Source organism: Aeromonas sp. FDAARGOS 1405, assembly GCF_019048265.1.
GTDB classification, from domain to species: domain Bacteria; phylum Pseudomonadota; class Gammaproteobacteria; order Enterobacterales; family Aeromonadaceae; genus Aeromonas; species Aeromonas veronii_A.
The window spans coordinates 1,460,001-1,657,500 of the sequence record NZ_CP077311.1; the positions used below are offsets into that span (position 1 = coordinate 1,460,001).

Genomic DNA, 197,500 nt, shown 5'->3' on the forward strand with positions numbered 1-197,500 from the left:
GACTGCGTACCTTTTGTATAATGGGTCAGCGACTTACATTTTGTAGCGAGGTTAACCGTATAGGGGAGCCGTAGGGAAACCGAGTCTTAACTGGGCGTCTAGTTGCAAGGTGTAGACCCGAAACCGGGTGATCTAGCCATGGGCAGGTTGAAGGTTGAGTAACATCAACTGGAGGACCGAACCCACTAACGTTGCAAAGTTAGGGGATGACCTGTGGCTGGGGGTGAAAGGCCAATCAAACTCGGAGATAGCTGGTTCTCCCCGAAAGCTATTTAGGTAGCGCCTCGGACGAATACTACTGGGGGTAGAGCACTGTTTGGGCTAGGGGGTCATCCCGACTTACCAACCCCATGCAAACTCCGAATACCAGTAAGTAATATCCGGGAGACACACGGCGGGTGCTAACGTCCGTCGTGAAGAGGGAAACAACCCAGACCGCCGGCTAAGGTCCCAAAGTTCTGGTTAAGTGGGAAACGATGTGGGAAGGCTCAGACAGCTAGGATGTTGGCTTAGAAGCAGCCATCATTTAAAGAAAGCGTAATAGCTCACTAGTCGAGTCGGCCTGCGCGGAAGATGTAACGGGGCTCAAACCAGGCACCGAAGCCGCGGATTCACACTTATGTGTGAGTGGTAGGGGAGCGTTCTGTAAGTCTGCGAAGGTGTGTCGAGAGGCATGCTGGAGATATCAGAAGTGCGAATGCTGACGTAAGTAACGATAAAGGGGGTGAAAAGCCTCCTCGCCGGAAGACCAAGGGTTCCTGTCCAACGTTAATCGGGGCAGGGTGAGTCGACCCCTAAGGTGAGGCCGAAAGGCGTAATCGATGGGAAGCAGGTTAATATTCCTGCACGACTTGTAATTGCGATGGGGGGACGGAGAAGGCTAGGTGGGCCAGGCGACGGTTGTCCTGGTGAAAGTGCGTAGGTGGTGTTTCTAGGCAAATCCGGAGACACAACACTGAGACACGAGACGAACGCACTACGGTGCGGAAGCCATTGATGCCCTGCTTCCAGGAAAAGCCTCTAAGCTTCAGATTACAAGTCATCGTACCCCAAACCGACACAGGTGGTCGGGTAGAGAATACCAAGGCGCTTGAGAGAACTCGGGTGAAGGAACTAGGCAAAATAGAACCGTAACTTCGGGAGAAGGTTCGCTCTTGATGGTGAAGTCCCTTGCGGATGGAGCTGTCGGGAGTCGCAGTGACCAGATGGCTGGGACTGTTTATCAAAAACACAGCACTCTGCAAACACGAAAGTGGACGTATAGGGTGTGACACCTGCCCGGTGCCGGAAGGTTAATTGATGGGGTTAGCGCAAGCGAAGCTCTTGATCGAAGCCCCGGTAAACGGCGGCCGTAACTATAACGGTCCTAAGGTAGCGAAATTCCTTGTCGGGTAAGTTCCGACCTGCACGAATGGTGTAACCATGGCCATGCTGTCTCCACCCGAGACTCAGTGAAATCGAATTCGCCGTGAAGATGCGGTGTACCCGCGGCTAGACGGAAAGACCCCGTGAACCTTTACTACAGCTTGGCACTGAACATTGAACCTACATGTGTAGGATAGGTGGGAGGCTTTGAAGGCGTGACGCCAGTTGCGCTGGAGCCGTCCTTGAAATACCACCCTTGTATGTTTGATGTTCTAACGCAGGGCCCTGAATCGGGCTCGCGGACAGTGCCTGGTGGGTAGTTTGACTGGGGCGGTCTCCTCCCAAAGAGTAACGGAGGAGCACGAAGGTTGGCTAATCCTGGTCGGACATCAGGAGGTTAGTGCAATGGCATAAGCCAGCTTAACTGCGAGACGGACAGGTCGAGCAGGTACGAAAGTAGGTCATAGTGATCCGGTGGTTCTGAATGGAAGGGCCATCGCTCAACGGATAAAAGGTACTCCGGGGATAACAGGCTGATACCGCCCAAGAGTTCATATCGACGGCGGTGTTTGGCACCTCGATGTCGGCTCATCACATCCTGGGGCTGAAGTCGGTCCCAAGGGTATGGCTGTTCGCCATTTAAAGTGGTACGCGAGCTGGGTTCAGAACGTCGTGAGACAGTTCGGTCCCTATCTGCCGTGGGCGTTGGATGATTGAAGGGAGTTGCTCCTAGTACGAGAGGACCGGAGTGAACGAACCTCTGGTGTTCGGGTTGTCACGCCAGTGGCACTGCCCGGTAGCTAAGTTCGGAATCGATAACCGCTGAAAGCATCTAAGCGGGAAGCGAGCCCTGAGATGAGTCATCCCTGACCCCTTGAGGGTCCTAAAGGGCCGTTGGAGACCACAACGTTGATAGGTGGGGTGTGTAAGCGCGGCGACGTGTTGAGCTAACCCATACTAATTACCCGTGAGGCTTAACCATACAACACCCAAGAAGTGTTCTAAGGCTTGTAGCAAATACCAAGCGAACTACTTACGTCAGCTTTCACAGATTGAAGATTTTTGCCTGGCGGCCATAGCGCCGTGGAACCACCTGATCCCATGCCGAACTCAGAAGTGAAACGCGGTAGCGCCGATGGTAGTGTGGCATTCGCCATGCGAGAGTAGGACACTGCCAGGCACCCAATTTCAAGATTACGCCCAGCGTGGTCTTTACCGGTTAGTGTGCTGATATGGCTCAGTCGGTAGAGCGCATCCTTGGTAAGGATGAGGTCCCCAGTTCGATTCTGGGTATCAGCACCATTTTTAAGCTAGTTTTAAAAGCTTTTGCCTGACGGCAATAGCGCCGTGGAACCACCTGATCCCATGCCGAACTCAGAAGTGAAACGCGGTAGCGCCGATGGTAGTGTGGCATTCGCCATGCGAGAGTAGGACACTGTCAGGCACCCATTTAGAAGAGGCCTCCCATTTGGGAGGCCTTTTTGCATTTCTGCGTTCCCAAAATCTGCACCGCCGCCGGCATTTTAGTAAAAGTGCTGGGCTATCAAGGGATTGCCCGTTACTCTTTAGCCGTTACCGATTAACACGTGATGCTGCCAGCGAGGTATTGATGGCTACGTTGAAGGAAATTGCACAGGAGGCGGGGGTTTCGCTCGCGACGGTATCCCGGGTGCTGAACGAGGATCCCAGCCTGAGCGTCAAGGAAGAGACCAAGCAGCGGATCTTCGAGATTGCCGAACGGCTGGAGTACAAGACCAGCAGCGCCCGCAAGGGGGTACACAAGAGCAAGCTGCACTTTCTGGTGGTCTATGCCTATCCCCAGAGTACCGAGGTCAACGACCCTTACTATCTCGCCATCCGTTATGGTATCGAGACCCAGAGTGCCCGCCTCAATATCGAGCTGACCCATCTCTACAACTGTGGTGAAGGGCGTGAATTGAGCGCCGTGGATGGCATTCTGGTGGTCGGCACCCTCACGTCCGAGCGTCTGGCCCAACTCAGGGCTTGTTCCAGCCAGCTGGTGTTTGTCGACTGCCGTTCACCGGGAGAGTTCGACTCGGTCGATGTGGATCTTGCCCTGATCAGCCAGCAAGTGGTTGATTACTTTATCGCGCAGGGGCATCAGCGCATCGGTTATATCGGTGGCCAGGATGAGAATCCGGATCTGCGTGAATTGGCCTTCCGCGATTATGGCCAGCGGCTGGGGGTGGTGCAGGAGAGCGATCTCTATCGCGGCGACTTCTCCAGCGCCTCCGGCTACCAGTTGGCGAAGGAGATGCTGGCAGGGGATTGGCCCAAGGCGCTGTTCGTCGCCTCCGACTCCATCGCCATTGGTGTGCTGCGTGCCATTCATGAGAAGGGACTGGCGATTCCCCAGCAGATCGAGCTTATCAGCGTCAACGATATTCCGACCGCCAAGTTCACCTTCCCGCCGCTCTCCACGGTGCGGATCCACTCTGAGTTGATGGGCTCCCAGGGGGTCAATTTGCTGGTTGAGCGGCTGCGAGACGAGCGTGATATTCCACTCCGGGTGCTGGTACCGAGCAAGTTGACCCTGCGCGGCACCACTCGCTGATTTTAGTAAAACACTCTGCTTTTTAGTCGTGCCATCTTGCGGTGGTGCGACTCCTCTCCCAAGCAAACCTCTTTCCCATATCATCCAACAACTTCATATCATATTGTTTTATAATTGATTTTATTGCTAATCAGCCAGCTGCCATCAACATCCATGCCACTCATCCATATCTTGCCCTCCTTTATCTCCCGCTTCTGATCTCGCTCACAAAACCATCTGTTCATTGTGATCAGGTTAAAACTTTACCAATCCCAAGCTGATATTTAGTAAATGTTTATCTAAAGTTTACCCAGTTAACGTTGCCTTGTTCCGGGAGGACATGTGAATAACTGGGAAAACGTCCAATTCGTTGGTGAAAACAGGCTGGCCCCGCGTGCCTACTTCTTCTCTTATGCCGACCACGCGCTGGCGGCCACCATGCAGCGCGAGCTGAGCCGCCGTTTTCTGAGCCTTGGCGGCCAGTGGCAGTTCCACTACTTCGACCACCCCCTGCAGGTGCCGGAGGCCTTCTATCACAGCCCCATGAGCGAGTGGGGCCAGATCACCGTGCCCAACATGTGGCAGATGGAAGGACATGGCCAGCTGCAGTACACCGACGAAGGTTTTCCCTTCCCCATCGATGTGCCCTTCGTGCCGACCAACAACCCCACCGGTGCCTATCAGCGCAGCTTCACGCTGAGCCCGGCCTGGGACGGCGAGCAGGTGATCATTAAGTTTGACGGGGTGGAGACCTACTTCGAGGTCTATGTGAACGGCCACTACGTCGGCTTCAGCAAGGGCAGCCGTCTCACCGCCGAGTTCGATATCAGTGCCTACGCCAAGGTTGGCGAGAACCTGCTGTCAGTGCGGGTGATGCAGTGGGCCGACTCCACCTATATCGAAGATCAGGACATGTGGTGGATGGCGGGGATCTTCCGCGACGTCTATCTGGTGGGCAAACCGGCCGCCCATGTGCAGGACTTCTTCATCCGCACCGCGCTGGCCGATGACAATCAGAGTGCTACCCTGAGCTGCGATATCCAGCTCGAGAACCTGGGGGCGGCCGCCCGTGATCACCGTCTGATCTGGTCGCTGCTGGATCAGGGCTGCGAGATCGCCAGTGGCTCCCTCGACCATCTCGCCATAGACGGCAAGTGTGATTGCCGCTTCACGCTGGATCTGGCCAACCCCCATCTGTGGAGCGCCGAAGATCCTTACCTCTATCAGCTGCAACTCTCCCTCTACAACGGTCAGGGCGAGCTGCTGGAAGTGATCCCGCAGCGGGTCGGGGTGCGTGAAATCAAGGTCAAGGATGGCCTCTTCTACGTCAACGGCCACTACCTCAAGCTGCACGGGGTGAACCGTCACGACAACGACCACCTCAAGAGCCGTGCGGTCGGCATGGACCGTGTTGAACGCGATATCGTGCTGATGAAGCAGCACAACCTCAACTCGGTGCGCACCGCCCACTACCCGAACGACCCGCGCTTCTACGAGCTGTGTGACCAGTACGGTCTGTTCGTGATGGCGGAGACCGACGTGGAGACCCACGGTTTTGCCAACGTTGGCGATCTCAGCCGCATCACCGATGACCCCTTCTGGGAGCCGGTGTTCGTGGATCGCATCGAGCGCCACGTGCACGCCCAGAAGAACCACCCCTCCATCATCATCTGGTCGCTCGGCAACGAGTCCGGCTACGGCTGCAACATCAGAGCCATGTACCAGCGCTGCAAGGCGATCGACCCGACCCGGCTGGTGCACTACGAAGAGGATCGCGATGCCGAGGTGGTGGACGTGGTGAGTACCATGTATTCCCGCGTCTCCCAGATGAACTGCTTTGGCGAGTTCCCGATGGCGAAGCCGCGCATCCTCTGCGAATACGCCCACGCCATGGGCAACGGCCCGGGTGGCCTGAGCGAATACCAGCAGGTGTTCGACCGTCATCCCCACATTCAGGGTCACTACATCTGGGAGTGGTGCGATCACGGCATTCTGGATCAGGACGAGCAGGGCCGCCCCGTCTACAAGTACGGCGGCGACTACGGCGACTACCCCAACAACTACAACTTCTGCATGGATGGCCTCATCTATCCGGATCAGACCCCGGGGCCTGGCCTGCGTGAATACAAGCAGGTGATCTGCCCGGTCAAGGTGCGGGCGCTGGATCTGGCGAGCGGCAAGCTGGCGGTGGAAAACCGCTACTGGTTCTCCACTCTCGACGATATCCGCCTGCTGGTCGAGGTGAAGGCCGAGGGCGAACTGCTGGCCAGCCAGCAAATCCGGCTGGAAGGGGTGGCTCCCGGTGCCACCACTGAGCTGCAGCTCGAACTGCCATCCCTCGATGGGCGGGAAACCTTCGTCCAGCTGCGGGTCATCAAGGCCACCGCCACCCGCTATAGCGCGGCGGAGCACGAACTGGGCCAGTACCAGTTCCAGCTGAAGGCATCGACTCGCCAGCTGCAGCCCTTTGCCAACCCCAACGCCACTCCGTTGCATATCGCCGACGAGCGCCTCGACCTGACCTTGAGCGGAAGCGGCTTTGCCCTGCGCTTCTCGCGCCTCGACGGCAAGCTGGTGAGCTGGCAGCAGGATGGCAATGAGCTTATCGAGCGCTCGCCGCGCCTCACCTTCTTCAAGCCGATGATCGACAACCACAAGCAGGAGTACGAGAGCCTGTGGCACCCGAACCACCTGCAGATCATGCAGGAGCACTTCCGCACCTTAAGCTGGCGCCAGCTGGGTGACGCGGTCGAGGTGACGGTCGAGAGCCTGATCGCGCCGCCGGTGTTCGACTTCGGCATGCGCTGCCGCTACGTCTACACTCTGAGCCCGAACGGCCAACTGCACGTGGCGCTCTCCGGCCAGCCCTACGGCGGTTATGACGACATCATCCCCAAGATCGGCTTCGAGCTGGGCATTCGTCAGGATCTCGACCGGGTGCACTACTACGGCATGGGCCCGGGCGAGAACTATCAGGACAGCCGCCAGAGCAACTGGATCGACAGCTTCCAGAGCACAGTCAGCGAGATGTGGGAGCACTACCCCTTCCCGCAGGACAACGGCAACCGCCAGCAGGTGCGCTGGGCGACCCTGACCAACCGTCACGGTGCCGGTCTCTACGTGCGGCCCGATGCCCCCATCAACCTGAGCGTCTGGCCCTACAGCTGGGAGCATATCCACGCGGCGCAGCACATCAACGAGCTGGAACCGAGCGGTTATCTCACCCTCAATCTGGATCACAAGGTGCTGGGGCTCGGCTCCAACTCCTGGGGCTCCGAGGTGCTGGACTCCTGGCGGGTGCGCTTCGAGCCATTCAGCTTCGGCCTGACCCTGCTGCCCATCGCCCGTGGCAACCTCAATCCGGCTGCGCTGGCCGGGCTCGATCTCACCATCAACGGCGGGAGGAACCTCGCATGATCACCCTGGACAACCTGACCCTGTTCAAAAACATCTACCGGGAGGGCAAGAAGTGGGGCCGCTGCGTGGAGGCCATCAACAACCTGCCGAACCTCAAGCCCGGCATCTGCCACTCCATCGGTGACTCCCTCACCTACCGCTTGCAGGAGGGGGCCAGCCCGGCCACCTCACTGTTCGAGGGACAGCGCCGCTACTTCGACGTCCACTACTACCTGGAAGGAGCAGAGACGGTGGAGTGGGCCCCCAAATCGGAGCTGGCGGTCGAGCAGGCTTATGACGACACCACAGACCGCGAGTGGCTGGCCGGTGAGGTGCGTGAGCGCCAGCAGGTGGGCAACGGGCAGGTGGTGATCTTCGAGAACGACGAGGCTTACAGGTTTGTCGGCGACGGGCCGGTGCGCAAGGTGATCATCAAGGTCACCGTCGAAGGCGGCTACTTCAAAAACAAATAACAAGCCGCCGGTTCTGCACTGATAAAAGCCGGAAGGGCGGGGCTCACCCTACAAATCATGCCCCGCTCTTTCGCTAGATAACTACAGGTCTGGAGATGCACCATGTCTGATTCCAAACGCAATACGATAGGCAAGTTTGGTCTGCTGTCGCTCACCTTCGCGGCGGTATTCAGCTTCAACAACGTCATCAACAACAACATCGAGATCGGTCTGGCCTCGGCCCCGATGTTCTTTCTGGCTACCATTTTTTACTTCATTCCGTTCTGCCTGATCATTGCGGAGTTCGTGTCACTGAATAAGAACTCCGAAGCGGGGGTTTATGCCTGGGTGAAGAGCTCCCTCGGCGGTCGCTGGGCCTTTATCTCCGCCTACACCTACTGGTTCGTGAACCTCTTCTTCTTCACCTCGCTGCTGCCGCGGGTTATCGCCTACGCCTCCTATGCCTTCCTCGGTTACGAGTACATTCTCACCCCGGTGGCAACCACGGCATTGAGCATGGTGCTGTTCGCCTTTGCCACCTACGTCTCCACCAACGGCGCCAAGATGCTCGGCCCCATCACTTCGGTGACCTCCTCCCTGATGCTGCTGCTGACCCTCTCCTACATCCTGTTGGCAGGTGCGGCACTGGTGGGCGGCGTGCAACCGGCTGACCCCATCACGGTAGAGGCCATGGTCCCCGATTTCAGCTGGGCCTTCCTCGGTATCACCACCTGGATCTTTATGGCGGCTGGTGGCGCCGAGTCGGTGGCGGTCTACGTCAATGACGTGAAAGGGGGCTCCAAGTCTTTCGTGAAGGTGATCATCGTCGCCGGGATCTTTATCGGGGTGCTCTACTCCATCGCATCGCTGTTGATCAACGTGTTCGTTCACAGCGACACCCTGAAATATACCGGCGGCTCGGTGCAGGTGTTCGAGGGGCTGGCCGCCTACTTCGGCCTGCCGGAGATCCTGATGAACCGCTTCGTGGGTCTGGTCTCCTTCACCGCCATGTTCGGCTCCCTGCTGATGTGGACCGCTACCCCGGTGAAGATCTTCTTCTCCGAGATCCCGGCCGGTATCTTCGGCAAGAAAACCGTCGAGCTGAACGAGAACGGCGTGCCCGCCCGTGCAGCCTGGATCCAGTACCTCATCGTGCTGCCGCTGATGGTGATCCCGACTCTGGGCTCCAACACCGCTCAGGATCTGATGAACACCGTCATCAACATGACCGCCGCCGCTTCCATGCTGCCGCCGCTGTTCATCATGCTGGCCTACCTCAATCTGCGTCTGAAGCTCGATCACCTGCCGCGGGATTTCAGGATGGGTTCGCGCACCACCGGCATCGCCGTGGTCTCGGTGCTGATCGCCATCTTCTCGGTGGGCTTCCTCGCCTCCACCTTCCCGACCGGCGCCGACATCATGACCATCATCTTCTACAACGTCGGCGGGATCGTGATTTTCCTCGGCTTCGCCTGGTGGAAATACAACAGATACGAGGCCTCCCTCAGCGCCGAAGCGCGTGCCAAAGAGGCCCAGCCGACAGCGCAGGTTGCCATGCAGACGCCATAGCCACTGCATTGAATCCCAATCAAACCGGGTGGCCGTTGGCCACCCGCAAACCGTTGAACCAGAAAAGGAAAAGAGCATGAGCGAGACGATCGAGTTTGCCGAATTCAAGCGGGTCGAGATGAAGGTGGGCAAGGTGCTGGCGGTGGTGCGTCACCCCGGGGCCGACAAACTCTACATCGTCCAGATCGACGTGGGTGGCGAGCGGCCGCTGCAGACTGTCACCAGTCTGGTGCCTTACTACAGCGAAGAGGAGCTGATGGGCAGCGAGGTGGTGGTACTGACCAACCTCAAGCCCACCAAAATGCGCGGTGAGCGATCCGAGTGCATGTTGCTGTGCGCCGAGACCCCGGACGAGAGCCAGAGCGTGCTGCTGCAACCGCGGGTGCCGATGGCGCCGGGCACTCCGATCGTCTGAATGGTATTGCGAGCCGGTGTGGGAGACTGCTCCGGTTCACCAACGAGGCCGTCCACGCGGCCCGATCATAACAAGAGAGTAAAGCGCGGGGCCGACAGACCCTTGCCGAACACATCACAGAGTCACCGCGTTACCCGCAGGGAGCGCGAGTCCACTGGAGGACACCATGTCTGAATCCGTACGCGGCACCATAGGCAAGTTTGCCCTGTTGTCGATGACCTTTGCCGCCGTGTTCAACGTGCGCAACATCGTCAACAACAACATCGAGCTGGGGCTCAGCTCCGCCCCTATCTTCCTGCTGGCGACCATCGTCTACTTCATTCCGTTCGTCTTCATCATTGCCGAGTTCGTCTCTGCCAATAAAAACTCCGAGTCGGGGATGTACGACTGGCTTAAAAAACCGCTCGGCACCCGGATGGCCTATCTGGGCTCGTTTCTCTACTGGTTCGTAAACCTGTTCTGGTTCGTCTCCCTGCTGCCCAACGTCATCGCCTACGCCTCCTACGCCATGCTGGGCTATGAGTACAGCTTCTCGCCCATGGTCACCTCGATCATCTCCATCGTGCTGTTTGCGGCGGCGACCCACATCTCCACCAAGGGGGCGAGCTGGCTCGGCAAGATTGCCGAAATAGTGGCCTACGGTGTATTTGCCCTGTTCGCCATCTATGTGCTGGGCGCCCTGATGGCTCTGAGTGGCGATCATGTGCCGGCCCAGCCCATCACGTTGGAGGCGATGACTCCCACCGTCAACTGGGCGACGCTGGGTATCATGTGCTGGATCTTCCAGGCGGCGGGCGGTGCCGAGACCGCAGCGGCCTACCTCAATGACGTGAAGGGCGGCCAGAAGTCCTTCATCAAGGTGATCATCAGTGCGGGTATCGTCATCGGTGCCATGTATGCGGTCGGTTCCCTGTTGGTGAACGTGTTCGTGCCGCGCGAGAGCCTCACCTATGCCGGCGGCATGGTGGAGATCTTCACCGGCATGGCCCAGTATTTCGGGCTCTCCGAGGCGCTGGTGGGCCGCTTCGTCGGCGTGGTGCTGTTCATCGCCATGTTTGGTTCCATGATGATGTGGACTTCGGCGCCGGTGAAGATCCACTTCTCAGAGATCCCGCAGGGGGTTTACGGCGAGAAGACCACCCAGCTCAACGAGCACGGCGTGCCGGTGCGCGCCGCCTGGTGGCAGTTTGTCTTCGTGTTCGCGATGCTGGTGGTCAACGGCTTCGGCTCCGAGTCGGTGCAGCAGATGATGAACACCGCCATCAACCTCACCGCCGGTACCGCCATGTTGCCGCCGATCTTCATCATGGTGGCCTACTTCGTGTTCCGCTGGAAACATGACGACACCCCCCGCGACTTCCGCATGGGGTCGCGCAAGTTCGGGATGGGCGTGGTATCGGTGCTGATCGCCATCTTCGTGGTGAGCATGAGCGCCTCCGCCTTCCCGGCCGGGGTGGATCTGGTGCGCGCCTTCTTCATCAACGTCTTTATGACTGCGGTCTTCTCGGCGCTGGCCTACTGGTGGATCTCCCGTTTCGAGAAGCGGCAGGCCCGCATGCTCGGCGGCAATGAGAAGAAAACCGGCAACGGCACGCTGGCCAGCCAGCGCTGATCGGCTGAGTGAAAAAACGGAACGGGCGGCCTTGGTCGCCCGTTTTTTTATCCATTTTTAGCCGTTTGGGAGCTGTCAGGGCCGTTTCATCGTCAACTTTTGCTGCTCGATATGGCGAGGGCGTTAAGCATTGATGAACAATTATTCGCCGCTCAACTTTGCGCCTCTCCGTTATCGGGGTAAGCTGGAGATTCGTTTTAGCGGGAGGTGCCAGACATCTCCCGCTCTGTTTCTTGTCCTCCCCAATCCTGACTGCCGCCACGGTTGCAGGATGCCCTTCTGATGGAGACCTTTCGTGCGTCTGGATCCCTTTACTGTTGTGCTGATTGCGGTGGTCACCCTGGCCTCCCTCTTTCCCTGCGAGGGGCAGGTGGCCGTCTGGTTCGGTCTGCTGACCCAGCTGGCGGTGGCGCTGCTGTTCTTCATGCATGGCGCCAAGCTGTCGCGCCAGAACCTGCTGGCGGGCCTCGGTCACTGGCGGCTCCATCTGGTGGTGATGCTCAGCACCTTCGTGCTGTTTCCGCTGCTGGGGCTGCTGCTCACCCCACTCGTGCCGAGCTGGCTGAGCCCGGCCATCTACCTCGGCTTCCTCTATCTCTGCGCCCTGCCTGCCACCGTGCAGTCGGCCATCGCCTTTACCTCGATGGCGGGGGGCAATGTGTCGGCGGCGGTGTGCAGCGCCTCGGCCTCCAGCATCCTCGGCATCTTCCTCTCGCCGGTGCTGGTGGGGATGATGATCCACGTGCAAGGGGAGGGGATCGACACCTGGCACTCCATCCAGTCCATCATGATGCAGCTGATGCTGCCGTTCGTGGTGGGCCACCTGTCGCGCCCGCTCATTGGCCGCTGGGTCGACAGCCATCGGCCGCTCATCGGCAAGTTGGATCAGAGCTCCATCCTGCTGGTGGTCTATGTCGCCTTCAGCGAGGCGGTGGTACAGGGGATTTGGCACCAAGTAGGCTGGTACGATCTGGCCAGTATCGTGTTGCTGAGCTGCGTCTTGCTGGCGCTGGTGCTCTGCTGGAACGTCTGGATCAGCCGTCGCCTCGGTTTCGACAAGGCGGACGAGATCACCATCGTCTTCTGCGGCTCCAAGAAGAGTCTTGCCAACGGGGTGCCGATGGCCAACGTCATGTTCCCGGCCGCCAGCGTCGGGGTGATGGTGCTGCCGCTGATGATCTTCCACCAGATCCAGCTGATGGTGTGCGCCGTGCTGGCGCGCCGCTATCACGAGCAGGGGCATTGATACTCGCGGCGTTTTTGCTGTCATAACAAGAGGGAGGCCCGTTGGCCTCCCTCTTTTCATCTGCATGTCGACCGGCGTGCTAGCGTTTACGCCAGACGGTCAGCTGCGCCACCGTGTGCTGGTATTTGCGGGCGGTCTCGCGGATGACGAAAGGCACATCCCGCGGCGGGCAGTGCTCCTCGAACTCCGCCGCCAGCAGCCGTTGCAGCGCCTGATAGGTGGTGAGCGCCTCGCCGTTCTCGCGAATGCCGCCGAGCCAGTTGGCGGGCGGGGTATATTCCGCCAGCCAGGTGTAGGGGCTGGTGAGCACCAGCAGGCCACCGCTGCGCAGCCGGGGAGCGATATCCCGCAGGAAGCGGGCGGGCTCCCGCAGCCGGTCGATCAGGTTGGAGGCGAGCACCAGATCGTAGTGGTCATATTTGGGCTTGAGGTTGCAGGCATCCCCCTGACTGAAGTGGATGCGCTCAGCCTGACTCGCCCCCAATCCGTGGCTCGACAGGCGTGCCTCGCAATACTCCACCAGTTCACCCTCCAGCGGAATGGCGTAGCGGAAACTGTCCTGACTGGCGAGGGCCAGCGCCACATCGATGAAGCGGGCCGAGTAGTCCACCCCGTCCACATGCTGGAAGTGGCGGGCCAGTTCAAAGCTGGCGCGGCCGGTGGCGCAGCCGATATCCAGCGCCCGCTGGTGGTTGCTGCAGAGCTCGCCAGCAAGATCAGCAAGCGTCTTGGCGTAGTTGGCTACCCCGAAGTGGCTCGGGCCGTACTGGAAGTCGAGGTACTGAGCGACCAGCGTGTCGGTTTCATAGGGATTCACGATAACGGGTTCCTGATAACGGGAGACCAGATAGCGGAAACCCGCATGCTGGAAGAAGTGACGCCGGAAGGCGTAACGGGATGATTTGAGCGCTTCGTTACCTGTGCTGATCCAGCTGCCCCCCTTGATCAGGGTGTGCTTGCCATCAAAGGTGGGGGTGGAGAAGTCGTCGTAGAGCGGGTGGATTTTAAAGCCGTCGAAGCCGTCGATGGCGGTGCTGGTCCACTGCCAGACATTGCCCACCAGATCGAAGAACTCCCCTTGCGGGCAGGCATCCACCGGGCAGGACGACGCGAAGCGGGCCAGATTGATATTGCCGGGGGCCTGTGTCCAGTCCGGCTGATCGCCGGGAACTTGCTCGCGCAGCAGCATCCATTCCGCCTCGCTCGGCAGCTGGATGGGGAGTCCGGTCTGGGCCGCCTTCCAGCGGCAGAAGGCGGCCGCCTCCAGCTGGTTGACCTCCACCGGCCAGTCCCATGGCATGGCGACCTGCTCGGTCATCAGCCGCAGCTGCAATTGCCCGTGCTCGGCGGGATCACCCACCCAGAAGGTGGGCATCTGCGCCTTGGCGTACTGGCGCCAGCCCCATCCCTCCTCATCCCACCACTGTTGCTGGCCGTAGCCGCCCGCCTGGACGAAGGCGAGGTACTCGGCATTGCTCACCAGCATGCGGCTGGCCTGAAACGGGGCCAGCTTGATATGGCGCTCGCCATATTCGTTGTCCCAGCCGTAGGTGGCGTCCCGCTTGCCAAGGCGCACCTTGCCGCCAGCCACCGGCAGCAGGCTGTTGGCGGGCACCTGATCAATGTGGTGGCGGGCTTCAGTGCAGGCGGGCCAATAAGGCTGCGGCCGCACCCAGGCGAGCGGCAACTGGCGGATCAGCACGCTGGAGGTTTCGAGGTGGATGCGCTCGTGCTCTATCCCCATCAGGATCACCCAGGCCGGGCTCTGCCAATCGATGGGCAGGGTGAGCGGCATCTGGCGAATGAAATCGCACACCAGCGAACGGACTTTGGCCCGATAGCTGCGCAGCTCGGCGACCTTGGGCCAGTCATAGTGGGTCTCGTCCAGATCGTCCCAGCTCATCTCGTCCACCCCGATGGCGACCATGGCCTCGATGCGGGCATCCAGCCGCTGATCGATCAGGCGTGCCGCCAGCAGCTTGTTGATAAAGAAGGCGGCGGTGTGGCCGTAGTAGAAGATGAGCGGGTGGCGCAGCGGGATCGCCTTGTTGAACCAGGCGCGCTCATCGGCCAGACAGTCGAACAGCGAGTCGTAGAGATCGAAGGTCTGACAGAAGTAGGTGAGCAGCTCGCGCCGTTTCTGCTCGGGATCGCTGCCGGTCAGCAACGGGGTGCGAGTCGGTTCCGGCAGACCGGTGGCGGTGGCATAGAGAGGGCTTGCTTGGGTCACGCTCTGGCTCCTTGTTGGCAGTGAAGACTGACAAGACAGTGGTAATGACATTACCGCAATGGAGAGCTTGGTACGCACGAAGTACCACTATTGGCTCAACAGACCGGCAGGGCAATCAAAAACTTCCACGGGCTGTCAGCATAGTGACCGGCAGGACGACCCGCCAATCAGCCAAAATCATATCCGTTCGAGAATGGTTATTTTCACCAAAATATGGTCTAAATGGCTCTCTAAATTATTCTGTCTGTTCTGGTTTAAATAGTTATTTCCTTTTGAATCATAATGTTAATTTTTTGCTCGCGCTTTGCAAAGCATGAAAACCAATTGGCCCTGGATGGCCAACACATAAGGAGGAGAGTAGTGATGAAATGGATGATGGTTGTCATGTTGATGGCTGGGCTCAGTGGTTGTCACTGGCTGGATCGGACCAGAGTGACCGGAACGGGGGCTGTGGTCGAGCGCCAGCAGGCGCTCGGTGACGGGGTGACCCGGGTGCTGGCGGGGGTGCCTGCCACCCTCCATCTGGTCGCGGGGGAGCCGCGCGGCATCCTGATCAAGGGGCAGGAGAACCTGCTGCCCTATCTGGTGCTGACCGAGAGCGGCGACAAGCTGGAGATCGAAGTGAAGGAGGGTTACCGGCTCGATCCTACCGAGCCGCTGGAGCTGACCATCACCTTGCCGGTGTTGAACGAACTGGCATTGGCCGGGACCGGTAACGGCGATCTGAGCGGCTTCAAGGGCGATGAGCTGGTGCTGTCGGTGGCCGGTACCGGTGACATCGTCGCCAGTCAGCTGGAGCTGAAACGGCTGGAAGGGAATATCGCTGGCACCGGCAGTCTGGAGCTGGGCAGCGGTTCGGCACAGGCCATCGAGCTGAACATTGCCGGATCTGGCGACGTGCTCGGGAGCGAGATGCGCGGCAACGAGGTAGAGGTCAATATCGCCGGCAGCGGTGATGTGGCGGTGCGGGCGCAGGAGACGCTGAAAGTCGGCATCGCCGGTTCAGGCAACATCGCCTACTGGGGCGATCCCGAGGTGGAGCAGCAGATCGCAGGCTCCGGCGGAGTGACCCGAGCGGGCAGTTGATATCAACCGATCACCACAACTAAAACAGGCCCGCAATGGGCCTGTTTTGATCAGAGGTGGCGGGCGTGAAAGCGCAGGTGCGCCTCGATAAAGCTCGCCACGAAGTAGTAGCTGTGGTCATAGCCCTCGTGGCGGTTGAGCTCCAGTGGCCACTCCTTGCTGGCGGCTACCTCGGCCAGCGCATCGATATGCAGCTGCTCGGCGAGGAAGGGATCATCCAGCCCCACATCCACCAGGGTGGGCAGCGGCGTGACCGGCTGGTGGCGCAGCAGCTGGCAGGCATCCCACTCCTGCCACAACAGCGGATTGCTGCCGAGATACGCCCCGAGCGCCTTCTGGCCCCAAGGGCTGCGGCTCGGGTGACAGATCGGGCTGAACGCCGAGACCGAGCGGTAGCGACCCGGCTCCCGCAGCGCGGCGATCAGCGCACCATGACCGCCCATGGAGTGGCCGCTGATGGCGCGGCGGGTCGAGACCGGGAAGTGGGTCTCTATCAAGTCAGGCAGTTCGCGGGTGACGTAGTCATACATCTGGTAGTGCGCCTGCCAGGGGCTCTGGCTGGCATTGACGTAAAAGCCTGCCCCCATGCCGAGGTCATAACCGGGATCGTCCGCTACGCCGTCGCCGCGGGGGCTGGTGTCCGGCGCCACCAGGGCGATGCCGAGCTCGGCGGCGATGCGCTGGGCACCCGCCTTCTGCATAAAGTTCTCATCGGTGCAGGTGAGGCCGCTGAGCCAGTAGAGCACGGGTACCTTCTGGCCGGTGAGGGCCTGAGGCGGCAGATAGATGGCAAAATTCATCTCGCAGCCGAGCACGCTGGCGTGGTGGCGATAGCGCTTGTGCCAGCCGCCGAAGCTCTTGTTGCTGCTGATAATCTCCAGATTCATCGAAGGACTCCTGCACCCCGCCCACGATGGCGGGCGGGGTGATCATGCTCAGTAGTGGATGACGGTGCGGATGCTTTTGCCTTGGTGCATCAGATCAAATGCGTCGTTGATCTGTTCCAGCGGCATAGTGTGGGTGATGAAGTCATCGAGGCGGAACTCACCCTGCATGTAGCGCTGCACATAGCTCGGCAGTTCGCTGCGACCGCGTACCCCGCCGAAGGCGCTGCCGCGCCAGACCCGGCCGGTGACCAGCTGGAACGGACGGGTGCTGATCTCCTGACCCGCTCCGGCGACGCCGATGATGACCGATTCGCCCCAGCCCTTGTGGCAGCACTCCAGCGCCGCGCGCATCACCTTGACGTTGCCGATGCACTCGAAGGAGAAGTCGACGCCGCCGTCGGTCAGCTCGACGATCACCTCCTGGATGGGCTTGTCGTAATCGTTCGGGTTGATGCAGTCGGTGGCACCCAGCTTGCGGGCCAGCTCGAACTTGCTCTCGTTGATGTCGATGGCGATGATGCGACCGGCCTTGGCCAGACGGGCACCGATCACCGCCGAGAGGCCGATGCCACCCAGCCCGAAGATGGCGACGCTCTCACCCTCTTTCACCTTGGCGGTGTTCATCACGGCGCCGATGCCGGTGGTGACGCCGCAGCCGAGCAGGCAGACCTCTTCCAGCGGGGCGGCCGGGTCCACCTTGGCGATGGAGATCTCCGGCAGTACCGTGTATTCGCTGAAGGTGGAGGTGCCCATGTAGTGATAGATGGGCTGGCCATCTTTCGAGAAGCGGGTGGTGCCGTCCGGCATCAGCCCCTTGCCCTGGGTGGCGCGGATCTTCTGGCAGAGGTTGGTCTTGCCGGATTTGCAGAATTTGCACTCGCCGCACTCGGGGGTGTAGAGCGGGATCACGTGATCCCCCACTTTGACGGTGGTGACCCCTTCGCCGACGGATTCGACGATGCCGCCCCCCTCGTGGCCGAGAATGCAGGGGAAGACCCCTTCCGGATCCTCACCGGAGAGGGTGAAGGCATCGGTGTGGCAGACGCCGGTCGCGACGATGCGCACCCGCACCTCGCCCGCTTGCGGCGGCATGACCTCGACCTCTTCGATGGAGAGGGGCTGACCCGGGCCCCAGGCGATGGCGGCTTTACACTTGATGCTTTGAACCTGTGCCATGAATGACATCCTTCTTGTTGAGCAGGGTGAACAGAGATGAGTTCGGGCATTCAGTGTAGTTTCCCGCCGATTTGGTGATAATGAGGGCAAATCTCAAATCACTTTTACACACAGGTAATAATGTTCGGCTGGGAAGGGATCTGTGAATTTGTCAGCGTGGCGGAGCAGGGGGGCTTTACCCCGGCGGCACGCAAGCTGGGGGTGTCGGTGGCGCAAGTCAGCCGTCAGGTGGCACAGCTTGAGGATCGGCTGCAGGCCAAGCTGCTGCTGCGCACCACCCGTCAGGTGCGACTCACAGAGCTTGGCGAGATCTACTATCGCCACTGCCGTCAGCTGCTCGACAACCTCTACGAGGCGGAGCTGGCGGTGGGGCGTCATCAGGCGGTACCGCAAGGCGCCCTGCGCATCACGGCCCCTGTCTCCTACGGCGAGAGCCGCATCGCCCCGCTGGTGAACGACTTCATGGTGCGCTTCCCCCAGCTGGAGGTGACCCTCAACCTCACCAACCAGCTGCTGGATCTGGTGCATGAAGGCTACGATCTGGCGCTTCGGCTCGGCCACCTCAAGGATTCGACGCTGGTGGCACGCAAGCTGGCGCAGCGGGTGCCCTATGTCTGCGCCTCACCGGCTTACACCGCCCGCCACGGCATGCCCAACAGCCTCTCCGAGCTGACCCGCCACACCTGTCTGGTGGGCAACAGCGACGAGTGGCACTTCACTCTGGATGGTCGTCCCCACAGCGTGCGGGTGCGCGGCCTGTTGCAGTGCAACAGCGGCCACGCCCTGCTGGATGCGGCGCTCAAGGGGATCGGCATTATCCAGCTGCCGGACTACTACGTGAGCGACCATCTGGCCCGAGGCGAATTGATCGAGCTGCTGCCCGAACTGCGGGCCCCGGCGGAGGGGATCTGGGCCCTCTATCCCCATAACCGCCACCTCTCCCCCAAGGTGCGGCTGCTGGTGGACTACCTCGCCGAGCGGCTGAGCGACCCTCATCAACCGGCGCTGGTGATGCCGATAGGCTAGGGCTTCTCTCGCTCGTTGGCTCACTGGTGGAAATCTCATGGCCTGAAAATAAAAGAGCCCTTGAGGAATCAAGGGCTCTTTTGCAGGCAACAACCGGATGGTCAGCGACCCATCACTCGATGTTCTGGATCTGCTCGCGCATCTGCTCGATAAGGACTTTCAGCTCGACTGCGGACTGGGTCACTTCGGCGTTGATCGACTTGGAGCCCAGCGTGTTCGACTCGCGGTTGAACTCCTGCATCATGAAGTCGAGACGACGGCCGCAGGCGCCACCCTTCTTCATGATCTTGTTGGTCTCGCTGATGTGCATCTCCAGACGATCCAGCTCTTCGGCCACGTCGATCTTCTGGGCCAGCAGCACGATCTCCTGCTCGATGCGGGCCGGATCCAGCTCAACCTTGGCTTCGGCCAGACGGTCGGTGAGCTTCTGGCGCTGCCACTCGATGATCTGCGGCAGGTGTTCGCGCACCTTCTTCACTTCCACCTGAATACCGGCCAGACGCTGCTCGATCAGCGCCTTGAGGTTGGCCCCTTCGCTGGCGCGGGAGGCGAGGAAATCTTCCATGGTCTGGTCAAAACCGCCGAGCAGCTCGGTGGCGACCGCGTCCATGTCCTGTTCGGCGGCGGCCATGACGCCCGGCCAGCGCAGCACGTCGACCGGATTGAGCTGGCCCTGACCCGCCTCTTTCATTACCCAGCTGGCGCTGTCGATGATGAGCTTGGCCAGCTCTTCATTGATATGGAGTTGGCTGGCGGCGGCCTGAGCGGCCTCGAAGCGCAGGTTGCACTCCACCTTGCCGCGTTGCAGCTTGGCGCGGAAACGCTCACGCAGAACCGGTTCCAGGCTGCGCAGTTGCTCCGGCAGGCGAATGTAGGTTTCCAGATAGCGCTGGTTTACCGAACGAATTTCCCAAACGGCTGTGCCCCAGTCGCCCTTGAATTCCTTGCGGGCGTAGGCGGTCATGCTGTGAATCATTGATTGTTCCGGGCTTGATGAAGTGTGCGGCCAGTATACTCAGCCCGGCCCTGCTCGTCAGCCGATGCCGTGGTTTTAGCGGCTGATATTTGGGGCGGGATCACTTATAATCCCCCGCCAATTTGAGCCAGCCCAGAGGTCCGTTCCATGTCACGTCCAAGCGATCGCAGTGCCGCGCAACTTCGCCCGGTTACCATTACCCGCAATTTCACCAAACATGCAGAAGGCTCAGTGCTGGTGGAGTTCGGTAACACTCGCGTGCTCTGCACCGCCAGCGTCGACACCAGCGTGCCGCGCTTCCTGAAAGGGAAGGGTCAGGGTTGGGTCACTGCCGAATACGGCATGCTGCCGCGCTCCACTCACTCCCGGATGAACCGCGAAGCGGCCTCCGGCAAGCAGAGTGGCCGTACTCTGGAGATCTCCCGTTTGATCGCCCGCTCCCTGCGCGCTGCGGTAGACCTGACTGCGCTGGGCGAGCACTCCATCACAGTTGACTGTGACGTGCTGCAAGCCGATGGCGGCACTCGCACCGCTTCCATTACCGGTGCCTGCGTGGCGCTGGTGGATGCGCTGAACTGGATGGTCGAGAAGGGCATGATCAAGCAGAGCCCGCTCAAGCAGATGATCGCCGCCGTTTCCGTCGGCATGTATCAGGGCGAAGCCATCTGCGATCTGGAGTACATCGAAGACTCCGCCGCCGAGACCGACATGAACGTGGTGATGACCGAAGATGGTCGCATCATCGAGGTGCAGGGCACCGCGGAGGCCGAGCCCTTCACCCATGAGGAGCTGCTGGAGATGCTGGCGCTCGCCAAGGGCGGCATCGCCGACATCATTGCGCTGCAGAAGCAGTCGCTCTCCTGATTTTAAAAACGCGGCATTGACCGCGTTTTTTTATACCCCCACACAAGACAACGACAAGCCAAGCAAGGAGCCAGAATGAAAGCCTACCAGCGTCAATTTATCGAGTTCGCCCTGGAGAAACAGGTCCTCAAATTCGGTGAATTTACCCTGAAATCCGGTCGTAAAAGCCCCTACTTCTTCAACGCCGGTCTGTTCAACAGCGGCCGCGATCTGGCCCGTCTCGGCCGCTTCTATGCCGCCGCCCTGATGGATGCCGGTATCGAGTTCGATGTGCTGTTTGGCCCGGCCTACAAGGGGATCCCCATCGCCTCCGCCACCGCCGTGCAGCTGGTGGAGCAGCACGATGTGGACGTGCCCTGGTGCTTCAACCGCAAGGAGGCCAAGGATCACGGCGAGGGCGGCAATCTGGTGGGCAGCCCGCTCAAGGGTCGCATCATGCTGGTGGACGACGTCATCACCGCCGGCACCGCCATCCGCGAATCCATGGATCTGATCCAGGCCAACGGCGCCTCGCTGGCGGGCGTGCTGATCGCGCTGGATCGTCAGGAGAAGGGCAAGGGCGAGCTCTCCGCCATTCAGGAAGTGGAGCGTGACTACGGCGCCCACATCATCGCCATCATCCAGATGAGCGACCTGATCCAGTATCTGGAAGAGAAACAGGCCGAACAGCCGGAGCTGGCAGCGCAACTGGCGGCCATGAAGGCTTACCGCGCCCAGTACGGTATCTGAGCTCCGCTCACACCGCGCAATAGCTGAATGCGGCGCCCGTTTGTTCTCTGGCAGCAAACGGCGCCGTTTTTCTCATCTGCAAAAAGTGGATCATGTGGCTTGAGCTTGCCCTTGCAGTAAAGGTTAGGGTTTGCCAGTCGGCGTTTTGTGGTGCCGACGGGTTCCGGGGAGGAACAACATGACCACTCATCTTCAATCACCCATTCATCTGCAGTTGCCGCTCAGCGGCATGAGCTGCGCCAACTGCGCAGGCCGCATCACGACCGCCCTCAACAAGCTTGAAGGGGTCGATGCCACCGTCAACTTCACGCTGGAGCAGGCGGCCATCGAGCTGGCCAGCCCCGATCGCCTGCCTGCGGTGCTCGACAGCATCAAGAGTCAGGGTTACGACTACGGTAGCGAGACCTTTTTGTTTCAAATTACCGGCATGACCTGTGCCGGTTGTTCAGCTCGGTTGAACAAGGTGCTGGCCGCGCTGCCCGGCGTTATCTCGGCCGAGGTCAACTTTTCCATCGAACAGGCCCGGATCGTGCTGGTCCCCGGGATGCAGACGCCCGCCTCTTTGCGCGAGCAGATCGAGGCGCTCGGCTTTGGCGCCCAGCTGGCACAAGGCTCGGCCAGCGGCCGTCGCCAGCAGTTGCTGGAGCGGGAAGCGCAGGAGGCCGCCACAGCCCGTCAGGCTCAAACCCGGGTCATCATCTCGGCTTTGCTCACCCTACCGCTGCTGGTGGGGATGCTGGCCATGGCCGGACTGTTCCCCTGGCATCTACCCGCCTGGCTGGAGCTGGTGCTCGCCACCCCGGTGCAGTTCTGGATCGGGGCCCGTTTCTATCGCGGCGCCTGGCTCGCCATCAAGAACCGCGCAGCCAATATGGATGTGCTGGTGGCCACCGGCACCAGTGCGGCCTACTTCTACAGCCTCTATCTGCTGCTGACGTTGGGGATGGCCGCCAGCGGCAAGCTCTACTTCGAAGCGAGCGCCATCATCATTACCCTGATTTCGTTGGGAAAACTGCTGGAGGCGAGAGCCCGCCGCAGCACCCAGTCCGCCATTCGCGAACTGATGGCGCTGCGGCCGGAAACCGCCACCGTCTGGCGTGGCGAGAGCTGGCAGAGCGTCGCTATCGACGAGGTGCTGCGTGGCGATCGGCTGCGGGTGCTGGTGGGTGAGCGGGTGCCGGTGGACGGCAAAATCGTGAGCGGCGCCAGCGAACTGGACGAGTCGATCCTCACCGGCGAGAGTCTGCCGGTGCCGCGCAGTGCGGGCGACAAGGTGCTGGGCGGAGCCATCAACCGCTCCGGCGTGCTGGAGATCGAAGCCACTACCGTGGGGGAGGACTCCAGTCTCAGCAAGATCATCGCACTGGTGGAGAGTGCCCAGATGGGCAAGGCGCCGCTGCAACAGTTGGTGGACAAGGTCTCCGCCGTGTTCGTGCCGGTGGTGATGACCATCGCCCTGTTCACCCTGCTGGTGTGGTACGCCATCAGCAACGACTTCGCTCAGGCGCTGCTGGCTGCGGTGGCGGTGCTGGTGATCGCCTGCCCCTGTGCGCTGGGGCTGGCGACCCCGGCGGCCATCGTCACCGGTACCGGCGTCGCGGCGCGCCACGGCATTCTGATCAAGGATGTCGATACCCTGCAGAAGGCCCACGCCATCAAGGCGCTTATCTTCGACAAGACCGGCACGCTCACTCAGGGCAAGCCGGTGCTAGCCAGCTGGAGCGGCAATGACGAGCAACTGCGCCTCGCTGCCGCCCTGCAGCAGGCGAGCGAACACCCGCTGGCGCTGGCCATGCGCGAGGCAGTCGGCAAGGAGGCGATACTGCCTCAGCCCGATGAGGTAGAGGTGCGGGTCGGTGCCGGTATAGTGGGTCAGGTGGAGGGTCACAGGGTCGCTATCGGTAATGGTTCCCTGCTAGCCCAGCTCGGCATTGAACCGCCGCAACAGGATGAACAAGCCGCCGATGGCGCGACCCGGGTTTGGGTTGCCATCGACGGCACGGTGGCTGGTATCGCCGCGCTGGCCGATACCCTGCGCCCCGAGAGCCCGGAAGCCATCGCCACCCTGCGCCAGCGTGGCATCGCCAGCTGGCTGGTGAGCGGCGACGCACCGGCGCCGGTGGCCCATATCGCTGCCAAGCTGGGACTGGACGGAGCCTTTGACTCCGTGCTGCCAGCGGGCAAGGTGGAGAAAGTGGAAGCGCTGCGGGCGCAAACCCGCGGGCTGGTGGCCATGGTGGGGGATGGGGTGAACGACGCCCCGGCACTGGCCGCGGCAGATGTCGGCATCGCCATGGGCTCCGGCTCCGATGTGGCGATGGAGACCGCTTCCATCACCCTGATGCGCTCTGATCCGCGGCTGGTGGCCGATGCCATCGATATCTCGGCGGCGACCTGGCGCACCATTCAGCAGAATCTGTTCTGGGCCTTCGTGTTCAATATCATCGGCATTCCGCTGGCGGCACTGGGCTACCTGAGCCCCGAGCTGGCGGGGGCGGCCATGGCCCTGAGCAGCATCACTGTTTTGAGCAATTCCCTGTTATTGAAACGCTGGCAGCCCAGGGCGGCGCACGGGCCAGCATCCAACCCGATCAGTAAGGAGGCATAAATGAACATCAGCAAGGTTGCCAAGGCCACTGGGCTGACCGCCAAGACCATCCGTTATTACGAGAGCATTGGCCTCATCACAGCCCCGGTACGCAGTGACAACGGCTATCGCAGTTACACCGAGGGGGCGCTGCGTGAGCTGCGTTTCGTCAAGCGGGCGCGGGAGACCGGCTTCAATCTGGAGGAGTGTCAGGAGCTGCTGGCGCTCTATCGGGACGAACACAGAACCAGCGCCCAGGTGAAGAAGCTGGCGCAGGAGAAGATCGTCGATCTGCGCGCCCGCATCGCCGGGTTGCAGGCCATGCTTACCTCCCTGGAAGGGTTGGTTTGCTGTTGCCACGGGGATGAAAATCCCGAGTGCCCGATCCTCGACGAATTGGAGAAGGGGTGAGCAAGGACTCACCTGCCAGCGCAGAAGAAATCGTTGTTGATTGATTAACTTCTTAATAAGCGGCGCTTTATTGTTGCGGGTCAGGGGGTAATGGTAGACTGCTCGGCTCTTGTACAGGAGTACTCAGTTGACCCAGAGTGTGACACGCCAGGTTAAGCAGGCCATTATGGCCCAGCTCTATACCCATGCATCGTTCAGTCTCCCCTGTTTGGGCGTGTTGGCATTTGGCTGGAGTCTGCTGTTTCACGACTATCTACCCGCCATCGAAGCGCTCGGTTGGCTGGCAGGCACTTTCCTGTGGCTGCTGGGTCGGGGCTGGCACTTGCGCTGGCGCCGAGCCCGCCTGCACCAGACACCGCTGCCGGTGCTGGAGCGGGAGCTCTTTATCGGAGCCACCATCACCTCCATCATCTGGGCCCTCGGGGTGCTGCTCTACATGGACAAGTTGCCCGATACCTATCGGGCCGCCATGATGATGCTCTCCAGCCTCATTCTTACCGGCAGCGCCATCATGCTGTTTGGCAGCCGCCGTACCCTCTATGGTTCCGCCCTGCCGCTGGGCATGGCGATGCTGTTCGAGCTGGGCAATGGCAACGAGCAGGAGCGGATCGTCTCCTGCATGCTGGCGGGCTATCTGTTTGTCTTTCTGCCGACCCTGCTGCGCCGGATGCGGCGGGATCAGATCGCCTCGCTCCACCACCGTTTCTCCAACGCCGAGCTGGTTGCCGAACTGAAGGCTGTCTCCGAGCATTTGCGCCTCACCTCCCGCCTCGACGGACTGACCGGCATCGCCAACCGCGCCCATCTCGACGACTCTCTGGAGCGGGCCTGGCGGCGCTGTCACCGCGCCCGGGCGCCGTTGTCGCTGGTGCTGGTGGATGTGGATTACTTCAAGCAGTTCAACGATCTCTACGGCCATCAGCTGGGGGATGACTGCCTGCAACAGGTGGCGGGGCTGCTGGCCGAGGTGGAGCGGCGCGAGGACGATCTGGCGGCCCGTTACGGTGGCGAAGAGTTTGCATTGCTGCTGCCCTGCACCGGCATGCAGGGGGCACTGCAGGTGGCGGACAATGTGCGGCAGGCGCTCAAGGAGCTGGCCATCCCGCACCAGAAGTCACTGGTCTCCGGTCGGGTTACATGTAGTTTTGGTGTTGCGACACTGATACCGGACAACAGCATGAAAATCGCCGATTTGATCCAAAAAGCGGATGCGGCACTCTATCAGGCCAAGCATAATGGGCGGGATCGAATCGAAGTAGCCTTGATGGGTAAGGTTGCCTGAATTTAACGTGACAGATTAAAGAGGTTGTCTATGCAATGTCATCGTATCGAAGAGCTGCTGGAGTTGTTGCAGCCTGCCTGGATCAAGGAACAGGATCTCAGCCTGGTGCAGTTTGTTGCCAAACTGGCCCAAGAAGCGGGATTTGAAGGGCCTCTGTCCGAGCTGACCGACGACATGCTGATCTATCACCTCAAGATGCGGGAATCCGACAAGCAGGCGATGATCCCCGGTCTGGCCAAGGATCACGTGCCCGATTTCAAAGAGGCACTGCTCAAGGCCCGCGGAATCAAGTGAATCTTTAGCGGAAGCGCATCACCCCGGGGTGATGCGCTTTTTTGTTGCCGAAAATTGCGATCCAACACCAATATTAGATACATCTAATCCACACAATTAGCATGCTGTTTAAGATATAATCCGCTCCATAACAAATAAGGGAGCGATGTCTTGCAATGGCCGACCACGATAAAATCGATATCAAGGACGTCACCGACAAGGGCGTAACCGGGACCTTCAACCCCAATACGTTCAAAGCCAGCGACGACAGATTCAACCCGGGCAACCGCATCTATGTGCGGGCCCAGAAAGGGTATTGGCAGCGGATGCGCAAGGCCATGGGCTGGTTCTTTGTGGCGCTGTTCGTGCTGCTGCCCTGGCTGCGTTACGACGGGCGACAGGCGGTGCTGTTCGACCTCGGTCACCAGCAGTTCCATATCTTTGGCGCCACCATCTGGCCGCAGGATCTGACCCTGCTCGCCTGGCTCTTCATGATCGCCGCCTTCGGACTCTTCTTTATTACTACTTTCCTCGGTCGGGTCTGGTGTGGCTATCTCTGCCCGCAGACGGTCTGGACCTTCATGTTCATCTGGTTTGAAGAGAAGCTGGAAGGGCCCGCCAACAAGCGGCGCAAGCTGGACGAGGCGCCCTGGAACGGCAAGAAGCTGGCTCGCAAGGGTGCCAAGCATCTGGCCTGGCTGGCGATCTCGTTGGTGACCGGCCTGACCTTCGTCGCCTACTTCCAGGATGTGACTGAACTGGTGCCGGACCTCTTCACCCTGCAGGCCAGCGGTTGGGTACTGTTCTGGGTGCTCTTCTTCACCATCATCACCTACGGCAACGCGGGCTGGATGCGTGCCATCATGTGTATCCACATGTGCCCCTATGCCCGCTTCCAGTCCGCCATGTTTGACAAGGACACCTTTATAGTCGGTTATGACACCAAGCGTGGCGAGACCCGTGGCGCCCGTTCCCGCAAGGCGGATCCCAAGGCGATGGGGCTGGGTGACTGTATCGACTGCGATCTTTGCGTGCAGGTCTGCCCGACCGGTATCGATATTCGCGACGGCCTGCAGTACGAGTGCATCAACTGCGGTGCCTGCGTCGATGCCTGCGACCAGACCATGGAACGTATGGGTTATCCGAAAGGGCTTATCAGCTACACCACAGAGCACAAGCTGGCCAACGACTCCACCCATGTGGCTCGGCCCAAGCTGATTGGCTATGGGCTGGTGATGGCGGTGATGCTGGGGGTGTTTGTCTACAACGCCATGTCCATCATGCCGATGGGGCTCGACATTCTGCGGGATCGCAACCAGCTGTTCCGCGAGAACAGCGAGGGGCTTATCGAGAACACCTATACCCTCAAGATCCTCAACAAGACCCTGCAGTCCCAGACCTACCAGCTGGATGTGGAGGGCTTGCCCGAGTATCAGTGGTTCGGTCCCCGTGAAGTGACCCTGAAGGCGGGCGAGATCTATACCCTGCCGGTCAGTCTGGCGGTCGACCCCTACAACCTGAAACGACCAACGCTGGATATCCAGTTCGTGCTGAAGCGGGAGGGAGCTGCCCCTGATGACAGCAAGGGCAACCTGCGCCAGGGCAGCAAGTTTATCAGCCGGCTGTAACTGCATGTGGTGGTGTGCCGGATGTGACACCAGTCCGGTCACCAGCGAGCACGGCAATGGCGGTCAGTAGTGATAGAATGGGGCGCAACGGCGCCCCTTTCTTATGGTGGATGACATGCGTTTCAACTATTCCGACCTCAATCCCGACCTCATCATGGATGCGCTCGATCTCAGTGGCCTGCGACTCGACTCCGGCCTCATCGAGCTCAACAGCTACGAAAACCGGGTCTATCAGTTTCAGGATGAGGATCGTCGCCGCTATGTGGTGAAGTTCTACCGTCCCGGCCGCTGGAGCCGGGCCCAGATCCTCGAAGAGCACGAGTTTGCCACCCGTCTCGCAGAGGCTGAGATCCCGGTCGCCGCGCTGCTCGCCTTCGCGGGCGAGACCCTGCTGGAGCACGAGGGTTACCCCTTTGCCATCTGGCAGAGCGTCGGTGGCCGCCAGTTCGAGGTGGATAATCTCGACCAGCTTGAGTGGGTGGGGCGTTTCCTCGGTCGCATTCATCAGATCGGCGCCAGCAAGCCGTTTCACCATCGGGTGCGGCTCGATGTGGAGAGCATGCTGCATGAACCGCGTCAGCTGCTGGCGTCTGGCGAGTGGCTGCCAAGCGGGCTGGCGAAGCAATTCTTCGGGGTACTCGACGAGCTGATCAAGCATGTCAGCGACGCCATGACCCTGGATGTGGCGCAGATCTCCCTGCATGGCGATTGCCACCCGGGCAACATCCTCTGGCGCGATGGCCCCATGTTTGTCGACCTCGATGATTGCCGCACCGGCCCCGCGATTCAGGATCTCTGGATGATGCTGAGCGGCGAGCGCCACGAGCAGCAGATCCAGCTCGATACCCTGCTGGCGGGCTACGAGGAGTTTATGGAGTTCGACTCGCGGGAGCTGGCGCTGATCGAGCCGCTGCGGGCGATGCGCATCGTTCATTACATGGCCTGGCTGGCACGGCGCTGGGAAGATCCTGCCTTCCCCCGTCACTTCCCCTGGTTCAATACCGATCACTACTGGCGTCAACAGATAGCGACACTGCACGATCAGCTGGAGGCACTCAAGGCGCCACCGTTGAGCCTGATGCCAAACTGGTGAAATAGAAGGGATCTTGCGAGGAAAGCGGGACTCGATCTCCGGCCCTGACCATTGACGTCAGCATGGCGAAACAATAGGCTTGGCACTGCTTCGGTTCGCCGGGCGTGCCTCACAGTGATCCCTTAACAGGAAACATCATGAAAAAAGTTCTATTTTTCCTTGCTGCCATGCTGATGATCCCCATGGTTCACGCCGCCCCCGAGTTCAAGGAAGGCGTCAACTACGATGTGGTCAAACAGACTGGCAGTGCCCAGCCGGAAGTGATGGAGTTTTTCTCCTACTACTGCCCGCACTGCGCCACCTTCGAACCGATCGTTGAACAGTTGAAGGCCGGGTTGCCAGAGGGTGTGCCCCTCAAGAAGAACCCGGTTGCCTTCCTCGGCCGCGAAATGGGCCCCGAGATGCAGCGTGCCTATGCCGTTGCCAGCCTGCTCAACGCCGAAGCCAAGCTGACTCCGGCCATCTTCAACAAGATCCACACCCAGCGTCAGCCGCCGATGAGCCGTGACGATGTAAAGAAGATCTTCGTGGACAACGGCGTGCCGGCTGAAGAGTTCGACGGTGCCGTCGACAGCTTCGCCGTCTCCGGCATGGTCTCCCAGTTCGATCGCAACACCGAGAGCTACAACATTCGCGGTGTACCGGCCTTCCTGGTGAACGGCAAGTACATGGTGAAGATTGAATCCATCACCTCTCAAGAGCAGTTCAACAAGCTGGTGCAGTTCCTGCTGGCCAAGAAAGACTGATACCCCTTGAGTCGATAAAAAAGCCCGCCGGTGCGAACCGGCGGGCTTTTTGTTTTCTGGTGTTCGGGAAGATCAGACCCCGACGTGGAACGCCTGTTTGAGGTTGCGGATAAACTCCGCATCCCGACAGAGGGTCTTGCCCGGGCTGTCGGAGATCTTGGCGACCGGGCCGCCATTGCACTCGATCAGCTTGAAGACGATGTTCATCGGGTTGACACCGGGCAGATCGCAGGTGAGCTTGGTGCCTATGCCGAAACTGGTGTTGATGCGGCCACGGAAGTGACGGAACAGCTGCACCGCCTTGTCGAGGTTGAGCCCGTCGGAGAAGACCAGGGTCTTGTCGGTGGGGTCGATGCCGAGGCGCTGATAGTGGCTGATCGCCTTCTCGCCCCACACCACGGGATCGCCGGAGTCGTGGCGCAAGCCCTGATAGCTGCTGGCCAGCTCGAAGTCGAAGTCCCGCAGGAAGGCATCCATGGTGATGCAGTCGGTCAGGGCGATACCGAGATGGTCGGTGAACTCGTCCAGCCAGCTGGTGAGGGCAGCGCGCTGGCTGTGCTCCAGCGGGAAGCCGAGCTGCTGGTGCGCCTGGAACCACTCATGGGCCTGGGTGCCGACCGCGGGCAGCTTGTACTTCTGGGCCAGCATGTAGTTGCTGGTGCCGCGAAACGCCGGCAGCCGCTCCTTGAGGCGACCCACTACCGCATCCTGTACCGCGTGAGAGAAGCGGCGGCGGGTGCCGAAGTCGATGAGGTTAAACTCGCTCATCTCGTCGCTGCTCAGCTGCTTCTCCAGCTTGTCGATCTTCTGATCGAGCCGCTCCAGCGCGTGGCTGACGCCGAACTGGGGGTAGCGGAAGCGGTTGCGCATCTCGCTGATGATGGCGAGCACCGGGATCTCCCACAGGATCACATCCTGCCAGGGGCCCTCGACCCGCACATTGATGCGGCCATCCTGCTCGAACACCTTGAGCAGGGAGGCGTCGAGCGGCTTGCGGCGCAGGTGGTCGAGGTAGTCAGGGGTGAAGAAGGGACGCTCGGCCAGAAAATCGAGCTCTGGCCTGGTCAGTCGCAGGGAACCGGCGAGGCGCAGTTGCTCCTCGATCTGCCCCATCATGGGCAGCAGATCCTCTTCATTGCGGCTGTGAAACTCGGCCACCACCTCGGCATCCGGATAGCGATGGAACACCGCCTGCTGCATATGCAGCTTGTAGGCGTCGGTGTCGAGCAGGCTGGTGAGGATTGGGGGCATATCAGGCGTCCAGCAGGCGTTGTACATCGATCAGGGTCTGGGCCAGTTCGGCGCCAGCCTCGATCATCTGGGTGTGGGCGCTGGCAACCGTCGCGGGGGCGATGCCACGGCAGGCATCGAGATGGACGATCACCCGGAAACCGGCGCGGCGCAGTTGCAGCACGCTGGTTTTGACACAGTAGTCGGTGGCGAGGCCGCCGACCAGTACGGTATCGACCTTGCGGGCTTGCAGGAATTCGATGAGTCCGGTGCTGCGCCGTTCGGCCAGGTCGTGGAAGCAGGTGCCGTAGGGATGGAGATCCGGTTCGACCCCCTTCCAGACGAAGAAGTCATAGTCGATGGGAGCGGGTAGGCCGTCGAGCAGCTCGAAGCCTTTGCTACCCGGTACGCAGTGCACCGGCCAGGTGAGGTCGGCGTTGGGCAGATCCAGCGGCAGCAGCATGCCGGCGGGGTCAGAAACGGCCCAGTCGGCATTGGCAGGGTGAGAGTCTTTGCTGCCGATCCGCAGCGTGGCGAGGGTGGCCTGAGCGTTGAGCGCAGCCACAATATCATCACCGCCCGCGACGGGCAGTTCGTTCGGGCAGAGGGGGGTAAAGCCCTTCTGCGCATCAATATCCAGGCTGGCGACGGTTCCCATGATTGGCTCCTGCACATACTATTCGTGTGATATTATCTACCAAACATTAATGGAAGGCGAGCAGGGCGATCGGCATGCTGAGAATGAGTCTGGATATGGTGGTGCTGCGGTTGCATGAGGAGCGGCTCGAGCTGCTGCTCGAGACCCGCGATCGCCCCCCCTTTGCCCACTGCTGGCAACTGCCGGCGCTGCGCATCGACGAGACCCGGGATCGGGATCTGGATGCCGCCCAGCGCCGCCTGCTGGCTGAGTGGGGGCTCGGTCACTGCTACAGCGAGCAGGTCTGCACCCTCGGCAATCTGGAGCGGGATCCCCGCGGCTGGTCCACGACCCTGGTCTATCTCTGTCTGGTCGATCCGGAAGTGGAGGCGATCCACGGTTGCTGGCATCCGCTCGCCAACCTGCCGGGGCTGAGCCTCGCCTTCGACCATGTCCAGCTTATCGCCAAGGGACTGGAGCGGCTGCGGATCAAGAGCCGTTACAGCACCCTGCCGCTGCAACTGCTGGGGCCCGAGTTCACCCTCTCCGAGGTGCAGCGCGCCTTCGAAATCATCCTGCAAACACCCATGAATACGGCGGCATTTCGCAAGCGGATCCATCGCGCCGACATTCTGGTGGATACCGGCCGCAAGCGCACCGGCAAACAGCGTCCTGCCATCCTCTACCGGCTGGAGAGCCCCTGCTGCGTGATGTTCGATCAGGTGATGCACGGAGCGGAAGCATGAGTAAGACCAGCGTGCACAAGGTGCTGGTGAGTGCCTGCCTGCTGGGTCAGCCGGTGCGTTACGACGGCCAGAGCAAGGGGATTGTCAGCGACTGGCTGAGTGCGCTGGGTGCCGAGGGGCGGGTGCTGGCCTTCTGCCCCGAAGTGGCGGGCGGTTTGCTGACCCCGCGCCCTCCTGCCGAGCGGCAGGGCGAGCGGGTAGTGACGGCGAGCGGGCTGGATGTGACTGCCGAGTTTGATCGCGGCGCCGCGCTGGCGTTGGCTATTTGTCAGACGCAGGGCATTCGCTTCGCCCTGCTGAAAGAGGGGAGCCCCTCATGTGGCAGCGGCCGTATCTATAACGGCCGCTTCGAAGGGGTCTCTGTGGCGGGCGAGGGCAAGACCACCGCCCTGCTGCGCCGCCACGGGATTGCTGTCTTTTCCGAAGATCAGTTGGCCGAGTTGGCTTCTGCGCTCTCTTTGGATTCCTCCCCGGATTTGGCGGCAACCGGCAGCGGCACCTGACCGCTCTGCCACCCCTCCAGCACCTCGTCCTTCTCCTGCCAGCGCTGGTTTAGCCACTCCTGAAAACCGCGCTTGAACTGCTTGTCGTTGAAGTAATCTCCTATCAGCTGTTCATTCACCGGCAGCTCCTCAATCCGCACCTGAATGCGTTTTACCCGTCCCATCAGGAAGTCCTTGAACGGGATCTCGGCGTTGTCCGGATAGCGGATGGTGACGTTGATCAGGCTGTCGAACTGCTCGCCCATGGCGGCCAGCGTAAAGGCCAGCCCTGCCGCCTTGGGCGGCATCAGGTGGCGATAGCGGGAGCGGGCCGCATCCCGTTTCTGCTCGGTGAAGCGGGTCCCTTCCACGAAATTAATGACGGTAGTGGGGATATGGCGAAACTTCTCGCAGGCATTGCGGGTGGTCTCGATATCCTTGCCGCGCAGGTGCGGGTTCTTCAGCAAAAACTCCCGTGAGTAGCGACGCATAAAGGGCATATCGAGCCCCCAGCAGGCGAGCCCCAACAGCGGGATATAGATCAGCTCGTGCTTCATAAAGAACTTGGGCACCGGCAGCCGGTCGCGGAACAGGTGGCCGAGCACCACGATATCGGTCCAGCTCATATGGTTGCTGATGATGAGATACCAGCCATCCTTGCGCAGCTTGGTATTGTCCTCCACCTGCCAGTCAATACGGGTGGTGAGGCGGATCACCAGCGCATTGCAGGCCAGCCACAGTCTCATGAAGCGGTTGTTGAGGCGGCTGCAGGCGCGACCAAAGGCCGGGATCGGCAGCAGCAGTTTGGCCAGCGACACCAGCAGGATCAGGCTGGCGCACAAGGCGGTGAAAAGGATGGTCAGGCCCGCGCTGATGATCAGCACCAGCGGGCCGGGAAGCAGGGATAGCATGAATGTTTACTGCGCCTTGGTTGCCAGCAGTTGGCTCAGGGTCTGGTCCTTTTCGTGCCAGATCCCGTTCAACCACTGTTGAAACTCTTGTTGGAACTCGGGGTCATTGAAGTAATCCCCCACCAGCTTGCGGTCGATCGGCAAATAGCGGACCTGAACCTTTATTTGCCCGACCCGGCCACACATGAAGTCCCAGTAGCTGGGGATGCCGTCCGGATAGGCGATGGTGACATCCACCAGTTGATGCAACTGATCACCCATAGCGGCCAGAGTAAAGGCGATGCCCCCCGCTTTCGGGTGGAGCAGGTGACGATAGGGCGAGCCCTGCTTCTGATGCTTGCTGCCGGTGAAGCGGGTGCCTTCGACGAAGTTCATCACACTCACCGGAATGTGGCGGAACCTGGCACAGGCTTTACGGGTTGTTTCAATGTCTTTTCCCTTCAGATGGGGATGCTTTTCCAGAAATTTCCTGGAATATCGCCGCATGAAGGGGAAGTCGAGCGCCCACCATGCCAGACCGAGAAAAGGTACCCAAATCAGCTCTTTCTTGAGGAAAAACTTCAGGAAGGGGATTTTTTGGTTAAAAACCCGCTGCAGTACCAGTATGTCGACCCAAGATTGATGGTTGGCAATCACCATATACCACTCATTCCGGCGCCCTTTGTCCACTCCGACCACCTCGAAAGGGGTTTTGATGATGGTTTTCTGGATCAGATTGTTGAAACCGATCCAGCAGCTGGCACAGCCATCGAGCAGCCAGTTGCAGAGGGTGCGCCACCCCTTGAGGGGGAGCAGGAGCTTGAGCAGACCCAGCGAGAAGATGGGGACAAACCAGAAGAGGGTGTTGAAAAAATAGAGCAGGGTGGAGAGGCTGCCGCGCAGTCGCTCTGTCAGCTTGTTGGGCATGAGTCGGGTCCGTCTTGCTGTCGATAAAGGGCCATCAAGTGGTCAGATCTGTGGCCATAATATCAGCCGATTGCCCTTGAGACCATTCAGAGCCGTTACGGGGTTGGACTTACCCTTTCCCTTCTGTCAGCTGCTGCGCAATCGCGACAGCAGCCTGTCCATGGCGCGATAACCGAGCGCCTCGATAAGATGCTCCTTGCCGATGGCGGGTTGCCCGGCCAGATCGGCGATGGTGCGTGACACCCGCAGGATGCGATGCCAGGCCCGGATGCTGAGCCCCAGCTTCTGGATGGCGTTCTCCAAAAATTCGGCATCTTGTGGTGATAGTCGGCAAATATCCTCAATCTCGCGGCTATCCAGCAGGTTGTTGAGCTTGCCGTTACGGCTCAGCATGCGCTCTCTCGCCACCAGCACCCGATCGCGGATCTGCTGGCTCGATTCGCCCCGCTCCGCCTTGCCGGTCAGGCTCCCCTTGGGTAGCAGTGGCACTTCCACAGTCAGATCGAAGCGGTCGAGAAAGGGGCCGGAGAGTTTGCCGAGGTAGCGCAGGATCTGATCCGGGCTGGAGCGAGTCTGGCCGTCACCATAGTGGCCGCAGGGGCTGGGGTTCATGGCGCCGACCAGCTGGAAGCGAGCGGGAAAATCCACCTGACGGGCGGCCCGGCTGATGGTGATGTGGCCCGTCTCCAGTGGTTCGCGCAGGGAGTCGAGCACCTTGCGCTCGAACTCGGGCATATGTGTATGTTTTTACAATAACCCCATATGTGTATGTCTATACTTTATGTACATAACCTCAGTTCCAAATTGACTTTGGAGGGTAGATTCCATGGTACATATGAAGAGTGGAATGAATATTGGCGTATATATTTTGCCTAGATTGATATTGTCGAACATAAGTTCGAGTGAGGATGCTGAGGCTAAAAAAAGAAAAGTTGGAGAATATCTATACTATTATAAAGACTCGGAAAGTATGAGCTCTTATCATTCGATGAAATTCAATCGCTTTCCTATCGTATTAAATTGCGACAACTCCGTTTGGAAAGAAGGGACAATATATCTACTTGTACGAGCTGTTGGGGTTATTGGTGTTAATATGCTGACATTGCATAACTTGGCATATGATTTAAGTGCTTATAGAAAGTTTCTATATGATGAGCAGCTTGAGGTTACATATATACCAGAAAGAAAATCGATGAGGCCGTATTATCAATATAAATACCACCTGATGTCACTGTGTAATGATAAAAAAATCTCGTTCAATACGGCGAAAAGAAGAATGTCTAGTGTTATTGGATTCTATAGATGGATGAAAGTTGCAGGATTAATAGATATGACATCATCTTTATGGAGCGAGAAGGATATCTATATTAATGTCTCTGATACCTTTGGTTTAATGAAGAAAATTAGGATTGTAAAAACTGATTTATCTATAAAGGTAAAAAATCAGAACAGTAATAACCAGTTAGCCATTTATGATGGTGGTGCTCTTAAGCCATTAACTAAAAAGGAACAAAAAGCACTAATTGAAACTTTACTAGAAAATAAAAATATAGAGATGCGGCTGATTTTCATGTTAGCACTTTTCACCGGAGCGAGAATTCAAACTATTTTAACTCTGCCTTGTTCAGTTTTTCTAGAGGAATTAGCCTCTGGTGATAAGTATAAAATGATTTCGATTGGGTTTGGCACTGGGGTAGACTCAAAAAATAATAAACGAACGGTAATTTCAGTTCCTGGCTGGCTTTATTTGAAAGTTAAAACATATGTAAATAGTCAAAGGGCAAGAAAGAGAAGCGATAAGGCTAAACCTGCAAGTGTATCTAGATTGGTTTTCCTCACATCTCAAGGTTCTCCATACTATATGCCAAATGAGGAGAGAGAAACGTTCCTTGATGGTTATGTGACTACTTATATAAGTAATGGCCAGTCTGTTCGGCAGTTTTTAGCAAACAAGATAATTCCAATCATGAGAGTTAAACTGAAAGTTGATGATTTCACATTTCGATTTCATGACTTGAGAGCCACATTCGGACTTAATATTAGTGAGCTTCAGTTACTAATGGTTGATAAAGGCATGATAAGTCTGCATCAAGCTAGAGAGTTTGTTAAAACGGCTATGGGACATTCTAACTATCGTACGACAGATGGATATCTAAAATATAGTCGTGAGATTAATACCCTGACGCAATATCAGGATGATTATGAAAGTTATATTAAACAGCTTATAGGTGGGCTGTATGAGTGAAAATTATATATTAAGAGAGTCTATTCATGTTACTTTACCACTTGAAAATCATATCGTTCCAATAATGCCAGAGAAAGTTGTATTGATCTTTTCTGATGTTGGGCGCTGTGATATTGGGTCATTATGCTATTCGCGAAGAAAAAGCATGGCTACGTGGCGGAAAAGTAGAGAAGTTGTTAGTGATAGCATAATACCTCATAGAATAGATGCGATTAAAAAAATTATAAATATAATTTCAGATGAGTTCATAATATCTAATGTGAAACCTATAACCTTGTCTAGAATGACTAAGGGATTTATTAGATTTATGGATTGGTGTGACTTAAATAGCCATGGTGATGTGCTGCGTAGTAAAGATGATGCAATCAATGCATGTGGTGCTTTTATAAATGAACTCAAGCATAAATTAAGAAGAGGAGAACTAAAAAGTCAGAGTACAGTAAATTTACAACATGCAATGCTGACTTATATGAGTCGACTTTTTGATATAGATTTTAAAGAGCACCTCCATTTAATAACCATGACTCGTGGATATACGCCAACTGATCCCCCTGATGAGCAAGCTGTGAAACAGCTGCTGTCAATTTGTAAGTGTCTGTTTAACAGTATAGCGGCATTCATTATTGAATCATTGCCATACCCCTACATGATTCCAATGCAGGATGTAGACTCAACGCAAGAAAGAGTTTGGATTTTTCCCACTGTCCAGTGGATGAAAAACTTGGAAACAAAAAATAGACAGGGTGTATATAACCATAGTAGTGGAGGGTTATATGAGTTAGAAGAAGTTAAACACTTATATGCATCTGAACGAAATGCGAAAGCAGCAATTAGAAATGCAAAGAAACTGATTGAACGTGCAAATAGTGATCCCATGCATACATCTAGGTTAGGGGTATACAACTTTGCTGTATTTTCTTTTATTCATCTATTTTTGGCTAATACAGGAATGAATTTACAGCAGCTGATAATGCTTGAATGGGATGCTAGTTATTATAATGCAGAGAGAGTTAGTCATCGGTTCTATCAGATAAAAGCTCGCGCTGGAAATAAGAATGTATATTTTGAAATACAAGGGAGCTTTCTTCCTATATTTAAACGTTTCATTTCATTACGAAGTTTTATTTTAGATGGGAAGGAATTTAAATATCTATTCTTTACATTCTCAAAAATAAGAGGCCGGCAACCTGTAAAAATACAATGGGGAAGTCTGTACCAATTTAACAAGCAACTATCTCGAGTGTTTGAAAGCATTCCGAATATAACATCACGCATGTGGAGAGCATTTAAGAGTGAATGGTATATTCAAAACGCTGATGTAGCTGTAACGGCGATGGCCCTACAGAATACCGTGGATACAGTAAAACGAAGATATGTAAATGGCTCATCCACTAAAGGCATAAATGAGATGTCATTTTTCTTAGAACAACTGTCTAAAGTGACTATTGTTGAGTCTGGTCGTGTGGTTGGAAGTGCTACTTCTATAGGAGGATGCTCCGTTATTCATGAGAGCAATCCAATAATACCTGACTGTTTTAAACCTGAGAGTTGCTTGTTCTGTGATAAATATGTCATTCATGCTGATCATAATGACATATTAAAAATATTTGGATTTAGAGCTTACTTAAATAAGCTTGGTGAACTTGGGTCATCGCTGGAGCAGTTAGATAGAATTCACAAGCCGATACTGGAACGGCTAACAGATATTCTCAATCAAATATCTAGTAGAGGTGAGGAACTCTATCGGATGGTCAAGATAATTGACTCCGATTCAGAGTCAAACCAAACATATGGTAGTTATTGGGACTACAAAATAATGATGTTAGATAGGTTACTGTAAATGAAACATGATGTTTTATATAATAGCAACGTAAATATACAAAATGAAAAATCTAAACCTGATTGTTTGTATTATATTGGGATGGAGCCAAAGGACGAATTTGTAGTTAGTCGAGACATGGAAGGGAAGCCCCTATCGTATTATTTGGATGATATGTGGAACTGGTCTATCTATAATAATGGGAAAAAAGCGGCATTCAATTTTTACGTGAAGCTAAATAATGAGACCATTTTTTCCTTATGTTTAAAAAAGGAAATGAAGTGGATATTCTTTTCTTTAATATGGATGAAAAAAGGGCCAATCCTTTCATTTAGAACTCTTAGTAGCTATCTTAGCTTGCTTAGAGCGTTGGGCCTTTATCTTGTAGATAAAAACTTAACCTATAAACAGTTCTTTTCGAATAATAAATACATTGATGGTTTTTCTAATTCGATTAATCAAGGCCGTATGTCTAAATTAGGTATGTTGATTCGGCATTGTCACTTGCTTTTTGATATTAATGTTATGAGGTCGGATAAGGAAGGAATTCTTTTATCCATAAGTAGAAAAAAGCATGAATATATAAGTGGTCTTTATCAACATCCACCTATACCATCGAGAATATATTCAAATATTATCAAGGTTGTTAAAGATGATTTAGATGACATTTCATCATCAATAGACAAGATAATAGAACTATCTAACCGCTGTATTGAAGATCCTCTTCTAGGGCTTGGAAGAGGTGGGCTCAAGAAAAAAAGAGCTAGAGGAGAGAAGGTTTATTTGGAACCTGGGAAAGCTAGTTTTCTAAATTTGTTAGAAGAATATGGCTTGGTATCATTTTTCAGTCGTCATAATTTAAGGATGGATCGGCAAGGATTGTCATCTGCATGTTCATTTATACAAAAATGTGTTGCGGTAGCTATACAGATTTTTTCTGGAATGCGTATTAGTGAGGTCGATTCGCTTCCTTATAATTGTATTAAAGAGCATATATTAAATGGGAAAGTGCATTATCTTATAGAAGGTTTTACAACAAAATTCAATCACGGAATAAATTTGAAAGCAAAATGGGTGACGAATCACGATGGTGTTACTTCAATACATTTAGCAAGAAAAATCTCTGATCTTATATATTCAGCTTCGCAGATTAGAGTTCATGATGAAGATAGAGTTCTATTTGCAAGCATAACTCAATTGCCATTCTCACCAGGGGTTAAACAAGAGGCTCGTGCGATCACTAGTATTAAAATAAATCAGTATGTATCAGAGAAAACACTCGAGATTACTAACTCAGATATTGATGAGCTTAAGATAATTGAGCCATTTAGGAATTGGGATAAGGACGAAAAAATTAAAGTTGGTGAAAAATGGCCATTCACTAGTCATCAAGCTAGAAGATCATTGGCATTATATGCATCACATTCTGGTCTTGTGTCATTACCATCACTAAAACTTCAACTAAAGCATATAACGACAGAGATGACGTTGTATTATGCGAAAGGGAGTGAGTTAGCGGTCAATATAATAAATCCTAAATCAGACCATTTTGCGAATGAATATCAAAGGTCACAGCATTTTTCACAGGCGCAATCATACCTCAATGTGATTTTTGATGAGAATTCAAAATTGGCTGGTATTCACGGCTTAATCGTAAATCGTCAGTCATCATCCGAGCACACGATTATATTTAATGATAAGGCAGAGACTATTAAAAAGTTTCAAAAGGGAGAGCTTTCATATAGGGAGACTTTCTTAGGTGGATGCACGTTAATTGGTGAGTGCGACAAGCGGATAACAAACCCATTTACGGAGTGCTTAGATTGCGCCAGTGCCATTATTAAAAGGGATAAACTAGATAAAATAATTCTGGACCAAACAAATTTAATTAAAATGCTTGATGAAGGTTCTTTTGAATGGAAGAAGGAAAAGAAAGAGTTGGATTACTTGCTCGGATTTAGAGATAAATATAAATGGGGGGCGGAATGAATTCAATAAATGATTATTATGAGGCTTTACAACGGTTAGTTGAAGGTAAGCAAAAAATAGTACCGATAGGAAGTAAAATTAATAATGACACGGTCGCTTTAGAGGCTGGTCGAACTCGTGGCTCAATTAAAAAATCTAGAGCAAGTCATGAGAAACTAATTAATGACATAAGACTTGCTGAACAAGGTCTCCTTATGAAAGACCCTAATGTACAGCATGACGCAGATAGGGAAAAAGTTGTTTATTTAAAAAATATGTTAGATGAGAGTCTTGAGCGAGAAATATCACTATTATTTGAAAACTTCAATCTTCATCAGGAAATCCTGAGGTTAAAAGAACGGAAAAAATAAATGCGGATTTCATGCTGGATGATGAACGACTCAAGATAAAGCATTGTTTTTGTTGGTGGTTTTTTTTCGCATGAGAAAACATCAGGATTTCTCATGCGAAAAGTTCTTATGAAGTCAGTCTTACTAAACTTAGTTTTAAACTATTTCTAATGTATTTATATGTACACAAGAATGCTTTAATGTTTTTATGATAAATCTTTTATCCATCTTGAATAAATGTTTATTTATATATCATATGCATATTTAGGTGCTATGCGGTATGAAATTTTTGATTTTAAGTCGCAAAAACTACCTGATTTTGTTGAAAGGGATATTGGCAACTGGCAAGCTTAGGTAATGTTTTCATAGGAAACTTACTGCCTAGTAGGTTGTCGACGGGAGTATTGATGCCGCTTACACTGAGATCAGTAACACATGAAAAACTTTGCCATGGTTCACGTTGGATCATCTCTAATGAAGATGACCTAGCATCTAAGGTTGCATATCTGGCATTGGGGCAGTCACGTCATGTAGCAAAAATACTATCTCACCTCGATCCAGCTGCTCCTCAGACCCGTGCTGATGCTGCTCGTGGGGCAATAAATCTTCTGACAGTCCCGCAAAATGTTGACCCTTATCATAGAGATGGATGGATCTTCCAAGCGATCTCTTGGATTGCAGCCTACAAGAATGAAGGCGGAGCAATTGTTCGAGCACCACACAGTATCCTTGCACACAAGGGATTTGATGGTATGCAGCTTAAATTGGATGTGAATAATGAGAAAGTTATTAGTGTTTTGATCTTTGAGGATAAGGCAACAGAGAACGATAGATCGACAATTAGAGAGGACGTATGGGCTGGTATCCGAGCATTGGAAAGTGGTGAGAGGATACCTGAACTTATTCAAGAAACTGGCGCTCTTTTGGCTGCAAATCAGTTACGGTTTCGCACGTTAGATATTGATGCGGCGATTGAGACCATTGCATGGGATGACGTTCGTAGTTATAGGGTTGCGATTACGGTTGATGCAAAACGTGAGAATGATAAAAAGCGAATGGCTCTTTTCAAGGGGTTTGATACGGTTGCACCAGGTGCACTATCTCGTCGGCAGGCTGAAACAATGTACATCCCTGAGTTGAGAAAGTGGATGGATCAATTTGCAAATAAAGCAATAAAGCAGATTGAGAATTGGAGGGATAATGTTTGATCCTGTAACGACAAAGCTGATAAGTGATGCACCGCCACTTAATTCGTTAGACCTAGAGACACTCCCACAAACATTTACTCATGCATTTGCCGAGATTGTTGCAACCCGTATTCGATTACGAGATTCTGCTTCTCTTGATATGGCAGAACGTTCCGCAGATTTGGTTAAAATTCTTAACCAGATGCGTCGCTTGGCTGCGGCACAGGAGCTGCTAGTTGCTACTTCACCTAATCGCAGCGATCGTGCGGCAGCTGCCTTTGTTGCTGGAACTGCACACCAGCTTTGTCTTATGGCAGAGACTATAGGAGAAGATAACAAACCTCGAATACCTTACATTAATGCGAATAGTGTAGCGCCAGAAATTTGTTGTACTTTACTTTTTTTGATCGCTGACTCTCAAAGTGATGCTGCTGAGATGGCTAAATATTTGGCTAAAAATATAGATGATCAATCGGCAGAAATGCATCTAATTAAAGCTATAGGCGATCTCGCAACCGGTAGGCTTTCACAAATAATAAATTCAAAAGGAAAAATAATCTATAGTGAACCAGTCGATCAAAGTGGACTTGGGTTAGCTGTCGATGCACTATTGAAACACTTGCACCACGGCATTTTTTTGCTAGCTTCGGAATTGCTGACAAATTCGAATAATAAAACGGAAGAGTCTTTATCTAAGAGAGTCTTTATCGAAGTAATTGATCTATGTATGGAGCCCATAGATGGGGTATTTGATGTAGATGGGGCAAATTCTTATAGTATTTTCCCAGGCCCTCTTCATATCGCTAAGTTGCTACTAGCAATCTCAGGCGATCTTGATAATGCAACAATATGTCGTGTGCAGGCTCCTGTTGGGGTAGATGAAGAACAATGGTGGAGTTTTATTCATCGAACTGCACTTAGACGTCCATATTTATGGCGTAATCATCGTGCGGCTATTGAGGAGGGATATCTTGAATGTGGGGTTTCAGCTGCTATCAGTTTTCCTACTGGAGGTGGAAAATCCACTCTTGCTGAGTTGAAGATTGCGGTGACTCTCTTTCGAGGCCATAAAGCAGTTGTACTTGCACCAACGTTAGCTCTGGTCGATCAAACTGCATCTGTACTTCAAAATACTTTCAGAGGCACCGACGTATTAGGTGACTTGGATGATGAAATTGTCTTTTCCTCGGCAGTTGAATTTCCTGAAGTTATCGTGACAACACCTGAGCGATGTTTAATGTTGCAATCATTACAGCCTGATGCATTTAAAGATGTTGGGCTAATAATGTTTGATGAGTGTCATCTTTTGCATCCACGAGATTCAGACAGAAGCCGACGAAGTATTGATTCGATGTTGTGCATCTTGAATTTAACTCAGTTGGCTCCAGAGGCAGACCTCTTACTTATTTCGGCAATGATGAAAAATGCCGAGGAGATTGCTGGATGGATTGCTGAGCTGACAGGAAGACGTTGTCTTGCTCTCGATTTGGCGTGGAAACCTACTCGTCAAGCACGAGGTTGTGTCGCCTACAGTTCAGAGCAAATCACGGAACTCGAAATGTTACTTCAGCAAGGGCTGAAAACGTGTAATACAAAAAATGTCCCAGCTAAGATTAAGTCGCAGTTGGTTGCATATCCGCAAGCATTTTTTTGCTTAAGGCAAACTTGGGCGACTAGAACACGTAGTGACTATGCGCTAATGGATTTACTTGATCAGCCTGTAGCTCTAGGCACAGGGGTTCGTGCTGAGCCTAAAAAGTGGTATCTAACACCAAATGCTAATCAGGTGGCAGGGGCTATTGCTGCCGCTGCGGCCAGTGTCGGTTTGAAGACACTTATTTTCGTGCAAAGTACAGTCATGGCAGAATCTTCTGTTAGTCATTTTCAGAAGCTGATACCTAATATTCGAGTTGTACTGACTAAAGAGGAACACGCATTTAGAAAAGTTGTAGAAGAAGAGTTAGGAGGTCCACAATATTGTTATTTACAACTAGATGATAGCGGTTGTGTTGTTGGTAGCGCATCAAGTCATCATGCTCAACTGCTGAAACCTGAACGACTTCTACATGAGTCTTTGTTTAAACGCCGTGATGGTATCAAAGTCCTTTTCGCTACATCCACGCTTGCTCAAGGTATGAACCTCCCAAGTGATATTGTATTAATTGCTGGTGATAGTCGATGGGATGTCGATGGTGATTCAATGAAGCAGCTTGATGCTCATGAATTGCTTAATGCCGCTGGGCGAGCTGGCCGTGCTGGTGAGGGTGGACAGGGATTCGTTTTGGTTATTCCTAGTAAGGTAATTAGCTTCGATGACAAGCAAAATAATATAACTAAGCACTGGATGACTTTGCAGGGTATCTTCGCACAATCAGACCAGTGTTTAGAGATAGATGACCCACTATCTTCAATACTTGATTATATTCATGATGGCCTTTATGAAGGCAATCAGGATTATTTTCTTGCTCGGTTACCAATCGGTGATAATGACACTACAGATGGCCCTGCAAAATTGATGATTAACAGGTCGTTTATTGCTTACCGCATGAGGAAAGAAAATAGATATGAATGGATAGATAGTCGTATAAATTCAGCTATTGGACGGCGAGCAGCTCTTGTACCAAAGCAGGAGATAACTTGGCTTGAGCGTATAGCATCATCAACGGGACTGCCCTACGAAATTATCGCAAGCCTAACGAGCTTCTTGGAAACTGAAAAGTTTGAAGGTGATTCTTATCAATGTATGGAGAAACTATTCAACTGGATTTACACTCGCCCAGAATGGCTACTCCAATTGATAAGGCCAAATGATATTGAAGGTTTGTTTGGTAAGAGTTACAGATCTCTTAATAGTGATATAGATAGGGCAAATATGGCCTTGCCAGTCATCAAGACATTACTTAAAACATGGATGGATGGTAAGCCATTGTGTGAACTTGAACGTGCTATTGGCACACCTGAAAATAAAATAAAAACTTGCGAAACAGCACGGCATTTTGCTGTTCGTCTGACAGCTGACCTTGCATTCTTAGCAGGCCTCCCAGCGAGAATTATTGCTGCAAAAGCAGCCATTCTTTGTGAAGAACCATTGGTCAAAACGACTTTGATAACATTAAGTGGTGCAGTCAGAAAAGGCTGCTCCAGTCCTGAAATTCTTGCTAATGCTGTTTTGCTTAAGTCATATTCTCGGCCAGCAGCACGAGCGAAGTTCGAACAGATTTTGCCTTATTTGGTGTCTGGTGGTCAGTTTGATAGCTTTGAGAGCATACAGGTCAGAGTTCGTCATGCACATGATATAGCATTATTTAGTAACCTATAGACTTTATATGGCATATACGGGGTTTTATAGAAATGTTTGATGAAATAATCTCTTCTTTAAAAGGAACGGCTACAACAAGGATTCGTGATCCGATTGTTGGATCATTCTTGATATCATGGTGTATATTTAACTGGAAGCCTCTTGCTCTTTTATTTTTTGGCAATGGGAAAGCATATGAAAGAATTGAGAGCTTTTATCAATACTACTCTGAGAGTGATTTCTTACAGGAGAAGTCTATTTTCATATGGCCATTATTATTCACTTCTTTCTATTTGTTCGTTTTCCCATGGCTATCCCTAATTGTTAAATCTATTCAATCCAAAGCGACTAAACTTCAACATAAGCAGGCTGTGGAGCTTGATATCGTAAAAGCTAACCAACAAGAATTATTAAATAAAGCGTTATTACGAGCAGATCCTGATAAGAGATTCTTAGAGGAAGCGGTTCAGCTAGAGTTTCAACGAGAAACTACTTTGATGGAAAAGGAAAAGGAGAGGGTTCTTTTGCTAGAGTCAATGGCCAAGAGGGCTGCTGAAATTGCTGCAAAGAGTAAATCAGATGCCAATATATCTCGAATTGAAGAAGAAAAGAAATTAAAGCAAATTGAGATTGAACGGCAACGTTTTGAAATAAGTAACATGCGTAATCAATCAACACTAGCATCACACAGGTTTCCATCTATTTATTTGTTCATGGATTTAATTGAAAAAAGCTTGAAAGATGATGAATATACTGTGTCGCTTTCATTTTTAGGTGATATTGTTGCTGCAATTTTTGGATATGATGACTTACATGAAATATTGAATGATAGTGATTTTTGTAATGAAAACTTCTCTAGTGTGAGCTACATTTATTATGATGAAGATATTCTGGTAAAGCGGCTTGAAGAAATCATAAGTAATATCTCTAGTGGGGAAGAGGCTATTACAACTGAAGTACTTTATGACCACATTCAGATGATCTTCGAAAAGTCACCGTATAAATTTATATCTGCGGAGAGTCTTGCTGAATTGGCTAGGGAATCCATTGAGTCTGATTCGTATAATTTGTTGGCAGATGATGGTGTGTCAGGGGCAATTGCAGAGTCTGATACAATATTTGAAGAAGTCTATGTTGAAGGGATTCTAAATTCAGATTTAGATGATGGATTTAATGTTGAATTAGATGCAAGTGCTAGTGGCTACCACCGTAAAGAAAATGACATTCCTGGGCGCAGTATGAGGATTCATATCAAGGTATCTTACCCTGCTATCATTGGTAAATATTGTTTAGGCCCAATGGAAGTTGATGAGGTGAATGGATCGCTTGTCGATCTATGGGATGATGAAAATGAACCTAATACTCGGCAACTTAGTTTTGAAGTATGATGGTCATTATATTGTATATAGTCACTCTGACTGAGTGAGCTAGTCAGATAGAATTTAAAGGATAATGCAGTATGTCAGAAGTTCTTGGTTATGCAGTATATAGCGAAATAGAAAATGGTTTTTTAGTTGAGGCTTCACCGAGTTTTTATCATTGGGACCCAGCCTCTGCGATTATGTATGCTAACCCTGATGACGCGTGGGCTTCAGCAAGCAGGAGAGGCAATGGTTTAGCGGAAGCAGTTGTTATTTATCGTAATGTGGATGGTTCACTTAGTTTCGATGCGATAGAGCGAGCTGGCAAAGCGCCTATTGGAAGTTGGATTGTTACTGTTAAATTGGATATATCTCCTAAAGTACCTCATTATGTGACTAGTGCTGGTAAAAAAATAAAGCTTTCTAGCAAGGAAGTGGATGCTAAAGGGTATCATACAAAAGCCAAAGCCGATCAGATTGCTATAACCTTAAATAAGGTGGAAGGTATAACGGCTAGCGTGTATGAAGTTATCACGACATAAAATTATAATGCATGGCATTTATATGTGGAGGGGGTGTTTTACATTAAACTTATTAAATATAAGTGCTTGGTTTTGGCATAAATGGTGTACTGTTGGCGAGTAATAAAGTGCCATACTAAGTATCAAAGTGTCATACCGAGAAATAAAGTTTCATCCTTAGTTAGGCCGTAGCCATACCCCATTGGTTGACCGTCTGATGCAGATGTCATAGTGACCCTTATCCCATAGTGGACAAATTAATCAATAAACACTTTCCCCTACATAACGTACAGTTTATTCTGGTTTTGCCCAACAGAAGAGGAGGGGAGAAATGCCAAAGTATTATGTAAACAGCAATGCCCAGTCTAATGGCGATCATGAGGTTCATGTTGAGACATGCTCTCATCTACCAAGTGTACTTAATCGAGTTGATCTAGGTTTCCATCAAAACTGCTCCACCGCAGTACAAGCAGCCAAGAAGTTCTATACAAAGTCGAACGGTTGCTATTACTGCTGCAATGCTTGCCACACTAGCTAATCCGTTATCTCTCATCATTATGCCGATAACCCCATTTATCGGCATATAACTACTTCACTGCCTGAAGGTACTAGATGGACAATCAAGCATTAATCATTCTTCTGGGAGTCGTCGGCTTACCGTTATGCTTTTATCTTCTTGCTATCATGCCAAACGCTACACATTGCTACTCATGTAAAGCACCCATTATCAATGCACCGGCAGAAGACATTTCATCGAACAATAGATGGGCAGGAGCGCGAGATATGCAAAAAATGTTATGGCGGTAAATCATCTTACAATCCGCGGATCAGATAGCAGTAGTTACTCAAAGCGTTCCAATCCAACATCTGAACCCCAATCAATCTCACTTGCTGCGGTGGCGCTGGGGTCACACTGAGCCAGCAGTTCTTCCAGCGTGTAGCGCGGTTGGCCACCCAGTTTGGCGCGAGCACGTTCCACATCGTCAAGCGCCGCAGTTAGCAGCGCCGGATCACCATCTTCAAGAGCTGCCTTCAGATAGGCAACCATGTCGGCCTCGGTGGCCAAGTCGTCAGCCGCATCAAAGCGGCTCCATTGTTCAGTTCTCTTCATTCCGTCCTCCTGCATTCGTCATTGCGCATCATGAAACGTTGGCCTACCGCCAGATCTGGTATGGAACTCTATTACTCGCCCACATGTACATATTGTTGATAGATTTAAATATTAATATGTACATAAATGTCCATACGATATTCTAAGTGGATTTATGTATGTTGTTGATATACATAGATAAAATTTGTCCATGTAATAGACAATATATACATACGGGCAATTCATCCAGAAACAGCACCCCGTTGTGGGCCAGCGAAATTTCGCCGGGCCGCGGGTGGCTGCCACCGCCCACCAGCGCCACCGCTGAGGCACTGTGGTGGGGCGTGCGATAGGGTCTGTGGTGCCAGTGACCAGCGCGCGGGGTGAGACCACCGATGGAGTGGATGGCGGCAGTCTGCTGCGCTTCCTGCTCGTTCAGCGGCGGCAGAATGCCGGGCAGACGGCTGGCCAACATGCTCTTGCCGGTGCCGGGCGGGCCGATGAACAGCAGGTTGTGGCTGCCGGCGGCGGCGATCTCCAGCGCCCGCTTGGCCTGTGACTGGCCGATCACATCCTGCAGATCCGGCACATCGGGCAGGCTCTCCGCGCTTTGTTGATCCGGCAGTGGCAGCTCGTACTGGCCGGCCAGCCAGGCGGTGACGGCCAGCAACTGGTGGGCGGTGCGCACCTCGGCATCCTGAATGAGGGAGGCTTCCGGGCCGTTCTCTCGCGGTACCAGCAGGGTGCGCCCCGCATCCCGGCAGGCGAGTACGGCAGGCAGCACCCCGAGCACGGGACGAATTTCGCCGGTCAGGGCCAACTCCCCCAAAAATTCATGATCTAGCAGGTATTTTGCCGGTATCTGCTTGGAAGCAGCGAGAATGCCGATGGCGATAGCCAGATCAAAACGGCCCCCCTCCTTGGGTAGATCGGCGGGGGCCAGATTGACCGTGATGTGTTTGCTCGGGAACTCGAAATTGCCGTTGAGCAGGGCGCTGCGCACCCGATCCCGCGACTCTTTCACCGAGGTTTCCGGCAGGCCGACCATGTTGAAGGCGGGCAGGCCGTTGGAGAGGTGAACTTCCACTGTAACTTGCGGGGCCGCGATCCCGAGGCTGGCACGGCTATAAACCACAGCTAATGACATAAATCCCGTCCTTGAGTTGATATATGTTCTGACTAACTGCTTGTTGTTGGTTTTTTATTCCAGAGTTCCGGCTGGGGAATAGCCAAAATCAGTGGGTTGTCACAGAAAAAAGGCTTGCCCAATAAAAATCACCGTGCTAGTTCTAATAGCCATTCGCGGTAGAAACCGCCCCAATTTCACAGGATTTCCGGTTGTAACTATGAACATGGCCTCCCGTTTCGTCAGCATTATTGTGGTCCTAGTGGTGATTATTATCTCACCGCTCGGGGCTCGTTTAGCTGCACGGAACAAGGGATAGACCCACCACCGGACAGAACGAAACAAGCGACCCCCGAGCCTCACAGCTCGGGGGTTTTTTTTCGACCAAAGGACAGGATTTTCCACATGAACGGCGCGCAGTTTTTGGTACAGGCTCTCAAGAAACAGGGTGTGACCCAGGTGTTTGGTTACCCGGGCGGGGCCATCATGCCGGTCTACGATGCCCTGTATGACGGTGGTCTGGCCCATCAGCTCTGCCGCCATGAGCAGGGCGCAGCCATGGCGGCGGTCGGTTATGCCCGCGCCTCCGGTCAGGTGGGGGTCTGCATTGCCACCTCCGGCCCCGGCGCTACCAATCTGGTGACCGGTCTGGCGGAGGCGCTGCTCGATTCGGTGCCGCTGGTGGCCATCAGCGGTCAGGTGCCCTGTTCAGCCATCGGTACCGATGCATTTCAGGAGGTCGACGTGCTCGGCATGTCCCTCTCCTGTACCAAGCACTCCTTCATGGTGACCGATGCCGCCGATCTGGGGCGCGTGCTGGCAGAAGCTTTCGCCATCGCCACCGAAGGTCGCCCCGGCCCTGTGCTGATCGATCTCCCCAAGGATGTGCAACTGGCCGCCGTGCCTGCCCAGAGCCCGCTGTTTGCAGTGGAAGAGCCGGAGGTGCTCAACCCCTCGGATCTGGCCGCGGCCCGCACCCTGCTGGCTGCCGCCGAGCGTCCGGTGCTTTACGTCGGTGGCGGAGTGGGCATGGCCAATGCCGAGCAGCAATTGCGCGACTTTGCTGCCGCAACCGGCATGCCAGCGGTCACCACCCTCAAGGGGATCGGCGCACTCGACCCCGATAGCCCTGTTTATCTGGGCATGCTCGGCATGCACGGCACCAAGGCGGCCAACTACGCGGTGCAGCAGTGCGATCTGCTGCTGGTGGTAGGGGCTCGTTTCGATGATCGGGTGACCGGCAAGCTGGAGGAGTTCGCCCCCGAGGCTAAGGTGATCCATCTCGATGTGGATGCCGCCGAGTTCGGCAAGCGCCGCACCGCCGAGGTGGGTATCACCACGGATCTCAAGCAGGTGCTGCCCCGCCTCGCCATGACTCTCGACATCGCCCCCTGGCGTGAACACTGCGCCGCCATGGCCCGCGAATATGCGTTTCGCTACGACCATCCGGGGCAGGCCATCTATGCGCCGGCCCTGCTCAAGCAGCTCTCCGCCCGGCTGCCGGAGAGCAGCGTGGTGGCCTGCGACGTGGGTCAGCACCAGATGTGGGTAGCCCAACACATGCGCTTCACCAGCCCGCGCAACCACCTCTCCAGCGCCGGCCTCGGCACCATGGGCTTTGGTCTGCCCGCCGCCATCGGCGCCAAGATGTCGCGCCCGGAGGATGAAGTGGTGCTGGTGAGCGGTGACGGCTCTTTCATGATGAATGTGCAGGAGCTTGGCACCATCCGCCGCGCCCAGCTCAAGGTGAAGATGGTGCTGCTGGATAATCAGCGCCTCGGTATGGTGCGCCAGTGGCAGGAGCTGTTCTTCGACGGCCGCTACAGCGAGACCATCCTCTCCGACAACCCCGATTTCGTCGCCCTGGCTGCCGCTTTCGACATTCCGGGCGAGACCATCACATGCAAGGAACAGATAGCCGGTGCCCTCGATCGCCTGCTGGCAAGCGAGAGTGCCTACCTGCTGCATGTGGCCATTTCAGAGGAAGAAAACGTCTGGCCCCTGGTTCCGCCGGGAGTCGCCAACCACCAGATGATGGAGCAACGCCCATGAACCCGCACACCCTTGCACAGCCCGCATTTGCACAGCACACCCTGCATATCCATGCCCAGCCCAGACCCGAAGTGATGGAGCGGGTGTTGCGGGTGGTGCGCCACCGCGGCTTCAATCTCTGCGCCCTCAACATGGAGCAGGATTGCCAACAGCTGCGGATCACGGTTACTGTCGAGTCGGTGCGTCCCATCCAGCAGTTGTGGAGCCAGCTGGTTAAGCTGGTGGACGTCTCCCGGGTCGATGCACTGGAACAGCAACCCCGGATCAGAGCTTAAGGAGCCAAGCCAATGTCACAGCCTTCCCAATCCGCCACTCACCCCCAATACATCTGGTTCAACGGCAAACTGGTGCCCTGGCAGGATGCCCAGGTGCACGTGATGAGCCACGCCCTGCACTACGGCTCCTCGGTGTTTGAGGGTGTGCGCGCCTACGATACCCCCAAAGGCACCTGCATCTTCCGTCTGCAGGAGCACACCCGCCGCCTGTTCGACTCCGCCAAGATCTACTGGATGGACGTCCCCTACAGCGAGTCCGAAGTGAATGAAGCTTGCCGCACCGTGGTGCGCGAGAACGGCCTGAAGAGCGGCTACCTGCGCCCGCTGGCCTTTGTCGGCAACGTGGGGCTGGGGCTTCATCCGCCGCTGGATGCCAAGGCTGACCTGATGGTGGCCGCCCTGCCGTGGGGAGCCTATCTGGGGGAAGAGGGACTGAAAAACGGGGTGGATGTCTGTGTCACCTCGTGGAACCGGCTCGCTCCCAACACCATTCCCACCGGTGCCAAGGCGGGCGGCAACTATTTGTCATCCCAGCTGATCAGCCGCGAAGCCAAGCGCAACGGCTTCGCCGAGGGACTGGCACTGGATGTGAACGGCTATCTGAGCGAAGGGGCGGGGGAGAACCTGTTCCTGGTGAAGAACGGCGTGCTGTTCACCCCGCCTGCTACCGCAGCCATCCTGCCCGGCATCACCCGCGACACCATCATGACGCTGGCCCGTGATCTGGGTTACGAGGTGCGCGAGCAGGCACTGCCCCGTGAGGCGCTCTATGTGGCGGACGAGATCTTCATGACCGGCACTGCCGCCGAAGTGACCCCGGTGCGCTCCGTCGATCGGATGAAGGTGGGTGCTGGCAGCCGTGGTCCGGTGACTGAGCAGCTGCAAAACGCCTTCTTTGGCCTGTTCAACGGCCAGACCGAGGACAAGTGGGGCTGGCTGACGCCCGTCAATGACTGATAAGAGAGGGGAGGCGTCATGCCTCCCCGAGTCGCTTCCGGTGAGGGCTGCCCAGAGGAGTCTTCACCAGGATCGATTCCGATCCACTCGTATCATCACCGCATAACGCATCGAGCCCGCTGGGCATTCAGGGAGTAGAGACATGCCGAAGTTGAGATCCGCCACCACCACCCACGGACGTAACATGGCCGGGGCCCGCGCCCTGTGGCGTGCCACCGGAATGACCGATCAGGATTTCGGCAAGCCCATCATCGCCGTGGTCAACTCCTTCACCCAGTTCGTGCCGGGCCACGTCCACCTCAAGGATCTGGGCCAGCTGGTGGCGCGCGAGATCGAGGCCGCAGGCGGCGTTGCCAAGGAGTTCAACACCATAGCAGTAGATGACGGTATCGCCATGGGCCACGGCGGCATGCTCTACTCCCTGCCCTCCCGCGAGCTGATTGCTGATTCGGTGGAGTATATGGTCAACGCCCACTGCGCCGACGCCATGGTCTGTATCTCCAACTGCGACAAGATCACCCCGGGGATGCTGATGGCCGCCCTGCGCATCAATATCCCGGTGATCTTCGTCTCCGGCGGCCCGATGGAAGCGGGCAAGACCAAGCTCTCCGACCAGATCATCAAACTGGATCTGGTGGACGCCATGATCCAGGGCGCCGATCCCAAGGTATCGGACGCCCAGAGCGAACAGGTGGAGCGCAGTGCCTGCCCCACCTGCGGCTCCTGCTCCGGCATGTTTACCGCCAACTCCATGAACTGTCTGACCGAGGCGCTCGGTCTCTCCCAGCCGGGTAATGGCTCCATGCTGGCGACCCATAGCGACCGCGAGCAGCTGTTCAAGCTGGCGGGTCAGCGCATCGTGACGCTGGCCAAGCGCTGGTATGAACAGGATGACGAGAGCGCCCTGCCGCGCAATATCGCCACCAAGGCGGCGTTCGAGAACGCCATGGCGCTCGATATCGCCATGGGCGGATCCACCAATACCGTGCTGCACCTGCTGGCAGCGGCGCAGGAGGCCGGGGTGGACTTCACCATGGCCGATATCGACCGCATGTCCCGCAAAGTGCCTCAGCTCTGCAAGGTGGCGCCCTCCACCCAGAAATATCATATGGAAGATGTGCACCGTGCCGGTGGCGTGGTCGCCATTCTGGGTCAGCTGGAAAAAGCGGGCCTGGTGCATGGGGATACCCGTACCGTGCTGGGTTGCTCCCTCGTCGAACAGCTCAATGAATATGACGTCAGCCGCCAGCCGAGTCAGGAGGTGGTGGACTTCTACCGTGCCGGGCCGGCCGGGATCCGCACCACCAAGGCGTTCAGTCAGGATTGCCGCTGGCCGGAGCTGGATCTGGACCGCGCCGAAGGCTGCATCCGCTCGCTGGACAACGCTTACAGCCAGGAGGGCGGCCTCGCCGTGCTTTCCGGCAACCTCGCGGTCAACGGCGCCATCGTCAAGACTGCCGGGGTGGATGAGGAGAACCTCACCTTCCGTGGCCCGGCCCGGGTATTCGAGAGTCAGGAGAGCGCGGTGAGCGGCATCCTCGATGGTACCGTGAAAGCAGGCGAGGTAGTGGTGATCCGCTACGAAGGGCCGAAAGGGGGTCCGGGCATGCAGGAGATGCTCTACCCCACCACTTATCTCAAGTCCATGGGGCTCGGCAAGGCGTGCGCCCTGATCACCGACGGCCGCTTCTCCGGCGGTACCTCGGGCCTCTCCATCGGCCACGTCTCGCCGGAAGCTGCCTCTGGCGGCACCATAGGTCTGGTGGAGGATGGCGACATCATCAGCATCAATATCCCGGCCCGCAGCATGGTGCTGGAGGTGGCCGACAGCGTGCTGGCCGCCCGCCGCGTCGCCGTGGAAGCCCGTGGCTGGAAGCCGCTCGATCGTCAGCGTCAGGTCTCCTTTGCCCTGCGCGCCTACGCCATGTTCGCCACCAGCGCCGACAAGGGCGCGGTGCGCGATCGCACTCTGCTGGGGGAATAAAGATGAATTCCAATATGAAATATGAGCGGTTGACCCGACAGGTCGGTCTTTGCGCCGATAAAGGGTTGGTGTGGCGCGATCGCTCGATGCTGGGGGAATAAATCATGGTCTCTGCGGCGGATTATCTACGCAAGGTGTTGCTCTCCCCCGTCTATGAGGCGGCGCGGGTGACCCCCCTGCAAACCCTGAAGAAACTTTCCGAGCGGCTCGGCAACCATGTCAGCCTGAAGCGGGAGGATCTGCAACCGGTCCACTCCTTCAAGCTGCGCGGCGCCTATCACAAGATCGCCACCCTGACCGAGGAGCAGAAGGCGCGCGGCGTTATCGCCGCCTCTGCTGGCAACCACGCACAGGGGGTCGCCCTGTCGGCCGCCAAGCTTGGCATCAAGGCGATCATCGTGATGCCCAAGACCACGCCGGATATCAAGATCGACGCGGTGCGCCGGCAGGGCGGCAACGTCATGCTGTTTGGCAACAGTTTCGACGAGGCCTACGGCGAGAGCCGCCGCCTCTCCGAGCTGGAGGGTTACACCCTGATCCCGCCGTTTGACGACGTCGAGGTGATCGCCGGGCAGGGCACCATCGGCAAGGAGTTGCTGGAGCAGGATACCCACCTCACTCACGTCTTTGTGCCGGTGGGCGGCGGTGGGTTGGCCGCCGGGGTGGCGGTCTATATCAAGCAACTGCTGCCGGATGTGAAGGTGATCGGGGTGGAGGCTGAAGGGTCTGCCTGTCTCAAGGCCGCGCTGGCGGCCGGCGAGCCGGTCAATCTGGAGCGGGTCTCGCTGTTTGCGGACGGGGTGGCGGTCAAGCGCATCGGCGAGGAGACCTTCCGCCTCTGCAACCAGTATCTGGACGAGGTGGTGACCGTCTCCAACGACCAGATCTGCGCCGCACTGAAAGACATCTTCGACGACTGCCGCGCCATCGCCGAGCCGTCGGGCGCCCTCTCGCTGGCGGGCCTCAAGGCCTACAGCGAGCGGGAGCAGGTCAAAGGGGGGCGGATGGCGGCCATTCTCTCCGGCGCCAACGTTAACTTCCACAGCCTGCGCTACGTGTCGGAGCGCTGCGAGATCGGCGAGAAGCGCGAGGGCATGCTGGCGGTGACCATCCCCGAGCGCAAGGGGGCCTTCCTCGACTTCTGTCGTCAGCTTGGCCCCCGCATGGTGACCGAGTTCAACTATCGCTACGCCGATGCCGAACAGGCGTCGCTGTTCGTTTCGGTGCGCCTCACCGGCGGTGACGAAGAGCTCGGCCAGATCATCGATCAGCTCGGTGGCAACGGCTATCCAGTGGTCAACATGACCGAGAGCGAGCTGGCCAAGAATCATGTGCGCTACATGATTGGCGGCCGCCCGGCCCGGCCCCTTGGTGAGCGTCTCTACAGCTTCAAGTTTCCGGAGCAGCCTGGCGCCCTGATGCGCTTCCTCGAGACACTGGGTTGTCGCTGGAACATCAGCCTGTTCCACTACCGTAACCACGGTGCCGACTACGGCCGCGTGCTCTGCGCCTTCGAGCTGCCGGATGAAGACGTGGCAGCCTTCCACGACTACCTGCGCGAGATTGGCTACGGCTGGAAAGAGGTGAGCGACGACCCCGCCTACCGGCTGTTCCTGGCCAGTTGAGCAAGAGGGTTGCTACGACCAGTCCAGAGGGAGGTGCCATGCCTCCCTTTTTTATATGTCGGGCGTAGAGAAGTTATTGCAGGGTAACCCCTGCCCATGGTTTTACTGACAAAACAATGTGAACCGCTGTGCTGGCGATTTTTACGCCGGATATTGCAGGCAAGCTCACACTCCTGATGGGCTGGTCATTTGAGGCTGCCTTCGGATGGGATACCCTGATCGGCGGAGAGGCCGCCTGACGGCTTCACACAGGGAGAGTGCGCACTCAGGCGCCCATAACGACTTATTGCAGAGGCAAAAATATGAATAAATCCATGCTTGCCGTGTTGGTCAGCGGTTTGCTGGCGGCCGGCGCCGTTCACGCCGCCGCTCAGGACAATACCTGGTATGTCGGTGGCAAGGCCGGTTGGTCCAACTATTACGGTGTTGATCATAACCAGTATGCCGAGTCGATAGCCCAGACGCTGGGCAATACCAGCGAGAACACGGACGATCTGGGACTGGGTCTGTTTGCCGGTTATCAGCTCAACCCCAATCTGGGTTTCGAGTTGGGTTATGACTGGCTTGGCAAATACGATACGACCTCGGGTACCGGCGCCAATACCCTCAACACCGAAGCCAAGAGCCAGATGATTCAGGCCACCATGAAGATCAGCTTCCCGGCAACGAATGTGCTCGATCTTTATGGCCGACTGGGCGGTGCTTATGCCTGGACTGAAAGTGAACTCAGCTTCGCCAATGTCAGCGAGACCGGTAAAAAGCATGGTGCCGCCTTTGTCGGGGCGCTGGGTGCCGAATACGCCATCGATCGTGACTGGGCCGCCCGTCTGGAGTACCAGTACACCACGCCGCTGGGGGATGCCTCTCTCGATCGCTCCGGCATCGAGCTGGATAACGGCCTGATCTCGTTCGGCATGCTCTATCGTTTCGGTCAGCAAGGGGGTGAGGTTGCTGTGCCGGCGCCCGCTCCGGCTGCTGAACCGGCTCCGGCTGTGGTGGTGGAACCCAAGACCTTCAGCCTGAGTTCCGATGTGCTGTTCGAGTTCAACAAAGCGACCCTGAAACCGGCTGCCAATCAGGCGCTCGATACCCTGTTCGGCCAGATTGTGGCGGCCAATCCGAAAGATGGTGTCGCAACTGTCATCGGTTATACCGACCGTATCGGCTCCGACAACTACAACCTGGCTCTTTCCGAGAAGCGGGCCCAGAGCGTGGCCAGCTATCTGGTATCCAAAGGTTTGTATGCCGACAAGGTGCGGGTCGAGGGGCGTGGCAAGGCCAATCCGGTCACTGGCAGCAGCTGTGCCAGCAGCTCCAAGCAGGAGCTGATCGCCTGTCTGGCTCCGGATCGTCGGGTTGAAATCCATCTGGAAGGGGTTTCCCAGCCGGCGCAGTGATGCTGTGGCAGAGATGGGATTCGAGAAGAACGGGAGGCCAGGCCTCCCGTTTTCTATGGTCAGCGTGATCGGATGGTGGTGGCGCAGACCTGGGTTGCCAACATCATGAGCTATCGAATCTTTTCCTAATAGGAATAGTTATTATATTTCCAAGAAATTACAGGATAAAAAAATAGAATTAAACTTTGCGCCTGAAGATTCTTTTGGTTAGAATCTCTGCGTGTTATCAATAGACAGGTAAATATTATGGACTGCGACAGTTGTAGCCGATTGCAAATCGCGATGCGGGTTTACCAGAGCTGAGGCCGAATATTTTATCTTCTCTCTCACTCTGATTGCTCGAATCACAAGCATAGAGTGCAGCATCTATATGAGTCAGCATCGACTCTCACAACCTCTTTATCCCGCCTTCATCAGGGATTACGGTTGTAAATCTGGATCGTTCCGCTCATCTGCGAGCCATGCGCGCCTCGCGACCTCTGCAATTGAACGCTTCATCATGCATCCCGGTACTGCCCGTCAGGGCCGTCACAGCGTCGGAACCATGCATCCGTGCCGTGGTCGGGAAGGGATCAAGCGTAAAATAACAAGATGGATAATCTCATATTGAAAACTATTTCGTTTTCGATATGGCAGGTTGCACATTAAAATAAATGATGTGATTGATTAATATATTTCGGCGGTGGCAAGGGTCGCGCTGTAATATTTCTATAGGCGTGGTTTTCTCCGATGTTCTTACCCGCCAGATATCACTGATACTATTTCCTGCCCGCATCCAGTTATTTCAAACTGTCGTAATCCTGATTTTCTTTATGGGTGATGCCGCTCTAGTTGCGGGATCACCGGATTGGTCCGCTGATAATGCAGACTCGCGGCCATGCCTGCCAACGACAGTGTGTATCGCTGTCCATGGTTCGTCCGGCCCTCTCTCCACCCCACTCGGAGGATATCGTATGACCGAAGAGCCCAAACCTCGACCCTCGGGGTTCACGTCTCCCCACTCCTGATCCCCCCTGCGGGGACGGGATGCGGTGTTCTGACCCCTGATCTGACCCAACCATGCAGGTTAGCTCGACGGCAGACATTTGTCTGACGAGCCGCCCCGTGCGCGCCAGTTGAGCGTGCCGGCAACGAGTCGGGTTCACAGCTTTCGATATCAGTACTGACGCCTGGCCTGGCCCGCGACAGGGCCCTTCTGCAAGCGAAAATCAGGATTTAAAGTTATGAAGCAACAACATACTGCCAGCCGGCACAAGCAACAGGGGTTCGTCGCCCCGGGCCGTGCCAATGAGAAGCTCTCCTCCCGGGTGCTCGACGAGGCCGACAAGTCCCTCGAATACACCCTCACTGCCGTGCGCGGCAATATCGACGGCCTGACCGCGACCGAGGCGGCCAACCGTCTGGTCCAGTTTGGCCCCAACGAGGTGACCCACGACAAGCCGCCCCATCCATTGATCCAGCTGCTGCAGGCGTTCAAAAACCCGTTTGTGATGGTCTTGATGGTGCTTGGGCTGGTCAGTTACGTGATGGACGTGCTGATGGCCGAGCCGGGTGATGAGGACTGGGTCAAGGTGATTATCCTCGGTGTCATGGTGGGCCTGAGCGGTCTGCTGCGCTTCTGGCAGGAGTACCGTTCGGCCAAGGCGGCCGAGGCGCTCAAGTCACTGGTGCGCAACACTGCCACTGTACAGCGTCGTCCCTCGCCGGGCGCTACCCCCCAGCGCAAGGAAGTGGCAATGACCGAGCTGGTGGCCGGAGACATAGTGCACTTGCAGGCGGGAGACATGATCCCCGCCGACATCAAGCTGATTGAATCCCGCGATCTCTTCATCAGCCAGGCGGTGCTGACCGGTGAAGCACTGCCGGTGGAGAAGTATGACACTCTGGGAGCTGTGGCCGAGAAGTCGGCAGACGGCAACAGCACAGGGGACGTGGGGTTGCTCGATCAGCCCAACATCTGCTTCATGGGCACCAACGTGGTGAGCGGTACAGCCAAGGCTGTGGTCGTGGCCACCGGCAGCGACACCTACTTCGGTTCGCTGGCCCGCAACGTGGTGAGCCACAAGCGCATCGAGACCAGTTTCGATCGCGGCGTCAACAGCGTCACCAGGCTGCTTATTCGTTTCATGCTGGTGATGGTACCCATCGTCTTTATGCTGAGTGGTATCAGCAGTGGTGACTGGATGTCTGCACTCACCTTCGCGCTGGCGGTGGCGGTGGGGCTCACCCCCGAGATGCTGCCGATGATCGTTTCTGCCAACCTGGCGCGGGGGGCGGTGGCCATGGCCAAGCGCAAGGTAGTGGTCAAGCGTCTCAACTCGGTGCAAAACTTCGGTGCCATGGACGTGCTCTGCACCGACAAGACCGGTACCCTGACCCAGGACAAGATCATCCTCGAGCACCACTACGACGTGCGTGGCAACCGGGACGACCGGATCCTGCAGTTGGCCTGGCTCAACAGTTATCATCAGAGCGGCATGAAGAATCTGATGGACATCGCCGTGATCGAGCACGCCGATGCACTGGGGGCTGGCTGCAAGCCGGCGGGTTACAGCAAGGTGGATGAGTTGCCGTTCGACTTCGTGCGCCGGCGCCTGTCGGTGATCGTACAGGATGAGCGTGGCCAGCAGCTGATGGTTTCCAAGGGGGCGGTCGAGGAGATGCTCTCCGTCTCCAGCCACATTGATGATGGCAAGCAGATCCGAGAGCTGGATGAGATTGAGCGCCGTACCTTGCTGCGTCGCAGTGAAGAGTACAACGCCGACGGTTATCGGGTGTTGATCGTGGCTACCCGAGAGATCCCGGCTGCCGAGTGCAAGCAGAGCTATCGCACCAGTGACGAGGTCAATCTGGTGGTGCGCGGTTTCCTCACCTTCTTCGATCCGCCCAAGGATTCAGCCCCACCGGCCATTCGTGCGCTGAACGACTATGGCGTAGCGGTAAAGGTACTGACCGGCGATAACCCTATCATTACCAGCAAGGTGTGTCGTGATGTTGGGCTGGAGCCCGGTGTACCGCTGCTCGGCAAGGATATCGAAGGAATGGATGACGTAGCGCTGTGCGAGGTGGTCAAGCAGACCACCATCTTCGCCAAGCTCACCCCGCTGCAGAAGTCGCGGGTGGTGAAGGCGCTGCAGGTCAACGGCAACACCGTCGGTTTCCTCGGTGACGGCATCAACGATGCACCGGCGCTGCGGGATGCGGACGTGGGGATCTCGGTGGACAGCGGTGCCGATATCGCCAAGGAGACCGCCGACATCATCCTGCTGGAGAAGAGTCTGATGGTGCTGGAGGAGGGGGTGATCAAGGGGCGCGAGACTTTTGGCAATATCCTCAAGTACCTCAACATGACCGCCAGCTCCAACTTCGGCAACGTCTTCTCGGTGCTGGTGGCCTCCGCCTGGCTGCCATGGGCACCCATGCTGGCGATGCAGATGTTGATCCAGAACCTGGTGTATGACGTCTCCCAGATGCTGCTGCCCTGGGACAAGATGGATCCCGAGTTCCTCAAGCGGCCGCGCAAGTGGGAGGCGAGCAACATAAAGCGCTTCATGCTGTGGCTCGGCCCGACCTCGTCGGTGTTCGATATCAGCACCTACTGCCTGATGTGGTTCGTGTTCGGCGCCGGCGCTCTCTATGCCACTGCCAACGGCAGCATGGATCCGCTGGTCAACGGTCAGGCCATCATGAACTCCGGCTGGTTCATCGAGGGACTGGTGTCGCAGACCCTGGTGGTGCACATGTTACGTACCCGCAAGATCCCGTTCCTGCAGAGTACCGCTACCCTGCCGGTGCTGCTCTCCACCTCCATCGCTATCGCCATCGGCTGCTACCTGCCGTTCTCGCCGGTGGCGGAGCACTTCGGCTTCATCACCCTGGATGGGCCCAAGTACTTCATGTGGCTGGTGATTACCATGCTGGCCTACATGGGGCTGACCCAGACCATCAAGAGCATCTACATCAAGCGCCACGGCCAGTGGTTCTGATGCGGATCTAGTGGAAGCGCCGGTATGATAGCGGCGCGACAGAAAAAAGAGAGCCAGCCCGCACAAGCGGACTGGCTCTCTCTATTTGGTGTGACCTGACTCCCTTGTTGGAGAGTACCGGTCTGTGGCTTATAGCTTGAACAGCGGGCGCAGGCGGATGCCGATCAGGCTGCCGGCGAGGGCCATCAGCATCCAGACCCAGCCGTGCAGGCTGCCTGAGGCGGTACCGTCGAAGAAGCCGCCGAGGTTGCAGGCGCTGTACATGGCGCCCATCCCCATCAGCAGGCCGCCGATGATGGAGGCCAGGCTGTTGCCGAGCCGCATCGGGGCGAAGGTGCCGCCACCGCTGATGCAGCGCGCCAGCATGGCCCCCAGAATGCCGAGCCAGAACATGCCAACCATGGGGTTGATGAAGAGCGGTTGGGCCAGCTTGGGGTGGCCCTCGAACAGGCCGAACAGGGAGGCACCGCGCAGCGCCATGTCATAGACGGCGCCGGTGATGGTCCAGGCCGAGCCGTGCAGGGCGACGACAGTGGAGTTGAGTATGGCGATGATGATGCCGCCGGTCAGCACGGTGAAGCGGCCATCGCGCCAGAACAGGTTGCCGCCGCTGAAGAGGGGCTTGAGCTCGCCGGTACGTTTGAGCTCGCTCTTGCGAAACAGCAGGAACAGCGCGGCGACCAGCGCCAGGTTGAGCAGCATGCCGCTCCAGATATTGCCGGTCAAATCCTTGGCCAGCACCACATGGCTGGAGAAGGTGGCCTCCAGTTCGGGGCGGAACTGGTTGCTGATCAGGGTGCCGATGCCGTAGCAGAGCAGCACCAGCCAGAAGCGGGGTTGCCCCTCGCCGCAGCAGTAGAGGGTGCCGGTGGCGCAGACGCCTGCCAGCTGCATGCCGATGCCGAACAGGAAGGCGCCGACGATGAAGGGAATGCCGATGGCCATCACGTTGCCCACCATGGCATCGCCAAACAGGGCGTGGCTAAAGGAGAGGAAGCAGGTGAACAGCAGAATTTCGATGGCGATGGTAAGCAGGTGAACCCGCACATAGTAGCTGTTGCGCTTGGTCAGCATCTCGCGCCAACCGAACACGATACCGAAGCGGCTGAAGGAGAGGGTGAAGCCGAAGCCGAATCCGATCAGGGCCATCAAAGCCCATTTCATACCAAAGGTGTTGCCGAGCCAGAGTAACGCTCCCCCCGCGATTGCCACGATGGGGAGCGACCATTTTCGATTCATGCCTGTTGATCCTTATAGCTGGATGAAGAATTGGGAGTGCGGATCCTATTCCCACATTGAGTCCAAGGCTACCGGTTTAACAGGCCAGGAGGCGAGAAAATGGCATATCGCTTATGACTACTTTGTTATCTACGGATTTGATTTTGAAAGCTTTATATTGCTCGTTGCAGCGGGGCGCTTGCCGTTGCGCAGCCCATCGAGCGTGAAGATCAGCAGTGCGCTCCAGATACAGGCGAAAGTGAGAGCCTTGTCCATTGCCAGCTCCTCGCCGTAGAGAGTGACCGCGAGGATGAACATCAGGCTGGGGCCTATGTACTGGAAGAAGCCCAGGGTGGATAGCTTGAGCCGGGTCGCAGCGGCGGTGAAACAGAGCAGGGGGGCTGTGGTGACGGCGCCTGCAGCGATCAGCAGCAGGTTGAGGTGCCAGTCATTCTGGGTGAGGTGGCTGGTGGGGCTGTCGGCAAATCCCCACAGATAGATGGCTGCCGGTGGCAGCATGATCATGGTTTCGATCAGCAGGCCGGTAAGTGCATCGAGGGCCAGCTTTTTGCGCACCAGACCATAGATGGCGAAGCTCGACGCCAGCACCAGCGCAATCCAGGGCAAGGAGCCAAAGGCGATAAGCTGGATCGCCACCCCGGCAAAGGCCAGCGCCACCGCCCACCACTGCAGGCGGCGCAGCTTCTCGTTCAGAAACACCATTCCCAACAGTACGTTGAACAGCGGGTTGATGTAGTAGCCGAGGCTGGCATCCAGCATATGGCCGTTGTTGATGGCCCAGATGAACAGCAGCCAGTTGCCGCCGACGGTAACCGATGTAAACGCCAGGGTGAGCAACACTTTTGGCTGGCGCAGCACCGCCTGCACCTTGTGCCACTGACGGCCTGCCAGGGTCAGTACCATCAGCAGCACGCAGGACCAAATCATCCGGTGGGTCAGGATTTCGGCGGCCGGAACGGCAGAGATGGTCTTGAAATAGATGGGGGCTATGCCCCAAAGGGTATAGGCGCACAGGGCGTAGATGACGCCCTGACGCTGGATCTGTTGCGGCATGCGGATGACCTTTACTGAAGCGTTGGATGCGGGAAAACATCGCAAAAAATCAGTGTAGCGATCCTTTTGCGGGGAAAGAAGCGAATAAACGAAGTTTGAGGGAAAGGAGGTGTGTTGCTGGCCGGTCAGCCTTTACCGCGGCGGATCTTGTCGACGTCCATCAACAGCCACAACATCAGGGCGATGGCGGAGATCCAGGGGCCCCAGGTCACGTAGGCCTCGCCGTGCCCCAGCACGAAGAACAGCAGGGGCAAACCGATCACCAGAAAAAGTACGCTTCCCAGAAAAAATAGCATTTTTGTCTTTATATTTAACATGTTGGCTTTTTTATCATTATAAGGATTGAGCCCGGTGATGGAAGGCCAAAAATGCAAAAGGGGGATTTCTCCCCCTTTTTGATCCGATAGTGCTGCTTTGTCGTGTTATTCCAGCTGAATCCAGGTGCTTTTCAGCTCGGTGTACTTCTCCAGCGCATGAAGTGACTTGTCGCGACCGTTGCCGGACTGTTTGAAGCCGCCAAACGGCATGGTCATGTCGCCACCGTCCCAGTTGTTTACGAACACGGTACCGGCGCGCAGGGCGCGGGAGCCTTTCACCGCCTTGTTGAGATCCGCCGTCCAGATCGCCGCGGCCAGGCCGTAGTCGGTGTCGTTACTCAGCGCAATGGCCTCTTCCAGCGTATCGAAGCCGGTCACCGCCAGCACAGGGCCGAAGATCTCCTCGCGGAAGATGCGCATCTGCGGGGTCACGTCGTCGAAAATGGTGGGTTCGATATAGAAGCCGCCACTCTCCATATTGGTGCGGTTGCCGCCCAGCAGCAGTTTGGCCCCCTCCTGCTTGCCAATCTCGATATAGCGCAGCACCTGCTCCATCTGGATGTGATCCACCATGGCGCCGATGCGGGTCGCAGGGTCGAGCGGGTTGCTCGAGATCCACTCGCGGGCATGGGCCAGCAGTCGCTCCATAAATTGCGGCTTGATGCTGTTTTGCACCAGCAGGCGGGAGGCTGCGGTGCACACCTCGCCCTGGTTGTAGAAGATGGCGCCAGCTGCGCTCTTGGCCGCTGCGTCCAGATCCGGTGCGTCGGCCAGTATGATGTTGGGGCTCTTGCCGCCGCACTCCATAAAGGCTCGCTTGAGGTTGGACTTGCCGGAACACTCCACCAGATGTTTACCGATCTTGGTGGAGCCGGTGAAGGTGATGCAGTCCACATCCATATGCATGGCCAGCGCCTCGCCCACGGTGTGGCCAAAGCCCGGCAGCACATTGAACACGCCGTCCGGAATACCCGCCTCCTTGGCCAGACCGGCGATACGCAGGGCGGTCAGGGGGGATTTCTCGGAAGGTTTGAGAATGACCGAGTTGCCGGTAGCGAGCGCCGGGCCCAGCTTCCAGCAGGCCATCACCAGCGGGAAGTTCCAGGGCACGATGGCGGCAACCACCCCGAGCGCTTCGCGGGTCACCAGCGCCAGTGCTGACTCCTCCACCGGGGCGACCTGATCGTAGATCTTGTCGATCGCTTCGGCGTTCCAGGCGATGCAGTTGGCGGCGGCGGGGGCGTCATAGCCCATGGCATCGCCGATGGGTTTGCCCATATCCAGCGACTCCAGCAGCGCCAGCTCCACCTTGTTGAGGCGCATCAGCTCGGCGAAGCGCTGCATGATCTGTTTGCGCTGTTTCGGTGGCAGGCCGCTCCAACGCTTGTCGTTGAAGGCGTCACGGGCAGCCTGTACCGCCAGTTCGGCATCGGCGGCATCGCAGGCAGCCACCTTGGTCAGCAGCTTGCCATTGGCCGGGTTGATGCAATCGAAGGTGGCGCCATTGACGGCATCCCGATAGCTGCCGTTGATAAAGGCTTGCGAGGGCAGGGTCAGATGGGCGGCCTTGTGTTGCCACTGGGCCAGGGTCAGGTCACTCATGTTCACTCCTTGAACCGGCAAAAGTCAGTTTCCGCGTATCAATATGCTAAACATCCTGCCGCTTGTAAATCCACCTTGTAACAATTCATTAAACATTGCCCCCCCTGCCGATGCGCCTCTGAATGTCAGAAACTGGCGGGGGTGTTGGCCGAAATCAGCACGCACTCCTGCTCGCCGCTATTGCGAAAGCGGTGGGGGGTGCGGCTGTCGAAGTAGTAGCCATCCCCGGCGCCCAGCAGGTAGATCTGCTCGCCCACGGTCACTTCAACCTCGCCCTTGATGACGATGCCGCACTCTTCACCCTCGTGGCTCAGCATGTCGTCGCCGGTGTCGGCGCCAGGTGGCAGCACCTCCTGCAACATGCCGATGGCGCGGTTGGCTCGGCTGTGCCCGACCAGCCGGTAGCTGATGGGATGCGTGCCGAGATCCGGCATATCGGCGGCGCGGAAGATCACTTCGGTGCCCATTTCGGTCTCTTCAGTGAAGAAGCTGGCCAGCGACATGGGGATGCCTTCCAGCACCTTGCGCAGGGAGGCGACAGAGGGGCTCACCTGATTTTTCTCGATCTGGGAGATAAATCCGTTGGTCACACCGGAGCGCTTGGCCAGCTCGCGCTGGGAGAGGGCTGCCTTGGTGCGAACCGCCTTGAGGCGGTGACCGATATCCATCTATAGACACTCCTTGACTGTTTACTATTATTAAAATTGTGTTAAATATCTTATACCACCCTGCTGATGCGTCTAGCTAGGGGTGGCACCAGACAGGGCGATAACGGGCCCTTTTTTATGGATTCAGGTGTTTAATTTAATAGGCATTGGCCGACAGTTGCTAAACACCTTAAGGATGAGGTGACCATGAAACCGATCAGCGACATCAATACGCCCTCCGACATGTCCGCCTTCTGGATGCCGTTCACCGCCAACCAGCAGTTCAAGGCGGCGCCGCGTATCCTGAAGTCGGCAGAGGGGATGTATTATCACTCAGAGGATGGCCGCAAGATACTGGATGGCACAGCCGGACTCTGGTGTTGCAACGCGGGCCATGGTCGGCGCGAGATTGCCGAGGCGGTCTCCCAGCAGATTTCCCACCTCGATTTTGCCCCCACTTTCCAGATGGGCCACCCCCTGCCGTTTGAGCTGGCCAACCGGCTGGTGGAGATCGCCCCCAAGGGGTTTGGCCACGTCTTCTATACCAACTCAGGTTCCGAGTCGGTCGATACCGCGCTCAAGATTGCGCTGGCCTGGCAGCGGGCTCGCGGTCAGGGCACCCGCACCCGGCTGATTGGCCGCGAGCGTGGCTATCACGGGGTCGGCTTTGGCGGCATCTCTGTGGGGGGGATTCCCGGCAACCGCAAGTGGTTCGGCTCCCTGCTGACCGGGGTGGATCATCTGCCCCATACCCTCAACATCGCCAAAAACGCCTTCACCAAAGGGCTGCCCGAGGAGGATGTGGCGCTGGCCGACGAGCTGGAGAAGATCGTCTTTCTACACGATGCCAGCAATATCGCGGCGGTGATCGTCGAACCCATCGCTGGCAGTACCGGCGTGCTGATGCCCCCCAAAGGCTACCTCAAGCGGCTGCGGGAGATCTGTACCAAGCATGGCATCCTGCTGATTTTTGACGAGGTGATCACCGGTTTCGGCCGCCTCGGTTCCCCCTTCGCCGCGCAGGAGTTCGATGTCATTCCCGACATGATCACCTGCGCCAAGGGGCTCACCAACGGCGCCATCCCCATGGGGGCGGTGCTGGTGCAGAAGCACATTTATGACGACATGATGGCGGCAGGCAAGGGGGCCATCGAGCTGTTCCACGGCTACACCTACTCCGGCCATCCGGTGGCTGCGGCTGCGGGGCTCGCGACCCTCGAGATCTATCGCAACGAGAACCTGCTCAGCCGTGCCGCCGATCTGGCGGGCTACTGGGAGGAGGCGGCCCATTCGCTGAAGGGCTGCAAGCATGTGAAGGATGTACGCAACTACGGGCTGGTGGCGGGTATCGAGCTGGAGTCCATGCCGGATGCACTGGGCAAACGCGCCTACGAGGTGTTCGTGCGCTGCTTCGAGAAGGGGGCGCTGATCAGGGTGACCGGCGACATCATCGCCCTGTCGCCACCCCTTATCATCGAGCGCAGTCAGATCGACGATCTCTTCACCCTGCTGCAGGATGCCCTGCAGGCACAACCCTAACCCATTTGATGGCCCCGCACTGGCGGGGCCTTGCGTTGGTTTGCTCAGCGCATTTACCACATCAGTTATCACGGAGGATACATGACATACAGGGTCAGCAACTTCATCAACGGCCAGCCGCAGGAGAGTCGCAGCGAGCGCCAGGGTGCCATCTTCAATCCCGCCTGCGGCAAGCAGCAGGGGAGTGTGGGGCTTTCCAGCGCCGCCGAGTGTCAGGAGGCGATCGCCATCGCCGAGCGCGCCTTTGCCGACTGGTCGCAAACCCCGCCGCTGGTGCGGGCCCGGGTCTTTTTCCGCTTCAAGGAGTTGATGGAGCAGCACAGAGACGAGCTGGCCCAGCTCATCAGCCGCGAACATGGCAAGGTCTTCTCCGATGCGCAGGGTGAGTTGACCCGCGGGCTGGAGGTGGTGGAGTTTGCCTGCGGCATTCCCCATCTGCTCAAGGGGGAGCATTCCCTCAACGTCGGTCGCGGGGTAGACAGCTACTCCATGATGCAGCCGGTGGGGGTTTGCGCCGGTATCACCCCGTTCAACTTCCCGGCCATGGTGCCGCTCTGGATGTTCCCGGTCGCTATCGCCTGCGGCAACACCTTCATTCTCAAGCCCTCCGAGAAGGATCCCTCCCTCTCGTTGCGGATGGCCGAGCTGCTCAAGGAGGCCGGTCTGCCGGATGGCGTGCTCAACGTGGTGAACGGTGACAAGGAGGTGGTGGATGTGCTGCTGACCGACCCGCGAGTGGGTGCCGTGTCGTTTGTCGGCTCCACCCCCATTGCCCAGTACATCTATGCCACCGCCTCGGCCCACGGCAAGCGGGTACAGGCGCTGGGCGGTGCCAAGAACCACATGGTGGTGATGCCGGATGCGGATCTCGATCAGGCGGTCTCCGCCCTGATGGGGGCTGCTTATGGGGCAGCGGGCGAGCGCTGCATGGCCATTTCGGTGGCCGTGGTGGTGGGTGACGAGACCGCCGATGCGCTGGTGGCCAAGCTGACACCGCTGGTGGAAAAACTGCGGGTGGGCCCGGGGCTGGGCCAGAGCCCGGAGAACGAGATGGGGCCGCTCATCAGCAAGGAGCATCTGGCCAAGGTGCGTGGCTACGTGGATCAGGGGGTGGCCGAAGGGGCCGCGCTGCGGGTCGATGGTCGCACGCTGAGCCACGACGAGGGTTACTTTATCGGGGGCTGCCTGTTTGACGAGGTGACCCCCGAGATGCGCATCTACCGCGAGGAGATCTTCGGCCCTGTGCTTTCCATCGTGCGGGTGCCGGACTACGAGACGGCGCTGCGACTCATCAATGAACATGAGTACGGCAATGGCACCGCCATCTTTACCTGCGACGGCGACACCGCGCGGGACTTCACGGCGCGGGTGCAGGTCGGTATGGTAGGGGTGAACGTTCCCATTCCGGTGCCGATGGCGTTTCACAGCTTTGGCGGCTGGAAGCGCTCCATCTTCGGGCCGCTCAACATGCACGGGCCGGACGGGGTTCGCTTCTATACCCGGATGAAGACGGTGACGGCGCGCTGGCCCCAGAGCCTGCGCAGTGGTGCCGAGTTCTCCATGCCGACCATGAAGTGACGTGCTGGCACGTGCTCATGGCCTAACCTCTTGCCCCCGCCGGTCGATGATTGGCGGGGGCGAACTCTGTAAAGGAACAACAGATGCGATTGGGAATTCTCGATTGTGACCGGCTCGATCCCGATCTGGCTGATCGTTTTGGCCCCGTTTACTCCGAGATGTTTATCAGGGGCTTTGCGGCCCTGGCCCCCGAACTGGAATTTCGGGTCTGGTCGGCTCTCGATGGGGAGCTGCCGGAGGATCTGCACGAGTGCGATGCCTGGCTTATCACAGGTTCGCGCCACGATGCTTACAGCGATATCCCCTGGATTCAGGCACTGCGGGCGTGGATCCGTCAGGCGCACGATGCCGACGTCAAGCTGGCCGGTGTCTGCTTCGGTCATCAGGTGATCGCCCAGGCACTGGGTGGCGAGGTGGTGAAGTCCACCAAGGGATGGGGGCTGGGAGTGTCGGTGCATCCCATGCTGGCAGATGAGCCCTGGATGGCGCCAGCGCGGGATCAGATCCGCATTCTGGCCAGTCATCAGGATCAGGTGGCCCTGCTGCCGCCGGGGGCGACCCGACTGGCGGGCAACGATTTTTGTCCCAACTTTATGTTTTTGCAGGGGGATCACATCGTCGCCATTCAGGGGCATCCGGAGTTCTCGGTGGAGTACAACCGGGCGCTGATCGAGCGGCGCCGTGGCCTGTTACCCGACGAGCGTTACCAGAGCAGCCTCTCCTCGCTGGAGGGAGAGGTGGATTCGACCACCATGATGCAGTGGTTGCTGCAGTTTTTGGGGATCCTGCCGCTGCGGGCCGGCGCAGCCTGAGCCCGGTTTGTCAGCGACCCCCTTCGGGTGCTAGATTTTGTAGCAAAATGAAGGATCAAGCGCTGCGATGTCGGGATCGGATGATACACTGGCCGCCCTTTGTGGCGGCCTGTTTGTCTGGCGTGATCGCCGCACCAGCTTGAGAGGGTGAAGCCTTGAAACTACAGCAATTGAAGTACTTGATCGCGATCCGGGACCACAACCTCAACGTCTCGGTGGCGTCCGATGCGCTCTATACCAGCCAGCCCGGGGTCAGCAAGCAGATCGGCCTGCTGGAGAGCGAGCTGGGAGTGCGGATCTTCGAGCGCCGTGGCAAGCATCTGCACCGCATCACCCCGGTGGGCGAGGAGATCATCAAGTGTGCCGAGGCGATGCTCAACATCGAGAGCAAGATAAAGGCGATCTCCCGTGAGTATCTGGATCCGACCGTGGGCACCCTCAACATTCACACTACCCACACTATCGCCCGCTATCTGCTGCCCAAGTCGGTTACCTACTTCACCAAGAAGTACCCCAAAATCTCGTTCCACCTCCATCCGGTGATGTCGGCGAGCAAGGAGCAGATCAGCAAGGGTTACTCCGATTTCTCCATCGTTGCCCACGAAATTGGCTTCGACAAGGAGCTGATCGCGCTGCCCGCCTACCTCTGGACCCTCTCTCTGGTGGTGCCGCAGGATCACCCTCTGGCCAAGGTGAAGAAGCCGACGCTGGAGCAGCTCTGCCACTACCCCATCCTCAGTTACGAGAGCGGTGCCACCGGTCGGCAGGTGCAGGATGAGGTGTTTCAGGCGGCGGGGCTGACCCCGAGCTACTACATGACGGTAATGGATGCCGGAGTGATCAAGCGCTATGTGGAGCTGGGCTTTGGCATCGGCATCATCTCCTCGCTGGTGGCCAACGACACCGACAGCCCCGGGCTGGTCTCCATCAATCTGGAGCACCTGTTCAAGCCCTGTCCGGCCCAAATCTGCTTCAGCAAGAGCATTCTGCTGCAAAACTACATGTATGACTTCATCAGCTCTTTCTCGCCTCACCTCACCAAGGAGGTGATCCAGAGCGTGATGCAACAACCGACCCAGGCGCGCATCGACGAGCTGCTGGCCGGGGTGGAACTGCCCATCTATTGATCCCGATCGGATTACCGATCGCTTACGGTTGTCTCTTCAGTCAGGCTGGGCTCTACTCGGGGTTCAGCCTGTCTCTTTTGGGCTATCTCCATCGTCCGAGGTCTCTATGTCACGTATTCTGCTGCTTGCCAATCTCAACTGTGATCATGTGCTCTCCCTCTCCGAACCGCTGGTGGCGGGGGCCCGGCTGCAATACGTGGATCAGGGACGCAGGCTGGGAGGTGGTGCCGCCAATACCGGCATCGGGCTGGTGTGGGCGGGTCACGAGGTGACCATTGCCTCACGCATCGGGCTGGACGAGACCGGCGACTGGCTGCTGGAGCAGGCGGCCGGTTACGGGCTGGATTGCAGCCATGTGGAGCGCTTTGGCGGCGAGACCGGCGAGTTGCTGATCCTGGTGGACTCCACCGGCGAGCGCACCATACTTCGCCGTCCCCGTCGTCCCGATCTGCCCGGTGATCTGCCACAGGAGGGGATCGACTGCCTCTACGTGAACTATCCCGGCACCGCCATCATCAGTTATATGCGCCAGATGCTCGGCAAGAGCTTTGTGTTGGCCCAGTATCCCAAGGGCGGCCAAGCGCGCCGTCCCTGCCATGTGCTGGTGGCCTCCCGCTCCGATCTCGGCGAGGTAAGTGACCCCTGGCAACATGCCCGCCAGTTGGCGGGTGAGCAGCTTGAATGGCTTGTGTTGACCGAAGGGAAGGCGGGGGCGGTGGCCATCCATGGCGACGAGCAGATCAGGGTCGCCGCCCGGCCTGTCTCGGTGGTCGATACCACGGGAGCAGGGGATGCTTTTGCTGGCGGCTTGATCCATGGTCTGGCACGGGGCATGGCCATCAAGGATGCGTTGCAGTGCGCGGTGGACTGGGGCGCATTTGCCGTCGCCTCCGAGAGTTCCATCCCCTCGGTCGCGCTGAAAAACTGGCTGAAACAGCCTCATTGAGCAACCTCTTTGCCAGCCGATTGAGGGGCGGAGCGCGGGCCATATAGCTGCAGATCGAAGGGGCTTGGCGAAAGGCTCGGTTAGGGTGATTTACCCGCCATAAAGCGGGTAAACGCCGGGCTAACCCGGCAAGTTTGCGATCAATCAAAGAAAGTGTCGATTTATGTGCATCTTCATCGACACCCGGTTGTGCTGCTCTTAACCTGTCACACCGCAACTCAGATTAAGAGACAGGCCCCCCTGGCGAACAGGGTCGAACCGGTTGTCTCCTGCCTCTTAGCTCAATGTTGTCGTCCTGATCCCTGGCTTGTAGTAAGAGGCAAGTGCAACCATGCAACTGACACGATTTACCGACTACGCCCTGCGTACCCTGACCTTCCTGGCGGTTCAACCGGGAGATCGCCTGTCGACCATTACCGAAGTGGCCGATACCTTTGGCATCTCTCGCAACCATGTGGTCAAAATTGTGCACCAGCTTGGCATCAAGGGGTATATCGAGACGGTACGCGGCAAGCACGGTGGTATCCGGCTCGGTCGTTCAGCGGTCTCCATCAACCTGCGTGATGTGGTGATGGACATGGAGCATGTGCTCTGTCCGGTCGACTGCAAACGCGAGAACTGCCGCCTCTCCGGCGGTTGCCGCATTCAGGGCATTCTGCGCCGCGCCATGAACGCCTTCCTCGAAGTGCTGGGCGAGTACACTCTGGCCGATGCGGTGCGCGATCCGACCCGTCTCTGTCACCTGCTGGGCATTGAGCAGGAGTCCATTCTGGCGATGGCCTGACTGGCAGGAAACAAGAACAGATATAAAATAAAGGGGTGCCAGATGGACCCTTTTCTTTTCAGCGACTACCCGGCTGGCGGATCAGGGTGATGGCGCCGTGCAGGCAGGCGAGGCCACAGGCGCCGCAGCCATTGCATGCATCCATATTGACGTTGATGCCATCGGCTGTGGCCTTGATCGCCTGCTGGGGGCAGGCATCTTCACAGAGCAGGCAGTAGAAGCCCTGACGGGCCTGACAACTCTCTTCAATCTGCACCCGGGTCTGCACCTGACGGCCCAGTTGCAGGTCGAGTGCACCGGTGGGACAGGCTCTGGCGCAGCTGCCGCAGTAGCTGCACTGACCGCATGAGAGGTCGAGCACCGGCGTACCGGAGATCGGGGTGTCGTCGTATTCGGGCTGGCTGGCCGGTTTGAGCAGACCGCGCGGGCAGGCCTTGAAACACTCGCCGCAGCGGCTGCAGAGGGAGAGGTACTGGGACTCCTCGATGGCCCACGGCGGGCGCGCTTCATGGCAAACCACGGCGGGCTTGCGGGAAGCTTGCCAACCTTGTGTCAGCCAACGGAGGAAATAGTGAGTCATGCTCGCCCCTGATACCTATTAGGGGTTAATTTTATCGAAGTTTCGGCAAGCAGGCCAGAGAATAGCGGCCGCCAGGATCGCAAGGGCTGTTGCCCTTGTGTAAGCTAGGCGGGTCTTTTTACGTGGTTGAATGAAAACATATGTGGCTATTTCTCTGGCGTGCGTCCCTGCTCTATATCTTTCCCCTGCTGATGTGGGGCTACTGCCGCATCAAGGGCATCGAGTTCGCCGAGCTCGATACCGGGGTCAACAGCCACAAGTGGGTGGTGCTGGCCGCTTACCTTCTCTATGTGGTGCTCTGGGTCTTGGTTAACCGCTATCTCGAACTCTTCCTGCGTCAGCGGAGCCGCAAATGATCGACCCCGGACTCTGGATCATCCTGCTGCCCGCGGTCCTTTTGGCTCTCGGACTTGGCTGGCTGATCGGGCGGCGGGCAGCCACGGCGCGGGCTCAGGAGTTGCTGCTGGCACAGGAGCGTTATCAGGCACTGCAGGAGCGTTTTGACGAACTGCAGGATGAGCGGCAACAGGGGCAGCAGAAGCTGGATCAGCAGCAGACCCTGCTGATCAAGCTCACCGCCCGTCTCAAGGATGCAGAAGCTACCCTGCGCAGCGAGCGGCTGGCTGCCGCGGAGAAGCTGCAACTGCAACAGGAGGCTGAGCAGCGCCTCAGTCAGCAGTTCGAGAACCTCGCCAACCGGATCTTCGAGCAAAACTCCGGCAACTTCCGTGAATTGAACCAAAACAGTCTCGATCTGCTGCTTACTCCGCTCAAGGAGCAGCTCGAGGGCTTTCGCCGTCAGGTGGGGGAGACCCATGCTCAGGAGACGGCCCAGCGCCACAGTCTCAAGTTCGAGCTGGAGCGCCTCGCCGAACTCAATGCCCGCATGACCGAAGAGGCGGCGGCGCTGACCCGCGCCCTCAAGGGCGACAGCAAGCAGCAGGGCAACTGGGGGGAAGTGGTGCTGGCTCGGATCCTCAGCGAATGCGGCCTGCGCGAGGGCCATGAGTACCACACCCAGGTCAATATCGAGGTGGAGAAGGGCAAGCGCTACCAACCCGACGTGATCGTCCACCTGCCGCAAGAGAAAGACATCATCATCGACGCCAAGGTGTCGCTGACTGCCTACGAGCGCTGGTACAACGCCGAGGACGAACTGGAGAAGGCGGTGGCGCTCAAGGAGCACGTCGCCTCGGTGCGCAACCATATCCGCGAGCTGGGTCGCAAGGATTACCAGCAGTTGCCCGGTGTGCGTACCCTCGACTATGTGCTGATGTTCGTGGCGGTGGAGCCCGCCTTCCTCAGTGCGATGGAGGCCGATCCTTCGCTGGTGCGTTATGGTCTCGACAACAACATCCTGCTGGTGAGCCCCACCAATCTCATGGTGGCGCTGCGCACCATCGAGAACCTGTGGCGCTACGAGCGGCAGAACCAGAATGCCCGCCAGATTGCCGAACGGGCCGGTCGCCTCTACGAAAAGTTGCGGCTGTTTGTCGAGGAGATGCAGCAGATGGGCGGCAGCCTGCACAAGGCGCAGGAGAGCTACGACAAGGCGATGGGACGGCTGGTCAACGGCCGTGGCAACCTGATCGCTCAGGTCGAGCGTTTCCGCGAGCTGGGGGTGGAGGTAACCAAGAGCCTGCCCGAGCCGTTGGTTGAGCGGGCGCTGGAGCGTGATAAGGATCGGGAGTAGTTTTTCCCCTTACAGCTATCAGCAAAAGGCCCAAACCCGGTTTGGGCCTTTTGTTATCTGCCAGCTCGCTTCGTGCTGACACATCATCAGAAATCTGCAAAGCAAACGGCCCACCGAAGTGGGCCGTTGTTATTTGCACTGCCGGTGTTAATCAGCGGCTGGCTGCGCGGGCGCTCAGTTCGGCTTTCTCGCTATCGCTCAGGAAGGCCAGGGTCAGGCCGTTCTGCTGGGCGGTGCGGATTTCGCTGGCGGTCATACCCGCGGCCGGAGCGGCCACTTCATATTCGTGGGGCAGGTCGATCCCTTCCACCGCCGGGTCGTCGGTGTTGAGGCAAGCCAGCACGCCGGCAGCCAAGAACTGGCGGATCGGGTGTTCGGTCAGGCTCGCCACCGTGGTGGTCTGGACGTTGGAGGTGAGGCAGGATTCGATGCCGATGCGATGCTCGGCCAGATAGGCCATCAGGGCCGGATCCTGAATCGCTTTGACACCGTGGCCGATACGCTCGGCACCCAGCTCGCGAATGGCCTGCCACATGCTCTCGGGGCCAGCCGCCTCACCGGCGTGTACGGTGACGCGCATGCCTGCGTCGCGCACCTTACGGAAGTGGTCGACAAAGAGTTCCCCCGGGAAGCCCAGCTCGTCACCGGCCAGATCGATGGCGACCAGCTTGTCGCGGTGGGCCAGACAGGCTGCCAGCTCCTGATTGCACTGCTCGGTGCCGAAGGTGCGGCTCATGATGCCGATCAGGTTGGCCTTGATGCCGAAGTCACGGCTGCCCGCGGCCACACCGTCGATGATGGCTTCCACCACACCCTGCGGGTGCAGCTTGTGGGCCATCGCCATATAGGCCGGGCTGAAGCGCAGCTCGGCATAGTCGATACCGGCGCGCAGCAGATCTTCCACGTTTTCGTAGGCAACCCGGCGGCAGGCGTCATAGTTGGCCAGCACGGCCACACCCCAGTCCAGCTTCTTCAGGAAGGCGACCAGACTTGGCTCGTTCTCGACGATCTGTACGTGAGGGCGCAGTGCCTCCAGCTCAAAGGCGGGCAGCTGAATATTGTGTTGGCGACCCAGCTCGAGGATGGTTTGCGGACGGATGTTGCCGTCCAGATGGCGGTGCAGGTCGGTCAGGGGGAGAGATCTGTCAATCATGATGGCGCCTTCTTCGAGTCGGGTTTGAAAGCCTGCCATTCTAGGCGGGGCTTTCAAAAAAGATACCCCGTTTACGGTTAAACGGGGTTCTGGCGGGTGGTGATTTGTCAGGGCGTGATGGGAATCGTTTTCCCCGGGACTCAGGAGAGATCGAGTTCCTTCAGCTTGCGGGTCAGGGTGTTGCGACCCCAGCCAAGCAGGCGGGCGGCCTCCTGCTTGTGGCCGTGGGTATGTTCCAGCGCTGTCTCCAGCATGATCCGTTCGAACTGGGGCATGGCATCGGCCAGGATGTCGGTCTCTCCCAGCGCCAGCTTGCTGGCCACCCACTCCTGCAATTGCTGCTGCCAGCAACCGGGCAACGCCGGTTGACCCGGCTCGGCGTTGTGGGTGATGGGGGTAAGCAGCTCGGGGGGAAGATCGCTCACCAGCACCTCCTGCCCGGAGGCCATCACGGTGAGCCAGCGGCAGACGTTCTCCAGCTGGCGCACGTTACCCGGCCAGGGCAGGCGGCTGATATAGGCCTGAGTATCCGGATGCAGGCTCTTGGCCTCCACGTTCAGCTCCTTGGCGGCGCGCAGCAGGAAGTGACGGGCCAGCTGGGGAATATCCTCACGGCGCTCCTTGAGAGCGGGGATGTGGATGCGAATGACGTTGAGGCGATGAAACAGATCCTCGCGAAACTCGCCATCGGCGACCCGCTTCTCCAGATTCTGGTGGGTGGCGGCAATGATCCGTACATCCACCTGCACTGGCTGGTGGCCGCCGACCCGGTAGAACTGGCCGTCGGCCAATACTCGCAGCAGCCGGGTTTGCACATCCAGCGGCATGTCGCCGATCTCGTCGAGAAACAGGGTACCACCGTCGGCTTGCTCGAAGCGGCCGTGGCGGATGTTATTGGCTCCGGTAAAGGCCCCCTTCTCGTGACCGAACAGCTCGGATTCGATGAGATCTTTGGGGATGGCTGCCATGTTGAGGGCGATGAAGTTTTTGTGGGCGCGCGGGCTGTGCTTGTGCAGCGCATGGGCGACCAGCTCCTTGCCGGTGCCGCTCTGGCCGTTGATCAGCACCGAGATGCTGGAGCGCGACAGGCGGCCGATGGCGCGGAACACCTCCTGCATCGCCGGTGCCTCGCCGATGATCTCCGGGGTGGCGGTGGCCTCTTGCTGACGAGACTTGCGTTTGGTGCGCTGCTCTTTGAGGTGATTCTCGGCGCGGCGCACCAGGGTCACCGCTTCGTCTATGTCGAATGGTTTGGGCAGGTACTCGAAGGCGCCTCGCTGGTAGGCGTTGACCGCGCTGTCGAGATCCGAGTGGGCGGTCATGATGATGATGGGCAGATCGGCCTGACGGCGGTGGATCTGCTCCAGCAGGCTCAAACCATCGATGCCGGGCATCCGGATATCGGAGAGGATCACATCGGGCGAGCGCAGCTCAAGGGCGTGCAGCAGGGCTTCGCCATCGGCAAAGCTCTCGCAGTTGAAGCCTTCGCTGCCGAGAGTGCGCTCCAGCACCCAGCGGATAGAACTGTCGTCATCGACGATCCACACTTTGGCGGTCATGGGGTTCCCTTACTTGCGAAGCGGTAGAAAAATGGTGAATTCGGTGTGGCCCGGCCAGCTGATGCAGTCAATCCGCCCCTTGTGTTGGTCGATCAGGTTCTGGGCGATGGAGAGGCCGAGCCCGGTTCCCCCCTCCTTGCCGGTGATCATCGGATAGAACAGGGTATCGCGAATGGCATCGGGAATGCCGGGGCCGTTGTCGATGATCTTGATCTCCGCCGCTAGCCGGTAGCGCTGACCGTGGATGGTGATCTGGAACGCGGTGCGGGTCTTGATGCGGATAAGCCCGGTCTGATCGCCCAGCGCTTCGGCAGCGTTGCGCACTATGTTGAGAAACGCCTGCTGTAGCTGATCCGGCTCCATCTCGAATTCGGGGATGCTGGGGTCGTAATCCCGCTCGATGCGAACAGAGGGGGGGAGTTCGAGCTCCACCAGTCGGCGTACCTGCTCCAGCACCGAATGGACATTGTGCATCTGGTGACGGCCGGGGCGCTGGGGGCCGAGCAGCCGATCGACCAGTACCCGCAGCCGATCGGCCTGTTCGATGATGATGCCGGTATATTCGCGAAGCGCCGGATCCGGCAGCTCTTTTTGCAGCAGCTGGGCCGCGCCGCGCAGGCCGCCGAGGGGATTCTTGATTTCGTGGGCCAGCCCGCGCACCAGCTCCTTGGCCGCCAGCTGCTGGGCATGTTGCTGCTGCTCCTGACTGATCTTCTTTTGCTGGTCGATCTTGCGCAGCTCCACGACCAGCAGACGCTGTTCGTGGTCTGCCATCGGGGTGGCGCTCAGCTCCACCAGTCGCGGTTCTCCTTCCACCACCAGGGTCACTTCGCTGTCGGTGAAACCTTGCCCTGAAACGAGGCACTGTTTCAGTCTTTGCAGGTCGAGGGAGATATGTTCCAGCAGATGGGGCAGTTCGATGCCGATCAGTCGGCGTTCGCTGAGGGAGAGCAGCTGTTCAGCCGCCGGGTTGACGAACTGGATGCAGAGCCGCTCATCCATCAGGATCACGGCGGTCAGCAAATTATCCAAGAGTGTTTTGGCGTTGTCCGAGCGGGTTGGCACAGGTTTCTCCCTAAAACGGTGCTACACACCAATTATGCACCCATATGGTGCATGGAGTTTACCCGCATCGGTGCGCTATATCACCCCTGGTTGGCTTTGGGGGTGGGTTTGGGTGCCGGCGTCACGGTCGCTCTATGCAGGTAAAAGGTGACTGGAGTGGATTTAGCAAGGATCGTACCGTCTTTGGCGAGCAGTTCTAGCTGAGCTTCGTGGGCACCGCGATCGACATTTTCGACCCGGATAGAGAGGCTGTTGCTAACGATGGGGGCTGCCTTGCCATCCAGAGTCAGGCGCACATCATACTGGGTTGGCGGTTTGGGGCTGATTTGACCCTGAAAGACGATATTGCCAGTGTTGTCGCGCAGGGTGCTGCCCTGTTCAGGGGAGAGCAGCTCGATCACCAGTTTGGCTGCCTCCTGCTCCTTCTTGGCGTCTGCGCCAGTCAGGCTGTTGAAGTTATCCACCTGCACCGAGCTGGGGGCGCTACCCAGCAGGGGGGCAGCCCGCAGATCCACCTCCTTTACGTTTTTGCCGGGAGGAGGGGCATCCGTGTAGTGGGTAATGCCATTGCCATCGACCCAAGAGTAGACCTTGGCCGCATGAGTACTGAAGGAGGTCAGTAACAGGAGGGTAATTGCTCCTATGCCATGTATCTTGTTCATTCGTCTCTCCTTGACGGTATTTTGCTTAATCCTATCAGAGAAAAAACCCGCCATCTGGCGGGTTTTGTCACGATTCGGCAAGCTGACCCAATCTAAATGGGCTGTCTGCTGCGATTTAGACGGAGTAGTACAGTTCGAACTCCAGCGGGTGCGGAGTCATGCGCACACGGTCAACATCCTGCTGTTTCAGTTCCAGATAGGAGTTGATGAAGTCATCGCTGAACACGCCGCCACGGGTCAGGAACTCGCGGTCAGCATCCAGAGCGGCCAGGGCTTCGTCCAGAGAACCGGCAACGGTCGGCACTTCTGCGGCTTCTTCCGGCGGCAGGTCATACAAGTTCTTGTCCATGGCATCGCCCGGATGGATCTTGTTGATGATACCGTCCAGACCGGCCATCAGCTGGGCAGCGAAGGCCAGGTACGGGTTGGCAGCCGGATCCGGGAAGCGCACTTCGATACGACGGGCTTTCGGGCTCGGTACCACCGGGATACGGATGGAGGCAGAGCGGTTGCGGGCAGAGTAAGCCAGCATGACCGGTGCTTCATAACCCGGAACCAGACGCTTGTAAGAGTTGGTGGTCGGGTTGGCGAAGGCATTGATGGCCTTGGCGTGCTTGATGATACCGCCGATGTAGTGCAGCGCCATCTCGGACAGACCGCCGTACAGGTCACCAGCGAACAGGTTGACGCCGTTCTTGGCCAGAGACTGGTGGCAGTGCATGCCGGAGCCGTTGTCACCGAACATGGGTTTCGGCATGAAGGTGACAGTCTTGTTGTAGGCGTGAGCCACGTTGTGGATCACGTACTTCAGCACCTGTACTTCGTCCGCCTTCAGCGTGAGAGTATTGAAGCGGGTAGCGATCTCGTTCTGACCGGCAGTGGCCACTTCGTGGTGGTGAGCTTCAACGACCTGGCCCATCTCTTCCAGCACCAGACACATGGCGGCGCGGATATCCTGGGAAGAGTCGACCGGCGCAACCGGGAAGTAACCGCCTTTCACGAACGGACGGTGACCCTTGTTGCCATGCTCATAGGCAGTGCCGGAGTTCCATGCGGCTTCTTCAGATTCGATTTTCACGAAGCTGTGGCCCATGGTGTTGGAGAAGGTGATGTTGTCGAACATGAAGAATTCCGGCTCCGGCCCGAACAGCACGGTGTCAGCGATGCCGCTGGACTTCAGGAAATCTTCTGCACGCTTGGCGATGGAGCGCGGATCGCGGTCGTAGCCCTGCATGGTGGCAGGCTCCAGCACGTCACAAACGATGTTCAGGGTGGTCTCTTCGGTGAACGGGTCCAGCTTGGCGGAGGCTGCGTCCGGCATCAGTACCATGTCGGATTCGTTGATGCCCTTCCAGCCGCCGATGGAGGAGCCATCGAACATCTTGCCGTCTTCGAAGAAATCTTCATCAACCTGGTGAGCAGGGATGGATACGTGCTGCTCTTTACCCTTGGTGTCGGTAAAGCGCAGATCAACAAACTTGACTTCGTGTTCCTGGATCAGTGCCAAAACGTTCTGGGCTGACATGCTAAGTAACCTCCGGTGTTAAAACTCTCTGGGTGAATGCGTCGTCGTATTCACATAAGCCAGTATCGTGCCAAGTTTGTGACAGCTTGATTTCAGGGCAATCTCGCTGAAGAGGCTCCCCAAAATCAGGCGATCTCGACTCGCGTTGCATCAATTTAGTGCAATGGTGGATCGTTTTGGTGCACTGTAATGGTGCGCGAAATACGGTCACCGCCCATCTAAGCAGGGTTTGTCAGAGAGGTCTATGATCCAGATCTGTTGTTATGCGCGAATGTACTGCAATTCTGCTAGGCAGATCACAAAGGCAAGAGTACAATTAGCGCCCAATTTTACCCGGTGATTGAGGCGAGAATGTTAGAGAATTTACGCAATATTGCGATTATTGCGCACGTTGACCACGGCAAAACGACTCTGGTTGATAAGCTGCTGCAGCAGTCCGGCACCCTGGACCGCTCCACGGAAGGCCAGGAACGGATCATGGACTCCAATGATCTGGAACGGGAACGTGGCATCACCATTCTCGCCAAGAACACTGCGATCCGCTGGAATGACTACCGCATCAACATCGTTGATACCCCGGGTCACGCCGACTTCGGTGGTGAAGTAGAGCGCGTACTGTCCATGGTTGACTCCGTGCTGCTGCTGGTTGACGCCGTAGACGGCCCGATGCCGCAAACCCGTTTCGTGACCCAGAAAGCGTTCGCTCAGGGTCTGAAGCCGATCGTGGTCATCAACAAGGTTGACCGTCCGGGTGCTCGTCCTGACTGGGTAATGGATCAGGTATTCGACCTGTTCGACAACCTGGGCGCGACTGACGAACAGCTGGATTTCAAAGTTGTTTACGCCTCTGCACTGAACGGTTGGGCCACCATGGATCAGGACGTCGAGTCCGAGAACATGGAGCCGCTGTTCCAGGCTATCGTTGACAACGTTGAAGCGCCGAAGGCTGATGCCGAAGGTGGTTTCCAGATGCAGATCTCCCAGCTGGACTACAACTCTTACGTGGGCGTTATCGGTATCGGCCGTATCACCCGTGGTCGCGTCAAGACCAACCAGCAAGTCACCATCGTTGGTGCCGACGGCAAGACCCGTAACGGTAAAGTCGGTCAGGTGCTGGGTTACCTGGGTCTGTCCCGTACTGAAGTTACCGACGCGCAAGCGGGTGACATCATCGCTATCACCGGTCTGGGCGAGCTGAAAATCTCCGACACCATCTGTGACAACGGTGCCGTTGAAGCCCTGCCGCCCCTCTCCGTTGACGAGCCGACTGTGAACATGACCTTCCAGGTCAACACCTCACCGTTCGCCGGTAAAGAGGGCAAGTTCGTGACCTCCCGTAACATTCTGGAGCGTCTGAACCAGGAGCTGGTCCACAACGTGGCCCTGCGCGTGGAAGAGACTGATGATCCGGACAAGTTCCGTGTATCCGGTCGTGGTGAACTGCACCTCTCCATCCTGATCGAAAACATGCGCCGCGAAGGTTACGAACTGGCTGTGTCCCGTCCGGAAGTAATCCTGCGTACCGTTGATGGTGTTCTGCAAGAACCGTTCGAAACCGTAACTGTGGACGTTGAAGAAGCGCACCAAGGTTCCGTGATGGAGCAACTGGGTCTGCGTAAGGGCGAAATGACCAACATGACCCCGGATGGCAAGGGTCGTGTCCGTCTGGACTTCATGATCCCGAGCCGTGGCCTGATCGGTTTCCAGACCGAATTCATGACCATGACCTCAGGTACCGGTCTGCTGTACCACACCTTCGACCACTACGGTCCGCACAAGGGTGGCAGCATCGGCGAGCGTCAGAATGGCGTGCTGATCTCCAACGCTACCGGTAAAGCACTGACTTATGCCCTGTTCGGTCTGCAAGACCGTGGTCGTCTGTTCATCGGTCACGCGACCGAAGTGTACGAAGGCCAGGTGATCGGTATTCACTCCCGTTCCAACGACTTGACTGTTAACTGCCTGAAAGGCAAACAGCTGACCAACATGCGTGCCTCCGGTACTGACGAAGCTCAAGTGCTGACTCCGCCGATCCGCATGACTCTGGAACAGGCTCTCGAGTTCATCGATAACGACGAACTGGTAGAAGTGACTCCGAAGAACATCCGTATCCGCAAGAAATTGCTGACCGAGCTGGATCGCAAGCGCTCTGGCCGTGGTTAATGCCATGTGCTGAGTCTCGGCAGCCCTCGCGGCCGCTGACGGTTCACTGATAAACGGACCCAAACCTCTTGGTTTGGGTCCGTTTTTTTATGCTTGTGATCCGCTCTGGCCATCCTGATGAGCTCGTTCAGGCCATCAGCAATGGATGATGAGTGGGCTGATAAGCGGCGAACGAAAGTCGTGGGGGTGGGTGAGATAAAAAAGCCGCAGCGGATGAACGCTGCGGCTTTTTGCTGGCTTGCAGTGAGGAATTACTGGCGCCAGAAGGAGGGGAAGAAGAGCACGGCGACCGTCAGGATCTCCAGTCGTCCCAGCAACATACCGAACGACAGCAGCCATTTGGCCGATTCCGGCAGGCTGGCAAAGTTGGTGCTGGGGCCGACCACCGGGCCCATGCCCGGGCCGACGTTGGCAACGGCGGTGATGGAGCTGGAGATGGCCGTCAGGGGATCGAGCCCGATGGCGCCCAACAGTGCAGCTATCACCAGAATGATGGCGAAGTAGGCCAGCACGAAGGAGATCATCGAGCGGATGATTGCATCATTGACCGTCCGGCCATTGTACTTCTGGGGAAATACGCCGGAAGGGTGCATCAGTTGGCGCATCTGCTTCTTGAACAGGGCAAAGGCCACCTGTACCCGGAAGATCTTGAGGCCGCCCGCAGTGGAGCCGGAGCAGGCCCCAAGAGCCAGCAGCACGATGAAGAGGATGCTGGCCAGTGGCCCCCAAGTGCCGAAGTCACCAAGGCCGTAGCCGGTGGTGGTGAGCACCGAGACGATGTTGAAGCAGCTGATGCGCAAGGCATCCCAGAAGCCGAACAGATCTCTCTCCCACAGATAGAAGGTCATGATGACGGTGACCCACACAACCAGCCAGAAGAAGCCGCGCACTTGGGCATCCTTGAGCAGGCTGTAGTCCCGGTGGTTGAGGCTCTGCACATAGAGCAGGAAGGGGAGGCCGCCGAGGAACATGAACAGGGTACCAATCCAGTGTGCCGAGTTGGAGAAGTGGGACATGGATTGATCGGAGGTGGAGTAGCCGCCGGTACTGAGGGTGGTCATGGCGTGGTTGATCGCCTCGAACATGTTCATGCCGCTGGCCCAGTAGGCCATGAAGCAGAGCATGGAGAGCACCAGATAGACCACGACTATGTTGTTGGCGACCGTCTTGGCCCGTGGCGCACTTTTATCCGACCAGTCCGAGCTCTCGGTCTGGAACAGCTTCATGCCGCCGACGTTGAGGTAGGGCAGCACGGCAACCGCCATCACGATAAAGCCGACTCCGCCCAGCCACTGCAGGATGGAACGCCACAACAGGATGCTGTGGGCCATGTTGTCGAGGCCGGAGAGCACGGTAGAGCCTGTGGTGGTCACCCCCGACATAGTCTCGAAGTAGGCGTCGGTGAAGTTGATGTGGGTGATGAAAACAAACGGCAGGGCGCCGAAGGCGCAGGCAACCACCCAGACCGAGGTGGTGAGCAGGAACATCTCCCGCACCCCCAGATGAAACTCCGCCTTACGACCGTAGTGGAGGCAGAGCAGGGCGGCGCCGTGGGTGATCAGCACGGACTTGAGAAACTCGACAAATCCCTCTGACCCGGTGAGCAGTGCCAGCAAGGTGGGTAGCCACATGAAGAGCGCCAGCTTGGAAAGCACCAGCCCGAGGGTGAAGATAATGGGACGCAGCTTGATCATGTTCGATAACCTGGTCGTTGATTAACAAAAGACCCGGACCATCCCCTTGGGGGAGCTGAGCCGGGTCTGATTTGACAGCCTGTGCGCATGAAGACGTTACAGGAAGAAGGGGCTGGGCTGGAACAGCCGCTCCACTTCCGGGATGTACTTCTTGTCCACCAGGAACATGACCACGTGGTCATCCTGCTGGATCTTGGTGCGATCGTGGGCGATCAGCACTTCATCCCCGCGCACCACGGCACCGATAGTAGTGCCCGGCGGCAGCTTGAGCTCGCCTACCGTCTTGCCGACCACCTTGGAGGTGTTCTCGTCACCGTGGGCAATCGCCTCGATCGCCTCGGCAGCACCGCGGCGCAAGCTGTAGACGTTGGCGATATCTGCCCGGCGTACGTGGGTAAGCAGGGCCGAGATGGTGGCCTGCTGCGGCGAGATGGCGATATCGATAGAGCCACCCTGCACCAGATCCACGTAGGCGCCGCGCTGGATCAGCACCATGGTCTTCTTGGCGCCCATCTTCTTGGCGAGCAGCGCCGACATGATGTTGGCCTCGTCCTCGTTGGTCACGGCGATGAAGACATCGATCTGGTCGATGTGTTCCTCGGCCAGCAGCTCCTGATCCGCCGCATCGCCGCAGAAGACGATGGTGTTCTCCAGCAGTTCGGAGAGCTGCTCCGCCCGCTTCTGGTTGCGCTCGATAAGCTTGACGCTGTAACGCTTCTCCAGCTGACGGGCGAGGCCTGCGCCAATGTTGCCGCCACCGACGATCATGATGCGGCGGTAGGGGCTCTCGAGGCGCTGCAGTTCAGACATCACGGCACGGATATGGCCCGCGGCGGCGACGAAGAAGACCTCGTCATCCGCTTCGATGATGGTGGTGCCTTGCGGACGGATCGGGCGGCCCTGACGGAAGATGGCCGCTACCCGGGTCTCGATGTTCGGCATGTGTTCGCGCAGGGTGGAGAGAGCATTGCCCACCAGCGGGCCACCGTAGTAGGCCTTGACCGCCACCAGACCGACGCGGCCACCTGCAAAATCAACCACTTGCAGAGCTCCCGGGTATTCGATCAGGCGACGCACATAGTCGGTCACCAGCTGCTCCGGCGCGATCAGGTGATCCACCGGCACCGATTCTGGCAGGAACAGGCGATCCCGCTCGGTCAGATAGGCCGGCGAGCGGATCCGCGCGACCTTGTTCGGGGTGTTGAACAGGGAGTAGGCCACCTGACAGGCGATCATGTTGGTCTCGTCACTGTTGGTGACGGCGACCAGCATGTCTGCATCCTGAGCCCCCGCTTCGCGCAGCACCTTGGGGTGGGCGCCATGACCGTTGACCACCCGCAGGTCAAACTTGTCCTGCAGTTCGCGCAGGCGTTCGCTGTCGGTGTCGACGATGGTGATGTCGTTGTTCTCCCCGGCCAGGTTCTCGGCCAGGGTGCCGCCGACCTGGCCGGCTCCCAAAATGATGATCTTCATAGGGAACGTTTACTCACGTTGATGCTGTAAAGGGGGGCGCCAGAACGGATCTGGCGGCTCTCCCGAATGAGGTTGGTCATGCCCGGCTCAGAGCTTGACCAGTTTGGCGTAGTAGAAGCCATCCATCTCGGCTTCACCCGGCAGGAACTGGCGACCCGGGCAGTCCGGGGTATCCTGTTCGTGCAACGGTACCAATTTGGCATCTTTGGTCGCGGCAAGGAAGGTGCGGATCTGTTCGCGGTTCTCTTCCGGCAATACGGAGCAGGTGGCGTAGAGCAGGGTGCCGCCGCTCTTCAGCTTGCCCCAGAGGGCGCTCAGAATACGGCGTTGCAGCTCGGCCAGCTCGCGAATGTCCTGATCCCGGCGCAGCCACTTGATGTCTGGGTGGCGACGAATGACGCCGGTGGCGGAGCAGGGGGCATCCAGCAGGATGCGGTCAAACTGACCCTCCGGCCACCACTGTTCCGGCGCCGCAGCATCGCCATGGATCACCTTGGCCGTCAGGCCGATGCGGTCCAGGTTCTCCTGCACTCGCTTGAGGCGGTTTTCGTCGGCATCGACGGCAACCACGCCAGCCAGCCTGGGCTGACGCTCCAGCAGGTGGGCAGTCTTGCCGCCGGGGGCTGCGCAGGCATCCAGCACCCACTCGCCCGGTTGCGGGTCGAGCAGGGCGGCAGCCTGTTGTGCTGCACCATCCTGTACCGAGCAGTCACCCACTTCGAAGCCGGGCAGCTTGGTCACATCACAAGGACGCTCCAGCAGTATGCAATCCTCACCCTCTTCACCGGCCACGGCATTGATGCCGGCTTCGGCCATGCGAGCCAGCATGGCATCGCGGCTCTGGCGCTGGCTGTTGTTGCGGATCCACATGGGGGGGCGCTGGTTGTTCGCCTCCATGATGAATTCCCACTCATCGTGATAGGCCTGACGCAGGCGCTTGGTGAGCCACTCCGGATGACCGAGGCGAATGCTGGGAACGCGGTCGATACGCAGCAGAATGACTTCGGCGCTGCGCTGGAAGTTGCGCAGCACGCCGTTGATGAGGCCACGCAGGGAGGTGCCCTTGAGCAGTTTGACGGCGTTGACGGTCTCGGCCACCGCGGCGTGAGCCGGAATGCGGGTGTAGATGAGCTGATAGAGACCGACCAGAATGAGGTAGTGGAAAATGCGGCTCTTGTTCTTGAGCGGCTTGTCCATCATCTCGTTAACTGCCGCATCGAGGCGGGGCAGCCAGCGCAGGGTGCCGTAGCAGAGTTCTTGCAGGAGAGCGCGATCGCGAGGCGCGACCTTCTCCTGGGCAGCAGGCAGAACAGCGGAGAGGGATTGGCCCTGATCCAGCACCTGTTGAATAACGAGAGCGGCCTGTGCACGTGTTTTCATAGAGTTACCTTAGATGCGCAAGTCGGGGCCTGAGCCCCGCTTGTGTCAATTCAATCCAGTTCAATTCAATTGCGTGCCGGGTTCAAACCAGTCGCGGCGAGAGTTGAGCAGATCCGAAACGGACATCGCCTTCTTGCCGGGCGGTTGCAGGGTCAGCAGGCGCAGTACCCCTTTGCCGGTAGCGATATCGATCCCCTGCTTGTCGGCCTTGAGCAGGGTGCCGGCGGGTTGGCCGTGGTCGCTGTCAATGACGGCGGCTTGCCATACTTTGACGGTCTGGTCAGCCACTTCAAACCAGCTGATGGGCCAGGGGTTGAACGAGCGGATGCAGCGCTCGATGGCAACAGCATCCATCGACCAGTCGATGCGGGCCTCTTCCTTGGAGAGCTTTTCGGCGTAGTTGGCCAGCGCATCATCTTGCGCCTCGGCAGCGGTTTCACCGGCAGCCATGGCATCGATGGTGTCGACCAGAGCCTGCGGACCCAGCTTGGCCAGCTTGTCATAGAGGCTGGCGGAGGTCTCGTCGGCGGCGATGGGGCAGCTAACCTTGCGGATCATGGCGCCGGTATCCAGCCCCACATCCATCTGCATGATGGTGACGCCGGTTTCGCTATCGCCCGCCCAAATGGAGCGCTGGATCGGTGCCGCGCCACGCCAGCGCGGCAGCAGGGAGCCATGGACGTTGATGCAGCCCAGACGCGGGGTATCGAGTACCGCCTTGGGCAGGATCAGGCCATAGGCCACCACGACCATCAGGTCTGCACCAAGGGCGGCCAGTTCGGCTTGCGCCTCTTCCTTGCGCAGGGTTGCCGGTTGATAGACCGGTAGATTGTGGGCCAGTGCCAGCTCTTTTACCGGACTGGCAGTGAGCTTCTGACCACGGCCAGCGGGCTTGTCCGGCTGGGTATAAACGGCAACGACCTCATGGTCGGAAGACAACAACGCCGCCAGATGACGGGCGGCGAAGTCGGGAGTACCGGCAAAAATCAGTTTCAGCTTATTCAATGGAGCAGATCCTCAGAGGACTTTGCGATCTTCGCGGGCCATCTTTTCCAGCTTCTGGCGAATGCGCTGGCGCTTGAGCGGGGACAGGTAATCCACAAACAACTTGCCGACCAGATGATCCATCTCATGCTGGATGCAGATGGCGAGCAGATCGTCGGCTTCCAGCTCGAACGGCTTGCCGTGGCGATCCAGTGCGCGGATCTTGATCTGCTCGGCACGCGGTACCAGAGCACGGCTGCCGGGCACGGAGAGGCAACCCTCTTCAATGCCGGTGCTGCCACACTGGGAGATCACTTCCGGATTGATCAATACCAGAGGATCTTCACGGTTTTCAGAGACATCGATCACTATGATGCGTTGATGAATATCCACCTGCGTTGCGGCCAGGCCAATGCCCTCCTCCGCATACATGGTTTCGAACATATCATCTACAATTTGTTGTAACTCGGGTGTAAAGGTCTCGACAGGGGCTGCGACGGTACGCAGACGCTCATCGGGGAAACGCAATACATCTAGAATGGCCATAGTTTTTTCTTTAGTTTCGTATAAATGCAGTCAATATTGGCGTAATTCTAGTCATTTACGCCAACAAAAAACAGCAACACTTTGCGTGCAGAGGTAACAGGGAGTGTTATGTATCTGAAGCAAACCATCCTCACCTGCCTGATGGTGACTATGAGCCAAGCCGCTCTGGCCGATCAGCTGAGGTTGAAAGCGGGTTATCCCGAAAGCTATGTAGTGCAAAAAGGTGACACCCTGTGGGATATCTCCGGCAAATATCTCTCTGAGCCCTGGCTGTGGCCCCGGCTCTGGAACATCAATCCGCAGATTGCCAATCCTCACTGGATCTACCCGGGGGATGTGCTGCATCTGAGCTGGGTCAATGGTGAGCCTCGGCTCGGCAAAGCCGTGCAAGGGGGTAAACAGGTCATCCGTCTCGGCCCGAAAACCCGTTATGAGAGCAAGGCAAATCCTATCCCTACTCTGCCCTTCAGCGAGATAGGCCCCTTTTTGCAGACGGACCATATTTTGGCCGACAGTCAGCAGCAGAAAATGTTGCCCTATTTGTTGGGTTCCGACGAGAAACATATTGGAATGCTGGAGGGGGATACCCTCTATGTGCAGGGAGCTCTCATACCGGGCAAGATGTATGGCATCTATCATCCCGGGGTGGTCTACAAGGATCGCGAGACGGGTGAGCTTTTGGGTCAGGAGGCCGTCTTTGCCGGCGTGGTGCGGGCGGTAGCTCTGCTGGATGGTGATCGGACCGAAGTGACCCTCACTCACAACCAGCGGGAAGTGTTGCAGGGTGACAAGGTCATGGAGTTGCCCTCCCAGGAGAGCATGCCCGCGGTTTTCATGCCCAAGGCTGCCCCGGCGATTGCTCCGGGCTACATCATCGACTTGCCGAGCAAAGCCAGGGGAGGAGGCAAGTTTGATGTGGTCTTGATTAACAAAGGTGCTCGGGATCAACTTTCCGCGGGCGATGTGCTTGATGTCCGTCGTCCGGGGGCTGCGCTGGTTACCAAGAATGGTGCAGTGCAATACAAGGAGCTTTCCTCTGTCTACGACAAGGTGTTCTACAGCGGTAACCAGAAGGAGTCACTCCCTTCAGAAGCGATTGCCAGGGTTATGTTGTTCAAGGTGTATGACAAGCTGAGTTATGGCCTCATCATGCAAAGCAAGGACATGGTGAGCTCGGGTTATCAGGTCACTCACTTCTGACGTGAACTACCCCGACGGGCGTCTAGCTCTCTGGCTAACCCTCAATGCGGTCATCGGCATCGGTCCGGTGACCGCCGCTCGGCTGCTGGAGCAGATCGGCGGTTCGATTGATGCCCTGTTTCAGAGCGATGAAACACAGCTGCACGGTATGGGGCTGTCGTCAGAGCAGATCAGGCAACTGCGCTGGCCCTCGCCGATTGTTGAGCAGAGTCTGGCTTGGGCCGCGTTACCTGGCAATCTCCTTATTCCGCAAGATCACCCTGTTTATCCGCCCTTGTTGCGTGAAATTCCCGCGGCCCCCCTGTTGCTCTACTGCCGTGGCGATCTTGAAGCGCTGTCGCTACCCCAGCTGGCGATGGTGGGGACACGTCATCCCACCTATGCAGGCAAAGATAACGCGTCCCGTCTCTGTAGCGAACTGGTTAGATGCGGGTTCGCCATCACCTCGGGCCTTGCGCTCGGTATCGATGGTGTTTGCCATCAGCAGGCGCTGGCTTGTGGTGGTATCACCCTTGCCGTGTTGGGCTCCGGGCTGGATTGCCTCTACCCCAAACGCCATCAGGGACTGGCAGGTCAGATTCTGGAAAAAGGTGGTTTGCTTATCACCGAACTGGCGCCGGATAAAGGGCCGCTGGCTGAACATTTTCCTCGTCGCAACCGTATTATCAGTGGTCTGTCGTTGGGAACTCTGGTGGTGGAGGCGACCGAGCAGAGTGGTTCGCTGATCACCGCTCGCTATGCACTGGAGCAGGGGCGCGAAGTGTTTGCGGTACCCGGCGCCCCGCAAAATGGCCAAGCGATAGGATGCAACAGATTAATTCAGCAGGGGGCCAAACTTGTGCTGAGTGTGGCCGATATAGTGGAAGAGCTGCCGGAGTGGGGGGCACGGCTAGATCCGTCGGCCATACCATCTGAGCAACAGCATAATAGCGAATTGCCTTATGCTGATTTGTTGGATAACGTAGATTACGAGACCACGAGCGTGGATACCGTTGCCGAGCGGACCCAGCTTCCTGTCGAAGTGGTATTGGGCAGGTTGGTAGAGCTGGAGTTGGTCGGTGCAGTGATGGCGGTAGCCGGTGGATACGTCAGAGCGAGGAGGGCGAATCATGTTTGATGTATTGATGTACCTTTTCGAGACCTACATCCACAGCGATGCAGATGTGATGGTCGAGCAGAATGAACTCACCGAAGAGTTGAGCCGAGCCGGTTTTGACAAGGAGGAGATCGACAAGGCGCTCGACTGGTTGGAGCGACTGGCCAATCTGCATGATAGCGAGCGGGAGGTCTATGTGGCCGCCAGCGCGCAAGGCTCGATGCGTATCTATGCCCCGCAAGAGCTGGCACGCCTCAGCACCGAGTGCCGCGGGTTCCTGCTCTTTCTGGAACAGGCCCAGGTACTGAATGCCGAAACCCGCGAGATCTGTATCGAGCGTCTGCTCGAGTTGGACAAGCCGGATATCGAGCTGGATGACCTGAAGTGGGTCGTCATGATGGTGCTGTTCAACGTACCGGGCAGTGAAAATGCCTACCAGCAGATGGAAGAGCTGGTGTTTGATGAGTCAGACGGCGTCATTCACTGACAGTCCGGTGCCGCGCTGGTAGAATTCAGGCCATCTGGATTTCAAGGCGCGGCCCATGTCAAAAATCGATCATCACCTCTTTTCAGCCCACGAACATGCCTTCGAGCGCGAGCCGTGCCCGCAGTGCGGGGCCGAGCTGGTGATCCGCCAGGGCAAACATGGCCCCTTTCTCGGCTGTTCTGCCTATCCTGCCTGTGATTACATCCGCTCCCTGACGCCATCCGGCCGCGACATCGAAAAGGTGCTCGAAGGCTCTGCCTGTCCCGATTGCGGACAGCCGCTGGCGATCAAGAAGGGGCGTTACGGTCTGTTTGTCGGCTGCACTCAGTATCCGGCCTGTCAGCACATCGAATCCCTGCAGGAGAGCGATGATACCCAGATCCTCTGCCCCGAGTGCGGCAAGGGTCATCTGGTGAGCCGGACCTCCCGCTACGGCAAGCAATTTTACTCCTGTGATGGCTATCCCCATTGCAAATATGTGGTGAACGACAAGCCGATCCCCATGCCTTGTCCCTCGTGTGGTTGGGGCATCATGGTCGAGAAAAAAGTGAGGGGAACGCTGCGTTGGGTCTGTCCGCAAAAGAAATGCGGCCACCAAAGTGAGCAGGTATAATCCCGCCGCCGCAACCGGATTGAAACGTTTTCGGTGAACTTCAACCCCCCACTTGGAGTAAGGAAATTCCCACCATGAATAAACCCTTTGTTGCCGTATTGATGGGCTCTGATTCTGATTTCCCCGTGATGCAGAGTACTCTCGAGGTGCTCAAGTCATTTGATATCGCAGTGGAAGTCAAAGTCACCTCCGCGCACCGCACGCCGGCTGCGACCCATCAGTATGTGACCGATGCCGAGGCCCGTGGCTGCAAGGTCTTTATCTGTGCTGCCGGTCTGGCTGCGCACCTGGCGGGTGCCGTAGCCGGCATCACGACTCGTCCTGTGATCGGAGTGCCCATCGATGGTGGCCCGCTCAAGGGGCTGGATGCGCTGCTCTCTACCGTGCAGATGCCGGGTGGTGTACCGGTGGCTACCGTGGCGATCGGCAAAGCCGGTGCCAAGAACGCAGGTTATCTGGCAGCCCAGATGCTGGCAGTAGCCGATGATGAACTGGCGGCCAAGGTTCGGGCCGAACGCCAGAAGAATGCCGAAGAGGTGATGGCCAAGGATGCCGCCCTGCAGGCTCAACTCAAGTAAGTGAACGGGGGGCGATCCGGAAGTGTCGTATTTTCTGTGCTACAGCAACACGTCACTTTGCCATGGTCGCCGCCATACGAATTCAACTTGCTACCAAGTGACGAGGCGGCAGCCAGGCTGCCGCATTTTTCCTATGCCAAATGAAATTGAACAGGCGGTTGCCGCCCTCCAGCAGGAAGGGGTGATCGCTTATGCGACCGAGGCCGTGTTTGGTCTGGGTTGTGATCCCGACTCCGAAGTGGCGGTACAGCGATTGCTGGCCATCAAACAGCGTCCGGTAGATAAGGGGTTGATCCTGATTGCTGCCGACGTGGCGCAATTACAGGATTACATCGATCTGAGTCAGCTTAGCGGTGAGCAGTTGGCTCGGGTTGAAGCCAGCTGGCCCGGTCCTTTTACCTGGATCATGCCTGCCCGTGCAACGACGCCGGCCTGGCTGACCGGGCAGTTCGAGACCCTGGCGGTGCGCGTGACGGCTCATCCTCAGGTACAGGCGTTGTGCCGTGCCTTTGGCAAGCCGCTGGTCTCTACCAGCGCCAACCTGACCGGTGAGGAGCCTGCCCGTCGGGTGGCCGATATCGGTGAGCGGCTGGCAAGCAAGTTAGCCTATATCCTGCCCGGTGAAGTGGGTGGTCAAGCCAATCCATCAGAGATCAAGGACGCCCGAACTGGCGCCATTATTCGCCCCTCCTGAGCTGGCGGATACGTCATGATTTGCCATCAATCCGCTGAGCGGTGAGCTCACCGGATTGATTTAACTATAAAAATGGACAGGGCGTTCACGATCCTGCCTGACTGGAGACAAGATGAGCAAACCGGATGTGGCCCAGGTCAAGGCCTTCCTGTTGCAGTTGCAGGACGAGATCTGCCGTGGTCTGGAGCAGGCCGATGGCAGTGGACACTTTGTGGAAGATGCCTGGAGCCGTGAAGGCGGTGGCGGTGGTCGCACCCGTGTGCTGCGCCACGGCGCGGTGATCGAGCAGGGGGGCGTCAACTTCTCCCATGTCTATGGCGATGCCATGCCTGCCTCTGCTACAGCACATCGGCCCGAGTTGGCCGGTCGCAAGTTCGAGGCGATGGGCGTGTCGCTGGTGATCCATCCGCATAACCCCTATGTGCCGACCAGCCACGCCAACGTCCGTTTCTTCATCGCCGAGAAGGAAGGCGAAGAGCCCATTTGGTGGTTTGGCGGTGGCTTCGATTTGACGCCCTTCTATCCGTTTGCCGAGGATGTGCAGCTCTGGCATCAGGTCTCCCGTGATCTCTGCCAGCCGTTCGGTGATGAGATCTACCCCGAGTTCAAATCTTGGTGCGATCGCTACTTCTTCCTCAAGCACCGCAACGAGACACGGGGGGTGGGCGGTCTCTTCTTCGACGATCTGAATCGCTGGCCCTTTGCCGACTGCTTTGCCTTTATGCAGGCGGTAGGTCGGGGTTATCTTGATGCTTACCTGCCGATCATTGAACGACGCAAGGTTCTACCCTATGGCGAGCGGGAGCGGGAGTTCCAGCTCTATCGTCGCGGCCGTTATGTGGAGTTCAATCTGGTGTATGACCGTGGCACCCTGTTCGGGTTGCAGACCGGCGGACGTACCGAGTCGATCCTGATGTCGATGCCACCGCTGGCCCGTTGGGAGTATGACTGGCAGCCGGAGGCGGGCACTCCTGAAGCCTTGCTCTACACCGATTACCTCACGCCGCGAGAGTGGCTGTGACCAGAGGGACCATGATGGTCCCTTTTTACTGGCCGTTATTCGGCTTGTTCCCGAGAGTGAAAACCCGTTAAATCGGAATATTGCCCTCTGATGGAACTCTTTGATGGATCGTTATCTGGTTTTTGGCCACCCTGTGCGCCACAGCAAGTCCCCCTTCATTCACACCCTGTTTGCCAGACAAACCCAGCAAGAGCTGGAGTATGGGCTGGCTGAACCTGCCGTCGACGAGTTTGCCCAAGCCCTGCGCACCTTCTTTGACCAAGGGGGCAAGGGATGCAATGTCACCGTTCCCTTCAAGGAGCAGGCATTCACTCTGGTCGATCGCTTGAGCCCGAGGGCCAAGCGGGCTCAAGCGGTCAATACCATCAAGCTGACCGATGATGGCGTGTTGCTGGGGGATAATACCGATGGCGCCGGTCTGGTCGCCGATCTCAAGTCCCATGGTGTGACGCTGGCGGATAGCCGGATCCTGCTGCTGGGTGCCGGTGGCGCGGCTCGTGGTGCATTGGTGCCGCTGCTGGCTGAGTTGCCGAGCGAGCTGGTGATCGCCAACCGCACCCACACAAAAGCGCAACAGTTGGCTGCCGAATTCTGCGATCTGGGGCCTGTGACTGCCCAGACCTATGAGCAGTTGGCAGGGCCATTCGATCTCGTCATCAATTCGACTTCTGCCAGCCTGCAAGGAGAGCTGCCGCCGTTGGCCCTCACCCTGATCCACACGGATATTGCTATCTACGACATGATGTATGGCGCCTCGGATACGGTGTTTATCAGTTGGGCCAAACAGCATGGGGCCCGTCAAACCATGGATGGACTCGGCATGCTGGTGGAACAGGCCGCCGAAGCGTTTACCGTGTGGCGCGGAATTCGTCCCGGGACTAAACAGGTATTGAGAGAGTTGAAGCGTAACTTGGGGGTGATATGAACCAGGGTATTCTGTTTCCTGACCTGATGGAGTGGCAGGCTGACGAACAGCGGGTGCGTTTTCCTGCCCAGCAGATGGGGGCGTTGATAGATTGTTACATCAGCCAGCGGCGACTGGAGAGAATGACAGGTCTGGCGCTGACGAGAGAGGATGACATCGTCAGAGCCTTCGAAAGTGTGCGTTTTGATATTGAAGATATGGCTGAAAAACTCATTGAAGAACAAGAGTTTGCTGAAGATGGCGCTATCTATCTCTGATTTTTCAAAGTTTTTTTGTTTTGTAGCGGAACTACTTTGAAATGGCGCTGACTAACTAGATAGTTGAGGAAGTGCTAGCTAGTCACCTTTATAACTCCCCGGTGTTCGTACTGGGGATTTTTTTATCTGCATGAAAATGAAAGATTTTTTCTTAATCTGTAAGTTGTGAAACTAAATTACATAAATTACTTTCACTTTCTGCTGCTTTGCTGTACAGTTGTCTGCGTAGGGTACAGAGGTAAGATGTTCTATCTTTCAGACCTTTTATTTCACGTAATTGAATGTGGCTGAATAGCTGCCCCGATGAGGTTCTCGTCGGGGTGTTTTTTTATGCGCATCATTTAGAGTAAATGCTTTAAATTGACGATGCATTTGATAGAATGAGGCTGCTTCTTGAGGAATACCTGTCGTCTGGTACTCAAGATTCAGCTTCTTCCCAATTTTTGAACTTATTATTTCAGGCTGGATGGCATCACTGTCGTCCGGCCTCATTTTTATCCCTTTCGGTTAGAAATTGTAATTAAATTTCATTTTTGTCTCTTTTTGTAATTCTGGTTCGTTTTGAAAGAACGAATTTGAAAACGCTATCAACGCCTACTTAAGTTAATTCTTTGTGTGAATTAACTGCCTATCTATATGAACTGTAAGCGGTAATGGATATAGCCGGGGAGGCGAATGCGGGGTGTTTGTCGTGAGGCAGGTGAAAGCGGCAATCTGAAACCCTTTCAATCAGCGGAGGAGTGCTCCGCCAATTGCAAGGAGAGCGAGGAGTAGATTACTCCTCGGCAGGTTGTTGTTCGTCAGCGTTCAGCAGGTCGGTATCGTCACCACTGACGTACCATTCGGTCAGGGTTTGCGCCAGCGTCTCCACACCGATATTGGTGAGAGAGGAGAATGCTTCGACCTGGATCTGGGAACCGAGGTTGGCAACGGCCTGGCGCACCTTGATTACCTGGTTGTTGCGCGGGCCGGGGCTCAATTTGTCAGCCTTGGTCAGCAGCAGCATGACGGGCAACTGACGGTGCGAGCTCCACTCCAGCATGTTCATGTCGGTATCTTTGAGCGGGTGGCGGATGTCCATCAGGATCACCAGACCTTTCAATGACTCACGGCGCTGCAGATACTCTGCCAGTGACTTTTGCCACTTGAGCTTCATTTCGAGCGGAACTTGCGCATAACCATAACCCGGCAAGTCGACCAGACGCTTGCCCGGTTCCAGCTCAAACAGGTTGATCAGCTGGGTACGTCCGGGTGTCTTACTGGTGCGCGCCAGGTTCTTGTGTTTGGTTAAGGTGTTCAATGCAGATGACTTACCGGCGTTGGAACGGCCGGCAAACGCGATCTCGACACCCCCATCATTTGGCAGGTGACGGATGTCGGGTGCGCTGGTCACAAAATGCACCTTATTGAAATTCAGAGTTTGTGTATCCAACGTAAATTCCCCATGGAGATAGAGGGTTATAGAGTTACTTTTTTGTAAAATGGTGTAAAATAGCGTCGCTTAAACGCGTTTATTTTAACATGCCTTCAGCGGCATGGGATCTGGAAGCCTAATAACGAAAAGTTGGAACGCCATGAAGAACCTAGTCATTACTCTTGCTCTGATGGTTGGCGTAACGGGGATGGCACAAGCCAAGGGCGATGCCGCTGCGGGACAGACCAAGGCTGCCGTTTGTGCGGCTTGTCATGGACCGGACGGAAACAGCCTGGTTGATATGTACCCCAAAATTGCTGGTCAGCACGCATCATATATCAAAAAGCAGTTAGTTGAACTGAAGGCTGCCGCTTCTGGTCAAATTGGCCGGGTTGCGCCAGTGATGGGGCCGATGGCGTTACCTTTGTCGGAACAGGACATGGATGACCTGGCGGCTTACTTCTCCGGTCTAAAGGTTACCCCTATCGCGGTCCCTGACGACGTGGTCGAAGCGGGCAAGGCACTCTATATGGGCGGTGACATGAGTCGCGGTCTGGCTGCCTGTACGGCTTGCCATGGTCCCCGTGGCTCAGGTGTCGAGCAGGCGAAGTATCCAAGCCTGTCCGGCCAGCATCCTGCCTATATCAAGGCCCAGCTCACCGCATTCCGTGCCGGGACACGTGACAACGATCCGAATGGCATGATGCGGGACGTTGCCAAGAAACTGACTGATCAGGATATCGAAGCCCTCTCCAAATATGTAGCGGGTCTGCACTGATATAGTCGATACGGTCTATTCGAGTTGAAACGGGGAGCCTTTGCTCCCCGTTGTTTTTATGGTGTTCAGATAATTCTCGGTTTAATCCCCCCGTTCTGTAAGAGATCTCCCATTCTCAAGGCAGGCCAAGGCTCATAAAATTGCATAAAATATTAAATATCCATTATTTATCAATTGATTATGTGAATATTGAAATTTTTCGAGATGTTGAGAATCTTTTGGGTGGATTGAGCTGTTTTATAGAGTTGATACAGTAGACTTAATGGATTCACCCACGGATTGGGTGGTGGTTTCACAACAGGGTGTTGTGAGCAGAGGATGGCAGGCGTGGCGGGATGCCATGGGCTCGTATGAGCTGGCAAAGGATTGAAGGATCAGGATGGTGACCATCTCCGGAGCGGGATGGGGTTGCGGGATGCAGGCTCCCCAGCACGATGGCAGGATGCGGTCGAGACGGGTCAAACAGGCACACGCACATTCAGGAACGACCAATATAAGGTCAGGATGACCACACAACGATATGCTGCGGCGACAAGTTGTCACGGAGAGGACGAAACAGACTGTTTTGCCATTCAGGATGGCGCACGCATGAACATATCAAGGCAGCTTCGGCTGCCTTTTTTCTTTTGGGTCATTAACCCGATTAGCCATTCTGTGTCAAAATACCAGCAACATGCCCAGAGGATACCGATCCTGCGGTGTTCAGTGGCCTGATCGGGCCGGATTGGTGCGGGATCCTGCTCTTGTTCCAGCCTTACTGTTCCTCGCATCGTATCCCACCGGGTGAGATCATCCCGGGTACGGGTCAAACCAGTTATTTTTCGGAGTTAGCCATTCATGTCTGCTAAACAACCCACTCGCAAGCCTACTGGCAAGCGCAAAGAATCTGATGTCAGTGCTCAGGAAGGCCGTGAGCGTAAACGGGCTGCCAAGCGCAAGGGCCTGAAGGCTGGTTCTCGTCAGCAAGTTGAACAGCCGAAGAGCAAGTCTGGCAACAGCCAGTCCAAAGATCCGCGTATCGGTTCCCGCAAGCCGGTGGTACTGGTGGTGGATGACAAACAGAAGAAGCCGACAGCCCCCAAGGCGGTGAAAGAGAAGACGCTGGTGATGACGCCCGAGCAGGAGCTGGCGTCCATCGAAAACGATGACCGCTTGAATGATCTGCTGGATCGTCTTGATGCCGGTGAAACCCTGGAAGCGGCCGAGCAGGCCTGGGTTGATCAGCGTGTCGACCGTTATCAGGAGCTGATGGATGAGCTGGGCATCATCGACAACGACGATGATGAAGATGACGAGCTGCCGTTTGATGATGGCGATGACGCCGAGTTCGACGAGCAGAAACCAGCCTCCGAAGAGGAGTTGTGGGACCGTTTCAACCAGGTCGATTTCAAGCCGGAACCCAAGCCTGAGCCGAAGAAAAAGTGATGAGTGGATGGATGCTGGCCGCCCTGTTGGGCGGCCTGATTTTGTCAGGATTGGCCATCTATGCAGGCATGCTGCTGGCCAGGCTGAGACGACAGCAAGCGATGCAGTGGCAGGCGATTACCGCTCGCAATGAACGAATTTTGGAGAGCGTGCGGGTCATTGCTCATGCGGTGCAGGAGGGGCAGTGTGATTACTCCGAAGGCGCCATTCGGCTGACCAATCTGCTGGATGCGTTGCAGATCAAGGGGGGACGGGCGTTTGTTGCCGAGTTCCCGGGTCTGTACGGGCTGTATGAGAAGGTGAAAGATATGCCGACTCATGAGGCCAGACGTGCCCTCAAGCGCAATGAAGTGATGAAGATGGATCTCGAACGCAGCGGCTACGAGGCCGAGCTGGAGGCTCAGATCCTCAAGGATGTGGCCCAGCTGAAGGATTTTCAGTTAGGTCGGTGAGCCAACAATAACAACAAGAGAGGAAGCGAGCGTGCAAGCAGAACAGATTGTGTGGGATCAGGCCCTGATCGAAAAATATAACTACAGTGGCCCGCGATACACCTCTTATCCCACTGCGCTGGAGTTCAACGAGAGTTTCGGCTATCCGGATTTTGTCCACGCTGCTGGCCAGTATCCCGAGCGCAATCTGTCGCTCTACGTGCATATCCCTTTCTGTCACAAGCTCTGCTACTACTGCGGCTGCAACAAGGTCATTACCCGTCATCAGCACAAGGCTGACGAGTACCTCGACTACCTGGAGCAGGAGATCAAGGCGCAAGCCCCGTTCTTCAAGCATCGTCTGGTCACCCAGCTGCACTGGGGTGGCGGTACACCCACCTATCTGGATGAAGCGCAAACGCGCCGTCTGATGGCCATGCTGCGTGAGCACTTCCATTTCGCCGAAGAGGGGGAGTTCAGCATCGAGGTCGATCCGCGCGAGATTGCCATTACCATGCTGGATGTGCTGCGAGATGTCGGCTTCAACCGCATCAGCCTTGGGGTGCAGGACTTCAACAAGGATGTACAGGTCGCAGTCAACCGCGAGCAGGACAACGACTTTATTAAAGCCATGTTGGAACGGGCCCGTGAACTAGGCTTCCGCTCGACCAACCTCGACCTTATCTATGGCCTGCCGCATCAGGATCGTGTCAGCTTCCACCATACGCTGGAAGAAGTGCTCAAGACGGATCCGGCGCGCCTCTCCATCTTCAACTATGCCCATCTGCCGAGTCGCTTTGCTGCCCAGCGCAAGTTGAAAGAGGTTGATATGCCTGCGCCGCAGGAGAAGCTGGCCATGCTGCAGGACACCATTGCCTTCCTCACTGGCCAGGGTTACCAGTTCATCGGCATGGACCATTTTGCCAAACCCGATGACGAGCTGGCAGTGGCGCAGCGCGAGGGCAAGCTGCACCGCAACTTCCAGGGTTATACCACTCAAGGTGATTGCGATCTGCTGGGGCTGGGTGTCTCCTCCATCAGCATGATCGGTGATGCCTATTCCCAGAACCAGAAAGAGCTCAAGGCGTATTACGCACAGGTTGCAGAGCTGGGTCATGCCCAGTGGAAAGGCTGCTCGCTCAATCAGGATGACCTGATCCGCCGTGAGGTGATCAAGCGGCTTATCTGTGATTTCCGTCTGAACTTTGCGTCTGTCGAGCAGGCGCACGGTCTCAATTTCAGAGAGTATTTTGCCGACGATCTCAAGCTGCTGCAGACCTTCATCAACGATGGATTGGTGCGTATGACGGAGGATGGTCTGGAGGTCTCCTCCACGGGGCAGCTGCTGATCCGCAATATCTGCATGTGTTTCGACGTGTACTTGCGCAACAAGGCGCGCCAGCAACAGTTCTCTCGCGTGATATAAGCTTGTTTGCCGATTAGAAAACAGAAAAGGGCGCCATCGTGGCGCCCTTTTCATATGTATTTTTGCTTAAGCAGCGGGTCGGAAAGGTTCTGGTAAGAAGTCTCTGCGCTGAGGCAAGCAATTGAGAGCCAAGCAAGGGGACGGTGAAATGCAGATAAAAAGATGGGGGCGACTTGCGTCGCCCCCGGTAGTCGTATCGCTCAGATCCTTGAACGAAGTTGCTCCCTGCAATCCCTGACTGTTTACCTCTTCCTTTAGGTTTCCCCTTCCCAATCCTTTGGGGTGTCCTTTAGCCATCTTGGCCTGACGAGTCATCCTGTCCCGTCGCACTTTCTCCGTCCCGGGAGGTGTCCTTTACCACATCCTGTGGTGAGTCCATTTGCCCAACCCTGGCAGCCAGTCTTCCTGACCGACTTCATTGCGTCCGTGCATGAGTAACTATAAGGATTTTCTAACCGGCTACAACGTCAGAATGGAAAACGTTTTTTCTATTAGCTGTTTCGAAAGTGGTGTGTTTCGATTTATTCATTTATAAACAGATGCTTAAGTTAATCGCCTTCACGTTTTAAGATCCTATCTTCCGATTATCTCGAGGATCTTTTAGGCTGTTTACTTACATGTGGAATGGCAGATCTCTTACACGGGATTTTGGTTACTTTGGAAACAGATTCTGTGCTCTGATGGTGATCACCCAATGTGGGTGTGACGGCAGGAAAAGAGCAGTGAATGGGGTATTTATAGGTGCTGGTTGAGGCGCTCATAGATGGTTTGGCGCTCTTCAGGGGTGAGCGAAGAGAAGTAGTGGGTAAAGAGGCGCAGTAGCAGGGACTTGTTCATGCCGTCTTGTTGGGTCAGATTACCCAGCTCATCGATGGCCACTGTACTCATGGAGAAGGTCGCTTTTTTAAAACTGGGCTTCAGATGCTCACCACTCTCGATAAAGGCCAGTGCCGACAAGGCTTCATCCCTATGCAGACTCAACTCAAGGCTGACAACCTTGGGTTTACCCTTGGCGTAGAACTCAGCATCTTCGATAAATTCATCGACAGTGAACTTCTTCTGGTGATGCAGCTGATGCTTTTTCTTCAGATCCGCCAAGCCCATCTCATACCCCCACTTTCAGGAACTCTTTGGCGATGGCCCGGATCTCTTCGGCAGATTTGCCATCCGGTTCTATCTCCATCACCGATAATCCCTTTTCCTCACTATCGTCGTAGACGTTGCGGCCATAGGTGATGGAATTCAGTACATCGACTCCGAACGAGGCACATACCTCTTTGGCCTCGAGAATCCGCTTTACCTGATTGGGCAAAGATGGACATTGGGTCAACACAACGGCTGCATTGAGGGTCGGATTGACCATCTTGCAGGTGGTGATCAGATCTTCCATATGGGGCAGGGTCTTGAGGTCGCGGCGTTTCGGGCGCAAGGGGATCAGGGCGTGGGTGGCGACAGCCATGGTGGAGCGCAGTGCCCGGTTGTCTTGCCCGCCGCAATCGACGATGACGTAGTCATAGCGATTTTTCAGGCTAAGTAGATCGTTGCGAATATTGCCATAGAGCTGAACGCAGTTGATTTGTGGCAGATCCGGGTTGTCGTTGCGTTCCTGAATCCAGTCAGAGGTGGTGCGCTGCGGGTCGCAGTCGACCAGTAACACCTCCCCCTGAAATTGGGATCTGAGGTAAACCGCCAGATTTTGTGCCAAGCAGCTCTTGCCACTCCCCCCCTTCTCTCCACCGACCAACAAGATCATGACGTTCCCCTATCCATGAGAAAACCGCTGATTTCAGTATAGGAGGGGGTTGGCTCATCACAAGGCGAGAGGAGTGATGCTCCTCTCGTTCTGCAGGTTAATAGTGAACACTGCCTCCATGCCAGCGGCAGACATAGTCGGGCACCAGCATCTGGGGGGCCTTGTCGACATGGCAGACCACCATGGGCATGGCAGGGGCACCTTCAGCCTGGCTGAGGGTGGGGAGCGCAGAGAGCAGCAAAGTCGCGAGCAACAGCATGGGTTTCATCTTCATAACAACTCCTTGGTAGTGCCATTCCTGTGTGATCTGGATCACTTTCTGAGTTAAGTCGAGGTTGGCGCCAGCGCAAGGTGAGACGAATAAATTCAATTAATGAAAAAAGTATCAAAAGGCGTTGTGGTGACCGACGAGGATGGTTGCCCACCTTGATGCGGACTTTGTGCATATTAAGTTGAACCGCACAAAGAGGTGGTGACTTATGGGGCTGAGCCTGATGGGGTTGGCATCAATGCCATGATCTGGAACAAGAAAAGATTTATGCAGTGAATGTGGTCGATGTGAGTATTTATTTCTCCCGCATTCCTCTCGTTACGGCGATGTATTCAATACCTAGGGAGTAATATTCAAATTATATTTGAAATCTTGCTTATTGTAATGATTTTTAACGGTTTTTGTTATTTGCATTTAATCGTCACAGTGAACTGGCATGAATAAAAAATGAATCAACCTGAAATATAGCGGGGTGGTTTTGCATGATTATTCGGTGAGCTTTGTGTGGAAAATGCGCAATTTGCTACCGGGGTCATAGATTGGACGGTGAATATATTCAGTTCTGAGTGAATGTGATCAATGTCTAAGTTTGTCGTGATTAGCAGGGCTAACCTCGGTCTCGAAAGGCAAGGGCAGGATAGAACACAAGCCGATTACCCTACATAAAGAATATCCCGCCTTAGCCACGAGCATGAATAGAAGGAATCTATTCAATCACTCGCAGGGACCACTGCTAGACGGAATATAATCATGAGCAAATTTTATGTAGGTTCTGAAGTTGGCCAATTGCGCCGTGTCATGTTGCACCGCCCCAACCTCAGTCTGAAGCGTCTGACTCCTTCCAACTGCCAGGATCTGCTGTTCGATGACGTCCTGTCTGTTGAACGTGCCGGTCAGGAGCACGACAAATTCGCTCAGGTACTGCGCGATCAGAATGTCGAAGTTTTCCTGCTGACCAATCTGCTGGCCGAAACCCTGGATGTGCCGGAAGCCAAAACCTGGCTGCTGCAACATCAGGTCTCCGACTATCGCCTCGGCTCTTCTTTTGCCAACGATGTGCGCTGCTTCCTGGCTGACATGCCGCACCGCGAACTGGCCCGCATTCTCTCTGGCGGTCTGACTTACTCCGAGATGCCCTACAGCGGCGTCAACATGGTAGTAGGCATGCACGCACCGACCGATTTCATCATTGAGCCGCTGCCCAACCACCTCTTTACCCGTGATACCTCCTGCTGGGTTTATGGCGGCGTCTCCATCAACCCCATGGCCAAGCCAGCCCGTCGCCGCGAGACCAACCACGTGAAGGCTATCTATCGCTGGCACCCGATGTTTGCCGGTCAGGACTTCATCAAGTACTTCGGTGACGAGGATCGTGACTACGACAACTCCACCATCGAGGGTGGCGACGTACTGGTTATCGGCCGCGGCGCCGTGCTGATCGGCATGTCCGAGCGCACCACCCCGCAAGGTGTCGAGCATCTGGCTCGCAGCCTGTTCAAACATGGTCAGGCCAAACAGGTCATCGCCATGGAACTGCCGAAACACCGCAGCTGCATGCACCTGGATACCGTCATGACCCATATGGATATCGACACCTTCTCCGTCTATCCGGAAGTGATCCGCAAGGATGTGCAGTGCTGGAGCCTGACTCCGGGCGGCGCCACCGGCATGAACATCAAGGAAGAGGGTTACTTCGTCACAGCTATCGAGAAAGCACTGGGCGTGGATCAGCTGAAGATCATCACCACTGGCGGTGACAGCTTCGAAGCCGAACGCGAGCAGTGGAACGACGCCAATAACGTGCTGACCGTGCGTCCCGGCGTGGTGGTGGGCTACGAGCGCAATACCTACACCAATGAGAAGTATGACAAGGCCGGTATCACAGTTCTCTCCATCCCGGGTGATGAACTGGGCCGTGGCCGCGGCGGCGCCCGCTGCATGAGCTGCCCGATGGAACGCGACAGCATCTGATGAGACGGCGTGGCGCCGGCAGAGGCTGGCGCCACACAGAACCAAACTCGAGATTAACCACTATGAAAAAACCAACTGTCGTCGTCGCTCTGGGTGGCAATGCTCTGCTCCGTCGTGGTGAGCCACTGGAAGCGGATATCCAGCGCAAGAATATTGCAACTGCCGCCAAGACCATCGCACTGATCGCTCAGGAGTACAACGTGGTGCTGGTGCATGGCAACGGCCCGCAAGTCGGCCTGCTGGCCCTGCAAAACAGCGCCTACACCAAGGTATCCCCCTATCCGCTGGATGTGCTGGGTGCCGAGTCTCAGGGCATGATCGGCTACATGCTGATCCAGGAGCTGAAAAACCTCATGCCGAGCCGCAACGTCACCGCGCTGCTGACCCAGGTGCAGGTCGATCCCGAGGATCCGGCATTTGCCAATCCGACCAAATTTATCGGCCCCGTCTACGAAGAGGCTGAAGCCCGCACCCTGGCAGAAGAGAAGCACTGGGTGGTCAAGGCTGACGGCAAGTTCTTCCGCCGCGTAGTGCCGTCCCCGCTGCCCCAGCGCATCGTTGAAGGCGATGCCATCGAAACCCTGATTGCCCAGGGCCACCTCATCATCTGTACCGGTGGTGGCGGTATCCCGGTGACCTGGGATGGCCAGAGCCTGACCGGTATCGAAGCCGTCATCGACAAGGACATGTCTGCCGCCTACCTGGCCAAGCAGATCAAGGCCGACGCCCTGCTGATCCTGACCGATGCCGATGCCGTCTATCTGGATTGGGGCAAACCGACCCAGCGTCCGCTGCGGGTCACCAGCCCGGACGAGCTGGCCGGGGTCAAGTTCGACGCCGGTTCCATGGGGCCGAAAGTCGAAGCCTCCTGTGAATTTGTCAAAGCGACCGGCGGCATGGTTGGCATCGGCTCGCTGGAAGATGGCCTCGCCATCCTCAAGGGGGAAGCCGGCACCAATATCGTCGCCACCCGCACCGTACATGCGTAATTACCGATATCTGTACTGAGAATGCGTAGTCAACACTACTGCCCGAACTGGTCTGAAACATATATAGAGAGAACTCATCATGGCTTTTAATCTGCGTAACCGTAACTTCCTGAAACTGCTGGACTTCACCCCGCGCGAAATCCAATACATGATCGACTTGGCCATCGACCTGAAGAAAGCCAAATACGGTGGCTACGAGCGCAAGCATCTGGTCGGCAAGAACATCGCCCTGATTTTCGAGAAGACCTCCACCCGTACTCGTTGTGCGTTTGAAGTGGCGGCCTTCGACCAGGGCGCGCAAGTCTCCTACCTTGGCCCAAGCGGTTCCCAAATCGGTCACAAGGAGTCCATGAAGGACACCGCTCGTGTACTGGGTCGCATGTATGACGGTATCGAATACCGCGGCTACGGTCAGGAGATCGTGGAAGAGCTGGGCGCCTACGCCGGTGTCCCGGTCTGGAACGGCCTGACCAACGAATTCCACCCGACCCAGATCCTGGCCGACTTCATGACCATGCTGGAGCACGGCAAGGGCAAGCGTCTTGATCAAATCAAGTTCGCCTACCTGGGTGATGCCCGCAACAACATGGGTAACTCCCTGATGGTCGGCGCTGCCAAAATGGGCATGGACATCCGTCTGGTCGCACCGAAAGCCTTCTGGCCGGAAGAGGAGCTGGTTGCCAAGTGCCGCCTGATCGCCGAAGAGACCGGCGCACGCATCACCCTGACCGAAGATGTGAAAGAGGGTGTGCTGGGTGCTGACTTCCTCTACACCGACGTCTGGGTATCCATGGGTGAAGCGAAAGAAGCCTGGGATCAGCGCGTCAAACTGATGACTCCGTATCAGGTCAACATGGATGTCATCAACGCCACCAAGAACCCGGATGTGAAGTTCATGCACTGCCTGCCGGCGTTCCACAACGACGAGACCACCATGGGCAAGGAAGTGGCTGACAAATATGGCATGAAAGGCCTGGAAGTGACCGAGGACGTGTTCGAATCCGAGCACAGCATCGTGTTCGACGAGGCCGAAAACCGGATGCACACCATCAAGGCAGTGATGGTTGCTACGCTGGGCGACTAAGGTCGCAGTAGTGGTGCCGGGGGGCGACCCCCGGCTTTTCGACCATGTGACAGCGGCATAATACCTCTAACCCTACAACCCGCAGCCTGCATGGATACCACACCCACAGAAGGAAGCTGGACCATGACCAAATTCAAGTTCCCGTCAGCCTACACGATACTGTTTGTGCTGATCGCCCTGGTGGCCGCCCTGAGCTGGATAGTGCCGGCCGGCAAATACGAGATGACCATGAACGAAGCCCTCGGCAAAGAAGTGCCGGTGGCGGGTACCTACAAACTGGTGGAGGGGAATCCCCAGGGGATCGTCGATGTGCTGCTGGCACCTATCGATGGCCTCTATAACCACGACACCTATGAGGCAGGCGCCATCGACGTCTCCCTCTTTATCCTGATCATCGGTGGTTTTCTTGGCATTGTGACCAAGACCGGTGCCATTGATGCCGGTATTGAACGTGTGACCGACCGCCTGCGCGGCCGTGAAGAGTGGATGATCCCGATCCTGATGGCGCTGTTTGCCGCAGGTGGCACCATCTACGGGATGGCCGAAGAGTCGCTGCCTTTCTACACCCTGCTGGTGCCGGTGATGATGGCCGCACGCTTCGACCCTGTGGTGGCGGCTGCAACCGTATTGCTGGGGGCCGGTATCGGTACTCTGGGTTCCACCATCAACCCGTTTGCGACCGTGATTGCCGCCAATGCGGCCGGTATCTCCTTCACCGACGGTATCTGGCTGCGCGTCGCCATGCTGGTCGCCGGTTGGCTGCTCTGCGTTGCCTACGTCATGCGTTACGCCAAGATGGTGCGCAGCGATCCGAGCAAATCCCTAGTAGCTGACAAGTGGGAAGAGAACCGTGCCCACTTCCTTGGCAACAAGAGCGACCAGATGCTGGAGTTCACCCTGACCCGTAAAATCGTGCTGGGTATCTTCGTCGCCGCCTTTGCCGTGATGATCTACGGTGTGGCCGTGCTGGGCTGGTGGATGGCGCAGATCTCCGGCGTGTTCCTGGCTGCCGCCATCATCGTTGGTCTTATCTCCCGCATGAGCGAAGAGGAGCTGACCTCCAACTTTATCGATGGTGCCCGCGACCTGCTGGGTGTGGCGCTGATCATCGGTATCGCCCGCGGTATCGTGGTGGTAATGGATAACGGCATGATCACTCACACCATTTTGCACAGTGCAGAAGGGATCGTGACCGGCCTCTCCACTATCGTCTTTATCAACGTGATGTTCGTGCTGGAAGTGGTGCTCTCCTTCCTGGTGCCGTCCTCCTCCGGTCTGGCTGTACTGACCATGCCGATCATGGCGCCGCTGGCCGACTTCGCCAACGTGGGCCGCGATCTGGTGGTGACTGCTTACCAGTCTGCCTCCGGTCTGGTGAACCTGGTGACCCCGACCTCCGCCGTGGTCATGGGTGGTCTGGCCATCGCCAAGGTGCCTTATGTGCGCTGGCTGAAATGGGTGGCTCCGCTGCTCGGTATCCTGACCGTGCTGATCGTGGTCTGCCTGAGCCTGGGTGCCGTGCTCTCCTGAGGGATGACATGCAAGATGAAGCGGGAGCCTGCGGGCTCCCGTTTTTTATGGGCGCAAGAAGTGATGGACACAAAGTCGCAGGCAACAAAAAGGCGACCCGCAGGTCGCCTCGATGCATTCGATGGAAGGGGTTAGCGGGCCTGCGCCAGGGTGCGCACCACGGCGGCGTGGGCCTGACGGGTGCGGCTGATATGGCGCGGCGCGACCAGCACAACGTCATTGCCCGCGACGGCGCCCATGATCTCGGGATTGGCGTTGCGATCCAGCAGGCGAGCCACCACGGTGGCGGCTCCCGGAGTGGTGTGGATCAGCACCATCTGCTGGTTGTGTACCACTTCGCGCACCATGTCGTGGATCGAGCGGGTGCTGCCGGCGGGTTCCAGCTGCTCGTCGACCAGGGTGTAGACCTTCTTGCCGTTGGCATTTTGGGCCTTGGCCACGCCGAGGCGGCGCAGCAGGCGGGAGATGGTGGACTGGCTGATGTCGGCAAAGCCGCGCTCCGACAGCTCGCGGCGGATCTCTTCCTGGGTGCTGTAGCAGTGCTGACCGATGATCTGGCGACAGGCATCCAGCTGGGCCAGATCGGGCTCTTGGGCAACGGGACGACTGAGGGTTTTGACCACGGCGAATTCCTTTGATGATGACCGGAGGTAAACGCGCGATATCTGCCATAGCAGTCAGTTATCAGATAAAAACACTGATAATCAGCCTATATGCAGGGAATGAGCGGGCATTACCATCTTGCGATGGCAAATTATAGCTGACTGGAAATTCGGTGATGTGACAGGGTTCAAAAATGGGCCCCGCGGGGCCCAATCAGATATCAGTAACGCTCGCTGACGATGTCCTGAGTGAAGGACTTCTCGCAATATTTGCACTTCATCCGTACCACGCCTTTCACTTCGCGCACCCGGAAGTAGCTGTCAACCGGCTCGTTATGGGAGATGCAGTTGGAGTTGGGGCAGTGGAACACCCCGGCGATGAACTCCGGCAGCTCCAGCTGGTGCTTCTTCACCACATTGAAGTCTTCGATGATGTTGACGGTCGCTTTCGGGGCGAACAGCGCCAGCTGGTTGGCCTGCTGTTCGGTCAGACGGGTGTTCTCAATCTTGATGAGATCCTTCTTGCCCAGCGCACCGGATTTCAGGTTGAAGCCGACGGTGATCCGCTCCTGGGTTTCGACCAGCTGGAACAGCTTGAGGATCTTGATGCCCTGGCCAGCGGGGATGTGATCGATGACGGAGCCGTGACGGATGGCTTCGACTTGCAGTTGGTTCTTGTCAGACATGATATTCCCCTAAGCTCAGACAGTTTCGTTCAGTACCAGTGCCAGCAGCGCCTGGCGTGCATAGACCCCGTTCTCCGCCTGCTGGAAGTAGCAAGCGTGGGGAGTCTTGTCGACCGCTACATCGATCTCGTCGACGCGGGGCAGGGGATGCAGGATCTTCATGGTGGGCTTGGCACCTTCCAGAGTCGCCAGCTCCAGAATGAACTTGGCGGCCATGTGCTTGTATTCAGTCTCGTCGAAGCGCTCTTTCTGGACGCGGGTCATGTAGAGGATGTCCAGCTCCGGCATCACCTCTTCCATGGTCTGGTGGATGCTGAACTGGATACCCTTCTCTTCCAGCTCTTCGCAGATGTAGTCCGGCATCGCCAGTGCTTCCGGGGAGATGAAGAAGAAGCGGCAGTTGAACAGGCTGAGGGCCTGGGCCAGCGAGTGCACGGTGCGGCCATATTTCAGGTCACCGACGAAGGCAACGTTGAGGTTGTCCAGACGGCCCTGGGTCTCATGGATGGTGAACAGGTCGAGCAGGGTCTGGCTCGGATGCTGGTTGGAGCCGTCGCCGCCATTGATGACCGGCACGCGGGAGAACTCGGAGGCCAGACGGGCAGCCCCCTCTTTCGGGTGGCGCATCACCACCGCATCCGAGTAGGAGCCGATGATCTTGATGGAGTCAGCCAGCGTCTCGCCCTTCTTGGCGCTGGTGTTGCCACCGTCGGCGAAGCCGATGATGTTGCCGCCAAGGCGCTGTACCGCGGTCTCGAACGAGAGGCGGGTGCGGGTGGAGGCTTCGAAGAAGCAGCTGGCAACCAGCTTGTCTTTCAACAGGCTGGTGTCAGGTTCAGCCTTCAACCGTTGTGCGGTTGAGACTACCAGTTCCATTTCTGACCGGGTCAGGTCCGAAATGGAGATGACATGTTTCTTATAGAGTGGATTGGTCATCGTCTGCATTCCCTTTGACATCATTGGAGGTTTTTCGGGCACAAAAAAAAGCCCCTGAAACAGGGGCTTTTTTTAAAAATAACTGGGGATCTTTGGGGTGGGAACCGGAAACAACGGGGCCGCTCTGGTGCGCACCACCCGTCTGCAAGGCTGTTTTCTGAATCAAAAACTGCATCGTTTCGTCCCGACCTTTTTCAAAACCGGACAGATTATAGGGCCGCTTTTTTAATTGTCAAAATTTTATTTCCGATGCCAATTTCAGCATGAAAAACGTTTAAGTGGCGGAAACATGACGACAAATCCACACCTTGTGCGTCTCTTGCAGCGATTCCCCATCGCGGGCCATGGCGCGCAAATAACCGAGTCTGTGGTGTCCTTCCAGCAGGCAGTAGGGTTGCGGCAGCGGTTGCCCGTTCGGGTAGCTGGAACCCTCTTCCGGCGCCAGTACGATGACAGGTTCGGGCCAGGTGCCTTCGTTCAGCATCTTCTCGCCGAGCCAGGAGCGGCGGACATACCGGTTGCTGCGCAGCATCTCCCCCCAGCGCTCGATCACCTCCATATGGCGGGAGTCCACCTGCTCTACCAGTTGCGCGGTGGGCCAGCTTTCGCATGCGAACTGGTGGCTGGCGAGATCGATAAAGCTCCAGTTGGACTCAAAACCGCGCCAATGGCGGTAAATCCACTGGGAGAGCACATTTTCAGGAATAAAGGGCACCAGCGGCGCGACCCGTTCAAGATAGGCGGGCAGGGCCTCTGTCTTGCGTTCATCCCTGAAATTGAGGGGCGCCAGTTGTTGGAGCAATCGGTAATTGAGCATAAGTGGCCTCCCGGTACCTGATTTCACCCTACCCCCATTTATGCCCCATTCCTACCCCGCTGAGTCTGGAAATACAGCAAGTTACCCCTTGTTGCTGCACAAATCTGCGCGACTTGTTCGGGATTTGTGCAATCGCATTAAAAGTGTGAAAAAAGCCTTTACCTTTGAAACCCGCTTTGTATACTACGCCTCGTTTGTTGCAGGGGCGTAGTTCCAATTGGTAGAACAGCGGTCTCCAAAACCGATGGTTGCGGGTTCGAGTCCTGCCGCCCCTGCCATTTTCAGAAAGGCCAGCTCATTGAGCTGGCCTTTCGCATTTCCGGCGTTCACCGTCTGTCCCTCCCGCCCCCTGTTTCTTCTCCTGATTGCTCCACTGCTGGATAGCATGGAATAGCGAGCAACCAACTTATGGTAGCAATCTCTGTTGTTGATAGATGTAAAAATATACGGATTCACTAAAGTCTGTTCATATTGCGGCCGATAGCCTTTGATACATCAGGGTTTTCCCTGCCTGACACAACAACAAGGATTCGTCGTCATGACCCTCTCTCTGCGCGGCAAGCTGCTGGCCACCAGTCTTGGCGTAGTGCTGCTGATGGCATCACTGCTCGGCATCGTTGCCTTTCACACCCTAAAATCCCGCACCATGAGCGCCATCCAGAGCGAGGCGGTCAACTATGGCCACGCCTACTCGGTCGCCATCGGCGAATGGATGACGGATCGCAAGAACACCGTCCATGCGCTGGTCAATCTGATCAGCGATAACCCCCAAGCCGAGCTGGTGCCGCACCTGAAGCAGGCCTACACCTCGGGCGGCTTCGGGCTCACCTATTTTGGCTCCGCGCAGGGGGTGATGACCCGGCAGGATCCCTCCCTCAACACCGGCAACTATGACCCGCGCGAGCGCCCCTGGTATCAGGATGCGGTGAAGGCGGGGCAGCTCATCGTCACCGCCCCCTATGTCAGCGTCACCATGCAGAAGCTGGTGGTCACCCTCTCCGAGCCGGTACGCCATCAGGGGGAGCTGGTCGGTGCCGTGGGGGCCAACCTGGCGCTCGACAAGCTGATCGACGAAGTGCTGGCGATGAAGGTGCAGGGTGAGGGCTACGCCATGTTGCTCGACAGCAGCGGCCTCATCGTCGGCCATCCGCAGAAGAATTTGGCACTCAAGCCCATCGCCGAGCTGGCGCCGGGACTCTCTGCCGCCACCTTCCAGCAGTGGGGCCGCGAAAACAGCGAGCTGCACGCCGCCACCCTCGACGGGCGGGATGTGCTGCTGGCGGTACAACCGGTGCCGGGCACCGACTGGCTGCTGGCCATGGTGATGTATCGCGATGTGCTGGAAGCGCCGCTCAGCAGTCTGCTGTGGGAGCTGGTGGGGCTGACCCTGGTGCTGATGCTGGTGTTCAGCGCCCTGCTCACCGCCACCTTCAAATACCTGTTCGCCGATCTCGGTCGGGTCGCGCACGCCCTGCACGACATTGCCCACGGCGAGGGGGATCTCACCGTTCACATCAACACCCACAGCAAGGATGAGGTGGGTCAGCTGGCCCAGAACTTCAACCAGTTCGTGGCGCGGCTGCACGGTATCGTCAGCCGGTTGCGGGATGTGACCGTCGAGCTGGCGGCCCAGTCCCGTGCTCAGGCGGCCGGGGCGCAGGCCCGCAGTCAGCGGGTGCGCCAGCAGCAGGACGAGATCGTAATGGTGGCGACCGCGGTGACCGAAATGGCCTCCGCCACCCAGGAGATCGCCGGTAACGCCGAGTTTGCCGCCACTACCGCCACCGATGCGGTTGCACTGGCGGTCGCCGGCCAATCCCAGGTTGGCCAGAGTCAGCGCAGCATTACCGGTCTGGCGGACGAAGTGGCCGATGCCAGCCAGATCATCAATGAGCTGGACAGCCATGCCCAGAAGATCAGCGGCATTCTGGCGACCATCAGCGGCATCGCCGAGCAGACCAACCTGCTGGCGCTCAACGCCGCCATCGAGGCGGCCCGGGCCGGTGAGCAGGGCCGCGGTTTCGCGGTAGTTGCGGACGAGGTGAGGGTGTTGTCGCGCCGTACCCACGACTCCACCGACGAGATCCAGCAGATGATCGAGACCCTGCAGCAGACTACCCGTCGCGCCGTGGGCGGCATGGAGACCAGCCGTCAGCTGGCGGGTACCAGCGTCGAGGATGCCGAAGCGGCCAACCAGAGCCTTGCCCGGATCAACGAGGCGATCGGCTCCATCAGCGACATGGCGACCCAGATCGCCGCAGCGGCCGAGGAGCAGACTTCGGTGACCGGCGAGATCAGCCGCAATACCGAGAATATCCGCCACGTCTCACAAGAGCTGGCCGAGCAGGCGGGCAGCGAGGCGGCGCAGGCGGCCGAACTCAAGTCGTTGACCGAGCGGCTGGAGCAGGAGATCGGCCGCTTCCGGCTTTAACATCCCGCCACGCCAGCAACAGAAAGGGCAGCCCGCGGGCTGCCCTTTGTTATTGTCGCTGACCGTCAGGCTGCGCTCTCCAGCTGCGCCAGATGGAAGGCGCGCCAGTTGCCGTCGGGCAGGTAGTGCTTGCCCTGCTGCCATTTGGGATCGTGCTGCACCACGTAGCGGTAGTGGTAGGCCTGCTGCTGGCCGACATAACGCCCCTGCACCGGGTCGAAGATCTCCACCTCGATGAGCTGGCGCAGATATTCGCTCTGGGGATCATCCTCGCCGTGGAAGTTCTCCATCTCGTCGAGCGCCGCGATGGCGGCAGGGAAGTCGTCCAGCACAAACAGCTCGCCATAGACCCAGTCATCCCCCTGCAGCAGGGCCGGATAGCCCTTGTGCTGCAGGTGATAGAGGGCACCGCGCACCCGGGCGCGTCGCGGCGTCTGGCTCACGTGGTGAGCCAGATAGCGGCGGTAGTTGAACAGCCCGTCCATCAGGCTGCCGTAGACGAACAGCGGGCGTGGCTGGCAAAGGCTCATGAGATCTCGCCGCCCACGACCTTGATATCGCCATCCTGCTGCAGCACCACCGCCTCGATGGCCAGCGCCAGCGCGCGGGTAATCTCGCTCATGGCGAGGCAGGGCTGGTTCACCTTGTCCGCTACCTGCTCGGTGATGTAGGGAACGTGGATAAAGCCGCCACGCACCGCCGGGAACTCTTTCTCGATCAGGTAGTGCAGCTGATACATGATGTGGTTGCAGACGAAGGTACCGGCGGTGTTGGAGACCGCCGCCGGAATACCGTTCTCCTTGATGCGCTGCGCCATCCCCTTGAGGGGCAGACGGGAGAAGTAGGCCGGTGCGCCATCGGCCTGAATCACTTCGTCGATGGGCTGCTGCTGCTCGTTGTCGGGGATGCGGGCATCGTCGATGTTGATGGCGACGCGCTCCGGGGTAATGGCGAAGCGGCCGCCTGCCTGACCGACGTTGATCACTACGTCAGGCTGGTGCTGGCGCATCAGCTCCGCCAGCAGGGTGGCTGACTTGCCGAATACGGTGGGGATCTGCGCCTTGATCACGGTGGCGTCCAGAATTGTCTCTGGCAGGCGTTTGACCGCCTCCCATGCCGGGTTGATGGGCTCGCCGCCGAAGGGGTCAAAACCGGTAATCAGTACTTTCATCATCTTCTCCCGAATGGTCAGAATGCCCAGAAATACATGAGTGCGATATGGATCAGCACCAGCGTCAGCGCCATCGGTACCTGCACCTTGATCACCTTGTTGAGATCCTTCATCTCCAGCAGGGCGGCGGGCAGGGCGTTGAAGTTGGCGGCCATGGGGGTCATCAGGGTGCCGCAGAAGCCGGCGGTCATCGCCAGCGCACCGGCCACCACCGGGTCACCGCCCTGGGCGATGACGAAGGGGATGCCGATGCCGGCGGTGATGACGGTGAAGGCAGCATAGGCGTTGCCCATGATCATGGTGAAGACCATCATGCCGAGGCAGTAGGCCACCACCCCGACGAAGGGGCTGCCGACCGGCACCACGGTGGAGATCCCGTGGGAGATGACATCGCCCACGCCGGATTTGTTGAAGATCACCCCGAGCGCGGCCAGCAGTTGCGGCAGAATGCCGGTAATGCCGACCTGCTGGATCATCCGGTCGGAGTCACCCACTACGGTAGAGGGGGTGGCACGAGTCAGCAGTACCGTGATGACGAAGGCGATGACCGCCGCCAGACCGATACCGACCTGACCGCCAAGGGGGGTGAACTGGGCGATCACCACCGCCAGCACGGCCAGCAGGATGCAGGGGAGGAAGATCCGGTTGCCGATGCGGCTGGCGTGGCGCTGGGACTCCTCCTCGCTCGCCTGCTCCAGCTTGCCGATCTTCACCTGCTTGAGCAGGGTGATGACCCCCATGGCGAGGATCAGCACGCCATTGATGACATTGGGGATATAGCTGCCGAAGGCAAACAGTACACCCAGAATGGTCCAGAACAGGGCGGTACCGATTTTGGCCGGGTGGCTGGGGTCACGCAGGACGCGCCAGGCGCTGCTGAACAGGATGACGCCGATCAGCACATAAAAGAATTCGAGCATGTTGGGGATGAGGGTCGCCATTATTGTTGCCCCTCCTTGTCGCTGCTCACGGTATATGTCTTGGCCATCTGACGGTCAAACCACATATTGGAAATAGCCACCATCAGCAGGGCGATAATGGCGATCGGCATGGATGCCTTGGCAATATCGACGGCAGAGACGCTATATCCAAGAGATTCAAATGTGCCGACGATCAGCAATACCCCGGCTGAGGCGACGAAGGTATTCTGGGCAAAGAAGTTGCCGTAGTTTTCGGTGGCGGAAACCCGCGCCTTGATATATTCCTCGTCCTCTTCGCTTAATTTGCCGTGCACCTTGGTGGCGGCTGCCTGAGTCATGGGGTTGACCAGCGGACGAATAAATTGGGTGTGACCCTGAACCCGCACCGAGAAGAGACCGGCCAGTTCGCGGATAAACATATAGAGGGTCATGAACTTGCCCGGGGTGAGCTTCTTGATCCGTTCGATCAGGGTGACCGCCTGCTGTTTGAGGCCGTAGCGTTCACAGATGCCGATCATCGGCAGGGTCAGCAGAAACAGTGTCACCATGCGGTTGGAGACGAAGGCTTCCCCCAGCAGGGAGAGGCAATCGGTCATGGAGAGACCGGAGACCAGCGCCGTGGTGACGGCGGCCACCAGTACGACGGCCAGAGTGTCGAGTTTGAAATAAAATCCCAATAAAATAATAAGAATTCCGCTTAATTTAATAAATTCCAATTAATCACCTCGTTAAAGTGAATATTTATATGCATTTGGGGGTGGCCGAGCTGTTTATCATCTGGTTACTGCGATGGCAACAAAAAATCCCCAAAAAGGGATTCGATTGGTTTTCTATTGGGGGTTTTTGCCGGTTTATTGTTCGCTGGTAAATGGTGAGTCCTGCACCGTCCAGGCTATTTTTTGCCCCCTAATCAGTCATTCAGATTATTTTGGGGTGCCTGGCGACAATATTGGGCTGACAATATGATCGCTATTCTCTTCCGTTGGTGGGGGATGGGGATTGTTGCGCAATGTCTATCTGGCAACCGTCAGCGAATGGCTGGGTATGACTGTGGTTGTGCGGAGCTGGGGTGAGGAAAGTGAAAGGGAGAGGCGGAGAGAACCGGTGGCGACGGCATCGCCACCGGTGCTGTCTCAGGGGGTCTGCTTGACCCAAATCAGCTGGTCGGTGGCAAAGCCCAGCGATTTCGCCTTGGCGATCAGCGCATCCACCTTCGCCTTGGGTGGGTTGGGTGAGCGGGAGAGGATCCAGAGGTAGTCGTGGTTGTAGCTGGTCACCAGCGAGAGCTGGTAATCGGGATCAAGCTCGATGACGTTGTAGCCGCCGTAGAAGGGGCCGAAGAAGCTCACCTTGAGCCGCGCCTCGTCCGGGTTGCCGACGAAGTAGGCCTTGCCCTCGGCTTCGCGCCAGCTGCCATCGCTCTGCTTGCCGCGGTTGAGCACCTTGACGCCGCCATCGTCCCGCAGGCTGTAGGTGGCGCTCACCTGCTCCAGCCCCCGCTCGAAGCTGTGGTCGAGGCGGGCGATTTCGTACCAGGTACCGAGATAACGATCGAGCTGGAAGCCGGTAACGGGGCGGATGCCATCGGCAATCCCGGTACAGGCTGTCAGCAGCAAAGCGGTGAACAGGCAAAGCAGTGAACGCATAAGTAATCCCTCTGTTGTTATCCCTCGATGATGCGCAGCTGGCCATCCCGGAAGCGGGAGGCCTGATCCGTCGGCGTGCTGCCGAAGAAGCGCTTGTACTCCCGACTGAACTGGGAGTTGCTCTCGTAACCGACTCTGGCCGCCGCGGTACCCGCCTTGATACCGTCGTGCAGCATCATCATCCGCGCCTTGTGCAGGCGAAACGACTTGATGTACTGCAGCGGCGAGGTGGCAGTGACCGCCTTGAAGTGGTGGTGAAAGGCGGAGACGCTCATGTTCACCTCCCGCGCCAGCTCCTCCATGGTGAGGTTGTCGGCATAACGGGACTCTATCATACGCAGCACCCGGGCGATCTGGCCCACATGGTTGTGGCGATTGGCGAGCGCCTGCAGCGCCGGGCCGCCCCCCTCGGTGAGGGCGTGAAACAGCATCTCCCGCACCGTCTGCGGTCCCAGCACCCTGGCGTGCAGCGGGTTGTCCATCAGCTCGATCAGTCGCTCGGCGGCGCAGAACATGGTTTCCGACAGGGGGACCGAGTGGACGCCGCTCTTTTGTGGCGCGGGGGCAGGCAGGGCATCGCCCAGCTCCAGCAGCAGCTCTTGCAGGGTGACCAGATCGATCTCGATGGTAAAACCGATAAGCGGCTGCTCGGGGGAGGCGAAGCACTCGCACTCGCAGGGCAACGGCAGGGTCATCAGCAGGTAGTGGTTGGGGTCGTAGCGAAACACCTGATCCGCCAGATAACCCACCTTGTGTCCCTGCAGGATAACGATCATCCGCGGTTGGTAGAGCACCGGGGTGCGGCCATGGTGCTCGGTGGTATAGATGAGGTTGACCTGTTTCACCGGTGATGGGGTGATGCCGGGTGCGGTGACGTGGCGGGTCAATCTGGTTGCGAGGTCGCTGTAACGGTTTTGCATGGGCGCTCTTTGATTCGATAGTTCCGGTTTTCGCTGCTTTGTAGAAATAGGCAAGAATCAAGCAGGATGTTGTCTTGATGGTAGGGTTGTTCTGGAGAAAAATGCAATCACGATTTCGCGGCCAGGCCGCCCTGACTATCAGAAGAAGGCAATGTCGATGAACAACTTTACTCTCCATACCCCGACCAAAATCCTGTTCGGCCAAGGGCAGATCGCCCAGCTGCGCGAGCAGCTTCCGAGCGATTCCCGCGTCATGATCACCTACGGTGGTGGCAGCGTGGTACGCAGCGGCTTGTTGGAGCAGATCCGTAACGAGCTGGCCGGCATGACCCTGTTTGAATTTGGCGGCATCGAACCGAACCCGGCCTACGAGACCCTGATGGGCGCCGTGGAGCTGGCCCGTGCCGAGCGGGTCGACTTCCTGCTCGCCGTTGGTGGTGGTTCCGTGCTCGATGGCACCAAGTTTATCGCTGCTGCCGCGCACTACGATCTGGCCAAGGATCCCTGGCACATTCTCGAGACCGTTGGCAGCGAAGTGCGTTCCGCCATCCCGCTCGGCTCAGTGCTGACCCTGCCGGCGACCGGTTCCGAAATGAACATGGGCGCCGTCATCACCCGTCGCAGCAGTGGCGACAAGGTGCACTTCTTCTCTCCGTTCGTGATGCCGCGCTTCGCCGTGCTGGATCCGGTGCTCACCTACACCCTGCCGGAGCGCCAGGTGGCGAACGGGGTGGTGGATGCCTTTGTTCACATCGTGGAGCAGTACCTCACCTATCCGGTCAACGCCAAGGTGCAGGATCGCTTCGCTGAAGGCTTGCTGCTGACCCTGATCGAAGAGGGGCCCAAGGCGCTGGCCGAGCCGCACAACTACGAGGTGCGCGCCAACATCATGTGGAGCGCCACCATGGCGTTGAACGGCCTGATCGGTGCCGGTGTACCACAGGACTGGGCGACCCACATGCTGGGTCACGAGCTGACTGCCCTGCATGGCCTCGACCACGCCCAGACTCTGGCGGTGGTGCTGCCTGCCCTGCTGCAGGCCAAGCGCAAACAGAAACATGCCAAGCTGCTGCAATACGCAGAGCGGGTGTGGGGTCTGAACAGCGGCAGCGAAGCGGAGCGCATCGATGATGCCATCGCCGCGACCCGCGACTTCTTCGAGCGGATGGGGGTCAAGACCCGACTGCGCGACTACGGTCTGAAAGATCTGGGTATCGACACCCTGATCGGCAAGCTGGGTGAGCACGGCATGACCCGTCTGGGCGAGCACAGCGATATCGATCTGGTGCAGAGCCAGCATATTTATGAAGCGGCCTGGTAAGGGCCGCCAATCGGTGCCAAACGGGCGAAACGATTGAATTGCTGGGGCCCTCTCCCGCCTTCTGGCGGCTGAGTGGCCCCGCTTTTGTTGGGAAAATGTTACTTTTCGGCGTTTCGCTGCGAGAAGTGAGACGAAAGCGGATTTCGTAAGAACAAAAAACGCTAAGATAGAGGGCCGGTAAAACATTTTTTTTGACTGGTTGGATCACTTTTTTCAGCCGTTTTTACTGGTATAAGCCTCTAATTTGGTTTGTTTTTTTTAATCGTAGCCAGGGATGGGCTGAATTCTGTACGAGTGCCGTCGGGACTGCGGTTGTAATAAAACTCCAAAATTTGATACTAATCACCTTCGCGCCTGAAAAGCGGGGGCCTGACCATGACAGGAGGTTGAGGTAAAGCCTACTGATTTTCATAACAAAGAGCCCTGGACCTGCACTTTGGTCATGTCTTGTTTCGTCAGAAGTGAGACACTGGGCAGCGATTGTTTATTAACCATCAGGGAATAGTCATGCAGATTGGAATACCGAGAGAGAGTCTCGCCGGTGAGACCCGGGTCGCAGCGACCCCGGCTACCGTCGAGCAGCTGAAAAAGCTCGGCTTCGAGGTCGCCATCGAGACCGGCGCAGGCCTGTCGGCCAGCTTCGATGATGCCGCCTTCGAGGCTGCCGGTGCCAGCGTGGTGCCGAATGTCTGGCAAGCCGACCTTATCTTCAAGGTCAATGCGCCGACCGATGCCGAGATCGCACAAATTAAAGATGGCGCCACTCTGGTGAGCTTCATCTGGCCTGCCCAGAACCCTGAGCTGGTCAAGAAGCTGTCCGAGCGCAACATCAATGTGATGGCGATGGATATGGTGCCGCGGATCTCCCGTGCCCAGTCCCTCGATGCCCTCTCTTCCATGGCCAACATCGGTGGCTATCGCGCCGTGGTTGAAGCTGCGCACCAGTTCGGTCGCTTCTTCACCGGTCAAATCACCGCAGCCGGTAAAGTGCCGCCTGCCAAGGTACTGGTGATCGGTGCCGGCGTAGCCGGTCTGGCCGCCATCGGTACGGCCGGTTCCCTCGGTGCCATCGTGCGTGCGTTCGATACCCGTCTGGAAGTGGCCGAGCAGATCGAATCCATGGGTGGGGAATTCCTCAAGCTGGACTTCGGTGGCGAAGACGGTGCATCCAGCGATGGTTACGCCAAAGTCATGTCCGATGAGTTCATCAAGGCCGAGATGGCGCTGTTCGCCCAGCAGGCCAAAGAGGTGGATATCATCATCACCACCGCCCTGATCCCGGGCAAGCCTGCTCCCAAGCTGATCACCAAAGAGATGGTCGACAGCATGAAGCCGGGCTCCGTCATCGTGGACATGGCCGCTCAGGCTGGCGGCAACTGTGAATACACAGTGCCTGGTGAACTGCATGTCACCGCCAACGGTGTCAAGGTGATCGGTTACACCGATCTGCCGGGCCGTCTGCCTGCCCAATCCTCCCAGCTCTACGGTACCAACCTGGTCAACCTGATGAAGCTGATGTGCAAGGAGAAGGACGGCAACGTTGCCATCGACTTCGAAGACGTGGTTCAGCGCAACATGACGGTGATCCAGGCCGGTGAAGTGACCTTCCCGCCGCCCGCCATCTCCGTCTCTGCCGCCCCGCAGAAACCGGCCGCCGCCAAACCGGCCGCCAAGAAGGAAGAGGCCAAGCCTTCCAACAAGAAGTTCGTGTTCGGTGCCCTCGGCATCGCCGCCTTCGGCTGGATCGCCTCCGTTGCCCCGGCAGCCTTCCTCTCCCACTTCACCGTATTCATCCTGGCCTGTGTGGTCGGTTACTACGTGGTGTGGAACGTCTCTCACGCCCTGCACACGCCGCTGATGTCGGTCACCAATGCCATCTCCGGCATTATCGTGGTCGGTGCCCTGCTGCAGATCGGGCAAGGGTCGACCCTGGTCACCGCGCTGGCGTTCATCGCCGTGCTGATTGCCAGTATCAACATCTTCGGCGGTTTCACCGTCACTCAGCGCATGCTGAAGATGTTCCGTAAGGATTAAGGGGGTTTAACGTGTCTCAAGGACTGGTAACAGCATCCTATATCGTTGCCGCCGTGCTCTTCATCCTCAGTCTCGCGGGACTGTCGAAGCAAGAAACGGCCAAGCATGGCAACCTGTTCGGTATCGCGGGTATGGCTATCGCCCTACTCGCCACCGTATTCAACCCGGAGACCAGTGGCGTTCACTGGATCATTCTGGCCATGGTGATCGGCGGTGCCATCGGCGTGCGTCTGGCGCTCAAGGTCGAAATGACCGAGATGCCCGAGCTGGTGGCCGTGCTGCACAGCTTCGTGGGTATGGCGGCAGTGCTGGTGGGCTTCAACAGCTTCATCGATCTGCACCCCTCTGCACCTGCTGAGGTCGTCGTCTCCGTCGGTTCCAATCTGGATGCCACCCTGGCAGCCGCCCGTGCGGCGTTCGAGCAGGCCAACAGCGTTGCTCAGGTCGAGCACCTGACCGGCGCCATGCTGAACATCCATCTGGTCGAGATCTTCCTGGGCGTCTTCATCGGTGCCGTAACCTTTACCGGTTCCGTGGTTGCCTTCGGCAAACTGCGCGGTCTGATCTCCTCCAAGCCGCTGATGCTGCCGCACCGCCACAAGCTGAACCTGCTGGCCGTGGTCGCCTCTTTGGCCCTGATGGTCTACTTCGTCAACGCCGGTGGCTCCACCTTCGCTCTGCTGGTGATGACCCTGATCGCCTTCGCCTTCGGCTGGCATCTGGTTGCCTCCATCGGTGGTGCCGACATGCCGGTCGTGGTCTCCATGCTGAACTCCTACTCCGGTTGGGCAGCAGCAGCGGCGGGCTTCATGCTCTCCAATGACCTGCTGATCGTCACCGGTGCGCTGGTGGGTTCCTCCGGTGCCATCCTCTCTTACATCATGTGCAAGGCGATGAACCGCTCCTTCATCTCCGTGATCGCCGGTGGCTTCGGCTCCGATGGCGTGGCCTCCACGGCTGATCAGGAGATGGGCGAATACCGCGAAACCAGCGCCGAGGAAGTGGCTGACCTGCTGAAGAACTCCAGCTCCGTCATCATCACCCCGGGCTACGGTATGGCGGTGGCACAGGCTCAGTATCCGGTTGCCGAGATCACCCAGAAGCTGCGTGACCGCGGCGTCAAGGTGCGCTTCGGTATCCACCCGGTTGCCGGTCGTCTGCCTGGCCACATGAACGTGCTGCTGGCGGAAGCGAAAGTCCCGTATGACATTGTGCTGGAAATGGACGAGATCAACGAGGACTTCGCCGATACCGACACCGTGCTGGTGATCGGTGCCAACGACACCGTCAACCCGGCCGCGATGGAAGATCCGGGCAGCCCGATCGCCGGTATGCCGGTGCTGGAAGTGTGGAAAGCGCAGAATGTCATCGGCTTCAAGCGCTCCATGAACACTGGCTACGCCGGTGTCCAGAACCCGCTGTTCTTCAAGGAAAATACCCAGATGCTGTTTGGCGATGCCAAGGCCAGCGTCGAGGCAATCCTGAAAGCACTGTAAGTGCCATTCAGAGAGTGGATATCAAGGAGGCTTCGGCCTCCTTTTTTATTGCCCATCCCTTGTATATCCTCAATCCATACGGACCATGAGGGATCTCCATGATGTGGTGTCAGGGTTGGCGAAGGATCGGGTGGTACGGCTGGCTGCTGGCATCTCTTCTCGTCGGTGGCATGGCTATGGCTCATGACAAGCCGACCCTGACCATATTGACAGAACTGTGGCCTCCCTATGTGATGCACAGCGACAAGGGGGAGCTGGTGGGCGCAGATCTCGAGCTGGCTCGCACCGTGCTGCAGCAGCTCGGCTATCGCACCGAGGTGAAGGTGCTGCCATGGAAGCGGGTGTTGCAACAGGCCCGCCTCGGGCAGGGGGATGCGGTACTCGACGTCTTCTATAACAAGGATCGCCAAGAGTGGCTCCACTATCCCGAAGAGCCGCTCTCTCGTAGTGGCGAAGTGCTCTTCTATCCGGTGGATCGTCCGGTGAAATTCGAGCAATTATCCGACCTCAAGGGGTTGCGGATCGGCATTCAGGCCGACTATGCCTACAGCCCCGATTTTCTGGCCGATGAAGGGGTGATCAGGGTCGCCATGACGGGCGATGGCAAGATGGTCAAGCAGTTGCATCTGATGATGGCCGGCCGACTGGATGGTGTCGTGCTCAATGAACAAGTTGGTCGTTATCTGCTGCGTACCCAGGGGCTGCAGGATCAGGTGTTCAATGGTCGCCGCCTGCTGACCGACGATAACCGCAACTTTCTCGGATTTACCCACAAGCCCGGCCATGACCAGTTGGCGAGGCGCTTCTCGGCCGCCTTGAAACAGTTCAAGCAGACCCCGGCCTACCAGCAGCTGCTGGCCCGCTATCATCTCTAGGTGACTCCATCGTCTGTGCGTTGCATCACAAATTGTCGCGCTTTGTTAAAAGACGGGCATAATGGCGCTAAAAAAGCGATGTTGCGCAACTTAATTTGATTTTATTGATATTAGAATCAAATTAAGTTGATTTGCATGGGGCAGTCATCAGACGGCCACCTCTCTCGCGACGCCTTGGCGACGCGCTCCTGCTTGATGTTGATCCCGTGTCACCCTTTTTTGCCATGCTGTTGCCTGTGGCGATGACAGGCATTGCGCCACCAAGATGAGAATGCACAGATGAAACCACAATGGACCGACTTTATTACCCTGCTCAAGCGTGAAGTGGTGCCGGCACTGGGCTGTACCGAGCCGATGTCGGTGGCGCTGGCAGCGGCCAACTGCCGCAAGCTGCTGGGGGAGACCCCGACCCGCATCAGCGTCTGGGTCAGTGGCAATCTGTTCAAGAACGGCATGGGGGTCGGGGTGCCGGGTACCGGCATGATCGGTTTGCCGGTGGCCGCTGCGGTCGGCATCACCGGCGGCAATCCCGATGCCGGGCTGGAGGTGCTCAAGACCCTCACACCAGAACAGGTGGAAGCGGCCAAGGCATTGCTGCCGGTCATCAAGGTGGATGTGAAGGATGTGCCTGACGTGCTCTACGCCGAGGTGCTGGCCGAAGTGGAGGGCCATAGCGCCCGGGTGGTGATCTGTACCGACCACACCCGCATCATCCTGATGGAGAAGGATGGCGAGGTTCTGATGGAGCAGGCCAGTGCCCCCGGCGTGCAGATCCAGCCAGCCAAATCCGCCAAACCGGCCATGACCCTGCGGGAGATCGTCGATTTTGCATTGGAAGTGCCGCTGGCGGAGATCGACTTTATCCGCGAGGCCGCCACCATGAATCAGGCGCTGGCGGACGAAGGGTTGCAGGGTTACGGCCTGAAGATCGGCAAGATCCTCACCGAGCAGGTGGAGCGCAAGCTGCTCTCCGATGACCTGATGACCCTGGCGATGCGCCTCTCCTCCGCTGCCTCCGATGCGCGGATGGATGGTGCCATGCTGCCCGCCATGTCCAACTCCGGTTCCGGCAATCAGGGCATTGCCGCCACCATGCCTGTGGTCGCGGCTGCCCGCTTCCTCAAGGCGAGCGACGAGCAGCTGACCCGGGCACTGGTGATGAGCCATCTGGTGGCCATCTACATCAAGACCTATCAGAACAAGCTGTCGGCCCTCTGTGCCGCCAGTACCGCCGCCATGGGGGCCGGTGCCGCCATCACCTGGCTGCTGGGCGGCCAGTATCAGCAGATCAGCCACTGCATCAACAACATGATTGGCGATGTCTCCGGCATCATCTGTGACGGCGCCGGCAGCGCCTGCTCCATGAAGGTCTCTACCTCCACCTCGGCGGCGGTGAAATCCTCCCTGATGGCCATCAACAATCTGCATGTGCCCCAGAGCGAGGGGATCGTCTCCGACGATGTGGACCAGACCATCGCCAATCTGGGCCGCCTCTCCAAAGAGGGGATGCTGGATACCGACATCGAAATCATCAACATCATGCGAGCGAAACAGCAGAAGCAGTGAATCTGTGACAAGGGGGCGATAGACCCCCTTGTTCTTGTCACGACGGCGCAGACCGTCTGACACGGTTGCCAGGGCAAGCATGGCGCTTGCTCTTGTTTCTCGGGCGCAAGCCCGCTTTTTGGGGAGTCATACCATGACATTTAGCGTTATCGGCAATCTGGCCATCGCCGCCATCTTGCTGTTCTTTCTCTACCGGTTACAGGAAAAACATGTGAGCTTCACCCGCCGGGTATTTGCCGGTCTGGGGCTCGGTATTCTGTTCGGCGCCGCGTTGCAACTGCTTTACGGTGCAGGTTCGCCCGTCATTGTTCAGACCATCGACTATCTGGATATCGTGGGTAGCGGCTATGTGAAGCTGCTGCAGATGATCATCATCCCGCTGATCATGGTCTCCATCATCAGCGCTATCTTGAAGCTCAATGGTGGCACTGCGCTGGGCAAGATCAGCGCCATGACCATAGGCGTGCTAATCTTCACCACCGCCATCGCCGCCGGGGCGGGCATCCTGATGTCCAACCTGTTTGGCCTGACTGCTGAAGGGCTCACCTCCGGTGCCGCCGAGAGCGCCCGGGGCGCCGCGCTGCAGACCACCCTCGGCAGCGTCGAGAGCATGTCTTTCGCCAAGATGATGCTGGAGTTCATTCCCTCCAACCCCTTCCTCGACATGACCGGGGCGCGCAAGACCTCCACCATCGCCGTGGTGATCTTCTCCATCTTCATTGGCCTCTCAGCTACCGGCATCGCCCGCAAGAAGGCGGAGATCTTCGCCAGCTTCAGCCACTTCGTGGCCGTGGCTCATGCCATCGTGATGCGAATGGTGACCCTGGTGCTGCGCCTGACCCCGTTTGGCGTACTGGCGCTGATGACCAAGGTGGTCTCCGGCTCCAACTATGCTGACATCCTCAACCTGCTCAGCTTTGTGATGGCCTCTTACGGCGCTATCGCCATCATGTTTGTCGTGCACCTGCTGCTGGTGAGCATGGTCGGCATCAACCCGCTGCGCTTCCTCAAGAAGATCACGCCGGTGCTGGCGTTTGCCTTCACCTCGCGCACCAGTGCGGGCTCCATCCCGATGAACGTGCAGACCCAGACCAAGTCGCTGGGTATTCCTGAGGGGATCGCCAACTTCGCCGCCTCCTTCGGTTCCACCATCGGCCAGAACGGCTGCGCCGGTATCTATCCGGCCATGCTGGCCGTGATGATTGCGCCGACCGTCGGGGTTAACCCGATGGATCCCGGCTTTATCATGACCCTGATCGCCATCATCACAGTCAGCTCCTTCGGGGTGGCCGGGATTGGCGGTGGCGCCACCTTTGCCGCGCTGATCGTGCTCTCCGCGCTGGACTTCCCGGTGGCGCTGGCCGGTCTGCTTATCTCCATCGAGCCGCTGATCGACATGGGCCGTACCGCGCTCAACGTTTCCGGCTCCATCACCGCAGGGACGGTCACCAGCCGCCTGATGGGCGAGACCGACATGCATGTGTTCAACAGCGATCACGAAGTGAGTCTGGACGGCGAAGAGTCCACCGTCTGATTTGCTGTCGGTTGATCTGCCCGTGGAAAGGGGTGACTCTTTCCCGTCATAGACCGCAGGGAGGGCATGCCCTCCCTGCGCCATCGAGAGGAAAAACTATGAGAATTCTGATCATCGGTGGCGAAGCCGCCGGTATGAGTGCGGCGGCCAAGGCACGCCGTCTGGCCATCGATGCCGAAATCGTGGTGTATGAGGCCTCCGAGGTGATCTCCTTTGGTGCCTGCGGCCTGCCTTACTTCGTCGGTGACGAGTTTCAGGAGCCCGGTTACATGGCCGAGTTCACCCCCGAGCAGTTCGCCGCCAAGGGGATCGAGGTCAAGATTGGCCATCGGGTGCTGAGCGTTGACGCAACTGCCCAGACCTTGGTGGTGGAGCATAACGGCGACACCTTCACCGATCGCTACGACCGGCTGATGATCGCCACCGGTGCCCGCGAAGTGATGCCCCCCATCCCCGGTTTGCAGCAGCAAGGGGTATTCGGTCTGCGCCGGATGGCCGATGGGTTGGCATTGAAGGCGGCGGTGCAAGACAAGAACAATCGCCGCGCCGTGGTGATCGGCTCCGGCTTTATCGGGCTGGAAGTGGTCGAGGCGCTGGTCCATCAGGGTAAAGAGGTGCGTCTCATCGAACTGACGGATCGAGTCATCCCCGATGCGTTTGATGGCGAGATCACCCAGCACATCGAAACAGAACTGCGCGAGCAGGGGGTATCTCTCCATCTGGGTGAGCGAGTTGAAGCACTGCTGGGGGATGGTCGGGTGACCGGCGTGCGCACCAGCCAGGGCGAGTACGAGGCCGATATCGTGGTGGTCTGCACCGGGGTGAAGCCCAACACCGAGTTTCTGGCTAATACCGGCATCGAGCGGCTCGGCAATGGTGCCATCAAGGTGGACCGTCAGGGGCGCAGCTCGCTGGCCAACGTCTGGTCGGCCGGCGACTGTGCCAGCGTCTGGCACAGCGTAAAGCAGCAGCAGGTCTATGTACCGCTCGCCACCATCGCCAACAAGCTGGGGCGCATGGTGGGTGAGAACCTGGCCGGGGCCGAGCAGGAGTTCCCGGGTACCCTCGGTTCTGCGGCGCTCAAGGTGTTGGGGCTGGAGGCGGGCCGTACCGGCCTCTCCGAGCAGGAAGCCAAGGCGATGGGCATCGACTATCGCACCGTGGTGATCAAGGACAAGTGCCACACCAACTACTGCCCGGGTCAGTCCGACATTCACGTCAAGCTGGTCTACGAGGCGGGCAGCAAGCGGCTGCTGGGCGGCCAGATCCTCGGTCGCAAGGGGGCGGTACACCGCATTGACGCTCTGGCGGTGGCCATCACCATGGGGGTGACCACCGAGCAGCTCGGCATGCTGGACTTTGCCTACGCGCCGCCCTTCTCCCGCACTTGGGATGCCCTGAACGTGGCGGGCAACGTCGCGAAGTAACAGGCGCTGGTCAGGCGGAAAATGAGAAGAGGCGGCACAGGGGGCCGCCTCTTCTTTTTGTTTAAAGCTGCCTCAGGGATTGGCAGGGGGATCTTGCCGCTCCGGCTTGCCTGTCGCCGGTTTGCTGCCGACCAGCACTGCGCCGAAGAAGATAAGCGCAACGCCTGCCGCCTTGCTCGCCACCAGCGGTTCGGCAAAGGCCGGCATGCTCACCGCCAGCAGATAGACCAGCCCGTAACTGGTGCTGAGCAGCGGGTAGGCGATATTGAGCGGCGTCGAGTGCAGCGCCGCCAGCCAGCAGAGCAGCGACAGCCCGTAGCAGAGGATGCCGATGGCGATGGTGAGGAGCGGCAGGGGGTGAGCCAGCATCACGGCGGGATCGGCTTGCCACTCAGGGAGGCTGATTGCCCCCCACTTCATGCAGAGTTGCGCCACCGTCACCAGCACTATGCTGCCCAGTACGTAGAGATAACCCTTCATAGCAGACCTCCCAACAACAGGGCGCCGACGATGATGGCGGCAGCCCCCAGCCAGTTGCGGCTGCTCACCGGCTCGCGGAAAAAGAGGCGCGAGCCGAGCATCACCAGCACCAGATTGAGGCTGAGCATGGGGTAGGCCATGCTCAGTGGCAGCCGCTGTAGCAGGTAGATCCAGAGCAGCATACCGCTGCCAAGGGCTGCAACGCTCCCCAGCAACCAGGGGGAAGCGAGCTTCTGCCAGTGGTCGTGCGGTGTGCGTTGCCAGCTGATGACCGCCTGCTTTTGCAGCATCTGTCCCGCACTGGTGAGGAGGCTGACCAGCAGGAGGAGCAGGATATCCATCAGCGACTCCCGTGGTAGACGAGCAGAGTGAAGCGGTGACTGCGGATGGTCTGGTCTGCCGGAGGCAGCGCAGCGATCTCCTCGTCATCATTGGTGCGCAGCAACAGGGCTAACTGCCCCTTCTTGCGTGCCTGTGCCAGCCAGTTCGGGAACTCCTCTTGCGTGATGTAGCGCCCCTTGCCATCGGGATAGTCAAGGCCATATCTCAGCTCACCCATGCTATCGAGCAGGTTGACCTCGCTGCGTTTGGTCTCCCAGGCGATGGAGGAGGCGGTACCCACCTCGTTGGCCAGCAGGGTGTGGGACTCCATCAGGATCTCCCGGTTGGCCTTGATGAAGTGCTCCGGCAGTTTGGAGTCCACCAGCGATAACGGCAGCGCCAGCGGCAGGGCGATGGCCAGCACCATGGGACAGAATGCACTCAGCTGCCAGCTACGGGCGGGGGCTACCAGCTGGATAAAGCCAAGCAGCGACCAGCCGACGAAGATGGCCATGGCGATGGCCAGCTTGCCCATCTCGTGGCGGCCGTAGACCGCATGTTGCGGCGAGAAGGCCAGTACCGCCAGCACTCCCACGCAGATCAGGCCAAACAGGCCGTTGATCCAGGCGTTGAGGCGAAATGGCTGATCCCGTCCCTCCTTCAGGGCATTGACCGCGCTGTTGGCGAGCAGGATGGCCAGCGGGGCGAAGCAGGGCAGAATATAGGTGAGCAGCTTGCCCTTGGCGATGCTGAAGAAGATGAAGGGCAGTACCAGCCAGACCAGCAAATAGAGAGTCTGCGGACCTACCTTGCGCTCCTGCCACCCTTGTCGGAATGCTCCCGGCAGTAGTCCCAGCCAGGGCAGGGTGCCGAGCAGTCCCATCGGCAGGTAGTACCAGAAGGGGGATTTGTGTTGGGCATCTTCCGAGGCGAAACGCTGGATGTGCTCAATCCAGAAGAAGTAGTGCCAGTAGTCCGGCTCCCGCTGATGAATGGCGATGGCCCAGGGGGCGGCCAGCAGGGCGGCGCTCAGGATGGCCAGCGGCCCGAAGCGCACCAGCTCGAGCAGGCGTCCCTGGGTCAGCATATATGGGACAAGTACGATTACCGGCACCGCCAGCGCGATAAAGCCCTTGGTGAGGAAACCCATACCGCAGGCGAGACCAAATAGCAGATAGCCCGCCATCCTGCGACCGGGTGGCCCCTCCTGCCGGATGAGGTAGAAGCTCACCATGGCGGCGTTGAGCCAGAGGGTCACCATGGCATCCAGCACACTGTAGGTGCCGATGCCGTAGACAATCAGGGTCGAGAGATAGATGAGGCTGGCGAACCACGCCTTGCGCCGGCACTGCCAGAGCTGGAGGGTAAACCAGAAGACCAGCAACGCGCTCAGCCCGGTCGAGGCGGCTGAGGCGAAGCGGACGGCAAAGTTGCTCTCGCCGAACATCAGCTGGCTGAGGCTGTTGAACCAGTAACCGGCGATGGGTTTCTCGAAGTAGCGCAGGCCGAGGAAGTGGGGCACCACCCAGTCACCCGTGGTGAGCATCTCCCGGCTGATTTCGGCGTAACGGTTTTCGTCCGGGCTCCACAGCATCCGCTGGTTGAGCGGCAGCAGGTAAAAGAGCAGAAAGAAAAGGGGCAGGGCCCATCGGGTCATCTTCATGAGATCCTCGGTTGCAATCTGGTGAGCGGGTTCATGGGGCTGCCTTGCAGCCGAGCCACCCTTCGCGTCCCGGCAGGGTGCCGCGCAGCAGATGACCGGTCGGCAGTTGAGTCGGGTCGGACGGGAGCAGCTCGCCAAGGGGGACGAAGCGGATACCACGCGCTTTGGCCTCACCGAGCAGGGCATCGAACTGATCCGCCATGACGATCCCCTCCACCTCGGCGTGGATGGTGTAGACATGGGGTCCCGGTTGCGGTGTCGCGCTCAGCTGCTCCAGCAGGAAATGGTTGAAACCGTCGACCGTCACCTGATGCCCCACCACCTCGTCGAAGGTGGGCAGGTTGACCGGGATCTGCGGGGTGCCGGGCCGTCCATCCTCCAGAATGGGGCGGAACAGGCCGCAGCCGCGGCAGTCGCTGTTGTAGCGAAAGCCGAACTGCTCCTTGGCTTGGGTGGTGAGAGGATCGGCCCGCCAGCCGGCGGCGGCGGAGCAATCCACCGCGTGCCCCAGGATCTCGCTCAGGGCATCGACTCCGAGCCGGGTCTGGCGGATCAGCTCGGCCTCGTTCCAGCGACCGGTGTTGGCCTGCCAGCCGTGGTGATCCCAGGCGTGCAGCCCCACCTCGTGACGGGCGCTGTCGGTGTCGCGCATCAGGGAGCCCAGCTCTCTGCCGATAGGCTTGCCGGGCCAGGCGGTGCCGGCCAGCAGGATATCGAGCCCATACAGAGATGCTGCGTTGGAGTGCAGCATCTTGAGCAGGAAGCGGGGCTTGAGCAGGCGCCACAGGTGGCGCCCCATGTTGTCGGGACCGACCGAGAAGAAGAAACTCCCCTTCACCTGATGCCGGTCGAGCAACTGCAGCAGGCGGGGAACCCCGTCACGGGTCCCCCTGAAGGTATCGACGTCGATCCGCAGACCCACCTCAGTCATGCTCGACTCCTGTGGTGACCGCCCCTTGCAGGAAGAAGTCCAGCGTCTTGCCGATGGTCTCTTCCATCTCGATGGTCGGTTCCCAGTCGATCAGCTTGCGGGCATTACGGATGCTCGGACGACGGTGGGAGACATCCTGATAGCCGTCGCCATAGAAGGACTTGCTCTCCACCAGCTTGAAGCCGGCGAACGGCGGGAAGTGGTCGCGCAGCGGGTGGGCATCGAATTTGGCGAGCAGCACCTCCGCCATCTCGCGAATGCTCGCCTCGTTATCCGGGTTGCCGATGTTGATGATCTGGCCGTTGCAGCGATTGCCCCTGTTTTCGACGATGCGGAACAGGGCTTCAATGCCATCCTCGATATCGGTGAAGCAGCGTTTCTGGGCGCCGCCATCCACCAGCTGGATCGGGGTGCCGTCCACCAGATTGAGGATCAGTTGGGTGATGGCGCGGGAACTGCCGATGCGGGCAGAGTCCAGGCTGTCGAGGCGTGGGCCCATCCAGTTGAAGGGACGGAACAGTGTGAAGTTGAGCCCCTCTTTTTTGCCGTAGGCCCAGATCACCCTATCCAGCAGCTGCTTGGAGACCGAGTAGATCCAGCGCTGTTTGTTGATGGGGCCGACGATGAGGCGGGATTCATCTTCGTCGAAGCTGTGGTCGTCGCACATCCCGTACACCTCGGAGGTGGAGGGGAAGATGATGCGCTTGTGGTACTTGACGCAGTAGCGGACGATCTTGAGGTTCTCTTCAAAGTCGAGTTCGAACACCCGCAGCGGGTTGCGGGTGTACTCGATGGGGGTGGCGATGGCCACCAGCGGCAGGATCACGTCGCACTTCTTGATGTGGTACTCGATCCACTCGGTGTGGATGCTGATGTCCCCCTCCACGAAGTGGAAGTGGGGGTGGCCGATGAAGCGTTCCACTGCGCTGGAGCCGATGTCGAGGCCATAGACCTCGTAGCCGCCATCCTTGAGCAGGCGCTCGGTCAGGTGGTTGCCGATAAAGCCGTTGACGCCGAGGATCAGCACTCGGGTCAGGCGCGCCTTGCGCAGGGCATTGCTCGCCTTGGCGCCGATCTTCATCCCTTCGACCAGCCCCAGTTCGCGGGCAAGTTGGGCACCGCGTACATAAAGTCCCCCTTCGGCCTGGCCGGTCAGGATCTCCAGCACCCCCTCACCACAGGCCACCCGCAGCGGGTCGTGGGAGAGAATGGTGCCCGGCTGCTGGTCGCTCTGGATCGCCAGCGGCTTTGCCTGCCAGACCGTCAGCTTGCGATCACCGGCGAAGCTGAAGGCTCCCGGGTAGGGCTGGGTAACGGCACGTACCAGGTTATAGAGATCCCTAGCGGGCTTATCCCAGTGCAGTTCGCCATCGGCCGGGGTGCGGCGACCATAGTAGCTTGCCTTGCTCTCGTCCTGCGGGGTGAAGGTGGCGTCACCGCGCTTGAGTTTGACCAGCTCCCCTTCCAGCAGGGCGCGGGCTGCCTGGCGCATCTTGCCATGCAGGGTCAGCGCGGTGTCATCGTGGGCAATGGTTACTGCCTGTTGGGCAAGGATATCGCCGGCATCGGCACGGGCTGTCATCCGGTGCAGGGTCATGCCGGTTTCGCGTTCGCCGTTGACCAGACACCAGTTGATGGGCGCCCGGCCACGATAGGCAGGCAGCAGGGATCCATGCAGATTGAAGGCCCCGACGGTCGGGATATCGAGGAGTTCCTGCTTGAGCAGGTTGCGGTAGTAGAAGGAGAAGATGGCCTCGGGCGCCAGTTCGCGGATACGCTCGACCCAGAGCGGGTGGTTCACGTCTTCGGGAGAGAAGACCGGCAGGTCGTGATCGGCACAGAGTTGGGCGACCGAGTCGAAGAAGCGGTTCTCGCCCGGATCGTCGGCATGGGTAAAGACCGCCTGGATCTGGTAGCCGGCCTGAAGCAGGGACTCGATACCGGTGCAGCCGATATCGTGATAGGCAAAGACGACAACGTTCATGATTGAGTTTCCTGTTGCGAAGCATCCGGGGTGGAGCGAACGATTTGGTGAATGAAGTAGCGGGGACGGGCGCGCACATCGGTATACATTCGGCCTATGTACTCACCCAGCAGTCCCATCCCGATCAGCTGTACGCCGACAAAGGTGAAGAGAATGGCAAACAGGGTGAAGACGCCATCTGCTGCCCAGTCGGCACCCAGTAACAGGCGCAGCAGCAGCAGCAGGATCGAGAAGATGAAGCCGATCCCCGCCACCACGCTGCCGACGATGCTGAGCAGGCGTAGCGGGGCCGTGGTCATGCAGGTGACCAGGTCGTACATCAGGTTGATAAGGTGCATCAGGCCGTATTTGGATTCGCCGTGGGCCCGCTCGGCGTGGCCCACCTCCAGCTCTGTGGTACGGCGGGCAAAGCTGTTGGCTAGGATGGGGATGAAGGTGCTGCGCTCCTGACAGCAGAGCATGGCGTCGATGATGTGGCGGCGATAGGCACGCAGCATGCAGCCGTAGTCGCTCATCTGGACGCCGGTGGCCCGCTGTACCGACTTGTTGATAAAGCGGGAGGCTGTTTTGCGAAACCAGGAGTCCTGCCGGTTGCGGCGGATGGTACCGACCACGTCATACCCTTCCATGGCGCTGGCGACCAGCCGCGGGATCTCTTCCGGCGGGTTCTGCAGATCGGCATCCAGGGTGATCACCAGATCCCCTGTTGCCGTCTCGAAGCCGGCCATGATGGCGGCATGCTGGCCATAGTTGCGGTTGAGCAGCACGGCGACCAGCTTGCTCCCTTCGCGATTGGCGGCTTCGCTGATGATGGTGGCGGATCGGTCATTGCTGCCGTCGTCGATCAGGATCACTTCGTAATCCTGGCTCAGCTGCTCGCAGGTGTCGGTCACCCGTTGCAGCAGTTCCGGCAGGCTCGCCTCCTCGTTGTAGATGGGGATGATGACTGAGACCCGTTTGATGTCGTTATGGTTCACGTATTGTTACTCCAGTATGTCGGTCAGGGCTGCCACGACCCGATCCACGTCGGAGAGCGTCATGTCGGGGAAGAGGGGCAGGGTGCAGAGCCGTGACGAGTTCCACTCTGTGTTGGGTAGCGAAAGATCCGGATAGCGCTCCCGGTAGTACTTCTGGGTGTGTGCAGCGCGAAAATGCAGGCCACTACCGATGCCTCGCTCCTGTAGCGCCTGCATCAGCTGATCGCGATTGAGGCCGCACTGCTCGGGGTCGACCCGCACCATGAAGAGGTGCCAGGCATGCAGATGGGGGTAGGTGGGAATGGCAAGCGGTGCCAGCGGCAGGTTGGCCAGACGTTCATGGTAGCGAGACACCAGCTCGACCCGCTTGGCATTGAGCTCGGGCAGTCGGGCCAGCTGCACCAGAGCGATGGCGGCGTTGATGTCGGCCAGGTTGTATTTGAAGCCCGGCATCAGCACCTCCGCCTGCGGCTTGCGTCCCAGCGTCATGCGGTCGAAGGCATCGACCCCCAGGCCGTGGAATTTCAGCATGCGAGCCTTGTCGGCCAGCACCTGGTCATCGGTCACCAGCATGCCTCCCTCGGCACAGGTAAGATTTTTGATGGCGTGGAAGGAGAAGATGGCGGTGCCGGTTTCCCCGACCCAGCGCGCGCGATAGCGGGTGCCGACTGCATGGGCGGCATCTTCGATAACTGGAATATCGTGCTGGCGACCTAGGGCGAGGATGGGGTCGAGGTCGACCGGTGCCCCTGCGTAGTGGACCGGGATGATGGCCCGGGTGTTGGGGGTGATGAGCGGTTCTATCTGGTCGGCGCTGACCATCAGAGTATTCCTGTCCACATCGACAAAGACCGGGGTGGCCCCCAGCAGGGTGATGATGTTGATGGTGGAGACCCAGGTCTGGGAGGGGGTGATCACCTCGTCACCCGGGCCAATCCCCAGCGCCATCAGGGTGACATGCATGCCCGCGGTCGCGGAGCAGAGCGCGACCGCATGCTGGCAGCCAAAGGTCTCGCAGAAACGCTGCTCCAGCTCATGATTTTTCGGACCCGTGGTGATCCATCCCGATTGCAGCACCTCGCTGACGGCACGGATCTCGGCCTCGCCCATGGCAGGCTTTGAGAATGGCAGAAAGTCTTTCATACGACTCCGGTCTTAATGTCGCAAAAAATAAAATGACGATGAAAATCGGCATTACCGATTTTCACTGGAAATATGCCTGGGGAAAGTGTCGAGATTGCTCGATATATTTTGAAAGTAGCTGAATAACGAGTTTTTATTCAAGCGCACAGCAACACTTGGTAACAATTACTGCCGCTTTGGTGATGTAAGTTAATATGGAAATATCTCGTAACAAAAAATTGCTTGGTTTTGTTTTTGGTTGGTGTTTAGCCATTTGCCTAGGTTCACAACCAGAATTATCAGCTGTTGCTGAACGGGTTGGTTGTCGTTCAAATTGACACTGCTTGTTACAAATTGCCCATAGTGCAATTGGGTAAAGGATGTAAAGTTTCCATCATTACGCATTATGGGAAGGTTGTTATGAATATCACAGTATTTGGCAGTGGTTATGTTGGACTGGTACAGGCAATTGTATTGGCTGACGTGGGACATCAAGTTGTCTGTATCGATCTTGATGCAGATAAAATAAATAGATTATCCCATGGCGAATTACCAATATATGAGCCGGGACTGGATGTGTTATTACACCAGACATTGCAAAATGGCTCGCTGACATTCACCACGGATATTCCCATGGCGGTTACCCACGGTGACGTGCAATTTATCGCCGTCGGTACGCCTCCTGATGAGGATGGTTCGGCCGATCTGAGCGCCGTCAGGGCGGTGGCGAGATCGATTGCCCTGCATCGTTCAGATGAGGTGATCATCGTCAACAAATCCACCGTGCCGGTCGGTACGGCAGACAAGGTATTCCACTGGGTCATGGAGCAGCAGGCCGAGCTTGGCAAGCAGTTCGAGTTCGATGTGGTCTCCAATCCCGAGTTTCTCAAAGAGGGGGCGGCCGTCCGTGATTGCCAGCGTCCGGATCGCATCGTCATCGGCACCGGTAAGGAGCGCTCCAGAGCCGTCATGCGTGAGTTGTATGAGCCATTCAATCGCAATCACGACCGCATTCTGTTTATGGATGTTCGCAGTGCCGAGCTGACCAAGTATGCCGCCAACTGCATGCTGGCCACCAAGATCAGCTTTATCAACGAGATGGCTGGACTGGCCGAGCGGGTCGGTGCGGATATCGAGCTGGTGCGGCAGGGGATTGGTGCCGACCAGCGTATCGGCTACCAGTTTATCTATCCCGGTTGTGGTTATGGTGGATCCTGTTTCCCCAAGGATGTGAGGGCATTTCTGGCGACTGCAGCGGCCCTCGACTACGACACGCCGCTTATTCGTGCGGTGGAGCGGGTCAACGAGCGGCAGAAGTTCAAGCTCTTCGACACCCTGGCCTGCCACTTTCACGAGCAGGGCGAGTCGCTGGTAGGCAAGACCATTGCCATCTGGGGACTCGCCTTCAAGCCCAATACCGATGACATGCGCGAAGCGCCGAGTCGGGTGCTGATGGAGGCGCTGTGGCAGGAGGGGGCGCGGGTGCAGGCCTTCGATCCGGTGGCGATGAAGGAGGCCCAGCGTATCTATGGTTGCCAGCCCGAGCTGTCGCTGATGGGGACCAGGGAGGCGGCGCTGGCGGGGGCGGATGCGTTGGTCATCTGTACCGAGTGGAACGAGTTCAAGGCGCCCGATTTTGCCCAGATCAGGAAGATGCTGGCGCACCCCCTCATTGTCGATGGTCGCAATCTCTACGATCCGCTCAAGATGAAGGGGCTGGGTTTTTCCTACTATGCCATCGGGCGTGGGGAGACCATTGCAGAAGGGATGAGCCATGCAGAGTGCTGATATTTCGCAGCGCACTCTCTGCTGGATGTTGCTGCTGGTTGCACTGGTGCTGCTGTCTGGCCAGTTTGACCATCAGCTCTGGACGCCTGATGAACCTCGCGAAGCGGCTATTGCACTCGAGATGTATCGCAGTGGTGACTGGGTGGTACCAACCCTTGGCGGGCGCAGCTTTGTCGAGAAGCCACCACTCTTTTACATGGCCGCTCTGCCGTTTCTTGATGGGTTTGAATCCTGGCTGGGGGTGACCAATAGCCTGCGGTTGGCGGGCGTGGTCTGGGCGGCGGGTATGCTGCTTTTTACCGGCCTGCTGGCCTATCGCCTGCTTGGCAACAGGTCTGCGGCACTCTGGTCGGTCATCGCACTGGGCACCATGGAGGGATTTATTATCAACACGCACTGGATCAGAACGGACAGTGCGCTCGCCTTCTTTGTCATATTTACCCTCTGGGCATTTTCAGAATATTACCTTGCACGCCGTTGGTGGATGGCGATATTGGCTGGAATAGGGCTGGCGGGCTGTTTTATGGCAAAAGGTCCTATCGGGCCGCTGACAGTGTTTTTTGGCTGGTTCCCGCTATTCTTCTTCGCTGCAAGATGTGCCGCCATCGACAAAAAACTGCCAGGATTTATCTGGCAGCATCTGCTGATGCTGCTCTGTTTTATATTGCCAGTGGCAGCGTGGATTCGTGAATTAATTAATCATGTCGATGGCGATGCTTTATGGAATGAGTGGTTCTGGCAGAATCAGGTAGGCCGCCTGACAGGCACCTCGACCGAACTCGGCCATATCAAGAAAGGGGCCTATCTCTATTATTTATTGGGGATGGCTGAATATACCATCCCCTGGTTGCCATTCATTTTCTATTGGGGTTGGCAAACCATCAAACAGCGACGCTGGAGTCGTGAGAGGTTATTTCTGTTGTGCTGGGCAGTGGGCACCCTTTTGCTGTTAACCCTCTCATCCACCAAGCGCACCCTCTATCTTTTTCCGTTGTTGCCGGTATTTGCCATCATGCTGGGTCAGGTCAGCCTGAACTGGCCGGGATGGACGGCTCGCTATGGTCGGGGATGGCTCTGTTTCATGCTGCTGTTCTGTGTCGTGGTCATAGGGCTACCTCTGCTGGGCCCTTCACTACCGGTGGCCAGTCATGTTCCGGCAGACGTGCTACAGGTCGCCAGCAAGCTGGGGTGGCGTTATATCCCCGCCAGTATGCTCTTCGTGATTGCGCTGGCGCTGTTGTTGCGGCGCAAGGAGGTGCATGGCGCTACTCATGTTGCCAGCTCGGTGGCCATCATGTTTCTGCTCACCTTTACACTGGTTTACCCCTTGATCGATGCCGCCAAGGGAGTATCGGGAAAGATGGCCCGGTTGCTTGAGGGAATACCGCTCGAGAAGCGGGATCGCATCGCCGGCTGGCAATTGGGGGAGACGGAGCTTGGTCTGCTATCTGCCTATGAAGAGATGCGGGTAATGAATCTGGACAGGGAGAAAGTGAGGGATGTGGTTGCCTGTCGTGATGCCCGGTTTGATGCCGTGTTGGTCAATGGTACGGCCGGGGAGAGGGTCAAGCTGCTGGAGGGGATTCCCTATCAGTTGCTGGCCCAGACCGCTCTGCGCTCGGACAAAGGGCAACTACTGACTCTGGTGACAGGATTACAGTGCCATTAAGCCATCTATTCCCATTCAGGGGCACTGTATGAGGCAATATGGCCGTGTGGTGACGGTTCCGCTCTTCCCGGCCTGGCGTCGGGCTGACAGCGGGTTTGCAACCCTTGGTGATAAGCGAACTTCACGATGCGGCCATCTCGCAGGTGGCTAATGAATGGGATAGATGGGGTGTGAGGGGCCGCGACCGCTATGGGTTGCAGGAACTTCACCCAGCCGGATTGGTGGATTGCAAAGATAAAAAAACCGATGCCTTGGCATCGGTTTTTTTATTACCGGTTTATCCGTATCACTCAGCTACGGCCGAGGCGGTTCTCCGGGTAGTTCTTGGCCAGCACTTCGCGGGCATGCTTGGCCAGCTGCGGCATCTTCAGGGCGTCGTAAGACTCGACCATGATCTCCAGTGCCTTCTCGGTTTCGGCTGTGTCGGGGTAGGTCTCGACAATCAGCTTGGCCCGGTTGGCGGCCGCGACCAGTGCATCACGCTTCACGTAATACTCGGCCACGCTCAGGTCATATCGGGCCAGACGATTCTTCAGGCCAATCATGCGAGCGCGGGCATCGGCGGCATAGACGCTGTTGGGGTAGTTTTGCAGCAGGGTCTTGAAATCCTGGAATGCCTGACGGGCATAAGCCGGGTCTTTGTCGTCACGACCGATACCGAACAGGCTCTGGAAGAAGTTGTAATCCGCCGCCATGTTGGTCAGGCCGCGCATATAGAAGACGTAATCGATATTTTTATGCGCCGGATTGAGGCGGATAAAACGGTCGATATTGGCGATCGCCTGAGCGGTATCATCCTGCTTGTAGTAGGCATAGATGAGGTCAAGCTGCACCTGGTTGGAGTAGGCACCGAACGGGTAGCGAGAGTCCAAAGCCTCCAGCAATTCAGTGGCTTGCACGTAATTGCCAACGTCCAGTTTGAGGCGTGCTTTCTGGTACAGGGTCTCCGGCGGTTCGTCGGGTACCTTGGGTTTGGTGCTGGAACAGCCTGTGATCAAGGTAGCGACCAAGGCGAGCGACATCAGCAGGTGAGACTTCTTTCCCATCAACAACATCCGGTCCATTTCCACGAAATTGGCAAAGTATCCGTTATGCTTGGCTAAAAGAAAAGCTAGAATACCCGGATTATTTCGAATTGATACCCCCCGCTCAAGAGACCATACATGAGCCAGCATATTGAACTGACAGGCGAATTCCAGGATCACCAATTCGGGCAGCGACTCGACCAGGCCCTGGCCGAATTGTTTCCAGACTACTCCCGCACCCGCATCAAGGAGTGGATTTTACAGGACAGAGTGACCCTGGACGGTCAGGTTGCCAACACCCCGCGCGAGAAGATTCTGGCCGGGCAGCAGGTGCATGTGAATGTCGAGCTGGAAGATGATACCCGCTGGGATGCCCAGGATATCGAGCTCAACATCGTTTATGAAGATGAACACATTCTGGTGATCGACAAACCGGCCGGACTGGTGGTTCACCCGGGCGCAGGTACGCCGGATGGCACCATCCTCAACGCCCTGCTGCACCGCTACCCCGGCATTGCCGAGGTGCCTCGCGCCGGTATCGTGCACCGTCTGGATAAAGACACCACAGGATTGATGGTGGTTGCCAAAACCGTACCCGCCCAGACCCATCTGGTGGAAGCGTTGCAGGCGCGCCAGATCACCCGTGAGTACGAAGCGATCGCCATCGGTCACATGACCGCAGGTGGCACTGTTGATGCGCCCATCGGCCGTCACCCGACCCAGCGTACCCATATGGCCGTGGTGCCCAATGGCCGTCCTTCCGTCACCCACTACCGGGTTCACGAGAAGTTCCGCGGCCACACCCGTCTGCGTCTGCGGCTGGAAACCGGTCGTACCCACCAGATCCGTGTCCACATGGCGCACATCAAACACCCGCTGGTGGGCGACCCCGCTTACGGTGGCCGTCTGCGCCCGCTGCGCAACGCGACCCCCGAGCTGACCCTGGCACTGCGCAACTTCAACCGCCAGGCGTTGCATGCCACCATGCTGCAACTGGCTCACCCCATCACGGGTGAAGTGATGCAGTGGCACTCAGCTACACCGCAAGATATGGTGGAGCTGATGGAGGTGTTGCGCGCGGATACCCTCGCCAATCCGGATGAATTGGTCTGGAAATAGTGGTGAATCTGGCAGTGTTGCGACGACTTCTGCCGTAACCCGCCGATACAGCGCGTAGCACACAGAACCTTGAAACGGGGCGTCTTGACTGGTTGCAGCCAAGAGCCCCGTTTCCATTTGAACGATAGAGCGTGAAGGAGTGAGCAATGAAATGGATTGAACCCGACTGGCCGGCGCCAGCACGCGTCCGGGCGCTTTCGACCACCCGTGACGGTGGTGTCAGCGAAGGGGTCTTTGCCGGTCTCAATCTGGGCGCCCACGTAGGGGACGAACCGGCCAGGGTCGAGGCCAACCGGGTCCGGCTACAGCAGGTGGCCGCCATCCCGGGGCCCCTCAACTGGCTCAATCAGGTGCACGGCACTGTCGTTCATCCGGTCAGCAGCCATTATGAGCAGGCGCCGGATGCCGATGCCGCCTGCGCCCATGAGGCGGATCAGGCCTGCATCGTGATGACCGCCGACTGTCTGCCGGTACTGTTTTGCGATCGGGCCGGCACAGTGGTGGCTGCCGCTCACGCCGGTTGGCGCGGACTGAAAGATGGTGTGCTGGAGGCGAGCATCGCCGCCATGGGCTGCGAGCAGGGTGAGATCCTGGCTTGGCTTGGCCCGGCCATCGGCCCCACTGCCTTTGAAGTGGGTGGCGAGGTGCGCGAGGCCTTTATGGCGGAGCAGGCCGAGGCTGCTGCTGCGTTCGTCCCTTCGTCCAATGAGGGTAAATGGCTGGCGGATATCTACCAGCTGGCCAGGCTGCGCCTTGCCCGCGCCGGCGTCACCGCCGTCTATGGTGGCGAATACTGCACCTTCAGCGACAGCGAGCAGTTCTACTCTTATCGTCGCAACGGCCAGACCGGCCGGATGGCCTCCATCATCTGGTTGGCGTCCTGATGAAGCTCCCCGCCCTGCATCTGGCAAGGGCGGGGATCCTGCTCTCGCCCCCTCTTGCAGAAAAAATAACCAGCATCGCCCCTTGAAATAGCCCGTACGGGCCTCATCTTTCATCTCAGAAAGTTATGTTGTTTGCCGCGCAAGCGGCGTCTGCCTGTTTGAAGGGGGAGTGCAATGCGCCTCGATCGCCTTACCAGCAAATTCCAGATTGCTATTTCCGATGCCCAGTCTCTTGCGCTGGGTCGTGACCACCAATTCATCGAACCCGTTCATCTGATGACCGCCCTGGTCAATCAGGATGGCGGCTCCATCCGTCCGTTGCTCACTCTGACCGGGATGGATATCAATGCCCTGCGCTCGCGCCTTGGCGAGGAGCTGGATCGCCTACCGCGCGTCAGCGGTGTGGAAGGGGATGTACAGCTCTCCAACGGCCTCGGCCGCCTGCTCAACGTCTGTGACAAGCTGGCCCAGCAGCGCAAGGATCAGTTCATCTCCTCCGAACTGTTCGTGCTGGCGGCCCTCGACGAGAAGGGCACGCTGGGCGAGCTGCTGCGCGCTCAGGGGCTGACCAAAGAGAAACTCGAAGCGGCCATCGACAAGGTGCGTGGCGGCAAGAAGGTGGAGGATGCCAACGCCGAGGAGAACCGTCAGGCGCTGGAGAAGTACACCATCGATCTGACCGAGCGGGCCGAACTCGGCAAGCTCGACCCGGTTATCGGCCGGGATGACGAGATCCGCCGCACCATTCAGGTGCTGCAACGTCGTACCAAGAACAACCCGGTGCTGATCGGGGCACCCGGTGTCGGTAAAACCGCCATCGTCGAGGGGCTGGCCCAGCGCATCATCAACGGCGAGGTGCCGGAGGGGCTCAAGAACAAGCGGGTGCTGTCGCTGGACATGGGGGCGCTAGTGGCGGGGGCCAAGTATCGCGGTGAGTTCGAGGAGCGGCTCAAGGCCGTGCTGACCGATCTCGCCAAGGAGGAGGGCAACGTCATCCTCTTTATCGACGAGCTGCACACCATGGTCGGCGCCGGCAAGGGCGAAGGGGCAATGGACGCGGGCAACATGCTCAAACCTGCGCTGGCCCGTGGCGACCTGCACTGCGTCGGCGCCACCACCCTGGATGAGTACCGTCAGTACATCGAAAAAGATGCCGCGCTGGAGCGTCGCTTCCAGAAGGTGCTGGTGGAAGAGCCGAGCGTGGAGGACACCATCGCCATCCTGCGCGGCCTGAAAGAGCGTTACGAGCTGCACCACCATGTGCAGATCACCGACCCCGCGATTGTGGCGGCGGCCCAGCTGTCGCACCGCTACATTGCGGATCGTCAGTTGCCGGACAAGGCCATCGACCTTATCGACGAGGCGGCAGCCAGCATCCGGTTGCAGATCGACTCCAAGCCCGAGGCGCTCGATCGTCTCGAGCGGCGCATCATCCAGCTCAAGCTGGAGCAGCAGGCGCTGATGAAGGAGGACGATGACGCCAGCCGCAAGCGTCTGGAGCTGATCAATCAGGAGATTGGCGAAAAAGATCGGGAATACAACGAGCTGGACGAGGTATGGAAGGCCGAGAAGGCCGCCCTTGCCGGCACCCAGCATATCAAGGCTGCGCTGGAGCAGGCCCGTCAGGATCTCGATGTGGCGCGCCGCGCAGGCGACCTGGGTCGGATGTCCGAGCTGCAGTACGGCCGCATTCCGGAGCTGGAGAAACAGCTGGATCTCGCCACTCAGGCCGAGATGCAGGAGACCAGTCTGCTGCGCAACCGCGTTACCGACGTGGAGATTGCAGACGTCTTGGCCCGCTGGACCGGTATTCCGGTCGCCCGCATGTTGGAAGGGGAGCGCGACAAGCTGCTGCGGATGGAAGATCAGCTGCACAGCCGGGTGATTGGTCAGGAGGAGGCGGTCGATGCGGTCTCCAACGCCATTCGTCGCTCTCGTGCCGGTCTCTCCGATCCGAATCGCCCCATCGGCTCCTTCCTGTTCCTGGGGCCCACCGGGGTGGGCAAGACCGAGCTGTGCAAGGCGCTGGCGGAGTTCCTGTTCGATACCCAGGATGCCATGGTGCGGATCGATATGTCCGAGTTTATGGAGAAACACAGCGTGGCCCGTCTGGTGGGGGCGCCTCCCGGATACGTGGGTTATGAAGAGGGTGGTTATCTGACCGAGGCTGTGCGCCGTCGTCCCTACTCGGTGATCCTGCTGGACGAGGTGGAGAAGGCGCATCCGGATGTGTTCAACATCCTGTTGCAGGTGCTTGATGATGGCCGCCTGACCGATGGTCAGGGTCGGACCGTCGATTTCCGCAACTCGGTGGTGATCATGACCTCCAACCTCGGGTCGGATCTGATTCAGGAGCACCACTCCGAGAAGGATTACGACGAGATGAAGGCCATGCTGATGGATGTGCTGACCCGCAGTTTCCGGCCGGAGTTTATCAACCGGATCGACGAGACAGTGGTGTTCCACCCCCTCGGCGAGGAGCACATCAAGTCCATCGCCCGCATCCAGCTCAAGAGCCTGATGGGCCGTCTCGAGGCTCAGGGTTACGAGGTGGAGGTGAGCGAAGCGCTGCTCGAGAAGCTGGTCCACGCTGGGTTCGACCCCGTCTATGGGGCGCGGCCTCTCAAACGGGCGATCCAGCAGAAGGTGGAGAACCCGCTGGCGCAGGCGCTGCTCTCCGGTCGCATCGTTCCGGGCAAAAAACTGGTGCTGGGGGCCGACAGCAACGGCCTCACCATGACCCAGTAACTAGTCTCGCATCTATATTTGCAACGCCAGCCCTCGGGCTGGCGTTGTCGTATCTGGTGGCGGGGATTCGGGCGCAAAAAAACGGCAATCAGAAGATTGCCGGGAGGAATGTAGTGACGCGACCTGACGTGGGTTGAGCGGGTCGCAGGGGCAAGCCCCCGATTGCGAAGCAAGGCCGCTGCCGGTCTTGCCTCTTACAGCCTGCCGGGGATGCGCTCGCTCAACCCCGACGGCCACCTGCCTGTTGCCATGCCCGCGCGATGACGCCAGCATAGCCTTCATTCGTTACAGCATGCCTTGCACGGCGGCTTTCATCTCGGCCGGCCAGACACCAACCTGCACCTGACCAATATGCTCTTTTTGCAGCAGCAGCATGGCCAGACGGGATTGGCCGATGCCGCCGCCGATGGTCTGCGGCATCCGTGCGGCCAGCAGATCCTGATGCCAGTCATACTGCAGGCGATCCTCGTCGCCGGTGATGGCCAGCTGGCGGCGCAGCGCCTCGGCATCGACCCGGATCCCCATGGAGGAGATCTCGAAGCTGTCTTGCAGCACCGGGTTCCACACCAGAATGTCACCGTTCAGACCCGCCAGACCCAGCTCGTTGTGGCTGCTCCAGTCGTCGTAGTCCGGGGCGCGCACATCGTGGCGCTCACCGTGGGAGAGGGCACCGCCGATACCGATCAGGAACACGGCGCCCAGCTCTTTGGCGATGGCACGCTCGCGACCCTTGGCATCGAGGTCCGGGTAACGGGCCAGCAGCTCTTCGCTGTGCAGGAACTGGATCTCGGCTGGCAGGAAGGGGGTCAGCTCATGCTCGGCGCAGACTGCGCGCTCGGTGGCCTTGATGGCGGCCCAGATACCGCGCACGGTTTCCTGCAGATAGGCCAGATCGCGGCGCTCGCTCGGCATCACCTTCTCCCAGTCCCACTGATCCACGTAGACGGAGTGGATGGGGGTGAGCTTGTCTTCATCCGGACGCAGTGCCTTCATGTGGGTGTAGATCCCTTCGCCCGGGCCGAAGCCGAAGCGACCCAGGGTCTGACGCTTCCATTTGGCCAGTGAATGGACCACTTCGTAGCTGTGCTCCGGCAGGGTCTTCACTTTGACCTGCACTGCATTCTCATGGCCAGAGAGGTTGTCCTGAGTGCCATCACCGACACGGCTCAGAATGGGGGCTTGCACCTCCATCAGACCCAGTTGCTGGGCGAGTTGGCGGGAGAACATCTCTTTGACGAAGCTGATCTGCTGTTGGCTGCGAATGTAGTGCTGTTTCATGCTGAATTCCTGTTTCAAACCCCGTTGGATGTGGTGATTCTTCAACGGATTGCCAACCAAATTCAATATTCGATAATAAAAATAGGCTTTGTTTGTTTTTTTCTTCAAAATAAGGATGCTTTTAATGACGTATCGCTAACGGGAGGACAAAAAAATGCCGGAAAATTACCGGATCGATAATCTCGATCAAGCCATCCTCTCCGCTCTGATGGAGAATGCGCGTATTCCTTATGCCGAACTGGCGAAACAACTGGCAGTCAGCCCGGGCACCATCCATGTGCGGGTGGAGAAGATGAAACAGGCGGGGATCATCGAGGGGACACGGGTGCAGGTTAACCCCAAGAAGCTGGGTTACGACGTCTGCTGCTTTATCGGGATCAATCTGAAGAGTGCCAAGGATTACCCCTCGGCACTGGCCAAGCTGCAGGCGCTGGACGAAGTGGTGGAAGCCTACTACACCACGGGCCACTACAGCATCTTCATGAAGGTGATGACACGCTCCATCGACGAGCTGCAGATAGTGCTGATCAACAAGATCCAGACCATCGACGAGATCCAGTCCACTGAAACCCTGATTTCACTGCAAAACCCGATCCTGCGGGATGTGAAACCCTGACCCCTTGATCAGGGTTCGATATAGGGGATGGCGTACTTGTCGTAGAGGGCCTTGAGGCTGCCGTTTCGCTTCATGCGCAGCAGTTCGGCATCGTAGGCCGCCATCAGGGCGGGGGTCTGTGCATCTGCTCGTGCGCGGGCCCAGGTGTTGAAGTAGGGGCTGCTCTTGAGCGGTTTGGGCAGGTAATCGACCTTACCCGTCAGCCCCTCCTCCTTGATCTGGGTGAAGGCGGTGACCAGCGGCATGGGCACGGTATCGATCCGTCCGGCCAGCAGTTTACGCAGTTGCAGCTGGTTCATGGTGATCTCCTGAAACTGATAGGCCGGGTCGGTCATGGCCGCTGCCAGTTCAGGGGTATAGGAGAAATCCTTGGTCACGCCGATGCGCCAGGGTTTGAGATCGGCCAGCGTTTCGTAGCGGATCTTCATCAGGTCCGCCTTGCGTACAAAGAAGTGCCAGCTGTGGCGAAGATGGGCCTGTTGGGGATAGATGAGATAACTCTCCCGCTCCGCCTTGTAGGAGTGGGTCATCACCAGGTCGCAGGCGCCGGTTTCGGCATTGCGGGTGAGGCGGGCACCGGAGTCGGCCAGCTCGATCCGAAAGGGCGTCTCCAGCTTGTCGAATATGGCGGTGACGATATCGATATCAAGACCCTGGGGTTTCTGATCGGCATCGAGATACTTGAGCGGGGGCTCCATGGTGCCGCAGATCACCAGCTCTTTGGCGGGCAATCCGAGTGGAAACAGCAAACAAAACAGGGGGATCACACGCAAACTACGTCTCCTGAGCCCGTTTGAAGATATTCCAAGACCTGATTCCAGTATATTGGATGGCACCTGATCCGTTAGAAGCGACTGTTTATGGCAAATCCTGAAATCGAGAGCCCGCTGGACGGGATCGACAAGTTGACCGTCTCGCTCTACCGCCTTGGCTTGAGTGCAGCTGCCCTGTTGCTGCTTTGCCGCGGTGCGGCGCTGCTGAGCGGGATGGCACTGCTCCCGTCGGCACAATGGTTGATGTCGCTGGCAGTGGCAAGCGCAATCTGCGGCTTCTCGCTGCATATCTACGACAAGCGGATTCGCCTGATTCTGCAGGGATTTGGTTGGGGCGCGCTGGCCCTGGCTGCGGTAGGAGCGCCGGATGCGCTGGTGCTGGGAGCGGCCTTGGCGACCCTCTCCGGGCTGGCGTTCAAGGAGCAGTTTTGCTTCGCCATTCCCGGCATCAAGCTGGTGCCCGTATTGCTGCCGGCGTTATGGCTGCTGGAGTGGTTGCGGGTGGAGTGGGCCGCCGCACTGGTGGCGCTGGCCTGCGGGGCCCTGTTGACCTTGCTGGCGCTGGCCAAGTGGCGGATGCCCCTGCACTTCGATATCGGTGACAAGGGGCGTTACCAGATCTAGGTCTGCTGGCACACCTTCATCTGCTGGTTGAGGGCCTGCATCACCTGACGGCGGCTGATGATGCCGACCACCTTGCCCTGTTGCTGCACCGGGTAGATCTTGGGCTTGGCGTCAGCCATCTGGCGGGCCAGCTCCAGAATACTGTCATCCGGCCCGACCGAGAGGGGCGAACGGTTCATCAGATCCTCCACCCGGGTGCGGGTATCGCAGTGGTAGCTGCCGGTGAGCAGGCTGGGAATGCAATCTTGTTCGGAAAGAAAGCCGATCAGCCGTTTCTGCTCATCCAGCACCGGCAGGCCGCCAAGACCCGATTGATGCAGGCGATCCAGCGCCTCGGCCAGGCCGAGTCCGGCAGTCAGGGAGTGGGTCAGGCGACCCATGTGGTGGTGTACTTTCAGCATGGTGGTAACTCCGCAAGAGGGGGATGCCGCCACTATGACGCGGGTGGGTGGCCCGCGACCAATGGCTTGTGTCGCAGAGATTGATAGGCACCGGCCATCGGCGGTGATCCGCTGGCAGGCGGGCTTCGTTCATGCAAGACCATGAAAGGGAAAGGAGATCGTATGCGTGCATTGGTTACGGGCTGCGGCCGTCGACTCGGATTTTATCTCTGTGAACAGCTGGTGGCAGCGGGTTGGCAGGTGACGGGCAGCTATCGCAGCGAGCGGCCGGAGCTAGCCACGCTGGCAGCACTGGGGGTCGAACTGGTGCTGGCGGATTTTGGCCGGGAAGATGACGTTGGCAAGCTGATCGATGTGCTGGCTGCCCATCAGGATCTGGCGCTGGTGATCCACAACGCCTCGGCCTTCGAGCCGCAGGCAACTGATCCGGCGGCGCAACTGGCCCAATTCGAGCAGTTCTACCGGGTACACATGGCGGCCCCCTTCCAGCTAAACCGGGCGTTGGCCCCCCAGCTTGCCAGCAACCCCAACGCCAGCATCATTCACATCACCGATATCTATATCCATGCCCCGGCCCCCCGTTTTGCCAGCTATGTGGCGACCAAGGCGGGAGCCCATTCGCTGGCCATGAGCTTTGCCCGCGAGCTGGCGCCTGCGGTGCGGGTCAACACTATAGAGCCGGGGCCGATCCTGTTTCTCGACGAGCATGACGAGGCATGGCGCCAGCAGGTGTTGGCGAAAACACCGCTGGCGCGGGAGGGTGGACTTGAGCCCATCTGGCAGGCGGTGCAGTTACTGATGGGGAACAGTTATATGACGGGGGCCAGCATCAAGGTAGATGGCGGGCGGGCGCTGGCCACCCTCTGATAGGTTGCCGAGCACCAGCGGCCCCAGCCCGACCTGCCGAGTCAGCAAGCCTTTGCCGGGTTTGAGTTTGCCCGACGGGGCGGGGAGCGTCACTTGCAGCGCCACCTTGGGCTCATGCACCTCGCCATGGCCATAGAGCTCGGCCAGCAGCTCCGCCAGATAGGAATCGACCTCTGCCGAGGCAAAGTCACCGCTCCTGTTGCTGGCCAGAATATCGATGTCGAGCGGCCGATCGTGCACCTTGCAGAGTGGATCGCTGCGATCCCGGCCGTGAGCTACCTCAAGGGCGACAAAGTGCTGCTTGAGGCGGGCGGCATCGAGCGGGCTCTCCACCACCAGCAGGCAGTTGAGAAAGTCGTGGCAGGAGTGCATTCCCACCGGCTTGGTGCGGATCACCGAACTCAGCCGCAGGGGGCCGACGTTCACAAACAGCTCGGCCAGCGCGCGGCTGACATGGATGTGCGGGTCAATATTGGATCCAATGCTACACAGATAGAACATGCTCACCTTCCCGGGGTTGGGCTCATCTGAAATGTATACGCAGCTCACGGTTATCGGATTAACTATGGCTTAACATTGTCTTATCTATTGTGATCCGGCACTGATTGGCAGAAAGGAGGTTTGCATGAGTGTGGAGCTGAAATGGGCGCTGTTGACCGCTTCGGGTGCATTGGCGATGATCCTGACCATCTGTCTGGCCTCTGTCGCGTTAGCGTGAATCATCACAATCCAGATAATCCAAACCGGCCCGTTGGCCGGTTTTGTTTTTCGGGGCGCTGCGGCTATGCTGGCGCACCGGTGAGAAAGCAAGAGAAGAGATGATGACCAAGGTTCGCCCACGCTCCCTGCTGCAAGTGGTATTGATGGGATTCGTGCTGGTGCTGATGCCGCTGGGCGGGATGATCTGGCACAACAGTACTGCCCTTGCCCACCTCAGCCAGCTCACCAGTGACGAGATGGAGCGGGCGGTCAAGGATACCCGTCGCGCCACCCTGCTGACGGCGCAGGTTATCGACATTGAACGTACCTTGCGCCGCTTCGCGGTGCTGGGGGATCGCCGCAGCCTCACCAGCTATCAGCAGCAACTCGACGGGTATCGGGTATTGCTGGCAGAGCATCGCAACTCCATCTCCGACGGCCAGCTCTATAGCGGGCTCGACCAGGGGCTGGCCTGGCTCGACAGCTTGCAGGATGCCGCGCTGGCCCAGGCTGCGGTGGCGGGGGACAAGCTAGAGCTGTTTAACGATGCCAACAAGCAGCTCGAAATGGTTACCCGCAGCCGGGTTGATGAGCACATGGATCGGGTACGTCTCACCATCGCCGGATTGACCAGGGAGCTCTGGTGGGTGAGCGGTGCCGTGGCAGCCATCAGCTTGCTGCTGGTCTTTATCTTCACTTACCTCATCATCCACCCGGTACGACAGATTGAGTCGCGCATCTTGAGTCTGGGGGCGGGGGTGGAGCCCGATCCTCATCCGGTCGATGGCCCTGCCGAGCTGGTGTTGCTGGGGGAGAGGATCCTCTGGTTGCACGACAAACTCAAGGAGCTGGAGCAGCAGAAATACCAGTTCCTGCGCCATGTCTCCCACGAGCTCAAGACCCCGTTGGCAGTGCTGCGGGAAGGCTCGGATCTGCTCTGCGAGCAGTTGGTCGGGCCGTTGACGCCGGATCAGCTGGAGATCTGTCAGATGCTTGACGAGAGTAGCCGTCGTCTGCAGACCCTGATCGAGCGGTTGCTCGACTTTAATCGCCTCAGCCAGCAGGAAGCCTTCGAGCTGGAGTCCGTTCCCCTGCAGCCCATGCTGTCAGAACTCATCGTGGAATATCGGCTTGCATTGGAGTCCAAGCAGATCCGTGTACACTTGCCGACTGGGCAGGTTGCCCTGTGGGCGGAGCCCTACCGGTTGAGACTGATCCTCGATAACCTCTTCTCCAACGCTGTCAGTTACGGCGCCAGCGGGGGCAATATCTGGATCAGGGCAGGGCAGGATGAACAGACAAGCTGGCTGGAGGTAGCCAACGAGGGGCCAGAGATCCCCGCTGCCGATCAGCAACGTATTTTTGAACCCTTCGAACAAGGCAGTACAGTGCGACAAGGTGTATTGAAAGGCTCTGGTATGGGCCTCTCTATCGCACGGGAGTCTGCCCATAGTCTCGGAGGTGAGTTGGTTCTGGTGAAAGATGAACAGGCGGATGTCTGCTTCAGGTTGACGTTGAAAAGAGAACTATGAAGATACAGCGCGTATTTCCAGCCCTGATGATGGGGTTGCTCGCGGGTTGCTCCTTGCTGCCGCAGCAGGCACAGCGGGACTCCTCCGATATCGCTTTTGCCAAGCGGATGGAGTTTGCCAACAAGGAGATGCAGGTGCGTCTGCAATACTCCGACTGGCTGCTGGCCAGTCACCCCCAGCAACGGGTGCAGGAGCGTCAGCGTCTGAAAGGGGCCGACGATCTGGAGAGCCGGGTCAGTCTGGCCATGGTGGACTCCCACCCCGCCGAATCGGTGGCCAATCGCACCGCCGGTCTGGCGCGCCTGAAGCAGATGCTGCCCGAGCTGGGGCTCGATGCGCAGGCCTTTTTACGTAGCTGGATCGCCCTCGGCGAACAGCTGCTGGCCCGCGACAGCCGTCGCGATGACCAGAGCCAGGAGATCCAGCGGCTGCGTCGTCAGATCGAGCAGCTGACTGCCATTGACGACCAGCTCAACCAGCGCAAGCTGAATGAGAATCGTGAGGCTATACCATGAGCCGGATCCTGTTGGTGGATGACGACGTCAGCCTGCTCAAACTGATGAGCATGCGGCTGCGCAGTCAGGGTTATGAGGTGGATACCGCCGACAGTGCGGAGGGAGCCCTTGATCGGCTTCGTCAGCAGCGGGCCGATCTGGTGTTGAGCGATTTGCGGATGGGGGGGATGGATGGCCTTGCTCTATTCGAGCGGATCCAGGCCCAGTGGTTGGGGCTGCCGGTGATCATCATGACCGCCCACGGCACCATACCGGACGCTATTCAGGCCACCCGCTCCGGCGTCTTCAGCTTTTTGACCAAGCCCATTGACAAGGATGAGCTGCTGGCCACCATAGAGCATGCTCTCAGCCTGACCCGGCCGAAACAGCAGCAGGAGTGGCAGTCGTTGATCCTGACCCGCAACCCCCAGCTGGAACAGTTGCTGATTCAGGCCCACAGCATCGCCACTATGGAGGTCCCTGTGCTGATCATGGGGCCATCCGGTTCCGGCAAGGGGGCAATGGCACAGGCGTTGCACCAGGCCAGCCAGCGGCGCGACAAGCCGCTCTATACCATCAACTGCGCCGCCATTCCCTGGGCTTCCCTCGATCTACAACTGTTTGGTGAAGATGGCCAATCCGGTCTGTTCGAGCAGGCCAAGGGGGCGACCCTGTTTCTTGACGAGATTGGCAGCTTATCTGAATCCTTGCAGGCCAAGCTGCTGCAGGTGATGGAAGAGTATGGCCAGGGCACGCCTGAGGTACGGGTGCTCAGCTCCAGCCATCAGGATCTGGTCAAGGCGATGGAGGAGGGGCGCTTTCGGGACGATCTCTTTTACCGTCTTAACGTTGCCAACATCACTTTGCCCTCTCTCAGTGCCCGTAGTGAGGACATTCCGCTGCTTGCCAGACAGGCGCTGGATGATTATCGCTGCCGCCACAGCGACTGTGCGGCTATGGGCTTCTCACCGGAGGCGCTGGCGATGTTGGCCGCAGCCGCCTGGCCGGGTAATGTGCGTCAACTCTGCAACCTGGTGGAGCAACTCGCCAGCCTCTGTTGCAGTCCGGTGATCGGGGTCTCCATGGTGGAGTCCGCGTTGAGTGGTGGTGGCGGCGGCATCCCCTCGTTCAACGAGGCGCGGGCCGAATTCGAGAAGGAGTATCTGATCCGTTTGCTGCGCACCACCGAGGGCAATGTGACCCTGGCGGCCAACATGGCGGGCAGAAACCGTACCGATTTTTACAAACTATTGAATCGGCACGGTATCGAGGCAGCAAACTTCAAATCGAAGGGATAAATCAGGCGGGATCAATCGCTGCCGGAGCAGCATCGGCTTTTTGGGTTTTATGGGAGAGCCATAAGCCGCTTGCCTTCATCAGGTAACCGAACAAGGCGCCGATGATGAGGGAGGGGAGGATCAACCGCCACTCGCCAGCCGCCCCGAAGGTGGCACAGCAACCGGCAAAGGTGCCTGGAATGTAGCCGAGCCACTGCTGCTTGGCCTGCACGCACATCAGGGTTGCGACTACCCCCGTCATCACATAACCCGCCACACCCGCCCCCCACAGACTGTCACCATGGATCAGCAGCAGTGCCCACAGCATGCCGCTGGTGTTGCAGAAGATGGTCTGCAACAGCGCCTTGTAGCCACCGCTTGACGCGAAATAGCTGGTGCAGCCGAGAAAGCCGACCCAGGAGATAAGGCCGAACGCGACGGCAATCCAGCCCCAGACGGCGGAGAGAATTCCAGTGGTGATGGCGATGGCGATCAGTGGGCTCATGGGGCGACTCTTCAGTTGGCTTCGCAAAAGGGGCAGCCTACCTCCGGCAATCGGGCCGGCAAGCGGGGGCCGAATTGTGTGTGATCTACATCACTCTTTTCAACTCAGGAATACGCTTGCGCTCGCGAAAAAAATTCATTGGTGACCGGCCTGACACTCGACCATAGTTAGAGGCCCTGTCCTGCTCATGGAGTGAGTCTGATGGCGCCCAATGTGATCGTTCCCCTGTTGGTGTTCGTAGTCCTGTTTCTGGTCGGCAATATGGCCAAGGCGCTGCCTCTGCACCACATAATGTAATCTTGTGTGAAATAAAAATCTGCCGGGGCGGGTCTTATCCATAGTGCCTCACTCAGCCCTGGGAGTTTTTCATGTTGATCAAGCGTCGTACCGCCCACCCCCTCACCGAACAGGATGTCACCCCGGAAGCCGTCTATCAGGACCGCCGCCTCATTCTCAAGGGGCTGGGTCTGGGGGCGGCCACCCTGGCGTTTCCCACTCAGGCCGGAGTACTCGATCTGCTGCGCGGTAAAGAGGATGCTCCCCAATTAGCCACCCAGCCGCTCAACAGCAAGCCTGCGGAGCGCCCGGCCAATCTGGTGCTGACACCGGAAGAGAAGGCAACCAGTTACAACAACTTCTATGAGCTCGGCACCGACAAGTCCGACCCGGCTCGCAACGCACATTACCTCAAGCCCGAACCCTGGACCCTCAAGGTGGAGGGGGAGGTGGCCAAGCCCTTTACCCTAGATGTGTGGGATCTCATCAACAAGAGCGAGCTGGAGGAGCGGATCTACCGGCTACGCTGCGTTGAAGCCTGGTCCATGGTACTGCCCTGGAACGGCATCTCGCTGGCAGAGATCATCCGCCGCGCCGAGCCCACCAGTCGCGCCAAGTTTGTCGCCTTCGAGACCCTGTTTGACCCGAAACAGCTGCCGGGGCAGGCCTCCAGTCTGGGGGGCGGCATCGAGTATCCCTACGTGGAAGGTCTGCGTATCGACGAGGCGATGCACCCTCTCTCTTTCCTTGCGATGGGGCTCTACGGCAAGACCCTGCCCGCCCAGAATGGCGCGCCGATCCGGCTGGTAGTGCCGTGGAAGTACGGCTTCAAGAGCATCAAGAGCATCGTCTCGATCCGGCTGGTAGAGGAGATGCCTCCGACCACCTGGAACCTGCTGGCTCCTAACGAATATGGCTTCTACGCCAACGTCAACCCGCAGGTGGATCACCCGCGCTGGAGTCAGGCCAGCGAGCGCTTTATCGGCGAGGGTGGAGTGTTTGGCGCCAAGCGTCAGCCGACCCTGATGTTCAACGGCTATGGTGACGAAGTCGCCTCGCTCTATCAGGGGATGGATCTGCGCCAATGGTACTGAGATTGAAACCGGCCCATGTTAGCGGCTTGCGGGCGCTGGTGCATCTGGGCTCCCTCGGCTTCCTGCTTTGGCTGGTTTTTGCCATTCCGGCAGGTCTGCTGGGGGGCGATCCGGTGCCCGAGCTTATCCACTACCTCGGCAAGGGGGCGCTCAACCTGCTGCTGCTCACCCTGCTGGTGTCACCGCTGGCCAAGCGCTGGCGGCAGGGGCCGCTCATCAAGCTGCGCCGCCCCCTCGGGCTCTGGTGTTTTGCCTGGGCGTTGCTCCACTTCATGGCGTGGCTGGGGCTGGATCTGCAGTTTGACTGGGGCTTGATTGGCGGCGAGCTGGTCAAGCGCAGCTACATAGTGGTGGGGATGGTGGCCCTGCTGCTGCTGGCTGCCCTTAGTATCACCTCGCTGCCCGCATTGCAGCGCAGAATGGGCGCAGCATGGCAGAAGCTACACAACTGGGTTTATGCGGTAGCCCTGCTGGTGCCGGTGCACTACTGGTGGTCGCTCAAGAGCGGTTGGGGGGAGCCCCTCATCTACCTGCTGCTGGCCTGCGCTCTGCTTTGGCCGAGGCGGGAGAAGCTGCTGCGCCCCATGCGAGGACGCTGGAACGCAAAAGAGGCCTAATCGGCCTCTTGTTGTTTGATCTCGCCTGTGTAGGCATCAATGATGAGATATACCGTCTGATCCTGGCGATTGAGGGTTTTGACCTCGAATTTGTCCCCTTCCAGCTCCACTTCCCGAATGTCGTGATACCCTTGCGCCAGCAGGAGTTTGACCAGCCCGGCCATGTCGAGACGGCTCTGTGCCGCCCAGCTTGTGGCGCTCAACAGGCAAAGGATCAGCAGGAAACTGCGCGGGATCATATTCATTCCGGATTCATGGCTGGCAGACTATAAACGCCATTATGTTAGGTTTTTGGAGATGAATCATCCATGAATAGAGCGCTCCCTCTGCTCGGGTTATTGCTGCCGGTGCTGGCACAGGCGGTCACGCCTGATGAAGCCCAGCTGCAGCAAGCTGTCCATGAGGGACGGGTTCGGCCCTTCCATGAAATGATGGAGGTGGCGGCCAGGTTGCCGGTACGGGTGTTGCGGGTGGATCTGGGAGAAGAGGATGGTATCTGGCTCTATGAACTGCGCGTCATCGATCGGGAAAACAGCGTGATCAAGGTAGCCTATCGGGCCGACAACCTTGAGCTGGTGTGGGCCAAGGGCCACCACCTGGAGCGTCTGTTCGAACCGCCTGTCTCTCCGATCGAGGATGATGAATAACCCCAGAGTGGAAATCTGTTCATGCGAATTCTGATTGTTGAAGATGAAAAAATCCTGGCCGGCCAGCTGGCTGAGCAGTTGCGCCTCTCCGGCTTTGTCACCGACCTCTGCCATGATGGCAACGAGGCCGGTTTTCTCGGCGAGACCGAACCCTACGATGCCATCATTCTCGACCTCGGCCTGCCTGGACGCGATGGCCTGAGCGTGTTGAAGGAGTGGCGCAGCAAGGGGATCGATACGCCGGTGCTGGTGCTGACCGCCCGTGGCCAACTGCACGAGAAGATTGAGGGGCTAAACGCCGGTGCCGATGACTACCTCACCAAGCCGTTCCAGGTGGCCGAGTTGGTGGCGCGGGTCCATGCGCTGGTGCGACGGGCTGCCGGCAATGCCAGCTCCGTTCTGGAGATTGGCGGGGTGCGGCTCGATATGGCGGCCTCCCAGGTGTGGTACGAAGGGACCCCCATCAAGCTGACCGCCCACGAGTTCCGGGTGCTGGGTTATCTGATGCAGCACAGGGGCAAGGTGGTATCGCGCAGCGAGCTGATCGACCACATCTATGCCCAGGATTTCGATCGTGACTCCAACACCGTTGAGGTGTTCATCGGCCGGATCCGCAAGAAGACCCATCCAGACTTGATTGAGACAGTGCGTGGTCTCGGATACCGGATCAACGAATGAGGCTGGTCCGAACCCTGCGGGGGCGGCTGCTTGCCATTGCGCTGGTGTGGTGCGGGCTGTTCCTGTTCGCCACCGGCTTCAGCCTGCAGACCATGATGCGCAACTACTGGCAGGAGGCAGAGGCTGACGGCTTGCGCCTGCAACTCTACGATCTGCTCTCCCGGCTGGAGGTGGAGAAGAGTGGTCTGCCTGTGGTGATCGAACCGATGGCCGATCCCCGTTTCAGCCAACCTTACTCCGGCTACTACTGGCAGCTGGAACTGGGGGAAAATGTGGTGGGCCGCTCCCGATCCCTGTGGGACACCCATCTGGTGAGCCGTGGCCTCAAGTCTGCCTTTGGCGATCCTGACCTCTTTTTTGGCAAGGGCCCCAACAAGGAGCCGCTGCTGATCATGACCCGCACCGTGCTGTTGCCCGGTTCGGATCGGGTCTTTACCCTGGTGATGGCCAAGGACAGCAGCACCCTGATCCAGACCCTGAAGAAAACTCGCATCAGCCTGTTCCTCGGTCTCGGCTTTGCCGCCGCCGGTCTGGTGCTCGGCTTCATGTTCCAGATCGTCTATGGTTTGCGGCCGCTGCATCTGCTGCGCCGTGAACTGGGGCGGGTTCACGAGGGTCATCAGGAGGGATTCCGGCTGCGCTATCCGCTGGAGATCCAGCCGCTGGTTGAGGATATCAACCGGCTGCTGCACCACTACGGCGAGCTGCTGCAGCGTGCCCGTGCCCACACCGGCAATCTGGCTCACGCCCTCAAGACGCCGCTCAGCATCATGCGCAATCAGGTTGCCCAGTTGCCGCCGGAGGATCAGGCCGCCATCGGCGAGCAGCTCGACCAGATCCAGCGCCATATCGACTATCACCTCGGTAAGGCGCGGGTGACCGGCGCCGCCAAGATCCTCGGGGTGTCGACCCCGGTGCGGGCGCGGGTGGAGTATATCTGCCGCGCCTTCTCCCGCCTCTATCCGGGCAAGACGGTGGATCTGCAAGTGCCCGCCAATCTGGCGGTCGGGGTGGAGGAGCAGGACTTCGACGAGATGGTGGGCAATTTGCTGGAGAACGCCTTCAAATGGTCCGCCAGCGAGCTGCGTATCTCCAGCGCCGAGCTGGGGGGCTGGATCACCCTGCGTATCGAGGATGACGGCCCCGGCATGAGCGAGGATCAGATCGCCAAGGCGGTGCTGCGCGGGGTGCGGCTCGACGAGAAGGTGCCGGGTTCCGGTCTCGGTCTCAACATCGTCTCCGATCTGGCGGAAGCCTATCGCGGCAGCTTTATTATGGGCCGCGCCGAACTGGGCGGGCTGGCCGCCTCCCTCTCGTTGCCCAAGGTGGCAAGGGTCGAGAGCTAGGCATAAGATATGGCATTTGTTTTAGCCTGAGGAAGAGAACCATGACCGACGATCCGTGGGCCCTGTGCCATCTTGACGATTCATTCGATGCCTCTGTACTGGGGGTCAAGGGCGCCCAGATCCAGTGGTTTGAAGATCGGGATGGCCTGATTGCCTATCTGCTGGAAGATTTTGTCGACCTGCTGGCCGATGTGGGCGAACTGGACGAGGAGCAGACCGAGCAGGCGCGCGAGCGCTTCACCCTGCTGGTGGAGCAGAGCTTCGACGATCGCACCCTGATGGATGCTATCAACGATCTCGCCTCCGGCTTGCGCCGCATCGCCTGGTTGGGGCCACTCTCGGAGCTGGCGGAGATCAGCGACGACTTTGCTTCCGGTCTGCGCCGTTACTTCTGGAGCCAGTACGATGGCGATGAAGATGACCCGGACGCCTGGGTGCCGGAAGAGCTGTGGCCGCAGCTGGTGGAGTGCGCGCAGGAGTATATGGAAGAGGGGGATTTTTAAATCTGTCCGGACTATGTGTGCTCTTTGGCAGACAGATAAAGAAACGGCGCCTTGATGGCGCCGTTTTTATTGGGTGGCAATCGCCTTAGCCGTTGGCCGGTACCGCGTGGGCGGTGTTGGCCAGCACAGGTCCTGTGTACTTCTCGATCTGCAACTGGGCCATGTGGCCGCAGTTGCCCTGTGCCAGACTGGACGAGCCTTCGTCGAAGGTGAGGCAGTTGACGTTGCCGTTCTTGCAGATGCTGCCCGCTTCGCCCGGCTTGGCCGGGTCGTACCAGGCCCCTTCGCAGATCCGCACCACCCCTTGGCGCACATCTTCGGAGAGCAGGGCGCCCACCAGGATCTGGCCGCGCTCGTTGAAGGCACGCACCAGATCCCCCTGGGCGATACCACGAGCCTTGGCATCCAGCGGATGGATCATGATCGCCTCGCGGTCGGCGATGGCGAACTTGTCCCGCAGCGGGGTGTTGTCGAGCTGGGAGTGCAGCCGCTGGGTCGGGTGGGAGGTGTTGAGCGACAGCGGATAGCGCGCCGCCACCTCGCTCTTCACCCACTCTTTGGGTTCATACCACTTGGGATGACCGGCGCAGTCGGCATAACCCATCCCCGCCACCGTGTTGGAGAAGATCTCGATCTTGCCGGACGGGGTACCGAGCGGGTTGAGCAGCGGGTTCTCGCGAAAATCGGCGTGACGGATCCACTGGCGGTTGGCCTCCGGGATCGGGAAGCGGATGTAGTTGTTGGACTCCCAGAACATGTTGAACGGCGGCAGCGCTACCCGGGCACCACGGGCCTGCGCCGCCATGCCGTCGTACATCTGCTTGAGCCACAGCATCTCGTCCTTCCCTTCGGTGTACTGCTCCTGCACACCCAGCTTGGCGGCGATGGCGCTGAAGATGTCGAAGTCGTTGCGGGACTCGTGCTGGGGCGGCACGCACTGGTGCATCGGGAACACATAGCGCTGGGAGTAGTCGCCACCCATCTCCAGATCGTTGCGCTCGTAGCTGGTGGTGACCGGCAGCACGATATCGGCGTGCTTGGCGGTAGCGGTCCAGTAAGGCTCGTGAACGATCACGGTCTGCGGCTTGCGCCACGCCTGCAGCAGGTTGTTGGTGTCCTGATGGTGGTGGAAGGGGTTGCCACCCGCCACGTAGACCAGCTTGATGTCCGGATAGGTCACCTTGCGGCCGTTGAAGTCGATGGTCTTGCCCGGGTTGGCGAGACAGTCGGCGATGCGCGCCACCGGGATCGGGGCCGGGCTGTTCTTCGGCGCGTTGCCGGCGGAGATACCGGCCAGAATGCCGCCCTTGGCGGTGGGGCTGCCACCGGAGGAGTAGTGGTAGCTGAAGCCGTAGCCGCCGCCCGGCAGGCCGATCTGGCCCAGCATGGAGGCCAGAGTGACCAGCATCCAGTTGGGCTGTTCGCCATGCTGCTGACGCTGCATGCCCCAACCGGCCATGATCATGGTGCGCTTGGCGGCCATGTCGAGGGCCAGCTGGCGGATCACCTTGGCATCGACGCCGCAGACGCTGCTCGCCCACTCGGCGCTCTTCGGCTGACCGTCATCCTTGCCGAGCAGATAGGCGAGGAACTTGTCGAAGCCGACGGTGTAGCGATCGAGGAAGGCCTGATCGTGCTTCTTCTCGCTGTAGAGGGTGTGGGCCACCCCCAGCATCATGGCCACGTCGGTGTAGGCGTTCGGGGCAATCCACTCGGCGCCGACCAGCTTGGCGGTCTCGTTGTAGACCGGATCGATGCTGATGACGCGGGTGCCTTTCTCCTTCAGCGCCATGAAACCGGCCTGACCCTCGTGATCCGGCATGTTCCAGCTGTTCTTCAGGGTCACCTGAGCGTTGACCCCCCACAGCACCACCAGTTCGGCGTTCTCAACCACATTGGGCCAGGCGGTCTGCTGCTCGTACACCTCAATGGAGCCCATCACGTGGGACATGATCACCTGAGCCGCGCCGGTGGAGTAGTCACCGGCATAACCGGTGAAACCGCCGGAGAGGTTCATCAGGCGGTGCAGCAGGGTGCGGCTGTTGTGGAACATGCCGACGCTTTTCCAGCCATAGGAACCGGCGTGGATCGCCTGCGGACCGAAGTCACTCTGAACCCGCTGGATTTCACCGGCCACCAGTTCGATCGCCTTGTCCCAGCTCACTCGCACCCATTCGTCGGCACCGCGCAGCTCGGGTTTGGCGCCCGGGCCATGCTCCAGCCAGCTTTTGCGCACCATGGGGTATTTGATGCGGTTCTTGGCGTGCACCTGGAACGGCGCCATGTCGATGAGATCGTTCGGTGCCGGATCATCGGCTACCGGCTGGACGCGCACCATGCGACCATCTTCGACGATCGCCTCGAAAGCCCCCCAGTGGGCGCCGGTCAGAATGCCCTTCTGGGCGGGCACCAGAGTCGGGAACTGACTCAATGCGGTGCTGATGGCTTGCGCCAGCGCACTCTTGGGAAAAATGCCGCCGAGCAGGGGCAGGGCTGCGCAGGCGCCGAGCCCCTTGAGCAGGTTGCGGCGGGACAGATTGGTCTTCTTGTCATTGAAAAAAGTCATAACGGTTTTCCTCTGTGCCAGCCTTAGTGGGCCGCGCTCATGTCACTGGCGTGTTTCTGGACATACTGGGTCAACATGCGAGCCTGTTCCGGGGTCAGGGAGGTACGAGACTCCATCCCCTTGATGACGCCGATCCACTGGTTGGCATTGAAGTGATCCAGCGCGGTGAGGCCGTGGCAGCCGGTACAGTTGTTGGACATCAGGGTGGAGGCGTATTGCCACAGCTTGCCCTGATCGCCGATGAGCTGGCTCTGGTCTACCCAGGCGGTCAGCTTGACCTGATGCCAGGTGAGGTTGGTGGCGCTGTCGGTTTCGCTCTGGCCGGTGACCAGCGCTTTCTTGGCGGCATCGCCGACCAGTACGCTGAGGATCCGCTTGCCCGGTGCGGCGTAGAACACTTCGCTCACACCATCCTGTTGCCAGCCTTCGATCTGCACCTTGGCGCGGCCGTTTTCGTTGGCCAGCACTTCCACCTTGGTGGAGGGCATCAGGGTGCCTTCGTCGGTCTTGGCGGCGGCATCGAGGAACAGCGGGGTGGTAGCGATGGCGTAGCGGGTGGTGACGTTGGCCGGGGTCTGGGCCGCAGCCTGCGCCAGCTCGCTGGCACCGGCGGCAGCCAGGCCGCTCATGTCAGGCATGATGTGGGCGACACCGCGGTGGCAGTCGATACAGGTCTGGCCCTCCTTGATGGCGACCGGGTGCTCGGCACGGGCATTGGGGCGCTGGGCCAGAATGTCCATCGCCTCGTAGCTGTGGCAGCTGCGGCAGGTGGCGGAGTCGTTGGCTTTCAGCTCGTCCCAGACGGACTGAGCCATCCGCAGCTTGTGGGCTTCATACTTTTCCGGGGTATCCAGCGTGCCGATCGCCTCGTGATAGATATCCTTCACGGCGCGGATCTTGGTCCACAGGTAGGAGGTGGGGTCGCCCGGGATGTGGCAGTCGGCGCACTCGGCGCGGATCCCTTTGGTGTTCTGGAAGTGGACACTGCCCTGATACTCGGCGAGCGGAGTCTGCATGGAGTGGCAGGAGACGCAGAATTCGGTGGAGCTGGTCTTGTGCAGCACGGTCACGGTGACACCCAGTGCCGCGACACCCAGCAGGGCCCCGAGCAGCAGGAGCCAGAACCAGGTTTTTCTTATCAGTTTTCCAATCATGGCGGCGTTTTCCTACGGTCAATAATTACCTACATAGTACTAGTCCAATAGTAGTAGTAATGATAGGGATAAGGCGTTGACCTCCATCATGGTTTATATTTTTGATTGTTGTCACATTTTGTCTTTTATTTTGCTATTGATATATTTGTCGAATTAAATTCAGTTGTTTTCTGTTTTATCTATTTGTGCACTTTCCGCGACAGCTGTTAGCCCCCTCGCAAAACCCCACAAGATTCGCTGATATAGTGAGCAGTGAGCCTCAACGGAGTGTCGCTGATGAGCCCTTTCTCACTGCTGTGTGTCGCCGCCAACGTGCAACTGCTGGCCGAATTCGAACAGGAGTTGGCTCCGCTGCTCGGCCATTTCGCGCTGGTGGTGGTGGTCGGTCAGGGGTCGGCGGAGCTGGCCTTGGACGAGCAGGATCGCAAGGGGCAGCCACCCGCCGTAGTGGTGTGTGACAGCGAGCTGGGGGATGGGAGAGGGGCCGATTTTCTGATCCGCCTCGGCAGCCGTCACGAGGCGTGCCGCAAGATCCTGCTCGGCAGCCAGCCGGAGATGAAATCGATCATCGAGGCAGTGAACCTCGGTCGTCTCGACTACTACCTGCAACGCCCCTGGCGCGATGGCAGCCTGCGCCGGGCGGTGATCGAGCAGGCGAGCCACTTTGTATTGCAGCGTCCCGAGGCGGATCTGCTGAGCTATGCCGCCGTGCTCGACAACCAGAAGCTGCTGCGAGCCCACGTCGATCGCCAGTTGGCGGCCTATCGGCAGGGTTTTATGGATTACACCCACTGCAGTGATGAAGAGCTGTCGCGGGTGGTGATCGACGGCCTCTACCAGTTTTTCGAGGGCAATGACGAGGAGCGGGTCTGCCGCCACTACAGTCCGGGCCATGTGCTGACCCGCGAGGGGGAGCCCAACAGCTTTCTCTGGTTTATCGCCAAGGGGGAGGTGGTGCTGCGCAAGCGGGACGAGCAGGGGATCGATCAGGAGGTGGTGCACTACCGTACCGGCTCGCTGGTGGGGGGCATGTCCTTTGTGACTGGCGAACCCGCCTTCACCACCGGCGTGACTCTGACCGGTGCCGAGGTGATCAAGCTCGACAAGCTGCAATTCTCCCGGGTGATGCAGGCGCGCAGCGAACTGCTCCCCTCCTTTACCAACCTGCTGCTGCGCCACTTCAACCGCCGTCTGCAAAACAGCATCCGCACCGAGATGCGGCTGCAACAGACCCTCAACTCCCTCGATGCCGCTCACGCCCAGCTAGTGGAGAGCGAAAAAATGGCGATGCTGGGTCAGTTGGTAGCCGGTGTCGCCCACGAGCTGAACAATCCGGTGGCGGCCATTATCCGTGGCAGCGAGACCCTGCGGGCCGCCATCCCCGATCTGGTCAATCTCGAGCTGCCAGCACCCATCAAGGGGCTGGGCAACCAGACCCTCTGTCAGGCGCTCTCCTCCCAGCCGCTCTCGACCAGCGAGATCCGTGACAAGACCCGGCAGGCGGAGGGGCGCTTTGGCGATCGTCAGCAGGCACGACTGGCGGTGCAGATGAATCTGGATGACGAGCTGAACTGGCAGCGCTGGTTTGCCAGCCGCACCGCCGCTGAGCGGGAGGCGCTGCTCTCCCGGCTGGAGCTGTTCCAGCAGACCGGTAGCTTCCTGCGCAATATAGAGGTGTGCGCCCGTCGCATCGGCGATCTGGTCAAAAGCCTCAAGCAGTATGCGCGGCAGGATCGGGCCGAACCCTCGCTGGTAGATCTGCACGAGGGGCTGGAAGATACCCTGATGATTTTCGAAAACCGCCTCAAGCATCATGAGCTCTGCAAGGAGTACCAGCCGCTGCCGCTGGTACGCTGTCACCCTATCGCCCTGCAACAGGTGTGGACCAACCTGATCGCCAACAGTCTGGATGCCATGAGCGGCCCGGGGCGACTCACCATCCGCACCGGGTTGCTGGATCCCGAGTGGATCATGGTAGAGATCGAGGATAACGGCTGCGGCATCGAGCCCGAGCTGTGGCAGCGGATCTTCGATCTCAACTTCACCACCAAGCGGGAGGGGCACTTCGGTCTCGGCATTGGCCTGAGCGTCTCGCTGCAGATAGTGCAGCAGCACCACGGCCGGATTGAGGTGGCCTCCGAACCGGGCCATTACACCCGGATGCGGGTCTGTCTGCCGCTGGATGGCATGGGGCAGGCCGGTTACGGGGGCGAACCTCATCACAACAAGGAGCATGCGGCCTGAGCCGTCGCCAGCATCAATCGCGCGGCGTGCCAAACCATGTCGCCAAGGAGGAGCAATGAACAAACACTATCTGATCCTGTGTGTGGACGATGAGCGGGAGGTGCTGGATGCGGTGATCCACGATCTCGCCCCGTTCCGTTCCCACTTCGAACTGGAAGCCGCCGAGAGCGTCGATGAGGCGCGAGCGGTGGTGGAGGAGTGGGAGCGCGACGGCAACAAGCTGGCGCTGATCCTCTGTGACCACATCATGCCGGGAACCCTGGGGGTCGATTTTCTGGTGGAGCTGAACCGGCGTGCCACCACCCGTGCCAGCCGCAAATTGCTGCTGACCGGACAAGCGGGGCTGGAGGCCACCGTCGAAGCGGTCAATCGCGGCGGGTTGCACTACTACCTCGCCAAGCCGTGGAAGCTGGAGACCCTGCAAGAGGCGGTGCGCGAACAGTTGACCGACTACCTGCTGGCGGAAGATGGCGAGAATGCCTTCCACTATGCACCGCTGCTCAATCAGGCGCGGCTGTTTGCCGCCATCCACGATCATCCGTTCGACGAGTAGGGGCAGTTGGGCTTTCGCAGTGGCGGTTGTATACTGTCTGCATATACAGTATTGCAGGTAGCCACCGATGCGACTCTTTATCGCCGAGAAGCCCACGCTGGGCCGCGCCATTGCCGATGCCCTGCCCAAGCCCCACAAGAAGGGCGACGGTTTTATCGAAACAGCCCAGGGGGATGTGGTCACCTGGTGCATCGGCCATCTGCTGGAGCAGGCCGAGCCCGATGCCTATGACGCCGCCTTCAAGCAGTGGCGGATGGAGCATCTCCCCATCGTCCCCGCCCAGTGGCAGCTGGTGGCCAAGCCCAAGACCAAAACCCAGCTCACCGTCATCAAGCGGCTGATCAAACAGGCGGATTGCGTGGTCAACGCCGGTGACCCGGACCGGGAAGGGCAGTTGCTGGTTGATGAGGTGATCGACTTTCTCGGCTACCCGAAGACCAAGCCGGTGCAGCGCTGCCTCATCAGCGATCTCAACCCGCCCGCGGTGCGCCGCGCTCTCGAGAAGCTGAGGGACAACAAGGAGTTCGTGCCGCTGGCGGTCTCCGCGCTGGCCCGCAGTCGGGCCGACTGGCTCTACGGCATCAACATGACCCGCGCCTACACTCTGCTCGGGCGCAAGGCCGGTTGCAGTGAGCTGCTCTCGGTTGGCCGGGTGCAGACCCCGCTGCTGGGGCTGGTGGTGCGGCGGGATCTCGAGATCGAGGCCTTCGTGCCCAAACCCTTCTACGAGGTGCTGGCCCATCTGCTGACCGACGGCAACGAGCGCTTCACCGCCAAGTGGCTGCCGTCGGAAGCCTGCCTGCCGTGGCAAGATGAGGAGGGGCGGGTGCTCAACCGGGCGCTGGCCGACAAGGTGGTGAGTCGGATCAACGGTCAGCCCGCACAGGTCGAATCGGTGGAGGAGCAGGCCCGCAAGCAGGCGGCGCCGCTGCCCTACAACCTCTCCAGCCTGCAGATCGATGCCGCCAAGCGCTTCGGCATGGATGCCAAGCGGGTGCTCGACATCTGCCAGAGCCTCTACGAGCGTCACAAGCTCATCACCTATCCGCGCTCCGACAGCCGCTATCTGCCGACCGACCATTTCAAGCGGGCTGAGCAGGTGCGCAGTGCCATCGCCGCCACAGCGCCCGCGCTGGCCAAGGCAGTTGCCGAGACAGACGGCAAGATCCGCAGCAAGGCGTGGAACGACAGCAAGGTGGATGCCCACCACGCCATCATTCCCACCGAGAAGCAGGGCAACCCCGCTACGCTGGGGGCCGACGAGGCGAAGCTTTACGGCCTGATTGCCCGCCAGTACCTGCTGCAGTTCTATCCCCCGTTCGAATACAACGACAGTAAGGTGCTGCTGCGCATCGCCGGTGGCCTGTTTCAGGCCAAGGCGCGGCGAATCCTCAAGGCGGGCTGGAAGGCGCTGCTCGGAGTGGAGGAGGATGACGACGAAGAGAAGGCCGGTACCCTGCCGGCTCTGAAGGAGGGCGAACAACTGCTCTGCGAGCGGGGCGAGCTGCAGGAGAAGATGACCCAGCCGCCCAAGTCATTCACCGATGCCACCCTGCTGGCGGCCATGACCGGCATCGCCCGCTATGTGCAGGATCCCGAGATCCGCAAGACCCTGCGCGACACCGATGGCCTCGGCACCGAAGCGACCCGTGCCGGTATCATCGACCTGCTGTTCAAGCGCCGCTTTCTGGTGCGTCAGGGCAAGAGCATCAAGGCGACCCCGACCGGACGGGCGCTGGTTCAGGCGTTGCCCGCGACAGCTACCACGCCGGATATGACGGCGCTGTGGGAGCAGAGCCTCGCCCAGATCGCCGAGCGCCACGGCAGCTACCAGCAGTTTATGGGGCCGCTCACCGAGCAGCTCAACGGCCTGATCGAGGGGGCGCGGCAGGACTCCGGTGCCAGCTTCAGCGCCCTGCCCAAGGAGGCGCCGGGTGCCGGCAAGCGGCGTTTTACCAGGCGCAAGAGTCCGGCGGCCAGCACGACTGGCGGGCCCCGACCGCGCAAGACGGCCAGCAAGCGCCAGACCAGGGCGGCATAACGAAAAAAGGCGCCCATCCAGGGCGCCAAAGGCATTGTTGTCAGGCTGCCTGAGTGGACAAGCTGGCACGGATCCTGTGCTGGTAGTGCAGCACCACACCGAGAAACACCAGATCCTTGAACAGGAAGAACTCGGTGACTGGCACGCCGTCAACCATCTTCCAGACACCTGTCAGGGTCAGCAGGAAGCTCAGCGTCGCCAGGAAGGTGACGATAGCCCCCATGCTGCACCAGTAACCGATGCGAGGTTGCCACAGGCCCACGACCAGCCCGATGGCGATCACTATCTCGACCACCCCGATCAGGTTCGATACGCTCTGTTCCGACAGGGGGCCATAGAGCCAGCTCATCAAGGGGTGGCTGGCTACCAGTGGTTTGATGGTGGCGGCCTCTGTCGGGGTAAACTTGAAGACGCCGATCCAGAGCAGGGTCAATACCACGCCCGCCAGGGCGACCAGAAAGCCTTTGTCATGTTGCTGCATGGGGGGCTCCTTGTTTAAGGGGTCAGAGTGACGGGCGGGAAGTCGATCTCGGTCGCCGCCAGGTGGTTGCCATAGTTGGTCAGGGTATTGACCACCACCTGGCCGAGCACCTCCAGCAGCAGCTCGTCATCTACGCCTGCGGCACGGGCGCTAGCAAGTTGCTCGTCACTGATCACCCCGCGCTGCTTGACCAGCGCCGTTGCCAGTTGCAGCAGGGCGTGATCAAGGGGAGCCGAGGCCTGGCCGAGTCGGGTTGCCCGGATCTCCTGGGCCGAGAATCCGGCCTTTCCCGCCAGTAGTGTGTGGGCAGACAAACAGTATTGGCAGGCGTTGGCTTGACCGATGGCCAGTGCCAGCAATTCCCGTTGTGGGGCAGTGAGGCGCCCCTTGCCAAGCGCCTCGGCAAAGCCCAGGAAGCCATTGAGCAGGGCTGGCGAGTGGGCCAGGGTGGCGTAGAGGTTGGGCACCATACCCAGATTGCGTTGCAGGGTGGCCAGGGTCTGGGCGGCTGCGGGTTGCGGCTGGGATACGGGTTGGATACGGCTCATGTTCTTCTCCTGTGGTAGTGAAGGTACGGGAGACAGTGTGCCGTCATTCGTGATACGGTTTATCACTCATCGTCTGCAAATAAATACTATTCGTCTCAAATATGGATCCGCTCTCTGCCCTGTTGGTTCATGCCTCCCCCGAAGCCAAGATCTTCTTCGCCGGCAACCTGTGCCAGAACTCCTCCAGTGATGATTACCCGAGCGGCGGACATCTTCATCTGCTGCGTAGCGGCGCCGTCATGCTGCGTGAAGAGGGGGGCGCCAGCTTGCTGCTCGAGGAGCCGACTCTGATCCTGTTCCCTCGGGGACGTCCTCACAAGCTTGAACCCAGAACGTTGGGGGGTTGTGATTTGGTGTGTGCCAATGTCGCATTCGGCAAGGGGGGCGCATCGCCGTTGCAGCTGGCATTACCGGGCTCGCTGGTGCTGCCGCTACGTGAGTTGCCTGCCCTGACGCCGGTGCTGAGTCAGCTGTTTGACGAGGCGTTTCACCCCCGCTACGGGCAGGATCCGCTGATCTCCCGCTTGCTGGAGGTACTGTTGATCCTGCTGCTGCGTCATCTGGTCGAGCAAGGAGTGTGTCAGCAGGGGATGCTGGCAGGTATTTCCGATCCCCGGTTGGCCAAGGCGATCTCGGTGATGCATCAGCGTGGGGATGAACCCTGGACGGTGGCCACGCTGGCGCGGGAGGCCTGCATGTCGCGGGCCCGCTTTGCCGCGAGGTTTCAGGAGCGGGTTGGTCAAGCGCCGCTTGGTTATCTGACCCACTGGCGTATGGCGCTAGCCTGCCAGCAACTGCTGGCGGGGGAGCCCGTGGTACAGGTGGCGCTGGGGGCGGGGTACAGCAGCAGTGTCGCCTTTGGTCGGGCATTCGAGCGGGAGCTGGGGGTGAGCCCGGGGCGCTGGCTCAAGGCGCAGCAACAAGCCGAATAAAAAAACGGGGCAGCCAGTGGCTGCCCCGTGTTCATGGCTGGTCAGCCAGTATAGACGTTCTCTTCCGGATAACGGATGCGGGTCTCGACCGGGCGGGCCAGCATAAAGGCCAGGGTCAGGGGGCCGAGACGGCCGCAGATCATCACAAGCACCAGGATCAGCTTGCCCGGCTCGCTCAGGGAGGCGGTGATGCCGGTGGAGAGGCCGACGGTGGCAAATGCCGAGATGGTCTCGAACATGATTTTGTCGAACGGCAGATCCTCGGTCACCATCAGCAGGAACATCGCCAGCATCAGCACCATGGTGCTGACGATGATGATGGCCAGCGAGCGGGTCACGATCTGGGGCGACAGGGTGCGGCCAAAAGCGGTGACATGGGGCCGTTTGGTCAGAAACGCCTTGGTCGCCAGTAGCACCACGGCGAAGGTGGTGACTTTGATACCACCACCGGTCGAGGTGGCACCGGCACCGATAAACATCAACATCATCAGGAACAGCAGCGCCGCCGGGGTCATCAGCCCGATATCTATGGTATTGAAACCGGCGGTACGGGCACTGGCAGACTGGAAGAAGGCAGCCAGCAGCTGGCCACCGACACCGGCCTTGCCGAGGGTGCCCGGGTTGTTGTGTTCCAGCAGCCAGAACATCAGGGTACCGGCCAGCAGCAGTGCCGGGGTCATCAGCAGCATCAGCTTGCTGTGCAGCTTGAGCTTGCGCCAGCGGCGGTTGCGCACCAGATCGACGATGACGGTAAAGCCGATCCCCCCCAGGATCAGCAGACCGGCGATGGTCAGGCTGATGATGGGGTCGTCCCTATAGTCGATGAGGTTGTTGGCAAAGAGCGAAAACCCGGCGTTGTTGAAGGCCGATACTGCGTGGAAGAAGCTGACATAGAGGCCGTGCACCCACCCCATCTCGGGCACCCAGCGGATCGCCATGATGCCGGTGCCGATCAGCTGGGCGATAAAGGCGAACAGCACGATCCGTTTGACCAGCTGGATGATGTTGACCGAGCCCTCCTGTCCCAGCGCCTCCTTGGCCAGTACCTGCTGGCGTAGGCCGACCCGTTTGCTGAAGATGGCGATCAGCAGCAGGGTCATGGTCATCTGGCCCAGACCGCCGATCTCCATCAGCATCAGCAGGAAAATCTGCCCCTGCAGGGTAAAGGCGGTGCCGGTATCCACCACGCCAAGACCTGTCACGCTGATGGCCGAGGTGGCGGTAAACAGGGCGTTGACGAAGGTGACCTCGCCATTGTGGCTGGAGGGTTGCACCAGAAAGATGGTGCCAATCAGCAGAATGATCAGAAAGCTGCCGAGGATCAGCCGGGCTTCGCTCCAGCGAGAGTCCTGCTCCCGATGGAGGGCGAAGGCGTAGCTGCTGCGCCAGTTGATCATAGGGTTTCGAGCCAGTGGTCGATGGCGTGCTTGTTGCCCGCCAGGATCAGGATGTCGCCCAGTTGCAGCTCCATCTTGCCGGTCAGCACGTTGTGCAGCACGTCACCACGCTTGATGGCGAGCAGCTGGAAATCGCTCTGTTGCAGCAGGTGGAAGTCGCCCAGTTCCCGGCCGTTCTGTTGCAGGCCAATCACGAACTCGGTCAGCACCATGTCGTGGCCCAGCTCCAGATAGTCGAACAGCCGGTTGTCCAGCATGCTCTGGGCGACCCGGCGGCCCATGTCCCACTCCGGGTTGATCACCTTGTCGGCGCCCACTTTCTGCAGGATCTTGGCGTGGAACTTGTCGCGCGCCTTGACCCACACCTTCTTCACGCCCGCCTCTTTCAAGACGAGGGTGGTGAGGATGCTGGTCTCCAGGTTGTCACCGATGGCAACGAAGACGATATCGAAATTGGCCAGTCCCAGCTCGGCCACGGTGGCCTCATCGGTGGCGTCGGCCACGATAACGTGATTGCAGAGGGCGGCGATTTGCCGGGTCTTGCTCTCGTCGATATCGATGGCCAGTACTTCGGCATCTTGCCGTTGCAGCTCTTCGCACAGCGCGCTGCCAAACAGGCCCAGGCCGATGACGGCAAACTGGTTGTTCATGAGTTATTCCTCAGCAGTTGAAGTCGCCTACTCTAAACCACTGCTATTCCCCCGAAAAGGGCTCGGGTTTTTCGTCATGGGGCAACTTGAGGTAGACTGCGCCCTTGCACCAAGCCGGGATAGACCGATGAAACTGAATGCCAACGCCTCCTTGTTGAAGCTCAACACCCTTGCCCTCGATGCGTATTGCCTCTGGCTGGCCGAGGTGGAGCAGGTTGCCGATCTGGCGACCCTGCGTGCTGATCCACAACTCAACCAGTTGCCTCGCCTCAATCTGGGCGGCGGCAGCAATATGCTCTTCACCACCGATTTTCTCGGTCTGGTGGTGCTCAACCGGCTCAAGGGGATTACCGCTGAAGATGGTGGCGATCACTGGTTGCTCCATGTGGCGGCCGGTGAAGATTGGCATCAGCTGGTGCGCCATACCTTGCAACAGGGCTGGTTCGGGCTAGAGAATCTGGCGCTCATTCCCGGTACGGTCGGTGCCGCGCCGGTGCAGAACATCGGTGCCTATGGCGTTGAGCTGGCCGACTTCTGCGCCTATGTCGAGGCGTTCAACTGGCAGAGTGGCGAGATTGAACGGATCGCGGCGGCAGATTGCCGCTTCGGTTATCGCGACAGCATCTTCAAACACGAGTATCAGGATTCCCACCTGATCACCGCCGTCGGGCTCAAACTGCCCAAGGCGTGGCAACCGGTGCAGGGCTATGGCCCACTGGCTGCGCTCGGTGACGCGCCTTCGGCGCAGGCCATCTTCGATACCGTCTGTGCCACCCGCATGGCCAAACTGCCGGATCCTGCGGTGCTCGGCAATGCGGGCAGCTTCTTCAAGAATCCGGTGGTGCCTGCCGCGCTGGCGGAGTCGCTCAAGTCGCGCTATCCGCAGATGCCCTGCTATCCGGCCGGAGAAGGGCAGTCCAAGCTGGCGGCGGGCTGGCTCATCGATCAGTGCGGTTTGAAAGGTTTCGCCATTGGCCGTGCCGCTGTTCATCAGGAGCAGGCGCTGGTGCTGGTCAATCTGGGGGGCGCCAGTGCCATGGAGCTGATCGCGCTGGCGGCCCATGTCCGCGACTGCGTGGAGCAGACGTTTGGCGTGGTGCTGGAGCACGAGGTGCGCTTTATGGGCGCGCACGGTGAAACCTGGCTCGACGAGGTGCTCTCATGACGTTGACTCCCATCAGACAGACCCTGATCACCCTGCTTAGCGACGGCCAGTTTCACTCCGGCGAACAGCTGGGTGAGCAGCTCGGCATCAGCCGGGCGGCGGTAAGCAAACACATGGCGGCGCTCAAGGAGCTGGGGCTGGATCTCTTTAGCCTGACCGGCAAGGGCTACCGGCTGGCGGTGCCGATGGCGCTATATGATCAGGCTACCTTGCAGGAACTGGCACCGATGGCGCCGGTGCACTGTTTTCCGGTCATCGGCTCGACCAACCAGCACCTGCTGGATCGGGTCAATGAGCTGCGCTCCGGCGAGAGCTGTCTGGCCGAGTGTCAGACAGCCGGGCGCGGTCGTCGTGGCAAACCCTGGATTTCGCCGTTCGGTTGCCAACTGATCCTCAGCATGTACTGGCGACTCGAACAAGGCATGGCGGCGGCCATGGGGCTCAGTCTGGCGGTCGGCGTGGCAGTGGTTGAAGCGCTGGAGAGCCTTGGCTATCAAGGCGTCGAGCTCAAGTGGCCCAACGATCTCTACTATCAGGGCCGCAAGCTGGCGGGCATTCTGGTGGAGATGAGCGGCAGTGCCGGTGCCAGCTGTCATCTGGTGATCGGTATCGGCCTCAATCTGGCGATGCCGGCCCGTGAAGGGGAGAAGATCGATCAGGCCTGGGCCGAGCTGCGCCACATCAATCTCGAGCTGGTCGACCGCAATGAGCTTGCCGCCCGGATGATCGTCTATCTGCAGCAGGCGCTGCAGACCTTCGAGCAACACGGTCTGGCGAGCTTTGTCGAGCAGTGGAATCGGCTCGACCATTTCGCTGGTCGCCCCGTCCGTCTGTTGATGGGGGATCAGGAGATCCGCGGTATCGCCCGTGGTATCGACGATCGCGGAGCCCTGCGGCTGGAGACGGGCGAAGGGGTCAAATTCTATCTGGGGGGGGAGCTCTCCCTGCGCCGGGGCGACTGAGGGTCAGCAAGGCCGCTCATGATGCCAAACAGAAGAGGGGGCCTGCGGGCCCCCTCTTCGTTATCCGGCAACCGCCGTCATCATTTGCGCAGCTTGATCTGCTCGATGGCGTGCTCATGGCCCTTGGTCATGATGAGGTTGGCTCGCTCACGAGTTGGCAGGATATTCTCTTGCAAATTCAGATAGTTGATATCTTGCCAGATATTGCTGGCGATCCGAGTTGCCTCACTCTCCGTCAGCTTGGCGTAGTTATGGAAATAGGAGTCGGGATCCGAGAAGGCGCCGCTTCTGAACTTGAGGAAGCGTTCGATATACCAGGTACGCAGCAGGTCGGCATCGGCGTCCACATAGATGGAGAAGTCGACGAAGTCCGATACGAAGACCCGATGGGGCTCCTGAGGGTAATCCATGCCGCTTTGCAGCACATTGAGCCCTTCCAGGATCAGGATGTCCGGTTGCTCTACCACCTTCTTCTCGTCAGGGATGATGTCGTAGATAAGGTGGGAGTAGACCGGTGCTTCCACCTTCTCGTGACCGGCGCGGATATTAGCGACAAACTCCACCAGATGGCGGATGTCGTAGGATTCCGGGAACCCCTTGCGGCGCATCAGGCCGCGCTCTTCCAGTACCTTGTTGGGATAGAGGAAGCCGTCGGTGGTGACCAGCTCCACCCGAGGGTGTTCCGGCCAGCGCTCCAGCAGCGCCTGCAGAATACGGGCCGTGGTGCTTTTGCCCCCCGCCACGCTGCCGGCAATGCTGATGATATAGGTGCCCTTGCCGCGGGACTGACCGAGGAACTGCTCCAGTACCCGGCTACGACGCTGCTTGGCTTTGACATAGAGATTGAGCAGGCGGGAGAGGGGCAGGTAGATCTCTTCCACTTCCCGCAATGACACCTTCTCGTTGATCCCGCGCAGGGTCTGCAGATCGTGTTCGGTCAGGGTCAGGGGGACCGAATCGCGCAATAACGCCCATTGATCGCGGGTGAATTGCAGATAGGGGTTATGCTCTGTCGTCATGGTGTCATCACTGTTTCTTGGGCACGGCGACCATACACCAAGGGTGGGGGGGCGACAAGGGACGCAGCAGGATTGGCTGATTTCCAGCCGCTTTTTTGCAAACTTCCCAGCAATAAAGCGTATTTTGCCAGGTTCAATGGTTGCATCCCCCAAATCCTTACAATAAAATGCGCGACGCTTGGATGTCTGTCGTCTATTTGCCGTGCAAAAGCGATAAAAACAGTGGGTGCAAGCAGAATTACCGCTGTGACAATCTGGCGTCTGGAGGGGTTCCCGAGCGGCCAAAGGGATCAGACTGTAAATCTGACGGCTCTGCCTTCGAAGGTTCGAATCCTTCTCCCTCCACCATATTTCTCTGCGGTTTGAGTTCTTTGGGTTAGAGAAATGCGGGCATCGTATAATGGCTATTACCTCAGCCTTCCAAGCTGATGATGCGGGTTCGATTCCCGCTGCCCGCTCCAAGATGCTGATATGGCTCAGGCGTTAGCAGAGCCGCACCCTAGGGTGAGTTCGGCAAGCGAACCAGCCATCAGTACCTCTCTCTTTCCCACCAGATTCAAATCCATCATATAAACTGTTCTGTGGTTAGCTTGCCACCGCGTACTCAGCGTTAGTTTAGAGGGACGATCATGTCTAAAGAAAAATTTGAGCGTAATAAACCGCACGTTAACGTGGGTACCATCGGCCACGTTGACCACGGTAAAACCACCCTGACTGCAGCTATCACCAACGTGCTGGCCAAGCACTTCGGTGGTAAAGCTTTCGCCTTCGACCAGATCGACAAGGCACCGGAAGAGCGTGAGCGTGGTATCACCATCAACACCTCCCACGTAGAATACGACACCGCTACCCGCCACTACGCCCACGTAGATTGCCCGGGTCACGCCGACTACGTTAAAAACATGATCACCGGTGCTGCCCAGATGGACGGCGCGATCCTGGTAGTAGCAGCGACTGACGGCCCGATGCCGCAGACTCGTGAGCACATCCTGCTGGGTCGTCAGGTAGGCGTTCCGTACATCATCGTGTTCATGAACAAGTGCGACATGGTAGATGACGAAGAGCTGCTGGAACTGGTCGAGATGGAAGTTCGCGAACTGCTGTCCGAGTACGACTTCCCGGGTGATGACCTGCCGGTAGTCCGTGGTTCTGCACTGAAAGCGCTGGAAGGCGAAGCTCAGTGGGAAGAGAAGATCCTGGAACTGGCTGGCCACCTGGACAGCTACATTCCGGAGCCGGAGCGTGCGATTGACCAGCCGTTCCTGATGCCAATCGAAGACGTATTCTCTATCGCAGGCCGTGGTACTGTAGTAACCGGTCGTGTAGAGCGCGGTATCGTTAAAGTTGGTGAAGAAGTGGAAATCGTGGGTATCAAAGATACCACCAAGACCACCTGTACCGGCGTTGAAATGTTCCGCAAACTGCTGGACGAAGGTCGTGCAGGTGAGAACATCGGCGCCCTGCTGCGTGGCGTGAAGCGTGAAGACGTAGAGCGTGGTCAGGTACTGGCCAAGCCGGGCACCATCAAGCCGCACACCAAGTTTGAATCTGAAGTGTACGTACTGTCCAAAGAAGAAGGTGGTCGTCATACCCCGTTCTTCAAAGGCTACCGTCCGCAGTTCTACTTCCGTACTACTGACGTGACCGGTACCATCGAACTGCCGGAAGGCGTAGAGATGGTAATGCCGGGTGACAACATCAAGATGGTTGTTACCCTGATTGCGCCGATCGCGATGGACGACGGCCTGCGTTTCGCTATCCGTGAAGGTGGCCGTACCGTAGGTGCTGGTGTTGTAGCTAAAGTTATCGCTTAATCTTTGGCTTACATAAATAAAGCAAAGCCCCTATAATAGGGGCTTTCTTATGCAGGGGCGTAGTTCGAATTGGTAGAACAGCGGTCTCCAAAACCGATGGTTGCGGGTTCGAGTCCTGCCGCCCCTGCCATATACCTCGTCTCGTACGGGGCTTTTGTGTCTTTGGTTACGTCAGATACAGGTGGGTTGTATGAGTGTTAGTTCTGAGAGCCAGGGCGGAAGCAAGGATACCCTGCTTTGGGGCCTGGTTTTCATTATCCTGGCGGCCGCTGTAGTGGGTAATTACCTGCTCAACGATGTTGTCGCTGCCGTCCGCGCCCTGGGTGTGGTCGTTGTCATTGCTGCTGCTGGTGCAGTAGCCCTGCAAACCACCAAGGGAAAGGCAACACTGGCATTCGCCCGTGAGTCTCGCCTGGAAGTCCGCAAGGTCGTATGGCCGACCCGTCAGGAAGCCATTCAGACAACCCTGATTGTGCTGGCGGTGACCGCCGTGATGGGGCTGCTGCTGTTCGTTCTGGACGGTGCCTTGGTCTGGTTGGTCAACCTGATTACCGGTGTGTAAGGATAAGCCATGACTGAACAACGTGAACAACGTATGAGATGGTATGTCGTGCAGGCTTTTTCCGGCTATGAAGGCCGTGTAGCCAAGTCCCTGCGCGAGCATATCAAGATGCATGGCATGGAAGACATGTTCGGTGAAGTACTGGTCCCGACCGAAGAAGTGGTCGAGATGCGTGCTGGCCAGAAGCGCAAGAGTGAGCGCAAGTTTTTCCCGGGTTATGTCCTGGTCCAGATGATCATGGATGAAACCACATGGCACCTGGTGCGTAACGTACCGCGTGTCATGGGCTTCATCGGCGGTACTTCCGACCGTCCGGCACCGATCTCCGACAAAGAGGCCGATGCCATCCTGAACCGTCTGCAGGATGCCCACGACAAGCCGCGTCCGAAAACCCTGTTTGAACCGGGTGAAATGGTGCGGGTTGCTGATGGTCCGTTTGCCGACTTCAACGGTACCGTTGAAGAGGTCGATTATGAGAAGAGCCGCGTGAAGGTCTCTGTACTGATCTTCGGTCGTTCTACTCCTGTTGAACTGGATTTTGGTCAGGTCGAGAAGGGCTGATTGAATTCTGTACGTTTAACGGTTGTCAGGGGCAGCGAATATCTCTATAATTCGCTGCCCCTTTATTAGTTGGGGAGCCGTTTGCAGGAGCAAGTCTCCGAGGCGCTAGAACCCATTTTTGAGGTATTTTCCTAATGGCTAAGAAAGTCACAGCTTATATCAAGCTGCAGGTTGCTGCTGGTGCAGCCAACCCGTCTCCTCCCGTTGGTCCTGCACTGGGTCAACACGGTGTTAACATCATGGAATTCTGTAAGGCGTTCAACGCTCGTACAGAGAAGCTGGAAAAAGGTTCACCGACTCCGGTCGTGATCACCGTTTACAGCGACCGTTCCTTCACCTTCGAAACCAAGACTCCGCCTGCTTCCTTCCTGCTGAAGAAAGCTGCTGGCATCAAGTCTGGTTCTTCCAAGCCGAACAAAGACAAGGTTGGTAAGGTGACCGTTGCCCAGCTGCAAGAAATCGCCAAGACCAAAGAGCCGGATATGACTGGTGCCGATCTGGATGCAAAAGTACGTTGCATCGCAGGCTCCGCTCGTTCCATGGGTCTGGTAGTGGAGGATTAAGACAATGGCTAAACTTTCCAAGCGTATGCGCGTTATTCGCGAAAAAGTTGACGGTACCAAAGAGTACTCCATCAACGAAGCCATTGCCCTGCTGAAAGAACTGGCTACTGCCAAGTTCGTTGAAAGCGTTGACGTTGCTGTCAACCTGGGTATCGACGCTCGTAAATCTGACCAGAACGTACGTGGTGCTACTGTACTGCCGCACGGTACCGGTCGTGATGTACGCGTTGCCGTATTTACCCAAGGTGCCAACGCCGAAGCAGCTAAAGCTGCCGGTGCTGACCTGGTAGGTATGGATGACCTGGCCGATCTGGTTAAGAAAGGCGAGATGAACTTCGACGTAGTTATCGCATCCCCGGATGCCATGCGCGTTGTTGGTCAACTGGGTCAAATCCTGGGCCCGCGCGGCCTGATGCCGAACCCGAAAGTTGGTACTGTAACTCCTAACGTTGCCGAAGCTGTCAAGAACGCCAAGGCTGGTCAGGTTCGTTACCGTAACGACAAGAATGGTATCATCCATACCACTCTGGGTAAGGTTTCTTTCAACGAAGTTCAGCTGAAAGAAAACTTGGAAGCTCTGCTGGTTGCCCTGAAAAAAGGCAAGCCCTCTTCCGCCAAAGGTCAATTCATCAAGAAAGTCAGCATCTCCACCACCATGGGTGCCGGTGTTGCCGTAGACCAAGCTTCTCTGGAAGCTCAGGCCTAATTGATGGGTTTTACAAGGCGCAAAATTTAATCTATAATTTTGCGCCTTGATTGGTTGGGGGTTTCGACCTCCGTCCAAGACCGCAGGAGGCTGCAAAGCCTTAATGTTTCCTGCGTAGACGGTGCCGGAAACCCAGCGAGAAAGATTCTTTCTCTTCTGGAATCCTGCTACCGCATCGTTCCCCTCTGTTGTAAAGGTAGGGGGGATGTGTCAGTACTGGGTCATTTGACCCGGATTCAATCCAGGAGTTAAGCCAATGGCATTGGGACTCGAAGACAAAAAGGCAATTGTTGCTGAAGTCAACGAAGCTGCCAAAGGCGCTCTTTCTGCAGTTGTTGCCGATTCTCGCGGTGTCACTGTAGACAAGATGACCGTCCTGCGTAAAACCGCTCGTGAAGCCGGTGTGTACATGCGCGTTGTGCGTAACACCCTGCTGCGTCGCGCGGTAGAAGGTACCGAATACGAGTGCCTGAACGACGCATTTACCGGTCCTACCTTGATTGCTTTCTCTAACGAACACCCGGGCGCTGCTGCTCGTCTGTTCAAAGAGTTTGCCAAAGCGAACCAAAAGTTCGAAATCAAGGCTGGCGCTTTTAACGGTGAGTTTATCGCCGCAGCACAAATTGATCGTCTGGCCACGCTGCCGACTTACGAAGAAGCAATTGCGAAGTTGATGGCGACTATGAAAGAAGCCTCTGCTGGCAAGCTGGTTCGTACTATCGCTGCTGTTCGCGACCAGAAACAAGCTGCTGCTTGATTCTCGCCTATTTAGGCTGTTTGAGTTTATTCAACATCAGGAATTTTTGTCATGTCTATCACTAAAGACCAAATCATCGAAGCCGTTGCTTCCATGTCCGTAATGGAAGTTGTTGAGCTGATCGAAGCTATGGAAGAGAAGTTCGGTGTTTCTGCCGCTGTTGCTGTTGCTGCCGGTCCGGCCGCTGAAGCAGTAGAAGAGAAGACCGAGTTCGACGTAGTTCTGACTGCTGCCGGTGCCAACAAAGTTGCCGTCATCAAAGCCGTTCGTGGCGCTACCGGTCTGGGCCTGAAAGAAGCCAAAGATCTGGTAGAAGCTGCTCCGGCTAACCTGAAAGAAGCCGTCTCCAAAGACGAAGCTGAAGCTCTGAAGAAAGAGCTGGAAGCTGCCGGTGCTTCTGTTGAGATCAAATAATCTGCATTTATGTAGATTAGCCTGATAAAACAGGCTAGGGCTGGTGAATTTTTGTTCACCAGCCTTTTTGCGCTGTAGACTGAGAGCATTTCACACCGTTTACGACTCTCGGTGCACCAGCAATCCGGACTGTCTTCTTTCGTCCGGGCCAACACAAAACGGTGTTGAGACAGAGCTGTCCCGCGGGACAGAGTGGGTCACTTATCAGCGAGCTGAGGAACCCTATGGTTTACTCTTATACCGAAAAAAAACGCATTCGTAAGGACTTCGGTAAGCGAGACCAGGTACTGGACACGCCTTATCTGTTGTCCATTCAGCTGGACTCCTTCAAGCAGTTCATCGAGGCTGACCCGGAAGGTGAATATGGCCTAGAGGCCGCTTTCCGTAGCGTTTTCCCGATCACCAGTTACTCCGGTAGTGCTGAGCTTCAGTATGTCAGCTATCGCCTGGGTGAGCCGGTATTTGACGTAAAAGAATGCCAGATCCGTGGAGTGACCTACTCCGCGCCGCTGCGTGTCAAGCTTCGTATGGTTCTGTACGACCGTGAAGCAGCTGCCGGCACCGTCAAAGACATCAAGGAACAAGAAGTATACATGGGCGAAATTCCGCTCATGACCGAGAACGGTACCTTTGTTATCAATGGTACCGAGCGGGTTATCGTTTCCCAGCTGCACCGCAGCCCGGGCGTCTTCTTCGACCACGATAAAGGCAAAACACATTCATCCGGTAAGGTGTTGTATAACGCCCGCGTTATCCCCTACCGTGGCTCCTGGCTGGACTTCGAGTTCGATGCGAAAGACAACCTGTTTGTCCGTATCGACCGTCGTCGCAAACTGCCGGCATCCATCATTCTGCGCGCCCTGGACTTCACTTCCGAAGAGATCCTGGCCACCTTCTTCGAAACCATCGGTTTCGAGGTCAAAGATGGCAAGTTGATGATGGATCTGGTGCCGGAGCGCCTGCGTGGCGAAACTGCGACCTTCGACATCGTGGCCAATGGTGCCGTGGTTGTTGAAACCGGTCGTCGTGTGACTGCCCGTCACATCCGTCAGCTGGAAAAAGATGCCGTTACCCAGATTGAGGTACCGGTTGAGTACGTTGTTGGCAAAGTTGCTGCCAAGGACTACGCACATCCGCAAACTGGCGAACTGGTAGTGGCAGCCAACCAGGCTCTGAGTCTGGAAGCGATTGCCAACCTGTCCCAGGCCGGCTTCAAGCATTTCGAGGTTCTGTTCACCAACGAACTGGACCACGGTGCCTACATGTCCGAGACCCTGCGCGTCGATTCCAGCACCAACCGTCTGGAAGCGCTGGTAGAAATCTACCGCATGATGCGTCCGGGCGAGCCGCCGACACGTGAAGCAGCAGAGCAGCTGTTCGAAAACCTGTTCTTCTCTGCCGAACGTTACGACCTGTCTACCGTAGGTCGGATGAAGTTCAACCGCCGTCTGGGTCGTGAAGACGAGACTGGCGCTGGCGTACTGACCAAAGACGACATCGTCGATGTGATGAAGCGCCTGATCGACATCCGTAACGGTAACGACGAAGTGGACGATATCGACCACCTGGGTAACCGTCGTATCCGTTCTGTCGGTGAAATGGCTGAAAACCAGTTCCGCGTCGGTCTGGTGCGTGTCGAGCGTGCGGTCAAGGAGCGTCTCTCCCTGGGCGACCTGGACACCCTGATGCCGCAGGATCTGATCAACGCCAAGCCGATCTCCGCCGCAGTCAAAGAGTTCTTTGGTTCCAGCCAGCTGTCCCAGTTTATGGACCAGAACAACCCGCTCTCCGAAGTGACCCACAAGCGCCGTATCTCTGCGCTGGGCCCGGGCGGTTTGACTCGTGAGCGTGCCGGCTTTGAAGTCCGAGACGTACACCCGACCCACTACGGTCGTCTGTGCCCGATCGAGACTCCTGAAGGTCCGAACATCGGTCTGATCAACTCCCTGTCCGTGTACTCTCGTACCAACGAGTACGGTTTCCTCGAGACCCCGTACCGCAAGGTCATTGACGGTGTGATCACCGACGAAGTGGACTACCTGTCTGCTATTGAAGAAGGCAAGTACGTGATCGCACAGGCTAACGCCGCGACCACCGAAGATGGCCGTCTGAAAGATGAATTGATCCCGTGCCGTCACAAAGGTGAATCCACCTTTATGAACGCCGACCAGATCCAGTATATGGACGTGAGCCCGCAGCAGATCGTATCTGTGGCAGCGGCCCTGATCCCGTTCTTGGAACACGATGACGCGAACCGCGCATTGATGGGTTCAAACATGCAACGTCAGGCTGTACCGACCCTGCGCGCTGACAAGCCGCTGGTAGGTACCGGTATGGAACGCGCTGTGGCCGTTGACTCCGGTGTAACCGTAGTGGCCAAGCGTGGCGGCATGATCGACTACGTCGATGCCTCCCGTATCGTTATCAAGGTAAATGAAGATGAGCTGATGCCAGGCGAAGCCGGTATCGACATCTACAACCTGACCAAATACACCCGTTCCAACCAGAACACCTGTATCAACCAGCGTCCTTGTGTGATGTTGGGTGAGCCGGTCATGGCTGGCGACGTACTGGCTGACGGCCCGTCCACCGATCTGGGTGAACTGGCTCTGGGTCAGAACATGCGCGTCGCGTTCATGCCGTGGAACGGTTACAACTTCGAAGACTCGATCCTGGTGAACGAGCGTGTTGTTCAGGAAGATCGCCTGACCACCATCCATATCCAGGAACTGGCCTGTATCTCCCGTGACACCAAGCTGGGTCCGGAAGAGATCACTGCTGACATCCCGAACGTGGGTGAAGCCGCTCTGTCCAAGCTGGACGAGTCCGGTATCGTCTACGTGGGTGCCGAAGTGAAGGGCGGCGACATTCTGGTCGGTAAGGTAACGCCGAAAGGTGAAACCCAGCTGACTCCGGAAGAGAAGCTGCTGCGCGCCATCTTCGGTGAGAAGGCGTCCGACGTGAAGGACTCTTCCCTGCGTGTACCGAACGGTGTGTACGGTACCGTGGTTGACGTGCAAGTCTTTACCCGCGATGGCGTGGAAAAAGACAAGCGCGCCAAAGAAATCGAAGAGATGCAGCTGAAGGAAGCGAAGAAGGACTTGACCGAAGAGTTCAAGATCCTGGAAGACGGCATTTTCGGCCGCTCCCGCAACCTGCTGCTGGCCGCCGGTTACAGCGAAGATCGTCTGAACAAGCTCGATCGTTCCAAGTGGTTTGAACTGGCCATCGAAGACGAAGGCAAGCAGACCGAACTGGAACAGATCGCTGAACAGCACGTTGAGCTGAAAGCCGAGTTCGACAAGAAATTCGAGAACAAGCGTCGCAAGATTATCCAGGGTGATGATCTGGCGCCGGGCGTACTGAAAATCGTCAAGGTTTATCTGGCAGTCAAGCGTCGCATCCAGCCGGGTGACAAGATGGCGGGCCGTCACGGTAACAAGGGTGTTATCTCCAAGATCTGTCCGGTCGAGGATATGCCTCATGACGAGTTCGGCCGTCCGGTCGACATCGTACTGAACCCGTTGGGCGTACCATCACGTATGAACATCGGTCAGATCCTCGAAGTGCACCTGGGCCTTGCGGCCAAGGGTATCGGCGAGAAGATCGATCGCATGGTCAAAGAGCAGCGCGAGCTGCACGAGATGCGCAACTTCCTGCAACAGGTCTATGACCTGGGCGAGAAGGACACCCAGCAAGTGAACATCGCCGAACTGTCTGATGACGACGTACGTACCTTGGTGGGTAACCTGCGTAAGGGTCTGCCGGTTGCTACTCCAGTGTTTGATGGTGCCAAAGAGCGCGAAATCAAAGCCCTGCTGAAGCTGGCCGATCTGCCGGAATCCGGTCAGATTGATCTGTTCGATGGCCGTACCGGTAACCGCTTCGAGCGTAAAGTAACCGTTGGTTACATGTACATGCTCAAGCTGAACCACTTGGTCGACGACAAGATGCACGCGCGTTCTACCGGTTCTTACAGCCTTGTTACCCAGCAGCCGCTGGGTGGTAAGGCTCAGTTCGGTGGTCAGCGTTTCGGTGAGATGGAAGTGTGGGCCCTGGAGGCTTACGGTGCGGCATATACCCTGCAGGAAATGCTGACCGTCAAGTCTGACGATGTGAATGGCCGTACCAAGATGTATAAGAACATCGTGGATGGCGACCACCGTATGGAGCCGGGCATGCCCGAATCCTTCAACGTATTGCTGAAGGAAATCCGCTCTCTGGGTATCAACATCGAGCTGGACGAAGAGTAAGAGCTCGCTCTTATTGTTCGAGAATTGACGTGGGCGCCCCGCTGTTTTGGCAGCCGGGGCGCCGAGGTTAGACTCCTGACAGGGGAAACACGTGAAAGACTTACTCAAGTTTTTGAAGGCTCAGACCAAGACCGAAGAGTTTGACAGTATCAAGATCGGTCTGGCCTCTCCTGACATGATCCGCTCCTGGTCATTCGGTGAGGTCAAAAAGCCTGAGACCATCAACTACCGGACTTTCAAGCCGGAGCGTGATGGTCTGTTCTGCGCCCGTATCTTCGGACCGGTGAAGGACTACGAGTGTCTGTGCGGCAAGTACAAGCGCCTGAAACACCGTGGTGTGATCTGTGAGAAGTGCGGCGTTGAAGTGACCCAGACCAAGGTCCGTCGTGAGCGTATGGGCCACATCGAGCTGGCCAGCCCGACTGCCCACATCTGGTTCCTGAAGTCCCTGCCGTCCCGTATCGGTCTGCTGCTGGACATGACCCTGCGCGACATCGAGCGCGTGCTTTACTTCGAATCTTTCGTAGTTATCGAGCCGGGCATGACCAACCTCGAACGCAGCCAGATGCTCTCTGAAGAGCAGTACCTGGATGCGCTGGAAGAGTGGGGCGACGAATTTGACGCCAAGATGGGTGCCGAAGCAATCCTGGCATTGCTGCGCGCCATCGATCTGGAAGGTGAAGTCAAAGCGATGCGTGAGGAGCTGGATCAGACCAACTCCGAGACCAAACGCAAGAAGACCACCAAGCGTCTGAAGCTGATGGAAGCTTTCCTGCAGTCCGGCAACAAGCCGGAGTGGATGATCATGACAGTGCTGCCCGTGCTGCCGCCGGACCTGCGTCCGCTGGTACCGCTGGACGGCGGCCGTTTCGCGACTTCCGATCTGAACGATCTGTACCGTCGCGTGATCAACCGTAACAACCGCTTGAAGCGTCTGCTGGATCTGGCGGCTCCGGACATCATCGTGCGCAACGAAAAGCGTATGCTGCAAGAGTCCGTCGATGCGCTGCTGGATAACGGCCGTCGCGGTCGTGCCATCACCGGTTCCAACAAGCGCCCGCTGAAATCCCTGGCCGACATGATCAAGGGTAAGCAGGGTCGTTTCCGTCAGAACCTGCTCGGTAAGCGTGTCGACTACTCCGGTCGTTCCGTTATCACCGTAGGCCCGACTCTGCGTCTGCATCAGTGCGGTCTGCCGAAGAAGATGGCGCTGGAACTGTTCAAGCCGTTCATCTATGGCAAGCTGGAAACCCGCGGTCTGGCGACCACTATCAAGGCCGCCAAGAAGATGGTGGAGCGCGAAGAAGCTGTCGTTTGGGATATCCTGGACGAAGTTATCCGCGAACATCCGGTTCTGCTGAACCGTGCACCGACTCTGCACCGTCTGGGTATCCAGGCATTCGAACCGACTCTGGTCGAAGGCAAGGCAATCCAGCTGCACCCGCTCGTTTGTGCTGCGTATAACGCGGACTTCGATGGTGACCAGATGGCGGTTCACGTACCGCTGACCCTGGAAGCCCAGCTGGAAGCGCGTGCGCTGATGATGTCTACCAACAACATCCTGTCGCCAGCCTCCGGTGAGCCGATCATCGTTCCTTCTCAGGACGTGGTCTTGGGTCTGTACTACATGACCCGCGCCCGCATCAATGCGAAGGGTGAAGGTATGGTGCTGTCCGGCCCGAAAGAGGCCGAGAAAGTGTACCGTGCTGGTCTGGCCGACCTGCATGCTCGCGTCAAGTGCCGCATCACCGAGTACGTGAAGAACGAAGACGGTGAGCTGGTTGCCAAGACCGAGATGAAGAACACCACCGTTGGTCGTGCGATCCTGAGCCTGATCCTGCCGAAAGGTATGGAATACGCCCTGATCGACGAGCCGAAGGTGCTGACTGCTGCCGAGCAGGCCGATCTGGAAGCCAATCCGCAGAACTGGATCAAATGCGTATCCAACAAGGCGCTGGGCAAAAAGCTCATCTCCCGTCTGCTGAACACCTGCTATCGCAAGCAGGGGCTGAAGGACACCGTTATCTTCGCTGACCAGCTGATGTATACCGGTTTCCACTACGCGGCCCTGTCCGGTGCTTCCGTTGGTATCGATGACATGGTCATCCCGGATGCCAAGAAAGACATCATCGCAGCAGCCGAAGCCGAAGTTGCCGAGATCCAGGACCAGTTCCTGTCAGGTCTGGTAACTGCGGGCGAACGTTACAACAAGGTTATCGATATCTGGGCCAGCGCCAACGAGCGCGTCTCCAAGGCCATGATGGAGAACTTGTCCAAAGAGCGTAACGTCAACTCGCTGGGTGAAGAAGAAGAGCAGGCCTCGTTCAACAGCATCTTTATGATGGCCGACTCTGGTGCGCGTGGTTCCGCCGCCCAGATCCGTCAGCTGGCCGGTATGCGTGGCCTGATGGCCAAGCCAGATGGCTCCATCATCGAGACCCCGATCATCGCGAACTTCCGCGAAGGTCTGAACGTACTGCAGTACTTTATCTCTACCCACGGTGCTCGTAAGGGTCTGGCGGATACTGCACTGAAGACTGCGAACTCCGGTTACCTGACTCGTCGTCTGGTAGACGTGGCGCAGGACATGGTGATCACCGAGGACGATTGCGGCACTACCGACGGTCTGTGGATGACTCCTCTGATCGAGGGTGGCGACGTGGTCGAGCCGCTGCGTGAGCGCGTGCTGGGTCGTGTGGTGGCAGAAGATGTCATCAAGCCGGGTACCGAGGACGAGATCCTGGTTGCTCGCAACACCCTGCTCGACGAGCAACTGTGTGACCTGCTGGAACGCAACTCCGTTGACCGTGTGAAGGTACGTTCTGCCATCACCTGTGAAACCGACTTCGGTAACTGTGCTCACTGCTACGGCCGTGATCTGGCCCGTGGTCACCTGGTTAACAAGGGTGAGGCTGTCGGTGTTATCGCCGCCCAGTCCATCGGTGAACCGGGTACCCAGCTGACGATGCGTACTTTCCACATCGGTGGTGCTGCATCTCGTGCCGCTGCTGAAAGCAGCATCCAGGTCAAGAACACCGGTACCATCAAGCTGCAGAACGCCAAGTTCGTTCACAACAGCGATGACAAACTGGTTATCACCTCACGTTCTACCGAACTGACCATCATGGACGACATGGGCCGTACCAAGGAAAGCCACAAGCTGCCTTACGGTTCCGTGCTGGAAGTGAAGGACGGCCAGGCCGTGAGTGCTGGCGAGACTGTTGCCAACTGGGATCCGCACACCCACCCGATCATCACCGAAGTGGCAGGTCGTCTGCAGTTCGAACACATGATCGATGGTGTGACCATCACTCGTCAGACCGACGAGCTGACCGGTCTCTCTTCTATCGTTGTTCTGGACGTCAACGAGCGTCCGAGCGCCGGTAAAGAAATGCGTCCGACCGTTAAACTGGTCGACCTGAACGGCAAAGACGTGATGATCCCGGGTACCGATGTAGCCGCCCAGTACTTCCTGCCGGGCAAGGCGATCGTGAACCTGGAAGATGGTGCCAACGTGGGCGTGGGTGACGCGGTAGCGCGTATCCCGCAAGAGTCCGGCGGTACCAAGGACATCACCGGTGGTCTGCCGCGCGTTGCGGATCTGTTCGAAGCACGTCAACCGAAGGAACCGGCAATTCTGGCCGAGATCTCCGGTACCATCTCCTTCGGGAAAGAGACCAAGGGCAAACGCCGTCTGGTCATCACCCCGACCGATGGTGGCAACGTCTACGAAGAGATGATTCCGAAGTGGCGTAACCTGAACGTGTTCGAAGGTGAAAAAGTTGAGAAGGGTGAAGTGCTGGCGGACGGTCCTGAGTCTGCTCACGACATCCTGCGTCTGCGCGGTATCAGCCCGGTCGCCAACTACATCGCCAACGAAGTGCAGGACGTTTACCGTCTGCAAGGCGTTAAGATCAACGACAAGCACATCGAAGTCATTGTTCGTCAGATGCTGCGCAAGTGCGAGATCCTGAGCGCTGGCGATACCGATCTGATCGAAGGCGAACAGGTTGAAGTGGCTCGTGTGAAGATTGCCAACCGTAAGCTGGTTGCCGAGGGCAAGACCCCTGCGACCTACCGTCATGTACTGATGGGTATTACCAAGGCATCTCTGAGCACCGAGTCCTTCATCTCCGCGGCTTCCTTCCAGGAAACCACTCGCGTTCTGACCGAAGCCGCCGTGGGTGGCAAGCGTGATGAACTGCGTGGTCTGAAAGAGAACGTCATCGTGGGTCGTCTGATCCCGGCTGGTACCGGCTTTGCCTACCACCACAGCCGGATCAACCAGCGTGCTGCCGCAGCTCGTGCTGTTGGTACCCCGCAGGTGACCGCTGATGAAGCGGAGCAGAACCTGGCGGATCTGCTGAACGCAGCCGGTAGCTTCGACGAAGAGTAACTCGTCATCCGTGATTGAAAAGGGCTCCTTCAAGGAGCCCTTTTTGTTGGCCAATTCCTCGGCAAAGGTAGACGCAGCGCGGGTTTCAGGATGATCCAGAGCAAAGTTGTAGAGTAAAAAATCAAAAAAAGTTGACTTTACTCCCCTGCAATTTAAAACTCGGGAAAGTTGAATGGTTATTACAGGGGTAGAACATGACTGTCGGTATCGAGGAAGCCATGCTTCCCGAAGAACAGCTGATCAGCCGCACTTTTACAGATGAAGACAGGGAATTGTTGCGCTCATACGATGGGCTCATCGATGGCTTGGCCGAGCTGTTCGGCAAGCATTGTGAAGTGGTACTCCACTCCCTGGAAAATCTGCACGAGTCGGTGATCAAGATCGCCAACGGCTTCAATACCGGACGCACCCTCGGGGCGCCCATCACCGATCTCGCCCTGCGCATGCTCAAGGATATCGAGAGCACCGGCCAGGATTACACCCAGAGCTATTTCGCTCGCAGCCGTACCGGCGCTCTGATGAAGTCGAGCACCATCGCCATTCGCAACAGTGAGCGGCAAGTAGTGGGGCTTATTTGCATCAACCTGCACATCAATGCGCCCTTCCACGAGTTCGTGGCCGAATTTTTCCCGACGCCCCAGCAGGCGGCGCGTCAGTCACCAGAGACCTTCGCCAATAGCGTGGAAGAGCTGGTTGCACAGACGGTGGATAACACCATCGACGAGATCAACCGCGATCCCACCGTGGCCAACAATGCCAAGAACCGCTTCATCGTGACCCAGCTGTTCGAGAAGGGCATTTTCGACATCAAGGATTCGATCAATCTGGTGGCGGACAAACTCAATATTTCAAAACATACCGTTTATCTTTACATCCGACAGCGCAAGCAGGGTGAAGACGAGAACGAGTAACTCATTCCAGAAGGGGATAGATGAATGGCTAAAGAAGTGATTGCAACCGACAAGGCGCCTGCCGCGATTGGTCCGTATGTTCAGGCTACCAAGGTTGGCGAGATGATCTTCACCTCCGGGCAGATCCCGCTCGATCCTGCCACCATGGAGATCGTTGCTGGCGGCATCGAAGAGCAGGCAGAACGGGTGATGAAGAATCTGGTTGCCGTGTTGCACGCTGCCGGTGCCGATGCCAGCAAAGTGGTCAAAACCACCTGCTTCCTGAGCGACATGAACAACTTCGTTGCCTTCAATCAGGTCTATGCCCGCTACTTTGGCGACGCGGCGCCAGCCCGCTCCTGCGTGGAGGTGGCCCGTCTGCCGAAAGATGTGCTGGTCGAGGTCGAGGCGATTGCCCATCTCTGATCAACAGATCGAATCAAGCCCCTCCTGGCAGGGGCTTTTTTGTTTTTGGCGTAAAATGGACCGGGTCAGCACAGGAGTCCTGCTATGAGTCTGAGTTTTGCCATCCTGGTCACGGGGCCTGCCTATGGCACCCAATCGGCCAGCACAGCCTATCGTTTTGCCCGCACCCTGTTGGCACAGGGGCATACCTTGTCCCACCTGTTCTTCTATCAGGATGGGGTCTGCAACGGCAACGGTTTGCATCTGCCTGCATCCGATGAGACTGACCTGGTGCGTCTGTGGCGAGAGCTGGCAGAAGAGCAGGGGATCCGTATCGACGTCTGTGTCGCCGCCGCCATGCGGCGCGGTGTGCTCGATGAGCAGGAGGCCAAGGGGGCAGGGCAGGTGCACTTCAATCTGCAAGCGCCATTTTGCCTGAGCGGTCTGGGCCAGTTGGCCGAGGCTGCGCTCACCGCCGATCGACTGGTTCAGTTCTAGGGGGAGTCATGAACAAGAAAATTGCCTTTATATGCAGTCGTGGCCCCCATGGCCATGCCGCCGGCCGGGAAGGACTGGATGCCCTGCTGGCCACCTCGGCCATGACCGATGAACTGGCCCTCTTCCTGATTGGGGACGGCGTGCTGCAACTGCTCAAGGAGCAGCAGCCTGCCGCCATTTTGCAGCGCCACTACGCGCCCACCTTCAAAATGCTGGAACTCTACGACATCGAAGAGGTCTATGTTTGTGCTGACTCGCTGGCAGAGCGTGGCGTGACAGTGGATGATCTGCTGATCCCCGTCGAGAGTCTGCCGCGCCAGGAACTGGCTCGGCGCTGGGCACAATGTTCGACTCACATCAGCTTTTGAGGTCTCCATGTTGCATCTGATATTGAACTCTCCCTTTCAGAGTCAGGCTCTGGCAGAGGCGCTCTCATACCTTCAGCCCGAGGATGAGCTGGTACTGATGCAGGATGCCGTGATTGCGGCATCGGCTCCCCAGTGGAGCGCGCGGCTGGCGGGTATCCCGCTTTATGTAATGCAGGAAGATCTGCAAGCTCGCGGTTTGCAGCATCGGGTGGGTAATGTGCTCGATATGGCGGGTCTGGTGGCACTGATTGCGCAAAAAGGTTCCCCGCGCACCTGGGGTGGCTGAGAAGCATATTTTCAAGAAAATTCAAGGTGATGTCGTGAAATCAAACGGATCCGAATTGCCCTTTTGTGACGCAAATTGTATAAATCTTGACTCCCCAGACAACAGGGCATAAAATTTCGCGTCCCCGTATCTGCGGGGAGGATTTTCCACACGTTTATGAAGTCATTATCAGGAGCCTTTTGATGGCAACTATTAACCAGTTGGTTCGCAAGCCACGCATCAAGCTCGTTGTGAAAAGCAACGTGCCGGCGCTGGAAGCGTGCCCTCAGAAGCGTGGCGTATGCACTCGTGTATATACCACCACCCCGAAGAAGCCTAACTCTGCACTGCGTAAAGTGTGCCGTGTACGTCTGACCAACGGCTTCGAAGTCACCTCCTACATCGGTGGTGAAGGTCACAACCTGCAAGAGCACTCTGTTGTTCTGATCCGTGGCGGTCGTGTAAAAGACTTGCCAGGTGTTCGTTATCACACCGTTCGTGGTGCGTTGGACTGTGCCGGTGTTAAAGACCGTAAGCAGGCTCGCTCCAAGTATGGTGTGAAGCGTCCTAAAGCTTAATGGTTCTCCGTTAAGTAAGGCCAAACGTTAATTCGTTTCTAGTTAGATAGCTTTCTAGTTTTGGGTAATCCCTGAAGTTACGGAGAATTTGAAATGCCAAGACGTCGTGTTGTTGGTCAGCGTAAAATCCTGCCAGATCCCAAGTTCGGATCAGAGCTGCTGGCTAAATTTGTCAACGTAGTAATGGTTGACGGTAAGAAATCTGTTGCAGAAGCCATTGTTTATGGCGCCCTGGACATCATTGCCACCAAATCTGGCAAAGAGCACCTGGCCGTATTCGAAGAAGCTCTGGATAACATTCGTCCGGCGGTCGAGGTTAAATCTCGTCGCGTCGGTGGTGCAACCTATCAGGTTCCGGTAGAAGTTCGTCCGGTACGTCGCAATGCTCTGGCAATGCGCTGGTTGGTTGATGCCGCTCGTAAACGTGGTGAAAAATCAATGGCTCAGCGTTTGGCTGGCGAGCTGCTGGATGCCGCTGACAATAAGGGTTCGTCTGTCAAGAAACGTGAAGACGTTCACCGTATGGCTGAAGCGAACAAAGCCTTCGCTCACTTCCGCTGGTAATCCGCTTGCGCAGGGTCTTCTGACTCTGCGCACCTTTAATTATCTAGGGACAAGCGCCTTAGTAAGAGGATGACAATGGCTCGTACAACCCCCATTGAGCGTTATCGTAACATCGGTATCTCCGCTCACATTGACGCCGGTAAGACTACTACTACCGAGCGCGTACTGTTTTACACCGGTGTAAGTCACAAGATCGGTGAAGTTCACGATGGCGCTGCCACCATGGACTGGATGGAACAGGAACAAGAGCGTGGTATCACCATCACCTCCGCCGCGACCACCGCTTTCTGGTCCGGTATGGGTAAACAGTTCCAACCGCACCGTATCAACATCATCGATACCCCGGGCCACGTTGACTTTACTATCGAAGTAGAGCGTTCAATGCGTGTTCTGGACGGTGCCGTGATGGTGTACTGTGCCGTAGGTGGCGTACAGCCACAGTCTGAAACCGTATGGCGTCAGGCTAACAAGTACAAGGTTCCCCGTATCGCGTTCGTCAACAAGATGGACCGTACCGGTGCCAACTTCCTGCGTTGTGTTGAGCACATCAAGACCCGTCTGAAAGGCAACCCGGTTCCGCTTCAGCTGAACATCGGCTCTGAAGAGAACTTCAAGGGCGTTGTTGACCTGGTCAAGATGAAGGCCATCAACTGGAACGAAGCTGACCAGGGCGTCACCTTCGACTACGAAGATGTGCCGGCCGAGCTGCTGGAACAGGCGCAAGAAATGCGCATGAATCTGGTTGAAGCCGCTGCTGAAGCGTCTGAAGACCTGATGGAAAAATACCTGGGCGGCGAAGAGCTGACCGAGGAAGAGATCAAAGGTGCTCTGCGTCAGCGCGTGCTGAACAACGAAATCATCCTGGTAACCTGTGGCTCCGCGTTCAAGAACAAGGGCGTACAGGCAATGCTGGATGCCGTGATCGAGTACCTGCCGGCTCCGACCGACGTTGCTGCTATCGACGGCCTGAAAATGGACGGCGAGACCAAAGACGAGCGTCACGCTTCTGATGACGAGCCGTTCTCTGCTCTGGCGTTCAAGATCGCTACCGACCCGTTCGTTGGTAACCTGACCTTCTTCCGTGTCTACTCTGGCGTGATCAACTCCGGTGACACCGTGCTGAACTCCGTCAAGGACAAGCGCGAGCGCTTTGGCCGTATCGTTCAGATGCATGCCAACAAGCGTGAAGAGATCAAAGAAGTACGCGCTGGTGACATCGCTGCAGCCATCGGTCTGAAAGACGTGACCACTGGTGACACCCTGTGTGACCCGAACGCACCGATCATCCTCGAGCGTATGGAATTCCCGGAGCCGGTAATTTCTATCGCGGTTGAGCCGAAAACCAAGGCTGACCAGGAGAAGATGGGTCTGGCACTGGGCCGTCTGGCTCAGGAAGATCCGTCCTTCCGCGTATGGACTGACGAAGAGTCAGGTCAAACCATCATCGCTGGTATGGGTGAGCTGCACCTGGACATCATCGTTGACCGTATGCGTCGCGAGTTCAAGGTTGAAGCCAACGTAGGTAAGCCGCAGGTTGCCTACCGTGAAACCATCCGTACCACCGTTAAAGACATCGAAGGCAAGCATGCCAAGCAGTCTGGTGGTCGCGGTCAGTACGGTCATGTTGTTATCGACATGTACCCGCTGGAAGAAGGCAAAGCCTACGAATTCGTCAACGACATCAAAGGTGGTGTCATTCCTGGTGAATTCATCCCGGGTGTTGATAAAGGTATCCGTGAGCAGCTCAAATCTGGTCCGCTGGCTGGTTACCCGGTTATGGATCTGGGTGTGCGTCTGCACTTCGGTTCTTACCACGATGTCGACTCTTCCGAACTGGCGTTCAAAATCGCTGCTTCCATGGCCTTTAAGGCTGGCTTCATGAAAGCCAACCCGGTTCTGCTCGAGCCGATCATGAAAGTAGAAGTTGAAACTCCGGAAGATTACATGGGCGACGTGATCGGTGACCTGAACCGTCGTCGTGGCCTGATCGAAGGTATGGAAGATGGCCCGTCCGGCAAGATCGTACGTGCTCTGGTGCCGCTGGCCGAAATGTTCGGTTATGCAACTGCACTGCGTTCCGCTACCCAAGGTCGTGCTTCCTACGCCATGGAATTCGCCAAGTATCACGATGCACCGACCAACGTTGCACAAGCCGTGATCGAAGAGCGCAAATCCAAGTAATTTAAGATTCCCCGCCTACGACGGTAGGCGGGTTTAACCTAGAAGGACTACGTCGTGTCTAAAGAAAAATTTGAGCGTAATAAACCGCACGTAAACGTCGGCACCATCGGCCACGTTGACCACGGTAAAACCACCCTGACTGCAGCTATCACCAACGTGCTGGCCAAGCACTTCGGTGGTAAAGCTTTCGCCTTCGACCAGATCGACAAGGCACCGGAAGAGCGTGAGCGTGGTATCACCATCAACACCTCCCACGTAGAATACGACACCGCTACCCGTCACTACGCACACGTAGACTGCCCGGGTCACGCCGACTACGTTAAAAACATGATCACCGGTGCTGCCCAGATGGACGGCGCGATCCTGGTAGTAGCAGCGACTGACGGCCCGATGCCGCAGACTCGTGAGCACATCCTGCTTGGTCGTCAGGTAGGCGTTCCGTACATCATCGTGTTCATGAACAAGTGCGACATGGTAGATGACGAAGAGCTGCTGGAACTGGTCGAGATGGAAGTTCGTGAACTGCTGTCCGAGTACGACTTCCCGGGTGATGACCTGCCGGTAGTCCGTGGTTCCGCACTGAAAGCGCTGGAAGGCGAAGCTCAGTGGGAAGAGAAGATCCTGGAACTGGCTGGCCACCTGGACAGCTACATTCCGGAGCCGGAGCGTGCGATTGACCAGCCGTTCCTGATGCCAATCGAAGACGTATTCTCTATCGCAGGCCGTGGTACTGTAGTAACCGGTCGTGTAGAGCGCGGTATCGTTAAAGTTGGTGAAGAAGTGGAAATCGTTGGTATCAAAGATACCACCAAGACCACCTGTACCGGCGTTGAAATGTTCCGCAAACTGCTGGACGAAGGTCGTGCAGGCGAG

Annotated in this window: 173 protein-coding genes, 5 tRNA genes, 3 rRNA genes and 2 pseudogenes (2 of these 183 only partly in view); 119 read left to right on the forward strand and 64 right to left on the reverse strand. The window is 57.9% G+C overall.

Features of this window, described 5'->3' with window-relative positions:
* The 11 genes from I6L35_RS06900 to I6L35_RS06950 all read left to right on the forward strand — a co-directional run.
* Positions 1-2,347 (forward strand): 23S ribosomal RNA (locus I6L35_RS06900); it begins 543 nt to the left of the window's first position.
* A gap of 83 nt (positions 2,348-2,430) precedes the next feature.
* Positions 2,431-2,545 (forward strand): 5S ribosomal RNA (rrf, locus tag I6L35_RS06905).
* 46 nt (positions 2,546-2,591) lie between these two features.
* A tRNA-Thr gene (locus I6L35_RS06910) sits at positions 2,592-2,667 on the forward strand.
* 27 nt (positions 2,668-2,694) lie between these two features.
* Positions 2,695-2,809: ribosomal RNA gene (gene rrf, locus I6L35_RS06915) — 5S ribosomal RNA — on the forward strand.
* 165 nt (positions 2,810-2,974) lie between these two features.
* Entirely contained in the window at positions 2,975-3,940 is a 966-nt protein-coding gene (gene ebgR, locus I6L35_RS06920; protein WP_216979859.1) for a transcriptional regulator EbgR, read from the forward strand.
* A 321-nt stretch (positions 3,941-4,261) separates the two neighbouring features.
* Entirely contained in the window at positions 4,262-7,336 is a 3,075-nt protein-coding gene (gene ebgA / locus I6L35_RS06925) for a beta-galactosidase subunit alpha (protein ID WP_216979860.1), read from the forward strand.
* Entirely contained in the window at positions 7,333-7,788 is a 456-nt protein-coding gene (locus I6L35_RS06930) for a beta-galactosidase subunit beta (protein ID WP_042055386.1), read from the forward strand. The genes ebgA and I6L35_RS06930 overlap by 4 nt, the downstream gene beginning before the upstream one ends.
* A gap of 102 nt (positions 7,789-7,890) precedes the next feature.
* The gene (locus I6L35_RS06935) at positions 7,891-9,336 is read left to right on the forward strand and encodes an amino acid permease (protein ID WP_113740294.1); all 1,446 of its coding nucleotides are present in this window, start codon (positions 7,891-7,893) and stop codon (positions 9,334-9,336) included.
* A gap of 76 nt (positions 9,337-9,412) precedes the next feature.
* On the forward strand, positions 9,413-9,751 hold the full coding sequence (locus tag I6L35_RS06940) for a tRNA-binding protein (protein WP_216979861.1): 339 nt from the start codon (positions 9,413-9,415) through the stop codon (positions 9,749-9,751).
* 166 nt (positions 9,752-9,917) lie between these two features.
* Positions 9,918-11,363, forward strand: coding sequence for an amino acid permease (locus tag I6L35_RS06945; protein WP_204477881.1), 1,446 nt, complete (start codon positions 9,918-9,920; stop codon positions 11,361-11,363).
* Between the two features lie 295 nt (positions 11,364-11,658).
* Positions 11,659-12,609 (forward strand): bile acid:sodium symporter family protein, encoded by a 951-nt coding sequence (locus I6L35_RS06950; protein ID WP_216979862.1) that lies wholly within the window; start codon positions 11,659-11,661, stop codon positions 12,607-12,609.
* 79 nt (positions 12,610-12,688) lie between these two features.
* Here I6L35_RS06950 and ovoA read toward each other — a convergent pair whose 3' ends face one another.
* Complete coding sequence (gene ovoA, locus I6L35_RS06955) at positions 12,689-14,839, reverse strand: 5-histidylcysteine sulfoxide synthase (protein WP_216979863.1); 2,151 nt, start codon at positions 14,837-14,839, stop codon at positions 12,689-12,691.
* A 363-nt stretch (positions 14,840-15,202) separates the two neighbouring features.
* Here ovoA and I6L35_RS06960 point away from each other — a divergent pair, with 363 nt between their 5' ends.
* Positions 15,203-15,925, forward strand: coding sequence for a head GIN domain-containing protein (locus I6L35_RS06960; protein ID WP_216979864.1), 723 nt, complete (start codon positions 15,203-15,205; stop codon positions 15,923-15,925).
* 50 nt (positions 15,926-15,975) lie between these two features.
* On the opposite strand, the gene fghA is transcribed toward I6L35_RS06960, so the two are convergent.
* The gene (gene fghA / locus I6L35_RS06965) at positions 15,976-16,812 is read right to left on the reverse strand and encodes an S-formylglutathione hydrolase (RefSeq protein WP_069529753.1); all 837 of its coding nucleotides are present in this window, start codon (positions 16,810-16,812) and stop codon (positions 15,976-15,978) included.
* Between the two features lie 48 nt (positions 16,813-16,860).
* A complete protein-coding gene (locus tag I6L35_RS06970) occupies positions 16,861-17,988 on the reverse strand; it encodes an S-(hydroxymethyl)glutathione dehydrogenase/class III alcohol dehydrogenase (RefSeq protein ID WP_216979865.1) in 1,128 nt (375 codons plus the stop codon).
* A gap of 120 nt (positions 17,989-18,108) precedes the next feature.
* Between I6L35_RS06970 and I6L35_RS06975 the strand changes: the two genes are divergently transcribed.
* The gene (locus I6L35_RS06975; RefSeq protein WP_216979866.1) at positions 18,109-19,014 is read left to right on the forward strand and encodes a LysR substrate-binding domain-containing protein; all 906 of its coding nucleotides are present in this window, start codon (positions 18,109-18,111) and stop codon (positions 19,012-19,014) included.
* 112 nt (positions 19,015-19,126) lie between these two features.
* On the opposite strand, the gene I6L35_RS06980 is transcribed toward I6L35_RS06975, so the two are convergent.
* Positions 19,127-19,990, reverse strand: coding sequence for a YicC/YloC family endoribonuclease (locus tag I6L35_RS06980; RefSeq protein WP_005356103.1), 864 nt, complete (start codon positions 19,988-19,990; stop codon positions 19,127-19,129).
* 147 nt (positions 19,991-20,137) lie between these two features.
* On the opposite strand from I6L35_RS06980, the gene rph reads away from it, so the two are divergent.
* The 9 genes from rph (at position 20,138) to I6L35_RS07025 (ending at position 29,603) form a co-directional block, all read left to right on the forward strand.
* The gene (gene rph / locus I6L35_RS06985; RefSeq protein WP_139460234.1) at positions 20,138-20,854 is read left to right on the forward strand and encodes a ribonuclease PH; all 717 of its coding nucleotides are present in this window, start codon (positions 20,138-20,140) and stop codon (positions 20,852-20,854) included.
* 75 nt (positions 20,855-20,929) lie between these two features.
* Positions 20,930-21,583, forward strand: a complete 654-nt coding sequence (pyrE, locus tag I6L35_RS06990) for an orotate phosphoribosyltransferase (RefSeq protein ID WP_010676102.1) — start codon at positions 20,930-20,932, stop codon at positions 21,581-21,583.
* 178 nt (positions 21,584-21,761) lie between these two features.
* Positions 21,762-24,191, forward strand: a complete 2,430-nt coding sequence (locus I6L35_RS06995; RefSeq protein WP_216979867.1) for a heavy metal translocating P-type ATPase — start codon at positions 21,762-21,764, stop codon at positions 24,189-24,191.
* Entirely contained in the window at positions 24,192-24,581 is a 390-nt protein-coding gene (cueR, locus tag I6L35_RS07000) for a Cu(I)-responsive transcriptional regulator (RefSeq protein ID WP_005356117.1), read from the forward strand.
* Positions 24,582-24,708: 127 nt separating this feature from the next.
* Positions 24,709-25,863, forward strand: a complete 1,155-nt coding sequence (locus I6L35_RS07005; protein ID WP_005339596.1) for a GGDEF domain-containing protein — start codon at positions 24,709-24,711, stop codon at positions 25,861-25,863.
* A 30-nt stretch (positions 25,864-25,893) separates the two neighbouring features.
* Positions 25,894-26,157, forward strand: a complete 264-nt coding sequence (locus tag I6L35_RS07010) for a YihD family protein (protein WP_005339598.1) — start codon at positions 25,894-25,896, stop codon at positions 26,155-26,157.
* A 155-nt stretch (positions 26,158-26,312) separates the two neighbouring features.
* A complete protein-coding gene (ccoG, locus tag I6L35_RS07015; protein ID WP_216979868.1) occupies positions 26,313-27,764 on the forward strand; it encodes a cytochrome c oxidase accessory protein CcoG in 1,452 nt (483 codons plus the stop codon).
* A gap of 103 nt (positions 27,765-27,867) precedes the next feature.
* Positions 27,868-28,857 carry a serine/threonine protein kinase gene (locus I6L35_RS07020; RefSeq protein ID WP_216979869.1) on the forward strand — a complete coding sequence of 330 codons (990 nt, stop codon included), beginning with the start codon at positions 27,868-27,870 and terminating at the stop codon, positions 28,855-28,857.
* 137 nt (positions 28,858-28,994) lie between these two features.
* The gene (locus I6L35_RS07025; RefSeq protein ID WP_005356138.1) at positions 28,995-29,603 is read left to right on the forward strand and encodes a thiol:disulfide interchange protein DsbA/DsbL; all 609 of its coding nucleotides are present in this window, start codon (positions 28,995-28,997) and stop codon (positions 29,601-29,603) included.
* Positions 29,604-29,675: 72 nt separating this feature from the next.
* On the opposite strand, the gene pncB is transcribed toward I6L35_RS07025, so the two are convergent.
* Both pncB and I6L35_RS07035 read right to left on the reverse strand, forming a co-directional pair.
* Positions 29,676-30,854: a nicotinate phosphoribosyltransferase gene (gene pncB / locus I6L35_RS07030; protein ID WP_216979870.1), complete on the reverse strand. Its 1,179-nt coding sequence runs from the start codon at positions 30,852-30,854 to the stop codon at positions 29,676-29,678.
* 1 nt (position 30,855) lies between these two features.
* Positions 30,856-31,491 (reverse strand): nicotinamidase, encoded by a 636-nt coding sequence (locus I6L35_RS07035; protein ID WP_005357452.1) that lies wholly within the window; start codon positions 31,489-31,491, stop codon positions 30,856-30,858.
* Positions 31,492-31,565: 74 nt separating this feature from the next.
* Here I6L35_RS07035 and I6L35_RS07040 point away from each other — a divergent pair, with 74 nt between their 5' ends.
* A complete protein-coding gene (locus tag I6L35_RS07040; protein ID WP_005339607.1) occupies positions 31,566-32,216 on the forward strand; it encodes a DNA mismatch repair protein MutT in 651 nt (216 codons plus the stop codon).
* Complete coding sequence (locus I6L35_RS07045; protein WP_216979871.1) at positions 32,213-32,719, forward strand: DUF523 domain-containing protein; 507 nt, start codon at positions 32,213-32,215, stop codon at positions 32,717-32,719. The genes I6L35_RS07040 and I6L35_RS07045 overlap by 4 nt, the downstream gene beginning before the upstream one ends.
* Here I6L35_RS07045 and I6L35_RS07050 read toward each other — a convergent pair.
* The 3 genes and pseudogenes from I6L35_RS07050 to I6L35_RS07060 all read right to left on the reverse strand — a co-directional run.
* Positions 32,644-33,609: an acyltransferase gene (locus I6L35_RS07050; RefSeq protein WP_216979872.1), complete on the reverse strand. Its 966-nt coding sequence runs from the start codon at positions 33,607-33,609 to the stop codon at positions 32,644-32,646. The genes I6L35_RS07045 and I6L35_RS07050 overlap by 76 nt on opposite strands.
* Positions 33,610-33,615: 6 nt before the next feature.
* Positions 33,616-34,515: an acyltransferase gene (locus I6L35_RS07055; RefSeq protein WP_047439051.1), complete on the reverse strand. Its 900-nt coding sequence runs from the start codon at positions 34,513-34,515 to the stop codon at positions 33,616-33,618.
* A 126-nt stretch (positions 34,516-34,641) separates the two neighbouring features.
* A pseudogene (locus I6L35_RS07060) lies at positions 34,642-35,250 on the reverse strand (ATP-binding protein); the annotation flags it as partial.
* 112 nt (positions 35,251-35,362) lie between these two features.
* Between I6L35_RS07060 and I6L35_RS07065 the strand changes: the two are divergent.
* The 8 genes from I6L35_RS07065 (at position 35,363) to I6L35_RS07100 (ending at position 47,285) form a co-directional block, all read left to right on the forward strand.
* Entirely contained in the window at positions 35,363-36,760 is a 1,398-nt protein-coding gene (locus I6L35_RS07065; protein ID WP_216979873.1) for a hypothetical protein, read from the forward strand.
* Positions 36,753-38,600 (forward strand): hypothetical protein, encoded by a 1,848-nt coding sequence (locus I6L35_RS07070; protein ID WP_216979874.1) that lies wholly within the window; start codon positions 36,753-36,755, stop codon positions 38,598-38,600. The genes I6L35_RS07065 and I6L35_RS07070 overlap by 8 nt, the downstream gene beginning before the upstream one ends.
* Positions 38,601-40,568 (forward strand): hypothetical protein, encoded by a 1,968-nt coding sequence (locus I6L35_RS07075; RefSeq protein ID WP_216979875.1) that lies wholly within the window; start codon positions 38,601-38,603, stop codon positions 40,566-40,568.
* A complete protein-coding gene (locus tag I6L35_RS07080) occupies positions 40,565-40,918 on the forward strand; it encodes a hypothetical protein (RefSeq protein WP_216979876.1) in 354 nt (117 codons plus the stop codon). The genes I6L35_RS07075 and I6L35_RS07080 overlap by 4 nt, the downstream gene beginning before the upstream one ends.
* Before the next feature lie 386 nt (positions 40,919-41,304).
* Positions 41,305-42,105: a hypothetical protein gene (locus I6L35_RS07085; protein ID WP_216979877.1), complete on the forward strand. Its 801-nt coding sequence runs from the start codon at positions 41,305-41,307 to the stop codon at positions 42,103-42,105.
* Complete coding sequence (locus I6L35_RS07090) at positions 42,098-45,403, forward strand: DEAD/DEAH box helicase (protein ID WP_216979878.1); 3,306 nt, start codon at positions 42,098-42,100, stop codon at positions 45,401-45,403. The genes I6L35_RS07085 and I6L35_RS07090 overlap by 8 nt, the downstream gene beginning before the upstream one ends.
* Before the next feature lie 32 nt (positions 45,404-45,435).
* Positions 45,436-46,770, forward strand: coding sequence for a hypothetical protein (locus I6L35_RS07095; protein WP_216979879.1), 1,335 nt, complete (start codon positions 45,436-45,438; stop codon positions 46,768-46,770).
* A gap of 71 nt (positions 46,771-46,841) precedes the next feature.
* Positions 46,842-47,285, forward strand: a complete 444-nt coding sequence (locus I6L35_RS07100; RefSeq protein WP_216979880.1) for a hypothetical protein — start codon at positions 46,842-46,844, stop codon at positions 47,283-47,285.
* A gap of 820 nt (positions 47,286-48,105) precedes the next feature.
* On the opposite strand, the gene I6L35_RS07105 is transcribed toward I6L35_RS07100, so the two are convergent.
* On the reverse strand, positions 48,106-48,375 hold the full coding sequence (locus I6L35_RS07105) for a hypothetical protein (RefSeq protein ID WP_216979881.1): 270 nt from the start codon (positions 48,373-48,375) through the stop codon (positions 48,106-48,108).
* Positions 48,376-48,589: 214 nt separating this feature from the next.
* Positions 48,590-49,501 (reverse strand): annotated as a pseudogene (locus I6L35_RS07110) (YifB family Mg chelatase-like AAA ATPase); the annotation flags it as partial.
* Between the two features lie 384 nt (positions 49,502-49,885).
* Here I6L35_RS07110 and ilvG point away from each other — a divergent pair.
* The 7 genes from ilvG to mgtA all read left to right on the forward strand — a co-directional run bounded on the left by ilvG (position 49,886) and on the right by mgtA (position 61,756).
* Positions 49,886-51,532: an acetolactate synthase 2 catalytic subunit gene (gene ilvG / locus I6L35_RS07115; RefSeq protein WP_216979882.1), complete on the forward strand. Its 1,647-nt coding sequence runs from the start codon at positions 49,886-49,888 to the stop codon at positions 51,530-51,532.
* Positions 51,529-51,807, forward strand: coding sequence for an acetolactate synthase 2 small subunit (gene ilvM, locus I6L35_RS07120; RefSeq protein ID WP_005342011.1), 279 nt, complete (start codon positions 51,529-51,531; stop codon positions 51,805-51,807). Before ilvG ends, ilvM begins: the two co-directional genes overlap by 4 nt.
* Before the next feature lie 12 nt (positions 51,808-51,819).
* Positions 51,820-52,764: a branched-chain amino acid transaminase gene (locus I6L35_RS07125; protein ID WP_005342010.1), complete on the forward strand. Its 945-nt coding sequence runs from the start codon at positions 51,820-51,822 to the stop codon at positions 52,762-52,764.
* A 142-nt stretch (positions 52,765-52,906) separates the two neighbouring features.
* Complete coding sequence (gene ilvD / locus I6L35_RS07130; RefSeq protein ID WP_216979883.1) at positions 52,907-54,748, forward strand: dihydroxy-acid dehydratase; 1,842 nt, start codon at positions 52,907-52,909, stop codon at positions 54,746-54,748.
* A 104-nt stretch (positions 54,749-54,852) separates the two neighbouring features.
* A complete protein-coding gene (gene ilvA / locus I6L35_RS07135; protein ID WP_167570662.1) occupies positions 54,853-56,373 on the forward strand; it encodes a threonine ammonia-lyase, biosynthetic in 1,521 nt (506 codons plus the stop codon).
* A gap of 302 nt (positions 56,374-56,675) precedes the next feature.
* A complete protein-coding gene (gene ompA, locus I6L35_RS07140; protein ID WP_216979884.1) occupies positions 56,676-57,770 on the forward strand; it encodes a porin OmpA in 1,095 nt (364 codons plus the stop codon).
* Positions 57,771-58,993: 1,223 nt separating this feature from the next.
* On the forward strand, positions 58,994-61,756 hold the full coding sequence (gene mgtA / locus I6L35_RS07145; RefSeq protein ID WP_216979885.1) for a magnesium-translocating P-type ATPase: 2,763 nt from the start codon (positions 58,994-58,996) through the stop codon (positions 61,754-61,756).
* A gap of 129 nt (positions 61,757-61,885) precedes the next feature.
* On the opposite strand, the gene I6L35_RS07150 is transcribed toward mgtA, so the two are convergent.
* The 5 genes from I6L35_RS07150 to I6L35_RS07170 form a co-directional block, all read right to left on the reverse strand.
* On the reverse strand, positions 61,886-62,995 hold the full coding sequence (locus tag I6L35_RS07150) for a YeeE/YedE thiosulfate transporter family protein (RefSeq protein ID WP_216979886.1): 1,110 nt from the start codon (positions 62,993-62,995) through the stop codon (positions 61,886-61,888).
* A 129-nt stretch (positions 62,996-63,124) separates the two neighbouring features.
* Complete coding sequence (gene rarD / locus I6L35_RS07155; RefSeq protein ID WP_216979887.1) at positions 63,125-64,048, reverse strand: EamA family transporter RarD; 924 nt, start codon at positions 64,046-64,048, stop codon at positions 63,125-63,127.
* A 125-nt stretch (positions 64,049-64,173) separates the two neighbouring features.
* Positions 64,174-64,344 (reverse strand): hypothetical protein, encoded by a 171-nt coding sequence (locus I6L35_RS07160; RefSeq protein WP_005341999.1) that lies wholly within the window; start codon positions 64,342-64,344, stop codon positions 64,174-64,176.
* A 126-nt stretch (positions 64,345-64,470) separates the two neighbouring features.
* Positions 64,471-65,967 (reverse strand): aldehyde dehydrogenase, encoded by a 1,497-nt coding sequence (locus I6L35_RS07165; protein ID WP_216979888.1) that lies wholly within the window; start codon positions 65,965-65,967, stop codon positions 64,471-64,473.
* Between the two features lie 125 nt (positions 65,968-66,092).
* Positions 66,093-66,635: a cupin domain-containing protein gene (locus tag I6L35_RS07170; protein ID WP_005339643.1), complete on the reverse strand. Its 543-nt coding sequence runs from the start codon at positions 66,633-66,635 to the stop codon at positions 66,093-66,095.
* Between the two features lie 186 nt (positions 66,636-66,821).
* Between I6L35_RS07170 and I6L35_RS07175 the strand changes: the two genes are divergently transcribed.
* The 6 genes from I6L35_RS07175 to I6L35_RS07200 all read left to right on the forward strand — a co-directional run bounded on the left by I6L35_RS07175 (position 66,822) and on the right by I6L35_RS07200 (position 73,400).
* Positions 66,822-68,153 (forward strand): aspartate aminotransferase family protein, encoded by a 1,332-nt coding sequence (locus tag I6L35_RS07175; RefSeq protein ID WP_216979889.1) that lies wholly within the window; start codon positions 66,822-66,824, stop codon positions 68,151-68,153.
* 81 nt (positions 68,154-68,234) lie between these two features.
* On the forward strand, positions 68,235-69,731 hold the full coding sequence (locus I6L35_RS07180; protein WP_167566080.1) for a CoA-acylating methylmalonate-semialdehyde dehydrogenase: 1,497 nt from the start codon (positions 68,235-68,237) through the stop codon (positions 69,729-69,731).
* Positions 69,732-69,814: 83 nt separating this feature from the next.
* Entirely contained in the window at positions 69,815-70,543 is a 729-nt protein-coding gene (locus I6L35_RS07185; protein ID WP_216979890.1) for a glutamine amidotransferase, read from the forward strand.
* A gap of 155 nt (positions 70,544-70,698) precedes the next feature.
* Positions 70,699-71,670, forward strand: coding sequence for a LysR substrate-binding domain-containing protein (locus tag I6L35_RS07190; RefSeq protein WP_033114758.1), 972 nt, complete (start codon positions 70,699-70,701; stop codon positions 71,668-71,670).
* A gap of 106 nt (positions 71,671-71,776) precedes the next feature.
* The gene (locus tag I6L35_RS07195; protein WP_216979891.1) at positions 71,777-72,616 is read left to right on the forward strand and encodes a PfkB family carbohydrate kinase; all 840 of its coding nucleotides are present in this window, start codon (positions 71,777-71,779) and stop codon (positions 72,614-72,616) included.
* 331 nt (positions 72,617-72,947) lie between these two features.
* Positions 72,948-73,400, forward strand: a complete 453-nt coding sequence (locus tag I6L35_RS07200) for an Rrf2 family transcriptional regulator (protein WP_005341983.1) — start codon at positions 72,948-72,950, stop codon at positions 73,398-73,400.
* 58 nt (positions 73,401-73,458) lie between these two features.
* Here the strand turns inward: I6L35_RS07200 and I6L35_RS07205 are convergent, their stop codons facing one another.
* Positions 73,459-73,980 carry a ferredoxin-type protein NapF gene (locus I6L35_RS07205; RefSeq protein ID WP_216979892.1) on the reverse strand — a complete coding sequence of 174 codons (522 nt, stop codon included), beginning with the start codon at positions 73,978-73,980 and terminating at the stop codon, positions 73,459-73,461.
* A 140-nt stretch (positions 73,981-74,120) separates the two neighbouring features.
* Between I6L35_RS07205 and I6L35_RS07210 the strand changes: the two genes are divergently transcribed.
* Positions 74,121-74,336, forward strand: coding sequence for a hypothetical protein (locus I6L35_RS07210; protein ID WP_216979893.1), 216 nt, complete (start codon positions 74,121-74,123; stop codon positions 74,334-74,336).
* Positions 74,333-75,673, forward strand: a complete 1,341-nt coding sequence (gene rmuC, locus I6L35_RS07215) for a DNA recombination protein RmuC (protein WP_216979894.1) — start codon at positions 74,333-74,335, stop codon at positions 75,671-75,673. The genes I6L35_RS07210 and rmuC overlap by 4 nt, the downstream gene beginning before the upstream one ends.
* Positions 75,674-75,824: 151 nt before the next feature.
* Here the strand turns inward: rmuC and add are convergent, their stop codons facing one another.
* The 5 genes from add to glnA all read right to left on the reverse strand — a co-directional run bounded on the left by add (position 75,825) and on the right by glnA (position 81,637).
* Positions 75,825-76,826: an adenosine deaminase gene (gene add / locus I6L35_RS07220; RefSeq protein WP_216979895.1), complete on the reverse strand. Its 1,002-nt coding sequence runs from the start codon at positions 76,824-76,826 to the stop codon at positions 75,825-75,827.
* A 140-nt stretch (positions 76,827-76,966) separates the two neighbouring features.
* Positions 76,967-78,385: a nitrogen regulation protein NR(I) gene (gene glnG, locus I6L35_RS07225; protein WP_041209491.1), complete on the reverse strand. Its 1,419-nt coding sequence runs from the start codon at positions 78,383-78,385 to the stop codon at positions 76,967-76,969.
* A gap of 9 nt (positions 78,386-78,394) precedes the next feature.
* On the reverse strand, positions 78,395-79,450 hold the full coding sequence (gene glnL, locus I6L35_RS07230; protein WP_005356202.1) for a nitrogen regulation protein NR(II): 1,056 nt from the start codon (positions 79,448-79,450) through the stop codon (positions 78,395-78,397).
* 80 nt (positions 79,451-79,530) lie between these two features.
* Positions 79,531-80,112, reverse strand: a complete 582-nt coding sequence (locus I6L35_RS07235) for a DUF4124 domain-containing protein (protein WP_100647086.1) — start codon at positions 80,110-80,112, stop codon at positions 79,531-79,533.
* 115 nt (positions 80,113-80,227) lie between these two features.
* A complete protein-coding gene (glnA, locus tag I6L35_RS07240) occupies positions 80,228-81,637 on the reverse strand; it encodes a glutamate--ammonia ligase (protein ID WP_005339672.1) in 1,410 nt (469 codons plus the stop codon).
* Positions 81,638-81,988: 351 nt separating this feature from the next.
* Between glnA and typA the strand changes: the two genes are divergently transcribed.
* Positions 81,989-83,800, forward strand: a complete 1,812-nt coding sequence (gene typA, locus I6L35_RS07245) for a translational GTPase TypA (protein WP_005339679.1) — start codon at positions 81,989-81,991, stop codon at positions 83,798-83,800.
* Between the two features lie 251 nt (positions 83,801-84,051).
* Here the strand turns inward: typA and I6L35_RS07250 are convergent, their stop codons facing one another.
* From I6L35_RS07250 to def, 5 genes are all read right to left on the reverse strand, one after another.
* Complete coding sequence (locus I6L35_RS07250) at positions 84,052-85,494, reverse strand: TrkH family potassium uptake protein (RefSeq protein WP_216979896.1); 1,443 nt, start codon at positions 85,492-85,494, stop codon at positions 84,052-84,054.
* A 96-nt stretch (positions 85,495-85,590) separates the two neighbouring features.
* Positions 85,591-86,967: a Trk system potassium transporter TrkA gene (gene trkA, locus I6L35_RS07255; RefSeq protein ID WP_005339689.1), complete on the reverse strand. Its 1,377-nt coding sequence runs from the start codon at positions 86,965-86,967 to the stop codon at positions 85,591-85,593.
* 87 nt (positions 86,968-87,054) lie between these two features.
* Entirely contained in the window at positions 87,055-88,347 is a 1,293-nt protein-coding gene (rsmB, locus tag I6L35_RS07260; RefSeq protein ID WP_201947326.1) for a 16S rRNA (cytosine(967)-C(5))-methyltransferase RsmB, read from the reverse strand.
* Between the two features lie 60 nt (positions 88,348-88,407).
* Complete coding sequence (gene fmt / locus I6L35_RS07265) at positions 88,408-89,352, reverse strand: methionyl-tRNA formyltransferase (RefSeq protein ID WP_005341962.1); 945 nt, start codon at positions 89,350-89,352, stop codon at positions 88,408-88,410.
* A gap of 12 nt (positions 89,353-89,364) precedes the next feature.
* Positions 89,365-89,877 carry a peptide deformylase gene (def, locus tag I6L35_RS07270; protein WP_216979897.1) on the reverse strand — a complete coding sequence of 171 codons (513 nt, stop codon included), beginning with the start codon at positions 89,875-89,877 and terminating at the stop codon, positions 89,365-89,367.
* Positions 89,878-89,985: 108 nt separating this feature from the next.
* On the opposite strand from def, the gene I6L35_RS07275 reads away from it, so the two are divergent.
* The 9 genes from I6L35_RS07275 (at position 89,986) to I6L35_RS07315 (ending at position 96,748) form a co-directional block, all read left to right on the forward strand.
* The gene (locus I6L35_RS07275; protein WP_216979898.1) at positions 89,986-91,077 is read left to right on the forward strand and encodes a LysM peptidoglycan-binding domain-containing protein; all 1,092 of its coding nucleotides are present in this window, start codon (positions 89,986-89,988) and stop codon (positions 91,075-91,077) included.
* A gap of 1 nt (position 91,078) precedes the next feature.
* Positions 91,079-92,194 carry a DNA-processing protein DprA gene (gene dprA, locus I6L35_RS07280; RefSeq protein WP_216979899.1) on the forward strand — a complete coding sequence of 372 codons (1,116 nt, stop codon included), beginning with the start codon at positions 91,079-91,081 and terminating at the stop codon, positions 92,192-92,194.
* Positions 92,187-92,660, forward strand: a complete 474-nt coding sequence (locus tag I6L35_RS07285) for a DUF494 family protein (protein WP_005341954.1) — start codon at positions 92,187-92,189, stop codon at positions 92,658-92,660. The genes dprA and I6L35_RS07285 overlap by 8 nt, the downstream gene beginning before the upstream one ends.
* 55 nt (positions 92,661-92,715) lie before the next feature.
* Positions 92,716-93,273, forward strand: a complete 558-nt coding sequence (locus tag I6L35_RS07290) for a type I DNA topoisomerase (RefSeq protein WP_216979900.1) — start codon at positions 92,716-92,718, stop codon at positions 93,271-93,273.
* A gap of 74 nt (positions 93,274-93,347) precedes the next feature.
* On the forward strand, positions 93,348-93,851 hold the full coding sequence (purE, locus tag I6L35_RS07295; protein WP_005341951.1) for a 5-(carboxyamino)imidazole ribonucleotide mutase: 504 nt from the start codon (positions 93,348-93,350) through the stop codon (positions 93,849-93,851).
* Positions 93,852-93,984: 133 nt separating this feature from the next.
* Positions 93,985-94,545, forward strand: a complete 561-nt coding sequence (locus tag I6L35_RS07300) for an L-threonylcarbamoyladenylate synthase (RefSeq protein WP_216979901.1) — start codon at positions 93,985-93,987, stop codon at positions 94,543-94,545.
* A 112-nt stretch (positions 94,546-94,657) separates the two neighbouring features.
* Positions 94,658-95,566, forward strand: coding sequence for an oxygen-dependent coproporphyrinogen oxidase (gene hemF, locus I6L35_RS07305; RefSeq protein WP_216979902.1), 909 nt, complete (start codon positions 94,658-94,660; stop codon positions 95,564-95,566).
* A 103-nt stretch (positions 95,567-95,669) separates the two neighbouring features.
* The gene (gene aroE, locus I6L35_RS07310; RefSeq protein WP_216979903.1) at positions 95,670-96,491 is read left to right on the forward strand and encodes a shikimate dehydrogenase; all 822 of its coding nucleotides are present in this window, start codon (positions 95,670-95,672) and stop codon (positions 96,489-96,491) included.
* Positions 96,488-96,748 carry a DUF1488 domain-containing protein gene (locus I6L35_RS07315; protein WP_019445781.1) on the forward strand — a complete coding sequence of 87 codons (261 nt, stop codon included), beginning with the start codon at positions 96,488-96,490 and terminating at the stop codon, positions 96,746-96,748. Before aroE ends, I6L35_RS07315 begins: the two co-directional genes overlap by 4 nt.
* 775 nt (positions 96,749-97,523) lie before the next feature.
* Here the strand turns inward: I6L35_RS07315 and yihA are convergent.
* Complete coding sequence (yihA, locus tag I6L35_RS07320) at positions 97,524-98,180, reverse strand: ribosome biogenesis GTP-binding protein YihA/YsxC (protein WP_216979904.1); 657 nt, start codon at positions 98,178-98,180, stop codon at positions 97,524-97,526.
* 142 nt (positions 98,181-98,322) lie between these two features.
* Here yihA and I6L35_RS07325 point away from each other — a divergent pair, with 142 nt between their 5' ends.
* The 4 genes from I6L35_RS07325 to hemN all read left to right on the forward strand — a co-directional run bounded on the left by I6L35_RS07325 (position 98,323) and on the right by hemN (position 102,222).
* Positions 98,323-98,940: a cytochrome c gene (locus tag I6L35_RS07325; RefSeq protein ID WP_005341942.1), complete on the forward strand. Its 618-nt coding sequence runs from the start codon at positions 98,323-98,325 to the stop codon at positions 98,938-98,940.
* A gap of 837 nt (positions 98,941-99,777) precedes the next feature.
* A complete protein-coding gene (gene yihI, locus I6L35_RS07330; RefSeq protein WP_216979905.1) occupies positions 99,778-100,365 on the forward strand; it encodes a Der GTPase-activating protein YihI in 588 nt (195 codons plus the stop codon).
* A gap of 11 nt (positions 100,366-100,376) precedes the next feature.
* The gene (locus I6L35_RS07335) at positions 100,377-100,817 is read left to right on the forward strand and encodes a DUF2489 domain-containing protein (RefSeq protein ID WP_005339712.1); all 441 of its coding nucleotides are present in this window, start codon (positions 100,377-100,379) and stop codon (positions 100,815-100,817) included.
* Positions 100,818-100,848: 31 nt separating this feature from the next.
* The gene (gene hemN, locus I6L35_RS07340; protein WP_216979906.1) at positions 100,849-102,222 is read left to right on the forward strand and encodes an oxygen-independent coproporphyrinogen III oxidase; all 1,374 of its coding nucleotides are present in this window, start codon (positions 100,849-100,851) and stop codon (positions 102,220-102,222) included.
* 735 nt (positions 102,223-102,957) lie between these two features.
* Here the strand turns inward: hemN and I6L35_RS07345 are convergent.
* From I6L35_RS07345 to I6L35_RS07355, 3 genes are all read right to left on the reverse strand, one after another.
* Positions 102,958-103,326 (reverse strand): CopG family transcriptional regulator, encoded by a 369-nt coding sequence (locus I6L35_RS07345; RefSeq protein WP_216952276.1) that lies wholly within the window; start codon positions 103,324-103,326, stop codon positions 102,958-102,960.
* Between the two features lies 1 nt (position 103,327).
* Entirely contained in the window at positions 103,328-103,975 is a 648-nt protein-coding gene (locus I6L35_RS07350; protein WP_216952274.1) for an AAA family ATPase, read from the reverse strand.
* Between the two features lie 97 nt (positions 103,976-104,072).
* Complete coding sequence (locus I6L35_RS07355) at positions 104,073-104,249, reverse strand: hypothetical protein (protein WP_216979907.1); 177 nt, start codon at positions 104,247-104,249, stop codon at positions 104,073-104,075.
* A 747-nt stretch (positions 104,250-104,996) separates the two neighbouring features.
* On the opposite strand from I6L35_RS07355, the gene arcA reads away from it, so the two are divergent.
* From arcA to I6L35_RS07375, 4 genes are all read left to right on the forward strand, one after another.
* Entirely contained in the window at positions 104,997-106,217 is a 1,221-nt protein-coding gene (gene arcA / locus I6L35_RS07360) for an arginine deiminase (protein ID WP_139412110.1), read from the forward strand.
* A gap of 62 nt (positions 106,218-106,279) precedes the next feature.
* Positions 106,280-107,206 (forward strand): carbamate kinase, encoded by a 927-nt coding sequence (arcC, locus tag I6L35_RS07365; RefSeq protein WP_216979908.1) that lies wholly within the window; start codon positions 106,280-106,282, stop codon positions 107,204-107,206.
* A 79-nt stretch (positions 107,207-107,285) separates the two neighbouring features.
* Complete coding sequence (gene argF / locus I6L35_RS07370) at positions 107,286-108,290, forward strand: ornithine carbamoyltransferase (protein WP_005339721.1); 1,005 nt, start codon at positions 107,286-107,288, stop codon at positions 108,288-108,290.
* Between the two features lie 123 nt (positions 108,291-108,413).
* Complete coding sequence (locus I6L35_RS07375) at positions 108,414-109,820, forward strand: YfcC family protein (RefSeq protein WP_005339725.1); 1,407 nt, start codon at positions 108,414-108,416, stop codon at positions 109,818-109,820.
* Positions 109,821-109,951: 131 nt separating this feature from the next.
* Here I6L35_RS07375 and I6L35_RS07380 read toward each other — a convergent pair whose 3' ends face one another.
* From I6L35_RS07380 to I6L35_RS07400, 5 genes are all read right to left on the reverse strand, one after another.
* Positions 109,952-110,443, reverse strand: coding sequence for an arginine repressor (locus I6L35_RS07380; protein ID WP_005339728.1), 492 nt, complete (start codon positions 110,441-110,443; stop codon positions 109,952-109,954).
* A gap of 200 nt (positions 110,444-110,643) precedes the next feature.
* Positions 110,644-111,108 (reverse strand): aspartate carbamoyltransferase regulatory subunit, encoded by a 465-nt coding sequence (gene pyrI / locus I6L35_RS07385; RefSeq protein WP_005339730.1) that lies wholly within the window; start codon positions 111,106-111,108, stop codon positions 110,644-110,646.
* A gap of 15 nt (positions 111,109-111,123) precedes the next feature.
* A complete protein-coding gene (gene pyrB, locus I6L35_RS07390) occupies positions 111,124-112,044 on the reverse strand; it encodes an aspartate carbamoyltransferase (RefSeq protein ID WP_069526994.1) in 921 nt (306 codons plus the stop codon).
* A complete protein-coding gene (locus tag I6L35_RS07395; RefSeq protein WP_133249581.1) occupies positions 112,025-112,219 on the reverse strand; it encodes a hypothetical protein in 195 nt (64 codons plus the stop codon). Before I6L35_RS07395 ends, pyrB begins: the two co-directional genes overlap by 20 nt.
* 99 nt (positions 112,220-112,318) lie before the next feature.
* The gene (locus I6L35_RS07400) at positions 112,319-112,861 is read right to left on the reverse strand and encodes a hypothetical protein (RefSeq protein WP_216979909.1); all 543 of its coding nucleotides are present in this window, start codon (positions 112,859-112,861) and stop codon (positions 112,319-112,321) included.
* Between the two features lie 201 nt (positions 112,862-113,062).
* On the opposite strand from I6L35_RS07400, the gene I6L35_RS07405 reads away from it, so the two are divergent.
* Positions 113,063-113,139: transfer RNA gene (locus I6L35_RS07405), tRNA-Trp, on the forward strand.
* Between the two features lie 260 nt (positions 113,140-113,399).
* Positions 113,400-115,292, forward strand: coding sequence for a methyl-accepting chemotaxis protein (locus I6L35_RS07410; protein ID WP_216979910.1), 1,893 nt, complete (start codon positions 113,400-113,402; stop codon positions 115,290-115,292).
* A gap of 65 nt (positions 115,293-115,357) precedes the next feature.
* Here I6L35_RS07410 and I6L35_RS07415 read toward each other — a convergent pair whose 3' ends face one another.
* The 6 genes from I6L35_RS07415 to I6L35_RS07440 all read right to left on the reverse strand — a co-directional run bounded on the left by I6L35_RS07415 (position 115,358) and on the right by I6L35_RS07440 (position 119,949).
* On the reverse strand, positions 115,358-115,822 hold the full coding sequence (locus I6L35_RS07415; protein WP_215806574.1) for a gamma-glutamylcyclotransferase: 465 nt from the start codon (positions 115,820-115,822) through the stop codon (positions 115,358-115,360).
* Entirely contained in the window at positions 115,819-116,466 is a 648-nt protein-coding gene (gene pcp, locus I6L35_RS07420) for a pyroglutamyl-peptidase I (protein ID WP_254204540.1), read from the reverse strand. The genes I6L35_RS07415 and pcp overlap by 4 nt, the downstream gene beginning before the upstream one ends.
* Positions 116,467-116,480: 14 nt before the next feature.
* Entirely contained in the window at positions 116,481-117,404 is a 924-nt protein-coding gene (locus tag I6L35_RS07425) for a DUF979 domain-containing protein (protein ID WP_216952266.1), read from the reverse strand.
* Positions 117,404-118,060 (reverse strand): DUF969 domain-containing protein, encoded by a 657-nt coding sequence (locus I6L35_RS07430; protein WP_198284053.1) that lies wholly within the window; start codon positions 118,058-118,060, stop codon positions 117,404-117,406. The genes I6L35_RS07425 and I6L35_RS07430 overlap by 1 nt, the downstream gene beginning before the upstream one ends.
* Before the next feature lie 456 nt (positions 118,061-118,516).
* Positions 118,517-119,029, reverse strand: coding sequence for a lipocalin family protein (locus I6L35_RS07435; RefSeq protein WP_216979911.1), 513 nt, complete (start codon positions 119,027-119,029; stop codon positions 118,517-118,519).
* Between the two features lie 17 nt (positions 119,030-119,046).
* Positions 119,047-119,949 carry an AraC family transcriptional regulator gene (locus I6L35_RS07440; RefSeq protein WP_005339751.1) on the reverse strand — a complete coding sequence of 301 codons (903 nt, stop codon included), beginning with the start codon at positions 119,947-119,949 and terminating at the stop codon, positions 119,047-119,049.
* A gap of 157 nt (positions 119,950-120,106) precedes the next feature.
* Between I6L35_RS07440 and yqhD the strand changes: the two genes are divergently transcribed.
* The 7 genes from yqhD (at position 120,107) to I6L35_RS07475 (ending at position 130,202) form a co-directional block, all read left to right on the forward strand.
* Positions 120,107-121,270 carry an alcohol dehydrogenase gene (gene yqhD, locus I6L35_RS07445; RefSeq protein ID WP_216979912.1) on the forward strand — a complete coding sequence of 388 codons (1,164 nt, stop codon included), beginning with the start codon at positions 120,107-120,109 and terminating at the stop codon, positions 121,268-121,270.
* A 507-nt stretch (positions 121,271-121,777) separates the two neighbouring features.
* Positions 121,778-123,304: a Re/Si-specific NAD(P)(+) transhydrogenase subunit alpha gene (pntA, locus tag I6L35_RS07450; RefSeq protein WP_005339757.1), complete on the forward strand. Its 1,527-nt coding sequence runs from the start codon at positions 121,778-121,780 to the stop codon at positions 123,302-123,304.
* A gap of 11 nt (positions 123,305-123,315) precedes the next feature.
* A complete protein-coding gene (gene pntB, locus I6L35_RS07455) occupies positions 123,316-124,800 on the forward strand; it encodes a Re/Si-specific NAD(P)(+) transhydrogenase subunit beta (RefSeq protein ID WP_069526987.1) in 1,485 nt (494 codons plus the stop codon).
* Between the two features lie 98 nt (positions 124,801-124,898).
* On the forward strand, positions 124,899-125,675 hold the full coding sequence (locus I6L35_RS07460) for an ABC transporter substrate-binding protein (protein ID WP_047440371.1): 777 nt from the start codon (positions 124,899-124,901) through the stop codon (positions 125,673-125,675).
* Between the two features lie 279 nt (positions 125,676-125,954).
* A complete protein-coding gene (locus I6L35_RS07465; protein WP_167557412.1) occupies positions 125,955-127,241 on the forward strand; it encodes a serine dehydratase subunit alpha family protein in 1,287 nt (428 codons plus the stop codon).
* A 133-nt stretch (positions 127,242-127,374) separates the two neighbouring features.
* Positions 127,375-128,775 carry an L-cystine transporter gene (locus I6L35_RS07470; RefSeq protein ID WP_216979913.1) on the forward strand — a complete coding sequence of 467 codons (1,401 nt, stop codon included), beginning with the start codon at positions 127,375-127,377 and terminating at the stop codon, positions 128,773-128,775.
* 98 nt (positions 128,776-128,873) lie between these two features.
* On the forward strand, positions 128,874-130,202 hold the full coding sequence (locus I6L35_RS07475) for a CoA-disulfide reductase (RefSeq protein ID WP_216979914.1): 1,329 nt from the start codon (positions 128,874-128,876) through the stop codon (positions 130,200-130,202).
* A 72-nt stretch (positions 130,203-130,274) separates the two neighbouring features.
* Here the strand turns inward: I6L35_RS07475 and arnF are convergent, their stop codons facing one another.
* The 7 genes from arnF to arnB are packed head-to-tail and all read right to left on the reverse strand — an operon-like array spanning position 130,275 to position 137,701.
* A complete protein-coding gene (arnF, locus tag I6L35_RS07480; RefSeq protein WP_216979915.1) occupies positions 130,275-130,682 on the reverse strand; it encodes a 4-amino-4-deoxy-L-arabinose-phosphoundecaprenol flippase subunit ArnF in 408 nt (135 codons plus the stop codon).
* Entirely contained in the window at positions 130,679-131,023 is a 345-nt protein-coding gene (locus I6L35_RS07485) for an EamA family transporter (protein WP_216979916.1), read from the reverse strand. The genes arnF and I6L35_RS07485 overlap by 4 nt, the downstream gene beginning before the upstream one ends.
* On the reverse strand, positions 131,023-132,666 hold the full coding sequence (gene arnT / locus I6L35_RS07490; protein ID WP_216979917.1) for a lipid IV(A) 4-amino-4-deoxy-L-arabinosyltransferase: 1,644 nt from the start codon (positions 132,664-132,666) through the stop codon (positions 131,023-131,025). The genes I6L35_RS07485 and arnT overlap by 1 nt, the downstream gene beginning before the upstream one ends.
* Before the next feature lie 31 nt (positions 132,667-132,697).
* Positions 132,698-133,597 (reverse strand): 4-deoxy-4-formamido-L-arabinose-phosphoundecaprenol deformylase, encoded by a 900-nt coding sequence (arnD, locus tag I6L35_RS07495; RefSeq protein WP_216979918.1) that lies wholly within the window; start codon positions 133,595-133,597, stop codon positions 132,698-132,700.
* Positions 133,590-135,581, reverse strand: a complete 1,992-nt coding sequence (gene arnA, locus I6L35_RS07500) for a bifunctional UDP-4-amino-4-deoxy-L-arabinose formyltransferase/UDP-glucuronic acid oxidase ArnA (RefSeq protein WP_216979919.1) — start codon at positions 135,579-135,581, stop codon at positions 133,590-133,592. Before arnA ends, arnD begins: the two co-directional genes overlap by 8 nt.
* On the reverse strand, positions 135,578-136,558 hold the full coding sequence (gene arnC, locus I6L35_RS07505; RefSeq protein WP_216979920.1) for an undecaprenyl-phosphate 4-deoxy-4-formamido-L-arabinose transferase: 981 nt from the start codon (positions 136,556-136,558) through the stop codon (positions 135,578-135,580). Before arnC ends, arnA begins: the two co-directional genes overlap by 4 nt.
* Before the next feature lie 6 nt (positions 136,559-136,564).
* Positions 136,565-137,701: a UDP-4-amino-4-deoxy-L-arabinose aminotransferase gene (arnB, locus tag I6L35_RS07510; protein ID WP_216979921.1), complete on the reverse strand. Its 1,137-nt coding sequence runs from the start codon at positions 137,699-137,701 to the stop codon at positions 136,565-136,567.
* Positions 137,702-138,100: 399 nt separating this feature from the next.
* Here arnB and I6L35_RS07515 point away from each other — a divergent pair, with 399 nt between their 5' ends.
* Together I6L35_RS07515 and I6L35_RS07520 are read left to right on the forward strand one after the other, a co-directional pair.
* Positions 138,101-139,468, forward strand: coding sequence for a UDP-glucose/GDP-mannose dehydrogenase family protein (locus I6L35_RS07515; RefSeq protein ID WP_216979922.1), 1,368 nt, complete (start codon positions 138,101-138,103; stop codon positions 139,466-139,468).
* The gene (locus I6L35_RS07520; RefSeq protein WP_216979923.1) at positions 139,455-141,137 is read left to right on the forward strand and encodes a glycosyltransferase family 39 protein; all 1,683 of its coding nucleotides are present in this window, start codon (positions 139,455-139,457) and stop codon (positions 141,135-141,137) included. The genes I6L35_RS07515 and I6L35_RS07520 overlap by 14 nt, the downstream gene beginning before the upstream one ends.
* Before the next feature lie 290 nt (positions 141,138-141,427).
* On the opposite strand, the gene I6L35_RS07525 is transcribed toward I6L35_RS07520, so the two are convergent.
* Entirely contained in the window at positions 141,428-142,183 is a 756-nt protein-coding gene (locus I6L35_RS07525; RefSeq protein WP_216979924.1) for an outer membrane protein assembly factor BamD, read from the reverse strand.
* Between the two features lie 117 nt (positions 142,184-142,300).
* Here I6L35_RS07525 and rluD point away from each other — a divergent pair, with 117 nt between their 5' ends.
* The 3 genes from rluD (at position 142,301) to clpB (ending at position 146,913) form a co-directional block, all read left to right on the forward strand.
* Positions 142,301-143,281: a 23S rRNA pseudouridine(1911/1915/1917) synthase RluD gene (rluD, locus tag I6L35_RS07530; RefSeq protein WP_139461818.1), complete on the forward strand. Its 981-nt coding sequence runs from the start codon at positions 142,301-142,303 to the stop codon at positions 143,279-143,281.
* A gap of 146 nt (positions 143,282-143,427) precedes the next feature.
* Positions 143,428-144,165 (forward strand): peptidoglycan editing factor PgeF, encoded by a 738-nt coding sequence (gene pgeF / locus I6L35_RS07535; RefSeq protein WP_216979925.1) that lies wholly within the window; start codon positions 143,428-143,430, stop codon positions 144,163-144,165.
* Between the two features lie 174 nt (positions 144,166-144,339).
* Positions 144,340-146,913, forward strand: a complete 2,574-nt coding sequence (clpB, locus tag I6L35_RS07540) for an ATP-dependent chaperone ClpB (protein ID WP_216979926.1) — start codon at positions 144,340-144,342, stop codon at positions 146,911-146,913.
* A 285-nt stretch (positions 146,914-147,198) separates the two neighbouring features.
* On the opposite strand, the gene asnA is transcribed toward clpB, so the two are convergent.
* Positions 147,199-148,191: an aspartate--ammonia ligase gene (gene asnA, locus I6L35_RS07545; RefSeq protein WP_058056217.1), complete on the reverse strand. Its 993-nt coding sequence runs from the start codon at positions 148,189-148,191 to the stop codon at positions 147,199-147,201.
* A 154-nt stretch (positions 148,192-148,345) separates the two neighbouring features.
* On the opposite strand from asnA, the gene asnC reads away from it, so the two are divergent.
* Entirely contained in the window at positions 148,346-148,807 is a 462-nt protein-coding gene (gene asnC / locus I6L35_RS07550; RefSeq protein WP_216979927.1) for a transcriptional regulator AsnC, read from the forward strand.
* Positions 148,808-148,815: 8 nt separating this feature from the next.
* On the opposite strand, the gene I6L35_RS07555 is transcribed toward asnC, so the two are convergent.
* On the reverse strand, positions 148,816-149,580 hold the full coding sequence (locus I6L35_RS07555; RefSeq protein ID WP_216979928.1) for an ABC transporter substrate-binding protein: 765 nt from the start codon (positions 149,578-149,580) through the stop codon (positions 148,816-148,818).
* Positions 149,581-149,667: 87 nt separating this feature from the next.
* On the opposite strand from I6L35_RS07555, the gene I6L35_RS07560 reads away from it, so the two are divergent.
* On the forward strand, positions 149,668-150,204 hold the full coding sequence (locus I6L35_RS07560) for a DUF2301 domain-containing membrane protein (protein WP_064338940.1): 537 nt from the start codon (positions 149,668-149,670) through the stop codon (positions 150,202-150,204).
* On the opposite strand, the gene I6L35_RS07565 is transcribed toward I6L35_RS07560, so the two are convergent.
* The gene (locus tag I6L35_RS07565; protein WP_216979929.1) at positions 150,201-150,605 is read right to left on the reverse strand and encodes a CBS domain-containing protein; all 405 of its coding nucleotides are present in this window, start codon (positions 150,603-150,605) and stop codon (positions 150,201-150,203) included. The genes I6L35_RS07560 and I6L35_RS07565 overlap by 4 nt on opposite strands.
* 162 nt (positions 150,606-150,767) lie before the next feature.
* Here I6L35_RS07565 and I6L35_RS07570 point away from each other — a divergent pair, with 162 nt between their 5' ends.
* Positions 150,768-151,472, forward strand: coding sequence for an SDR family oxidoreductase (locus I6L35_RS07570; protein ID WP_216979930.1), 705 nt, complete (start codon positions 150,768-150,770; stop codon positions 151,470-151,472).
* Here I6L35_RS07570 and I6L35_RS07575 read toward each other — a convergent pair.
* Positions 151,398-151,973: a 2-amino-4-hydroxy-6-hydroxymethyldihydropteridine diphosphokinase gene (locus I6L35_RS07575; protein ID WP_216979931.1), complete on the reverse strand. Its 576-nt coding sequence runs from the start codon at positions 151,971-151,973 to the stop codon at positions 151,398-151,400. The two genes, I6L35_RS07570 and I6L35_RS07575, sit on opposite strands and share 75 nt — an antisense overlap.
* Before the next feature lie 124 nt (positions 151,974-152,097).
* On the opposite strand from I6L35_RS07575, the gene I6L35_RS07580 reads away from it, so the two are divergent.
* The 4 genes from I6L35_RS07580 (at position 152,098) to I6L35_RS07595 (ending at position 155,495) form a co-directional block, all read left to right on the forward strand.
* The gene (locus I6L35_RS07580; RefSeq protein WP_005341891.1) at positions 152,098-152,190 is read left to right on the forward strand and encodes a YnhF family membrane protein; all 93 of its coding nucleotides are present in this window, start codon (positions 152,098-152,100) and stop codon (positions 152,188-152,190) included.
* A 103-nt stretch (positions 152,191-152,293) separates the two neighbouring features.
* Entirely contained in the window at positions 152,294-153,703 is a 1,410-nt protein-coding gene (locus tag I6L35_RS07585; RefSeq protein WP_216980254.1) for a HAMP domain-containing sensor histidine kinase, read from the forward strand.
* The gene (locus I6L35_RS07590; RefSeq protein ID WP_216979932.1) at positions 153,700-154,218 is read left to right on the forward strand and encodes a hypothetical protein; all 519 of its coding nucleotides are present in this window, start codon (positions 153,700-153,702) and stop codon (positions 154,216-154,218) included. Before I6L35_RS07585 ends, I6L35_RS07590 begins: the two co-directional genes overlap by 4 nt.
* Complete coding sequence (locus I6L35_RS07595) at positions 154,215-155,495, forward strand: sigma 54-interacting transcriptional regulator (RefSeq protein ID WP_216979933.1); 1,281 nt, start codon at positions 154,215-154,217, stop codon at positions 155,493-155,495. Before I6L35_RS07590 ends, I6L35_RS07595 begins: the two co-directional genes overlap by 4 nt.
* 1 nt (position 155,496) lies before the next feature.
* Here the strand turns inward: I6L35_RS07595 and I6L35_RS07600 are convergent, their stop codons facing one another.
* Positions 155,497-155,979 carry a DUF1097 domain-containing protein gene (locus tag I6L35_RS07600; RefSeq protein WP_005341883.1) on the reverse strand — a complete coding sequence of 161 codons (483 nt, stop codon included), beginning with the start codon at positions 155,977-155,979 and terminating at the stop codon, positions 155,497-155,499.
* Between the two features lie 368 nt (positions 155,980-156,347).
* Here I6L35_RS07600 and msrP point away from each other — a divergent pair, with 368 nt between their 5' ends.
* Both msrP and msrQ read left to right on the forward strand, forming a co-directional pair.
* Positions 156,348-157,349, forward strand: a complete 1,002-nt coding sequence (gene msrP, locus I6L35_RS07605; RefSeq protein ID WP_216979934.1) for a protein-methionine-sulfoxide reductase catalytic subunit MsrP — start codon at positions 156,348-156,350, stop codon at positions 157,347-157,349.
* Complete coding sequence (msrQ, locus tag I6L35_RS07610; RefSeq protein ID WP_216979935.1) at positions 157,340-157,966, forward strand: protein-methionine-sulfoxide reductase heme-binding subunit MsrQ; 627 nt, start codon at positions 157,340-157,342, stop codon at positions 157,964-157,966. Before msrP ends, msrQ begins: the two co-directional genes overlap by 10 nt.
* Here msrQ and I6L35_RS07615 read toward each other — a convergent pair.
* Complete coding sequence (locus I6L35_RS07615; RefSeq protein ID WP_139741270.1) at positions 157,963-158,211, reverse strand: PepSY domain-containing protein; 249 nt, start codon at positions 158,209-158,211, stop codon at positions 157,963-157,965. The genes msrQ and I6L35_RS07615 overlap by 4 nt on opposite strands.
* A gap of 63 nt (positions 158,212-158,274) precedes the next feature.
* Between I6L35_RS07615 and I6L35_RS07620 the strand changes: the two genes are divergently transcribed.
* Genes I6L35_RS07620 through I6L35_RS07635 form a run of 4 tightly spaced genes read left to right on the forward strand, consistent with a single transcriptional unit; the run spans position 158,275 to position 161,140 of the window.
* Positions 158,275-158,613, forward strand: a complete 339-nt coding sequence (locus tag I6L35_RS07620) for a PepSY domain-containing protein (protein ID WP_139741269.1) — start codon at positions 158,275-158,277, stop codon at positions 158,611-158,613.
* 21 nt (positions 158,614-158,634) lie between these two features.
* Entirely contained in the window at positions 158,635-159,291 is a 657-nt protein-coding gene (locus I6L35_RS07625; RefSeq protein WP_005341873.1) for a response regulator transcription factor, read from the forward strand.
* Positions 159,288-160,637 (forward strand): sensor histidine kinase, encoded by a 1,350-nt coding sequence (locus tag I6L35_RS07630; RefSeq protein WP_216952239.1) that lies wholly within the window; start codon positions 159,288-159,290, stop codon positions 160,635-160,637. Before I6L35_RS07625 ends, I6L35_RS07630 begins: the two co-directional genes overlap by 4 nt.
* A gap of 41 nt (positions 160,638-160,678) precedes the next feature.
* A complete protein-coding gene (locus tag I6L35_RS07635; protein ID WP_216979936.1) occupies positions 160,679-161,140 on the forward strand; it encodes a hypothetical protein in 462 nt (153 codons plus the stop codon).
* Positions 161,141-161,225: 85 nt separating this feature from the next.
* Here I6L35_RS07635 and torA read toward each other — a convergent pair whose 3' ends face one another.
* Both torA and I6L35_RS07645 read right to left on the reverse strand, forming a co-directional pair.
* The gene (gene torA, locus I6L35_RS07640) at positions 161,226-163,706 is read right to left on the reverse strand and encodes a trimethylamine-N-oxide reductase TorA (RefSeq protein WP_216979937.1); all 2,481 of its coding nucleotides are present in this window, start codon (positions 163,704-163,706) and stop codon (positions 161,226-161,228) included.
* Between the two features lie 23 nt (positions 163,707-163,729).
* Positions 163,730-164,860 carry a NapC/NirT family cytochrome c gene (locus tag I6L35_RS07645; protein ID WP_005339847.1) on the reverse strand — a complete coding sequence of 377 codons (1,131 nt, stop codon included), beginning with the start codon at positions 164,858-164,860 and terminating at the stop codon, positions 163,730-163,732.
* A 276-nt stretch (positions 164,861-165,136) separates the two neighbouring features.
* Between I6L35_RS07645 and I6L35_RS07650 the strand changes: the two genes are divergently transcribed.
* From I6L35_RS07650 to I6L35_RS07660, 3 genes are all read left to right on the forward strand, one after another.
* The gene (locus tag I6L35_RS07650; protein ID WP_216979938.1) at positions 165,137-167,104 is read left to right on the forward strand and encodes an ATP-binding protein; all 1,968 of its coding nucleotides are present in this window, start codon (positions 165,137-165,139) and stop codon (positions 167,102-167,104) included.
* Between the two features lie 55 nt (positions 167,105-167,159).
* On the forward strand, positions 167,160-167,657 hold the full coding sequence (locus tag I6L35_RS07655; RefSeq protein WP_042054822.1) for a response regulator: 498 nt from the start codon (positions 167,160-167,162) through the stop codon (positions 167,655-167,657).
* A gap of 67 nt (positions 167,658-167,724) precedes the next feature.
* Positions 167,725-169,698 (forward strand): DNA topoisomerase III, encoded by a 1,974-nt coding sequence (locus I6L35_RS07660; protein ID WP_216979939.1) that lies wholly within the window; start codon positions 167,725-167,727, stop codon positions 169,696-169,698.
* Positions 169,699-169,738: 40 nt separating this feature from the next.
* Here the strand turns inward: I6L35_RS07660 and I6L35_RS07665 are convergent, their stop codons facing one another.
* Positions 169,739-170,179: a DUF417 family protein gene (locus I6L35_RS07665; protein WP_216979940.1), complete on the reverse strand. Its 441-nt coding sequence runs from the start codon at positions 170,177-170,179 to the stop codon at positions 169,739-169,741.
* 14 nt (positions 170,180-170,193) lie between these two features.
* Positions 170,194-170,727, reverse strand: coding sequence for a carboxymuconolactone decarboxylase family protein (locus I6L35_RS07670; RefSeq protein ID WP_216979941.1), 534 nt, complete (start codon positions 170,725-170,727; stop codon positions 170,194-170,196).
* Between the two features lie 101 nt (positions 170,728-170,828).
* Here I6L35_RS07670 and I6L35_RS07675 point away from each other — a divergent pair, with 101 nt between their 5' ends.
* Positions 170,829-171,659, forward strand: a complete 831-nt coding sequence (locus tag I6L35_RS07675; RefSeq protein WP_216979942.1) for an AraC family transcriptional regulator — start codon at positions 170,829-170,831, stop codon at positions 171,657-171,659.
* Positions 171,660-171,700: 41 nt separating this feature from the next.
* On the opposite strand, the gene I6L35_RS07680 is transcribed toward I6L35_RS07675, so the two are convergent.
* Both I6L35_RS07680 and I6L35_RS07685 read right to left on the reverse strand, forming a co-directional pair.
* Complete coding sequence (locus I6L35_RS07680; protein WP_005339856.1) at positions 171,701-173,056, reverse strand: TrkH family potassium uptake protein; 1,356 nt, start codon at positions 173,054-173,056, stop codon at positions 171,701-171,703.
* A complete protein-coding gene (locus tag I6L35_RS07685) occupies positions 173,053-173,706 on the reverse strand; it encodes a TrkA family potassium uptake protein (RefSeq protein ID WP_005339863.1) in 654 nt (217 codons plus the stop codon). Before I6L35_RS07685 ends, I6L35_RS07680 begins: the two co-directional genes overlap by 4 nt.
* A gap of 127 nt (positions 173,707-173,833) precedes the next feature.
* Here I6L35_RS07685 and murB point away from each other — a divergent pair, with 127 nt between their 5' ends.
* Both murB and birA read left to right on the forward strand, forming a co-directional pair.
* Positions 173,834-174,871, forward strand: coding sequence for a UDP-N-acetylmuramate dehydrogenase (gene murB / locus I6L35_RS07690; RefSeq protein ID WP_216979943.1), 1,038 nt, complete (start codon positions 173,834-173,836; stop codon positions 174,869-174,871).
* A complete protein-coding gene (birA, locus tag I6L35_RS07695) occupies positions 174,868-175,833 on the forward strand; it encodes a bifunctional biotin--[acetyl-CoA-carboxylase] ligase/biotin operon repressor BirA (RefSeq protein ID WP_216979944.1) in 966 nt (321 codons plus the stop codon). Before murB ends, birA begins: the two co-directional genes overlap by 4 nt.
* A gap of 80 nt (positions 175,834-175,913) precedes the next feature.
* On the opposite strand, the gene coaA is transcribed toward birA, so the two are convergent.
* Positions 175,914-176,852: a type I pantothenate kinase gene (gene coaA, locus I6L35_RS07700; RefSeq protein WP_216979945.1), complete on the reverse strand. Its 939-nt coding sequence runs from the start codon at positions 176,850-176,852 to the stop codon at positions 175,914-175,916.
* Entirely contained in the window at positions 176,849-176,998 is a 150-nt protein-coding gene (locus tag I6L35_RS07705; RefSeq protein WP_157188376.1) for a hypothetical protein, read from the reverse strand. Before I6L35_RS07705 ends, coaA begins: the two co-directional genes overlap by 4 nt.
* Positions 176,999-177,115: 117 nt before the next feature.
* On the opposite strand from I6L35_RS07705, the gene I6L35_RS07710 reads away from it, so the two are divergent.
* The 21 genes from I6L35_RS07710 to tuf (I6L35_RS07810) all read left to right on the forward strand — a co-directional run.
* Positions 177,116-177,200 (forward strand) — tRNA-Tyr (locus I6L35_RS07710).
* Between the two features lie 38 nt (positions 177,201-177,238).
* Positions 177,239-177,313: transfer RNA gene (locus I6L35_RS07715), tRNA-Gly, on the forward strand.
* Between the two features lie 168 nt (positions 177,314-177,481).
* Positions 177,482-178,666, forward strand: a complete 1,185-nt coding sequence (gene tuf / locus I6L35_RS07720) for an elongation factor Tu (RefSeq protein ID WP_074042664.1) — start codon at positions 177,482-177,484, stop codon at positions 178,664-178,666.
* A 53-nt stretch (positions 178,667-178,719) separates the two neighbouring features.
* A tRNA-Trp gene (locus I6L35_RS07725) sits at positions 178,720-178,796 on the forward strand.
* Positions 178,797-178,856: 60 nt separating this feature from the next.
* Positions 178,857-179,228: a preprotein translocase subunit SecE gene (gene secE, locus I6L35_RS07730; protein ID WP_005306322.1), complete on the forward strand. Its 372-nt coding sequence runs from the start codon at positions 178,857-178,859 to the stop codon at positions 179,226-179,228.
* A 9-nt stretch (positions 179,229-179,237) separates the two neighbouring features.
* Entirely contained in the window at positions 179,238-179,789 is a 552-nt protein-coding gene (nusG, locus tag I6L35_RS07735) for a transcription termination/antitermination protein NusG (RefSeq protein ID WP_005306318.1), read from the forward strand.
* Between the two features lie 134 nt (positions 179,790-179,923).
* On the forward strand, positions 179,924-180,352 hold the full coding sequence (gene rplK / locus I6L35_RS07740) for a 50S ribosomal protein L11 (RefSeq protein WP_005339887.1): 429 nt from the start codon (positions 179,924-179,926) through the stop codon (positions 180,350-180,352).
* A 4-nt stretch (positions 180,353-180,356) separates the two neighbouring features.
* Positions 180,357-181,058, forward strand: coding sequence for a 50S ribosomal protein L1 (gene rplA / locus I6L35_RS07745; RefSeq protein WP_005339888.1), 702 nt, complete (start codon positions 180,357-180,359; stop codon positions 181,056-181,058).
* A 256-nt stretch (positions 181,059-181,314) separates the two neighbouring features.
* Positions 181,315-181,815, forward strand: coding sequence for a 50S ribosomal protein L10 (rplJ, locus tag I6L35_RS07750; RefSeq protein WP_005339895.1), 501 nt, complete (start codon positions 181,315-181,317; stop codon positions 181,813-181,815).
* Positions 181,816-181,866: 51 nt separating this feature from the next.
* Positions 181,867-182,229 carry a 50S ribosomal protein L7/L12 gene (gene rplL / locus I6L35_RS07755; RefSeq protein WP_005341840.1) on the forward strand — a complete coding sequence of 121 codons (363 nt, stop codon included), beginning with the start codon at positions 181,867-181,869 and terminating at the stop codon, positions 182,227-182,229.
* A gap of 224 nt (positions 182,230-182,453) precedes the next feature.
* Positions 182,454-186,482: a DNA-directed RNA polymerase subunit beta gene (rpoB, locus tag I6L35_RS07760; RefSeq protein WP_216979946.1), complete on the forward strand. Its 4,029-nt coding sequence runs from the start codon at positions 182,454-182,456 to the stop codon at positions 186,480-186,482.
* A 91-nt stretch (positions 186,483-186,573) separates the two neighbouring features.
* Positions 186,574-190,878 carry a DNA-directed RNA polymerase subunit beta' gene (rpoC, locus tag I6L35_RS07765; protein ID WP_216979947.1) on the forward strand — a complete coding sequence of 1,435 codons (4,305 nt, stop codon included), beginning with the start codon at positions 186,574-186,576 and terminating at the stop codon, positions 190,876-190,878.
* A 194-nt stretch (positions 190,879-191,072) separates the two neighbouring features.
* On the forward strand, positions 191,073-191,789 hold the full coding sequence (locus I6L35_RS07770; protein WP_005339902.1) for a transcriptional regulator: 717 nt from the start codon (positions 191,073-191,075) through the stop codon (positions 191,787-191,789).
* 24 nt (positions 191,790-191,813) lie between these two features.
* A complete protein-coding gene (locus tag I6L35_RS07775) occupies positions 191,814-192,194 on the forward strand; it encodes a RidA family protein (protein ID WP_005339904.1) in 381 nt (126 codons plus the stop codon).
* A gap of 84 nt (positions 192,195-192,278) precedes the next feature.
* Positions 192,279-192,671 (forward strand): sulfurtransferase complex subunit TusD, encoded by a 393-nt coding sequence (gene tusD / locus I6L35_RS07780; RefSeq protein ID WP_021229315.1) that lies wholly within the window; start codon positions 192,279-192,281, stop codon positions 192,669-192,671.
* 8 nt (positions 192,672-192,679) lie between these two features.
* The gene (tusC, locus tag I6L35_RS07785) at positions 192,680-193,039 is read left to right on the forward strand and encodes a sulfurtransferase complex subunit TusC (RefSeq protein ID WP_021229316.1); all 360 of its coding nucleotides are present in this window, start codon (positions 192,680-192,682) and stop codon (positions 193,037-193,039) included.
* A 7-nt stretch (positions 193,040-193,046) separates the two neighbouring features.
* Positions 193,047-193,325: a sulfurtransferase complex subunit TusB gene (tusB, locus tag I6L35_RS07790; protein ID WP_005339909.1), complete on the forward strand. Its 279-nt coding sequence runs from the start codon at positions 193,047-193,049 to the stop codon at positions 193,323-193,325.
* A gap of 182 nt (positions 193,326-193,507) precedes the next feature.
* Positions 193,508-193,882, forward strand: coding sequence for a 30S ribosomal protein S12 (rpsL, locus tag I6L35_RS07795; RefSeq protein ID WP_005306278.1), 375 nt, complete (start codon positions 193,508-193,510; stop codon positions 193,880-193,882).
* A 93-nt stretch (positions 193,883-193,975) separates the two neighbouring features.
* Complete coding sequence (gene rpsG / locus I6L35_RS07800; RefSeq protein WP_005339911.1) at positions 193,976-194,446, forward strand: 30S ribosomal protein S7; 471 nt, start codon at positions 193,976-193,978, stop codon at positions 194,444-194,446.
* 75 nt (positions 194,447-194,521) lie between these two features.
* On the forward strand, positions 194,522-196,627 hold the full coding sequence (gene fusA, locus I6L35_RS07805; protein WP_216979948.1) for an elongation factor G: 2,106 nt from the start codon (positions 194,522-194,524) through the stop codon (positions 196,625-196,627).
* 54 nt (positions 196,628-196,681) lie between these two features.
* Positions 196,682-197,500: the 5' portion of an elongation factor Tu gene (gene tuf, locus I6L35_RS07810; protein WP_074042664.1), read on the forward strand. Its footprint extends 366 nt past the window's final position; 819 of the gene's 1,185 nt are visible here — the first part of the coding sequence; its start codon is at positions 196,682-196,684; its stop codon lies beyond the right edge, outside the window.

What these genes read in the sequence shown, in the direction of transcription:
- I6L35_RS07300 (WP_216979901.1), top strand. Translation starts at nt 93,985, where the DNA reads ATGCCAAATGAAATTGAACAGGCGGTTGCCGCCCTCCAGCAGGAAGGG.
- I6L35_RS07210 (WP_216979893.1), top strand. Translation starts at nt 74,121, where the DNA reads ATGTGGCTATTTCTCTGGCGTGCGTCCCTGCTCTATATCTTTCCCCTG.
- fghA (WP_069529753.1), bottom strand. Translation starts at nt 16,812, where the DNA reads ATGAATCTGGAGATTATCAGCAGCAACAAGAGCTTCGGCGGCTGGCAC.
- I6L35_RS07040 (WP_005339607.1), top strand. Translation starts at nt 31,566, where the DNA reads ATGCTGAGAATGAGTCTGGATATGGTGGTGCTGCGGTTGCATGAGGAG.
- msrP (WP_216979934.1), top strand. Translation starts at nt 156,348, where the DNA reads ATGTTGATCAAGCGTCGTACCGCCCACCCCCTCACCGAACAGGATGTC.
- I6L35_RS06960 (WP_216979864.1), top strand. Translation starts at nt 15,203, where the DNA reads ATGAAATGGATGATGGTTGTCATGTTGATGGCTGGGCTCAGTGGTTGT.
- I6L35_RS07375 (WP_005339725.1), top strand. Translation starts at nt 108,414, where the DNA reads ATGACCAAATTCAAGTTCCCGTCAGCCTACACGATACTGTTTGTGCTG.
- hemF (WP_216979902.1), top strand. Translation starts at nt 94,658, where the DNA reads ATGAGCAAACCGGATGTGGCCCAGGTCAAGGCCTTCCTGTTGCAGTTG.
- I6L35_RS07600 (WP_005341883.1), bottom strand. Translation starts at nt 155,979, where the DNA reads ATGAGCCCACTGATCGCCATCGCCATCACCACTGGAATTCTCTCCGCC.
- tusC (WP_021229316.1), top strand. Translation starts at nt 192,680, where the DNA reads ATGAACAAGAAAATTGCCTTTATATGCAGTCGTGGCCCCCATGGCCAT.
- arnF (WP_216979915.1), bottom strand. Translation starts at nt 130,682, where the DNA reads ATGAAGGGTTATCTCTACGTACTGGGCAGCATAGTGCTGGTGACGGTG.
- arnB (WP_216979921.1), bottom strand. Translation starts at nt 137,701, where the DNA reads ATGAAAGACTTTCTGCCATTCTCAAAGCCTGCCATGGGCGAGGCCGAG.
- tusB (WP_005339909.1), top strand. Translation starts at nt 193,047, where the DNA reads ATGTTGCATCTGATATTGAACTCTCCCTTTCAGAGTCAGGCTCTGGCA.
- I6L35_RS07170 (WP_005339643.1), bottom strand. Translation starts at nt 66,635, where the DNA reads ATGGATATCGGTCACCGCCTCAAGGCGGTTCGCACCAAGGCAGCCCTC.
- I6L35_RS07465 (WP_167557412.1), top strand. Translation starts at nt 125,955, where the DNA reads ATGAAACCACAATGGACCGACTTTATTACCCTGCTCAAGCGTGAAGTG.
- I6L35_RS07250 (WP_216979896.1), bottom strand. Translation starts at nt 85,494, where the DNA reads ATGATCAAGCTGCGTCCCATTATCTTCACCCTCGGGCTGGTGCTTTCC.
- I6L35_RS07525 (WP_216979924.1), bottom strand. Translation starts at nt 142,183, where the DNA reads ATGGGAAAGAAGTCTCACCTGCTGATGTCGCTCGCCTTGGTCGCTACC.
- glnA (WP_005339672.1), bottom strand. Translation starts at nt 81,637, where the DNA reads ATGTCAGCCCAGAACGTTTTGGCACTGATCCAGGAACACGAAGTCAAG.
- I6L35_RS06970 (WP_216979865.1), bottom strand. Translation starts at nt 17,988, where the DNA reads ATGGCACAGGTTCAAAGCATCAAGTGTAAAGCCGCCATCGCCTGGGGC.
- fusA (WP_216979948.1), top strand. Translation starts at nt 194,522, where the DNA reads ATGGCTCGTACAACCCCCATTGAGCGTTATCGTAACATCGGTATCTCC.
- I6L35_RS07345 (WP_216952276.1), bottom strand. Translation starts at nt 103,326, where the DNA reads ATGGGCTTGGCGGATCTGAAGAAAAAGCATCAGCTGCATCACCAGAAG.
- I6L35_RS06980 (WP_005356103.1), bottom strand. Translation starts at nt 19,990, where the DNA reads ATGATTCACAGCATGACCGCCTACGCCCGCAAGGAATTCAAGGGCGAC.
- I6L35_RS07485 (WP_216979916.1), bottom strand. Translation starts at nt 131,023, where the DNA reads ATGGATATCCTGCTCCTCCTGCTGGTCAGCCTCCTCACCAGTGCGGGA.
- I6L35_RS07070 (WP_216979874.1), top strand. Translation starts at nt 36,753, where the DNA reads ATGAGTGAAAATTATATATTAAGAGAGTCTATTCATGTTACTTTACCA.
- yqhD (WP_216979912.1), top strand. Translation starts at nt 120,107, where the DNA reads ATGAACAACTTTACTCTCCATACCCCGACCAAAATCCTGTTCGGCCAA.
- arcA (WP_139412110.1), top strand. Translation starts at nt 104,997, where the DNA reads ATGAGCAAATTTTATGTAGGTTCTGAAGTTGGCCAATTGCGCCGTGTC.
- asnA (WP_058056217.1), bottom strand. Translation starts at nt 148,191, where the DNA reads ATGAAACAGCACTACATTCGCAGCCAACAGCAGATCAGCTTCGTCAAA.
- I6L35_RS07180 (WP_167566080.1), top strand. Translation starts at nt 68,235, where the DNA reads ATGACATACAGGGTCAGCAACTTCATCAACGGCCAGCCGCAGGAGAGT.
- arcC (WP_216979908.1), top strand. Translation starts at nt 106,280, where the DNA reads ATGAAAAAACCAACTGTCGTCGTCGCTCTGGGTGGCAATGCTCTGCTC.
- rplK (WP_005339887.1), top strand. Translation starts at nt 179,924, where the DNA reads ATGGCTAAGAAAGTCACAGCTTATATCAAGCTGCAGGTTGCTGCTGGT.
- I6L35_RS07325 (WP_005341942.1), top strand. Translation starts at nt 98,323, where the DNA reads ATGAAGAACCTAGTCATTACTCTTGCTCTGATGGTTGGCGTAACGGGG.
- I6L35_RS07425 (WP_216952266.1), bottom strand. Translation starts at nt 117,404, where the DNA reads ATGGCGACCCTCATCCCCAACATGCTCGAATTCTTTTATGTGCTGATC.
- I6L35_RS07410 (WP_216979910.1), top strand. Translation starts at nt 113,400, where the DNA reads ATGACCCTCTCTCTGCGCGGCAAGCTGCTGGCCACCAGTCTTGGCGTA.
- birA (WP_216979944.1), top strand. Translation starts at nt 174,868, where the DNA reads ATGACGTTGACTCCCATCAGACAGACCCTGATCACCCTGCTTAGCGAC.
- I6L35_RS07395 (WP_133249581.1), bottom strand. Translation starts at nt 112,219, where the DNA reads ATGCAGTTTTTGATTCAGAAAACAGCCTTGCAGACGGGTGGTGCGCAC.
- I6L35_RS07570 (WP_216979930.1), top strand. Translation starts at nt 150,768, where the DNA reads ATGCGTGCATTGGTTACGGGCTGCGGCCGTCGACTCGGATTTTATCTC.
- I6L35_RS07575 (WP_216979931.1), bottom strand. Translation starts at nt 151,973, where the DNA reads ATGTTCTATCTGTGTAGCATTGGATCCAATATTGACCCGCACATCCAT.
- pyrI (WP_005339730.1), bottom strand. Translation starts at nt 111,108, where the DNA reads ATGTCTGACAAGAACCAACTGCAAGTCGAAGCCATCCGTCACGGCTCC.
- I6L35_RS07075 (WP_216979875.1), top strand. Translation starts at nt 38,601, where the DNA reads ATGAAACATGATGTTTTATATAATAGCAACGTAAATATACAAAATGAA.
- arnD (WP_216979918.1), bottom strand. Translation starts at nt 133,597, where the DNA reads ATGACTGAGGTGGGTCTGCGGATCGACGTCGATACCTTCAGGGGGACC.
- yihI (WP_216979905.1), top strand. Translation starts at nt 99,778, where the DNA reads ATGTCTGCTAAACAACCCACTCGCAAGCCTACTGGCAAGCGCAAAGAA.
- I6L35_RS07515 (WP_216979922.1), top strand. Translation starts at nt 138,101, where the DNA reads ATGAATATCACAGTATTTGGCAGTGGTTATGTTGGACTGGTACAGGCA.
- pntA (WP_005339757.1), top strand. Translation starts at nt 121,778, where the DNA reads ATGCAGATTGGAATACCGAGAGAGAGTCTCGCCGGTGAGACCCGGGTC.
- I6L35_RS06995 (WP_216979867.1), top strand. Translation starts at nt 21,762, where the DNA reads ATGACCACTCATCTTCAATCACCCATTCATCTGCAGTTGCCGCTCAGC.
- I6L35_RS07400 (WP_216979909.1), bottom strand. Translation starts at nt 112,861, where the DNA reads ATGCTCAATTACCGATTGCTCCAACAACTGGCGCCCCTCAATTTCAGG.
- I6L35_RS07460 (WP_047440371.1), top strand. Translation starts at nt 124,899, where the DNA reads ATGATGTGGTGTCAGGGTTGGCGAAGGATCGGGTGGTACGGCTGGCTG.
- I6L35_RS07615 (WP_139741270.1), bottom strand. Translation starts at nt 158,211, where the DNA reads ATGAATATGATCCCGCGCAGTTTCCTGCTGATCCTTTGCCTGTTGAGC.
- I6L35_RS07670 (WP_216979941.1), bottom strand. Translation starts at nt 170,727, where the DNA reads ATGAGCCGTATCCAACCCGTATCCCAGCCGCAACCCGCAGCCGCCCAG.
- I6L35_RS07355 (WP_216979907.1), bottom strand. Translation starts at nt 104,249, where the DNA reads ATGAAGATGAAACCCATGCTGTTGCTCGCGACTTTGCTGCTCTCTGCG.
- I6L35_RS07435 (WP_216979911.1), bottom strand. Translation starts at nt 119,029, where the DNA reads ATGCGTTCACTGCTTTGCCTGTTCACCGCTTTGCTGCTGACAGCCTGT.
- I6L35_RS07705 (WP_157188376.1), bottom strand. Translation starts at nt 176,998, where the DNA reads ATGCAACCATTGAACCTGGCAAAATACGCTTTATTGCTGGGAAGTTTG.
- rsmB (WP_201947326.1), bottom strand. Translation starts at nt 88,347, where the DNA reads ATGAAAACACGTGCACAGGCCGCTCTCGTTATTCAACAGGTGCTGGAT.
- I6L35_RS07680 (WP_005339856.1), bottom strand. Translation starts at nt 173,056, where the DNA reads ATGATCAACTGGCGCAGCAGCTACGCCTTCGCCCTCCATCGGGAGCAG.
- I6L35_RS07010 (WP_005339598.1), top strand. Translation starts at nt 25,894, where the DNA reads ATGCAATGTCATCGTATCGAAGAGCTGCTGGAGTTGTTGCAGCCTGCC.
- murB (WP_216979943.1), top strand. Translation starts at nt 173,834, where the DNA reads ATGAAACTGAATGCCAACGCCTCCTTGTTGAAGCTCAACACCCTTGCC.
- I6L35_RS07590 (WP_216979932.1), top strand. Translation starts at nt 153,700, where the DNA reads ATGAAGATACAGCGCGTATTTCCAGCCCTGATGATGGGGTTGCTCGCG.
- rplA (WP_005339888.1), top strand. Translation starts at nt 180,357, where the DNA reads ATGGCTAAACTTTCCAAGCGTATGCGCGTTATTCGCGAAAAAGTTGAC.
- I6L35_RS07235 (WP_100647086.1), bottom strand. Translation starts at nt 80,112, where the DNA reads ATGAACAAGATACATGGCATAGGAGCAATTACCCTCCTGTTACTGACC.
- I6L35_RS07045 (WP_216979871.1), top strand. Translation starts at nt 32,213, where the DNA reads ATGAGTAAGACCAGCGTGCACAAGGTGCTGGTGAGTGCCTGCCTGCTG.
- ilvM (WP_005342011.1), top strand. Translation starts at nt 51,529, where the DNA reads ATGAACCCGCACACCCTTGCACAGCCCGCATTTGCACAGCACACCCTG.
- I6L35_RS07150 (WP_216979886.1), bottom strand. Translation starts at nt 62,995, where the DNA reads ATGAATCGAAAATGGTCGCTCCCCATCGTGGCAATCGCGGGGGGAGCG.
- I6L35_RS07585 (WP_216980254.1), top strand. Translation starts at nt 152,294, where the DNA reads ATGACCAAGGTTCGCCCACGCTCCCTGCTGCAAGTGGTATTGATGGGA.
- I6L35_RS07650 (WP_216979938.1), top strand. Translation starts at nt 165,137, where the DNA reads ATGAGCCCTTTCTCACTGCTGTGTGTCGCCGCCAACGTGCAACTGCTG.
- rpsG (WP_005339911.1), top strand. Translation starts at nt 193,976, where the DNA reads ATGCCAAGACGTCGTGTTGTTGGTCAGCGTAAAATCCTGCCAGATCCC.
- pcp (WP_254204540.1), bottom strand. Translation starts at nt 116,466, where the DNA reads ATGATGAAAGTACTGATTACCGGTTTTGACCCCTTCGGCGGCGAGCCC.
- add (WP_216979895.1), bottom strand. Translation starts at nt 76,826, where the DNA reads ATGATTGACAGATCTCTCCCCCTGACCGACCTGCACCGCCATCTGGAC.
- glnG (WP_041209491.1), bottom strand. Translation starts at nt 78,385, where the DNA reads ATGACCGCCAAAGTGTGGATCGTCGATGACGACAGTTCTATCCGCTGG.
- I6L35_RS07655 (WP_042054822.1), top strand. Translation starts at nt 167,160, where the DNA reads ATGAACAAACACTATCTGATCCTGTGTGTGGACGATGAGCGGGAGGTG.
- ccoG (WP_216979868.1), top strand. Translation starts at nt 26,313, where the DNA reads ATGGCCGACCACGATAAAATCGATATCAAGGACGTCACCGACAAGGGC.
- I6L35_RS07770 (WP_005339902.1), top strand. Translation starts at nt 191,073, where the DNA reads ATGACTGTCGGTATCGAGGAAGCCATGCTTCCCGAAGAACAGCTGATC.
- I6L35_RS07125 (WP_005342010.1), top strand. Translation starts at nt 51,820, where the DNA reads ATGTCACAGCCTTCCCAATCCGCCACTCACCCCCAATACATCTGGTTC.
- I6L35_RS06935 (WP_113740294.1), top strand. Translation starts at nt 7,891, where the DNA reads ATGTCTGATTCCAAACGCAATACGATAGGCAAGTTTGGTCTGCTGTCG.
- I6L35_RS07620 (WP_139741269.1), top strand. Translation starts at nt 158,275, where the DNA reads ATGAATAGAGCGCTCCCTCTGCTCGGGTTATTGCTGCCGGTGCTGGCA.
- I6L35_RS07195 (WP_216979891.1), top strand. Translation starts at nt 71,777, where the DNA reads ATGTCACGTATTCTGCTGCTTGCCAATCTCAACTGTGATCATGTGCTC.
- tuf (WP_074042664.1), top strand. Translation starts at nt 177,482, where the DNA reads ATGTCTAAAGAAAAATTTGAGCGTAATAAACCGCACGTTAACGTGGGT.
- I6L35_RS07285 (WP_005341954.1), top strand. Translation starts at nt 92,187, where the DNA reads ATGTTTGATGTATTGATGTACCTTTTCGAGACCTACATCCACAGCGAT.
- msrQ (WP_216979935.1), top strand. Translation starts at nt 157,340, where the DNA reads ATGGTACTGAGATTGAAACCGGCCCATGTTAGCGGCTTGCGGGCGCTG.
- ilvD (WP_216979883.1), top strand. Translation starts at nt 52,907, where the DNA reads ATGCCGAAGTTGAGATCCGCCACCACCACCCACGGACGTAACATGGCC.
- typA (WP_005339679.1), top strand. Translation starts at nt 81,989, where the DNA reads ATGTTAGAGAATTTACGCAATATTGCGATTATTGCGCACGTTGACCAC.
- rplL (WP_005341840.1), top strand. Translation starts at nt 181,867, where the DNA reads ATGTCTATCACTAAAGACCAAATCATCGAAGCCGTTGCTTCCATGTCC.
- I6L35_RS07440 (WP_005339751.1), bottom strand. Translation starts at nt 119,949, where the DNA reads ATGCAAAACCGTTACAGCGACCTCGCAACCAGATTGACCCGCCACGTC.
- ilvA (WP_167570662.1), top strand. Translation starts at nt 54,853, where the DNA reads ATGGTCTCTGCGGCGGATTATCTACGCAAGGTGTTGCTCTCCCCCGTC.
- I6L35_RS07520 (WP_216979923.1), top strand. Translation starts at nt 139,455, where the DNA reads ATGCAGAGTGCTGATATTTCGCAGCGCACTCTCTGCTGGATGTTGCTG.
- rmuC (WP_216979894.1), top strand. Translation starts at nt 74,333, where the DNA reads ATGATCGACCCCGGACTCTGGATCATCCTGCTGCCCGCGGTCCTTTTG.
- I6L35_RS07205 (WP_216979892.1), bottom strand. Translation starts at nt 73,980, where the DNA reads ATGACTCACTATTTCCTCCGTTGGCTGACACAAGGTTGGCAAGCTTCC.
- tusD (WP_021229315.1), top strand. Translation starts at nt 192,279, where the DNA reads ATGAGTCTGAGTTTTGCCATCCTGGTCACGGGGCCTGCCTATGGCACC.
- I6L35_RS07775 (WP_005339904.1), top strand. Translation starts at nt 191,814, where the DNA reads ATGGCTAAAGAAGTGATTGCAACCGACAAGGCGCCTGCCGCGATTGGT.
- I6L35_RS07635 (WP_216979936.1), top strand. Translation starts at nt 160,679, where the DNA reads ATGACCGACGATCCGTGGGCCCTGTGCCATCTTGACGATTCATTCGAT.
- I6L35_RS07675 (WP_216979942.1), top strand. Translation starts at nt 170,829, where the DNA reads ATGGATCCGCTCTCTGCCCTGTTGGTTCATGCCTCCCCCGAAGCCAAG.
- I6L35_RS07470 (WP_216979913.1), top strand. Translation starts at nt 127,375, where the DNA reads ATGACATTTAGCGTTATCGGCAATCTGGCCATCGCCGCCATCTTGCTG.
- I6L35_RS07290 (WP_216979900.1), top strand. Translation starts at nt 92,716, where the DNA reads ATGTCAAAAATCGATCATCACCTCTTTTCAGCCCACGAACATGCCTTC.
- I6L35_RS07065 (WP_216979873.1), top strand. Translation starts at nt 35,363, where the DNA reads ATGAATATTGGCGTATATATTTTGCCTAGATTGATATTGTCGAACATA.
- rplJ (WP_005339895.1), top strand. Translation starts at nt 181,315, where the DNA reads ATGGCATTGGGACTCGAAGACAAAAAGGCAATTGTTGCTGAAGTCAAC.
- nusG (WP_005306318.1), top strand. Translation starts at nt 179,238, where the DNA reads ATGACTGAACAACGTGAACAACGTATGAGATGGTATGTCGTGCAGGCT.
- I6L35_RS07175 (WP_216979889.1), top strand. Translation starts at nt 66,822, where the DNA reads ATGAAACCGATCAGCGACATCAATACGCCCTCCGACATGTCCGCCTTC.
- ilvG (WP_216979882.1), top strand. Translation starts at nt 49,886, where the DNA reads ATGAACGGCGCGCAGTTTTTGGTACAGGCTCTCAAGAAACAGGGTGTG.
- def (WP_216979897.1), bottom strand. Translation starts at nt 89,877, where the DNA reads ATGGCCATTCTAGATGTATTGCGTTTCCCCGATGAGCGTCTGCGTACC.
- I6L35_RS07055 (WP_047439051.1), bottom strand. Translation starts at nt 34,515, where the DNA reads ATGCCCAACAAGCTGACAGAGCGACTGCGCGGCAGCCTCTCCACCCTG.
- pyrE (WP_010676102.1), top strand. Translation starts at nt 20,930, where the DNA reads ATGAAAGCCTACCAGCGTCAATTTATCGAGTTCGCCCTGGAGAAACAG.
- I6L35_RS07335 (WP_005339712.1), top strand. Translation starts at nt 100,377, where the DNA reads ATGCTGGCCGCCCTGTTGGGCGGCCTGATTTTGTCAGGATTGGCCATC.
- I6L35_RS07475 (WP_216979914.1), top strand. Translation starts at nt 128,874, where the DNA reads ATGAGAATTCTGATCATCGGTGGCGAAGCCGCCGGTATGAGTGCGGCG.
- asnC (WP_216979927.1), top strand. Translation starts at nt 148,346, where the DNA reads ATGCCGGAAAATTACCGGATCGATAATCTCGATCAAGCCATCCTCTCC.
- I6L35_RS07080 (WP_216979876.1), top strand. Translation starts at nt 40,565, where the DNA reads ATGAATTCAATAAATGATTATTATGAGGCTTTACAACGGTTAGTTGAA.
- rpoB (WP_216979946.1), top strand. Translation starts at nt 182,454, where the DNA reads ATGGTTTACTCTTATACCGAAAAAAAACGCATTCGTAAGGACTTCGGT.
- argF (WP_005339721.1), top strand. Translation starts at nt 107,286, where the DNA reads ATGGCTTTTAATCTGCGTAACCGTAACTTCCTGAAACTGCTGGACTTC.
- I6L35_RS07085 (WP_216979877.1), top strand. Translation starts at nt 41,305, where the DNA reads ATGCCGCTTACACTGAGATCAGTAACACATGAAAAACTTTGCCATGGT.
- I6L35_RS07025 (WP_005356138.1), top strand. Translation starts at nt 28,995, where the DNA reads ATGAAAAAAGTTCTATTTTTCCTTGCTGCCATGCTGATGATCCCCATG.
- I6L35_RS07100 (WP_216979880.1), top strand. Translation starts at nt 46,842, where the DNA reads ATGTCAGAAGTTCTTGGTTATGCAGTATATAGCGAAATAGAAAATGGT.
- rpsL (WP_005306278.1), top strand. Translation starts at nt 193,508, where the DNA reads ATGGCAACTATTAACCAGTTGGTTCGCAAGCCACGCATCAAGCTCGTT.
- I6L35_RS07095 (WP_216979879.1), top strand. Translation starts at nt 45,436, where the DNA reads ATGTTTGATGAAATAATCTCTTCTTTAAAAGGAACGGCTACAACAAGG.
- I6L35_RS07185 (WP_216979890.1), top strand. Translation starts at nt 69,815, where the DNA reads ATGCGATTGGGAATTCTCGATTGTGACCGGCTCGATCCCGATCTGGCT.
- I6L35_RS07660 (WP_216979939.1), top strand. Translation starts at nt 167,725, where the DNA reads ATGCGACTCTTTATCGCCGAGAAGCCCACGCTGGGCCGCGCCATTGCC.
- I6L35_RS07105 (WP_216979881.1), bottom strand. Translation starts at nt 48,375, where the DNA reads ATGAAGAGAACTGAACAATGGAGCCGCTTTGATGCGGCTGACGACTTG.
- arnA (WP_216979919.1), bottom strand. Translation starts at nt 135,581, where the DNA reads ATGAACGTTGTCGTCTTTGCCTATCACGATATCGGCTGCACCGGTATC.
- pncB (WP_216979870.1), bottom strand. Translation starts at nt 30,854, where the DNA reads ATGCCCCCAATCCTCACCAGCCTGCTCGACACCGACGCCTACAAGCTG.
- ompA (WP_216979884.1), top strand. Translation starts at nt 56,676, where the DNA reads ATGAATAAATCCATGCTTGCCGTGTTGGTCAGCGGTTTGCTGGCGGCC.
- rluD (WP_139461818.1), top strand. Translation starts at nt 142,301, where the DNA reads ATGAGCCAGCATATTGAACTGACAGGCGAATTCCAGGATCACCAATTC.
- I6L35_RS07050 (WP_216979872.1), bottom strand. Translation starts at nt 33,609, where the DNA reads ATGCTATCCCTGCTTCCCGGCCCGCTGGTGCTGATCATCAGCGCGGGC.
- pyrB (WP_069526994.1), bottom strand. Translation starts at nt 112,044, where the DNA reads ATGACCAATCCACTCTATAAGAAACATGTCATCTCCATTTCGGACCTG.
- I6L35_RS07630 (WP_216952239.1), top strand. Translation starts at nt 159,288, where the DNA reads ATGAGGCTGGTCCGAACCCTGCGGGGGCGGCTGCTTGCCATTGCGCTG.
- I6L35_RS07350 (WP_216952274.1), bottom strand. Translation starts at nt 103,975, where the DNA reads ATGATCTTGTTGGTCGGTGGAGAGAAGGGGGGGAGTGGCAAGAGCTGC.
- I6L35_RS07315 (WP_019445781.1), top strand. Translation starts at nt 96,488, where the DNA reads ATGAACCAGGGTATTCTGTTTCCTGACCTGATGGAGTGGCAGGCTGAC.
- I6L35_RS07665 (WP_216979940.1), bottom strand. Translation starts at nt 170,179, where the DNA reads ATGCAGCAACATGACAAAGGCTTTCTGGTCGCCCTGGCGGGCGTGGTA.
- I6L35_RS07275 (WP_216979898.1), top strand. Translation starts at nt 89,986, where the DNA reads ATGTATCTGAAGCAAACCATCCTCACCTGCCTGATGGTGACTATGAGC.
- pgeF (WP_216979925.1), top strand. Translation starts at nt 143,428, where the DNA reads ATGAAATGGATTGAACCCGACTGGCCGGCGCCAGCACGCGTCCGGGCG.
- I6L35_RS07165 (WP_216979888.1), bottom strand. Translation starts at nt 65,967, where the DNA reads ATGAGTGACCTGACCCTGGCCCAGTGGCAACACAAGGCCGCCCATCTG.
- I6L35_RS07035 (WP_005357452.1), bottom strand. Translation starts at nt 31,491, where the DNA reads ATGGGAACCGTCGCCAGCCTGGATATTGATGCGCAGAAGGGCTTTACC.
- I6L35_RS07580 (WP_005341891.1), top strand. Translation starts at nt 152,098, where the DNA reads ATGAGTGTGGAGCTGAAATGGGCGCTGTTGACCGCTTCGGGTGCATTG.
- I6L35_RS07415 (WP_215806574.1), bottom strand. Translation starts at nt 115,822, where the DNA reads ATGAGCCTTTGCCAGCCACGCCCGCTGTTCGTCTACGGCAGCCTGATG.
- I6L35_RS06945 (WP_204477881.1), top strand. Translation starts at nt 9,918, where the DNA reads ATGTCTGAATCCGTACGCGGCACCATAGGCAAGTTTGCCCTGTTGTCG.
- I6L35_RS07200 (WP_005341983.1), top strand. Translation starts at nt 72,948, where the DNA reads ATGCAACTGACACGATTTACCGACTACGCCCTGCGTACCCTGACCTTC.
- ebgR (WP_216979859.1), top strand. Translation starts at nt 2,975, where the DNA reads ATGGCTACGTTGAAGGAAATTGCACAGGAGGCGGGGGTTTCGCTCGCG.
- cueR (WP_005356117.1), top strand. Translation starts at nt 24,192, where the DNA reads ATGAACATCAGCAAGGTTGCCAAGGCCACTGGGCTGACCGCCAAGACC.
- I6L35_RS06930 (WP_042055386.1), top strand. Translation starts at nt 7,333, where the DNA reads ATGATCACCCTGGACAACCTGACCCTGTTCAAAAACATCTACCGGGAG.
- I6L35_RS07090 (WP_216979878.1), top strand. Translation starts at nt 42,098, where the DNA reads ATGTTTGATCCTGTAACGACAAAGCTGATAAGTGATGCACCGCCACTT.
- I6L35_RS07565 (WP_216979929.1), bottom strand. Translation starts at nt 150,605, where the DNA reads ATGCTGAAAGTACACCACCACATGGGTCGCCTGACCCACTCCCTGACT.
- I6L35_RS07020 (WP_216979869.1), top strand. Translation starts at nt 27,868, where the DNA reads ATGGTGGATGACATGCGTTTCAACTATTCCGACCTCAATCCCGACCTC.
- arnT (WP_216979917.1), bottom strand. Translation starts at nt 132,666, where the DNA reads ATGAAGATGACCCGATGGGCCCTGCCCCTTTTCTTTCTGCTCTTTTAC.
- coaA (WP_216979945.1), bottom strand. Translation starts at nt 176,852, where the DNA reads ATGACGACAGAGCATAACCCCTATCTGCAATTCACCCGCGATCAATGG.
- I6L35_RS06975 (WP_216979866.1), top strand. Translation starts at nt 18,109, where the DNA reads ATGTTCGGCTGGGAAGGGATCTGTGAATTTGTCAGCGTGGCGGAGCAG.
- aroE (WP_216979903.1), top strand. Translation starts at nt 95,670, where the DNA reads ATGGATCGTTATCTGGTTTTTGGCCACCCTGTGCGCCACAGCAAGTCC.
- I6L35_RS07685 (WP_005339863.1), bottom strand. Translation starts at nt 173,706, where the DNA reads ATGAACAACCAGTTTGCCGTCATCGGCCTGGGCCTGTTTGGCAGCGCG.
- I6L35_RS07625 (WP_005341873.1), top strand. Translation starts at nt 158,635, where the DNA reads ATGCGAATTCTGATTGTTGAAGATGAAAAAATCCTGGCCGGCCAGCTG.
- I6L35_RS06940 (WP_216979861.1), top strand. Translation starts at nt 9,413, where the DNA reads ATGAGCGAGACGATCGAGTTTGCCGAATTCAAGCGGGTCGAGATGAAG.
- torA (WP_216979937.1), bottom strand. Translation starts at nt 163,706, where the DNA reads ATGACTTTTTTCAATGACAAGAAGACCAATCTGTCCCGCCGCAACCTG.
- secE (WP_005306322.1), top strand. Translation starts at nt 178,857, where the DNA reads ATGAGTGTTAGTTCTGAGAGCCAGGGCGGAAGCAAGGATACCCTGCTT.
- trkA (WP_005339689.1), bottom strand. Translation starts at nt 86,967, where the DNA reads ATGAAGATCATCATTTTGGGAGCCGGCCAGGTCGGCGGCACCCTGGCC.
- I6L35_RS07160 (WP_005341999.1), bottom strand. Translation starts at nt 64,344, where the DNA reads ATGCTATTTTTTCTGGGAAGCGTACTTTTTCTGGTGATCGGTTTGCCC.
- mgtA (WP_216979885.1), top strand. Translation starts at nt 58,994, where the DNA reads ATGAAGCAACAACATACTGCCAGCCGGCACAAGCAACAGGGGTTCGTC.
- I6L35_RS07560 (WP_064338940.1), top strand. Translation starts at nt 149,668, where the DNA reads ATGGCAAATCCTGAAATCGAGAGCCCGCTGGACGGGATCGACAAGTTG.
- purE (WP_005341951.1), top strand. Translation starts at nt 93,348, where the DNA reads ATGAATAAACCCTTTGTTGCCGTATTGATGGGCTCTGATTCTGATTTC.
- rarD (WP_216979887.1), bottom strand. Translation starts at nt 64,048, where the DNA reads ATGCCGCAACAGATCCAGCGTCAGGGCGTCATCTACGCCCTGTGCGCC.
- I6L35_RS07645 (WP_005339847.1), bottom strand. Translation starts at nt 164,860, where the DNA reads ATGATTGGAAAACTGATAAGAAAAACCTGGTTCTGGCTCCTGCTGCTC.
- rph (WP_139460234.1), top strand. Translation starts at nt 20,138, where the DNA reads ATGTCACGTCCAAGCGATCGCAGTGCCGCGCAACTTCGCCCGGTTACC.
- I6L35_RS07595 (WP_216979933.1), top strand. Translation starts at nt 154,215, where the DNA reads ATGAGCCGGATCCTGTTGGTGGATGACGACGTCAGCCTGCTCAAACTG.
- clpB (WP_216979926.1), top strand. Translation starts at nt 144,340, where the DNA reads ATGCGCCTCGATCGCCTTACCAGCAAATTCCAGATTGCTATTTCCGAT.